The organism is Paenarthrobacter sp. R1, assembly GCF_030264015.1.
In the GTDB taxonomy this organism is placed as follows: Bacteria; Actinomycetota; Actinomycetes; order Actinomycetales; family Micrococcaceae; genus Arthrobacter; species Arthrobacter ureafaciens.
Genome location: NZ_CP127115.1, coordinates 973,279 through 1,203,964, shown reverse-complemented (window position 1 = coordinate 1,203,964; position 230,686 = coordinate 973,279). Strand labels below are relative to the sequence as shown.

At 63.1% G+C, this 230,686-nt stretch carries 199 protein-coding genes, 4 tRNA genes and 2 pseudogenes (2 of these 205 running past the window's edge); 129 read left to right on the top strand and 76 right to left on the bottom strand.

What is annotated here, in order from left to right:
- Together QN084_RS05700 and QN084_RS05695 are read left to right on the top strand one after the other, a co-directional pair.
- Positions 1-704, top strand: the final stretch of a protein-coding gene (locus tag QN084_RS05700) for an ABC-F family ATP-binding cassette domain-containing protein (RefSeq protein WP_069695886.1). The gene continues 958 nt to the left of window position 1, outside the view; 704 of the gene's 1,662 nt are visible here — the last part of the coding sequence; its start codon lies beyond the left edge, outside the window; it ends in the stop codon at positions 702-704.
- Between the two features lie 224 nt (positions 705-928).
- Positions 929-2,389 (top strand): amino acid permease, encoded by a 1,461-nt coding sequence (locus QN084_RS05695; RefSeq protein WP_069695885.1) that lies wholly within the window; start codon positions 929-931, stop codon positions 2,387-2,389.
- 56 nt (positions 2,390-2,445) lie between these two features.
- Here the strand turns inward: QN084_RS05695 and QN084_RS05690 are convergent, their stop codons facing one another.
- Entirely contained in the window at positions 2,446-3,378 is a 933-nt protein-coding gene (locus QN084_RS05690) for an endonuclease domain-containing protein (protein WP_069695884.1), read from the bottom strand.
- A gap of 159 nt (positions 3,379-3,537) precedes the next feature.
- Between QN084_RS05690 and QN084_RS05685 the strand changes: the two genes are divergently transcribed.
- The 9 genes from QN084_RS05685 to paaZ all read left to right on the top strand — a co-directional run bounded on the left by QN084_RS05685 (position 3,538) and on the right by paaZ (position 12,512).
- Positions 3,538-3,996: an SRPBCC family protein gene (locus tag QN084_RS05685; RefSeq protein ID WP_062097774.1), complete on the top strand. Its 459-nt coding sequence runs from the start codon at positions 3,538-3,540 to the stop codon at positions 3,994-3,996.
- Positions 3,996-4,652: a pentapeptide repeat-containing protein gene (locus QN084_RS05680; RefSeq protein WP_069695883.1), complete on the top strand. Its 657-nt coding sequence runs from the start codon at positions 3,996-3,998 to the stop codon at positions 4,650-4,652. The genes QN084_RS05685 and QN084_RS05680 overlap by 1 nt, the downstream gene beginning before the upstream one ends.
- Before the next feature lie 116 nt (positions 4,653-4,768).
- On the top strand, positions 4,769-5,995 hold the full coding sequence (locus QN084_RS05675; RefSeq protein WP_069695882.1) for a thiolase family protein: 1,227 nt from the start codon (positions 4,769-4,771) through the stop codon (positions 5,993-5,995).
- Entirely contained in the window at positions 5,995-6,789 is a 795-nt protein-coding gene (locus QN084_RS05670; protein ID WP_069695881.1) for an enoyl-CoA hydratase/isomerase family protein, read from the top strand. Before QN084_RS05675 ends, QN084_RS05670 begins: the two co-directional genes overlap by 1 nt.
- Positions 6,786-7,649, top strand: a complete 864-nt coding sequence (locus QN084_RS05665) for a 3-hydroxyacyl-CoA dehydrogenase family protein (RefSeq protein ID WP_021473861.1) — start codon at positions 6,786-6,788, stop codon at positions 7,647-7,649. Before QN084_RS05670 ends, QN084_RS05665 begins: the two co-directional genes overlap by 4 nt.
- Before the next feature lie 93 nt (positions 7,650-7,742).
- Positions 7,743-8,348, top strand: a complete 606-nt coding sequence (locus QN084_RS05660; protein ID WP_069695880.1) for a GNAT family N-acetyltransferase — start codon at positions 7,743-7,745, stop codon at positions 8,346-8,348.
- A 66-nt stretch (positions 8,349-8,414) separates the two neighbouring features.
- Positions 8,415-9,161, top strand: coding sequence for a tyrosine-protein phosphatase (locus QN084_RS05655; protein ID WP_069695968.1), 747 nt, complete (start codon positions 8,415-8,417; stop codon positions 9,159-9,161).
- A 28-nt stretch (positions 9,162-9,189) separates the two neighbouring features.
- Positions 9,190-10,167, top strand: a complete 978-nt coding sequence (locus QN084_RS05650; protein WP_259362679.1) for a glycosyltransferase family 2 protein — start codon at positions 9,190-9,192, stop codon at positions 10,165-10,167.
- Between the two features lie 245 nt (positions 10,168-10,412).
- Positions 10,413-12,512 (top strand): phenylacetic acid degradation bifunctional protein PaaZ, encoded by a 2,100-nt coding sequence (gene paaZ / locus QN084_RS05645; RefSeq protein WP_069695879.1) that lies wholly within the window; start codon positions 10,413-10,415, stop codon positions 12,510-12,512.
- A 166-nt stretch (positions 12,513-12,678) separates the two neighbouring features.
- Here paaZ and QN084_RS05640 read toward each other — a convergent pair whose 3' ends face one another.
- From QN084_RS05640 to QN084_RS05625, 4 genes are all read right to left on the bottom strand, one after another.
- The gene (locus tag QN084_RS05640) at positions 12,679-13,086 is read right to left on the bottom strand and encodes a VOC family protein (RefSeq protein ID WP_069695878.1); all 408 of its coding nucleotides are present in this window, start codon (positions 13,084-13,086) and stop codon (positions 12,679-12,681) included.
- Between the two features lie 227 nt (positions 13,087-13,313).
- Complete coding sequence (locus QN084_RS05635; RefSeq protein ID WP_021473867.1) at positions 13,314-13,916, bottom strand: TetR/AcrR family transcriptional regulator; 603 nt, start codon at positions 13,914-13,916, stop codon at positions 13,314-13,316.
- Between the two features lie 81 nt (positions 13,917-13,997).
- The gene (paaK, locus tag QN084_RS05630) at positions 13,998-15,344 is read right to left on the bottom strand and encodes a phenylacetate--CoA ligase PaaK (RefSeq protein ID WP_069695877.1); all 1,347 of its coding nucleotides are present in this window, start codon (positions 15,342-15,344) and stop codon (positions 13,998-14,000) included.
- 6 nt (positions 15,345-15,350) lie between these two features.
- Positions 15,351-15,812: a hotdog fold thioesterase gene (locus QN084_RS05625; protein ID WP_021473869.1), complete on the bottom strand. Its 462-nt coding sequence runs from the start codon at positions 15,810-15,812 to the stop codon at positions 15,351-15,353.
- A 132-nt stretch (positions 15,813-15,944) separates the two neighbouring features.
- On the opposite strand from QN084_RS05625, the gene QN084_RS05620 reads away from it, so the two are divergent.
- Positions 15,945-16,508 (top strand): GNAT family N-acetyltransferase, encoded by a 564-nt coding sequence (locus tag QN084_RS05620; RefSeq protein WP_069695876.1) that lies wholly within the window; start codon positions 15,945-15,947, stop codon positions 16,506-16,508.
- Between the two features lie 79 nt (positions 16,509-16,587).
- On the opposite strand, the gene QN084_RS05615 is transcribed toward QN084_RS05620, so the two are convergent.
- Both QN084_RS05615 and QN084_RS05610 read right to left on the bottom strand, forming a co-directional pair.
- The gene (locus QN084_RS05615; RefSeq protein ID WP_069695966.1) at positions 16,588-18,144 is read right to left on the bottom strand and encodes a putative bifunctional diguanylate cyclase/phosphodiesterase; all 1,557 of its coding nucleotides are present in this window, start codon (positions 18,142-18,144) and stop codon (positions 16,588-16,590) included.
- 4 nt (positions 18,145-18,148) lie between these two features.
- Entirely contained in the window at positions 18,149-19,210 is a 1,062-nt protein-coding gene (locus QN084_RS05610; protein WP_069695875.1) for a tetratricopeptide repeat protein, read from the bottom strand.
- A 106-nt stretch (positions 19,211-19,316) separates the two neighbouring features.
- Between QN084_RS05610 and QN084_RS05605 the strand changes: the two genes are divergently transcribed.
- Positions 19,317-19,484, top strand: coding sequence for a hypothetical protein (locus QN084_RS05605; protein WP_021473873.1), 168 nt, complete (start codon positions 19,317-19,319; stop codon positions 19,482-19,484).
- Between the two features lie 191 nt (positions 19,485-19,675).
- Here QN084_RS05605 and QN084_RS05600 read toward each other — a convergent pair whose 3' ends face one another.
- Positions 19,676-21,319, bottom strand: coding sequence for an ATP-binding protein (locus tag QN084_RS05600; RefSeq protein ID WP_069695874.1), 1,644 nt, complete (start codon positions 21,317-21,319; stop codon positions 19,676-19,678).
- A 197-nt stretch (positions 21,320-21,516) separates the two neighbouring features.
- Here QN084_RS05600 and QN084_RS05595 point away from each other — a divergent pair, with 197 nt between their 5' ends.
- Together QN084_RS05595 and QN084_RS05590 are read left to right on the top strand one after the other, a co-directional pair.
- Positions 21,517-21,900 carry a DUF7793 family protein gene (locus QN084_RS05595; RefSeq protein WP_062097758.1) on the top strand — a complete coding sequence of 128 codons (384 nt, stop codon included), beginning with the start codon at positions 21,517-21,519 and terminating at the stop codon, positions 21,898-21,900.
- 19 nt (positions 21,901-21,919) lie between these two features.
- Positions 21,920-22,732, top strand: a complete 813-nt coding sequence (locus QN084_RS05590) for a class I SAM-dependent methyltransferase (RefSeq protein ID WP_069695873.1) — start codon at positions 21,920-21,922, stop codon at positions 22,730-22,732.
- A gap of 69 nt (positions 22,733-22,801) precedes the next feature.
- On the opposite strand, the gene QN084_RS05585 is transcribed toward QN084_RS05590, so the two are convergent.
- From QN084_RS05585 to QN084_RS05570, 4 genes are all read right to left on the bottom strand, one after another.
- Positions 22,802-25,021 carry a S9 family peptidase gene (locus tag QN084_RS05585; RefSeq protein ID WP_069695872.1) on the bottom strand — a complete coding sequence of 740 codons (2,220 nt, stop codon included), beginning with the start codon at positions 25,019-25,021 and terminating at the stop codon, positions 22,802-22,804.
- A gap of 72 nt (positions 25,022-25,093) precedes the next feature.
- Positions 25,094-26,014: a GGDEF domain-containing protein gene (locus QN084_RS05580; protein ID WP_069695871.1), complete on the bottom strand. Its 921-nt coding sequence runs from the start codon at positions 26,012-26,014 to the stop codon at positions 25,094-25,096.
- A complete protein-coding gene (locus QN084_RS05575; protein WP_259362677.1) occupies positions 26,011-29,310 on the bottom strand; it encodes a hybrid sensor histidine kinase/response regulator in 3,300 nt (1,099 codons plus the stop codon). Before QN084_RS05575 ends, QN084_RS05580 begins: the two co-directional genes overlap by 4 nt.
- 245 nt (positions 29,311-29,555) lie before the next feature.
- A complete protein-coding gene (locus QN084_RS05570) occupies positions 29,556-31,124 on the bottom strand; it encodes a chitinase (RefSeq protein WP_069695869.1) in 1,569 nt (522 codons plus the stop codon).
- Positions 31,125-31,343: 219 nt separating this feature from the next.
- Between QN084_RS05570 and QN084_RS05565 the strand changes: the two genes are divergently transcribed.
- The 9 genes from QN084_RS05565 (at position 31,344) to QN084_RS05525 (ending at position 40,758) form a co-directional block, all read left to right on the top strand.
- On the top strand, positions 31,344-33,755 hold the full coding sequence (locus tag QN084_RS05565) for a glycosyltransferase family 2 protein (protein ID WP_083261956.1): 2,412 nt from the start codon (positions 31,344-31,346) through the stop codon (positions 33,753-33,755).
- Between the two features lie 243 nt (positions 33,756-33,998).
- The gene (gene paaA, locus QN084_RS05560; RefSeq protein WP_021473882.1) at positions 33,999-34,994 is read left to right on the top strand and encodes a 1,2-phenylacetyl-CoA epoxidase subunit PaaA; all 996 of its coding nucleotides are present in this window, start codon (positions 33,999-34,001) and stop codon (positions 34,992-34,994) included.
- Positions 34,991-35,293 carry a 1,2-phenylacetyl-CoA epoxidase subunit PaaB gene (gene paaB / locus QN084_RS05555; RefSeq protein WP_021473883.1) on the top strand — a complete coding sequence of 101 codons (303 nt, stop codon included), beginning with the start codon at positions 34,991-34,993 and terminating at the stop codon, positions 35,291-35,293. Before paaA ends, paaB begins: the two co-directional genes overlap by 4 nt.
- Positions 35,290-36,207: a 1,2-phenylacetyl-CoA epoxidase subunit PaaC gene (gene paaC, locus QN084_RS05550; RefSeq protein WP_021473884.1), complete on the top strand. Its 918-nt coding sequence runs from the start codon at positions 35,290-35,292 to the stop codon at positions 36,205-36,207. Before paaB ends, paaC begins: the two co-directional genes overlap by 4 nt.
- A 5-nt stretch (positions 36,208-36,212) precedes the next feature.
- Entirely contained in the window at positions 36,213-36,776 is a 564-nt protein-coding gene (paaD, locus tag QN084_RS05545) for a 1,2-phenylacetyl-CoA epoxidase subunit PaaD (RefSeq protein WP_031216983.1), read from the top strand.
- Positions 36,777-36,784: 8 nt separating this feature from the next.
- A complete protein-coding gene (gene paaE / locus QN084_RS05540; protein ID WP_069695868.1) occupies positions 36,785-37,990 on the top strand; it encodes a 1,2-phenylacetyl-CoA epoxidase subunit PaaE in 1,206 nt (401 codons plus the stop codon).
- 9 nt (positions 37,991-37,999) lie between these two features.
- Complete coding sequence (locus QN084_RS05535) at positions 38,000-38,779, top strand: enoyl-CoA hydratase/isomerase family protein (protein ID WP_021473887.1); 780 nt, start codon at positions 38,000-38,002, stop codon at positions 38,777-38,779.
- A gap of 371 nt (positions 38,780-39,150) precedes the next feature.
- Entirely contained in the window at positions 39,151-39,747 is a 597-nt protein-coding gene (locus tag QN084_RS05530; protein WP_069695867.1) for a Fic family protein, read from the top strand.
- A 69-nt stretch (positions 39,748-39,816) separates the two neighbouring features.
- Complete coding sequence (locus QN084_RS05525) at positions 39,817-40,758, top strand: lipid kinase (RefSeq protein WP_069695964.1); 942 nt, start codon at positions 39,817-39,819, stop codon at positions 40,756-40,758.
- A gap of 30 nt (positions 40,759-40,788) precedes the next feature.
- Here the strand turns inward: QN084_RS05525 and QN084_RS05520 are convergent, their stop codons facing one another.
- On the bottom strand, positions 40,789-42,651 hold the full coding sequence (locus QN084_RS05520) for an FG-GAP-like repeat-containing protein (RefSeq protein WP_083261955.1): 1,863 nt from the start codon (positions 42,649-42,651) through the stop codon (positions 40,789-40,791).
- A gap of 75 nt (positions 42,652-42,726) precedes the next feature.
- On the opposite strand from QN084_RS05520, the gene QN084_RS05515 reads away from it, so the two are divergent.
- The gene (locus tag QN084_RS05515; protein WP_069695865.1) at positions 42,727-43,167 is read left to right on the top strand and encodes a VanZ family protein; all 441 of its coding nucleotides are present in this window, start codon (positions 42,727-42,729) and stop codon (positions 43,165-43,167) included.
- A 95-nt stretch (positions 43,168-43,262) separates the two neighbouring features.
- On the opposite strand, the gene QN084_RS05510 is transcribed toward QN084_RS05515, so the two are convergent.
- Both QN084_RS05510 and QN084_RS05505 read right to left on the bottom strand, forming a co-directional pair.
- A complete protein-coding gene (locus tag QN084_RS05510; RefSeq protein ID WP_069695864.1) occupies positions 43,263-44,339 on the bottom strand; it encodes an LCP family protein in 1,077 nt (358 codons plus the stop codon).
- A 56-nt stretch (positions 44,340-44,395) separates the two neighbouring features.
- Entirely contained in the window at positions 44,396-46,108 is a 1,713-nt protein-coding gene (locus QN084_RS05505) for a hypothetical protein (protein ID WP_139126851.1), read from the bottom strand.
- Positions 46,109-47,093: 985 nt separating this feature from the next.
- Here QN084_RS05505 and QN084_RS05500 point away from each other — a divergent pair.
- From QN084_RS05500 to QN084_RS05470, 7 genes are read left to right on the top strand one after another with little or no spacing between them, the layout of a single operon-like run.
- On the top strand, positions 47,094-48,311 hold the full coding sequence (locus QN084_RS05500; RefSeq protein ID WP_264398650.1) for a glycosyltransferase family 4 protein: 1,218 nt from the start codon (positions 47,094-47,096) through the stop codon (positions 48,309-48,311).
- Positions 48,308-50,056, top strand: a complete 1,749-nt coding sequence (locus QN084_RS05495) for a glycosyltransferase family 4 protein (protein ID WP_069695862.1) — start codon at positions 48,308-48,310, stop codon at positions 50,054-50,056. The genes QN084_RS05500 and QN084_RS05495 overlap by 4 nt, the downstream gene beginning before the upstream one ends.
- Positions 50,056-50,943 carry an ABC transporter permease gene (locus QN084_RS05490; RefSeq protein WP_083261954.1) on the top strand — a complete coding sequence of 296 codons (888 nt, stop codon included), beginning with the start codon at positions 50,056-50,058 and terminating at the stop codon, positions 50,941-50,943. The genes QN084_RS05495 and QN084_RS05490 overlap by 1 nt, the downstream gene beginning before the upstream one ends.
- Positions 50,930-51,820: an ABC transporter ATP-binding protein gene (locus QN084_RS05485; RefSeq protein ID WP_083261953.1), complete on the top strand. Its 891-nt coding sequence runs from the start codon at positions 50,930-50,932 to the stop codon at positions 51,818-51,820. The genes QN084_RS05490 and QN084_RS05485 overlap by 14 nt, the downstream gene beginning before the upstream one ends.
- A complete protein-coding gene (locus QN084_RS05480) occupies positions 51,817-53,730 on the top strand; it encodes a glycosyltransferase family protein (protein WP_069695861.1) in 1,914 nt (637 codons plus the stop codon). Before QN084_RS05485 ends, QN084_RS05480 begins: the two co-directional genes overlap by 4 nt.
- Positions 53,731-53,758: 28 nt before the next feature.
- Entirely contained in the window at positions 53,759-55,045 is a 1,287-nt protein-coding gene (gene wecC, locus QN084_RS05475; protein ID WP_502920609.1) for a UDP-N-acetyl-D-mannosamine dehydrogenase, read from the top strand.
- Entirely contained in the window at positions 55,042-60,123 is a 5,082-nt protein-coding gene (locus QN084_RS05470; protein WP_069695859.1) for an FkbM family methyltransferase, read from the top strand. The genes wecC and QN084_RS05470 overlap by 4 nt, the downstream gene beginning before the upstream one ends.
- 857 nt (positions 60,124-60,980) lie before the next feature.
- Here QN084_RS05470 and QN084_RS05460 read toward each other — a convergent pair.
- The 5 genes from QN084_RS05460 to QN084_RS05440 form a co-directional block, all read right to left on the bottom strand.
- The gene (locus tag QN084_RS05460) at positions 60,981-63,191 is read right to left on the bottom strand and encodes a hypothetical protein (protein WP_069695858.1); all 2,211 of its coding nucleotides are present in this window, start codon (positions 63,189-63,191) and stop codon (positions 60,981-60,983) included.
- A gap of 71 nt (positions 63,192-63,262) precedes the next feature.
- Complete coding sequence (gene wecB / locus QN084_RS05455) at positions 63,263-64,420, bottom strand: non-hydrolyzing UDP-N-acetylglucosamine 2-epimerase (RefSeq protein ID WP_069695857.1); 1,158 nt, start codon at positions 64,418-64,420, stop codon at positions 63,263-63,265.
- A gap of 557 nt (positions 64,421-64,977) precedes the next feature.
- On the bottom strand, positions 64,978-66,624 hold the full coding sequence (locus tag QN084_RS05450) for a hypothetical protein (RefSeq protein WP_139126848.1): 1,647 nt from the start codon (positions 66,622-66,624) through the stop codon (positions 64,978-64,980).
- A gap of 185 nt (positions 66,625-66,809) precedes the next feature.
- Positions 66,810-67,385, bottom strand: coding sequence for a YdcF family protein (locus tag QN084_RS05445; protein WP_264398649.1), 576 nt, complete (start codon positions 67,383-67,385; stop codon positions 66,810-66,812).
- A 48-nt stretch (positions 67,386-67,433) separates the two neighbouring features.
- Positions 67,434-67,898, bottom strand: coding sequence for an Lrp/AsnC family transcriptional regulator (locus QN084_RS05440; RefSeq protein ID WP_021472251.1), 465 nt, complete (start codon positions 67,896-67,898; stop codon positions 67,434-67,436).
- Positions 67,899-68,068: 170 nt separating this feature from the next.
- On the opposite strand from QN084_RS05440, the gene pdhA reads away from it, so the two are divergent.
- The 8 genes from pdhA to QN084_RS05400 all read left to right on the top strand — a co-directional run bounded on the left by pdhA (position 68,069) and on the right by QN084_RS05400 (position 79,636).
- Positions 68,069-69,262 carry a pyruvate dehydrogenase (acetyl-transferring) E1 component subunit alpha gene (gene pdhA / locus QN084_RS05435; protein ID WP_069695854.1) on the top strand — a complete coding sequence of 398 codons (1,194 nt, stop codon included), beginning with the start codon at positions 68,069-68,071 and terminating at the stop codon, positions 69,260-69,262.
- On the top strand, positions 69,259-70,347 hold the full coding sequence (locus QN084_RS05430) for an alpha-ketoacid dehydrogenase subunit beta (RefSeq protein ID WP_021472253.1): 1,089 nt from the start codon (positions 69,259-69,261) through the stop codon (positions 70,345-70,347). The genes pdhA and QN084_RS05430 overlap by 4 nt, the downstream gene beginning before the upstream one ends.
- Before the next feature lie 2 nt (positions 70,348-70,349).
- Entirely contained in the window at positions 70,350-71,834 is a 1,485-nt protein-coding gene (locus QN084_RS05425; RefSeq protein ID WP_069695853.1) for a dihydrolipoamide acetyltransferase family protein, read from the top strand.
- Between the two features lie 211 nt (positions 71,835-72,045).
- The gene (locus tag QN084_RS05420) at positions 72,046-74,127 is read left to right on the top strand and encodes a S8 family serine peptidase (RefSeq protein ID WP_285751174.1); all 2,082 of its coding nucleotides are present in this window, start codon (positions 72,046-72,048) and stop codon (positions 74,125-74,127) included.
- Positions 74,128-74,209: 82 nt separating this feature from the next.
- The gene (locus QN084_RS05415; protein ID WP_069695851.1) at positions 74,210-75,109 is read left to right on the top strand and encodes an MBL fold metallo-hydrolase; all 900 of its coding nucleotides are present in this window, start codon (positions 74,210-74,212) and stop codon (positions 75,107-75,109) included.
- A gap of 116 nt (positions 75,110-75,225) precedes the next feature.
- Positions 75,226-76,434: a hypothetical protein gene (locus QN084_RS05410; RefSeq protein WP_069695850.1), complete on the top strand. Its 1,209-nt coding sequence runs from the start codon at positions 75,226-75,228 to the stop codon at positions 76,432-76,434.
- Between the two features lie 101 nt (positions 76,435-76,535).
- On the top strand, positions 76,536-78,017 hold the full coding sequence (locus QN084_RS05405) for a cell wall anchor protein (protein ID WP_069695849.1): 1,482 nt from the start codon (positions 76,536-76,538) through the stop codon (positions 78,015-78,017).
- A gap of 401 nt (positions 78,018-78,418) precedes the next feature.
- Entirely contained in the window at positions 78,419-79,636 is a 1,218-nt protein-coding gene (locus QN084_RS05400; RefSeq protein WP_069695847.1) for an MFS transporter, read from the top strand.
- A gap of 64 nt (positions 79,637-79,700) precedes the next feature.
- Here the strand turns inward: QN084_RS05400 and QN084_RS05395 are convergent, their stop codons facing one another.
- The gene (locus QN084_RS05395; protein WP_069695846.1) at positions 79,701-81,245 is read right to left on the bottom strand and encodes a M28 family peptidase; all 1,545 of its coding nucleotides are present in this window, start codon (positions 81,243-81,245) and stop codon (positions 79,701-79,703) included.
- A gap of 294 nt (positions 81,246-81,539) precedes the next feature.
- Between QN084_RS05395 and QN084_RS05390 the strand changes: the two genes are divergently transcribed.
- Positions 81,540-82,469, top strand: a complete 930-nt coding sequence (locus tag QN084_RS05390) for a hypothetical protein (protein ID WP_021472262.1) — start codon at positions 81,540-81,542, stop codon at positions 82,467-82,469.
- A gap of 276 nt (positions 82,470-82,745) precedes the next feature.
- Here the strand turns inward: QN084_RS05390 and QN084_RS05385 are convergent, their stop codons facing one another.
- Positions 82,746-83,657, bottom strand: coding sequence for a phosphatase PAP2 family protein (locus QN084_RS05385; protein ID WP_170828567.1), 912 nt, complete (start codon positions 83,655-83,657; stop codon positions 82,746-82,748).
- A 156-nt stretch (positions 83,658-83,813) separates the two neighbouring features.
- On the opposite strand from QN084_RS05385, the gene QN084_RS05380 reads away from it, so the two are divergent.
- The 4 genes from QN084_RS05380 to QN084_RS05365 are packed head-to-tail and all read left to right on the top strand — an operon-like array spanning position 83,814 to position 88,495.
- The gene (locus QN084_RS05380) at positions 83,814-85,232 is read left to right on the top strand and encodes an ABC transporter substrate-binding protein (protein ID WP_069695844.1); all 1,419 of its coding nucleotides are present in this window, start codon (positions 83,814-83,816) and stop codon (positions 85,230-85,232) included.
- Positions 85,229-86,179 carry a carbohydrate ABC transporter permease gene (locus QN084_RS05375; RefSeq protein WP_069695843.1) on the top strand — a complete coding sequence of 317 codons (951 nt, stop codon included), beginning with the start codon at positions 85,229-85,231 and terminating at the stop codon, positions 86,177-86,179. Before QN084_RS05380 ends, QN084_RS05375 begins: the two co-directional genes overlap by 4 nt.
- A gap of 8 nt (positions 86,180-86,187) precedes the next feature.
- Complete coding sequence (locus QN084_RS05370) at positions 86,188-87,060, top strand: carbohydrate ABC transporter permease (protein WP_021472267.1); 873 nt, start codon at positions 86,188-86,190, stop codon at positions 87,058-87,060.
- 25 nt (positions 87,061-87,085) lie between these two features.
- A complete protein-coding gene (locus tag QN084_RS05365; protein WP_069695842.1) occupies positions 87,086-88,495 on the top strand; it encodes a glycoside hydrolase family 32 protein in 1,410 nt (469 codons plus the stop codon).
- Between the two features lie 109 nt (positions 88,496-88,604).
- On the opposite strand, the gene QN084_RS05360 is transcribed toward QN084_RS05365, so the two are convergent.
- Together QN084_RS05360 and QN084_RS05355 are read right to left on the bottom strand one after the other, a co-directional pair.
- Positions 88,605-89,654: a LacI family DNA-binding transcriptional regulator gene (locus QN084_RS05360; protein WP_069695841.1), complete on the bottom strand. Its 1,050-nt coding sequence runs from the start codon at positions 89,652-89,654 to the stop codon at positions 88,605-88,607.
- A gap of 76 nt (positions 89,655-89,730) precedes the next feature.
- Positions 89,731-90,348: a DUF2510 domain-containing protein gene (locus QN084_RS05355; protein WP_069695840.1), complete on the bottom strand. Its 618-nt coding sequence runs from the start codon at positions 90,346-90,348 to the stop codon at positions 89,731-89,733.
- Positions 90,349-90,450: 102 nt separating this feature from the next.
- Between QN084_RS05355 and QN084_RS05350 the strand changes: the two genes are divergently transcribed.
- From QN084_RS05350 to menD, 4 genes are all read left to right on the top strand, one after another.
- Positions 90,451-91,056, top strand: coding sequence for a hypothetical protein (locus QN084_RS05350; RefSeq protein WP_031216517.1), 606 nt, complete (start codon positions 90,451-90,453; stop codon positions 91,054-91,056).
- Between the two features lie 60 nt (positions 91,057-91,116).
- Positions 91,117-92,127, top strand: a complete 1,011-nt coding sequence (locus QN084_RS05345) for an o-succinylbenzoate synthase (RefSeq protein ID WP_069695838.1) — start codon at positions 91,117-91,119, stop codon at positions 92,125-92,127.
- A 73-nt stretch (positions 92,128-92,200) separates the two neighbouring features.
- Entirely contained in the window at positions 92,201-94,285 is a 2,085-nt protein-coding gene (locus QN084_RS05340; RefSeq protein ID WP_069695837.1) for a PhoX family protein, read from the top strand.
- A 172-nt stretch (positions 94,286-94,457) separates the two neighbouring features.
- Positions 94,458-96,164, top strand: a complete 1,707-nt coding sequence (gene menD, locus QN084_RS05335; RefSeq protein WP_069695836.1) for a 2-succinyl-5-enolpyruvyl-6-hydroxy-3-cyclohexene-1-carboxylic-acid synthase — start codon at positions 94,458-94,460, stop codon at positions 96,162-96,164.
- A 76-nt stretch (positions 96,165-96,240) separates the two neighbouring features.
- On the opposite strand, the gene QN084_RS05330 is transcribed toward menD, so the two are convergent.
- The 4 genes from QN084_RS05330 to QN084_RS05315 all read right to left on the bottom strand — a co-directional run bounded on the left by QN084_RS05330 (position 96,241) and on the right by QN084_RS05315 (position 100,244).
- Positions 96,241-97,023 (bottom strand): amino acid ABC transporter ATP-binding protein, encoded by a 783-nt coding sequence (locus QN084_RS05330; RefSeq protein WP_021472275.1) that lies wholly within the window; start codon positions 97,021-97,023, stop codon positions 96,241-96,243.
- A gap of 11 nt (positions 97,024-97,034) precedes the next feature.
- Positions 97,035-97,826, bottom strand: a complete 792-nt coding sequence (locus QN084_RS05325; protein WP_021472276.1) for an amino acid ABC transporter permease — start codon at positions 97,824-97,826, stop codon at positions 97,035-97,037.
- A gap of 112 nt (positions 97,827-97,938) precedes the next feature.
- Positions 97,939-98,736 (bottom strand): ABC transporter substrate-binding protein, encoded by a 798-nt coding sequence (locus QN084_RS05320; RefSeq protein WP_021472277.1) that lies wholly within the window; start codon positions 98,734-98,736, stop codon positions 97,939-97,941.
- Between the two features lie 158 nt (positions 98,737-98,894).
- On the bottom strand, positions 98,895-100,244 hold the full coding sequence (locus tag QN084_RS05315; protein WP_069695835.1) for an isochorismate synthase: 1,350 nt from the start codon (positions 100,242-100,244) through the stop codon (positions 98,895-98,897).
- Positions 100,245-100,335: 91 nt separating this feature from the next.
- On the opposite strand from QN084_RS05315, the gene QN084_RS05310 reads away from it, so the two are divergent.
- The 4 genes from QN084_RS05310 (at position 100,336) to QN084_RS05295 (ending at position 104,970) form a co-directional block, all read left to right on the top strand.
- Positions 100,336-101,106: a demethylmenaquinone methyltransferase gene (locus QN084_RS05310; protein ID WP_031216520.1), complete on the top strand. Its 771-nt coding sequence runs from the start codon at positions 100,336-100,338 to the stop codon at positions 101,104-101,106.
- Positions 101,107-101,125: 19 nt separating this feature from the next.
- On the top strand, positions 101,126-102,469 hold the full coding sequence (locus QN084_RS05305) for a geranylgeranyl reductase family protein (RefSeq protein ID WP_069695834.1): 1,344 nt from the start codon (positions 101,126-101,128) through the stop codon (positions 102,467-102,469).
- 9 nt (positions 102,470-102,478) lie between these two features.
- A complete protein-coding gene (locus tag QN084_RS05300; RefSeq protein ID WP_069695833.1) occupies positions 102,479-103,582 on the top strand; it encodes a polyprenyl synthetase family protein in 1,104 nt (367 codons plus the stop codon).
- 521 nt (positions 103,583-104,103) lie between these two features.
- On the top strand, positions 104,104-104,970 hold the full coding sequence (locus QN084_RS05295; protein WP_069695832.1) for a type IV toxin-antitoxin system AbiEi family antitoxin domain-containing protein: 867 nt from the start codon (positions 104,104-104,106) through the stop codon (positions 104,968-104,970).
- Between the two features lie 254 nt (positions 104,971-105,224).
- Here the strand turns inward: QN084_RS05295 and QN084_RS05290 are convergent, their stop codons facing one another.
- Together QN084_RS05290 and QN084_RS05285 are read right to left on the bottom strand one after the other, a co-directional pair.
- A complete protein-coding gene (locus tag QN084_RS05290) occupies positions 105,225-105,647 on the bottom strand; it encodes a hypothetical protein (RefSeq protein ID WP_021472283.1) in 423 nt (140 codons plus the stop codon).
- A gap of 13 nt (positions 105,648-105,660) precedes the next feature.
- Positions 105,661-106,332: a trimeric intracellular cation channel family protein gene (locus QN084_RS05285; RefSeq protein WP_069695831.1), complete on the bottom strand. Its 672-nt coding sequence runs from the start codon at positions 106,330-106,332 to the stop codon at positions 105,661-105,663.
- A gap of 64 nt (positions 106,333-106,396) precedes the next feature.
- Between QN084_RS05285 and QN084_RS05280 the strand changes: the two genes are divergently transcribed.
- From QN084_RS05280 to QN084_RS05240, 9 genes are all read left to right on the top strand, one after another.
- Positions 106,397-107,092 (top strand): sirohydrochlorin chelatase, encoded by a 696-nt coding sequence (locus QN084_RS05280; RefSeq protein ID WP_069695830.1) that lies wholly within the window; start codon positions 106,397-106,399, stop codon positions 107,090-107,092.
- Between the two features lie 146 nt (positions 107,093-107,238).
- Positions 107,239-108,975 (top strand): nitrite/sulfite reductase, encoded by a 1,737-nt coding sequence (locus QN084_RS05275; RefSeq protein ID WP_069695829.1) that lies wholly within the window; start codon positions 107,239-107,241, stop codon positions 108,973-108,975.
- A complete protein-coding gene (locus QN084_RS05270; protein ID WP_062097634.1) occupies positions 108,972-109,685 on the top strand; it encodes a phosphoadenylyl-sulfate reductase in 714 nt (237 codons plus the stop codon). Before QN084_RS05275 ends, QN084_RS05270 begins: the two co-directional genes overlap by 4 nt.
- Positions 109,682-110,725, top strand: coding sequence for a sulfate adenylyltransferase subunit CysD (gene cysD / locus QN084_RS05265; RefSeq protein WP_242703223.1), 1,044 nt, complete (start codon positions 109,682-109,684; stop codon positions 110,723-110,725). The genes QN084_RS05270 and cysD overlap by 4 nt, the downstream gene beginning before the upstream one ends.
- The gene (locus tag QN084_RS05260) at positions 110,726-112,147 is read left to right on the top strand and encodes a sulfate adenylyltransferase subunit 1 (protein ID WP_062097632.1); all 1,422 of its coding nucleotides are present in this window, start codon (positions 110,726-110,728) and stop codon (positions 112,145-112,147) included. It begins immediately after the preceding gene.
- 99 nt (positions 112,148-112,246) lie between these two features.
- The gene (gene mmuM, locus QN084_RS05255) at positions 112,247-113,200 is read left to right on the top strand and encodes a homocysteine S-methyltransferase (protein ID WP_069695828.1); all 954 of its coding nucleotides are present in this window, start codon (positions 112,247-112,249) and stop codon (positions 113,198-113,200) included.
- Positions 113,201-113,356: 156 nt separating this feature from the next.
- Positions 113,357-114,508 carry an ABC transporter substrate-binding protein gene (locus QN084_RS05250; RefSeq protein WP_069695827.1) on the top strand — a complete coding sequence of 384 codons (1,152 nt, stop codon included), beginning with the start codon at positions 113,357-113,359 and terminating at the stop codon, positions 114,506-114,508.
- 86 nt (positions 114,509-114,594) lie between these two features.
- Positions 114,595-115,326 (top strand): ABC transporter ATP-binding protein, encoded by a 732-nt coding sequence (locus QN084_RS05245; RefSeq protein ID WP_021472292.1) that lies wholly within the window; start codon positions 114,595-114,597, stop codon positions 115,324-115,326.
- Entirely contained in the window at positions 115,316-116,254 is a 939-nt protein-coding gene (locus QN084_RS05240; RefSeq protein ID WP_021472293.1) for an ABC transporter permease subunit, read from the top strand. The genes QN084_RS05245 and QN084_RS05240 overlap by 11 nt, the downstream gene beginning before the upstream one ends.
- A 229-nt stretch (positions 116,255-116,483) precedes the next feature.
- Here QN084_RS05240 and QN084_RS05235 read toward each other — a convergent pair whose 3' ends face one another.
- On the bottom strand, positions 116,484-117,041 hold the full coding sequence (locus QN084_RS05235; protein ID WP_021472294.1) for a dihydrofolate reductase family protein: 558 nt from the start codon (positions 117,039-117,041) through the stop codon (positions 116,484-116,486).
- Between the two features lie 82 nt (positions 117,042-117,123).
- Here QN084_RS05235 and QN084_RS05230 point away from each other — a divergent pair, with 82 nt between their 5' ends.
- The 8 genes and pseudogenes from QN084_RS05230 (at position 117,124) to QN084_RS05195 (ending at position 124,603) form a co-directional block, all read left to right on the top strand.
- A complete protein-coding gene (locus QN084_RS05230) occupies positions 117,124-117,528 on the top strand; it encodes a VOC family protein (protein WP_031216522.1) in 405 nt (134 codons plus the stop codon).
- Entirely contained in the window at positions 117,525-117,818 is a 294-nt protein-coding gene (locus QN084_RS05225; RefSeq protein ID WP_069695826.1) for a winged helix-turn-helix transcriptional regulator, read from the top strand. The genes QN084_RS05230 and QN084_RS05225 overlap by 4 nt, the downstream gene beginning before the upstream one ends.
- A 46-nt stretch (positions 117,819-117,864) precedes the next feature.
- A complete protein-coding gene (locus tag QN084_RS05220; protein ID WP_069695825.1) occupies positions 117,865-118,104 on the top strand; it encodes a hypothetical protein in 240 nt (79 codons plus the stop codon).
- Positions 118,105-118,301: 197 nt separating this feature from the next.
- Positions 118,302-119,348 carry an LLM class flavin-dependent oxidoreductase gene (locus tag QN084_RS05215; protein WP_069695824.1) on the top strand — a complete coding sequence of 349 codons (1,047 nt, stop codon included), beginning with the start codon at positions 118,302-118,304 and terminating at the stop codon, positions 119,346-119,348.
- 99 nt (positions 119,349-119,447) lie between these two features.
- Positions 119,448-120,167: pseudogene (locus QN084_RS05210) on the top strand (glutaminase); the annotation flags it as partial.
- An 88-nt stretch (positions 120,168-120,255) separates the two neighbouring features.
- Positions 120,256-121,518 carry a uroporphyrinogen-III C-methyltransferase gene (gene cobA / locus QN084_RS05205; protein ID WP_021472300.1) on the top strand — a complete coding sequence of 421 codons (1,263 nt, stop codon included), beginning with the start codon at positions 120,256-120,258 and terminating at the stop codon, positions 121,516-121,518.
- A gap of 98 nt (positions 121,519-121,616) precedes the next feature.
- Positions 121,617-123,083 (top strand): FAD-dependent oxidoreductase, encoded by a 1,467-nt coding sequence (locus tag QN084_RS05200; RefSeq protein ID WP_069695823.1) that lies wholly within the window; start codon positions 121,617-121,619, stop codon positions 123,081-123,083.
- A 125-nt stretch (positions 123,084-123,208) separates the two neighbouring features.
- Positions 123,209-124,603: an MBL fold metallo-hydrolase gene (locus QN084_RS05195; RefSeq protein ID WP_069695822.1), complete on the top strand. Its 1,395-nt coding sequence runs from the start codon at positions 123,209-123,211 to the stop codon at positions 124,601-124,603.
- On the opposite strand, the gene QN084_RS05190 is transcribed toward QN084_RS05195, so the two are convergent.
- The 3 genes from QN084_RS05190 to QN084_RS05180 all read right to left on the bottom strand — a co-directional run bounded on the left by QN084_RS05190 (position 124,595) and on the right by QN084_RS05180 (position 128,084).
- Entirely contained in the window at positions 124,595-125,278 is a 684-nt protein-coding gene (locus QN084_RS05190; protein ID WP_069695821.1) for a FadR/GntR family transcriptional regulator, read from the bottom strand. The genes QN084_RS05195 and QN084_RS05190 overlap by 9 nt on opposite strands.
- Entirely contained in the window at positions 125,275-126,546 is a 1,272-nt protein-coding gene (locus QN084_RS05185) for an MFS transporter (RefSeq protein ID WP_069695820.1), read from the bottom strand. Before QN084_RS05185 ends, QN084_RS05190 begins: the two co-directional genes overlap by 4 nt.
- Before the next feature lie 95 nt (positions 126,547-126,641).
- Entirely contained in the window at positions 126,642-128,084 is a 1,443-nt protein-coding gene (locus tag QN084_RS05180) for a PucR family transcriptional regulator (RefSeq protein WP_062097609.1), read from the bottom strand.
- Between the two features lie 145 nt (positions 128,085-128,229).
- Between QN084_RS05180 and QN084_RS05175 the strand changes: the two are divergent.
- Positions 128,230-129,658, top strand: a pseudogene (locus QN084_RS05175) (gamma-aminobutyraldehyde dehydrogenase).
- 92 nt (positions 129,659-129,750) lie between these two features.
- Positions 129,751-131,106: a 4-aminobutyrate--2-oxoglutarate transaminase gene (gabT, locus tag QN084_RS05170; protein ID WP_062097607.1), complete on the top strand. Its 1,356-nt coding sequence runs from the start codon at positions 129,751-129,753 to the stop codon at positions 131,104-131,106.
- Positions 131,107-131,371: 265 nt separating this feature from the next.
- Here gabT and rarD read toward each other — a convergent pair whose 3' ends face one another.
- Entirely contained in the window at positions 131,372-132,454 is a 1,083-nt protein-coding gene (gene rarD, locus QN084_RS05165; RefSeq protein WP_069695819.1) for an EamA family transporter RarD, read from the bottom strand.
- A 94-nt stretch (positions 132,455-132,548) separates the two neighbouring features.
- Here rarD and QN084_RS05160 point away from each other — a divergent pair, with 94 nt between their 5' ends.
- The 5 genes from QN084_RS05160 (at position 132,549) to QN084_RS05140 (ending at position 139,404) form a co-directional block, all read left to right on the top strand.
- The gene (locus tag QN084_RS05160) at positions 132,549-134,036 is read left to right on the top strand and encodes an FAD-dependent oxidoreductase (RefSeq protein ID WP_210730868.1); all 1,488 of its coding nucleotides are present in this window, start codon (positions 132,549-132,551) and stop codon (positions 134,034-134,036) included.
- 188 nt (positions 134,037-134,224) lie between these two features.
- Complete coding sequence (locus QN084_RS05155) at positions 134,225-135,592, top strand: GAF domain-containing protein (RefSeq protein WP_069695818.1); 1,368 nt, start codon at positions 134,225-134,227, stop codon at positions 135,590-135,592.
- A gap of 94 nt (positions 135,593-135,686) precedes the next feature.
- Positions 135,687-137,210: an acetaldehyde dehydrogenase ExaC gene (gene exaC / locus QN084_RS05150; protein ID WP_069695817.1), complete on the top strand. Its 1,524-nt coding sequence runs from the start codon at positions 135,687-135,689 to the stop codon at positions 137,208-137,210.
- A gap of 82 nt (positions 137,211-137,292) precedes the next feature.
- Positions 137,293-137,709 (top strand): DUF779 domain-containing protein, encoded by a 417-nt coding sequence (locus tag QN084_RS05145; RefSeq protein WP_069695816.1) that lies wholly within the window; start codon positions 137,293-137,295, stop codon positions 137,707-137,709.
- 162 nt (positions 137,710-137,871) lie between these two features.
- Entirely contained in the window at positions 137,872-139,404 is a 1,533-nt protein-coding gene (locus tag QN084_RS05140; RefSeq protein ID WP_021472313.1) for an APC family permease, read from the top strand.
- Positions 139,405-139,534: 130 nt separating this feature from the next.
- Here the strand turns inward: QN084_RS05140 and QN084_RS05135 are convergent, their stop codons facing one another.
- The 4 genes from QN084_RS05135 to QN084_RS05120 all read right to left on the bottom strand — a co-directional run bounded on the left by QN084_RS05135 (position 139,535) and on the right by QN084_RS05120 (position 143,110).
- On the bottom strand, positions 139,535-140,170 hold the full coding sequence (locus QN084_RS05135) for a DUF2461 domain-containing protein (protein ID WP_069695815.1): 636 nt from the start codon (positions 140,168-140,170) through the stop codon (positions 139,535-139,537).
- Between the two features lie 119 nt (positions 140,171-140,289).
- Positions 140,290-141,771 carry a catalase gene (locus QN084_RS05130; RefSeq protein WP_021472315.1) on the bottom strand — a complete coding sequence of 494 codons (1,482 nt, stop codon included), beginning with the start codon at positions 141,769-141,771 and terminating at the stop codon, positions 140,290-140,292.
- A gap of 7 nt (positions 141,772-141,778) precedes the next feature.
- Entirely contained in the window at positions 141,779-142,255 is a 477-nt protein-coding gene (locus tag QN084_RS05125; protein WP_021472316.1) for a Fur family transcriptional regulator, read from the bottom strand.
- Positions 142,256-142,285: 30 nt separating this feature from the next.
- Positions 142,286-143,110, bottom strand: a complete 825-nt coding sequence (locus QN084_RS05120) for a hypothetical protein (RefSeq protein ID WP_069695814.1) — start codon at positions 143,108-143,110, stop codon at positions 142,286-142,288.
- Between the two features lie 109 nt (positions 143,111-143,219).
- Here QN084_RS05120 and QN084_RS05115 point away from each other — a divergent pair, with 109 nt between their 5' ends.
- Both QN084_RS05115 and htpX read left to right on the top strand, forming a co-directional pair.
- Positions 143,220-144,491, top strand: a complete 1,272-nt coding sequence (locus tag QN084_RS05115; RefSeq protein ID WP_021472318.1) for an MFS transporter — start codon at positions 143,220-143,222, stop codon at positions 144,489-144,491.
- Between the two features lie 108 nt (positions 144,492-144,599).
- Positions 144,600-145,469 carry a zinc metalloprotease HtpX gene (gene htpX, locus QN084_RS05110; RefSeq protein ID WP_021472319.1) on the top strand — a complete coding sequence of 290 codons (870 nt, stop codon included), beginning with the start codon at positions 144,600-144,602 and terminating at the stop codon, positions 145,467-145,469.
- Positions 145,470-145,590: 121 nt separating this feature from the next.
- Here htpX and QN084_RS05105 read toward each other — a convergent pair whose 3' ends face one another.
- Positions 145,591-146,082: a YajQ family cyclic di-GMP-binding protein gene (locus QN084_RS05105; protein ID WP_021472320.1), complete on the bottom strand. Its 492-nt coding sequence runs from the start codon at positions 146,080-146,082 to the stop codon at positions 145,591-145,593.
- A gap of 177 nt (positions 146,083-146,259) precedes the next feature.
- On the opposite strand from QN084_RS05105, the gene QN084_RS05100 reads away from it, so the two are divergent.
- Together QN084_RS05100 and QN084_RS05095 are read left to right on the top strand one after the other, a co-directional pair.
- Positions 146,260-146,526, top strand: a complete 267-nt coding sequence (locus QN084_RS05100) for a hypothetical protein (protein ID WP_021472321.1) — start codon at positions 146,260-146,262, stop codon at positions 146,524-146,526.
- A 130-nt stretch (positions 146,527-146,656) separates the two neighbouring features.
- A tRNA-Tyr gene (locus QN084_RS05095) sits at positions 146,657-146,738 on the top strand.
- A gap of 99 nt (positions 146,739-146,837) precedes the next feature.
- On the opposite strand, the gene QN084_RS05090 is transcribed toward QN084_RS05095, so the two are convergent.
- Together QN084_RS05090 and QN084_RS05085 are read right to left on the bottom strand one after the other, a co-directional pair.
- A complete protein-coding gene (locus QN084_RS05090; RefSeq protein ID WP_069695813.1) occupies positions 146,838-147,596 on the bottom strand; it encodes a potassium channel family protein in 759 nt (252 codons plus the stop codon).
- 47 nt (positions 147,597-147,643) lie between these two features.
- Positions 147,644-147,859, bottom strand: a complete 216-nt coding sequence (locus QN084_RS05085) for a hypothetical protein (protein WP_021472323.1) — start codon at positions 147,857-147,859, stop codon at positions 147,644-147,646.
- Positions 147,860-148,031: 172 nt separating this feature from the next.
- Here QN084_RS05085 and QN084_RS05080 point away from each other — a divergent pair, with 172 nt between their 5' ends.
- Positions 148,032-148,577: an acyl-CoA thioesterase gene (locus QN084_RS05080; protein ID WP_069695812.1), complete on the top strand. Its 546-nt coding sequence runs from the start codon at positions 148,032-148,034 to the stop codon at positions 148,575-148,577.
- Between the two features lie 38 nt (positions 148,578-148,615).
- Here the strand turns inward: QN084_RS05080 and QN084_RS05075 are convergent, their stop codons facing one another.
- From QN084_RS05075 to QN084_RS05065, 3 genes are read right to left on the bottom strand one after another with little or no spacing between them, the layout of a single operon-like run.
- The gene (locus tag QN084_RS05075) at positions 148,616-149,416 is read right to left on the bottom strand and encodes an ABC transporter permease subunit (protein ID WP_069695811.1); all 801 of its coding nucleotides are present in this window, start codon (positions 149,414-149,416) and stop codon (positions 148,616-148,618) included.
- Positions 149,409-150,365, bottom strand: coding sequence for an ABC transporter ATP-binding protein (locus QN084_RS05070; RefSeq protein ID WP_139126844.1), 957 nt, complete (start codon positions 150,363-150,365; stop codon positions 149,409-149,411). The genes QN084_RS05075 and QN084_RS05070 overlap by 8 nt, the downstream gene beginning before the upstream one ends.
- Positions 150,331-151,032 carry a TetR/AcrR family transcriptional regulator gene (locus tag QN084_RS05065; protein WP_083261949.1) on the bottom strand — a complete coding sequence of 234 codons (702 nt, stop codon included), beginning with the start codon at positions 151,030-151,032 and terminating at the stop codon, positions 150,331-150,333. The genes QN084_RS05070 and QN084_RS05065 overlap by 35 nt, the downstream gene beginning before the upstream one ends.
- 233 nt (positions 151,033-151,265) lie before the next feature.
- On the opposite strand from QN084_RS05065, the gene QN084_RS05060 reads away from it, so the two are divergent.
- Both QN084_RS05060 and QN084_RS05055 read left to right on the top strand, forming a co-directional pair.
- Entirely contained in the window at positions 151,266-153,038 is a 1,773-nt protein-coding gene (locus tag QN084_RS05060) for an SGNH/GDSL hydrolase family protein (protein WP_069695809.1), read from the top strand.
- Between the two features lie 83 nt (positions 153,039-153,121).
- Positions 153,122-153,502: a thioredoxin family protein gene (locus QN084_RS05055; protein ID WP_021472329.1), complete on the top strand. Its 381-nt coding sequence runs from the start codon at positions 153,122-153,124 to the stop codon at positions 153,500-153,502.
- Between the two features lie 84 nt (positions 153,503-153,586).
- On the opposite strand, the gene QN084_RS05050 is transcribed toward QN084_RS05055, so the two are convergent.
- Positions 153,587-153,865, bottom strand: coding sequence for a putative quinol monooxygenase (locus tag QN084_RS05050; protein WP_021472330.1), 279 nt, complete (start codon positions 153,863-153,865; stop codon positions 153,587-153,589).
- A 99-nt stretch (positions 153,866-153,964) separates the two neighbouring features.
- On the bottom strand, positions 153,965-154,939 hold the full coding sequence (locus QN084_RS05045) for a DNA-3-methyladenine glycosylase family protein (RefSeq protein WP_069695808.1): 975 nt from the start codon (positions 154,937-154,939) through the stop codon (positions 153,965-153,967).
- A gap of 133 nt (positions 154,940-155,072) precedes the next feature.
- Here QN084_RS05045 and QN084_RS05040 point away from each other — a divergent pair, with 133 nt between their 5' ends.
- From QN084_RS05040 to QN084_RS05015, 6 genes are all read left to right on the top strand, one after another.
- Complete coding sequence (locus QN084_RS05040; protein WP_021472332.1) at positions 155,073-155,465, top strand: VOC family protein; 393 nt, start codon at positions 155,073-155,075, stop codon at positions 155,463-155,465.
- Positions 155,466-155,530: 65 nt separating this feature from the next.
- On the top strand, positions 155,531-156,916 hold the full coding sequence (locus QN084_RS05035; protein WP_069695807.1) for a cystathionine beta-synthase: 1,386 nt from the start codon (positions 155,531-155,533) through the stop codon (positions 156,914-156,916).
- A gap of 50 nt (positions 156,917-156,966) precedes the next feature.
- On the top strand, positions 156,967-158,136 hold the full coding sequence (locus tag QN084_RS05030) for a cystathionine gamma-synthase (protein ID WP_069695806.1): 1,170 nt from the start codon (positions 156,967-156,969) through the stop codon (positions 158,134-158,136).
- 4 nt (positions 158,137-158,140) lie between these two features.
- The gene (locus QN084_RS05025) at positions 158,141-159,430 is read left to right on the top strand and encodes a glycosyltransferase 87 family protein (protein ID WP_069695805.1); all 1,290 of its coding nucleotides are present in this window, start codon (positions 158,141-158,143) and stop codon (positions 159,428-159,430) included.
- A gap of 38 nt (positions 159,431-159,468) precedes the next feature.
- Complete coding sequence (locus QN084_RS05020; RefSeq protein ID WP_021472336.1) at positions 159,469-160,002, top strand: winged helix-turn-helix transcriptional regulator; 534 nt, start codon at positions 159,469-159,471, stop codon at positions 160,000-160,002.
- The gene (locus tag QN084_RS05015) at positions 159,999-161,336 is read left to right on the top strand and encodes an MFS transporter (protein WP_021472337.1); all 1,338 of its coding nucleotides are present in this window, start codon (positions 159,999-160,001) and stop codon (positions 161,334-161,336) included. The genes QN084_RS05020 and QN084_RS05015 overlap by 4 nt, the downstream gene beginning before the upstream one ends.
- Before the next feature lie 57 nt (positions 161,337-161,393).
- Here the strand turns inward: QN084_RS05015 and QN084_RS05010 are convergent, their stop codons facing one another.
- From QN084_RS05010 to QN084_RS04995, 4 genes are read right to left on the bottom strand one after another with little or no spacing between them, the layout of a single operon-like run.
- Positions 161,394-164,486 carry a glycoside hydrolase family 2 TIM barrel-domain containing protein gene (locus QN084_RS05010; RefSeq protein ID WP_069695804.1) on the bottom strand — a complete coding sequence of 1,031 codons (3,093 nt, stop codon included), beginning with the start codon at positions 164,484-164,486 and terminating at the stop codon, positions 161,394-161,396.
- Complete coding sequence (locus QN084_RS05005; protein ID WP_069695803.1) at positions 164,486-165,412, bottom strand: carbohydrate ABC transporter permease; 927 nt, start codon at positions 165,410-165,412, stop codon at positions 164,486-164,488. The genes QN084_RS05010 and QN084_RS05005 overlap by 1 nt, the downstream gene beginning before the upstream one ends.
- Positions 165,409-166,356, bottom strand: coding sequence for a carbohydrate ABC transporter permease (locus tag QN084_RS05000; RefSeq protein WP_069695802.1), 948 nt, complete (start codon positions 166,354-166,356; stop codon positions 165,409-165,411). The genes QN084_RS05005 and QN084_RS05000 overlap by 4 nt, the downstream gene beginning before the upstream one ends.
- Positions 166,353-167,687, bottom strand: a complete 1,335-nt coding sequence (locus QN084_RS04995) for an ABC transporter substrate-binding protein (RefSeq protein ID WP_069695801.1) — start codon at positions 167,685-167,687, stop codon at positions 166,353-166,355. The genes QN084_RS05000 and QN084_RS04995 overlap by 4 nt, the downstream gene beginning before the upstream one ends.
- A gap of 148 nt (positions 167,688-167,835) precedes the next feature.
- Between QN084_RS04995 and QN084_RS04990 the strand changes: the two genes are divergently transcribed.
- Entirely contained in the window at positions 167,836-168,441 is a 606-nt protein-coding gene (locus tag QN084_RS04990) for a TetR/AcrR family transcriptional regulator (protein ID WP_069695800.1), read from the top strand.
- Positions 168,442-168,489: 48 nt separating this feature from the next.
- Here QN084_RS04990 and QN084_RS04985 read toward each other — a convergent pair whose 3' ends face one another.
- Genes QN084_RS04985 through QN084_RS04975 form a run of 3 tightly spaced genes read right to left on the bottom strand, consistent with a single transcriptional unit; the run spans position 168,490 to position 171,943 of the window.
- A complete protein-coding gene (locus tag QN084_RS04985; RefSeq protein ID WP_069695799.1) occupies positions 168,490-170,013 on the bottom strand; it encodes an APC family permease in 1,524 nt (507 codons plus the stop codon).
- Positions 170,010-171,218, bottom strand: coding sequence for a glutathionylspermidine synthase family protein (locus tag QN084_RS04980; RefSeq protein WP_069695798.1), 1,209 nt, complete (start codon positions 171,216-171,218; stop codon positions 170,010-170,012). Before QN084_RS04980 ends, QN084_RS04985 begins: the two co-directional genes overlap by 4 nt.
- 2 nt (positions 171,219-171,220) lie before the next feature.
- Positions 171,221-171,943, bottom strand: coding sequence for a Tat pathway signal protein (locus QN084_RS04975; RefSeq protein WP_069695797.1), 723 nt, complete (start codon positions 171,941-171,943; stop codon positions 171,221-171,223).
- Positions 171,944-172,385: 442 nt separating this feature from the next.
- On the opposite strand from QN084_RS04975, the gene QN084_RS04970 reads away from it, so the two are divergent.
- The 7 genes from QN084_RS04970 (at position 172,386) to QN084_RS04940 (ending at position 178,875) form a co-directional block, all read left to right on the top strand.
- Positions 172,386-173,042, top strand: a complete 657-nt coding sequence (locus QN084_RS04970; RefSeq protein WP_069695796.1) for an MOSC domain-containing protein — start codon at positions 172,386-172,388, stop codon at positions 173,040-173,042.
- Between the two features lie 406 nt (positions 173,043-173,448).
- On the top strand, positions 173,449-175,533 hold the full coding sequence (locus QN084_RS04965) for a DEAD/DEAH box helicase (protein WP_021472347.1): 2,085 nt from the start codon (positions 173,449-173,451) through the stop codon (positions 175,531-175,533).
- Between the two features lie 115 nt (positions 175,534-175,648).
- Positions 175,649-176,137, top strand: a complete 489-nt coding sequence (locus QN084_RS04960) for a LysM peptidoglycan-binding domain-containing protein (RefSeq protein WP_069695795.1) — start codon at positions 175,649-175,651, stop codon at positions 176,135-176,137.
- A 117-nt stretch (positions 176,138-176,254) separates the two neighbouring features.
- Positions 176,255-176,326 (top strand) — tRNA-Thr (locus QN084_RS04955).
- A 60-nt stretch (positions 176,327-176,386) separates the two neighbouring features.
- Positions 176,387-176,460, top strand: a tRNA-Met gene (locus QN084_RS04950).
- An 87-nt stretch (positions 176,461-176,547) separates the two neighbouring features.
- Positions 176,548-177,204: an SDR family oxidoreductase gene (locus QN084_RS04945; protein ID WP_069695794.1), complete on the top strand. Its 657-nt coding sequence runs from the start codon at positions 176,548-176,550 to the stop codon at positions 177,202-177,204.
- Positions 177,205-177,303: 99 nt separating this feature from the next.
- Positions 177,304-178,875, top strand: coding sequence for a Na+/H+ antiporter (locus tag QN084_RS04940; protein WP_062097546.1), 1,572 nt, complete (start codon positions 177,304-177,306; stop codon positions 178,873-178,875).
- Positions 178,876-178,894: 19 nt separating this feature from the next.
- Here QN084_RS04940 and QN084_RS04935 read toward each other — a convergent pair whose 3' ends face one another.
- The gene (locus QN084_RS04935) at positions 178,895-180,112 is read right to left on the bottom strand and encodes an ROK family protein (RefSeq protein ID WP_069695793.1); all 1,218 of its coding nucleotides are present in this window, start codon (positions 180,110-180,112) and stop codon (positions 178,895-178,897) included.
- A gap of 232 nt (positions 180,113-180,344) precedes the next feature.
- Between QN084_RS04935 and QN084_RS04930 the strand changes: the two genes are divergently transcribed.
- The 5 genes from QN084_RS04930 to QN084_RS04910 all read left to right on the top strand — a co-directional run bounded on the left by QN084_RS04930 (position 180,345) and on the right by QN084_RS04910 (position 186,249).
- Positions 180,345-181,616, top strand: coding sequence for an ABC transporter substrate-binding protein (locus QN084_RS04930; protein ID WP_069695792.1), 1,272 nt, complete (start codon positions 180,345-180,347; stop codon positions 181,614-181,616).
- Positions 181,617-181,640: 24 nt separating this feature from the next.
- Positions 181,641-182,594 (top strand): carbohydrate ABC transporter permease, encoded by a 954-nt coding sequence (locus QN084_RS04925; protein WP_069695791.1) that lies wholly within the window; start codon positions 181,641-181,643, stop codon positions 182,592-182,594.
- Positions 182,594-183,436, top strand: coding sequence for a carbohydrate ABC transporter permease (locus tag QN084_RS04920; RefSeq protein WP_021472354.1), 843 nt, complete (start codon positions 182,594-182,596; stop codon positions 183,434-183,436). Before QN084_RS04925 ends, QN084_RS04920 begins: the two co-directional genes overlap by 1 nt.
- Positions 183,437-183,518: 82 nt before the next feature.
- On the top strand, positions 183,519-185,273 hold the full coding sequence (locus tag QN084_RS04915) for a glycoside hydrolase family 13 protein (protein ID WP_069695790.1): 1,755 nt from the start codon (positions 183,519-183,521) through the stop codon (positions 185,271-185,273).
- Positions 185,274-185,295: 22 nt separating this feature from the next.
- Positions 185,296-186,249, top strand: a complete 954-nt coding sequence (locus QN084_RS04910) for an aldo/keto reductase (RefSeq protein ID WP_069695789.1) — start codon at positions 185,296-185,298, stop codon at positions 186,247-186,249.
- 11 nt (positions 186,250-186,260) lie between these two features.
- Here QN084_RS04910 and QN084_RS04905 read toward each other — a convergent pair whose 3' ends face one another.
- Genes QN084_RS04905 through QN084_RS04890 form a run of 4 tightly spaced genes read right to left on the bottom strand, consistent with a single transcriptional unit; the run spans position 186,261 to position 190,095 of the window.
- Positions 186,261-187,184, bottom strand: coding sequence for a TauD/TfdA dioxygenase family protein (locus QN084_RS04905; RefSeq protein ID WP_021472357.1), 924 nt, complete (start codon positions 187,182-187,184; stop codon positions 186,261-186,263).
- A gap of 51 nt (positions 187,185-187,235) precedes the next feature.
- Entirely contained in the window at positions 187,236-188,150 is a 915-nt protein-coding gene (locus QN084_RS04900) for an ABC transporter permease (RefSeq protein WP_062097535.1), read from the bottom strand.
- Complete coding sequence (locus QN084_RS04895; RefSeq protein ID WP_062097533.1) at positions 188,150-189,037, bottom strand: ABC transporter ATP-binding protein; 888 nt, start codon at positions 189,035-189,037, stop codon at positions 188,150-188,152. The genes QN084_RS04900 and QN084_RS04895 overlap by 1 nt, the downstream gene beginning before the upstream one ends.
- Positions 189,038-189,039: 2 nt before the next feature.
- On the bottom strand, positions 189,040-190,095 hold the full coding sequence (locus QN084_RS04890) for an ABC transporter substrate-binding protein (RefSeq protein WP_069695788.1): 1,056 nt from the start codon (positions 190,093-190,095) through the stop codon (positions 189,040-189,042).
- A gap of 384 nt (positions 190,096-190,479) precedes the next feature.
- On the opposite strand from QN084_RS04890, the gene QN084_RS04885 reads away from it, so the two are divergent.
- The 5 genes from QN084_RS04885 to QN084_RS04865 all read left to right on the top strand — a co-directional run bounded on the left by QN084_RS04885 (position 190,480) and on the right by QN084_RS04865 (position 193,776).
- Entirely contained in the window at positions 190,480-191,343 is an 864-nt protein-coding gene (locus QN084_RS04885; protein ID WP_021472361.1) for an HpcH/HpaI aldolase/citrate lyase family protein, read from the top strand.
- 106 nt (positions 191,344-191,449) lie between these two features.
- Positions 191,450-191,674, top strand: coding sequence for a DUF3188 domain-containing protein (locus QN084_RS04880; RefSeq protein WP_031216538.1), 225 nt, complete (start codon positions 191,450-191,452; stop codon positions 191,672-191,674).
- 60 nt (positions 191,675-191,734) lie between these two features.
- A complete protein-coding gene (locus QN084_RS04875; protein ID WP_021472363.1) occupies positions 191,735-192,196 on the top strand; it encodes an FAS1-like dehydratase domain-containing protein in 462 nt (153 codons plus the stop codon).
- A gap of 2 nt (positions 192,197-192,198) precedes the next feature.
- A complete protein-coding gene (locus tag QN084_RS04870) occupies positions 192,199-192,636 on the top strand; it encodes a MaoC family dehydratase (protein WP_069695787.1) in 438 nt (145 codons plus the stop codon).
- Positions 192,637-192,708: 72 nt separating this feature from the next.
- Positions 192,709-193,776 (top strand): UDP-N-acetylmuramate dehydrogenase, encoded by a 1,068-nt coding sequence (locus QN084_RS04865; protein WP_021472365.1) that lies wholly within the window; start codon positions 192,709-192,711, stop codon positions 193,774-193,776.
- A gap of 21 nt (positions 193,777-193,797) precedes the next feature.
- Here QN084_RS04865 and QN084_RS04860 read toward each other — a convergent pair whose 3' ends face one another.
- A complete protein-coding gene (locus QN084_RS04860) occupies positions 193,798-194,277 on the bottom strand; it encodes a hypothetical protein (protein ID WP_021472366.1) in 480 nt (159 codons plus the stop codon).
- 79 nt (positions 194,278-194,356) lie between these two features.
- Between QN084_RS04860 and QN084_RS04855 the strand changes: the two genes are divergently transcribed.
- On the top strand, positions 194,357-195,490 hold the full coding sequence (locus tag QN084_RS04855; protein WP_069695786.1) for a winged helix DNA-binding domain-containing protein: 1,134 nt from the start codon (positions 194,357-194,359) through the stop codon (positions 195,488-195,490).
- An 89-nt stretch (positions 195,491-195,579) separates the two neighbouring features.
- On the opposite strand, the gene asd is transcribed toward QN084_RS04855, so the two are convergent.
- From asd to QN084_RS04815, 8 genes are all read right to left on the bottom strand, one after another.
- Positions 195,580-196,722: an aspartate-semialdehyde dehydrogenase gene (asd, locus tag QN084_RS04850; protein ID WP_062097524.1), complete on the bottom strand. Its 1,143-nt coding sequence runs from the start codon at positions 196,720-196,722 to the stop codon at positions 195,580-195,582.
- A 105-nt stretch (positions 196,723-196,827) separates the two neighbouring features.
- Positions 196,828-197,064 (bottom strand): NF038396 family protein, encoded by a 237-nt coding sequence (locus QN084_RS04845; protein WP_031216541.1) that lies wholly within the window; start codon positions 197,062-197,064, stop codon positions 196,828-196,830.
- Between the two features lie 19 nt (positions 197,065-197,083).
- Entirely contained in the window at positions 197,084-197,683 is a 600-nt protein-coding gene (locus QN084_RS04840) for a dihydrofolate reductase (protein WP_069695785.1), read from the bottom strand.
- On the bottom strand, positions 197,680-198,483 hold the full coding sequence (locus QN084_RS04835) for a thymidylate synthase (protein WP_062097521.1): 804 nt from the start codon (positions 198,481-198,483) through the stop codon (positions 197,680-197,682). The genes QN084_RS04840 and QN084_RS04835 overlap by 4 nt, the downstream gene beginning before the upstream one ends.
- Positions 198,484-198,495: 12 nt before the next feature.
- A complete protein-coding gene (locus QN084_RS04830; RefSeq protein ID WP_021472374.1) occupies positions 198,496-199,464 on the bottom strand; it encodes an NUDIX hydrolase in 969 nt (322 codons plus the stop codon).
- Between the two features lie 8 nt (positions 199,465-199,472).
- Complete coding sequence (locus QN084_RS04825; RefSeq protein ID WP_285751140.1) at positions 199,473-201,722, bottom strand: RNA degradosome polyphosphate kinase; 2,250 nt, start codon at positions 201,720-201,722, stop codon at positions 199,473-199,475.
- A 104-nt stretch (positions 201,723-201,826) separates the two neighbouring features.
- Positions 201,827-202,798 carry a mycothiol synthase gene (gene mshD, locus QN084_RS04820; protein WP_021472376.1) on the bottom strand — a complete coding sequence of 324 codons (972 nt, stop codon included), beginning with the start codon at positions 202,796-202,798 and terminating at the stop codon, positions 201,827-201,829.
- A 227-nt stretch (positions 202,799-203,025) separates the two neighbouring features.
- A complete protein-coding gene (locus tag QN084_RS04815) occupies positions 203,026-203,724 on the bottom strand; it encodes a winged helix-turn-helix transcriptional regulator (RefSeq protein ID WP_021472377.1) in 699 nt (232 codons plus the stop codon).
- Positions 203,725-203,984: 260 nt separating this feature from the next.
- Here QN084_RS04815 and QN084_RS04810 point away from each other — a divergent pair, with 260 nt between their 5' ends.
- The 7 genes from QN084_RS04810 (at position 203,985) to QN084_RS04780 (ending at position 210,085) form a co-directional block, all read left to right on the top strand.
- Positions 203,985-204,719 (top strand): hypothetical protein, encoded by a 735-nt coding sequence (locus tag QN084_RS04810; RefSeq protein WP_031216544.1) that lies wholly within the window; start codon positions 203,985-203,987, stop codon positions 204,717-204,719.
- A 166-nt stretch (positions 204,720-204,885) separates the two neighbouring features.
- Entirely contained in the window at positions 204,886-205,485 is a 600-nt protein-coding gene (locus QN084_RS04805; protein WP_021472380.1) for a nitrobindin family protein, read from the top strand.
- A gap of 55 nt (positions 205,486-205,540) precedes the next feature.
- Positions 205,541-206,263: a flavodoxin family protein gene (locus QN084_RS04800; protein ID WP_069695784.1), complete on the top strand. Its 723-nt coding sequence runs from the start codon at positions 205,541-205,543 to the stop codon at positions 206,261-206,263.
- A gap of 63 nt (positions 206,264-206,326) precedes the next feature.
- On the top strand, positions 206,327-207,412 hold the full coding sequence (gene ygfZ, locus QN084_RS04795) for a CAF17-like 4Fe-4S cluster assembly/insertion protein YgfZ (RefSeq protein ID WP_021472382.1): 1,086 nt from the start codon (positions 206,327-206,329) through the stop codon (positions 207,410-207,412).
- Positions 207,409-207,831, top strand: coding sequence for an ankyrin repeat domain-containing protein (locus QN084_RS04790; RefSeq protein ID WP_021472383.1), 423 nt, complete (start codon positions 207,409-207,411; stop codon positions 207,829-207,831). The genes ygfZ and QN084_RS04790 overlap by 4 nt, the downstream gene beginning before the upstream one ends.
- 120 nt (positions 207,832-207,951) lie before the next feature.
- Positions 207,952-208,581, top strand: coding sequence for a PadR family transcriptional regulator (locus tag QN084_RS04785; protein WP_021472384.1), 630 nt, complete (start codon positions 207,952-207,954; stop codon positions 208,579-208,581).
- The gene (locus QN084_RS04780) at positions 208,565-210,085 is read left to right on the top strand and encodes a DHA2 family efflux MFS transporter permease subunit (RefSeq protein WP_021472385.1); all 1,521 of its coding nucleotides are present in this window, start codon (positions 208,565-208,567) and stop codon (positions 210,083-210,085) included. The genes QN084_RS04785 and QN084_RS04780 overlap by 17 nt, the downstream gene beginning before the upstream one ends.
- Before the next feature lie 12 nt (positions 210,086-210,097).
- Here QN084_RS04780 and QN084_RS04775 read toward each other — a convergent pair whose 3' ends face one another.
- The 5 genes from QN084_RS04775 to QN084_RS04755 all read right to left on the bottom strand — a co-directional run bounded on the left by QN084_RS04775 (position 210,098) and on the right by QN084_RS04755 (position 214,297).
- Entirely contained in the window at positions 210,098-210,847 is a 750-nt protein-coding gene (locus tag QN084_RS04775; protein WP_069695783.1) for a GNAT family N-acetyltransferase, read from the bottom strand.
- Positions 210,848-210,864: 17 nt separating this feature from the next.
- The gene (locus QN084_RS04770; RefSeq protein WP_021472387.1) at positions 210,865-211,890 is read right to left on the bottom strand and encodes a 6-phosphofructokinase; all 1,026 of its coding nucleotides are present in this window, start codon (positions 211,888-211,890) and stop codon (positions 210,865-210,867) included.
- A 247-nt stretch (positions 211,891-212,137) separates the two neighbouring features.
- Positions 212,138-212,386 (bottom strand): PspC domain-containing protein, encoded by a 249-nt coding sequence (locus QN084_RS04765; RefSeq protein ID WP_021472388.1) that lies wholly within the window; start codon positions 212,384-212,386, stop codon positions 212,138-212,140.
- 2 nt (positions 212,387-212,388) lie between these two features.
- Positions 212,389-212,778, bottom strand: coding sequence for a hypothetical protein (locus QN084_RS04760; RefSeq protein ID WP_062097507.1), 390 nt, complete (start codon positions 212,776-212,778; stop codon positions 212,389-212,391).
- A gap of 1 nt (position 212,779) precedes the next feature.
- Complete coding sequence (locus QN084_RS04755) at positions 212,780-214,297, bottom strand: PspC domain-containing protein (protein WP_083261947.1); 1,518 nt, start codon at positions 214,295-214,297, stop codon at positions 212,780-212,782.
- A 125-nt stretch (positions 214,298-214,422) separates the two neighbouring features.
- Between QN084_RS04755 and QN084_RS04750 the strand changes: the two genes are divergently transcribed.
- Together QN084_RS04750 and QN084_RS04745 are read left to right on the top strand one after the other, a co-directional pair.
- A complete protein-coding gene (locus QN084_RS04750) occupies positions 214,423-215,856 on the top strand; it encodes an ATP-binding protein (protein WP_062097505.1) in 1,434 nt (477 codons plus the stop codon).
- Positions 215,853-216,524: a LuxR C-terminal-related transcriptional regulator gene (locus QN084_RS04745; RefSeq protein ID WP_021472392.1), complete on the top strand. Its 672-nt coding sequence runs from the start codon at positions 215,853-215,855 to the stop codon at positions 216,522-216,524. The genes QN084_RS04750 and QN084_RS04745 overlap by 4 nt, the downstream gene beginning before the upstream one ends.
- 124 nt (positions 216,525-216,648) lie before the next feature.
- Here the strand turns inward: QN084_RS04745 and QN084_RS04740 are convergent, their stop codons facing one another.
- Complete coding sequence (locus tag QN084_RS04740) at positions 216,649-217,878, bottom strand: pyridoxal phosphate-dependent aminotransferase (protein WP_021474787.1); 1,230 nt, start codon at positions 217,876-217,878, stop codon at positions 216,649-216,651.
- A gap of 252 nt (positions 217,879-218,130) precedes the next feature.
- On the opposite strand from QN084_RS04740, the gene QN084_RS04735 reads away from it, so the two are divergent.
- The 9 genes from QN084_RS04735 (at position 218,131) to rplL (ending at position 224,768) form a co-directional block, all read left to right on the top strand.
- Positions 218,131-218,203: transfer RNA gene (locus QN084_RS04735), tRNA-Trp, on the top strand.
- 81 nt (positions 218,204-218,284) lie between these two features.
- A complete protein-coding gene (secE, locus tag QN084_RS04730; protein ID WP_031217390.1) occupies positions 218,285-218,566 on the top strand; it encodes a preprotein translocase subunit SecE in 282 nt (93 codons plus the stop codon).
- Between the two features lie 109 nt (positions 218,567-218,675).
- Positions 218,676-219,503 (top strand): transcription termination/antitermination protein NusG, encoded by an 828-nt coding sequence (nusG, locus tag QN084_RS04725; protein ID WP_021474785.1) that lies wholly within the window; start codon positions 218,676-218,678, stop codon positions 219,501-219,503.
- Between the two features lie 129 nt (positions 219,504-219,632).
- On the top strand, positions 219,633-220,061 hold the full coding sequence (gene rplK, locus QN084_RS04720; protein WP_021474784.1) for a 50S ribosomal protein L11: 429 nt from the start codon (positions 219,633-219,635) through the stop codon (positions 220,059-220,061).
- A gap of 226 nt (positions 220,062-220,287) precedes the next feature.
- The gene (gene rplA / locus QN084_RS04715; RefSeq protein WP_021474783.1) at positions 220,288-220,995 is read left to right on the top strand and encodes a 50S ribosomal protein L1; all 708 of its coding nucleotides are present in this window, start codon (positions 220,288-220,290) and stop codon (positions 220,993-220,995) included.
- Positions 220,996-221,142: 147 nt separating this feature from the next.
- The gene (locus QN084_RS04710) at positions 221,143-222,267 is read left to right on the top strand and encodes a GNAT family N-acetyltransferase (protein WP_062099291.1); all 1,125 of its coding nucleotides are present in this window, start codon (positions 221,143-221,145) and stop codon (positions 222,265-222,267) included.
- Positions 222,246-223,415, top strand: coding sequence for a GNAT family N-acetyltransferase (locus tag QN084_RS04705; protein WP_031217388.1), 1,170 nt, complete (start codon positions 222,246-222,248; stop codon positions 223,413-223,415). Before QN084_RS04710 ends, QN084_RS04705 begins: the two co-directional genes overlap by 22 nt.
- A 296-nt stretch (positions 223,416-223,711) precedes the next feature.
- Positions 223,712-224,311, top strand: coding sequence for a 50S ribosomal protein L10 (gene rplJ, locus QN084_RS04700; protein ID WP_021472393.1), 600 nt, complete (start codon positions 223,712-223,714; stop codon positions 224,309-224,311).
- Between the two features lie 76 nt (positions 224,312-224,387).
- Positions 224,388-224,768, top strand: coding sequence for a 50S ribosomal protein L7/L12 (rplL, locus tag QN084_RS04695; RefSeq protein ID WP_021472394.1), 381 nt, complete (start codon positions 224,388-224,390; stop codon positions 224,766-224,768).
- 118 nt (positions 224,769-224,886) lie between these two features.
- Here rplL and QN084_RS04690 read toward each other — a convergent pair whose 3' ends face one another.
- Entirely contained in the window at positions 224,887-225,363 is a 477-nt protein-coding gene (locus tag QN084_RS04690; RefSeq protein WP_069695782.1) for an aminoacyl-tRNA deacylase, read from the bottom strand.
- Positions 225,364-225,377: 14 nt separating this feature from the next.
- Entirely contained in the window at positions 225,378-226,574 is a 1,197-nt protein-coding gene (locus QN084_RS04685; protein WP_062097503.1) for an acetyl-CoA C-acetyltransferase, read from the bottom strand.
- 414 nt (positions 226,575-226,988) lie between these two features.
- Here QN084_RS04685 and rpoB point away from each other — a divergent pair, with 414 nt between their 5' ends.
- A complete protein-coding gene (rpoB, locus tag QN084_RS04680; RefSeq protein WP_031216553.1) occupies positions 226,989-230,495 on the top strand; it encodes a DNA-directed RNA polymerase subunit beta in 3,507 nt (1,168 codons plus the stop codon).
- Between the two features lie 101 nt (positions 230,496-230,596).
- Positions 230,597-230,686 carry the 5' portion of a DNA-directed RNA polymerase subunit beta' gene (locus tag QN084_RS04675; protein ID WP_021472398.1) on the top strand. Its footprint extends 3,810 nt past the window's final position, so only the first 90 of its 3,900 coding nucleotides appear in the window; its start codon is at positions 230,597-230,599; its stop codon lies beyond the right edge, outside the window.

The window sequence follows — 230,686 nt, the reverse complement described above, 5'->3', positions numbered from 1 at the left end:
GGAGGCTCGAGGAAAACCCGGTAGACCGGCCGCCCGTACCTCTGAAGCTTGCCGCTCCCTTGGGCTCGGTGGCCGTGGACGTCTCCGAGCCGGCACTGGAAGCCCGCGGCGTCAGCGTTCCGGGCCGCCTCCAGCCCACCGACCTGCGGGTGGAAGCCGGGCAGAAGGTCCTCATCACCGGCCCCAACGGTGCCGGCAAATCCACCCTGCTATCCGTTCTGGCCGGTGTCCTGGAACCAGCTTCCGGTTCCGTGGCTGCACCAGGCAGGGTCGGCTACCTGCAGCAGGAACTCGACGTGCCTTCCCGCCCGGAGCTGCGCCTGCTCCCGGCCTTTGCCGCCGGGCTGGGCGGCACCATCGATGACCATGCCGAGGACCTGTTGCGGCTGGGGCTGTTCCGTCCCGCGGAGTTCCATGTGCCGGTTGGAGGGCTCTCGGCCGGGCAGCAACGCCGGCTTGCCCTCGCCCGGATCCTGCTGGGCGGCTACGACACCATGATCGTGGACGAACCCACCAACCATCTGGCTCCCGTGTTGGTGGAGCAGTTGGAGGCGGCGCTCGCAACCTTTTCGGGGACCGTGGTGATCGTGAGCCACGACCGTGCGTTGGGTGAGTGGTTCGACCGGTGCGCGGCAGGTGCGGGTGGCGCCGGTGCGGCCGGAACGTGGGTCCGGTACGGCATGCGGGACGGCGGGTTGTTGTAGTGGTTCCTGCCCTGCTCAGGAGCCCATTTGTTGCCTTCGTCACGGGTGCCGCGTCACATGCCGTAAGATAGACGGGTTGCGCGAACGTTCGACGTTCTGCGGTCCACGTCACAGAACGGGATTCCCAAAGGGGAAATCTCCGAATTTCCTGTGCCTAAACCGCCCGTGCTCCGGCACCGGGCGCAGCCCCCTACAGCAAGACCCCAACCCACAAGGAAACAGCTGTGCCGCAAAGTACCCCCACAGACCTCAAGCCCACGGCCCCATCCACGGCCGCAGGCTCCACCCTCAGCGCAGAGGGTTACCAGAAGACGCTCAGCCGCCGTCACGTGACCATGATTGCCATGGGCGGCGCGATCGGCGTTGGCCTGTTCATGGGCGCAGGTGGCCGTTTGGCTTCCACCGGCCCGGCTCTGATCTTCTCCTACGCCATTGCCGGCGTCATCGCCTACCTCCTGATGCGCGCCTTGGGCGAACTCATCATGTACCGCCAGACCTCGGGCTCGTTCGTGAGCTACGCCGGTGAAATGTTCGGCAAGAAAGGCGCGTACCTGTCCGGTTGGATGTACTTCATCAACTGGGCCATGACCGGCATCGCGGAACTGATCGCGATCGGCCTCTACTTCCAGTTCTTCTTCCCGAATGTTCCGGTTGAACTCTCCGCCATCGCAGCGCTGGTGCTGCTGGTGGCCGTGAATCTGTTCAGCGTCAAGGCCTTCGGTGAATTCGAATTCTGGGCTTCCTGCCTCAAGGTCGCCGCGATCGTGATCTTCCTGGCTGTGGGCACCTTCATGGTGGTCACCAACGCACAAGTGGGCGACGGCAACGCTTCCGTAGCCAACCTCTTCCACTCCGACGGCGGGATGTTCCCCAATGGCGGCCTGGTGATGATCCTCGTCCTGAACGCCGTGATCTTCGCCTACAACGCAATCGAGCTCGTGGGCATCACCGCAGGTGAGATGGAGAATCCGGAACGTGAAGTTCCCAAGGCGATCCGCGCCGTCGTCTTCCGCATTGTGGTCTTCTACGTCGGTTCCGTGACCCTGTTGGCCATGCTCCTCCCGTCCGACCAGTACGTAGCCGGCACGTCGCCGTTCGTCACCGTGTTCGGTCAGATGGGCCTGGGCTGGATGGGCGATGTGATGAACATGATCGTCATCACCGCAGCGCTTTCTTCCTGCAACTCCGGCCTGTACTCGATCGGCCGCATCTTCCGCACCATGGCCAACAACGGGCACGCTCCGCAGTGGCTGACCCGGATGTCCTCCCGTCACGTGCCGTTTGCGGCCATCCTGGCAATCGGCGGCGTGTACTTGGTGGGCATCCTCCTGAACATCTGGCTGGGTGGTTCGCACGCGTTCGACCTCGCGCTGAACACCGCTTCCATTGGCGTGATTTTCACATGGGGTTCGATCTTCGCGAGCCAGATCGCGCTGCGCAAGAAGCGCGGTAACGTGTCCTCCCTGCCCATGCCGGGCTCGCCCTGGACCAGCTGGATCGGCCTCGTGGCGCTGCTGGCCATTACGGTCCTGATCGGCTTCGACACCGTCACGGACAAGACCACCGGCGACGTCTTCCTGCTGGGCCTCTGGACCTTGGCCACCATTCCGTTCTTCGCAGTGGTGCTGTGGCTCGGTTGGCAGAAGGTCAAGAACAACCAGCCCAAGAGCGAGCTGTTCTCCTAAGCAACTGACTGGCAATAGGGGTTGCTCCGGAGCCTCAGAACAACCCCTATTGCCAGCTACTTGGGCGTCCACCCGCGCTCCTGCATCGCGGCCAGCACCTTGGACACAGCAGACCTTGCGTCGTTGCCCATGTGCCGTTTGGATATCCGCACCAAGTGCCAGCCCGCACGGCTGTAGTCTTCCTCGCGCTCTATGTCCCGGACAATCTGCGCGGGCTCTGAATGCCCCTCGCCTTCGTACTCAACGGCGACGCGCTGTTCGCGGTAGCCAAGATCGGGTTCACGTACGACGCCGAAACCCAGTTCCGTGGGATGGTTGAGTTCCGGTTCGGGCAGCCCGGCCAGCTCAAGTGCCAGCCGGAGTCGCGTCTCGGGCGCTGAATCGGCGCCAACCCTGGCCTGTTCCAAAGCCAGGCGCGCCTTGCGGATTCCGGGTGTTCCCTTGTGCCGGTCAAGCATCTCTTCCAGCTCCTCACGTGTGCAGTACGGTTCGCTTCGGTCCTCGAAGGCTGGCCTCGGCCTCCTGAGCAGATGATCGGCCACGACTGTGATTTCATCGATGGTCATCCGTCGGGCGCAGTCGAGCCATGTGCGGGGACGGGTGGTGATGAGCAGTCCATTGAGGTTGGTGATTTCATCGTCGAAGAACTGGCCCACATGCCCTTTGACTCCCTTGCGCCGCGGGATGGCCATGGTGTCCGGGCGTGAGATGTGGATGGTGGTTTCATGGCTGCCGGGCAGGAAGCCCGGAAACGCCCACAAGACAAATGCCGTGGCGTGCGAGGCCGCCGAAAAGGGAGTGATCACCGTGAAAGGCCTAACGATCTTCGGCAGCCCGACTTCACCGTTCGGAGGGGCCCGGATGCCCCTGCTTGGTGCCCCAAGCGCGCGGTGCCTCCAGCGCTGACGCGAGACGCCGGCGTCGAGCGCTTCCTGCCATGTGAACGGAACTGACGACAGGGCTTCCGGCAGTGGTTGGGGGAGTCGCATCTCCTCATGCTGGCAAACCTTCCGTCAGCGCGGGACGTTATCCACAGCCTTCGCGCACGGAAGCCCAACTGACTGGCAATAGGGGTTGCTCTGGAGCCTCAGAACAACCCCTATTGCCAGTCAGTTGGGAGTGTCAGTGCCCGGGTCTAGGCTCGATGTATGGAACACACCACCACGCTGACCCAGCACATCAATGCGAGCCCGGAGAAGGTTTGGGCGGTCGTCTCTGACATTCCCGGTTCTGCCGCCACGCTGTCCGGCATCGATTCCGTCCAGATGCTCAGCGAGGGCCCGTACGGCGAAGGAACCCGCTGGAAAGAGACCCGCACCATGTTGGGCAAGCAGGAAACCGTGGAAATGTGGGTCGCGGAAGCCGATCCTCCGCGGAGCACAACGGTCAAGGCACACCAGGGCGGTGCCGCCTACACCACGCGCTTCAACCTTGCCGGGCGCGACGCCGGAACGGACCTTACGGTGACCTTCGGGGCAGAGGTCCTGAAGCCGACTTTCTTGAGCAAGGTGGGCATGGCCCTCTTCGGCAAGCTCGGCATGAGCTTCACGCGCAAGGCGTTGGGCAAGGACCTTGCCGAGATCGCTGCCAAGGCGGAGTCGCTCTGATGCCGGCCGGCAAAGTTGCCGCACCCAAGGTCCCGCCGGTGCGGCTGGATGAACTGCGCGACGACGACGCCCCGGACTTCCAGCGCGGGGAACGGTATGACGGTATCCGCTTCACCCGGGCCTCCGCGGACGGGGAAGAGCTGAGCGGGGCGGACTTCATCGAATGTGAATTCAACGGCGTCTCCTTCAATGAAGCCCAGCTACGGGGAGCAACCTTCCGCGACTGCATCTTAGCCGAGCCGTTCGCCCCGGTTTTCCCGGCTGCGAGGACATCATGGCAGGACGTGGAGATCACCAATCCCAGGTGGGGCTCGGCCGAACTTTATGAGGGAAGTTGGCGCTCCGTCCGAATCGACGGCGGCAAGCTGGACTTCGTGAACCTGCGCGGCTCCAAGCTGGTGGACGTCCAGATCTCCGACTGCATCATCAATGAGCTGGACCTGGGCGGGGTCACGGGAACCCGGGTGGCCTTGAAGAACTGCACCATCGGAACATTGGACGTCACCGGGGCCAGGTTCAAGGATGTTGACCTTCGCACTTCGGAGTTCCGCGGGATCAACGGGTTGGCCGGCCTGACCGGGGCGGTCATTGATGACTACCAGTTGAGTTTGATGGCTCCTTTGCTCGCCAGTCACCTTGGAATCCGTGTGATTTAGGGAGGTGTGAGGACCGTCATCTGTTGACCGGCCGCGCCGGCCGTGTAATCTTTATAGAACGAACGGTCGGTATATTATTCCGTGCCGGCCCCTTTCACTTCGCGAAGGATGTTCTCATGGTCGAGGCTTTTCTTGTTGGTGGCGCACGGACGCCGGTCGGACGCTATGGTGGGGCACTTTCCTCTGTCCGGCCCGACGACCTCGCCGCCCTGGTGGTCCGGGAAGCAGTGGAACGCGCCGGCGTCGACCCCGACTCCATTGATGAGGTAATCCTCGGCAACGCCAACGGCGCAGGCGAGGAAAACCGCAACGTGGCCCGCATGGCCACCATCCTTGCCGGACTTCCCCTCCACATCCCGGGCATTACGGTCAACCGGCTCTGCGCTTCAGGCCTCAGTGCGATCATCATGGCCAGCCAAATGATCAAGTCGGGGGCTGCGGACATCGTGGTTGCCGGTGGCGTTGAATCCATGAGCCGTGCCCCCTGGGTCCAGGAAAAGCCCGCGACGGCCTTCGCCAAGCCGGGCCAGATTTTCGATACCTCCATCGGCTGGCGCTTTGCGAACCCGCGCTTCACCAAGGGTGATCTTTCCCGCGACGGCAAGATGACGTACTCAATGCCGGAGACCGCGGAAGAGGTCGGGCGCGTGGACAACATCTCGCGTGAGGACGCCGACGCTTTCGCCGTCCGCTCCCACGAGCGTGCGCTGGCAGCTATTGCCGGCGGCCGTTTCAAGGAGGAGATCGTCCCGGTGACGGTCAAGACGCGCAAGTCCGAGACCGTCGTCGACACTGACGAAGGCCCCCGCGAAGGCACCACCATGGACGTCCTGGCCGGGCTGCGTCCCGTGGTCCCGGGCGGTTCGATCGTGACCGCAGGCAACTCCTCCACCCTCAACGACGGCGCCTCGGCCATCATCGTTGCCTCCGAGGCCGCCATCAAGAAGTTCGGCCTGACGCCGCGTGCCCGCATTATTGACGGTGCCTCCGCCGGCTGCGAACCGGAGATCATGGGCATCGGTCCCGTACCCGCCACTCAGAAAGTCCTCGCCCGCACCGGCCTTTCCGTGGAGCAGCTCGGCGCAGTGGAGCTCAACGAGGCCTTCGCCACGCAGTCGCTGGCGAGCATGCGCCGCCTCGGCCTGGATCCGGACATCGTCAATAACGACGGCGGTGCCATCAGTTTGGGCCACCCGCTCGGTTCCAGCGGCTCGCGTATTGCGATTACTTTGCTGGGCCGCATGGAGCGCGAGCTTGCCTCCCAGACCGGGCCGAAGCTTGGCCTGGCCACGATGTGCATCGGCGTCGGCCAAGGTACGGCAATGTTGTTGGAAGGCGTGTAATGGCCCTGAACCAGGAAGACTTCAGCACCCTCCTGCTCGAAGAACGCGAGGACCGGCTCACCGTCCTCCTGAACCGCCCGGAAGTCCGCAACGCGATCGACCAGAAGATGGTGGATGAGCTTCACGCGGTCTGCGCCGAGCTGGAAAAGAATCCCAAGATCCTGATCATCGCCGGAACCGACGGAGTCTATGCCTCCGGCGCGGACATTGGCCAGCTGCGCGAACGGCGCCGGGACGATGCCCTCCAAGGCATCAACTCCACCATTTTCGCCCGGATCGCCAAGCTGCCCATGCCCGTCATCGCCGCGCTTGACGGCTATTGCCTGGGTGGGGGAGCCGAGCTGGCCTATGCCGCCGACTTCCGCATCGGCACTCCGAATGTGCGCATCGGCAACCCGGAAACGGGTCTTGGCATCCTCGCCGCGGCAGGTGCCACGTGGCGGTTGAAGGAATTGGTGGGCGAACCGAAGGCGAAGGAGATCCTCCTGGCCGGTACGGTGCTCCGCGCCGAAGAGGCATTGCGGATCAACCTCATCACCGAGATCCACGAGGCCCCGGAGCTCATGGACGCAGCCCACAAACTGGCGGACCGCATCGGCCGGCAAGACCCCCTGGCTGTGCGGATCACCAAGTCGGTCTTCCACGCACCGGCCGAAGCACACCCCCTGATCGACACCCTGGCCCAAGGGATCCTGTTCGAATCCCAGGCCAAGTTCGATCGGATGCAGGCCTTCCTGGATAAGAAGTCCGCCAAGGCCAACGACGCCACCTCTCAGGACAGGAACCGGAAATGACAACAGCACCCGCCATCCCGAACGTCGTCGGAGTCCTGGGCGGTGGCCGCATGGGCGCAGGTATTGCCCATGCCTTCCTCATCAAGGGTGCCACCGTCGTCGTGGTGGAACGTGACCACGAGGCCGCTGCCGGTGCGCACAACCGCGTGGCCGAGGCCGTAGCGAAGTCCGCTGCCCGGGGCACCCTCACGGACTCGCCGGAAGAGGTCCTCGCCCGGTTCAGCACTTCCACGGACTACGAGTCCTTCATTCACTGTGGTTTGGTGGTGGAGGCCGTTCCCGAGGACTACGACCTCAAAGTCACGGCGCTGCGGTCCGTTGAGGAGCACCTGTCCGCGGATGCCTTCCTGGCCTCCAACACGTCCTCCCTCTCCGTGACCGGACTGGGCCAGGAACTCCGCCGTCCCGCCAACTTCGTGGGCCTGCACTTCTTCAACCCCGTGCCGGCGTCCACCCTCATCGAAGTGGTCCTCGGCAAGGAAACCTCGCCCGAGCTTGCTGCCGCGGCGAAAAGCTGGACCGAGGCACTTGGCAAGACCGCCGTCGTCGTCAATGACGCCCCCGGGTTCGCGTCCTCGCGGCTGGGCGTGGCAATCGCACTCGAAGCGATGCGGATGGTCGAAGAAGGCGTGGCGTCCGCGGAGGACATCGACGCCGCCATGGTGCTTGGCTACAAGCACCCCACCGGCCCGCTGAAGACCACGGACATTGTTGGCCTGGACGTCAGGTTGGGGATCGCCGAGTACCTGCACTCCACCCTCGGTGACCGTTTTGCACCGCCGCAGATCCTTCGGGACAAGGTGGCGCGCGGGGAGTTGGGGCGCAAGAGCGGCAAGGGCTTCTTCGACTGGACGGACTAGCCCGGGCCCACCCAACTGAGTCGCAGTTGTGCACGTTTAGAGCGTTCTAAACGCGCCCAACTGCGACCTGGTTGGGTCCGTTAGGCTGACCGGGTGACTGCGATTGAACCGATCACCCTTAAGGGCCACTTTGTAACCCTCGAGCCCCTTGACGCCGCCCATCACGACGGTCTTGTGGAGGCCGCCCGCGACGGCGAACTCTGGAAGCTCTGGTACACGTCCGTGCCAACTCCGGAGGGCATGGCCGCCGACATCGATCGGCGTCTTGCCCTCCAGGCAGTGGGTTCCATGCTGCCGTTCGCGACGCGGCTGAACAGTACCGGCAAGCTCATCGGCATGACGACGTACATGAACATTGACGCCGACACTCCGCGCGTCGAGATCGGGTCCACCTGGAACGCGGCCTCAGCCCACGGAACGGGCACCAACCCTGATTCCAAGCTCCTGCTGCTCCGGCACGCTTTTGAAACGTTGGGATGCCCCGCGGTCGAGTTCCGCACGCACTGGCTGAACCACCAGTCCCGTGAGGCGATCGCGCGCCTTGGGGCCAGGCAGGACGGCGTTTTGCGGAACCACTCCCGCAGCAAGGACGGCGCCCTTCGCGACACAGTGGTGTTCTCCATCGTCGAACACGAATGGCCGGCGGTCAGGAACGGCCTGGAGTACCGGCTCTCCAAGCACCTGGCCCCGAGGGGTTAGCTCTCAGGCCTAAACACGCGCCAAAGCCGCGAGATCTCACCCTTCGGCACGGCTAGCATGGCTTCCATGGATGGGAACGCCGCGGCAGGCCGCTTACAGGCCGTCGATTGGGACGGTGCGGTCAATGCTTGGCGCATTGCCGGGGACGTGTACCGGATGGGGCGCCACGAGTGGGTAACGGAGGCCGGCTGGCGCCAAATGTACGACGACGGCGTCCGCACCGTGATCGACCTCCGCGCCTCCCGCGAGCGGCGGCAACGCGACACCGATCCCCAGGTGCCGGACGACGCGAAGGCGCGGATCGCCGTCGTGCATTGCCCCACGGAAGACCCGGACCACAGCGACTTCGGCACCACCTTTGGCCCCTACCTCAAGGAGCCCGGACAGTACGCGGAGTACCTGGCAATGTTCGGGGACAAGATTGCCCGCGTGTTCAAAGCGATCGCTGCGTCTCCGGGCAAGGTGGTGGTGCATTGCTCGGCAGGGCGGGACCGGAGCGGCATGATCGCACTGATATTGCAGCGGCTAGCCGGCATTGAGGACGGAGAGATCCTGCGCGGCTACGAGCTTGCGGCCCGCGGTATCAATGAACGCCACCGGACCCACGGTGCGCCGCATGCCCATGATCCCTACCTTCCGGACCGGGATTTGGAAGAGCTGTTGGAGCGGCGGAGGGATGCCCTGCGCCGGTTCCTGGGCGAGCTGGACGCGCGCGCATACCTTGCGGGGCATGGCGTAACGGATCAGGAAATTTCCGACCTTGTTGCGAAGCTCCATCCCCGGCCCCAGCGCGCTGCTAGCATGCAGGATTGATCAACATCCCCAACTGAATGGACGAGCCATGACCGCCCGCATCACCATCGTGACCCGCACCAAGAGCAGGCCGGTCTTCCTGGCCCGCGCGTTGGACGACATCTTTGCCCAGACTTTCCAGGATTTCGAGTTGGTCATCGTCAACGACGGCGGCGACCCGGCCGCCGTCGAACATCTCACCTCGCAGCGGTCGCAAGCTGAGCAGGCGCGTATCACCACGCTTCACCATGCTGAGTCTGTGGGGATGGAAGCGGCGTCGAATGCGGGAATCAAGGCCGGCACCGGCGAGTTTGTGGTGATCCATGATGACGATGATTTTTGGGCGCCCACTTTCCTGGAGCGCACCGTGGAGTATTTGGATGACCCGGCGCATGCCTCGGACGCGGGAGTCATGGTGCGGACGGAAATTGTCATCGAGGAGATTGCAGACGGCAGGATCGAGCCTGTCCGGCGTGAGATTTTCTGGGCGGACCTGCGTCAGATCACCCTTGCGGACATGCTCCGGATCAACCGAGCCGTACCCATTTCCTTCCTGTACCGCAGGAGTCTCCACGACGCCGTCGGCTATTACAACGAGGATCTTCCGGTGGTGGGGGACTGGGAATTCCACCTGCGCGTGCTGAGCCATTCACGCGTCGGATTCATCGACGGGGAACCGCTGGCGTTTTGGTCGCAGCGGCCGGAATCGGATGGGCATGACGGCAACAGCATTTTTGCCAAGGCGGCGGAGCATGCCCGTTACGATGCCCTGGTCCGTGACGATCATCTGCGGAACGAGGTTGCCCAGGGCGGCATGGGGACGGTGCTCTATTTGTCCCGCGTGCTGGCCGAACAGGAGGAACTCATCCGGGCACAGGAGCGGCGGCTCGATGAGACCGTTGCCAAGCTGGACCAGGTCCTGGGGCGGCTTGATGCCCTGAACCAGACGATCATTACCCGGACCAGCGTGGGCGAGTTCCTGAAGAAACCGCTGCTGTTGGCACGGAAGCTGGGCAGCCGGAGCTGATCCTTCTCTCACATCCCGCCGGGTTTTGGGCGTCCCTCTCTCACATCCCGCCGGGTTTTGGGCGTCCCTCTCTCACATCCCGCCGGGTTTTGGGAATCCTTCTATCACAATGCGCGCAAATTCCCGCTGTACTCTCCGGGCCATTCATGTAGTCTGTATATATTACCGAACGGCCGGTCAGTAATGTTGGTCCATCCGACATTCGACCGTGCCGCTTTCATGTGCCTCGGAAGGACCCGTCGACGATGACCACTACAGCAGTCGCCCCGGAAACCACAGACGTTGCCACCGTCCCCAGCTACGTTCAGGACGCGTGGTGGACCCCGGCGCCCGAAGCCAAGACCGTGCCCGTGCGGGATGCCAGCACCGGCGAAGTCCTGGCCAACGTGAGCACCGACGGCCTGGACCTTGCCGCCGTCGTGAACTACGGACGCACCACGGGCCAGGCGGAACTCGGCAAACTGACGTTCCACCAGCGCGCCCTCAAGCTCAAGGAGCTGGCCCAGTACCTGAACGGCCGCCGCGAAGAGCTCTACGCCCAGTCCTCGCAGTCCGGCGCCACCAAGATCGACAACATGATCGACATCGACGGCGGCATCGGCGTGCTCTTCACATTCGGTTCCAAGGGCCGGCGTGAACTGCCCAACTCGCAGGTGATCGTGGACGGTCCCATGGAGGTCCTGTCCAAGGACGGTTCGTTCGCCGGCGAGCACATCTATACCCGCATTCCCGGCGTAGCCGTCCAGATCAACGCTTTCAACTTCCCGGTCTGGGGGATGCTGGAGAAGTTCGCGCCGTCCTTCCTCGCCGGCGTGCCAACCATCGTCAAGCCGGCGACGCCCACGGGCTATGTCGCCGCCGCTGCCGTGAAGGCCATCGTGGAATCCGGCATCCTTCCCGCAGGTTCGCTCCAGCTGATCTCCGGTTCTGCCCGCACGCTCCTGGACGAACTCGATTACCGCGACCTCGTGTCTTTCACCGGTTCCGCCGCAACGGCCAAGTCGCTGAAATCGCACCCTAACGTGGTGCAGGGCGGCGTCCGCTTCACCTCGGAGACGGACTCGCTGAACGCGGCCATCCTCGGCCCCGACGCCGTCCCCGGCACCCCCGAGTTCGACGCTTTCGTCAAGGCCGTCGTCACCGAGATGACCGTCAAGGCGGGCCAGAAGTGCACCGCCATCCGCCGCGTGCTCGTCCCCAAGGAGTTGACCTCCGAGGTCGCCGCAGCCATCGGCGCCCGCATCAACGAACGCGTTGTGGTCGGTGACCCGCGCGCCGAAGGCGTCACCATGGGCGCCCTCGCCTCGCTGGAGCAGCTCGCCGATGTTCGCGCGGCCGTCCAGTCAATGCTCGACGCCGGCGGTGAGCTTGCGTACGGAAGCCTCGACTCGCCGTCGGTCACCTCCGTCGGCGGCACCGTCGGCGTAGTGGAGGACGGCGCCTTCATGGCTCCGGTGCTCCTCAGCTGGGCTGACGCGGAAGCCGAAGAAGTCCACTCCCTCGAAGCCTTCGGACCCGTCTCCTCAGTGCTTGGCTACACCGACCTCGCCGACGCCGTGCGCCTCGCCGCCCGCGGTTCCGGCTCGCTGGTGGCCTCCGTGTGCACCAACGATCCCGCAGTGGCCCGCGAACTGGTTACCGGCATCGCAGCCCACCACGGCCGTGTCCACATGCTCAACCGCGAAGACGCACGCTCGTCCACCGGTCACGGTTCCCCCGTTCCGCACCTTGTCCACGGCGGCCCCGGCCGCGCAGGCGGCGGCGAAGAACTGGGCGGTATCCGCTCTGTGCTGCACCACATGCAGCGCACGGCCATCCAGGGTTCGCCGAACATGCTCACCGCCGTCACCGGCCAGTGGCACACCGGTGCCGACCGGAACTTCACCATCGAAACCGAGGGTGAGCACCCCTTCCGCAAGCACTTGTCTACCCTGCGGATCGGCGACGCTGTTCGTTCCGAGCTCCGCGAGGTCACGCTGGAGGACATCACGGCCTTCGCAAACTCCACCGGTGATACCTTCTACGCGCACACCAACCAGGAAGCCGCCGAGGCCAACCCCTTCTTCCCGGGCATCGTGGCCCACGGCTACCTGCTCCTGAGCTGGGCTGCGGGTCTGTTCGTGGAGCCGGCTCCGGGTCCCGTCCTGGCCAACTACGGCCTGGAGAACCTGCGCTTCATCACGCCGGTTGCCGCGGGCGACTCCATCCGGGTGACCCTGACCGCCAAGAAGATCACGCCGCGTGAAACGGACGAGTACGGCGAGGTTGCCTGGGATGCAGTCCTAACCAACCAGAACGACGACATCGTAGCCACCTACGACGTCCTCACCCTCGTGGAGAAGTAACCCTCTAGCACTTCCCGCCGGGTTTGAGGGGTTGCTCTATCGCTTCCCGCCGGGTTTGAGGGGTTGCTCTATCACTTCCCACCGGGTTTGAGGGGTTTGCTCTATCACTTCCCACCGCGAACGACGAAACGCTCTCCCAACAAGGAGAGCGTTTCGTCGTTAATCTTTATAGCTGGTATTCGGCCTGCTGCCCGAGCGTTTCGTGGATGCAGAGGATGTTGTTCTCCGTGTCCATAAACCAAGCGCATTTCTCGGCTTCAGTAGTGCAAATATGGTTTTCCGTCTTGAGGCCGGGCTCGTCATAGTCCTGGAATGAAACGCCCCTGGCTTCCATTTCAGCGACCAATCGCTCGATGTCGCGGACCTCAAAACTCAGTGCGGTATGGCTTGAGTGCATGCCATCCGTGATGGGCAGCAACTGCAGCATCGCGCCGCCGTCGTTGCCGAACAAATCATTTCCGTCCCAGGTTTTCCCACGGTGTGGCAGGCCGAGCTTTTCCGTGTAAAAAGCGTGCGCGCGGCTCATGTCATCGACGGGCAGGACAGTTGTGGCTGTGTTGAGGGCTAGTTGCATGATGGCCACCTCCTACGCTGAAAATCCTACGCTCGCAACGGCTCCGGAGACCTTACAAATTTCTGTCGCGTCCGGGGCGGGTCGGGAAGTGATAGAGGGACGCCGGGAAAGGGGCGGGAGGTGATAGAGGGGCGCCGGGAAGGGGGCGGGAAGTGATAGAGGGACGCCGGGAAAGGGGCGGGAGGTGATAGAGGGACGCCGGGAAAGGGGCGGGAGGTGATAGAGGGTCAGGCGGCGGCGTGGAGGCCGTCGAAAGCCATGGTGATCACGTCGTCCGCAAGCTTCTCCGGGGACAGCGAGCCGCCGGGCTTGTACCACTCCACGATCGAGTTGATGGTGCCGAACAGGAGCCTTGTGACCGTGCGGGGATCGATGTCCTGCCGCAGCGAACCGTCCTCGCGCGCAGCCGAGATGAGCGCAGCCACCTTATGGTCAAAGGCACGACGGCGTTCCAAGGCGTCGCGCTCAATGTCGGTGTTCCCGCGCAGGCGCAGGAGCAACGTGACGAAGGGGAGCCGTTCCACGAGCACTGCAATGGTTTGCCGCAGCACGAATTCCAAGCGGGCGTCGGCGGGGCCGGTCATGGCCTCGGGTTGCTCCAGGATGGCCTCCAGGCCGCCGAGGGCGTGGTCCAAGGCAAGCTTCAGGAGGTCGCCCTTGGAGGGGACGTGGTGGTAGATGGCCGACTTCGAGATTCCAAGGTTTTCGGCCAGGATGCCCATGGACGTTGCGTCGTACCCGTGGCGGTTGAAGACGTCGACGGCGATGCGGAGCACCGACTGCTGGTCGTAACCGGGCCGTCCGCGCTTGGAGGTTGTCTCAGTTGGCATGGTGGCATTTTCTCACGATCAGTGGGCGGACCTGTCAAACCGAAGACGCCCCGTGAAGTACACGGGGCGTCACCGGGAAGACTAGGCCTTGGGGCGAAGGTCGTAGATGCGGCGGAGCTTGCCGTTGGAGCGTTCAAGCGAACCGGGCTCAACGACGTCCACTACGCACGATGACCCGACGTGAATCTTGATCTGCTCGCGCAAGGCGTGTGCCGCCGTCGTGCCTGCTTCAACCGGAACGTTCTCGCGGCGCTCGATCCGCACCGTCAGGGAGTCCATGCGCTTGCCTTCGGGCCGCGTGAGCTCGAGCTGGAAGTGCGGGCTGAGCTCCGGAATCCTCAAAGCGATTTCCTCGATCTGGGACGGGAACAGGTTCACGCCGCGGAGGATGATCATGTCGTCGCTGCGGCCGGTGATGCGTCCCATGCGGCGGTGGGCCGGACGGGCCGTACCGGGGAGCAGGCGCGTGAGGTCTTTGGTGCGGTACCGGATGATCGGCAGCGCTTCCTTGGTCAGGGACGTGAAGACGAGCTCGCCCGGTTCGCCGTCACCCAGGACGCGCGTGTGGTCGAACGGGTCGATGATTTCGGGGCGGAAGTGGTCTTCCCAGATGTGGCAGCCGTCCTGGGTTTCCACGGCTTCGCCGGCGACGCCGGGGCCCATGACCTCGGAGAGCCCGTAGATGTCGCAGGCCTTGATGTCCATGGTGACTTCGAGCTCGCGGCGCATCTCCTCGGTCCACGGCTCGGCACCGAGGACGGCGTACTTGAGCGACGTCGACTTGGGGTCGATGCCCTGTTGGGCCATGGCGTCGGCGATGGTCAGCAAGTACGTGGGCGTGGCCAGGATGGCATCCGGCTCGAAGTCCTGGATGAGCTGGATCTGGCGCTCGGTCTGGCCGCCGGACATGGGAATGACGGTGCAGCCGAGGGCTTCGGCGCCGGCGTGTGCGCCGAGACCGCCCGTGAACAGGCCGTAGCCGTAAGCGTTGTGGACCTTCATGCCGGGGCGCACGCCCGAGGCACGCAGCGAGCGGGCAACCAGCGTAGCCCAGCTGGCGAGGTCGTTCTTGGTGTAGCCCACCACGGTGGGGCGGCCGGTGGTGCCGGAGCTCGCGTGGATGCGGGCAACCTGGTCCTGCGGGACGGCGAACATGCCGAACGGGTACTCCAGGCGGAGGTCTTCCTTGGTGGTGAAGGGGAACTTGCCAAGATCGCCCAGTTCGCGCAGATCGCTGGGGTGGACGCCGGCTTCGTCGAACTTGCGCTTGTAGAGCGGCACGCGGTCGTAGGCGTAGGCGACAGTGTGCTGGAGGCGGCTGAGCTGCAGGGCCTCGAGCTCGTCGCGGGAGATGGTTTCCTCGCGGTCCAGTCCGGGAACAGCGGTTGCCTCCGGGGTGGCTGTTGCGGCGACGGTGTTCTGTGTCATGGCTTCCTACTTCTTGGAGATGGTGCGGCTGCGGCCACGGAACTCTGCAATGAGTTCGCCGGGTTCGGTGATGGTGGGGGAGGAGGACTCGTCAGCCGCGTAGAGCTGGATGTCGTACAGGCCGCTGCGGCCCGTTGTGGCACGGCGGTTGGCGACGGCGGTGATCACCTGGCCTTCGAAGGCCGGCTTGATGAAGTTGATGTCGACGCCGGATGCAACCGTGATGGTGGCGGCCTCCTCGGGCGTCGGGCTGGCCGGGTTGCAGGCCAGCGCGAAGGCGGTGTCACCGAAGGCGAAGATCATTCCGCCGTGTGCCATGCCGAAGCCGTTGAGCATTTCCTGGCGGAGCTTCATCCTGATGGTGGCGTGTCCGTCGTCGACCTTGAGGACCTCGATGCCCATCCATTCGGACGCATAGTCGTTCGTCAGGATGTGGTGCGAAGCACCGGAGAGGGTTGTTTCAACCATGCGTCATTGCCTCCAGCTTTATTTACCGAATGTTCATTAGGTAATCCCAGATCGCGCCACGTGTCAAGACTGGACAAAGCTCCAGGGCCTGAACTGGACATCCTTTCGGACCGGCACTGTAGCCTCGAAGACATGCCCGATATCGCGCTCCCGATCATCACCAAACGCCTCATCTTGCGGCGCTTCGAGGCCGAGGACCTGGAACGCTTCCACGCCTACCAGTCCCTCCCCGACACGGCGCGGTTCCTTTTGCGTCCGCCCCTGAGCAAGACCAAAGCCATGGAGGTGCTGGGGCGCTACGCGAACTTCGAATTCAAGCAGGAGGGCGACTGGGTCTGCCTGGCGATCGAGCGGCAGGATGAGCCTGGGCTGCTGGGCGAGGTGGTGCTCAAGTGGTTGGAAGGGCCGGGGCAGGCAGAGGTTGGCTGGATCCTGCATCCTGATGCGAGGGGCCAGGGAATCGCCACGGAAGCCGCGGAAGCCGTGCTGGACCTGGCCTTCGGACTCCTTGCCTTCCATCGCGTCGACGCCAAGCTGGACGCCCTCAACCACGGTTCGGCGGCAATCTGCAAGCGTATTGGCATGCGGCTGGAGGCGTCCCTCGTGGACATCTGGCACTACAAGGGGCAATGGGCCACCGAGAACATCTACGCGATCCTCGACTCCGAGTGGCGTGCACGGCGGAACGGCGAATAGCCCCAAGCCGGCAACCAGCCCCCAAGCCGGCAACCACGCCGGCAGCCGGCAACCAAGCCGGCAGGCCGCCGTCGTGCTCCTAGTCCGCCACCGGCCAGGTCTTGTGGTGCCTGAGCTGCTCAGTGAGTACTTCCTCCGAGAGCGGCCTGCTGAAGTAGTACCCCTGCCCGCTGGTGCAGCCGATGCCGAGCAGGTACCGGGCCTGGTCTTCGGTCTCGATGCCCTCCCACACGGCGCCAAGTCCGCAGGCACGGATGAGTTGCAGAACGGCCGCCAGCAGCGCGGGTTGGGCGGGATCGCTGCCGAGCGCGGAGAGCAGCGAACGGTCCACCTTGACGGCGTGGACGGGCAGGCGGCGGAGGTAGTCGATGGACGAGTAGCCGGTGCCGAAGTCGTCGATCTCCATGCCGACGCCGAGCCGTTCCAGGCTGCTGAGGGTGTACCGGTCGAGGTCGTTGCCTTGGATGACGGCGCTCTCGGTCAGCTCCAGGACCAGCAGCGTGGGGTCGAGCTTGGCTGTGGACAGCGCGTCCCGGACGTCCTCCACGAATTCGAGCCGCTGCAGGTCCGCGGCGGAGACGTTGATGCGCATGTTGAAGTTGTGGTGCGCTGTCAGGGGATCGTTGCGCCAGCGCTGCAACTGCTCGACGGCGGTGCACAGCACCCAGCCGCCCAGTTCGGAGATGAGACCCGTTTCCTCGGCGATGGGAATGAACTCGTCCGGCATCACCATGCCGCGCGTGGGATGGTTCCAGCGGACCAGGGCTTCCACGCCCTCGATTTCGCGGGTGTCCAACCGGACGATGGGTTGGTAGAACAGCACCAGCTGGTTGCCGGCGATGGCTTCCTTGAGCTCGTTGACCAGCTGGTTCCTCAGCTGCCGGGCATGCAGCATGGCCGGTTGGAATGACTTGAGGCGGCCGCGGCCCTCGGCTTTGGACTCGTACATGGCGATGTCCGCTTCCATCATGATTTCCTGGGCGCTCTGCCCGGGTGCGGCCATGCGAAGGCCCATGCTCGCTCCGCAGCGCACGTGGTGTCCCTCGATTTCCAGGATGCCGTCGACGGCGGCAAGCACCCGGTTGCCGATCGATGCGGCAATCGCCGGGGTCACGTCGTGCAGGAGGATGGCGAATTCGTCCCCTCCCATGCGGGCGACGATGTCTTCGTCCCGCACTGCGCCGGTGATGCGCCCGGCCACTGTTTCGAGGACCTTGTCGCCGATGGTGTGGCCCAGGGAGTCGTTGATGCCTTTGAAGCCGTCCATGTCCAGCAGGAGGATGGCCGGGCGCTGCCCCTGTGCGGCGGCTTTCTCCTGGGCGTCGGTGAGGGCCGTGGTGAACGCTGAACGGTTGCTGAGGCCGGTGAGGGAATCCGTCATGGCCATGTGCTGCATCTCGCGGTGCGCCTCGTGCAATTGCCGCGTTCGAGCGGCGACCCGCTGCTCCAGTTCCGCGTAGGCGATCTGCAGGTCTTCGGCCAGGAGGTTGGTGCCCATGATGACGGCGTCGATCTCGTCCCGGGCGTCCGAGACTTCCATCCGGGCGTCAAGGTCGCCGGCAGCAAGCCTGACGATTCCGTCCAGGAGCTTGCCCAGCCGTGGGTCCTTCCCGGCTATTGAGTCCTCCTGCGGCACCTGGTCACCCCCTGTGTTGGCCGCCCCGATCTTTCGCAGCACTGCCAACATTATCGCGGAGGTAGTCATGCACGGCAGAACTGCGCTCGGGCAGGGCTGATTGGTCGAAGAGACTCGCGGACTTATCGAACACCGCCTCGGCATCGTCCAGCCGGGCCAGTGCCAGCAGGGTCCTGCCGAGGAGGAAGTGTGCTTCGGCGGCTGTCTGGGTGGCAAGGATGGAGGATTGTGCGCAGAGCGGCTCGAGGATGGCCAGGGCTTCCTGCATGTCCTGGTTGAGGTAGTTCCAGCGGGCGCGGACCAGAGACATCTCCAAGTGGTCCCGCTCGGAGCCGCCCACAATGTCTGTGGCCATCTCCGCCCGCTCGATGCAGCGCAGGGTGGCAGAGTCCAGGAGCTTGGCCTGAAGCCGCATCTCCGCCGAGGCCCGGTTGAACCGCGCCCACAGGTCCACGTCCTTGGAGGGGGACAGGCGTTCGGCCGCGAGGTCGTGGTACATCCCGCCGTCGGCAACCCTGTCCGCCAGGAACGCGACGTTGCCGATGACCCAATAGCCCTTGCCTGCAGTGTCTTCGTCAACATCGGCCAGCAGGGTTTCCAGCTGCAGGCATTCGCGCCAGGCGTCCTCAAGCAGCCTGCTTTCGGCCAACGCCGCGATGAGTGCGCGCTGGGCGAGGATCTGGACGTGCAGCAGATCGGGGTCGCCGGCGGCCAGCTTTGCGGAGTCCGAGGCCATGGCAGCAGCCTCGGCCAGGCGGCCCAGTCCCTGGAAGGCGACGGCCACCATGGTCCCGGCCTTCGCGCCGCGCTCGGAGGAGGTGGATGTGAGTTGGTGGTTGTTCAGCTCGGTTGCGAGCCGCAGGTATTCTTCGATGCTGCCTTGGTCCCGGCGGCATTCTGCTTGGAGGTAGAGCATTTCCCACCACGTGTCGTCATCCCCGGCGGCAGCGGCCAGGTCAGCGGCGTCACCGGCGAGCTCGAAAGCCTCGTCGAATTTTCGCTCTTTCCATTTGGCACGTGCATTGAGCCCTGCTACAACGTGTGATGCCAGGTGGGGACTCTGCATAAACCCATTATCCATGTCATTAGCATTGAAAAGCTCGTATAGTTTGCCCCGTGACATTGTTCAAGTCACACTCTCAAATTCGCATCAGAACGAAAGGGCACAGCGGATGAAGAAATTTGCGGCAACCCTGCTCATGGCGGCAGTCCTGGCAGTTACAGGATTCGCTGCTCCGGCTAACGCCGAGCCGTCGCAGGACTCCACGGCAATCGGCTGGTGGCCGAACAGCGTCACCACCAAGACAAACACCACCAGCATCGGATGGTGGCCGAACTAAATTGGGGGGACGCCTGAAAAGGCCCCATGACGCAATTTGATGCCCCGGGTTGTTACCCGGGGCATCTGTTTTGTTTCGATATGTGTCGCGGATTAGTGACCCTCGCCGTCAGGACCGGCCGGAGTGCTTGACTGCGCTGTCACACGCCGAAGCGGGGGTAAAAACCGACGACGGCGACACCCGCCTGTTGCTTACGGCCCGCCGACAGGGAGCTCAATGGACACCGTGGTCCCTGCCCCCAGGGTGGAATCAAGGTTCAGCCGCCCCATGTGCCTGCTGATGATGTCGTGCGCGATCGCCAGGCCCAGCCCGCTGCCGGGTACGGCCGCCGATGTTGCGTTTGATGCCCGGTAGAAGCGGGTGAAGATGTGGGGCAGGTCGTGTTCAGGGATGCCAAGGCCCGTGTCCGCCACGCGCACCAGTGCCGCGTGTCCGCCGTCGTTCGTTTCCTCCAGGACGCTGGTAATCCCGACCCGGCCACCCTCCGGGGTGAACTTGATGGCGTTGGCCACGATGTTGGTGAAGACCTGCTCGAGTTTGGCTTCGTCGGCGGTGACCTCGATGTCTTCGGAGGCTTCAACGTAGGAGATGTCCACGTGCCGGGACTCAGCCAGGGGCCGGAGCGTGGCGACAACAACCTGCAGCAGTTTGTCCACATCCACGGGTTTGAGGTCCAAGTTGCTGCCGTCCTGCATGGAGACCGTCAGCATGTCTTCAATCAGCCGCCGCAGCCGGTCCGAGTTCCGGGCAATGACGTCCAGCATCTTCTTGATGCCGTCGGGGACCGGGCCGCCTGAGCCGTCGCGGATCATGTCCAGGTAGGCGGTGATGGACGTCAGGGGAGTCCGGAGTTCGTGGTTGACGGTGGCCAGGAAGTCCGTCTTGGCCTTGTCCAGCTGCCTCAGCTGCTGCAGGACCCGTTGCTGGGCGCTGATGAGGTGGCCCTGGATGAGTCCGTGGGCAACGTTCCCGGCCACGTGCTGCATCAGTGAGAGTTCGGGGCGGGTCCAGTCATGGATCCGGTTCTCGGTGCACAGGAGGACCACGCCCAGCGCCGAGGCGCCTTCGCCAACAGGGAGGATGACCGTGGAGACGGGCTGCAGTTCCGGAGACCATTCGCGCAGGGCCTGGGTGATCCTGGAATCGGGCTCCTCGCGGTGGTCCAGGACTGTCATAGCGTCCGCTTCGGTCCACAGGCGGTTGGATAGCTCTGCGATGGCGTTCTCGCTGTTGCCGAGCTTGGCGGGAAGCTGTTTGGTGCCCGGGGCGTTCCACTGTGCCCGGATGGAGGGGACGCGCTCGTCACGGAAGGTGGCGAACCAGACGTGGTCCACGCCCAACGCTTCGCCGAAACCCCGGACTACGTGGTCGGCAATGAGCTGGGGGTCGTTGGTTTCACGGATCGCGGCGGACACGTTGCGCAGGCTTTCCCGCAGGGCCTCCATGTGGTTGCGCGAGCGGGAGCGTTCCCTGGACCTGCCGATGAGGGTGTTGACCCTGTGAACCAGCTCGTCCGGACGGACGGGGTTGATGACGTAATCCACCACCCGCCACGCTTCTGCTTCCTCGAGGTCCACGGAATCCCCGGCGTTCAGCAGCAGCAGGACGGGGATCCCGGGACTGCGCAGTCCGTGGGCGAGGGCGTTCTCCACCACCACGATCGAGGGGTGGTTGTGTTCGAGGCTGATGGCCAGTGAATCAGGGTTTGAAGCAGGGAAAACCTGGAAGCCGGCACCGGTGAGGGCGGCCGACGTCGTCGTCAACCGTTCCACGTCCGAATCCAGCACCACGGCCGTGAGCGGAACGTGCTGTACTTCGGCTCCGTTGTGAACCACTGAGCCCCTTCCGTTACAACTTTTGTTCCACGGTTTTACCAGATGTTGCACACCTTATCAGCGCATCCGCAGGTCACGGCCCGGCATGGCCAAATGGGTCGCGTCACGCCTCTTTACATTGGGCACGCGCTCGGCAAGTGTTGGTGTGTCGGGGGAGAAACCAGCGGTGCCCCGGTTACGAAACGTCGAGGAGCACGGTGGAGCAGGCAGCAGCATCCCAGGATTACCAGCCGGTTGATTTTGAACTTGAGTTGGAGGAACCGGGCATTCTCCGGCTGACGTGGCCCCGGGGAGCGAGCATCAAGGAACGGGACGCCCAGCGCGCCATGGACCGCGTGAACGAAATTTGCGGCAAGGACCGGCATCCGATGATCGTGGACATGGCCACCACCAACGATGTCACCCGCGGCGCCCGGTCCGTCTTCGCGAAACCGTGCCAGGCCTCGCGCATCGCATTGTGGGGGTCGTCGCCGGTGGACAGGGTAATCGCCAATTTTTTCATCGGCATCATGAAGCCCCCGTGCCCCACCAAATTTTTCACGGACGAAACAGAAGCCCTCAACTGGCTGATCAACGCGTAGGCGCCCATATATTGGAAGGATGCTGACTGCTTTCCGCAAGTACCTGCTGGTTCCGCGCCTCATCAGGCTGTCCTCCGGGGCGCCCAAGGACCCGCAGACCGCATGGGACCAATACTGGGGCAAGGTACGTTCCACGGGAGCCGACGGCGATGTCCTCTGGGATTCAGGCAACAGCCATGAGGCCGAGAGCTACCTGCCCAAACTTGCCTTGCTGGATGCGGACCTTCCGTTGGTGGACGTCGGCTGCGGCAACGGCAGCTTCACCCGCCACTTCGCCCCGCATTTCCCGCACGCTGTGGGCGTGGACTACTCGGCAAACGCCGTTGAGCGGGCGCGGCGCGAATCGCAGGAGTGCCCGACGACGTCGTTCGCCGTTGCGGACCTCACGGCACCCGGCGCGTGGCGAACCGTAGGGACGGCGCTGGAAGAGGCGGGCTTCAGCGGAGACGCCAACGTGTTCATCCGCGGCGTGCTCCATGTTCTGGACCGGAAGGGCCGGGCTGCTTTGGCAGCGAACTTGCTGCCGGTCGTGGGCCGGCGTGGCACGGTGTTCCTCGCGGAAACCAACTTCCGCGGCACGCCCGTGGACTACGTCAGCCACCTTGGCGCGACGCGGCATTCCATTCCCGCGCCGCTGGAGTGGGCCATCCGTGGCCTTCCCATGCCCGGGCGCTTCGGTGCCGCTCAACGGCGCAAGGCGTTTCCGCCGTCGGACTGGGACCTGGTGGAGGAGGGGGCGGCGAACATCGAAACCCGGCCACTCAGCAACCCCGGGCGCCCGGACGTCATTCCCGGTTATTTCGCCATCCTCCGCCCCCACCAACCCAACTAGGTCGCATTTGTGCGCGTTTTGACGGCTCTAAACGCGCACAAATGCGACCCAGTTGGGTGCCGGGGAGACTTACTTGAGGCCGGCGCCGGGGAGGAGTTCCGTCGCGCCGAGGGAGTCCGCCACGAACGCGTAGTCCCACGCACGCTCACGCCACTGGACGTACCTGCCGGAGGCTCCGCCGTGCCCGCCATCCATCTCGATCTTCATCACGATCGGCTCTGAACCCGTTGACGTCGACCGCAGCGCCTGCACCCACTTGGCCGGCTCCACGTACAGCACGCGGGTGTCGTTGAAAGAGGTCACAGCAGCGATCTTCGGGTAAGCCACGGACCGCACGTTTTCATACGGTGTGTAGGACTTCATGTACGCGTAGGCCTGGGGGTCCGTGATCGGGTTGCCCCATTCTTCCCATTCCAGCGCGGACAGCGGGAGGTCCGGATCCAGGATGGTGGTCAACGCATCCACGAACGGCACCTGGGCCACCACGGCCGCGTACTTCTCCGGCGCCATGTTCGCGACGGCGCCCATGAGAAGGCCGCCCGCCGAGCCACCCATTGCGGCAATGCGGTCAGGGGCAACCCAACCGGAGGCAGCCAGCCAATCCGTGGCCGCGATGAAGTCTGTGAACGTGTTCTTCTTGGTGAGTTTCTTGCCGTCGTCGTACCAGTGCCGGCCCAGCTCTCCACCACCGCGGATGTGCGCAATCACCATGACGATCCCGCGGTCCAGCAGGGACAACCGGGCCACGCCGAATCCGGGATCCATGCTCACCTCGTACGAACCGTACCCGTACACCAAGCCGGCGCCCGTCCCGTCCTGCTTGACCGAAACGTGCCGCAGCACGGACAGCGGGACCAGGGTGCCGTCGTCGGCGGTTGCCCACTCACGGGTGGCGACGTAGTCGGCGGCCGAGTAGCCGCCCAGCACGGGGCTTTCCTTGCGCAGCAGCAGTTCACCGGCGGGAGCATCAGCCGTGGGCAGCACAAAGTCGTAAACCCGCGACGGCGTGAAGTAGGACGTGTAGCCGATCCGGATGACCGGAGCGTTGTAGTCGGAGCCGGAGACGCCCGCAGTGTAGAGCTCCTCGTCGAATTCCGGCTCCACCGGGGCAGCCTGCTGCGGCGTCCCCAGCCCGGCGAGCGGCAGGACCTGCACGCGTTCAATGGTGTCCTTCCGGATGGACAGCACCAGGTGCGTGGCGGTCACGCCGGCGCCGTTGACGCGCACGTCGTCTGAATGTTCGACGACGGTACGCCAGTCCTGCTCGGACAGCGGCTTGGCCAGTTCTTCAGGATCAACCAGGCTCACCATGGAGTTGATGGCGTCCTTGTTGTGGGTGAGCAGGATGGTCTCGCGACCGTCCAGGAGGAAGGGCTCGGCCTCGTAGAGAAGGCGCTCGTCACGGGAGATGACGGTGGTCAGCCCGGCGTCGTAGTCGTCGAAGCGGAGCAGACGGGTTTCGCTGTACTCCGAGCAACCGATGCTGAGCACAAGGTGGCGCCTGTCAGAGGCGAGGTCGAAGCCCAACCACATGGCGACGTCGTCCTCCTGGTACACCACCTCATCCTCGGTGACGGGCGTCCCCAGGACGTGGGCCTTCACCTGGTAGGGGCGCCAGGATTCGTCCACCACCGTGTAGAAGAGGCGGGTTCCGTCGGGGGAGAAGGCCACGCCGTAGAAGACGTTCTCGATCACGTCCGGGAGGAGTTCGCCGGTGCGGAGGTCCTTGATGCGCAGCGTGAAGCGTTCGTCGCCGGCGTTGTCCACGGCGTAGGCGTAGAGGTTGCCGTCGATGGTGACGGCGGCACCGCCAACGCTGAAGAAGGGCTTGCCCTCGGCCTCGACGTTGCCGTCCAGGAGGATCTCCTCGCCGGCAAGGGAAACACCGGGTTCAACCGACGGCGGAGTCCAGTCCGCCACGCGGTCTCCCGTGTCCTGGGCGCGGACGCGGCACTGGATGGTGTATTCCTTGCCCTCCACGGAACGGCTGTAGTACCACCACCCGTCCTTGCGGCTGGGCACGGACAGGTCGGTTTCCTGGGTGCGGCCCTTGATCTCCTGGAAGATCGCTTCGCGCAACGGCTCCTGGTGTGCGGTCACAGCTTCCTGGTAGGCGTTCTCAGCCTTGAGGTGTTCAACCACCTCCGGGGATTCCTTGTCCCGGAGCCACTCGTAGTTGTCCACGAAGACGTCGCCGTGGTGTTCGCGACGGGTGGGGACACGCTTGGCAACAGGGGGTTGGGGTGAGGAAGCCGGGGCAGGAGCAGGCGCGGAAGAAGTGTGGCTCATGTGGCCACTCTATCGCCCAAGTAACTGGCAGTAGGGGTTGTTCCCAGCGCTCAGAACAACCCCTGCTGCCAGTCAGTTGGGGAAGGAACTACGGCTCGCTACCGTCACCCGGTTCCGGCCGGATGCCTTGGCTGCGTACAGGGCGAGGTCGGCATCCTTGAGGAGCTGCTCTGTGCCCGAACGGTGCCCCTCGGCATAGGAAGCCACTCCGGCGCTGATGGTGAGGACGCCGTCAGGATCACCCGTGTGCTCGATCTGCAGCGCGTGCACCGCCGAACGGATGCGCTCCATGACACCCTCCGCGCCGTCCGCGTCCTGCCCGTGCAGGAGCAGCAGGAACTCCTCGCCGCCAAACCTGTAAACGCCGTCGGTCTCCCGCACCGCCCCGGCAAGCGTCGAGGCGATGGCCACCAGCGCCGCATCACCGGCAGGGTGCCCGTACAGATCGTTGTAACTCTTGAAGTTGTCCACATCCACCATCGCCAAGCAGAAATCGTGGGGCTCGGTCCGGTCCTGCAGCTCCGCGAGATCCTCGGTGAGCTTGAGCCTGTTGTGCAGCTTGGTGAGGGGATCCGTGCGTGCCTGCTCGGTGAGCGCCGAACGGTAACGCGCGAGGTCCGCGTGCAGCGAGGTGATCCGTTGCGCGGCCAGCAGCCTGATCCGCAGGTTGAACGGGTCCAACGGCTTGGTGACGTAGTCGTCCGCCCCTGCCTCCATGCCGGCCAGCACATCATCCCGGGAACCGTGCGAGGTCACAAGGATCAGGTAGGTGTAGGAGTCATCCTCCGACTCCCGGATGGCCCGGCACAGGTCCAGGCCGTTCAAACCCGGCATCATCAGGTCCGTCACTACAGCCCCGGGCTGGTGCACCTGATACAGCTCCCAGGCTTCGTCGCCGTCCACCGCCACCACGCAATCGTGCCCGGCCTGCTCCACGGCGGCTTTGGTGATCATCCGGGAAATCAGGTCATCGTCCGCGATCAGGACTTTCATGGGGCTCCCAACAACGTGCGCCCAAGCTCGTCTTCCGCCCGGGCCAATTCTGCTTTCAATTCCTCAAACACGCGACGACCCACCGGATCCAACGGGGCCGAGCCGGACCCGCCCAGCTGTTCCAACCGCTTGGACAACGCCGACGCCCCCACAGCACCAATGCTGCCCGCGGCACCGGCCAGCTTGTGCGCGGCTGATCGGAGAGCGCCGGCGTCATTGGTGGCCAGGGCCTGGTCCAGGACGCCGAGCGCCCGGCCCGCCTCATCCCGGAAGGCCGCGACGGCGTCGGGCAGCAGCCCGGGGCCGAGCTTGCGCAGCATTTGCACACGGTCCGGGTCAATGGCCGGAGCGGCGCTCGCCGGGGATGTAGCGCCCGCCTGAGATGTAGCGCTCGCTTGGGATGTGGCGCTCGACGGCGTTGCTGCCGCCGGCTGCTGCGGGTCGCCGGCCAAGGCCTGCGGCACCCACTTGGCCAGGGTCTGCCCGAGCGTGTCCACGTCCACGGGCTTGCTGATGTAGTCGTCCATGCCCGCGGCGAAACAGCGCTCGCGGTCCTCATCCAAGGCCCCGGCAGTCATGGCGATGATGGGAACGCGTCGGCCGGCGGCGTCGCGGGCCCTGATGGTGCGGGTTGCTTCGAATCCGTCCATGACCGGCATGTGGCAGTCCATGAGGATGGCTGCGTAGTCCTGGGTGAGGGTGGCAGCAACGGCTTGTTCGCCGTCGTCGACGATGTCCACTTCGTAACCCAAACGGTTCGCCATGCCGCGGGCCACCAGCTGGTTGACCTCGTTGTCTTCGGCCACCAGGAGCCTGCCAAGGCTCCCGGCCGCCGGCCTGGGAGAAGCGGCCTTCGCGGGTGCCGGGCCTGGAGTCTTCCCGGCAATGAGCCGGAGCAGCCGGTTGTAGAACTCGGAGCTCCGGACCGGCTTGGTGAGGTATTCGCGGATGCCTGCGGAGGTGAGTTCGGCTTTCTCCACGCCCATGGTGGAGGTCAGCAGGATGATGCCCGGAGCGTGTGTGCCGTTGCCTTCCGACGTGAGTTGGCGGGCGAGCTGCAGCCCGTTGGTGTCCGGCATGCACATGTCCACCACCGCGAGGTCGTATGGCGCTTTAGCCTTGGCGGCGGCGCGGTACTCGTATAAGGCGCTTCCGGCATCCGGCACAGCCACCGGGACCATGCCCCAACTGGCCAGCTGGTTCTCCAGGACGAGGCGGTTGGTGGAGTTGTCGTCCACGACCAGGACCCGGCGGCCTGCCAACGACGCCGGAACCGCCGCGGTGTCCGCGGGGACGGGGCCGATCGGCAGCTCCAGATCGAACCAGAACCGGCTGCCGGCGCCCTCCTCACTGGTCAAGCCGATTTCACCGCCCATGACTTCCGTGAGCCGCCGGGAAATCGCCAAGCCGAGGCCGGTGCCACCGTAACGTCGCGTGGTGGACGCATCCGCCTGGGCGAAGGATTCGAAAAGCCGTTGGTGGTCCGCTTCGCTGATGCCGATTCCGGTGTCCCGGACTTGGAAGCGCAGGGACGCTTTACCGTCGTGCTCCTCCAAGAGGGACACCTGGATCTCCACCTCACCGGAGGGGGTGAACTTCACGGCGTTGGAGGCAAGGTTCAGCAGGATCTGGCGGATGCGTCCGGAGTCGCCCATGAGCCGTGACGGGACGTCCGGATGGCAGTAGGAGATGAGTTCCAGGTCCTTGCTCTGCGCCGCTTCGGCAACGAGTCCGGCCACCTCTTCCACCAGTGCCCGCGGATCGAACGCGGTGACGTCCAGGTCCACTTTGCCGGCTTCCAGCTTGGAGAAATCAAGGATGTCGTTGATGAGGGTGAGGAGGACCTCTCCGGCACCTTTCACGCCCTGTGCGTATTGGCGTTGGGCTTCGTTCAACTCGGTGTCCATCAGGAGGGACGTCAGCCCGATGACGGCGTTGAGCGGCGTGCGGATCTCGTGGCTCATGGTGGCGAGGAACTCGGACTTCAAGCGGCTGGCTTCCAACGCCGTCTCACGTGCACACAAGAGCTCGGCTTCGGCGGCCCTGCGTTCGGTGATGTCCCGGGAGATGGTGGCGGCGCCCCTGATCCCCGTGGCACTGCGGACAGGGGACATCGTGATGGAGACGGGAACAAGCGTCCCGTCCGAACGCCGCCGGGTGGATTCGTAGTTCTGCACTGTGCCTTGCGCTGCCGTGATGGCGAGGGCCTCGGCTTCCTCCTGGCGGAGTTCGGCGGGGATGAAGAAATCGCTCTTCCTGCCGATGGTTTCCGACGCTGGATAGCCGTAGATGCGCTCGGCGCCCGGGTTCCAGCTGGTGATGGTGCCGTCAGGGTCCTTGCCGATAATCGCGTCGCCGGAGGAGTTGACGATCGCCCCCAGCCCTTCCAGTTCGGCGGTGCGTTCGGCAACTTTGCTTTCGAGCTCGCTGGTCAGCGTGACGTTCTCGACGACGATCAGTACTTGGCGCACGATGACGAACACAATGGTTACCAAACCTGTGATCACCAGGATGGGTTCATAGCCGATCGCCCTGCTTCTGGAGAAGAACACAGCACTGAAAACCGGTAGGTAGGGGAGTAGTTCCAGCATCGCCGCGTAGGCGCGGCCGTCTTTGCGGACCTTGTCCGAGGCAGGAACAAGCGGGCTGAGGCCAATCAACAGGAACGCCAGCACCCAACCGAACGCCAAGGGTGAGCCCGTGACGCCGGTGATGCCCTCAAGGGTGAAGCGCACATACGCCAGGTCCGTGATGGCGAGGACCCAAAAGCCGATACCCAGGCAAAGCCAAGGCAGCCGCCTTCCACGCGCCGCCCGCATTGTCAGGACGATGACCACCGTCACCATGAACACGTCCGCGATGGGGTACGCCATCTGGGTGATGTGGGCAAAGGAGTCCCGGCCCAGCGTCCCCGCCAACGGCCCCAGAACCGAGCTCCATGCGATGAAGAACGTGGCGCTCGCCACGACGCCCGAATCCAGGACGGTCCGCTTGATCGAGAGCCGGCGGCTCTGCCCTCTCAGCAGCAGCGTCAGGCCAATCGAGGCAGGCAGCGCGTACCAGATGAAGCCAACGTCGGCGAAGGAGGGGAAGGGATAGTCATGGTTGAGGGTGATGCCGTTGACGGTCCAAATCAGTTGGCCGGCGGTCCACAAAGCAAGTCCGGCAACAACAAACCACCGGCCCGCAACGTGGTCCCGGCGCCTCAGGGCCGCCAGTGTGTGGGCAGTGAGGGCAGTCAGCGCGGCCGTCAGAATGGCCAGGTCGCCCAATAACTGTGAGGCGGGTGAACCCATGCCGCTGGCCAGGCCGGCTGCCAGTAGAACGAAACATAAACCCGCGGCAATCGAGAAGATACGGATATTTTGTCCGGATTTTCTGCGCGACGGCAGAACTCCTTGCTTCACTCCCGCCACTGAACCCCTGCCTTCGACCGTGGCCCCACCCAAAAGCGAACAATGCGCGTACAGTCCGTTGCGCTGTGGTGATCATACGTGGGTGGGCCAGCTTCTTGTGGGAATATGCGTCAAGATGTTCCCGCCTACTTGGGTGTTGGCGTTCCCTGCAGCAACTTGGCTAGCTCAGCGTTGGACAGCTTGGCCCACGCTGTCTCGGAGGACCCCTGCAATGCCGCCTCCGGGCTTTGAGTTTGCACCCACCATTTGGCCTCGAACACGTATGGGCCAAACATCACGCGATCGCCCTTCTTGTACACGGTTTCGGCCGACCATACAGGGTAGGTGCCGGCAGGAGCTGTGACCTCTGGTTGCGGGCGATCCCCCGGGAGGACGGGGCCGATCAGCTGCCAGGGAGCTGCCGTGCCGGCAGCTACGGGGTTGTTGGGGACATCGTTCTTGGTCCACCACTTCGCTTCATACACATTGCCGTGCCACACTGTGCGGTCCGACTTTACGTAGGCGTTGGTAGGTGACCAGATGGGGTACGGGCTGGTGGCGGGATCGTCGACGACGGGCGCTGCGGTTGTAGTGGTTGTCGGCTCCGGAGCGGGTGACGTTGCGGTGCTGACGGAATCCCGTTCCGCGCCAAGGATGCTCGAGAACAAGCCACCTGACTGCGCCACGCCGCTGCAGGCATCTGAGACCACCGTCAGCGTGGGGTAGTTCGGTCCGCATTCGACATCCCTGTTCAGGGACCACATGGACATACGCCCTACGCCTTTGCTTTCCGCGAAGTCGTGCAGGCCCTCCGCGTCGGCGACGGTGAAGACGTCGGCCACAATGTCATTTTGGCCGATCATGGGGGTAAGGCCGATCTTGCGCCACAGGGTTTGCGCACCAAGGTCTTGGTTGACCGACGAATAGATTTCTCCCAGTTGGGAGTGGGTTGCCTCTGCTGCGGCAATTGACGCCTGCAGCATGGTTTGCCCTGCGACGCGGCTGGCACCGTAGTCCATGGTCATGACGTTGACGCCCGCAAGGTCGACGCCGGCTGACAGCATCTGCTTGACGGCGGATGTCCCCTCGGCCGTCAGTCCCGTAGGAGCCACAGGGAGCGTCAACCATACGGAGAGGTCCTGGGCGTTTTCCCGGCGTTCCTTCTGGAGTTCGCTGATCACTTTGGCCTGCCGCGTGAGTGCATCGACGTCGGATAGTGCGGCTCCTTCGATATCCAGGTCGATGGACGTCAACTCGTATCGGTCCACTACTTGTGCATAAGCGGCCTTTAGCCGGGCGGCGTCCCTGCATGCCGTCGCCAGTTCCTTGTTCGACAAACCGCCGAACGAGACGGCTACGCTGCCTCCGGCCTGGCGCAACCTTGCAATACGGCGATCCAGGTCCAGGTCTTCCCCTGCCGCATCAAGGCTGTAGAACGTACCCCACGACGGCGTGCAGCCATCCTTCGGGTCGGCGACGATGAACGAGAGGACCACTGATTTGGTGCTCGCCGTCGATGCCTGCTCGAAGGCATACCTCGGGGTCGCCGTGACGTCGACATACCCCGCGAAAGTGGATGGTGAAGCAGCGGCGGCCCGGGCATCGGAATAGTTGTGCCACGTGGTGATGCCGGCAGCTACCAGCCCTCCAATGACGAGCGATAAAACGGAGAGCCGAAGGATGGACAGTTTCCGTCCAGGGAAGTATTTCGACATGGATCACCCAACGTTGACACTGAAGTTTGATGCGAAGCAGGGGCAAATGAATACCGTGAGGTTCCTAATAAGACCTCGATTGTCAAGCCTTAAAGACAGGAATCGACACGGCGCAAACCTCCATTAGTATAAGGGGTAAATCGATGTGACTTGACAAACGGACGATCACGTCTTTCCGGATAGCTGGCCTTGGCCTTGCATGCAATCTGATGGGGAACTATGACGGACCAACTGGTGGATTCACCTGACCTTGTGCCTAATTCGGGCACGGCTATCGATGAGCCATCGGAGGCTAAGGGGCGCAAACGCCAATGGGGATCGGAGCGCCGTTCCGAGCCGCTCCCGATTGTTCACCCAAAGCCTTCCGCCCGGAAGATCGTGCTGGGCCGGCTTGCCATTTTGGTCACTGTGGGCGCGTGGATGTATTACGTCGTTTCCACCATCATCCGCGAGTTCATTAATAACCCGAATCCTGGTTTCCGTTTCACCATCGAGTCCGTTTCCTATGTGGTGGTAGTAACTTTCCTGACGTTCTCGGCCCTGATGTACCTGATGGCCAGGCAGGGCGCCCTCTACCGCTTCAGGGAACACCGCAGGGTCCCGCGGGGTGAACTGGACAATCACTTTGCCGATTACCAGCACGGCATCACGGTGCTCGTACCTTCTTACGCCGAAGAGCCGGGGGTAGTGAGGGCCACGTTGTGGTCGGCAGCCCTGCAGGAATTCCCTGACTTGCGTGTGGTTCTGCTGCTGGACGATCCGCCCAACCCCACTGACCCGGAAAAGGCCCGGCGTCTTGATGAGACAAGGGCGTTGGCCGGCCAGATTGAGAGGGCGCTATCTGCACCAGCTGCCCGGGCCAACAGTGCCTTGGCGGCTTACCGCGCCCGCAGGAACGGGCCGGTCGATCCGGCTGCCGGCAGTGCGTCTCCTGCAACCAAGAAGACAGGGAAGCAAAAGGGCGCACAACAAAAGCTCCGGGACCTCGATGAGCTGGACTTGCTCATTGCCGAATACGAGGCTGCAGCCGAATGGTTGGAAGCCATGGCGGAGGCAGAGTCAGTCCACGACCATGTGGACGAGTTCTTTGTGGACCTTGTGATCATGGGCCTGGCGCGCGAATTGCGCTTGGTGCTCCTGGCCCTGACATCGGCAAAGGCCCAGGGAGCCCTGCCCGCACCTGAGCGAATGGAGCAGCTGTACCTCAGGCTCACATGGATATTCAATGGCCGCTTGGAGTCGTTCGAGCGCAAGCGTTATGCGAGCCTTTCCCATGAAGCCAACAAGGCCATGAACCTGAATGCCTACATTTCCCTCATGGGTCAGCGTTGGCGGAAGGAAGAAGCGGGCGGAGCCACATTGCTGCGTCCTGCTACTACGCCGCATGAAGATGACCTTGTGGTACCGGACAGCACCTATTTGCTGACCCTTGACGCCGATTCCCTGCTGCTCCGGGATTATTGCCTCCGATTGGTGTATTTTCTCGAATCGGCAGGAAATGAACGTGTAGCTGTAACCCAAACTCCTTATTCGTCGTTCCGTGGAGCTCCAACGCGAATTGAGCGAATTGCGGGCGCCACAACAGATATCCAACACATCCTCCACCAAGGAATGTCCTATTACGGGGCAACTTTTTGGGTGGGAGCCAACGCCATTATCCGCAAACGCGCGTTGGAAGACATCGTGGAAGTGGAGACGGTTGGCGGCTTCGAGGTGCGTACCTACATCCAGGACCGCACTGTCATTGAAGATACGGAGTCGAGCATCGACTTGGGCGCCCACGGGTGGACCTTGGTCAATTATCCGGAGCGCTTGAGCTACAGCGCTACACCGCCGGATTTTGGTTCCCTGGTAGTGCAGCGGCGGCGCTGGGCCAATGGAGGCTTGCTGATCCTGCCCAAGCTGTGGAACCAACTGTCGCAGCGGCGACTCCAACGCGAGAGGATCCTCATTCGGGAAGTCCTCTTGAGGGTGAACTACATGGCCTCTATCTGCTGGGCCAGTTTTGGGCTCCTGTTCCTGCTGGCCTATCCCTATGACAGTCGCTTGCTCAGCCCTGCTGTGTTTGTTGCCGCACTTCCGTACTTCCTCTGCATGGGATCCGATCTTCGCGACTGCGGGCACCGGTTCAGTGACATCTTCAGGATTTACGGTTTCAACCTCATCCTCTTGCCGGTGAACCTGGCCGGCGTGCTCAAGTCGTTGCAGCAGGGCCTGACGGGGGACAAGATTCCGTTCGTCCGCACGCCCAAGGTCAAGAACCGCACCGCAGCCCCGGCCATCTACGTCCTGATCCCATACCTCATTGTTGCCTTTTCCGTGTTGACCATCTGGCGGGACTGGCAGCAGGGAAACTGGGGCAATGTTGCGTTCGCTACGCTGAATGCGGTGCTGGCCATGACGTGTATCCAGGCCTACATAGGGCTCTGGAACTCGGTGGTGGATATCTCCTTGGGTGCACTCAACTGGCTTTACGTCAGTCCGAAGTCGAAAGCAGGCAAGGAGCCGGTGGTGGTCCCCAAGTCGGCGGAGGAAGTGGATTGGGAGTCGATCCTGTATCACGGTGACCGCAGGCTCAACCGAGACCTCCGCGGCGGAACTGATCGTCGTCGCCGCATCTCACTGCGATAGCCTTCCAGCAGCCCGGGCCCGGCACATGCCGGTCCCGGGCTTTTTCGTGCCCGCTGACGAAAATTTGCTGGATCATTCGGTCCGGCACGGGCTGGTTCCTTGGATTCCCGGGCTTCGCCTCAGCCAAGCCGCGGATGATCCAGCAAATTCAGGGCGAGCCCCACGAAGGCGGCCAAAAGCTTGACTGAAAACCTCCCCTCCGCATATTCTGAACGAACGGTCGGTAATTTATTAGGAGCAACCATGGCAACGCAGAATCTGCAGTCTGTGCCCGTTGAGCTGTCCCCGGAGGAGCAGGAACGGGAGGCGGCTGGTCAGGCGTACTTTGACCGCATTATCTCGGAGGACTCGCGCATTGAACCGCGGGACTGGATGCCGGCGGCTTACCGCAAGACTTTGCTGCGCCAGATCTCGCAGCACGCGCACTCGGAAATCATCGGCATGCAGCCGGAAGCCAACTGGATCACCAGGGCACCGAGCCTGAAGCGCAAGTCCATCCTCATGGCCAAGGTCCAGGACGAAGCCGGCCACGGCCTCTACCTGTACTCGGCTGCCGAGACCCTGGGCCAGTCCCGGGACAAGATGACGGAGGACCTCATTGCGGGCAAGGCCCGGTACTCGTCCATCTTCAATTACCCCACGCTTTCCTGGGCGGACATGGGTGCTATCGGCTGGCTGGTTGACGGCGCAGCCATCTGCAACCAGGTTCCCCTCTGCCGTGCATCCTACGGTCCTTACGGCCGCGCAATGGTGCGCATCTGTAAGGAAGAGTCCTTCCACCAACGCCAGGGTTTCGAGATCCTGCTGGAACTCTCCAACGGAACGCCGGCGCAGAAGCAGATGGCACAGGACGCCGTGAACCGCTGGTACGCGCCGTCGCTGATGATGTTCGGCCCGCCGGATGACGATTCACCCAACTCCAAGCAGTCCATGGCGTGGAACATCAAGCGGTTCAGCAATGACGAGCTGCGCAGCCGGTTCGTCGGCATGATGGTGGAGCAGGTCAAGGTCCTCGGCCTGACCCTCCCGGACAAGGACATCCGTTTCAACGAAGAAACCAAGAAGTGGGAACACGGACCCCTGGACTGGAATGAGTTCAAGGAAGTCCTGGCCGGCCGCGGTCCCTGCAACTCGCAGCGCATTGAGCGCCGCCGTGAGGCACACGAAAACGGTGCCTGGGTTCGGGAAGCTGCCGCAGCCTACGCCCGCAAGCAAGCACAGAAGGAACACGCAGCATGAGCAACCAGCAGCCTGAAGAAACCCCCTGGTCCCTCTGGGAGGTCTTTGTCCGGTCCAGCCGCGGCCTGTCCCACGTGCATGCAGGTTCCTTGCACGCACCGGATGCCGCCATGGCCCTCCGCAACGCCCGCGATCTGTACACCCGCCGCAACGAGGGCGTGTCCATCTGGGTTGTTCCGGCTGAGGCAATTGCCGCCAGCGATCCCGATTCCAAGGGCTCGTTCTTCGAATCCCCGCAGGGCAAGGATTACCGCCATGCGACGTACTACACCAAGAGTGAAGGCGTGAAGCACCTGTGACTGACAAAGCAACTGACTTCGCCATCGAAGGCCACGGCGATATCTCCGTGGGCGTCTCGGGTGCGGGTGCGTCCGGTGACGGTTCGGCCAGTGCCACCCGTATCACCCCGGGCAATGCACTGCGTCCCGAGGACATCGCCCTTGAGGTCCGCCGCGGGGAAGTAAAGCCCAGCGAAGATGTGGCCGAGTACGCGCTGCGCCTGGGTGATGACGGGCTGATCCTCGCCCAGCGCCTGGGCCACTGGATTTCCCGCGCTCCCGAGCTCGAGGAAGACATCGCGCTTGGCAACATCGCACTGGACCAGTTGGGCCACGCACGGTCCTTCCTGACTTATGCCGGTGCCGCTTGGGACAAGTCGGAAGACGACCTCGCGTACTTCCGCCGCGAGCACGAGTTCCGTTCGGCGCACCTCTTCGAGCAGCCCAACGGCGACTTCGCTGTGACCATCGCACGCCAGTTCATTGTGAGCTTCTACCAGTACCAGCTCTACACGGCGCTCACCGCGTCCACGGATGCCACCATCGCAGCCATTTCCGCGAAGGCCGTGAAAGAAGTTGACTACCACCGCGACCACAGCGCCCAGTGGGTGCTGCGCCTGGCCGGTGGCACGGATGAGTCGCGCGAGCGCATGATCAAGGGCCTGACCCTCGTGTGGCCGTACGTTGACGAACTCTTCGAAGACGATGAGCTCACCACGCGCCTGGCCGAAGCCGGCGTGGCGGTCCAGCCGTCCAGCCTGCGTGCAGAGTTCGACCGCCTGGCCGGGGAGATCCTGGCCGAGGCCGAGCTGGAGATCCCGGCTGTTCCGCAGGCTCCGGGGGGCGGCCGTCGCGGCAAGCACTCCGAGCACATGGGCTACATCCTGGCCGAGATGCAGGTCCTGGCCCGCGAACACCCCGGCGCGAGCTGGTGACCATCATGGCCACGGTAAGCACCTTGACCGCCGCGGAACAGCAGGCGTGGGACATCGCGTCCACCGTCTGCGATCCGGAGATCCCGGTCCTCACCATTGAGGACTTGGGGATCCTGCGCGGCGTGCGCGTTGTCGAGTCGTCGGATGCAGCCGCTTCGGAAGACGGGCACGACGGCGGCCCGGCGGCTTCCGCCGTCGAGGTCACCATCACGCCCACGTACTCGGGCTGCCCGGCCATGGACGCCATTGGCGATGACCTGCGGAAGGCTTTCGAGAAGGAAGGCTACGCGAAGGTCGACATCAACCTGGTCCTGTCCCCGGCATGGACCACTGACTGGATGACCGAGGCCGGCAAGGCGAAGCTTGAGGAATACGGCATTGCGCCGCCGTCGGGCCGGTCCGCTGCCGGTGGCCATTCCGGTCCCATCCGTTTGAACCTGGCTGTGAAATGCCCGCAGTGTTCATCGCTGAACACCAAGGAACTCACCCGCTTCGGTTCCACGTCCTGCAAGGCACTGTTTGTCTGCCAGGACTGCAAGGAACCGTTCGACTACTTCAAAGTCTTGTAAGGAAGAGCATGACCACCGAAACCCAGACGGCCAGCCGCCGTCGTGCGTCTTTCCACAACCTGACCGTCTCGGAAGTCCGGCGCCTTACGGACGACGCAATCGAGGTCACGTTTGCGGTTCCCGTCGAGCTGGCAGGCCAGTACGACTACCTGCCCGGCCAGTACGTTGCCCTCCGCACGTCGCTGCCGGGCGCGGACGGTGAGCTGCACGAGGTTCGCCGCAGCTACTCGATCTGCGCCGAACCGCGCACGTTTGGCGACGGCAGCAGCGAGATCCGCGTGGCCATCAAGAAGGACCTTGGCGGCATTTTCTCCACGTGGGCCAATGCCGAGCTGAAGGCCGGGGACACCCTGGACGTCATGAGCCCGCAGGGTGCGTTCATTTCGCGGCACGGCAAGGACGGCGCGTCCGTGCAGCACAACGTGATGAACTCCATGAACCACCCGGAGGAATTGGCGGGGGAGCCGGGCAACTTCGTGGCCATCGCGGCGGGGTCGGGCATCACACCGGTCATCGCGATTGCGCGCACGCTGCTGGCCGCCAACCCAGAGACCACGTTCGATCTTATTTACGCCAACAAGGCCGCCATGGACGTCATGTTCTTGGAAGAGCTGGCGGACCTGAAGGACAAGTACCCCACCCGCCTGGCGCTTCACCACGTCCTGTCCCGCGAGCAGCGCATTGCGCCGCTGATGACGGGCCGCATCGATTCGGAGAAGTTGCAGGCGTTGCTGTCCTCCGCCATCCATGCCGAGGATGTGGACGAATGGTTCCTGTGCGGGCCGTTCGAACTGGTCCAGTTGTGCCGTGACACCCTTGCCGCACGCGGCGTGGAGCCGGAGCATGTGCGCTTCGAGCTGTTCACCACGGGCCGCCCGGACCGTCCTGAAGGCAACGCCGGCCGCCCGGTTGTGGAGGACGAGTCGCAGGAGACTTACAAGATCACCTTCAAGCTGGACGGCCTCACCGGCGACGTCGCCAGCCCCACCCACGCCCGGGAATCCATCCTCAACGCAGCTTTGCGCGTCCGCCCGGACGTTCCGTTCGCTTGCGCCGGCGGCGTGTGCGGCACCTGCCGCGCCAAGGTGGTTACGGGTACCGTGACCATGGATGAGAACTACGCCCTTGAGCAGGACGAGCTGGACAAGGGCTACGTCCTCACCTGCCAGGCCCACCCCACCAGCGAAGAAGTTACCGTCGACTTCGACGTCTAAGGAGTCCCCATGATCGAGCTCTCCATTGCCAACGGCATCGCCGAAATCGTCCTCAATGCCCCGCAGAAGCTGAACTCGCTGGACGAGGACGCGCTGGCCGAGTTGGGCAAAGCGTACGACGACGCTGCTGCCGCCGCCGAACGCGGTGAAGTCCGGGCGCTGCTGCTTCGCGGAGAGGGCCGGGCCTTCTGCGCGGGGCGCGACATCGCCGGCGTGACACCCGAAACCGATGACGCCCAAGCCTATCTGGGCGGATTGGTGGAGCCGTTGCTGAAGAAGATGGCCGCGTTCCCCGCACCTACGTTCGCAGCTGCGCACGGGGCGTGCCTGGGCGTCGGACTCGGCCTGCTGCTGGCCACGGACGTGGTGTACGTGGCAGAGAATGCCAAGTTCGGGTCTCCCTTCGCCAAGCTCGGCGCCACGCTGGATTCCGGCGGGCACTGGTACTTCGCCGAGCGCCTGGGCATGCACCGCACGCTGGACCTGATCTACACTGCGGACCTCATTTCCGGGACCGAAGCCGTGGCACAGGGCATGTTCAGCCGGGCCATGCCGGATGACGCTCTGCTGCCTACTACCCGGTCCATCGTGGAGCGCGTGGCTTCCGGTGCGACTCAGGCGTTCGTCGCATCCAAGGAGTTGGTGGCCCACATCCGCGATCAGCGCCTTGGCCTGTGGGAGTCCATGGCCGAGGAGAACACGGAGCAGGCACGCCTGTGCAAGACCGATGACTATGCCGAGGGATTCCGGGCGTTCCAGGAGAAGCGGGCGCCTGTTTTCAAGGGGTAGTTCCTGGTCCGTAGTGGCAGAATGTACGTGAAAGGTCAGCATCGGGCCGCTCGGAACCAGCATCCATTCGCCATGTCAGGACGTGAGATGAAGAAAGTCAGGTACACCCCAGGGCTTACGGATGCCCTGCGGGAAAAAGTGCGTTCATCCGCGAACTCAATGAGCGGCCAAAAGCGGCATATCCCTGGAAAACCGATTCGCGTTCCAATAAGTGTTATTGCCGATCAGGTGAGCGCCTCCATGGCGATAGAGGGCAGGGGACTGGTTTCCAAGCTGACCGTCGGACAAACTGTGGCTTCCAAAAAATTGGTCAATGACGTTGTTGCCCGCGCGGCAGCCCGTCGTGGCAGGAGCCGAGACGTCCCGGAAGCATGAGCCCCAACTATGGGAGTACTCCTGTCGACCCTGAGGAAGCGATGGCCTTCGTGGAGGGTGTCGCTTTCGATACTAAAGAGGATGTTTACCGAGCGGAGGCAGAGGGCATTTCAGCCGTCGAATCAGAAATACTGACGGCTATCGCGGACGGCGCCGTTTCGGCAATCGACCTCTGCGATTACGAAACGTTCCTTCAAATGCACGAGGCATGTTACTCGGGCATCTGGAAGTGGGCAGGGAAGATCAGGACGAGGGAAGTCTCTATTGGAGTCGCCCCTGAGGTGATCAGGCAGAGGCTGCCCGAGGAATTGGGAAACATTGCCTATTGGGTCGAGCATGATGTTGACCCGTTCTGGACAGCCATGGCAGCACACCACCGACTCGTCATGGTCCATCCTTTTGTGGACGGCAACGGTCGGCTCACCCGCCTGTGTGCCGATCTTCTGCTCTACAGCTTGACGTCGCGCTACCTATTCGATTGGGAACCAGTCGTTGACTCTGATGCCTACTTCGAAGCGCTCCGGGAAGCAGATCGGACCATGAGCCCGGATGCCTTGCTGAAAATTGTCGGGCTGATCGACCTAGGGGACTAAGTAACACCTGTGGAACGCGGGAACCCCCTCGCAGGGTTCTCCAAGGTCCGTCCGCCTACGATGGTCAGCATGAAAACCGTCCGTGAGGCCCGCTCTGTTGCCGTGGTGATCAATGCGGCTTCACGTCGTGGGGCCGCAGCCGCGACGTCTGCCGTCGATCTCCTGAAGCAGGCCGGCGTGCCGGTTTCCGCGGTCCATGCGGTGACCTCGGGTGCGGAGCTGACGGGTGTGCTCGATCGCGTGGCAGCGGAGCAGCATGACCTGGTGGTTGTGGGCGGCGGCGACGGCACGGTGAGCTACGCTGCAGGGCTGCTTGCCGGAACTGACACGGTGCTGGGAGTGCTCCCGCTGGGGACGGCCAATGATCTTGCCCGGACACTCGAGATTCCCAACGGCCTCGCAGAAGCCTGTGCCGTCATTTCCGACGGCAAGGTAGTGGACATCGACCTCGGCCGGGCGAACGGGCAGCCGTTCCTCAACGTGGCTTCCGTTGGTCTCTCCGTAGGTGTCACCCAAGCGCTCAGCCCTGGGCTCAAACGACGGATCGGTCCCTTGGCGTACGGCGTCGCCACCGTTCAGGCCTATGCCCGGCACCGGCCGTTCCGTGCCCGGCTGGAGTTCCCGGACGGCGACCACCCAACGTTGGAACTAGAGGACCTGCTCCAAGTCGCAGTGGGAAACGGCAGGCATTACGGTGGCGGCAACACTGTTTCACCGATGGCCGGGATCGATGACCACACCCTGGATATCTACGCCATCCTCGCTGCACCGCTGAGGGAACACGTGAAGATTGCGCGGCTCCTGAAGGATGGCAGCTTCGTGGAGCATGACCGCGTGTACCACCTGGAGACCCGGAACGTCCGGCTGGTCACCCATCCGTCCATGCCGGTAAACCTCGACGGCGAGATCGCCACGGAATCGCCGACGGACTTCGCGGTCCAGCGCAACGCAGTCCATGTGGTGGTTCCGCAGGGGAGTACGGGGGCTACGTTCGAGGGACCGTCCGGTTAAGAACTTTGAGGTTTCCCGCCTTATGTGCCTTTAGAGAATCGCCGTCATCCCGTTCCAGCCCGAGCCAACCTTCGTGGCTGTTGGCCAGGCCCAGGCGCCTTTACCCGCGTAGAGCCACAGTTCGCCGGCGGAATTCCGGGCGAGGATATCTGCCCTCCCATCGCCGTTGAAATCACCGGGTCCAACAAGGGAGTCCATGACGTTCCACCCTTGGCCGATGGCCTGGCGGGAGAGCCAGCTGCCGTATCCGCTGGACGGGTAGAGCCAAAGGGTCCCGGCGCTGTCCCGGGCCACCAGGTCCGAGGTGCCGTCGTTGTTGAAATCACCCGCACCGGTGATCTCGGACATACCGTTCCAGCCGGAACCCGCCCATGTTCGGGGCAGCCAGCCGCCCTTGCCATCACCGTGGTAAACCCACAAGGCGCCGTCCCGGGCCCGGGCAACGATGTCCGCGAATCCATCGCCTCGGAAGTCAATGGCTTCGATTGCGCTCATGCCTTCCCAGCCACTGCCAACCTGCACGCGGGGCAGCCAGCCGCCCGAGCCATTTCCGGGATAGAGCCACAAGATCCCGCCACCATCGCGGGCCAAAACATCGGCTTTGCCGTCACCGTTGAAATCGCCCGGAGCCACAAGTGCTGTCATGATGTTCCAGCCCTGACCAACCTGCACGCGGGGCAACCAGCCGCCCGTGCCGTTGCCCGGGTACAGCCAGAGCAGGCCGGAAGCGTCCCTGGCCAGGATGTCGGCTTTGCCGTCACCGTTGAAATCGTTCTTGAGGGGCTGATCGAGGTTTCCATCGATAACCGCCACTGAAGCAGATCCGTTGTTGGCAATGAAAACCCTGTTGCTGGACGGATTGACAGCTGCTGCGTTGGGTTCCATCCCGGTGTAGACCGCTGTGCTTGTGTTGTCCCCGCCGTCGATGACGGCGGTTCCCCTGCCGTTCATGGTTGCGTAGATCTTGTTGTTCGACGGGTTGACCACAATCGTCCGAACACGGGTGGCAGTGGACACGTTCGCGGTCTCGCGCATGGTGGCACCGTCCACCACTCGAACGGATCCTTCTACGGAATTAGTGGCAGTGCCTACGTAGATTCTGTCCGTGACGGAGTTGACGGCCAATTGGTAAATCGAACTGCTGAACCCCAGCGACCTCGTGATCGTGTCGGTGCTGCCGGAGATGGACATCAAGTTGTCCTTGTTAGCGACGTAGATCTTGTTGAGCTTGGGATTGACGGCGATATCGATCACCCCGCCGGCTCCCACGATCGGGCTGATCTTCCCGCTGCCGTCAAGCACCTTTACCGTTCCTGCTGAGCGCAGGTAGGTCTTGTCCGTAGTGGTGTTGACGGCTATTTCCTGGACGCCCCCAGTGAGGGGAACGGCAGTAGCCGTGTTGGTGGCACCGTCGATAACGGTGAGTCCGTTCCCCGTGCCTACATACACCTTGTTGGTCTTTTCATTCACGGCCAGGGCGTCCGCGGTTGCCCCGATTGACACCACTGCCGCCGCGTTTGTTGCTCCGTCAATCACCGCCAGGGACTGGGCGTCGCTAGCGTAGAGCTTGTTAGTCGCGGAATTCACTGCGAGTCGCGACGAGTAGTCGCGGGGCTGGTAGATCCGTCCTCCGCCTGGCACGCCCCCACGCACGCTGAAAATGCCCTCGATGGTGGACACGTAGGCCGTATCCGTGGAGGTGTTTACTGCGATTCCCCCAGGGTTGTCACCAACCGGGTCAACTTTTACCACCGAGTCGGCCGTTGCAGGAGCGGCGTTGCTGCCTGCTAGAAGCATCACTGTCAACGCGCCACATGTGGCGGTAGCCCTTGCCGTCCGTCGTCGTTGGTTCAACCCGCCGAGCGCGCGCGAACCATCAGTCAAGGCGATCATGTTTCCCCCAAAAGTAGTGACGCCGGAGCGTCGTCAGCAGCAGTCTATAGCCGTTCCGGCCATTAGGCTGGACCAATGATTACGGCCAGGGACCGGACTCCCAGACTTGGACGGCGTGTGCTCATGGCAGCCTTCGGCGTCTACCTCGTGGCTCTAGCCTTGGTGGTATTTCTCCCGTCGAAGGAAGCCAGCACCGTTACCGGCTTCGTCGGCGTCATCGCTGAATGGCTTGCTGCATTGGGCCTTCCCTTCGAAGAAGCAGCCGTTGGGGTGGAGTTCGTTTCCAACATCGTCATGTTCGTCCCGTTCGGTTTGCTGGCCACTTTCCTTTGGCCGGACGGTTGGAACTGGTGGCGGATGCTGCTTCTCGGCGCGGCCACGTCCACGTTCATCGAGGTCACGCAGCTGATCATCCCGGGGCGTGTCACAGCCCTATCAGATGTCATTGCCAACTCGGCGGGCGCGCTTATAGGTGCCGTTGTCGCCAGGCAGGTCTACCGGGGTTCCGAACATTAGAGGTGCTCGCAGGGGATCAGTACAAACGCCAAACCCCGGCGTCCGCTAAGCGGGCCGGGGTTTGCGGGGTAGTTGTTGCTGAGATTGACAGGGGGCTAGTTGCCTTTTTCCAGAGCGTGAGCGGTGACGTACGCGCCCAGTTGGTCCTTGGAAAGTGCCTCCGCAATGTCAGAGATGGCTTGGTTGTCGGCCACCACGATTGATTGGCCATCCGGGGAGCTGCCAGTCCCGAGGGTCGGGAGGGTGAACATGACGGTGTCGTTGGCCCGGAGGTCCTTCATCCCAACGGCAAGACTTCCAATAGCCCCAGCGTCAAAGCCCTTGTCCACGCTGACGAACGGGGACATGGCCGAGACCATGTTGTTGACGGTCACGGGGTTCGTGAGGGTGTCCCTCGCGATGATCTTGCTGATCATGGACTTGAGGTAAGCCTGCTGGTTACGGACTCGCTGGTAGTCGCCGTCGCTGAAGGACTTGCGTTCACGAACGAAGGCCAAGGCTTCGTCGCCGTTAAGTGTCAACTTTCCGGCATCGTAGAAATGTCCCTTCATGGGTCCTGAAGCTGGAGCGAATGGGATCTTGTTGTTTACTTCCACGCCGCCGAGGGCGTCGGTGAGGCCCTTGAAGCCTTCAAAGTCGACCATGGCAACGTGGTCAATGCGTTGCTTGAACAGCGATTCGACGGTCTGGACAACAAGAGGAACGCCTCCGTAGGTAAGGGCGGAGTTGATCTTGGACTGCCCCCTGCCGGGGATGTCCACCCAGAGGTCACGCATCAGTGAGACGGCGTACACGTTTTTGCGGTCGGCAGGGATATGTACCAACATCAGCGTGTCCGAGCGCTGGTCAGTGGATGCGTCGGTTTCCAAGTCAACCTGATCGGTTCCGCGGCTGTCGCTGCCCATGACCAGGATGTTCATGGCCGCCGTACCGTTGACCGGCTCAGCCTTTTGGGGTCGCGTTGACTCCTCGGGGAATGCCGCGTCAATCTTGGTGGTCCCGTTGTTGAAAGTCTGTGCAAGGTTGAAAAGGTACAGGCCACACACAAGTCCAATGACCACCACGGCGGCTGCGAAGCCCAGCAGGACGTTACGGGCGGTCTTGTTACCACCCTTTTGGCGTCGGGGGCGTGAGTCCGCCGAGGGGTTTTCGGTATCAGTAGGGAGCGTCATTTGTTCCTTGATGTTGGCAACAGCAGAGATGATTCTAGCAATTTTGTGATATCGGGTTATCCGACGGCTGCTTTCGCAGGCGTTGGATGCACTGTTTCCGTTGAAGATCCCCGCTCGTTGGAGACCGAAATCTGGTAGGCGGTGTCCGTGGGTGGGGCCGCTTTTCCAAGGTCGATCGTCACCGATTGGAGTTGCGGATTGAGACCTTGTTCTCTACCAAAGGATGCCTTGACCACTGCCGGTTGGCCGGTGGTGCGATGCTTGTCGCCCTTTTTGTCGATGAATTCCAGGGCATAGGAAATCCCTTCCAGATTGAAGCCGGTTACCTTGACCGCGCCGCCATTGACCACATCACTTGAGATATCCGTAATGAGGGGAGTGGCCAACCCCTTCTGGAGATCTTCCCTCAGTGGCTGATTCGTACCCGAGCAGGTGAAGTAGGGGTCCCACATGAAGGAGATGATCTTTCTGGTAGATCCCATTTGCTGGAGTTGGCGATCAACCCTGTCTATCGTTGTTTGCCCGCGCAAGCTTTGCTCGCAGGGATTTGCTTCCGTGGCGGGCGCCATGCCTTCCAAGTTGGCCCACAGTTCTGCCTGGGTGCCCTTGACTCCTTCTGCAGCCGCATCGAAGTATTCGCTGTTCGGTGCGGCGTACTTGCTCCCCCACGTTCCCCGGCCAACAATGCTGGCCGCAAAACTGTCCACCTTGCCCCCGGCTTCAGTAGCTCTGTAGGCCGCGCCCTTGCCGGTTCCCATTCCGTCTTGGATGGCTATGGACAGTTGCAGCCCGCTTGCAGTCCCGGCGAGTTTTCGAGCACCCCTGCGGGCGTCCGCTGGCGTGATGGCCGCGGAACTCCTCCGCGATTCAATGTAGGGGCTCACAATCGCGGACCGGTCAGGAAGCACGCGATGAATGGCTTTGTTCTGCATTGCGTAGAGCGACACCACGGGATCGAAGAAGGTGTTGTCCGTGACAGGCATCTCAAAGTGGTGATAAAAGCCCGCGAGGCCTGCCACGTCATTAAGATCGGCCTGGTAGCGAAGGAATCGTTCGGTAAACAGCTGGAGTGTGTTCTGGTAGCTGAGGTCGGGCAGGTACTCAAAATCTGTCCGTTTGGTGGGCGCCGGCAATCCGGCGTAGAACTTCATGTTCAACTTGGTTGCGGCTGAAGCCACTGAAATGGTGGGATCTGCCGCCGTTGAGGGACTGCCGCCTGCCACAACCAGGTCATAGACGCCGTCTTTGGCTGTGCAACCGCCATTGTTGGAAGGGAAAACCATCACAGTGTAGGTCCTGCCAGGTACCTCAACGAGTCGGTCATTCGGGCACTGGAGCGCAGGTTTGCCCCATTGGCCTCCATCCGAGAAGGTGAAGTACCGGCCGATTTTGAGCTTGGAGCCAATAACTTCCCCGCAGTTCTCGCCATTGATCTTGCAGTCCGTGGGGAGCGTCGCCAGTGTGGCGGGGGATAGCACCGAGCCGAACGTGATGACGGTGTCGCCGCCGACCGACTTGATCTCTTCCAGTTTTTTCTGGTTCCTGGCATCAGAAGGGGCTGAGTAGATGAAGTATCCGCTGATGGGGTAGTGCGGTAGTTGAACTGCTTGTGGGGCCTCGGCCTGCTCCGCGGGTGGGCCTTCAGGAGGGGTATGCCCACTCAATCCGTTGACGACCAGGAACACCGCGAGAATGGAAGCCAAGGAACCAGCGGCCAACCACCACCTGAAAGGACGCCTGTTCCTGCTGTAATCGCTGGTAGGGGGCATGCGTCCTTCGGTCTCCAGATCTTCGGAAAGTTGGTCGCGATATCAGCGGAAACAAGTTAAAAACTATGCTTCGCCCAGGCAGCAATAGCGCGGGCTTTTAGCGGGCTAGAGGGATCCCCGCTGAGTCGGGATCTAATCCATACGATAAACTAACCCGGAGTGCCTTCATGAATCGGGTGATTCCCGGCCGCCTGTCTCAGTGGTCGGTCCAGTTTGGCGCCGCAAAACGAGCTAGGTCAGAACTACAGGGGGAACGTTGAGCACCGGAATCAGGCGTGTTCGAGCCGCAGGGTTGGCTTTGCTGGTCGCTTCCTTGGGCTTCTTGGGTACCCACCCGGCATTGGCTACGGAGACCAACCCAGTTCCTGGCCCTTCGGACTCCCAGAGCCCGGCACCTGAACCGACCTTCCCCGAGGTGGTTCTTCCGCCTCTCACAGATCCCGTTCCCGTAGAGCCTCAGCCGGAGCCCAGCACAGACCCGGTACCCCCAGTCCCAAATGTTCCGGCTCCAGCAGAGCCCGTTCCAGCCCCCGTGGTGCCTCCTGCCGGTGAGCCTGCTCAGCCACCGCCCGTAGCACCAGGCGTCCCCGAGGTTCCCCAAGGTCCGCCGGCACCAGGGCCCGCAACTCCTGAGCCGGAGAACTACATCGTCGAGCCCCTTGTCCCCACCGAGGAAACCAGTTCGGCTCCCGCTGTGACCACGCCGGCTCCGACGCAGTCGCCCACGAAGGCAGCAACGGCGCCCCTGGTGGCAAGCGCGGAGGTGGCGGGCCCCCTGAAAGCTGCCTTGGCTCCTGTCGCAGAGAACAATCCTTTCGTTCAGGCTTTGACTGTCGCTGTGCTTCTGCTCTTGGGCGCAGCCTACTTCCGTGCACTTCGTTCCAAAGGGATGCCCCGACCCCGTCTCAACGGCAAGTAGCCCATGAGTAGTTCCCGAACAGGGGACGGCAGTCTGAGCAACGATGTGCCGAATCCTCCGCGCCTTATGGTGCTCACACACTCTTACTGGCCGGAGCACAGCCCTCCGCAACGTAGGTGGTCATCACTGACCCGTGAGTTCATCGGGGCTGGCTGGGACGTCGAAGTAGTGACGCCGGTGGCTCACTACCCGAACGGCCGCCGCGATCTTCCCCGCCGTCATGCAGGTTATGCCTTCGGCCGGCAATCAGGCCCGCACGGCGAACGGATAAGGCGCGTCCCATACCTGAGGCACTTGGGCAGGTCTCCTGTGGCTCGTCTTGTTGACCAGCTATTTTCAGCGATCCTGTCTGTCCCGGTCGGCTTGGGCGGAAAGAAACCGGACGCCATTCTTGCGACGGCACCCAGCCTTCCAACCCTGGCAACGGGATATGTTCTTTCCCGGTTCCGCAGGGTGCCCCTCATCGTCGAAATGCGGGATGCCTGGCCGGACCTCGCCCGGGATGCTCGCCTGGTGCAAGGCAGCGTGAAGAGCCTCGTAGAGCGGGCCGTCGAGTTTGTGCAGCATCGGGCGGACATGGTTGTCACCGTCACTGAGGGGTTTGCCCAAACGCTGCGCGACAGGGGTCTTCGGAACGTTGTTACGGTAAGCAACGGCTTGGACCTGCATACGGTTCCGTTTTTGGACCCTCCTGCTTTGGAGCGGGATGTCTTCCACGCCCTGTATTTGGGCAACCACGGCAAGAGTCAGCGTCTGGATATCCTTATCCGCGCCAGTGCCCTGTTAGGCGAGGGCTTCCATCTCACGTTGGTGGGAAGTGGAACCAACCGGCAACAGCTTGTGAAGCTTGCCCGGGAACTCGACGCTCCTGTCTCTTTCTTCCCCCCACTTCATGGACCCGCGGTGCTTGAGAAGTACAGTGAGGCCGATACCTGCATCGTGTCATTGCGCGACGACTGGAAATCTTTCGAGACCACCGTCCCGTCCAAGACTTACGAAGTGCTGGCTGTGGGCCGCCACGTAACAGCGATCGTCAAGGGCGAAGCCAAACGGATTGTTGAAGACGCCCGGGGCGGCGACGTGGTAGGCGCGAGCCCGGAAGCTGTTGCCCAGCTTTGGCGTGAGCTGTCCCAGGACCGCGGACGGTTGGCTGCCGGGCGAAGCGGCCGTGAATGGGTCAAAAACAACGCCGACTATGCTGAGCTGGCCCGCCAGTACATGGGAAACATTGCCAGTCTGCTTGGCCGTGACTCCTGCATCCCAAGCCGGGAGAAGATTTCATGAGCATCTTGAGGAATGTGAGGCTTGCCGCCACCACCATCGCGGATCACCTGACTGAGGCTCCTTTCGTTCTGGCGCTTCAGATACTTAGGCGTTTGCCTTCGACTATCGTGCGGCCAGCCGCGTCCGGACTGGCGTCTCTCGCTCCGCAGTCCAGCAGTGCTGCCCTCTTGCTCGCCAGCCATGCTGCCGGTGACGACGCCGGGTTGGAGCGCCGCTTCGAAAATGCCTTGAGGCGTGGCCCTACTCCAGAGCACGCGCGCAAAGCAGCCGAAGTGGCTCTTGCCGCCGGCCGGACCGAGTGGGCGGACAGGTTCCTTTCCCGCGCAACTGAGAGTACACAGCTCGCGGCGACCACCGCACGGCGTAGATGGTACGACGGCGACATGACGTCCGCCGTCGACGTCTTGCGAGGGCAGCCCGGAAACGCCTCCAAGCAGCGTCAACGGCTCGAATCTGAGCTCCGGGTCTTTCAGGGCTGGCGGCCATCCTTGGCCAGCACCAGCATGCAGCCGGAACCACGTCGGGTCCTTCACCTCCTGACGAATTCCGTGCCTCATACGGGAAGCGGTTACGCCCGACGCAGCCACTCGATCCTCAGCGCCCAGGCGCGGGAGGGGTGGGAACCTTTGGCGGTGACACGTCTGGCGTACCCGGTTCAGATCGGTGTTCTGAATGCGCGCGACACGGACGTTGTGGACGGTGTCCGGTACCAACGGCTGCTGCCTGAAACCATGGCGAAATCGATGGACGGACGCCTACAGCAGCAGGCCGAGGAACTTCTCCAAGTGGCCCGCGAGTTCCGCCCCAGCGTCATTCACACCACCACGCACTTCGTCAACGGTTTGGTAGCACGTGAAGTCGCCAGCGCACTGGGAATTCCCTGGGTTTATGAGGTCCGCGGCCAGCTGGCTGATACTTGGGCGTCGACGCGGGACCCAGAGGCAAAGAGCAGCGAGAGGTACCGGCTTTTCACCGAGCGGGAAGCGGACGTCATGCGGAGTGCTGACCTGGTGGTCACGCTTGGCGAGTCGATGAAGCGCAACATTCTCGCGGCAGGAGTCCCTGAAGAGCGAATCCTGCTCTCTCCCAATGCCGTGGGCGGCGCCTACCTTGATGAACCACTAACTCATGCGGAGGCCCGCAGCGCCTTGGGGCTTGATTCGGATGCCCTGTACATCGGAACCATAAGCAGCTTGGTGGATTACGAAGGCCTTGAGGATCTGGTCACATCATTTGCTTTGCTGGCGCCGCGACTGCCAAAGTTGAAGCTGATTGTAGTGGGTGGCGGGACGGCTGCGCCGGCCCTCCGCGATCAAGTCAGACGGCTGGGCCTTATAGATAGCGTCCTTTTCCCAGGACGGGTCCCCGCTGACAAAGCACAACTTTTTCATCAGGCACTCGACGTTTTCGTTGTGCCCCGGAAGGACCTGTCCGTGACCCGTTCCGTTACGCCGCTGAAGCCTGTTGAAGCTCTTGCTTCGGCGCGGCCCGTGGTGGCCAGCCGCTTGGACGCGTTGCAGGAGATAGTGCACGACGGCGTCAACGGGCGGCTAGGCGAGCCTTCGGATCCGGTGGGGCTGGCTGAGGTGTTGTTCGAGATGCTTGAGGACGACGGCATGCGCCGGCGGCTGGGCGCAGCAGGCAGACAGCATGTCTTGGCGACGCGAACTTGGGAAGCGAATGCGAAGGCGTGCGTGCAGGCTTATGAAGTTTTGGCGTCTAACCATACGAGGAGGGCCAGCTGATGTCGGCTAAGAAGGCAGTCATGCCGGAGCCAGCAGTGGTGCAGCCGTTGGCTGTCGACATGCGGCGATTAACGCGCGTAGGAGCTCGACCGAAGTTCTTGGACTACTTGGTCCAGCTTTGGGATTTCCGCGAGTTCATTTTCTACGATGCCCGGGCCAGGGTACAGAGCGGTACCCGCCGGGACCGTCTGGGTAGTGCTTGGTTGCTGTTGAACCCGATCTTCAATGGGCTCACCTATTACGTGATTTTCGGCCTGCTGCTTCAAACCGGTAATGGCATCGAGAACTACGTAGGCTACTTGGTGATTGGAATCTTCGTCTTCCAAGGCACTTCGGGTGCGATCACCAGCGGCGCGAGGTCAATCCACAGCAACAAAGCGGTTGTCCAAGCTTTTAACTTTCCCAGGGCAACACTTCCCATTGGAGTGAACATTCGGGAAATGATGTCGAATGTTCCCTTGATTCTTGCGATGCTCTTGATTATTACGCTGGTGCCGCCGGTGGAAGAAATAAGCTGGCTATGGCTAATGATTCTGCCCGCACTTGCGCTTCAGTCCATCTTCAATCTGGGTATCGGGCTTATCCTGGCGAGGATTATCTCCCGGGTCCACGATGCGACTCACCTTTTGCCCTTTTTCATGAGGGCTTGGATGTACGGATCCGCGATTTTCTACTCGTACGAACGTTTTGTCACTCACCCAGAACTATTGGCATTGTTGAAGCTGAATCCGCTGTTCAACGTCATCGACATAATTCGCAACTGTGTGCTCTATGCTCAGCCACCGGCGTGGCAGTCATGGGCAATTCTTGCTGTATGGGCCCTTGGGGCACTCCTGGTGGGCATGGTCTTCTTCTGGCAGGGGGAAGAATCTTATGGTCGTAGCTGAACAGGTTTTGGATGTTGAGGGGCACCCCTGCGTAGTGGTGGATCGGGCAGCCATGGAGTACCGGGTCGTGACGTCAGACGCCGAGGCTGTCACCCAGGAACGCCGGGACATAAGTTTTTTTAGGAGACTAACTCGGCGGCCGAACACTGTCACCGTACGCGCCTTGCATGAATTGTCCCTTGTCGTCGAGCGCGGTGAATCAGTGGGAATCATCGGGCGAAATGGTTCTGGTAAGAGCACTCTCATGAAGCTGATTTGTGGACAGGTGCGTCCCTCATCGGGCGCCGTGTTCGCTTCAAGCACCCCGATTATGTTGGGAGTTAATGCCGCGCTAGTCGGCGATCTATCAGGTCAGCAGAACGTAATCCTGGGCTGTCTTGCCATGGGGATGAGCAGCCGTGAGGTGAAGGAAAAATTTACGAGTATCGTAGAGCTTTCCGGCCTGAGGGACTCGATCCACCTTCCCATGAAGTCCTACTCCTCGGGTATGGCATCTAGGCTCCGATTCGCGATCGCTGCGAGTATCGATCCTGAGATTCTGCTGGTGGATGAAGCACTGAATACCGGTGACGCCCAGTTTGGGGATAGAAGCAAACGTCGCATGGACCAACTGCGCGAACAGGCAGGGTGTGTCTTCATCGTGAGCCATTCGCTGGACACGATCACCAATATGTGTAGCCGCGTCGTGTGGCTAGACATGGGGCACATGATCATGGACGGCGACCCGGCGGAAACTGTCAAGGCCTACCAAGATTTCACGGGCAATTTAGCCAAGGGTAACGGCATAACCGCCGCCAGAATCCGGGACGAAGCACGGGCCAATCTTCAGATGACAGAAGTACTGGCCAGAAGCAAAATGCGTAGGAGCCGAGCATGATCCATACGGTTGAGAACTTGCGGAAGGCCGCTTGGCATTTTCGTTCAGGGGGGCTTACCCAGCTCCGGACGTGGCACAAGCGACAACGCGCCTTATCGGCGACAAGGACGTCTAGAAAAAACGTCAGTGCCCGTAATGCAACGCCAAAAGTGGGCGCAGAGAAACGCCAGCTGACATTTCCACCCTTTGACTACCCCAGAGTTGTCGCCCGTAGAAGTGACCTGACGGTTGCGGTGATCTTGGACAACTTCTCGGCCAAGGCCTTCTCGTACGAGTGGAACTTGGTGTTCCTGTCTAAGGACCGTTGGCGCGAGCAACTGGAGGAGACTCGTGTCGACCTCTTATTCGTCGAGTCTGCGTGGGAAGGTAATGACGGTTCCTGGCGCTATCAGCTGACTGGAACTAGCGGTCCGAAACCAGAGTTCCTGAATCTAATGCACTGGTGCCGGGAAAACGGTCTTCCCACGGTCTTTTGGAACAAGGAAGATCCACCGCATTTCGAGGACTTTCTGCCGGCGGCGCGTGAGTTTGACGTCGTTCTTACTTCGGACGAGAATAAGCTCCCGGCCTACAGAGAAGCGCTGGGGCACAATCGCATTGACGTCCTGCCGTTTGCTGCTCAGCCCGCCATTCATAATCCTGTGCGCCCTAAAGGCGGGAGGCATTCACGCGACGTAGCGTTCGCGGGTATGTATTTTGCGCACAAGTATCCTGAGCGGCGCGAACAGATGCAGGTACTGCTCGATGGTGCAATGGAGGGCTCGGACAGGGTCAAACATGGCCTCGAAATTTTCTCCAGGCAGCTTGGCGGCAACCCTGATTACCAATTCCCAGCTCCGTATGATTCTCGGGTTGTGGGTTCGCTGAGCTACGACCAGATGTTGTCCGCGTATAAGGCCTACAAAGTCTTCCTGAACGTCAACTCTGTCATTGACTCTCCGAGCATGTGCGCACGTCGAATCTTCGAAATCACCGCGTCCGGCACCCCTGTTGTCACGATGCCGAGTCCCGCTTTACCCAGGTTTTTTCCGGCAAATGAGATTCATAGCGTAGAGACTAAAGATGAAGCGGCCAACACCATTAGGTCGCTGATGAGGAGTCCGGAGCTCAATGACCGGTCGGTGCATAGGGCGCAACGCCGCATTTGGGCCGAGCATACCTACGCCCACCGGGCCGAGAAAGTGGTTGGGTTGGCGCTTCCGCACCGCGTCCGACCGGTGCAGCCCGAGCTTGTTAGCGCTTTGGTATCAACGATTCGGCCTCACCAGCTGGAGCATATCTTCCGCACAATTGGGTCGCAGCGGGGCGTGGAAGTTGAACTGGTCCTACTGACGCACGGCTTCAAACCCAGTTGGTGGAAGATTTGGAACTTGCGGCAGAAGTACGGTGTGGCGCAGGTGAAGCTTCTTCAGGCTCCACGGACGCTCAGCCTGGGGGCTTGCCTGAATCTCTGTGTAGTTGAATCAAGCGGAGCGATCCTCACGAAGATGGATGACGATGACTACTACGGTCCGCATTATCTTCGTGACCAGGTAAATGCCTTAATGTTTTCCGGCGCCGACGTGGTCGGGAAACTGGCCCACTATATGTATATTCAGGGCCGGAACGTCTCGATACAGAGGTTCAAAGGCATGGAACACCGCTTTCACCACATGGTCATCGGATCAACCATCATGGCGAAAAGGTCTGTCTTCGATCGGCACCGCTTTCCGGAGCTCGGGCGTGGTGAGGATACAGCCTTCCTACGCTCAGTTAGCGATGCGGGGGGCAAAATTTACGCCTCCGACCGATATAACTACTTCGTCCACAGGTCGGGTTCCGGCCACACATGGACTGCTTCCGACGATCAGCTCCTTTCCACGGGAGACGTCGAGTTCTGGGGCAACCCGGTAGAGCATGTCACTGTCTAACTTAAACAACAGAAATGTGGGGAGCATTTTGAATACCATAAATCGCGTAGCTGTCATCGGGCTTGGCTACATTGGCCTTCCAACGGCCGCCATTCTGGCAACGAACGGCATTGAAGTTATAGGCGTCGATGTCAGTGAGCGCACGGTCAACGCCGTCAACGCGGGCGAGGTCCCGTTTGTTGAACCCGACCTAGGTGTTCACGTGTCCGGGGCTGTAAGCCAGGGCCACCTCAAAGCCACGACTTCCACTCCGCAGGCCGAAGCCTATATAGTCGCCGTGCCGACTCCCTTTAAGGAGGACCGTTCCGCGGACCTCAGCTACATTGAATCAGCCGCGCGCGGTATCGCACCGCAGTTGAAGGGGGGCGAGCTACTGATCCTTGAATCAACTTCTCCTCCCGGGGCCACTGAACACATGGCGAGGTACATACTAGACCTCCGTCCTGATCTCAGCCTTGACGGTTCAGAGTCTCGTCCCGCCATCCTCGTTGCTCACTGCCCTGAACGCGTCTTGCCCGGTAGGGTGATGATCGAGCTGGTCACTAACGACCGCATCGTAGGTGGCATGACTCCAGAGGCAGCTGAGGCTGCTAAGCATCTGTATTCGGTCTTCTGCCAAGGCGAGATTCTGACGACGGACGCCGTTACTGCCGAGATGGCGAAGCTGGTCGAGGACTCCTACCGCGATGTCAACATAGCGTTCGCAAACGAGTTGTCTGTCATCAGCGACAAGCTCGGGATTAACGTATGGGAGCTCATCCGCCTTGCCAACCACCATCCGCGGGTTAATATCCTGCAGCCAGGACCTGGCGTGGGAGGGCACTGCATCGCAGTTGATCCTTGGTTCATCGTTGCGGCCGCTCCCACGGAGTCCCGGTTGATCCGCACGGCTCGGGAAGTAAATGACGCGAAGCCTGACTGGGTGATTGCTCAGGCGACCACGGCTCTCGCTGGCCTCCCAGACACCGCTGAATTGTCCGTTCTTGGTCTGGCGTTCAAGGCCAATATAGACGACCTTCGCGAGTCTCCGGCAATAGAAATCACTCTGCAACTGGCCGATGTCCTGCCTGGCCGCCGTCTTAACGTTGCAGAGCCTCACATTGAAGCGTTGCCGGGAAAGCTTGCCAACCGCCGGAACGTGGAACTCGTATCGGTGCAAGAATCGATCATGCGTTCTGATGTAGTGCTCGTTTTGGTAGATCACGACGCGGTCAAAGATATCGATCCAGAACTATTGGATGGCAAGAGGGTGATCGACACTCGCGGTTCGTTCGACAAACGGATATCCACGCTCGCAGGTAGCCGCGAAGGATGAGCCCTACCGAGATTGTCGTCGACGGCAGTGTCTATCGTCTTTCCCTTCCAGACGCAGAGACGGATTACATTCAGAAGACCATAGCTTCATCGCAGCGCCCATATGAGGAGGCGATGCTGATTGACATGGGCGAAGGATTAAAACCCGGCGACCTCGTCCTGGACGTGGGCGCAAACTGTGGAAACCATACCCTCTATCTAAGTTGCGTTGTCGGGGCCGAAGTGCACGCATTTGAACCCGACCCTGAACTTTGCGATGTCATACGAACTAATGTGGCATTAAACGAAGTAGATGACCTTGTTGAAGTTCATCAGGTCGGCGTTGGCGACGTCGAGGGCTTCGGGCGGATAGTCCAGACCGCAGAAAACAACAGAGGGGCGCAGCGCCTGGAGAGGACAAATTCCCGGGAAGGCGGTGCCAAGATTATTCGCTTAGATACGATGGATTTTGGTAAGCCCGTTAGAGTCCTCAAAGTGGACGTGGAGGGCATGGAAATAAATGTGCTCAATGGGGCTAGAGACCTGATCGAGAGAGATCGGCCTGAAATCTACGTGGAATGTCAAGGACGCCAAGACTTTGAGATGATTCATACGTGGATGACACAACTCGAGTACCGTTATGTGTCAACGTTCAATGCAACTCCAACCCACCGATTCAGCTTTGCCACATCGTCAGTTGAGCGAGGGCGGTTTGAGCAAATCGTCAAACAGCAGATTTCTGCTTCGTATTATGATCATAAGCTTATTTTGCAGCTCCGAAAAAGCTTAAGTGAAGCGAGCATGAAATACCGTGAGGTAAGTGCTCAACTATCTCCCCTGAACGAACAAATACGCCTGTCGAAAAAGGTGGAAGATTATCGAGCGAACCTTATAAAGAAGCTAGAATCAGATCTCCTCTCTTCTAATGAACGAGAGCAAAGGCTTGAATCTGTCGTTTCTGAGCTTCAACTCCAAATCTCAGCTTCGCTTGCTCAGCAGACTGAGCTAAGCACCGAGAAAAGCGAGCTGCACGGGCGAGCGGAGACATTGGCAGCGGAGTTGCAGGATCTACGCGAGAATTTGCGCCTGGAGCGCGGCCGCGCCGTGGCTGCCGAAAAGCAAGTACTAGAGTTGACGGGTAGGGTTTCTAGGCTTGACGCGCAAGCGTCACTACAATCGGGCCTCCACGATGAAGAGCGACGGTCGTGGCAGCAGGAAGTCGAAAGCACGGAAGCAGACCTTGCCAAATTACGTCGTCACGCCACGCTGAGTTTGGCTAGGGCTCGTTTGTCCTTGCGTCGGGAGAAGGCACTAGCCTCCGAGCTGACGCAAGTTTCTAGTCGCCTCGCAGAAGGCGAAACTTCCCTTGCTGAGGCCAGGCACCAGGTCGGAGCAGTACAGGCTCGTCTTGTAAAAGAAACGGGGATGGTGTCGAGACTTCAGCGCGCCTTAGAAGGTTCAAACCGCGAGAAACAAGTGCTCCAGGACGCTCTAGCTGCTGGCAAGAAGGAAAACTCTACTCTTAGTGTTCAACTACAGGCCCAAAAGCGACAGCTGTGCGAAGCAGAGAAATCACACTTAGCCGAAATCGAACGACTCCAGGTTGCCTTGGAGTTAGCCGAACACAAGTTGCGAGATCTGCGTGCCAGTGTCACGTACAGACTGGGACGATCACTACGAGACGCTTTGAAGTCCCCCCGCAACTTGGGAACGCTACCCCTGCACTTGGGGCGTTTGGCTAGAGAGCACCGAGGCCGCCAGCAAGAGGACGATGTGGCGGTTGGTGAGATCGCCGCCCGTGAAGATGCTCCGAACCTTGATGTGGACGGTTCGGCGCCGTTTGTGAACGGCGCAGCGGAACTGCGTACTAAACGCTGGCTGCCCGATGGCGATTCTTCTGCAGCTCTGCAGTTGTCAGCAAGCGCTAGCCGAACCGGAGTCAGGATTGCGGCGATCATGGACGAATTCACGGTGCAATCCTTCGCTCCTGAATGCGAGCTGCTTGAACTAAGTGTGGACAACTACCTCTCCGAACTGGAAACATTTTCTCCGGCTCTTGTCTTTCTCGAGTCGGCATGGCGCGGCAAGGGGGATGCCTGGGGAAACAAAGTTGCGCAAACGGCTGCTGAGATACGCGAGATAGTTGCGTGGGCAAGCGCAAGAAACATTCCTGTGGTTCTATGGAATAAGGAGGACCCGGTACATTATTCAACTTTCTTGAATACGGCGAAGCTAGCGGATGTTGTCTTCACAACAGACATCGATTGTGTTCAGCGCTATAAAGCTGACCTCGGCCACGGTAGAGTTCATTTCTTGCCTTTCGCATGTCAGCCAGTGCTGCATAACCCGATAGAAACGTTCCAACGAAGCGAAGGGATTTGCTTTGCTGGCGCGTATTACAGACGGTACCCCGAACGAACCCGTGATCTAGAGTCTTTCATGTCGGAAATCCCGAGCTTTGTCCCTTTGGACATTTTTGATCGCAACTTCGGAAAGTCCGATGAGCAGTATCAGTTTCCGGCTGAATATCGGAGCCACATAGTTGGAACGTTGAAGAGTTCGGAAATTGATCTTGCTTACAAGGGATATGATTATGCTATTAATCTCAACTCCGTCAAAGAGTCGCAATCCATGTTTGCTCGCCGCGTTTATGAACTCCTGGCTTCGAATACGACTGTAGTGAGTAATTATTCACGCGGCGTACAGCTACTCTTTGGCGATATCACACATGTATCCGACAGCGGTCACCAAATTGTAAAAGCACTATCCTCAGAAGACGCATGGACCGCGCGACGACGAAAACTCGCAGGTCTCAGAAAGGTCATGCGTGAACATACATACAGTCACAGACTAAATTACATTTTAGACAAGGTTGGCTTGGAGCATGTATCCATTGTTCGACCGAAAATCACAGTCTTCGCCCTTGTTAGCAGCCACGACCAAGTTGCTCGGGTGAAGGTAGGGGTTGATTGTCAGACTGACGTTGACGTCATCCTCCGTTTATATACCGAGGATGCTGGGTGGTTAAAGGGTGAACATACCGCCGACGGGGTCAAGATAGAGCATATTTCTTCCATATCGGACCAGCCACTGAGTAACCTTATTTCGACTGGAAATTTTGCTGCCATCATGCATCCGGATGATTACTATGGACCGAATTACCTGTTGGACCTGTCTCTGGCAGGGCGGTATTCGAACGCAGCGGTCGTGGGCAAGTCCTCTCACTTCCGTGCAAAAGGCCGAATTCTGCGATTAAAGACGGGAGCATCCGCATATACGGCGGTGGGCAGTCTTCCTGCACATTCAAGCCTCGTCCTCAAGCCGAGCGAACTGTCCAGTCCCCTGGACCGGCTACTGCGAATGCGGAGACGCGCATATTTCGATCATAAAAGCATGATGGAAGCAGAAGTTTTCGACTATTGCCGTGGTGGCTACAGATTAGCTCCGGCGGCATTGCCGGAAGTGTCCAGCGGTGAAATCGATGAGGGGCTGCGCCTCGAAGAAATCGTTGCCGCAGGCGATAGCATTGAGGTGTCGAACGGAGGCGGGGAAACCGAAAGGGTCATCACCGGCGCTGAATTGGCCGGGATGTTTATCACTAGGTCTCGGCCGGGGTTGAAGACCATGGTTGAGGGTGATGTGTGGGCATTCGAATCGACCATGGCGGACGGCGTCCATGACTATATCTATGCCGCGGAATTGCTAGACCTTTCTTCTCTGATTGTGGATGATGAGCTCAAATTCCATGTGGAGACGGAGCCTGGTCTAAACCTGCAAGTTGCTATGATTTATTACGATGAGTCTGGAACCAAAATATCTGGACACGTCCGGCCGTCTAACCAGAACCATGTTATGAGTATTCCGAACAATGCCGCGAGTTTGAAGGTCGGCATTCGCGTGTCTGGGGCCGGCGCATGCTCGTTCCGGAGGATTATCTGGGCGCATAAGGACGTCGATCCTGTGTTCATTGCCTGTCGAGCGGACAACCTCGTAATAACGAACAGATACCCGGCTTATGGTGATCTCTACAAAAATGCGTTTGTTCACAGCAGGGCTCTTCGTTATGCAGAGTCTGGTGTTCCAACCGAGGTCTTTGTACTCGATGAGAATTCACCTCTGCGCTTCCGCGAGTTCGAGGGAATGACTGTAATTACTGGATCTTGTGCAGCACTTGAATCTGTACTTGCTGATGGGCGACATCAATCGATCTCGGTTCACTTCCTGAACGAGGAAATGTGGAAGGCTGTGAGTAATCTTGCCCACCGACCGCATGTGGCAATTTGGGCTCACGGTGCGGACATTCAGAAGTGGTCTCGACGTCGCTTTCTTTATTCTACGCAGGAACAGATTGAAAAGGCGAAGATCTCGAGCGAGCAGCGGTTGGCCCTTTGGCGGCGGGTAATCTCTGAAGCGCAGGAGAACGTCACTCTAGTATTCGTCTCGAGGTGGTTAATGGACACGGCTTTAGAGGACTTGGCGCTTGAAAGTGGTCCGCCGAGGTCTGCGGTCATTCCTAACCCCGTCGACACATCAAAATTTAGCTATCACAACAAGCCTGTTGAATTGCGAATGAGGTTCCTTTCCATAAGGCCGTACGCCTCTTCGGTTTATGCGAATGATTTGACGGTCGAAGCAATATTGTTGCTTTCAGCGACAGAAGAGTTCAGTCGCATGGAGTTCAGGCTCGTGGGCGACGGTCCCTTATTTGATGATCTAACTCAGCCCTTACAGCAGTTTTCGAATGTTATTCTGGATAAGCGTTTCTTGAACCAAGATGAAATCTCTGCGATGCATAAGCAATACGGGGTATTTCTTTGTCCTTCAAGGATGGATACGCACGGGGTGTCTAGGGACGAAGCGATGGCATCGGGACTCGTTCCAATCACGACCCGAGTCGCAGCGATTCCCGAGTTCGTGGATGATAATTGTGCTGAGTTGGTGGAGCCCGAGAACGCTCAAGCTATCGCCGACGCCATCCTGCGGTTGGCGCGTTCAAAGCGTTTGTTCTCAGCGAAGTCTCGTGAAGCGGCAAAGCGCGTGCGAAGACAATCGTCCGCAACGAATGTTATCCCACAAGAACTGAAAGTTCTTGGTCGCTAGTTGTGTCTACTGAATGGGGTTTCTTCGCGGAGGTCAGGAGTTGACTTCGTGTTGTCAGAGACAAAGGTGTCCTTGGTTCTGCTGGTATGAATGTCCTGCGCATTCAGCCTAGAACACATCCGCATACAGTGCTCTAGCTAAGGCTGCCACGACCGAACCAGCATCCTTTTGACCTTGTCCGACCAGGCATTAGGGCTCTTTGCGGATCGTCGTGAAGCGGGATTTCATGTTGTGAGAGCTGAGGGGCTCGTAGCCTGGCTGTGATGTCGTTCCTTACGCAGTCATTACAGCCAGGAGCTACGAGCCTTAAGCGAGCCTACTTGTCAACGCCACGAGGCCACCATGGCCATCTCTAATCTGCCCGTCCACCGTGCCACGATTCCGAGAGAGGCCCCCGGGCAGTGGCAGATCATTGTCGATGCCATCACCGGAACTGGTTGCCCATCGCGTTGACTGATGAGGGCCGCTGACACGGCCCTCTGGGTTCGTGGACGCCCGGTCGAGAAAGCCGAACGGCCGAAAGGAACCAACTGTGGCGTACGGTCTGCCGGGTGGTGGAGGGAGATCGAAGTCAGCATCGTCACCGGGGCGACTACGGCGAAACTAGGAGCAAACAACACCGCAATCAAATACATAAATAGGACAGGCCGGGGATTCACCAACGGACGCAATTACAAAACGATATCCTGTTGCGCAATGCCGCCAGAACAGCGGCACGAATAGCCACACGGCAGAATATTCACCATGAACCGTGAAGAACCGTCAATGCTCGCAGTCCTGGATGTGATGAATGCGTGGGGAGCGTTCATCACGGCACGTCAGCGAGAACCGTAGGTATGAGTCCCCGGGGGACTAAACTAGGCTAACGTGTTCAGGGCTGCTCTGAGGGCATGGAGCTTGGCATCCCCGCTCCCCACAGGCATAACGCAGAACTGATCTCTTACGGACATAACGTTCGTGATGGACAGATCATGGCCAGCTTGATGGACCATCCTTATACCAGCTTCAAAGCAGTTCTGGTCAATCCACCATTGTTTCGAGCCGGGCCGAGCTACGCTGTCGGCAGCCGATGCGATATATCCCGCGACAGTCTTCGCGGACTCAGTTGTATTGAAAATAGCAAATCCGCCGGTATATTTCTCCCACGGTGCTACGCCACCGCCGAGAATTCGAGAACAGATATCTGTGTTCTGGTTCGCGGCGAGCAGGCCGCTAAGCGGCTTAGTTATCACCGTGTCAAGGTCTAGCACTACGACGGGGACATCTAGACTCCTGAGGAGTGGATAGACCGTGGAGAATCTAACTAGTGATGCAACCGGGCCGATGTTCTCGCCGACCTCGACGCGGAAGGGGTTGAGAATAACGCTTTTAGCGCCCCACTCTCCCAGCAATTCCTCAATTTCATCAGGCTTATCTGTGACAACGGAGAGGTACATCACCGCTTCATCAGCACAACTTAAGGAGAACGACTTGACGAGATACTCGGCATATTTTCGGAAGTAGATATCGTCGCAGGACGCGCTGACTACATACCGTGCTTGCGATGGCAATTCCTGGCTTACTTCGATATCAACACCCAGGAGACGGACCGGACTAGGATCCGACGATAAAGACTCGGGCCCTGACGTTACGACCGTAGACACGGGGATAGCAATATAAGGTTCGAATCCTTGGGCTTTGTTGGCGCGGAAGGCTTCTATCAATTGGCAATAGCGATCAAAGTCCCCGGACTCATAGGCACAAAGTGACTGGAAAATTAAACCAACATTAGCTATATCAGGATCAGTTGTCGAGTTGATCAATTCATCCACTAGCTTGGATGCATCACCGGAATTATTGTTGTAGAGCAGACCTCGACACGCGTAGATGAAAGACTCGAGCGTTTCCTTTCGGGCCATTCCCTCCAGCGCGCAATCCAGTATTTCTTGGTTGAAGGAGTTAGTCCACAACTTGATCAAGCTGCAGAGTCGGCGGTATGGCCAATCGGCAGAGTTGTTGATGCTGGCCGCTGCGTAGAGGTCCCTCTTGGCAGAAAGATAAAGTGCTTTCTCGGCCTCGTCCCGAATGAACTTAATTTGCTCAATGCTTTTTACGGCCGAATCAATTAGCTCCTGATAGGACCTATCATCTTTCGGCTGTTCCATTGTGCTTGCAACACCATGGGCCGTAGGTGCTGCCTGGTTGAGTGCAGCCCTAACAAGCTGCGCACCTCGGGACGTGGGCAGCGGTTTGTGGCCTATGTCCTCGGAAACTATGTGCAGTTCATTATCGTAGAAAAATTCAACGGCGCTCTTTAGTGACCCTAATTCACTGAGAAACTCACTTTGTTCCTGAAAGCCCGTGTCTGCCCGGTTTGTTACTATTTTGAACCGAGGCACGACTCGTCGCTCTTCGAATCGGTCGAAAACGCTCACTCGCTCGGGGTGTTCTCGATAAAAAGTCTCTAGTTCCTGATTTATCACGTGACGCTCGAGTGAGCGGATGGCACCCCTAATCGGGTACCGTCTCATGTCTAGTTGTGGCACTTCGGCAACTGCCATGGCGCCCTGAAGCTCAGCACCCAACATCAACGCGCCAAAGCCCCCCATTGAGGAGCCGTAGAGTACAAGGTCTTCATTCTCAAGTTCGAGTGAGGAGCTAATGATCTCGATGTGCCGTGCCATTGCGCCAATAGCGTCCTCTTCCGGGGACATGAACCAGGCAGCACGGATCTCCGGCGAGGAGTAGAGTGCCGGGTCACTTAGAGCAAGGATGTGGCAGTCTGGAAAGTGAGCGAACCAGGACCACCTATGAAAAACAGGGTTCTGCTGAGGAATGGCACTGGGCTGTGCTGAGGGGAGCAGGCAGATCAATTTTTTGGCGTCACGTCTGAAGTACCCGAAGGAATCAATGGTTAGCCCAGCAGTAGTCACTTGGGATATCTGGTACTGGGTCTCGTTCTCAAATGCTCCCTCAACAATGGCCTGCAAAGTAATCGGGGTGGGATTCAGTTCGCGCGTCAAGGTTTCCTGCTTCTTTGTACTGGTCGCTACCGCCTGCCCTGGGGGTCTGTCGTCCTTGCGTGCCATTGTCAAGGAATCCAGCTCGAAGGGAATGCAGCACCAATTTAGTTATGAGGGGTGTACGTGCAGATGATGTCTTATGTGGCAATGAGCGTGTTGCCGAATTCCCTAAGACGTGTTCCGACGCCCAACAGCTCGGCTACAGCCGCGACTGTCCGCTCTGCAGCTTTCCCGTCGCCGTATGGGTTAACGGCGTTCGCCATCGCATCAAACGCGTCCTGCTGGTTCAGGAGGCGGTCGACCTGTTTGACGATGGTTTCTTCGTCGGTTCCGATTAGTGCAACTGTTCCAGCGTGTACTGCTTCCGGCCGTTCAGTGTTGTCACGCATCACTAGAACGGGTTTGCCCAGGCTCGGAGCTTCTTCCTGAACTCCGCCGGAGTCAGTGAGGACGATGTGGGCCATCGAAAGCATGCGTGTGAACTCACCGTAGGCCAAGGGTTCCGTCACCACGACGTTCTCTTTGCCTTCCAACGCAGGCAGAACTGCTTCGCGTACCACCGGGTTTTTGTGTGCCGGCAGCACGATAACCAGGTCAGGCTCAGCTTCGGCAATTCGTGCCAGCGCACGGCCCACTCCGCGCATTGCGTCGCCTTGGTTCTCACGACGGTGGGTCGTCACCAGAAGGATCCGCCGGCCGCTGGCAGCGAGATCTTCAAGCTGTGGATCGCTGAACGGGATCTCCTTGTCCACAGTGGTGAGCAGGGCATCAATAACCGAATTACCGGTGACTACGATGTCCTCTTCTGCGATACCTTCCGCAAGCAGGTTGGCTTTGCTGGTGCTTGTCGGTGCCAAGTGGAGGCTGGCGATCTGGCTTGTGATTTTGCGGTTGGCCTCTTCGGGGAACGGCGAGAAAAGGTCACCGCTTCGGAGACCAGCCTCAACGTGGACCACCGGGATGCCGTGGTAGAAGGCGGCAATGGCGCCGGCTGTGGAAGTGGTGGTGTCACCTTGGACAATGACGGCGTCCGGCTTCTTTTCCGCGAAGAGCTTGTCCAGGCCGTCGATGGTCCGGGTCATGATGGCGGACAGGGACTGCCGCGGCTGGAGGATGTTCAGGTCATGATCCGGTTCGATGCCGAAGAGTTCATTAACTTGGTCAAGCATCTCGCGGTGCTGACCCGTAACCGTCACAATGCAGTCGAAATCAGCAGACTCTTGGAAGGCACTGACAATCGGAGCCATCTTGATAGCTTCGGGACGGGTGCCGAAGATTGGCATGACGCTGGGCATGGATTTCCCCCGGAAGTGACGTTGAGTGACTTCCCGATGCTATCTCACAGCCACTGTTGCTTCTGAATCGTGTGAATCTGAGATGGAGCGTTACTGACCAAATATCAAGGTCAGGGCCAGAATGGGAATGCTCACTGAGACAAGGATCACGATGACTAGGGCTATGCGGCGTTTTCGCTGTAGCGCAGCCTCTTCCGTCAGGCCATTGTGTTCATCACGCCGCGCAGGCGGCGTTCGTTCCTTATTCCGTTGAGCAATTGAAGGGCTCGGGCGGTCGTCTACGTGAATCTCCGCCTGGGCTGCTGGGGGCACGCGGCTCCGAGCCGTGGCTCCGGTCATCAAGGAGGCGGGAATTTCAGCCCGGAGACGACGCTTGCGGAGGTGCCGCGGAGCTGGCAGTACGGCTGCCGTTTGCCGGATTTCGTCCGTCACGTCGCACTCCTCAGCTATGGCGAATCAATCAGTACCATCACCAATTCTTGCACCAGAGCTATTGGTCGCGACAATCTCGGGTGCTGCTGGTGGCCCCGCGTGCGGCGCCACCAGCAGCACGAGCGTTACCCGCGATCGGAGTACAGGGCGTCGTTCTTGACGCCCGATCCATTCACGACGTCGATGAAATAATGCTTACCGATTCCCAGCGAGGTGTTGCCCAACTTAGCGGTGACGGACTCCAAGAGTGGGTTGATGCCGAGCTGCTTGCCGTAGGACGGGTTGTAGTTCGATGCGGTGACGGTCTTGTCTTGCACCCAGCCGTTGGTGTCCGTCCACTGAACCCTGATCGTGCCGCCGCTGAGGTTGTGGCCGGTGACCAGAACATCGCCGTTCCCGTAGAAGATGGAATCAGTGATGAGAGGCGTCGTACCGCCCGCCTTGAGCCGATCAAGCATGGGGGTCCACGTTCCTGTGCAGGTGAAGTACGGATCCCACATGAATGAGATGACCTTCACCGGGGTGTTTCCCAGTTGTTGCACCTGCTTGTCGATTCTTGCCTTAGTGGTCTGTCCACGGGTGCTGTTGTCACAAGGGTTCTGGGAGGTTAACGGAGCCATGCCCTCCAGGTTTGCCCACAGCTGGGCGTTCGTTCCGCGTACGCCTTCGGACAACGCCCAGAAGTAATCCCTGGTTGGTGCCAAGTACTTGCTGCCCCAGGAGCCGCTGCCGACTATTGACGCCGCAAACGAGTCGACATTGTTGTTGCTCTCGCTTGAGAAGAACGATCCGCCCTTGCCGGTGCCCATTCCATCCTGCACTGCAATAGCCATTTTGACGCCGTTTGAGGTCTTGGCGATCTTGTTGGCCGCATTGCGGGCCTGGCTGACCGTCACCCGACCCGAGAACGCCGACCGTGAGTCAATGTAGGGACTGACCACTGCTGTCCGCCCTGGTTGGTATTGGGCAATCCTGGAATTCTGCATCCGGTACAGGCTGAGCACGGGTTCCCACACCGCCCCGTCACTCAGCGGCATCTCCGTGTGGTGGTAGAAGCCCGCCAGCCCTGGCACGTTGTTCACGTTTGATTGATAGATCAGGAACCGCGCAGTGAAGAGCGACAATGTGGCTTGGTAGGACAGATCCGGGAGGTAGGTGACGTCAGTGCGATTGATGGGAGCAGGGAGGCCTGCGTAGTACTTCATGCCCAAATCAGTGGCCGCTTTCCCGACAGACACAGAAAGGGAATTGGTTCCGCCGTTGATGACCACAACGTCGTAGGTTCCGCTCGGTGAATTGCATCCACTGCCTTCGACCGGCAAAACCATGATCGTGTAGACAACAGAGCCAGCCGTGACTGTCTTGTCCCTGGCACAAATGAAAGACTTTGCACCCCACGAGCTGCCATCTGAATAGGTGAAATATCTCTTCACCTTCACTCCCGAGGCTGCGGCCGTAGCGCAATTGACTCCGGAGATCTTGCAGTCGGTTGGAATGCTCGAAAGAGTAGCTGGTTTCAAACGGGAACCGAAGGTGATGACGGTGTCTCCGCCAACGGACTTGATGTCAGTGAGTTTTTTGGTGTTGACCGCGTCGCTGGTGCTTCCATAGATGAAGTAACCGCTGATCGGATACACAGGGGTAACGGCTGCGCGCGCCGGCTGGCCGTGAAGGAAACCTAGGAGAAGGGCAGCCGCCGCCAAGGCGGCAGCGATGAAGTGACGGGCTCTTGGAGACGGAGGGCTGAACGACTCGGCTCTATAAACGGCCACGGCGGATCCTTGGACTCGTAGGGCTGAGACCTTGGACCTATGGCAAAAGAATGACTGCAGGGGCGGCAATACTCAATGGTTTTACCGGATCCTTCAAGGTCCGGAAAAACTACTCGAAAGCCTGTGAATATTTGACTTCGCCTTCCAACCCGGTCAGGACGACATGACAAGACCGGTCACCGCATTCAGCGTCCCGAGTCACACTCCGGCTGCATCCAGACGTCCAACAACCCGCCCGTTTCCACCACAAAACGGTCCAACCAAGCCCCGGCCGTCATGTCCGGTTCGGAGCCCACCATCTGCACATCCGCGGCCACGCATTGGTGCATCAGGGTGCCGGCGCGCATCACGTGATAATCGGAGGTGACCACCGTGATGGACGTCCAGCCGTACTTCGCAGCGAGGCCCGCGACGGCGTCCGCCTCACCCCGCGTGTTCAACGGCTCCGGGCGGAAGCATAGGAGGTCCGGATCTCCTTGGCTCTCGCGGCACAAAGCGTCGCCCTCAAGGTTGCCGGACAGCCCGGTGGTGGACACCACCAGCACGGGGATGTCCAAGGCCTCCTGAAGGTTCTGGGCAACAGGCAAGCGCTCACGGCTCAGGCCGCCCAGCACCACAATTGCATCAGTGCGATGCGGGGACACTTGGGGAGGGTTGGCGAAGAACTGGATCGCCAAAAGCAGCCAGAGAACAAAAGCCGCAGCAGCCGCCATAAGAACCCGCGTTAAGACACGGGGCAGCGCGGCTGTTTTTGTGGGCACGGGGACAGTTTATGGTTCCGCGGGCAAGGCGCCCGCCATGAACGAAACCTACCTGGTATCCACGTCCTCAAAAACAAGGAAAGTCTGCGTATCCAGCACGCCATCCATGGACTGAAGTTGGTCGAAGATCACACGGCGCAGGTGAATGTTGTCCGTCGCCCGGACCAGGAGAATCACATCGAAGTCACCGCCCACCAAAGCGATGTGGTACACCTCCGGGATAGCGCGCAACTGCTCCTTGAGCTCACGCCAGGAGTGCTGCTGCACCTTCAGCGTGACGTAGGCGGAGGATCTCAAGCCGGCCTTGATCGGATCCACCAAGGCCGTGAACTTGGTGATCACCCCTTCGCCGGTGAGCCGGGCAAGGCGGGAATAGGCGTGGGCCCGGCTGATGTGGACGTTTTCCGCTACTTGGGTGATGGACATGCGCCCGTCCGTGGTCAGCTCCCGGATGATGTCCCGGTCCACGCTGTCCAGGGGAACGGCGGTCTGCTCCGCCTCGGCCTCACTCATGGCACTCCAATTCGTCTACAACAGCGGCTCGTTACCCAGCTCACATTTACAATTCGTCTTTCAGAATAGCCCTTCTTGACAAGCTGTTCCATGATTCCGTCCAAAGCTGGATACGAAACATCCCGGAGGAACATACTGGAAGCACATAGTGCCCAGAGAAGGACGGACCAATGACGATCCATGCAGACCGCCCTGTGACGGAAACGGCGGTGGAAGACCAGGCTGCTGACGTACGGAGGAAATTCGGCATCAGCGTCGAGGATTACATGCTTCCCGCCCGTCACCAGATCCAGATGGTGAACCCCGACGGAACCCTCCGCTCCAAAGAGGAGCAGGGCACCGAACCCGGCCACGAGTACCCCACCCCGGACGATGCCGAACTGCTGGCAGCTTACGAGCGCCTCGTCGTCGGGCGTCGAGTCAACGACCAGAACTCCGCGCTGGTCCGGCAGGGCCGCATGGCCGTCTATCCCTCAAGCCACGGCCAGGAAGCCTGCCAGGTGGCAGCTGCCATGTGCCTCAGGGAAGGTGACTGGCTGTTCCCGACCTACCGTGACGCCGTCGCCGTCATGACCCGCGGCGTTGACCCCGTGGAAGTCATGACCATCTTCCGCGGCGACTGGCACGGCGGCTACGACCCCAAGGAACACAACGTCGGCATCCAGTGCACGCCGCTCACAACCCAGCTGCTGCACGCCGTGGGTGTTGCGCACGCTGCGAAGCTGCGCGGCGAGAACACGGTAGTCATGGCGATGTGCGGTGACGGCGCCACCAGCGAAGGCGACTTCCACGAAGCCCTCAACTTCGCGGCAGTCTTCCACCTGCCTGTGATCTTCTTCGTGCAGAACAACAAGTACGCCATCTCCGTCCCGTTGAGCCACCAGTCCGTGGCGCCGTCGCTGGCGCACAAAGCAGTCGGTTACGGCATGGCCGGTGAACGCGTGGACGGCAACGACCTCGTTGCACTGCTCGCCGTCATGGACCGTGCCGTGAAGCTCGCCCGCGAAGGTTCGGGGCCGCTGCTCATCGAAGCGCACACCTACCGCATGCAGGCACACACCAACGCCGACGACGCCACCCGCTACCGCCCGGAAAGCGAAGTTGCCGAGTGGCAGGCCAAGGACCCGCTGACCCGTATGAAGGCCTACCTGACGGACAAGGGCCTCTTGGATGACGACGCCAACAGCCGCATCGCCGATCACGCCGAAGCTGTGGCAACCCAGCTCCGGGAGGGACTGGGCGAGGACGTCCCCGTCCAGCCGATGGACCTCTTCAAGTACGTCTTCTCCAAGCCAACGCCGCAGCTCAAGGAGCAGTCCGAGCTGCTCGCTGACGAACTCGCCCGCGAGGAGGGTGCAAAATGACTGTGACTACCTCTGCCAACGGAAACGTCAGCGCCGCCACGGCCAGCGCGGCAGCTTCCGCCGCTGCAACTGCCGAAGCCGCCGGTCCGCAGTCCATCACCATGGCAAAGGCGCTCAACACTGCCATGGCCGATGCCATGCGTGCCGACTCCTCCGTCCTCGTCTTCGGTGAGGACGTCGGAAGGCTCGGCGGCGTCTTCCGCATCACGGACGGCCTCATGGCCGAATTCGGCGAAGAACGCTGCTTCGATACTCCGCTGGCCGAATCCGGCATCGTCGGCATGGCAGTGGGCATGGCCATCAACGGCATGCGGCCCGTCATCGAAATGCAGTTCGACGCCTTCGCCTACCCGGCCTTCGAACAGATCGTCAGCCACGTGGCTAAAATGCACAACCGCACCAAGGGCAAGCTCAAGATGCCCATGGTCATCCGGGTGCCCTACGCCGGCGGCATCGGGGGAGTGGAGCACCACTGTGATTCCTCCGAGTCCTACTACGCCCACACGGCCGGGCTGAAGGTCTACACCCCCGCCACCGTCGCCGACGGTTACCGGATGCTGCGGGAAGCCATCGACTCCGATGATCCCGTGATGTTCATGGAGCCCAAGAAGCTCTACTGGTCCAAGGACCTTGTGGACCTGGATGCGCTCAGGGCAGAGCACGACGCCGGAACCTCCACCGAGGGCCGCGCCGCCGTCGCGCGTCCCGGCACTGACGCGACGCTGATCGCCTACGGCCCGTCGGTCCCCACCGCGCTCGCCGCCGCTGCGGCCGCCGCCGAAGAGGGCCGGTCCCTGGAAGTCATCGACGTCCGCACCATTGTTCCTTTCGATGACGAGACCGTCTGCGCGTCAGTACGCAAGACAGGACGCGCCGTCGTGATCGCTGAAGCGCACGGCTTCGCCTCCGTATCCTCCGAGATCGTGGCCCGCGTGCAGGAACGGGCGTTCCACTACCTGGCCGCGCCCATCCGACGCGTCACCGGCTTCGATGTTCCGTTCCCGTCTCCCAAGTTGGAGCACTACTACCTGCCCAGTGTCGACCGAATCCTCGACGCCGTAGACGACCTTCAGTGGGAGGACTGACCATGAGCTCAGAACTGCAAGTGTTCCGCCTGCCGGACCTCGGCGAAGGCCTTACCGAGGCCGAGCTCGTGAACTGGCTGGTTGCCGTTGGTGACCAGATCAAGGTGGACCAGCCGATCGCCGAAGTCGAAACCGCCAAATCCATGGTTGAGGTGCCCTCGCCGTACGCGGGCACGGTTGCCGAGCTGCACGGCCAAGCAGGCGAAACGCTCGACGTCGGCAAGCCGCTGATCTCGATCGCCCCCGTGGGTGCCACTCCGGCTGAGCCCAAAGCGCCCGCTGCGACGGACGACGCCGTCTCCACCGGTGTTGTCACCGACGCTGAGGCATCCGCCGCTGCCGAGACGTACCGGACTGAGGAGAAGGCCGGTTCCGGCAACGTCCTCATCGGGTACGGGACGCCCGGTGGCGTGACCGGAGGCCGCACCCGTCCGCGGAAGGGGAGCGTCGCCGTCGTTGATGCTGCTCCTCCTGTTGCTGCCCCGGGGGCCTCTGTTGCCGCTCCGGAAGCTCCCATGGAACCGGCCGTTGCCGGGACGCGCATCCCCGGAAAGCTCAGCGCCGTGATCTCGCCGTTGGTCCGGAAGATGGCACGTGACCACGGGGTATCGCTGGATGCCATCAACGGTTCAGGCGCCAGCGGGCTGATCATGCGCCGTGATGTTGAGGCCGCTATTTCTGCCCCCGAGGCATCGGCCGCACCTTCGGCTCCTGCCCAGGCTCCCGCCGAGGCTGCTGCGCCGGCTGCAGCTTCAGGTGACCTTGATGGGCGTACAGGGCTCGCCGTTTCCGCCCGCACCCCGGTGCGCGGCGTGCGGAAGGCCGTCGCCGCCAACATGACCAAGAGCCGCACGGAGATCCCGGAAGCAACGGTATGGGTAGACGTGGATGCCACCGCGCTGCTGGACATGCGTGCAGAGCTGAAGAAGCGCTCGCCGCACGATACCCCCGGGCTGTTGGCATTCATCGCTCGTTTTGTCACGGCTGGGTTAAAAAAGTATCCGGCGCTCAACACGCGCTTTGAGACCGGGACTGACGGGTCCCAGGAGATCGTCGGGTTCGACGGCATCAACCTCGGCTTCGCGGCACAGACCGATCGGGGATTGGTTGTACCGTCCGTCCGCAACGCGCATCAGCTCAGCGCCCGCGAACTGGACGCAGAGATCAGGCGACTCACCGCCGTCGCGCGTGAGGGGAAGGCGACGCCCACCGAACTCGGCTCGGGCACTTTCACCCTGAACAACTACGGTGTGTTCGGCGTTGACGGCTCCGCGGCCATCATCAACTACCCCGAGGTGGCGATGCTCGGCGTGGGCCGGATCATCGACAAGCCCTGGGTGGTAAACGGTGAGCTTGCCGTCCGGAAGGTCACCGAGCTGACGCTCGCGTTCGACCACCGGGTCTGCGATGGAGAGACGGCCGCCGGCTTCCTCCGCTACGTGGCGGACTGCATCGAGAACCCGGGCGGCGCGCTCGCGGATATGTAGTTCAGGACCTCGTTTCTAAGAAGGACCCCGGCACATTGTCGGGGTCCTTCTGATTGTGACTTCGGGTGAGTCCCGGAGCCTTGTCATAAATCTCCATCGACTGGAGATGGTGGATTTTCTGCTTACAATTCGGTGGGGGTCAGCTGGTGGTCTCCAGTCTGCCCGCGATCCGCCGCCATGGTTGGTCGCGCTGTCCCGAGGATGCCGAATCATGGTTACGAGCCCCGCCAAGCAATCACTGAGATTTACGGGGATGGCCACGGCCACGCTCCTTTTGGCGGGCGGGTTGGCCAGCGGGTTTGCTGTTCAGCCGGCGATGGCCGATGACGGAGACATTCTTCCGGCCGCACCGCAGGCGCTGCAGCCTGCCGACGAGGTGAAGACCGACCAATTCATCGTTGGTATCAAAGACAACACCGTTCAAGCGGTCAAAGCCGCAGTGGAAGAAGCCGCGGGCAATGCGGCATCAAAACTAGGTGTCGCCGCAAAGGGCCTCCGGGACACGGCCACCGGCGGGCACGTCGTCAAGCTCGATGAGCCGCTCTCGGCAGTCGAAGCCGAGAAGTTCGTGCAATCCCTGCGGCTTGATCCGGACGTCGCCTATGCCGAGCCGGACGCGGTCATGCAGATCGCTGCTGCACCGAATGACACGTACTTCAACGAACAGTGGAACCTGTGGGAGAGCCCGGGCGGGATCCGCGCTACAGGTGCCTGGGACTACACCCGCGGCGAGGGCGTTGTAGTCGCCGTAGTGGATACCGGCATCACGCAGCACCCCGATCTGGATGCCAACGTACTCCCGGGGTACGACATGATCGCCAACGCAGCCGACGCGCGCGACGGGAACGGCCGGGATCCCGATCCCACTGACATGGGTGACTGGGCTCCGGCGGATGAATGCGCGGTAGACAGCCCGGCCGAAAAATCTTCCTGGCACGGCACTCACGTGGCGGGAACCATTGCAGCGGCGGGAAATAACAGCCGCGGCGTCACTGGCGTGGCTCCCGGAGCGAAGATCCTTCCCGTCAGGGCGATGTCCTTCTGCGGCGGCTACACATCCGATATTGCCGATTCCATCGTCTGGGCTGCCGGTGGCGTGGTGACGGGCGTACCGGTCAACCCCAATCCGGCTAAGGTCATCAACCTCAGCGTTGCAGGCGCCAGCGCCTGTTCCGCCACCTACCAAAACGCAATTAACTTCGCCCACAACTCAGGAGCGGCCGTGGTGGCGGCGGTTGGAAACTCCAACAAGTCTGCCGCCGATTTCAGTCCTGCAAACTGCCAAAACGTCATCGCAGTCGCAGCCAGCGACAGGGCCGGAGCCCGGACGTACTACTCCAACTACGGAAGCAACGTAGACGTTACGGCGCCCGGCGGCGACATGAGAACGGACCCCTTGAGCGGGATTCTGTCCACCTACAACACGGGCACCACCGGGAAGGCGGAGCCCGCCTACGCGTTCGTGCAGGGAACCTCCATGGCAGCCCCTCACGTGTCCGGTGTGGCCGCTCTCCTGATCTCCGCGCAAGGAGGCTCCCTGGCTCCGGCTACTTTGGAGCAGCAACTCAAAGACAATGCCCGGCCCCTTCCCGGCGGTTGCACCGGAGGATGTGGAGCCGGGCTGGTGGATGCCGCGGCAGCCCTGATTGCCTACGATGGCAACCCTCCGGTGGCTCCTTCGCCGGCCACCAAGATCACCGACTTCAACGGCGACGGCAAAGCTGATGTCATCGCCCGTGATTCCAAGGGCGCGTTGTGGCTGTACCCGGGGAACGGTTCCGGTGGTTGGCTTGCTGCCAGGCAGATCGGTTCGGGCTGGAACGTCATGTCCGCCATTGAAGCTCCCGGTGATTTCAACGGAGATGGTAAAGCCGATGTCATCGCCCGCGACGGTAACGGCGTCCTCTGGCTGTACCCGGGCAATGGTAGCGGTGGCTGGCTTGCCGCCAAGCAGATCGGCTGGGGGTGGAATGTCATGACTGCCATCGACGGCCCGGGCGACTTCAACGGTGACGGCAACGCCGACGTCCTGGCACGAAACTCGTCCGGAGGGCTTCTGCTGTACCCGGGAAACGGGGCCGGCGGCTGGCTCGCAGCCAAGCAAATTGGCTGGGGCTGGGATGTCATGACGGCCATTGAAGGGCCGGGGGACTTCAACGGCGATGGCCAGATGGACGTGCTTGCACGGAATGCTTCCGGCAACTTGTTCCTTTACGAGGGCTACGGTTCGAACGGATTCTTCCGCTCATACCAGGTCGGTTCGGGCTGGAACATCATGAACGCCATCCTGTAGATCGCAAGGTCCGGGGGTGTCCGTTCCGCGATCTCCCAGCTTCGCGCGGGTAGAGTAGAGGCCTGAACATCGCCGGATTTGCATGGATACGGAGAACTCATTGTCAGCTTGGCTAGAACTCGGACCGGACCACTACGTCTTGGAAACCGAGGGGTCCTTACTCAATACCGGACTAGTGGTGGGCTCCGAGCTCGCCATGGTGATCGACACGGGTTGCGGGCCACGCCAAGGGCGCGAGATCCTCGCAGCAGTTCGTGAAAAGACCCAGCTTCCGCTGGTTGTGGTGAACACCCACGCACACTATGACCACTTCTTCGGTAACGCAGTTTTCGCGGACGACGGCGTCACAGAGTTCTGGGCGCACGCCAACTGTGCGGCAACCATCGAGAAAGACGGCGATCTTCAACGTCGTTTCGTCGCCACCAACGAGCCGGAGATGGCTGCGGGGGAGGGCGACGCCGTCGAGATCGTTGTCCCCAATGCGATTGTCCGCGACCAGCCTGTACTGGTGGACCTGGGCGGAATCACCGCCACCCTGTTCTACCTCGGCCGGGCGCACACCGATGGCGACCTCCTGGTGGGCACCAACTCGACCCTGTTCGTCGGAGACTTGGTGGAGCAGGGGGCGCACCCGTCCTTCGAGGATTCCTACCCCGAGGAATGGGCAGATGTGCTGCGGCACATTTCAGCTCTGCGCCACCGTTATGAGCACTTGGTCCCAGGCCACGGAAAGCCCGCGAGCGACGAGTTCGTGAAGACCATGGCCAACACCATGAGCACCGCTGTCCGGCAGGCGACGCAATCCATCCGGGACATGCCCGCCGACGCCACCAAGGCAATCCCCGTGCTGCCCTATGGGCCGGAACAATCCCGCTGGTTCATCAAGCGGCTCCAGGAGACCCAAGCGGAGGGGCGCGCAGCCGGTGGCTCACTTGCGTCTGCAGATTTCGGGCCGGAGAAAACGGGCTTCTACCCGTCGTAAGCAAAGGTTACTTACAAAAACTTCGCCTTAAACCCCCAAAAACCATGGACTAGCAGGCTGAGCCGGTCCTAGGATGAAGTCGACCATCGGTTTGCGACTACCTGGGGGGTGTCGAGATGAAGGCCATACACGCGTTCCCGCGTGCTGCTCGGATTCTCCGCTCCGTCATGATCGCAGGAGCCGGCGCTGCCGCTTGGGTGGCACTCTCCACTAGCGCAGCCAGTGCCGATACGGGCAACTCCGGCTCACTCCTGGGCGAACTGAAATCCTCAGTGACCTCCACCGTGTCGTCTGCCGGAGGCAGTGTCTCCGCGCAGCTGGACAAAACGCTGTCCGCGACAACAGGTGCGGTAAAGAGCAGCGGAGCAGCCGTCAGCGGCGTTGTGTCGCCGAAGTCGACGCCTCCAACAGTCAGCGTTCCGGTGCCCGACCTTCCTTTGCCGGCGGCCATCAAGCCCGCGGTACCCACCCGGGTCGCTGTGCCTGTTCCCGCTGTGACACCCGTGGTTGAACAGGTGGTTGCCTCTGCAGACAACGTCGTGAGCACCCTGCCGGTGGTCAACGAAGTTGTTTCGCCGGGCACCCTCGGCACAGTAGTGGATTCAACCGTTACGCCCGTGACGGGAACGGTGGATGACGCCGTCGGAGAACTGGTACCGACGGTCAACGAGGTTGTGACGCCCATAGGCTTGGCACCGGTTACGGACGTAGCTTCGCCCGTTGTGCAGCCGATCGTGGACGTCGTGGACACCGTGGTTCCGCCGGTCGACGGCGTGATTCCGCCCGTTGACGGAGTCATTCCTCCAGTGACGGGACAAGGTCCGGCGCTTCCTGCTCTCCCCGGGACAGGCGGTTCCGACGCGCCTTTGACCCCGGCGGGTCCTGAGGGAACCGCCCCGGTACCACCCGCCGTCGTACTTCCTTCCGCCGCTGAAACGGCAAGCCCTGTAGCCCCGGAAGCGGGCAATGCCGGGCAAAGCGACACCTCGTTCCTTGCCGGAGGCTCAGCTGTTCCAAGTCTTCTGCGGTTCCCGCTGACCTCCTCATGGAACCAGGCAGCCGTGTCCGGCGGGACGAGCGCATCCGTACCTGCCGCCGTCGGCGGTGGTGTCCCGGGTGACCTTCCGACCGGCCCTGAGAGTACCCCTGTTTCCGGTGCCACAGCCGGCTCGGGAACTTCCTCCAACGGCCCTCCGAACCAGGCAGCGGCGGTCCTCGCCGGCAGCCTCATCATCCCTGCGAGCCTTATCTCCGGCTTCGCATCCGCAGGCGACCAGCAGCATCCCAAGCCGGTGTCTTTTGATCCCGGCTCATCTCCTGACTAGTTCCCCCACCGCGCCGTTGCTGCGAGCACGGCAGACGGGACATCGGACCATCCGGCAATCGGGCGGTCTCTGGGAACAAAGACCTTCAGGAGAAGATCACAATGAATGCAACATTCCGCAGGTGCCTCATTGGCACATGCTTTGCCGGGGGCCTGATCGCCGTCGGTGCTACAGCTGCAAATGCCGCCGATACGAGCGGCCAGGACGGAGTCCTTTCCGGAACACAAGTGGTGGCTCCGGTAACGGCCCCCATCAACGTGGAATCAACCGCTTTGGGCCTTTTGGGAGACTCGTCCGCGACGTCGACTGCTCCGGCTGCCGCTCCGGCACAAGGCGCATCGACGAGCCCCACCACCGACGGTTCGTCGTCAGTGGCCTCGGGGACACAGATTGTCGCTCCGGTTACGGCGCCCATAAACCTGGGCCCGTCATCAGTGGGTCTGCTGGGGGGCTCCACTGCGACGGGCCCAGCTACAACTGCCGCTCCGGCCCCCACAGGGCAGGCAGCGAGCACCAGCGGGTCGGATGGCATTGCCTCCGGCACGCAGATAGTTGCTCCGGTGACGGTCCCCGTGACTGTCGGTTCAACATCGGCGGGTCTGTTGGGGGACTCATCGGCGTCTACAACACCCGCTGCAACAACGGCTGCGCCGGCCCAAGCGCCAGCGCAGGCAACGACGTCGGGAGATGGCAGCATCGCGTCCGGCGCTCAGGTAGTGGCTCCGATATCGGTCCCTGTTAATGTCGGGGCCACTGCCGTGGGTGTTGGCGGCGATTCTTCCGCTACTACCGGCGGTACGTCGGCGGCTCCGGAGGGTTCGGCTCCTGCGGCGCCGGGTGCGACGACGAGTGGTTCTGATGGTGTTGCTTCCGGAACCCAGGTGGTTACGCCGATCACTGCGCCGGTGACTGTTGGTTCGGTTTCGGCCGGTGTGCTGGGCGACGTGGCCGTTACTGCCGGCGGTACGTCGGCAGGTTCCGCACCTGCTGCGCCGGGCACGAACGGAACAACGTCCGGAGACAACGGGCTGCTGTCGGGAACGCAGGTCATCGTTCCGATCACCGCCCCGGTGACCCTTGGATCGACTTCGGTAGGCATTGGTGGGGAATCCGTTGGAACGGTAACGCCGCCGGTTGTGAACCCTCCGGTAGTTGAGCCTCCTGTGGTTGAACCGCCTGTTGTGAACCCTCCGGTCGTCGAACCGCCTGTTGTGAACCCGCCTGTTGATACTCCACCGACCACCGGCGGTCCCAGCACCGGCGTTCCCGGCACTGACGGCCCCTCAACCGGAGGTGGCAGCACCGGTGGAGTCGACACTGTAATCACAACCCCCGGTCTCGACACCGGTATCTCAGGCGCTACAGCCGGTTTCAACGACACTATGGCGGGCACGGCGACTGTAGCCTCCGCCAGCACCAAGGGTGCGATGGGCGCAGGGTCAACTGCCGCCGTCGTAAGTTCCGCCGGACTGGCAGCCACGGGGCTGAACCAGAGCTTCATCCTCTGGGCCGTTGGACTGGCTTTGCTCGGCCTGGTGCTCACTGTGGCGGGTCGCATGAAGACCGTAGCGCTCCGTCGCTAACGCGGGGCTAGAGGGATAGTTGTTGCGGTCCCGGTCTCCGGGACCGCAACAACCGCGCTGCTAGGTCGTCGTGACTTCATCCGACCTGTAGGAGGTTATTAGAGGGTCACTTGCCCCTTCGATATGGATCTCTACCGTTACCCGGTCCTTATGACACTCAATGACTTTCGCATCGAAGGTGCGCTTTCCGAACGGGACTTTGACCGAGCTGCCCAAGGTGAAGGCTTGGTTGGCCGCATGGGTCTTGCTCTTCGCGCTACCAGAGCGCCCGCGTGTTACTGACATGTCGCGTTTATCCTCCTCACCAAGGTGCATTGCCGGTCAATGTCTTTAAGTATGCTCCAACCACTTTGTCCATGGCGGAAGCCAAACCGTTGAGGTGCGGTCCTAGGATGAAGGGGATGACAAGCACCCGAGCAGACCAAAACTTCAGCCTTCGCAGCGTGGCCCTCCCGGCCTTCGGGCCGGCCCTGCTGTTCTGTATCGGTGAAGGGGCTGTGCTGCCGGTCATTGCCCTTTCAGCGCGGGACCTGGGTGCTTCCGTTGCTGTCTCGGCATTGATCGTCACGTTGATCGGTCTTGGATCGTGGCTCTTCAACATCCCGGCCTCGATCATCACCATCAAGTTTGGTGAACGCTGGGCCATTGTCGGAGCAGGTGCGGCAGGGGCCTTGGCGCTGGGGGCAGCTGCTTTTGCACCCCAGTTTGAGCACGGTATCTGGTTGCTCGCGGCGGCGATGACGTTGGTGGGCATGTGTTCCAGCGTCTTCAACCTTGCCCGGCAGAAGTACCTCACCGAGGCCGTGCCCGTCATGTACCGTGCCCGGGCACTTTCGACGCTGGGCGGGGTCACCAGGATCGGCATCTTCATCGGCCCGTTCATCGGTGCTGCCGTCATGCAGTTCGCCGGAATCAGCGGAGCCTACTGGGTGGGCTTTGCCGGGATGATGGCGGCCGCAGCGTTATCGCTGACCATCCCGGAGCTCGTGGCTCCCGGAACGTCCGACGGCGGCCCGGTACCACCGGCGTCGACGCTCCGGCAGGTTGCCGCGTCCCATGCCGCGGTGTTCCTGTCCGTGGGATTCGGCATACTGCTGCTCAGCGCACTGCGGGCATCACGGCAGGTGGTTATCCCGCTATGGGCTGACCACTTGGGGATGGATGCGACGCACGCCTCGCTGATCTTCGGGTTGTCCGGCGCGATCGACATGCTGGTGTTCTACCCGGCGGGAAAGCTGATGGACCGCAAGGGCCGGCAATGGGTGGCCGTCCCGTCCACCGTGATCATGGGCGCTGCACTGGTCCTGATCCCGTTCACGGGCGCATTTGTTCCGCTGCTCCTGGTGGCACTCTTGATCGGCTTCGGCAACGGCATCAGCTCCGGGCTGATCATGACTTTGGGAGCCGACTTCTCACCGGACAACGGGCGGAGCCATTTCCTGGGGATCTGGCGCTTCATCGCTGACGCGGGGGCAACCGGTGGCCCCGTGCTGCTCTCAGGGCTGACGGCCGCCGTATCCCTCGCAGCCGGGGTGTGGGCGACCGGTTTGTTGGGCTTTGCCGCGGCGATCGTTTTCGCCATTGCCGTACCCCGGTTGAAACACCGCAGGAACTATTAGAGAGCGGCTGCAGATCCACCTCTCGGTAGACCTGCAGCCGCCCGGGACTGGGTAGGTAGGAAGGCTAGCGGACTGCCTTGCTGCCCCTGAACTCCATGCTCAGCTTTCCGCCCTTGCCGTTGGCCGTACCGTTGACCGCGGACTGCGTCATGGCGAACGTCAACGTAGCATGGGCAACGGCGTCCGCCATTTGCTCCAGAACAGCTGTGTTGATGTTGTCGATGTCATCGCAGGCCTGGTGATAACAGGGGTCGTAGGCAACACCGGCCGTGCCACCATAGACGGCAGCTTGCTCGGCAGTCTTTATCTCCTCGGCACCGGTAAACAGACCACCGGCAGGAATGCCGTTCTCGATGAACCCGAAGTAGTCCGAACGTCCGTCAAACTCCGTAGGTTCGGTAGCCAACCCTTGCGAAGCGAAGTAGTCCAGGAAGGTCTTTTCGATCTGCGCGGAACCGTTGGGACCGGCCGTACCGAGCTGCTTGCCGTCACCGTCGTAAACAAAGCGGACGGGGTTCGGCGAGGCAACCATGTCGAAGTTCAGGTTCAAGGCATGGTTTTTCAGGTCTGCCTTGCTGAGCTGCGCCACGTAGTAGTCGGAACCGATCAGGCCGTCCTCCTCACCGCTCCACCAAGCAAACCTGACCCTGTTTTCGGGGGTGATGCCCAGCTTGGAGAACTGCAGGGCAGTCTCCAGGATGGTTGCCGAGCCGGAGCCGTTGTCATTGATGCCGGGGCCTTCGGCAACAGAGTCCAGGTGTGCGCCCACCAGCACGGTGCGGTCAGTCCGGCCCGTGGTGTCGGCCAGGACGTTGAAGGTTTTTATCGGCTCAGTGTCGCCGGAAACCATAACCCGTGCGGTGGCTCCCGGTAGTCCGGCCAGTTCCTCACCAACGGCAAAGCTCGTGCCTACCGTCGGGATGGTTACCTCCGGGTTACCCGCAGTCGGAGCACCCAAGGTCCCGTCAACCCTGTCCAGCCGGTCATCGGCGTCGCCCTGATTGAAGATGATGACCGCCGAGGCTCCGGCAGCTTGGGCGTTCACGGCCTTGGTGTTGAAGGGACAGGTGCCGCGCTGGATGAGGGCGATATTCCCCGCTGTAAAGCCTGCGAAGTCAGCAGCTTCACAACCGCTGGTGGAAGCACGGTCACCGGACAAGTTGATATCTACTGCCGTTACGGTGCCGCTGACATCTCCGAAACCCGAGTAGGACATGGCCGCGAACTCGTCTGCCGTGTACGTGCGGGGTGTTGGTGTCAGCCGTTCGAAGGCCTCGCCGGTGAGGTTGAATTTCACGTAATCAAAGTATTGCCGTTGCGGGGTGTAACCGGCCGCCCTCAGTTGGGACTCGATGTACTCGGCAGAAGCCTCGTGGCCGGAGGAACCTGCAGTGCGGTTGCCGTCGTTGGCCTCCGCGATGGCCTGTAGCTGCTCAAGGTGATCGACGATTGCGCCTGCCGAGACAGCATCCCGTAACGCTTGTGTGTCCGTGGCTGTGGCAGCCAGTGCCGGCGGCGTCAGCGCGACAGAAAGAAGGGCCGACGTTGCCGCTCCGGCAGCGAGGACCCTGAACTTTTTCCTGGTTAGCAGATGGTGCGTTGTGTGCATTTCATGCATCTCCCTGATCGGACCCGGTATCTGGTGGCCGGGCGCGGTAGCGCAGAATCTACTACTCGGAAGTAATACGGTGAAGCCTTGTTATATTCAGCCGGATAGGCAAGGGGCGGAATTTGTAGCGACGCCCAACCACCCGCCGTCGTGCTTTATCGCTTCCGCGCCGCCATGCCGAACAGCCAGATGCTGCCCAGCGATACCCGGCTGAGGCACCGCAGGAATTACTGAGCTTTGTTGGAGGTGTCACAGAGTTCGAGCAGGCCAGACAGCCGCAGCTAGACTACCGGGGTGCCAGAAAACCAAGCCCCTGAAACCGCCGAGTCCTTTACCTACGCGGATCTTCGAGGGTTCCTGTCCGCGGATGAAATCCCTGCCGGCCAAATTGAAATCCAGTACCAGGGGCTTCCACTGGAAATCCTGAACATTCCTGCTGAATCAGACACCACGCTCGTTTGCCTCCATGGAGCGGCAGAGAAGGACGTGCGTTTGCCGTGGTTCCTGGGCAAGGGGGTCACGGCAGGACTCCCAGTGAACAAGATCTTTATCTCGGATCCAAGCCTTCGAAAATCGAAGGACTTCAACATCGGTTGGTATGCGGGTTCAAAGCAGCAGCCGGACCTCCAGGAAATTCTCGCGGATGTTATTCGGCGGATCGTGAGGGAAACCGGTGGGTACAACGTAGTGTTCTTCGGCAGCTCGGCCGGCGGATACGCCAGTCTGGCACTGTCCAGGTTCTTCCCCACGTCCCTGGCGCTCGCAATCAATCCCCAGACCTCGATCTCGCGCTTCTATCCTGGTGCGGTGGGGCGTTACATGACAGAAGCGTGGGAAATGCCTGACACGGAGATGACTGCGCTCCCGGCTTCCGTGGCTCACAACCTGATCCCTGCTTATTCGGCGGGCTTCGATCACACGGTTGCCTTGGTACAGAACGCTAAGGACTGGTTCCACATCCAAAACCATCAACTACCCTTCGTGGACGCGGTGGGCGGCTCACCCAATCTGCACATGCTGATGGACCGCTGGGGCCCGGACACTGGGGATGGGCACACGCCTCCGCCCAAGGAACTGGTGCGTGCATGGTTCGAAGAGCTGGCCACTTGCCACGGCGATTGGGCTTCCGGGTTGGCCGCTGCCGGGTTCCAGTCGGAAACAACGCCGCCGGACGTAAAACGACGTGTGATAGATACAGCTCCGCCGAAGTCAGAGAAACCCTAGGCACCGATATCAACAGATAGAACTTGTGTCGCTCACACCCATCAACCGTGATGCCATGGCGGCCTTCCTCTACCGGATGCCCTAGCCTGAGGGCGCCGGCGTAGGGTTCGGCGCCGGAACTGTAGAACACCAAAGACGATGGCAACGATCCCCATGATGCCCAACGCCCATAACCGTAAGCTGCTGTGGCCGATCAGCAATTGACTGGCAGCCGTCACGCTGGCAACAACGCCGAAGGCGAGCAGTAGCCACCAGGGGCGTCTCATGTCTGCGTACTCATCGCTTCCTCGCCGCCATGCCGAACAGCCAGATGCTGCCCAGCGCGGAGAGGTAGCCGGCGAGCACAATAAACGCAGTGCCGGCCCAGAAGTAGTCCACGGTGCTGTCCGTACTGAGCCCGGGCATGACTTGGAGCAGTGAGTACGCGGCAACGGCGCCTGCGGCCAGCACGGCGAAAACGGTGAGCATCACCCACAGCCGGGAGGACGCCCAGTGCTCTCCGTAACCACGCCACAGGTTCCATTGGTTTCCGCTGCGGAGGATCAGCCACCCGGCCGGGAGCATGACTGCGCCCACCACGAGGAAGGCCGCTACCACGTCGGCGGGACGGTGCCACTGGTTGATGAGCGTTGAAACGCCGGTGGCCACCGCGAACGTGCTGCCAAGGAAGCCGGCGAGGGGGCGCCAGCGCGGCGAAACCATGAGGAATACCGCGGCGGCGGCTGACGCGGCCAAAGTAGTGTGCCCTGAGGGGAGCGAGTTCAGCTCCAGCGTCTGGACGCCACGGTCCGGACGGTCCGGGATCAGGAACTTCAGCACCTGGGTTGCGACGTTGGCCGCTATGCAGGCCGCGACGGCGATGCCCGCGGCTGTCCAGCGCTGCCGGGCGACTGTCACGAACAAAACCACGACGGCGGCAATGACCAGGGAAGTGACTGGCAGCGCGTCCAGGAATCCCGTGGAGGCCTTGCCCGCCGAGCCGCTGAGTTCCTTCGCCTCGACCAGGGCTGACTCGTCGATGAACTGCCCCATGGTGGTGCGGACAAAGAAGTAGTACGTAGCGAATAAACCGACCATGCACGCGACGGTCAGCAGGCAGAACAAGAAGCCCGTGCCCGCGCCTGCTGCACGCTCCTTGAGTGGCCGTTTGCTCGACCTTCCGCCTACCCGGAACTGCTGGGAACTCATTGTTCCTACATTGCCATAATTCGCTGGATGCCTCATGTGAGCCGCACACGCGCCGCGGGGGCGATGGTGAGATTCAAGCAACTTTCCTGTGACGCTTGACACGTGTTAGGTGGCGGGTCTACAGTTCCTAACACGTGTTAGGAAGGGAAATTCAGAATGCCGGGAACCAATGGGCCTTTGCGTCAATTCACACGCAGGACAGCCCTCACAGCCCTCGGTGCCGGGATTGTTGGAGTGACGGCGGCGTCGTGGCCGCGACTCACGGGAACAGACATCCCCGGCCGGGGAGACAACAGCCTCAGCATCGCCATCATGGGCACCGCCGCGGACGCCGCAGCCCGCCAGAAAGTCATTGACGCCTTCGCCAAGGTCCACCCCGAGATCAAAGTCAAAGTCCAGGCCATCCAAGCCGTGGACTGGAAGGACTTCTTCACCAAGATCCTCACCATGGTGGCCGCAGGCACCCCGCCGGACGTTGTGTACGTGGCAACCGAAGGCGCCCAGCTTTTCGCCGAGAAGCTCGCCCACCCCTTGGACGACTACCTTCGTCGCGACGCCGCGGACATGAAGGAATACTTCGAGGACGTCCACCCCAGCCTGGTGGAAGCGTTCATGTACAAGGGCAGCCTGTTCCAGCTTCCCATCGACTGGAACGCAGCCAACATGTACTACAACACTGCGTCCCTGCGCGCGGCCGGGCTGGAACGCCCCGCCGAGGACTGGACCCACACGGACTTCCGCGCCACCCTCGCGGCGATGAAGAAGGCCAAACCGGCCGACTTCACGCCGTACTACTGGACCAACCGGCTCTTCGGCGGAGTGGTCCCGTGGCTCTACGCCAATGACACCAGCTTCCTCAAGGAAACAAAGTCCGGCGGCGGGGAATGGCTGTGGGACGGCTTCTACGGCAACGATCCCTCCCGCAGCCTCCGTTCCGGCGGCTACCAATGGCTCGAGCCCAACGCCGATGACCCCCGCGTCTTCGAATCCTTCGACTACCTCCGCGGACTGGTCAAGGACGGCCTCGGCGTCCGGCCCGAAGAAGGCGGCGGAAGCTCGCTGATCGGTCTCTTCGCCTCCAACCGCATAGGTACGACGCCGGCGGGCGGCTATTGGGTGCAAGGCCTCCACGAGGCGGGGATGACCGAGGACGGATTCGACGTCCAGTTCTTCCCCAAATGGCGGACCCAGCGGCACCAGTTCGGCACGGCCGGCTACGCGATCATGAAGACCGCCAAGGACAAGGACGCCGCTTGGGAATGGGTGAAGTTCAGCGCCAGCCTCGAAGCCATGCAGATCATTTTCCCGACGCCCAACACCACCCCGGCCCGCCGGTCCATGGCCAACCAGCAGCTCTACGCCGGCACAGGACCCCGCCACTGGAACGTCTTCTACGACACCCTGGACAAGTTCCCCACCACTGGCCCCATCCCGGCACCTCCCCAGCAGGCCGCCGTCGAGACCGCCCTCATGAAGAACGTATCCCTGGCTGTCAGCGGGGACGAGCGGCAACTCAAACAAGCACTCGAATCCATGCAACGCGATCTTGAACTGGCCTTGAGGAGGCAGCCATGAGCACTGTCACCCGTACCCCTACGGGCAATGCCCGGGCGTCGGCCCCCGGAAGCGGTCCAGCCTCCAAACGGAGCCGGGTCCAGCAACGGTGGCTTCCGTGGGCCTTCCTTGCCCCAACCATCGTTGGCATGGGCCTGTTCACCCTCCTGCCGATCGTGGCCTCCATAGCGCTCGCGTTCTTCCGCTGGGACATCATCTCGGCCCCGACGTTCGTGGGTTTCGATAACTTCGCCGAGGTTGTCCAGGACCCCACGGTCCGGGTGTCCTTCCTCAACACCATCGTGTTCGTCGTGGTGGCAGTGGCCCTCCAACTGGGGTTGGCGTTGGGCCTGGCGGTCATGGTCCAGGAAAAGCTCCCGGCCTGGCTCCGGGTCTTCTTCCGGTCGGCGTTCTTCTTCCCGCTGATCCTGTCCGCGGCGTCGGTCTCCATCTTCATGCGCTACCTGTTCAACGAGCAGTTCGGCGTAGTGAACTGGTTGCTTTCGCTGATCGGCATCCCCGCGGTTCCGTGGCTGACGACGCCAGGCGGGTCTGCCGCCGTCGTGATTCTTGTCTACGTGTGGCAGAACTTCGGGTTCTCTTTCCTGCTGTTCATCGGCGGCCTCGCCTCGATTCCGGTGGAAACCTACGAGGCCGCGTCCCTGGACGGTGCCACCGGTTGGCGCAAGCACTGGTACGTCACCTTGCCGCTCCTGAGCCCCACCACGCTGGTGGCTTCCGTGATGGCGATCATCAACGCCCTCCAAGTCTTCGATCAGCCCTACGTGCTCACCCGGGGCGGTCCCGGCGACTCCACCCGGACAGCCGTGATGGTGATCTTCGAGTCCGCGTTCCAGCGGCTCGAGTTCGGCCAGGCCTCGGCGATCGGCGTGATCCTCACCCTGATCATCATGGCCATCACGGCCCTGCAGTTCCGGCTCAGCAAACGATTCGTCTTCTACCAGTAAGGCCAGCCATGACCACCATTTCTGAACGTGTTGAAAGCACGGCCCGGCCTGTCCTGCGGAAGAAGCGCGACTGGTCCGTAGCCTGGCGGATCGTCGCCCTCCTGATCGCGTCCGTTTTTGTCCTGGGTCCCGTGCTCTGGACGCTGTCCACCTCGCTGCGGCCGCCGTCGGAATCCTTCAAACTGCCGCCCGCCTTCCTGCCGCTCAACCCGGACTTCACCTCCTACAGCCAGGTTTTCAAGCAGCTGAACATTCTGGGGCTGGTGCTGAACAGTGCGCTGGTGACCGGACTGATCGCCATCGGCCAGATGGTCACGGCAGCCTTGGCAGGGTACGCCTTCGCGCACCTTCGCTTCCGGGGACGTGGAGCGCTGTTCTCGATTGTGCTGGCCACCATGATGGTGCCGGCGCAGGTGACGATCGTTCCCGTGTTCATGCTGATCCGCGGCGTAGGCCTGTCGGACACGCTGCTCGCGCTGATCCTTCCGGCCATCCCGACGGCGTTCGGCACGTTCCTGATGCGGCAGTACTTCATGGGACTCCCGGCTGACCTCGCTGAAGCGGCAGCGATCGACGGCGCCTCACCCTGGCGGACGTTCCGTTCCGTGTACGCGCCGCTGGCGATGCCGGGCCTGGCGATCGTGGGCATTCTGGCCTTCAACTTCCACTGGAACGAGTTCTTCCGGCCGCTCATCATGACCATCTCCGAGCAAAACTTCACGCTCCCGCTCGGCCTGGTCTCGCTCCAAGGCAACCTCGGCACGGGAAGCATCTCCGTGGTGCTGGCCGGTGTTGTCCTCTCCATGATTCCCGCGCTGGTGGTGTTCATGTTCGGGCAGCGTGCGCTGCAGGACGGACTCACCGCAGGTACGGGCAAATAACCTCCACCTTGTGAAAGGCATTCCAATGACGGACCTTGCTCTTGTTTCTTCCCTCGCCCGTGCGGCTACGCACCCCGACCCGGCGTTCCCGCGCTTCCACCCGCGTCCGGCACAAGGCTGGATCAACGATCCCAACGGCGTCAGCTACATCGACGGCAAGTACCACGTCTTCTTCCAGTACAACCCGGACTCCGCCCGCCACCGCCTGATCCAGTGGGGACACGTCAGCTCCGCAGACCTGGTGCAGTGGGAAGAACACCCCGTTGCGTTGGTTCCCCAAGCCGGCGGGCCGGACTCGGCCGGATGCTGGACCGGCGTAGTCACGCTGGATGACGGAGTTCCCACGGCTGCGTACTCGGGCGTACAGGATCACGGAGGCCACTCGCAGGTAGTGATCGCCCGCGGCTCTTCCGACCTTGTTTCCTGGAACCAGGACGGCCACGTTGCTGCCTCCATGCCCACGGACCCCATGGTGACGGCCGTCCGGGATCCTTTCATCTTCCGCTTCAACGGCGCGCGCTACGCCGTCCAAGGCGCAGGTCTGGCCGACGGGCGGGCGGCATTGCTGCTCTACTCCGTGGAAGACTTGGAGCACTGGGAGTACAAAGGGATCTGGTTGACCTCCTCCGACCCCGTGGCCGCGATGCACGCACCGGCAGAGATCTGGGAGTGCCCGCAACTGGTGGAGGTGCCCGTTGCCGGCGGCGGTTCAACGTGGGTCATGATGTTCTCCCTCTGGCTCTCCGGCGACGACCACGAGCACGCCAACGGCGTGGGGCACCTGATCGGCTCCCTTTCCGCGGATCCGGAAACCGGGCTGCCCGTGTTTACTGCCGCTACGGGTGGCAAGTCCGATCTGGGACGCGACTTCTACGCGCCGCAGATCGTGCAGCTCGCATACAGCTCCCCGGCTGCTACCTCTGCTGCGTCCTCGGCTGCTGCCTTTGCTTCTGCCTTGATGTGGGGCTGGGCCAACGAAGGTCCCGGACGCGACGGCCGCCGGGGCCGCACCCAGGAAGAAATCGACGACGCCGGATGGTCGGGCGTGCTGACGCACCCGCGCCTTCTGTCTGTGGCTGATGGAGCGCTGGTTGTTGCTCCCGTGCCGGAGGTTTCGGCGTACCGGGGTGCTGCCGTGGCTTCTGACGCTTCGGGCTCAGTGGATGTTCCGGCGTTTGCAGAGGTGGGTGTCACGGGTTCCGGTCCCGTCTCCCTGCGGCTCGGGTCCGGCGCGGATGAGCAGCCTGTGTACTCCGGAGCGGTTGCCGCAGGGGAGGAGTTGCGGATCTTCATCGACGCCTCGCTGGTGGAGGTGTACCGCTCCGGATCCGTGGCAACCACACTCCGGGCGTACCCCTTGGCCGGGGAGGCATGGACGCTGGATCTTCCCGCCGGTGCCACCGCCGATGTGTGGAAACTGACCCTGCCTCGTTAGGCCATGTCGGTTGTGGGGCCCGCAAGTACCCAACTAGGTCGCATTAGTGCGCGTTTAGAAAGCTCAAAGCGCTCACAACTGCGACCTAGTTGGGTAAAGCGCGTGGGGTTCAGCGGGGTTCGGGACCAGTCGACTCGCGCAAGACCAAGCGGCAGGGGACCATCGTCTCAACGGTGGGCTCCGCCGTCGTGGTTTTACCGTCCTCGATGGCGTCCAGCAACCTGGTCATCGCTTCGCGGCCAATCTCGCGCAGGGGGAGGGCCATGGTGGTGAGGGCGGGGACCATGGTGTTGGCGATGCGGTGTTCGTCGTCGTAACCCATCACGGAGAGGTCGCCCGGGATGCTGAGGCCAAGGCGCGCGGCGGCGAGGACCACCCCGACGGCCAGCCTGTCGTTCGCGCACATGATGGCCGTGGGCCGCTCAGCCGGGACCACGCCGTCGAGCAATCGCATCGCTCCCTTGTAACCGTCGTCAATATCCCAGCCGGCGTGCGCTATCCGCGCCTCGGTGACCGGGAGCTGCGTGGAGGCGAAGGCCTCCCGGTAGCCCTCGATGCGGAGGGGCGAGGCGGGAGAATCCTCGGAACCGGCAAGGAAAGCGATGTCGCGGTGGCCGAACTGAATCAGATGCTCCGTGGCCTCGCGTCCGCCGGTGACTTCATCCGGGATGACGTGATGGAGGCGTGGCCGGGGATGGGCGTCGTAGCAATTGGCAAGGACAGACGGCACGCGCTCCATGCCCGGCGGAACTTCCAACGGTTTCAAGCCCACGGTCACGTACATCAAGCCGTCAACCTGCCGGTCGAGGAGCGTCTCGATCGCTCCCGCATCCCGGGCTGTATCGCGCTCGGTATCCATGACCACCGTGACAAAACCGCGGCTGCGGGCGACGTCGTCCGCGCCGCCGATGATGTTGCCGTCGAAGGGGCTGACCACCACTTCATCGGACAGGATCCCGATCACCCGCGAACGCTGGTTCCGCAGGCTAAGGGCGATCGCGTTGGGGGAGTAGTTCAGCTCCTGCGCCGCCAAACGGATGCGTTCCTGGCTTTCCTTGGCAACGTTTCCGTCGCCCCTGCCGTTGAGCACAAGGGAAACCGCGCTCCTGGACACCCCCGCCCTTTTGGCGACGTCCAGTGCGGTTGCCTTGCGGTTCATCGGGGTCCTTCCGTTCTTGCCTCGATTAGCAGTCTATCTAACGCGTGTGAGGCTGCGGACGTCGCCCGTCCCGTGTTTATGCGTTGACCGAGTAGCCGATCTGCGAGTAGAGCTGCGTCATGAAGTTGGAGAACCAGATGGCGGCAACGATGAAGGAGACCACTATCGTTCCGATGAGGACCCAGATTGGAGCCAAACCGCGGCCCGGAGCCACCTTCCGGACAATGACGGACCGGCCAATGACATAGACGGTTCCGCTCAGGAAGCACCAGGCCCAGTGGAAAGGCCGGACCACCCCGGAGCGGGAAAGGCGCTGGTAATCCAGATAGGCCAGGAAGACACTCACGCCCCACACCAGGAAGCTTGAGATCTGCATCAGGAAGAAGCCCGGGGTGTACATGGACGTGGGGTCAAAAGTGGTCCCTTGCCGGGTGTTCAAATACCGGAACTCGGGCTGCCACGTCAGCAACAGGAAGATTGCCACAAGCGGCAACAGAACAATGGCCCATATGAAGGGGTTGTAAACCGGGGTCTCGTTGCTGATCAGCGGCCGCTGGACAGGCATATACTGCGCTGATCCCGGAGCCACATTCTGGGTCCACTGCACCCCGTCCCACCAGCGCATCTGCTGGGGCTGTGAAGGATCCGGGTACCAACCCGGAGGAGTTGCTGAGCTGTTGAAACCCTGAGTCATGAGTCCCCCTTTTTAAGTGTCGAATCGAGGATATCGCGGTTGCGTCCTCTCGCTTCACAAGCAGTTCTCCACATTGACGGCAAGTCGGTGTATGCATGGATCATGACCTTCTTCGAGCCCGCTTCCGAGCCACCGGAACGGTTTCATCAGTCCGCTCCGCCACGCCCGGGCTGGGCGGGACCGCCGTCTGACGAACTGCCCGGCGTGGTGCACATCGGCGGGTTCATCTACGGCGACGACCGCATGGTGGTGGCCCTGAAATCCGCGGACGTCTACTCAACAGGTTGCGTTCTGGAATTCGTCTGGACGGCCCGCCGCGGCGGCAAGACAGGAAGCGAGTGGCGGGACACCATGGACCAGGCGTTCATCCCGCCGGGATCGCCGGTAGCCGCTGCATCCGGGCTGATGGTGGGAGTCGGATACGGGGACGGACGCAAGGCCCTCGCTTCAAGGCCGGGTCCCGCACTGTCCGAGGGGGACGAGGTGGAAGGTCCGGTCTTGTCGGTGCTGGGCGGCGGGGGAGCCGGCGGCAACGACGAGCAAGTCCACGGGACCGCCAGATACTGGCTCTGGCCGCTCCCCCTTGAAGCCGGCACAAAAGTGGTGGTGAAGTGGGATGGGCTCCGGATGCCCGAAAGCTCATTCAACCTTCCGCACGAGCGCTTGATTGCGGCGGTAGGCGACGTCCGGAAATTCTGGGTGGAGTAGTTCTCCACATAGCCTGGTTTGGCCGCCTCAAGGCCAAAAACCCGCCGGTACAGTGGCACTATGCTCCCTTCGCTTGAAGAATTACAGGAATCTGCCCGCGTTGTTTCGCTGCCCATGCGGGTCAAGTTCCGCGGCATTATGCAGCGGGAGACGCTCCTTCTGAAGGGACCTCTTGGGTGGGGCGAATTCTGTCCCTTTCCCGAATACGGGGACGACGAATCCTCCCGGTGGCTCGCTGCCGCCCTGGAAGCCGGCTGGCAGGGCTTCCCGCCGGCCCTGCGGGACACCATTCCGGTGAACGCCACCGTCCCGGCCGTTTCCGCTGACCGGGTATCGGACGTGCTGGCCCGGTTCGGACGCGTGGACGCGGTGAAGGTCAAAGTGGCAGAACGCGGGCAGGACGTGGCGGAGGACATCGCCAGGGTCACCGCAGTTCGTGAAGCGTTGCCCGATGCTTCCATCCGGGTGGACGCGAACGGCGGTTGGGATGTTGGTCAGGCCGTCGGCGCGTTGGGCAGGCTCTCGGCTGTTGGGCTCGAATACGCCGAACAGCCTGTCCCCTCCATTGAAGGCTTGGCAGAGGTACGGCGCCGTCTTGCAGCAACGGGAATTCCCGTGCCCATCGCTGCCGACGAAAGCGTCCGCAAGGAAGAGGACCCCCTTCGGGTAGCAAAGGCCGGCGCTGCCGACCTCATAGTGGTCAAAGTAGCGCCGCTTGGGGGAGTCGCACGCGCCCTGGACATCGTCGCCCATGCCGGCCTGCCCGCCGTCGTCAGCTCCGCCCTGGATACCTCGGTTGGAATCCGCGCCGGGCTCGCGCTCGCAGCCGCACTGCCAACGCTGCCCTACGCCTGCGGCCTCGGCACGGTTTCCTTGTTCGCCTCGGACATAACGTTGGACCCCTTGGTAGCCGACGACGGCGCCATCCGCCTCCGCGAGGCAGTCGCCGATCCCGGGCTGCTGGAGCAGTACGCAGCTACCGGGGAACGCCGGGACTGGTGGTTGGACCGCCTGGGCCGGGTCCATGCAGTCCTGGAGGCGGCCCCCGGCAATCTGTTCACCAAGCCTTAACCGGAATGTCCTTCCAGCGTTGGGTTCCGCTGAAAGGCTCAGCGGGAACCTCGTACAAGTCTGGAAGGTCCCCATGTCTGAAACAACCCGTCGCACGTTCCCGCTGTTGCCCATGCTCGGCCACACGAAGGGAAAGCGGAGCGCGGTCACCTGTGCCCTCAAGTGCGACAACGCTTGTGCTGGCGATGTCTGCAACACCAGCTCCAACGGTTACTTCCGTGACATCGCCTCAACCGCCATGTCCCGCCGCGCCGCCCTTGGCCTGGGCGCCGCCGGGGCGCTCGCCGTCGTACTTGGCGGAACGGGTACCGACGCCGCCGTGGCTGACTCCGGCAGCGGACTTTCCGACGCCGTAAAGAAGGGATTCGGCAAGTCCAAACTCACGTTTGCACCCATCAAACCCGTGGACGCCGCGGTTGATGCATTTACCGTGCCGGAAGGTTTCGAGTGGAGGCCGATCATCCGCTGGGGCGATCCGCTGTTCGCTGATTCACCGGCCTTCGATCTCAACAACCAGACCGCCGCCGCCCAGGCCCGCCAGTTCGGTTACAACAACGACTACACGGATATCCTCCCGATCCCGGGCTCCAAGGACCGCCGGGCAGTCCTGTTCACCAACCACGAGTACACCAATGAGAACCTCATGCTGCCCGTCGGCTTTGACGCGGCAGAAGCGCGGGCTATCGGCCGTGCCGCCCACGGCCTGGCTGTTGTGGAGCTCGAGCGGAAGAACAAGAACAAGCCGTGGAACTACGTCAAGGGCGCACCCCTCAACCGTCGTTTCCTGACGGACACTATCTATGAACTTACTGGTCCCGCGGCTGGCACCAACCTGGTCACCACCATCGATGACCCCGCAGGCCGGTGGATCAAGGGAACCCTGGGCAACTGCTCCGGAGGCACCACCCCGTGGGGCACTATCTTGTCCGGTGAAGAAAACTTCAACGGGTACTTCGCAGCGCCGGGATCCTCGGCAGAGGACAAGCGCTACGGCCTGGCCGCGAAGCCCACCACGCGTCAGTGGGAACTCGACGAACCCCGTTTCGATACCCGGAACCCCGGCTACGCCAACGAGTCCAACCGCTTCGGCTGGATAGTGGAAGTTGATCCTTTCGACCCCTCGTCCACCCCCAAGAAGCACTCCGCCATGGGCCGTTTCAAACACGAAGGCGCCAACGTGATCGTCGCCCCCGACGGCCGCGTGGTGGCTTACATGGGCGACGACGAGCGCTTCGACTACCTCTACAAGTTCGTGTCCAAGGGTTTCTATAAGCCCGGCGACTCAGCCGATGCGCGCAAGAACAACATGAACCTGTTGTCCGAAGGTGACCTGTACGTTGCCCGGTTCACGGGCGATTCCCCGGCCTCGGAGATCGACGGTACCGGCAAACTTCCCGCCGATGGTGCCTTTGACGGCTCCGGTGAATGGCTCCCGTTGGTCGTGAACGGGCAGTCAGCTGTGCCGGGCATGTCCGTGGCCGAGGTACTTGTGTACACCCGTCTCGCGGCAGACAAGGTAGGCCCCACCAAGATGGACCGTTGCGAAGACGTGGAACCGAACCCGCTGACCGGCAAGGTCTATGTTGCCTGCACCAACAACTCGGACCGCGGAAAGACCGGCAAGGAAGGTGCCACGGAGGTCAACCCGCGCACACTGAACCGTGACGGTCACATCGTGGAAATCACCGAGGCTCCGGGCCAGACCGGCACGGCATTCAATTGGACCCTCCTGTTGGTTGCCGGCGATCCCGCAGCGAACGGGTCCACGTACTTCTCGGGCTTCCCGGCAGACAAGGTCTCGCCGATCTCCTGCCCGGACAACGTGGCCTTCGACTCCGTGGGCAACCTCTGGATTTCCACCGACGGTGCACCATCGGTGATCGGCTACAACGACGGCCTGTTCAAGGTCACCCTCGACGGACCGGAGCGTGGAAAGGTGGAGCAGTTCCTCTCTGTCCCGCGCGACGCCGAGACCTGTGGCCCGATCATCCACGACGACGAGCGGACAGTGTTCGTAGCCGTCCAGCACCCCGGCGAAGACGGCACATTCGCGGCCCCCAACTCGCTGTTCCCGGACTACGTCGGTGCCGGATCCACCCCGGCGCCCGGTGCGGCCCGCGCCCCGCGACCCTCGATCGTCCAAGTGTCCCGCAAGTAGCCCCGGGTGATAGAGCGTTTCGAATACGGCGTTGTTATGTGATAGAGCGTCCATCAATTCCGTTGCTCTGTCACTTCCCGTCGGGTTTTGCCGGTTGCTCTTCCACATCCCGCCGGGTTTAACGGTTTCCTCTCGCACCGCGACAGGAGAACCGCGCCCATAGACTGGAACGGTGACTTCGCAGATCTCCCTGACCTCCCTTGGCGCCGCCCGGATCGCTGTAACGGCACTGCTCGACGGCGGTGTGCGGCACGTGGTGGTGGCGCCAGGTTCGCGCTCGGCACCGATGGCCTACGCCCTCGCCGAAGCCGAAGCCGCAGGGAGGGTCCACCTGCACGTCAGGATCGACGAGCGCGATGCCGGGTTCACGGGATTGGGCCTCGCCTTATCGACCGAAGCCCCCGCCGCCGTACTGACGACATCGGGGACCGCCGTCGGAAACCTCCTTCCTGCGGTGATGGAAGCGAACCATGCGGCCGTGCCGCTGATTGTCATATCGGCAGACCGGCCGGCGGAATTGCACGGAACCGGGGCCAACCAGACCACCACCCAACTGGACCTCTTCGGCGATCACGTACGGTTCGCCGTCGACGTCGCTGCGGGTGACAACCCGCAGCGCGCGGTGGCCACGGCCCTGTACGCGGCCACGGGCGCGTTGGAAGACACCCCGCCCGGTCCGGTCCAGGTGAACCTCGCCTTCCGCGACCCCCTGGTGCCGGAGGCGGGCGACGCCCTCCCGACCGCGGCGGGTCACGGACTCTTCCATTACGACGCCGGTCCGCAGGCGCTTGATCTTCCCGAAGCATCCGCCGGGCTTCCGGAGCGGCGCACGGTGGTGCTTGCAGGGCACGACGCCGGTCCCGTCGCCGAAGCTTTCGCGCGGGCCCACGGGTTGCCGTTACTGGCGGAGCCATCCTCGAATGCGCGGTTCGGGCCGAACTCCGTGGGCCCGTACCGGCTGCTGCTTGAGCACTTCGGTCCGGAATCGCCGGCGCCCATTGAGCGCGTCGTGCTGTTCGGCCGGCCCACGCTGTCCCGGCCCGTGGGCGCACTCTTGGCGCGCGAAGGCGTGGAATCGGTGATTTACCAGCCTGTTCCCGTCGCCTGGTACCAGGAAGGACGCCGAAGGGAAGCGCCGGTGGAAACGCTGCCCGGCTTGGGCGAATTCGCAGGCAGGGGCTCCTCGGAATGGCTTGATTCCTGGCTGCTGGCCGGTGCCGCAGCCCAGCACGCCCTTGACGGTGTGCTGGCCGAAGGAGCGGCCGCCACAGGGCCGTCGATCGGCGCAACTGTGTGGAAGCACGCCCGCGGAAAACTGGTGCTCGGCTCCTCCAACGGCATCCGCGACGTGGACCTTGCCGGTCAACCGCACCCCGACCCCATCGCAACGGTCTACGCCAACCGCGGACTCGCCGGCATCGATGGAACCTTGGCAACAGCCACCGGAATTGCCCTCGGCAGCGGACGCGAAACCACCGTCCTCCTGGGCGACGTCACCTTCCTCCACGACGTCGGCGGCCTGCTTCTGGGCAAGGGCGAACCGACTCCGGACCTTCGCATCGTGGTCCTCAACGACGCCGGCGGGGCCATCTTCGGGCTGCTCGAACACGGGGCAGTCGAGGACTCAGGCGCCTACGGCACCGCCGTCGAACGCCTTTTCGGCACCCCGCACGCAGTGGACCTTTCGGCGCTCGCGGCGGCTTACGGCGTCGGGCATCAAGCGGTGAGTACGACGGCGGAACTTGCCGAAGCGCTGAAGGCGCCGCTCAAGGGACGCAGCATTGTGGAAGTCCGCGCAGACCGGGTGGGACTGCGCGGACTTCATGCCCGGATCAAGGACGCTGTCTCGGCTGCGGTCGGTAAGGTGCTCGCTGCCTGAGGAACGCCCGAAACCCGTCGGGATGTGACAGAGGAACGCCCGAAACCCGTCGGGATGTGAGAGAGGAACGGAGGGGTTAGTCCTCTTCGACGCCGATGTGCGTGGGATCCAGGACGCGGCGCAGGAATTCCTTGGTCCGCGGCTGGGTGGGGGCGCTGATGACCTTCTCGGCCGGGCCTTCCTCCACCACGACGCCACCGTCCATGAACACGACGCGATCGGCGACTTCGCGGGCAAAGCCCATCTCGTGCGTGACCACCAGCATGGTCATTCCTTCCTGGGCCAGCTTGCGCATGACGGCCAGGACGTCGCCAACGGTCTCCGGGTCCAGCGCGGAGGTGGGCTCGTCGAAGAGCATCAGCTGCGGGTCCATGGACAGGGCGCGGGCGATGGCCACGCGCTGCTGCTGCCCGCCGGAGAGCTGGTCCGGGTAGCGCTCGGCGAGGTGTCCCAGGCCCACGCGTTCCAGGTTCCGCCGGGCTACCTCGCCTGCTTCTGCCTTGGAACGCTTGAGGACCTTGATCTGGGACACGGTGCAGTTGTCCAGGACGCTCAAGTGCGGGAAGAGGTTGAAGTGCTGGAACACCATTCCCACGCTTTGGCGCATGCGGTTGAGGTCGACGTCGGGATCGGTCGCCTCGAACTTGCCCACGTTGATGACGCCTGCGTTGGGCTGCTCAAGGAGGTTGACGCAGCGCAGCAGGGTGGACTTGCCGGAACCGGAGGGCCCGATCAGGCACACCACCTGGCCCGGTTCGACGGACAGCGAGATGCCCTTGAGGACCTCGTTGCTGCCGTAGGACTTGCGGAGGTCCTTGATGGTCACGCCCGCAGCGTGGACTGTAGCGGAGTTAGTCATGACGGTCCTGCCTATCGCTTGGTCCGCGCGGAGCGGCTTTCGAACTTCCGTGCCAGGAGGCTCAAGGGGATGGTGATGATCAGGTAGAAGGCACCTGCCACAAGCAGCGGCGTCAGGCCGGCGCCGAGGCTGGAGATACCGTCGCGGCCGAACTTGGTCAGTTCGTACTGCGATGCAGTCAGGCCCAGTACGTAGATCAGCGACGAGTCCTTGGTGAGCAGGATGATCTCGTTGGTCAACGGCGGGAGGACGATCTTGAACGCCTGGGGGATGACGATCGTGACCATCGCGCGCCAGTGCGGCATACCCAGCGATCGGGCGGCCTCCATCTGGCCCTTGGGCACGGCCTGCAGGCCTGCGCGGAGTGTTTCAGCGATGTAGGCCGCGGCCACCATGCCCAGGGAGACCATGACGATCACGTTGACGTCCCACTGGATTCCGAAGGCCAGCGGAACACCGTAACCGAAGGCGATGAAGACCAGCAGCGCGGGGACGCCGCGGAAGAACTCGATGTAGCCCGTGGCGATCCAGCGGTACAGCGGGAAGGAGGAGAGCTTCATCAGGGCCAGCAGAAGGCCGCCGGAGAGGCCGACTATGAAGCCGAGGGCCGTGTAGATAAGGGTGTTCTTGAGGCCGATCAGGAAGATGCCCGGGAACATCGGGCCGATCTTGGCGAAGTTGAAGACGCTGTTTCCCACCGTCTTCCAGTCCACGGCAAGGATCACGGCGGCCAGGACCACTACGAAGATTCCGGCCTGGACGTACAGACTGACTTTGGCGCGTTGACGTGCAGTCATTGCCATGGTGTTCTCACATTCATGTTGCGCAGTTGGGGCCCCGTACGAGCTGTCCTTTGCTGAACATCATCGGTACGGGGCCCCGCTTGCGTGGATCTTTAGGAGCCGGGGCTCGGAACTACTTGGCGGCCTCGCCGAACCAGGTGGTCTTGAACTTTTCGAGTGTGCCGTCGTCCGTGATGCGCTTCAGGGTCTTGTTCACGGCGTCGCCCATGGCGGTGTTGCCCTTCTTGTAGGCAATGCCGAGCTTCTCGCCGGTGGCGTAGTCTTCAACGCGCTTGAGGTTGGACTCGTCCTTGATGGCGTAGCCAAGCACGGACTGGTTGCCGACGGCGGCGTCGATGGTGCCTGCCTTGAGGGCCTGGACCAGGAGGCCGGAGTCTTCGAACTGCTGGGCGTCGAGGCCCTTGTCCTTGGCGTACTGGGCGCCGGTGGTTGCCTGCTGGACGCCCACCTTCTTGCCCTTTGCGCCGTCCAGGTTGGTGATTCCGGAGGAGGAGGAAGCCACGAGGGTCAGGTCGTCATCCATGTACGGCTCGGAGAAGTCCATGACGTTCTTGCGGACATCGGTGATGGAAACCGAGGAGATGGAGACGTCGCAGCCGGCCAGTGCGGTTCCGGTTTCGATTGCTTCGAAGGAGCTGTCCACCACGTTGAGTTCTGCGTTGAGGTCCTTGGCGAGCTCTGCGGCGATGTCCATGTCGAAGCCGACGTTCTTGCCGTCCTTCTGGAATTCAAACGGCTCGTAAGGAATGTCCGAACACACCGTGAGCTTGCCGGCGTTGATGAGCTGGGGGCCCGAACCCGAGGAAGCGGCCGGAGTGGACGAGCCACCACAAGCGGTCAGGGCAAGGGCGCCTGCTGCGAGAACGGCTGCCACCTTGGTGCCGGACAGAACCGAACGGGAGATCTGCATGTTTTTTACCTTTTGTTGCAGTGGATGCTGAACTGAGTCGGTTTTAGTGTAGCGCCGAACATGAGATGTGCATCACAGGAAACGAAGTTTCACTATTAGATAACCAGTTTAGCCAAGATACAAGTATCCTTACAGACCCTGTGTCCGGGATACCGGATTTACCGCCGGATACCCAGAGCTTCCAGCATGGGCCGGAACTTCGCCCACGTCTCAGCAAGCTCGGCCTCGGGCTGGGAACCCTCCACGATCCCGCACCCTGCGAACAGGCGAACAGTATTAGCGTCTTCAATCACTGCCCCGCGCAGGGCGATGCCCCATTCGCCGTTCCCGGCGGCGTCGAGCCAGCCGACCGGTCCGGCGTACGGGCCGCGGTCCAGGTGCTCGAGTTTGCGGATCAAAGCTCCGGCAACCTGGGTGGGCGTTCCGCACACTGCGGCGGTGGGGTGCAGCGCATTGATGAGGGCCAGGCAGGTGGGCACGTGCCCCTCGATATCGGCCAGCTCCGCCTTCACGTCCGAGGCCAGGTGCCACACGTTGGGCAGCTCCAGGATGAACGGCTCGCTGTGGGAGTTCATGGCCTCGGAAAAGGGTGCCAGCTGCCGGGTCAGGGAATCGATGGCAATCTCGTGCTCGTGCCGCTGCTTCTCAGAACCGGCCAGGACGCGCTCGGCATACTCCATGGGGGAGCCCTCGACGCCCTCGGCATCCCGACGGTCCAAGGTCCCGGCGAGTACGCGGGCCTGGGCGGTTCGGCCCTCCACCTGGATCAACATCTCCGGCGTCGCCCCCACCAAACCGTCAACGCCGTACGTCCAGCATTCCCGGTACCTGGCCGCGAGCTGGCGAAGCACCTCAGCCGCGCTGACGCCGTCCGGCAAGTTCGCAACGACGTCGCGCGCCAGCACCAGCTTCTCCAGCTTGCCGGCGCGGATTTCCTCCACCCCGTTGGTGACGGCCTCCATCCACGCGGCCTCGCTCAAGGAACCGCGGCCAAGCGAGCCCCGCGAACCGTTGAGCGCAGCAACCTCGGGCGAGGGCCCGACGTCGGACCCTCCCGCAGCGGGCTCGTCACCGCTGGCGTCGGACACCCAGCTTTCCAGGGCCGCCAGCACGCCCGCCTCGGTGAGGGGCGCGTCGTCGAACGTCAGCTGCGTGGCCCAGGCCCGGCCGTCACGCATGCCGACCACAAGTTCGGGGAGGATGAGGCGCGAAACGTGCGGAGACGTCTTGGAGAAAGCGAACGAGCCGAAGGCGACCGGACCCGTACCAGGAAGCTCCACCTGGTCTGTGATATCGGCCTCAAGAATCAAATGCCGCCACCACATATCGGCCTCGAGGAAACGGTCAGGGCCGGTGGCGTTGAACCGGGTCAGCTCGCCATAGCCCACCAGCCCGGCTTCGCGGCGTGACCAGCAAAGCACGTCATCGCGCACCAAAAACGACGGCAGCCCCCCTGAGGATGAATCAACATCGAGGGGGACTGTCAAAGTACGCAGAGTGCTGGTCATGATGGAACTACAGTACTCCCGGCCGCAAGCTGAACCCGCGCCGTCTTCTACAGCGCAGCAAACTCCGCGGAATGTCTGAGACAATTGCAGGGTGAACCGAGCATCCTTGGAAAAGCGTCCGGACGAAGTTGCGACGATGTTTGATGATGTCGCCCCAAAATACGACGTCGTCAATGATGTCCTCTCCATGGGGCAGACCCGTCGGTGGCGCCGGATCGTGGTGGATGCCATGGACGTCAAGGCAGGCCAGCGGGTCCTGGATCTCGCGGCTGGAACGGGCACCTCAAGCGAGCCCTACGCAGACGCCGGTGTGGACGTCGTCGCCTGCGACTTCTCCCTGGGGATGCTCAAAGTAGGCAAGCGCCGCCGCCCGGACATCGACTTCATCGCCGGGGATGCCACCAACCTCCCGTTCGCGGACAACAGCTTTGACGCCTCCACCATTTCCTTTGGCCTGCGCAACGTCGTGGAGCCGCGCAAGGCCTTGGAAGAGATGCTCAGGGTCACCAAGCCCGGCGGACGCCTGGTCATCGCCGAGTTCTCCCAGCCGGTCATTCCGCTGTGGCGCACCATGTACACCGAATACCTCATGCGCGCACTCCCGGCGATCGCCACCAAGGTCTCCTCCAACCCGGACGCCTACGTCTACCTGGCCGAGTCCATCCGCGCCTGGCCGGACCAGGACCACCTGGCCCAGTGGCTCGCCGACGCCGGCTGGACGGACATCACCTACCGCAACCTCAGTGGCGGCATCGTTGCCGTGCACCGCGCGCAGAAGCCGGCGGAGCACCGGGAAAGCGTGCCGGTCGCGAAGCTGCGCCGCCAGATCAAACCCCGCCGTACAGGCGCACAGTCCGGCTAAGTTGCTGATTTAGGACAACGTGAAAGTACTCATAGTTGGCGCGGGTCCCGCCGGGTCCACCGCCGCGTATTACCTCGCCCAGGCAGGCATCGACGTCACGGTGCTCGAAAAAACGGCTTTCCCCCGGGAAAAGGTGTGCGGCGACGGGCTCACGCCGCGCGCTGTCCGTGAGATCCAGAAGCTGGGACTCCCGCATTCCGAGGACGCCGGTTGGCGGCGGAACAAGGGCCTTCGACTCATTGCCGGCGGCCGCACCATCGAGCTGCCCTGGCCCGAGGTCTCCGATTTCCCCACCTACGGCCTGATCCGTACCCGGCTGGGCTTCGACGAATCCCTCGCCCGGCACGCGGAGTCCGCGGGCGCCGTCGTGCTTGAACGCCACAGCGTCACCAGCGCACTGCAGGACGACGACGGCCGGGTTATCGGCGCGCGCGCCGCCGTCCTGGACGAGTCCGGACGGAAGACGGGTGAGACGCGCGACTTCCTTGCCGACGTCGTACTGGCCGCGGACGGCAACTCGACGCGGACCGCAGTGTCCCTTGGAATGCACAAGCGCGACGACCGGCCCTTGGGCGTGGCCGTGCGCACCTATTTCACCTCGCCGCGCCATGACGACGACTGGATGGAAGGGTGGCTGGAGCTGCCCGGCAAGTCCGGAAAGCCGCTGCCCGGGTACGGTTGGGTCTTCGGCGTCGGCGACGGCACGTCCAACGTGGGCCTCGGGATCCTGAATTCGTCCAAGGAATTCGGCAAGCTCGACTACAAGCAGGTCCTGCGCGAATGGACCGCCGGGATGCCTGCCGAGTGGGGCTTCACCCCGGAGAACCAAGTGGGGGAGATCCGCGGTGCCGCGCTGCCCATGGTCTTCAACCGCACCCCGCACTACTCGCCCGGCCTGCTCCTGCTGGGGGACGCCGGCGGAATGGTTTCCCCCTTCAACGGTGAGGGCATTTCCTACGCCATGGAGTCGGCGCGGTTCGCCGCCGGGTTCCTGGTGGATTGTTCGTCCCGTTCCGCTTCTGCTGCTTGGTCAACGCACGACGCCGACGCGCACCTGTCGCGGTACGCGGACTACGTCCGGGACCAGTGGGGTTCGCACTTCACGCTCGGAAGGGCGTTTGCCTTCCTGATCGGCAAGCCTGCCGTGATGAAGCTGGCCCTGCGCACGGGCATGCCCATTCCTGTGCTGATGCGCTTTGTGGTTCGCCTGCTGGCAAACCTGACCGATTCGTCGGCGAAGGGTTTCGAGGACCGTGTGATCCGGGTGCTCGAAATGCTTGTTCCGCCGACATCCAACACTTCACCTGCCCTTGCTCGCAAGGCGGCAGGGTCTGACACCGCGGTTTCCGCACCAACTAGTTAGGGTTAATCCGTGACGAACTCTGCCGAACACAGCTGGACGCATGCCGGGCACGGCTTGCCGCAGACTGTTGAGCCCGCTCCCAACACCACCGCGATCGCCACCGGACTCCAGCTGCCCGCAGGTTTTGCCGCCATCGCAGGTGATCCCGAGCTGGGGCCCGCCATCACCACCAACCTTGCCCGGGTTGAGAAGAAGCTTCGCGAGGCCATCTCCAATTCCGATCCCTTGGCTGACGCGACGTCGCGCCACCTGGTGGAAGCGGGCGGCAAGCGCATCCGCCCCTTGTTGACCCTGCTGTGCGCGCATCTCGGCGATGCTTCGCGCCCCGAAGTGGTCCAGGCCGCCGTCGTAGTTGAATTGACCCACCTGGCCACCCTGTACCACGACGACGTCATGGACTCCGCACCCTTCCGGCGCGGTGCCCCCACGGCCCACGAAGTCTGGGGCAACTCCGTGGCCATCCTCACCGGTGACCTCATCTTCGCCCGTGCATCAATCCTGGTTTCCGAGCTGGGTTCGCGTGCACTTGGTATCCAGGCCCGCACCTTCGAACGCCTGTGCCTCGGCCAGCTCCACGAAACCGTTGGTCCCCGCGAGGACGAGGACGCCGTTGAACATTACCTCTCCGTCATCGCAGACAAGACCGGCTCGCTTGTTGCCGCGTCGGGGCAGCTCGGGGCGATCTTCGCCGGCGCTGACGCTGCGTTTGAAGATGTGCTGGTGGAATACGGCGAGAAGGTTGGCGTTGCCTTCCAGTTGGCCGACGACGTCATCGATGTCACCGGCGTGAAGGTCAAGTCCGGAAAGTCCCCGGGCACCGACCTCCGGGAAGGCGTGCCCACGTTGCCGGTCCTGCTGCTGCGTCGTGATGCTGCAGCCGGCGATGCCTCGGCCAGCGCCCTGCTGGAACTGGTGGACGGTGACCTGTCTTCCGACGCCGCCTTGGCCGACGCGGTTGCCGGCCTGCGCGAACACCCTGTCACTGCGGAGTCCTGGAAGATCGCCCGCGACTGGTCCGACCAAGCCATCGCCGCCCTGGCGCCGCTGCCGGAGGGTGTTGTGAAAGCGTCCCTGACCAACTTTGCGCACGCCGTGGTGGACCGTAGCAGCTAGGTTTTTTGTGTTCCCGGCAGGCACCTGACCCTTATGGGGAGGGTGCCTGCTTTTTTGTTGGCCGGGATGCCAGCTGGTTTGCTGGCTTGGATTTGTGGCCGGCTTTTGTTGGGCGGGCCGCCACGACCAACTTTGGTCTTGAAGAGGAACGCTCGGCCCCGTTTATGCGGCGTGTCCTGCATTTGCGGGTTCAAAGTGGGTGGCGGCGGCACGCATCCCTTTGCGAGGAACAGGCTCAAACGGAATGGCCCCGGCTCGCTGCAACGTTACGAGTCATACGCTGCACCGAACCGGGACCACAATCTCCGTTCGCATCAGACCCACCGGAGGCATTTAGTGGATCCGTGAATAGCTTATGACAACCCTGTCATATTTGCAACTTAGATGGTCAATGATTTTTTCCCAGGTGTGCAGCGGTTTACAGACCCCAAACTCAGTGCCCCGACTGCGGACCGGGAGGGTTATCCACATAGCCCACTTTGTGCCCGCGAGGCTCCTTCGGCGGACCTGACCATGGCCATATGGACATCGTCGATTTTCTCCGCAGCCGACATGGGGTTGCGACTACCAAAACCCTGTACACCGCTGGCTTTAGCCGTCGAGCCTTGGCCAAGGCAGTCGGATCCGGCCGGGTCGCCAGACTGCACCGCGGTGTGTACGTGTCCAAGGGCGCCGATCCGGACGTTGTGGCTGCGTTCCGTGCCAACGGTAAGCTGACGTGCGTTTCGGCGGCCCGCTTCTACGGGCTCTGGACCCTTCATGATGTCGCGGACCTGCATCTCAGCTGCGGCACGGGGTTGGCCCGGCGCCGCATAGTTCACCACGGCCAGTGCATCCATCCGGATCATCCCTATCTGCCGGTGGCTGGAGTTGCCGATGTACTGCTCCATGCACTGAGGTGCAGGCCGGAGCTCGAAGCCTTGGTCATGGTGCAGGCTGCTGTCAGCCAAGCACTTCTGGGCCCGGACTTTCTTCGGAGCAAACTGCCTGGCAATAGGAACGGACGGCTGAGGGCCATAGTGGATCTGGTTCTGCCAAGGGCGGACTCGCTTCTGGAAGTGCTGGCCCACACACACTTCACACGGGCCGGCCTTGAGGTTCAGATGCATGTGGATGTCCCCGGCGTGGGTGAAGTTGACTGCTTGATCGAGGATTGCCTGATCGTCGAATTGGACGGCGAGACACATTTCGAGGCGAAGCAGGTCAAAAAAGACCATTACCGGGACAACGCCTCCATCCGGGGCGGACGGCTGAGCCTGCACTATTACTACGCGGACGTGGTCTATCACCCGCAGCGGATGGTGGACGAAGTCCTCGAGGTGCTGGCGAACAGGGAAGCAGGTCGCTTCGGACCCTTCCGCTACATAGCCGGGCCGCCGCCGTCGTGATTGAAACCAGACGACTGGGCCCCGCAATAAGGCCCCGACTGCGTGCCGCCACCACCAACTTTGGAACGGCGGGCTCCCCGAAACCCGCTTGGGACGGCGTGTCGCTGGGCATCGCGGCTCAAAGTGGGTCGTGGCGGCCCGCCGCCCCCGGCAAACCGGCAAACAGCCAAGCAAAGCCAAACAAAAGACAGCCCCCGCCAACCACAAAGGCTGCGTGGGCGCCGGGGGCCGGGAAGAAAGGAAGCTGGGAAGCCCTAGTCTTCGTCGTTGAAGGCCCAATCGAACATGTCGAAGACGAACTCGGAGAAGGTGCCTTCCTCGCTCTTCCACTGGCCGCGGGCGTTGTTGCGGCGGTAGACGATGGGGTCCGGGATGCCGAGGTCCGCCACGCGGAAGCCCCAGGTGAACTGTTCGTCCTCGTCCTCAAGGAACATGAGGAAGCCCTCGTCATCAACTTCAAGTTCCTCGGGGTCCCAGAAGTAGTGGTAGGCCTCCATGAGGTCCTCGCAGCCACCCAAAGCAAGGTAGAACTCGCGGAGAACCAAGGGGATGGTGAAGGAGTGCTCGGACAGGGCGTCGTCCAATTCCTCAGGCGTCAGGCCGTCTTCTTCCTGCCATTCATCCTCGAGATACTTTGGGACCAGCGCGCGGAACTTCTCGAGGAACATGTCAGTCATGCTCCCATCCTAGCTAATCCCGGACCCCGGAATTTCCGCCGGATCCGGCCCCCGCGCGGTGCCATCCGCGGACCGCCAGCGGCACGTACCAGCCGCGTCGCCAGGCCGTCACCCGGAAGGCAAAAACGACGGCGGCAATCACGCCGGCGATCAGCCCGCTGAAGACGCCGAGGTGCCAGGCCAAGGTGGTCAAACCAGCCCCGACAAACGCGGGTAAGGCGTAGATATCGCGGTTGTCGAACAGGGTGGGGATCTCGTTGGCGGTGATGTCGCGCAGAAGCCCGCCGCCGACGGCCGTGGTCACGCCCAGGAGGATGCAGGTCACCGGGTTCATGCCCGCAGTGATGGCCTTCAACGTTCCGGTGATGCAAAACAAACCCAGCCCGGCGGCGTCGAACAGTATCAGCAGCGACGTGAAGCGTTGGACCGAGGAGAAAAGGAAATAGACCAGACCGGCAGCCAGCAGGGGCGGGGCCAGATAGGCGGGGTTGGTGAAAGCGACAGGGGGAGCGGTGTTGAGAATGACGTCGCGGATGACGCCGCCGCCCAGGGCCGCAATGGAGGCGAGCAACACCGAACCGAGCACGTCGAACTGTTTCCGCGCCGCCAGCAGCGACCCGGAGACGGCGAAGAAGAACACGCCCACGAGGTCGAGCCAGAGAAGAACAATGTCAATGGAAATCAACTGAACGGGTTCTTTCTTGAGCGGGCTTCTCAACAGGTGCTGGCTCAACGTTACGCTAGCTCCCATGAACAGCCCCGTCTTGATCGCCTGTGCCCATGGAACCCGCAACGCAGAAGGGCAGGCAGCCATCCGCAAAGTCATGGCTGACATCGAAGATCTGCGTCCGGGGCTGCAGGTCCTTGAGGCGTACGTCGATGTCCAGGAGCCGGAGCTGTCCGGGGTGGTGGAGGGCCTGCCCGAGGGGACGGCCGCCGTCGTCGTGCCTCTTTTGCTCTCCACCGGTTTCCATATCAAGGTGGACGTCCCCAAAGCGATCAAGAGCCGTCCCGAAGTAGTGGCCGCCAGGCCGCTGGGTCCGGACCCCCGGCTGGCCGAACTGTTGGCCAAGCACCTGCGCGCTGCGGGCCTGCAGGACCGCGACGGCGTCCTGCTGGCTGCCGCTGGATCGTCACTTCCGGATGGGTCGGTGGACTCGGAAGAGCAGGCGCGCCTGCTGGCTGAACTGCTGCCGAACAAAGTCCGGGTGGCCTATGGCGCCAGCGCAGAACCGAACGTGCCCGACGGCGTCGCATCCTTGCGTGCCGAACTCTCGCAGGACGGTGGCCGGGTCTTCATCGCGTCCTACTTGCTGGCAACCGGGTATTTCCACGACCAGTTGTTCAAGGCCGGCGCCGATGTTGTGACTGCTCCGCTGCTGCCGTCGCCGGTCCTGGCCGAGATTGCGCTGGAACGGTACGACGCGGTGCTGGCGGGCCGCTGAAGTCCTCCCGCGGCCGGCAGAGCGAACCTGCACAGGAACCCCTCTTGGACAAGGCCGCAGCGGTGTTCATGACGAAGTGTTTCCTTAGGTGACTCAACATTTCCCGACCTTTGCTGGCGAAATCGGGCCACCCCTAACCTCGAAATATGACAGATACAGCTGTAGTCGGTGCGCCCACGGACACCGCCAAGCGCCCGGCACGCTCCCGCCCTGCCGCAAAGCCCCACGGCCAGTGGAAGGTTGACGGCACCACGCCCCTCAACGCCAACGAAACCTGGAAGCAGGAAGACAACGGGCTGAACGTCCGTGAGCGCATTGAGTCTGTCTACGCCAAAGAAGGCTTCGACTCGATCGACGGCACGGACCTCCACGGCCGCTTCCGTTGGTGGGGCCTCTACACGCAGCGCAAGCCCGGGATCGACGGCGGCAAGACGGCAACGCTGGAACCGCACGAGCTCGAAGACAAGTACTTCATGTTGCGCGTGCGCATCGACGGCGGTGCCCTGACAACCGAGCAACTGCGCATCATCGGCCAGATCTCTGTGGACTTTGCCCGCGGCTCGGCCGATCTCACTGACCGCCAGAACATCCAGCTCCACTGGATCCGCGTGGAGGACGTCCCGGAAATCTGGCGTCGCCTGGAGTCCGTTGGCCTTTCCACGACTGAGGCTTGCGGCGACGTTCCGCGCGTCATCCTGGGTTCCCCGGTGGCCGGAATCGCCAAAGACGAGATCATCGACCCCACACCGCTGATCCACGAACTCTCCGAGCGCTTCATCGGCGACCCGGAACTGGCCAACCTGCCGCGCAAATACAAGACGGCCATCACGGGCCACCCGTCCCAGGACGTGGTCCACGAGATCAACGACTTCGCCCTGGTTGGCGTCGTCCACCCTGAGCTGGGCGCCGGTTACGACCTTTGGGTTGGCGGCGGCCTTTCCACCAACCCGCGCCTGGCTGAGCGCTTGGGAGTGTTCGTTTCTGCTGATGTTGCAGCCGAAGTGTGGCTGGGCGTCACCAGCATCTTCCGGGACTACGGCTACCGCCGCATGCGCACCAAGGCCCGCCTGAAGTTCCTCTTGAATGACTGGGGCCCTGCCAAGTTCCGCCAGATCCTCGAAGACGAATACCTCGGCTTCAAGCTCCCGGACGGCCCGGCTGCGCCCAAGCCGAGCGCACCCGGCGACCACATCGGCGTACACGAGCAGAAGGACGGAAAGTTCTTCATCGGCGTCACGCCCACGGTTGGCCGCATGTCCGGTGAATCGTTGGTCAAGCTGGCTGACACCCTGGAGCAGCACGGCACGTACCGACTGCGCACCACTCCGCACCAGAAGCTGGTGATCCTGGACGTCACCAAGGAGCAGGTGGAGCCGCTGATCGCTGAACTGGACACACTGGGCCTCTCCGCGCGTCCCTCCGTGTTCCGCCGCGGCACCATCGCCTGCACGGGCATCGAGTTCTGCAAGCTGGCCATCGTGGAAACCAAGGTCACCGCCGCTACCGCCATCGCCGAGCTGGAACGCCGCCTGGCCGACCTCGTGGAGACCAAGCAGCTGCCGCAGGCACTGTCCCTCCACATCAACGGCTGCCCGAACTCGTGCGCCCGCATCCAGACCGCTGACATCGGCCTCAAGGGCATGATGCTGCCAACGCCCGACGGCGACCCCACCCCGGGTTTCCAGGTCCACCTCGGTGGCGGGCTGGCCAACAACGAGCGTGAGGAAGCCGGCTTGGGCCGTACCGTCCGCGGCCTCAAGGTCACGGTCGATGACCTGCCCGACTACGTGGAGCGTGTGGTCCGTAAGTTCGTCGCCGTCGGCGCCGAGGGCCAGACCTTCGCCGAATGGGCCCACTCCGCCGACGAAGGAGACCTGCAATGACCTTGGCCCTCAAGCGCTCCAACGAAGAGCTCAAGGCACTGGCCGAAGCCGGCGCCGCAGAGCTTGGTTGGAACCCTTCATCTGCCGACGTCATCGCCTGGGTTGCGCGGAACTTCGAGCTGCCGGCCATCACGGTTGCCTGCTCCATGGCCGACGCCGTACTTCCGGCTTTGGTCGCAGACCAACTGCCCGGCGTCGACGTCTTGTTCCTGGAGACCGGCTACCACTTCAAGGAGACCTACCAGACCCGGGCCGAGGTTGCCGCCAACCTGCGCGTTAACGTGGTGGACGTGCTCCCGGAACACACCGTGGAAGAGCAGGACACTTTGCTTGGCAAGGACCTCTTCGCCCGCGATCCCGGCCAGTGCTGCTCGCTCCGCAAGGTCCAGCCCCTCCGCCGTTCGTTGGCAGGCTACGAAGTGTGGTTCACCGGTGTCCGCCGCGACGAAGGACCCACCCGCACCAACACCCCGGTGGTCACATGGGACGAAGGCTTCGGCCTGGTCAAGGTGAACCCGATGGTCGACTGGAGCTTCGATCAGTTGGTGGAGTATTCCGAGGACAACATCCTTCCCGTCAACCCCCTCCTGAGCCAGGGCTACCCGTCCATCGGCTGCCAGCCCTGCACCCGCAAAGTGGCCCCGGGCGAAGACCCCCGCGCAGGCCGCTGGGCAGGATCCGACAAGACAGAATGCGGACTACACACATGAGCACTTACGCAACAACGGACGCCTACGCAGCAGATGCCGCCCCCGCCCCTTCGCCGCGCGGCATCCGTCCTGCGGACGATGCGCGCGGCTACGACAGGCCCGATGCCACTCCCGGGGCGGCATCTGCTGCTACGGCTCTGCAGTCGGAGCGGTTGAGCAGCCTGGACACCCTTGAATCGGAAGCGATTCATATCATTCGCGAGGTCGTGGCCGAGTTCGAGAAGCCTGCCCTGCTGTTCTCCGGCGGCAAGGACTCGGTGGTCATGCTGCACCTGGCCACCAAGGCTTTCTGGCCGGGCAAGGTTCCTTTCCCCGTGCTGCACGTGGATACGGGGCACAACTTCCCGGAGGTCCTCGACTTCCGGGACCGTACCGTGGAGCGCCTGGGCCTGAAGCTCGTGGTCGGTTCCGTGCAGGAGTTCATTGACCGCGGCGAATTGGCCGAGCGTGCTGATGGAACCCGCAACCCGCTGCAGACCGTTCCGCTGCTGGACGCCATCCAGAAGAACAAGTTCGACGCCGTGTTCGGTGGCGGACGCCGCGACGAGGACAAGGCCCGGGCCAAGGAACGCATCCTGAGCCTGCGTGACGAGTTCGGCCAGTGGGATCCGCGCAACCAGCGTCCCGAGCTGTGGAACCTGTACAACGGCCGCCACACCGTGGGCCAGCACGTGCGCGCGTTCCCCATCAGCAACTGGACCGAACTGGACATCTGGCGCTACATCGAACGCGAGAACATCGAGCTCCCCGGCCTGTACTACGCCCACGAGCGCGAGGTCTTCGCCCGCGACGGCATGTGGCGCGCAGTCGGTGAAGTTTCCCAGCCGCTCCCGCACGAGGAAGTCATCACCAAGACGGTCCGTTACCGCACGGTGGGCGACATGTCCTGCACAGGTGCCGTCGAGTCCGACGCGTTCACCGTGGCCGACGTCGTTGTTGAAGTCGCTGCCTCCACCCTGACCGAACGTGGCGCCACCCGCGCAGATGACCGCATCTCCGAGGCAGCCATGGAAGACCGCAAGAAGGACGGCTACTTCTAAATGAGCACCGAAACAGCATCCCTCATCGCCGCCACAGACGGCCTGGAGTCCGCTCCACTGCCGTCAACGCTCTTCCGTTTCGCCACTGCCGGATCGGTCGACGACGGCAAGTCCACTTTGGTGGGCCGCCTCCTCCACGATTCCAAGGCGATCCTTGCCGACCAGCTCGACGCCGTTGCCCGCACCTCCGCGGACCGCGGCTTCGGCGGGGACAAGGGCGGCATCGACCTGGCCCTCCTGACGGACGGCCTGCGTGCCGAGCGTGAGCAGGGCATCACCATCGACGTTGCCTACCGCTACTTCGCCACCGACCGCCGCAGCTTCATCCTCGCGGACTGCCCCGGCCACGTTCAGTACACCAAGAACACGGTGACGGGCGCGTCCACTGCGGATGCCGTCGTCGTACTCATCGACGCCCGCAAGGGTGTCCTGGAGCAGACCCGCCGGCACCTGTCCGTGCTGCAGTTGCTGCGCGTGGCGCACGTAATCGTGGCCGTCAACAAGATCGACCTGGTGGACTTCAGCGAGCAGGTGTTCCGTGACATCGAGGCCGACGTCCGCAAGGTAGCCCAGGAACTCGGCCTTGGTTCCGACGGCGTCTCCGACCTGCTTGTGGTGCCCGTGTCGGCGCTCGACGGCGACAACGTCGTGGACCGCTCGGAGCGCACGCCCTGGTACAACGGACCTGCGTTGCTGGAGGTCCTCGAGACTCTTCCTGCCGCCGATGAACTCGAAGCCGAACTGGAGAGCTTCCGCTTTCCCGTGCAGCTGGTCATCCGTCCGCAGGGTGCGCTGGCACCGGACGCCGTAGCTGCCGGGCTGGACGTCGAGGCATACCGGGACTACCGCGCCTACGCCGGCCAGATCACCGAAGGTTCGGTCAAGGTGGGCGACGAAGTCACCGTCCTGACTCCCGGCCACGAACCGCGGACCACCACGGTTGTGGGGATCGACTTTGCCGGCCGGTCCTTGGAGGAAGCAGCTGCCCCGCAGTCCGTTGCCCTTCGCCTGGCCGACGAACTGGACGTCGCCCGCGGCGACACCATTGCCGCGGCAGGCACGGTCCGCGAAGCCTCCGCAGATCTCTATTCGTCCCTGTGCTGGCTCTCGCCCAAGCCGCTGCGCGAAGGCCAGAAGGTCCTCGTCAAGCACGGCACCCGCACGGTGCAGGCCTTGGTCCGTACGGTGTCCGGGAAGCTGGACCTCGCCACGTTCAAGGTGGAACCGGCGTCGAGCCTGGAACTCAACGACATCGGCCACGCCCAGTTGCGTCTCGCCGCTGCGCTGCCCTTGGAGAACTACCTCCACCACAGGCGCACGGGCGCGTTCCTGGTGATCGACCCCATCGACGGCAACACCCTTGCCGCCGGCCTGGTCAAGGACCACCCGGGCGACCACGAAGACGAACGTTACGTCATCTAGGGACACACACAGTCACAAAACCGCAGCTTGTTCGCGGAACCCCACGCCGTACGGCGGGAGTCCCCGGACAAGCTGCGGTTTTCTATTGCGGGAGTACGCATGCCGGAAAACACCACCCTCAGCACGCTGTTGGCTGCCGGTGGGAACCTGATCCTGGACGGCGCCCTGGCCACCGAATTGGAGGCCCACGGCTGCGACTTGGAGGACGCTCTCTGGTCCGCCAAGGTCCTGTTCGAACAGCCCCACCTGATCAAGCAGGTCCACCGCGATTACTTCGACGCCGGTGCCTCCGTGGCGATCACGGCCAGCTACCAGGCGACACCACAGGGGTTTGCCCAGCGGGGCTTGTCGGTGGAGGAGTCAATCGAACTCGTAGCGCGGAGCGTCCGTCTGGCCGATGAGGCCCGGCAGGAGTACCTCGCAGCCAACCCCGGTTCCCGACCTTTGCTGGTCGCCGGCTCGGTGGGACCCTACGGTGCATACCTGGCCGATGGTTCGGAGTACCGCGGCGATTACACGCTCTCCGCCGCGGCATTCCGGGATTTTCACCGGGCACGGATCGCTGCCCTGGTTGAAGCCGGGGTGGATTTCCTGGCGTGCGAGACGTTGCCGTCGTTCGCCGAGGCTGAGGCGCTGCTGGACTTGGTGGTGGAGTTCGACGTCGAAGCCTGGTTTACGTTCACGCTGCGGGACAGCGCCCGCATCAGTGACGGAACGCCTCTTGCGGATGTGGCTGCGCTGCTCCGCGCGGAACCGCGCGTTGCCGCCGTCGGATTTAACTGCGTACCGCTGGATTTGGTGACGGCTGCACTCGGAAGCCTTCGCAAAGCAACCGGTTCTCCGCTGGTGGCGTACCCGAATTCGGGCGAGGTCTACGACGCCGTGACCAAAACCTGGGGACCGGCTGAGGGCGGTGCCCAGGCGCTGACCTTGGCCGGGAACGCATCTGATTGGCGGGAACAAGGGGCGCGTCTCATAGGTGGGTGCTGCCGCACAACCCCGCGCGACATCGCACGCCTTGCCGCCAATATGACGTCACGTGAACCTTCATGAACCTTGATTTCTACGGGATTGAAGCGGAAATATCACTGTCCCTACTGTGAACTCATGACCACTTCGGAACGGTCCTTCCTTGCCTTCGACGGGCGATGTTAGGGGCCCGATCTTCGCGCCGAACCGCATCCCCAAAACTTCCAAGGACCCCACCCAATGGCTAACACCCCTGAGTCACAGAAACCGACGTCCGGCACCAAACGTATTGTTGCGGGACAAAAGCAGCCCAAAGCGAAGCGCCGCCGTGTGCTGGAAATCGGATTGGCTGCCGGCCTCGTCCTGCTGATCGGCGCAGGTGCTGCCGTGGCATCCGTTGTTTCGAACAACAACCAGGCCGCACCCGTTCCCTCCGCGACGCCCGCCGCAGAACTTAAGCTCGGCTACTTCAGCAACGTCACCCACGCCCCGGCACTGGTAGGTACCAGCAAGGGCATCATCGCCAAGGAACTCGGCGAGACCAAGCTCAGCACCCAGGTCTTCAACGCCGGACCCGCAGCGATCGAGGCACTCAACGCCGGCGCGATCGACGCCACCTACATCGGTCCGAACCCCGCCATCAACTCGTTCGTCAAGAGCAACGGCGAATCCGTCAGCATCATCGCGGGAGCCGCAGCCGGCGGCGCGCAGCTGGTGGTCAAACCGGAGATCAACTCCGCCGCGGACCTCAAGGGCAAGATCCTTGCGTCCCCGCAGCTTGGCGGAACGCAGGACGTCGCACTGCGCGCCTGGTTGCTGGACCAGGGCTTCAAGACCAACACTGACGGCAGCGGCGACGTCAACATCAACCCCACCGAGAACGCCCAGTCCCTGAAGCTCTTCCAGGATGGAAAGCTCGACGGCGCGTGGTTGCCTGAGCCGTGGGCCTCCCGTCTGGTGCTCGAAGCCGGGGCGAAGGTCCTGGTTGACGAGAAGGACCTGTGGGAGAAGGGCGACTTCACCACCACCATCCTGATCGTGAACAAGAAGTTCGCGGCTGAGCACCCGGAGACGGTCAAGGCTTTGTTGAAGGGCCACGTCGAATCCGTGAACTGGTTGAACACCGCCTCAGCCGAAGAGAAGGCGTCCACCATCAACGCAGTCCTCAAGGACACCGCGGGCAAGCCGCTTCCGGCGAACGTGATCACCCGGGCCCTGCAGAACATCAAGTTCACCACCGACCCCCTGGCCGGTACCTACAAGAAGCTCCTCGATGACGGGGTCAAGGCCGGCACCACCAAGGAAGCCGACATCAACGGCATCTTCGATCTCCGCGCCCTGAACGAGGTGGAGGGTAAGAAAACCTCCGCCGCCGGACTCGGACAAGACTAAGCGCCACCAGGCCGGTTCGCTCCCGCACACAGGGAGCGGGCCGGCTTCAGCTACATCCACCACAGCAACAAACGAAGGACGGGACCATGCCAGTAGTACTGGAGAACCTGGGCAAACGCTTCGGCGACGGGGCTCCCGTCCTGGATGACGTCAACGCCACCATCGCCCAAGGCGAGTTCGTCGCGCTCCTCGGTGCGTCCGGCTGCGGCAAGTCCACCCTGCTGAACATCATTGCGGGACTGGAGCATCCGACGTCGGGCGCTTTGGAGGTGCCCAGCGACGGCGCGGCCTTCATGTTCCAGGACTCGGCGCTGTTTCCGTGGCTGACCGCCCGCGGCAACATAGAACTCGCGCTGCAGTTGGCGGACAAGTCTTCCAGCAAAGCCAGCCGGCGAGCCCGCGCCACCGAGCTCCTTGAGTTGGTGCACCTGGGTGGTGCCGGGGACAAGCGGCCGCACGAGCTGTCCGGTGGCATGCGGCAACGGGTTGCTCTGGCACGCTCACTGGCACAGGACCGGCAGGTATTGCTGATGGATGAGCCGTTCGCCGCCCTCGATGCGATTACCCGCGACCTCCTCCACGACGAGCTGGAGCGCATCTGGAAGGAAACCGGACGCACCATCATCTTCGTCACGCACAACGTTCGTGAAGCCGTACGCCTGGGGCAGCGCGTCCTTCTCCTGTCCTCGCGGCCGGGCCGGGTTGTTGCTGAATGGGCCGTCACGGAAGAACACCGCACCGACGCCGGCCGGGCCGGGGAGCTGACCGGCGTCATTACCCGACGACTTCGCGAGGAGATCCGCCGCCATGCCAAGTAACCAGACCACTGAAGAGCGGACCCTCCCCGTGACTGATTCCAACCACATCACGTCCCCGTCCCTCAAAGGGAACCCCTCGGAACTCCGGGACCTCGAAGCCGGCCTGGACAACCTCCAGTCGGACACCTCCCGCAAGGCAGGAATCGACTGGAAGCGCGTCCTCCTTCCCGTCGCTGCCCTCGTGTTCCTCATCCTCGCCTGGCAGTTCTACGTTTCGCTGGAGTTCAAGCGGCGGGACCTGGTTCCCGGACCCGTGGACGTCTTCAACCAGTTCCTCACGCTGTGGGGGGACGGCAAGCTCCAGGAATCGGTATGGACGTCATTGCAGCGCGGTGTTGTCGGGTTCCTCATCTCGGTTGTCATTGCTACTCCGGTGGGGCTGATCCTCGCGCAGGTAGCTCCTTTGCGCCGCGCTTTCGGCCCCCTCATTTCCGGCCTGCAGGTACTGCCGTCCGTGGCGTGGGTTCCGGCAGCCATCATCTGGTTCGGCCTCACTGACGCAACGGTGTACTTCGTGGTGTTCATGGGCGCGATCCCGTCCATCATCAACGGGCTGATCTCCGGTGTGGACCAGATCCCGCCGCAATACCGCAGCGTCGGCACCGTGCTGGGTGCCAACCGCCTGCAGATGGCATTGCAGATCGTCCTTCCGGCGGCTCTCCCGGGCTACATCGGTGGTTTGAAGCAGGGGTGGGCGTTCTCGTGGCGTTCCCTCATGGCCGCTGAGATCATCGCTGTAGGGGGCACCATCGGCTTCGGGCTTGGCTCTTTGCTGGACCAGGGCCGGGTGTTGTCCGACATGACCGTGGTGATGTCCGCGATCCTGCTGATCCTTTTCGTGGGAATCCTGATCGAGCTCCTGGTCTTCGGGCCCATCGAGAAACGCCTCCTGCAGCGCCGGGGGCTCCTGGCCGGCAGCTCCCGGTAGCTATACCGCGCCTCCGCGGCGTGTGGGGCGTCCCTCTGTCACTTCCCGCCCGTTGAGCTCTGCCGCGTCCATTTGCGCCGGATGCTCCCGTTCCAGCTCGACGCACCCCTTCTTCGCGGGGAGCGCACCAGTTCGCGCCGGTCGCCCCCGAGGTTACGGGTGCGACCGGAGGAAACGGTTGCGGCGCCGACCCTTCCCGCCGAGCCTTCCGCCGCCGTCGTGCGTCAACCTAAGCAGCCCGACGGTAGTGCAGGGCGACAACTCCGTTGCTGAGCGGCTCCGCCGAGACCAATTCGAGGCGGCGGGTTCCGGGCAATCCGTCCTGGAAGAGGGTTGGACCGTGGCCGGTGATCATAGGTTGAAGCAGGAATCTGTACTCATCTATCAGGTCCAGCCGGTCCAGCTCAGTGGCGAGTTTGCAGCTGCCGACCAGCACGCCGTCGGGAGTCCGGTCCTTAAGTTCCTGCACGGCCCCTTGTAGTTCGCCGGTCAGTTGGTGGCTGTTGGTCCATGGGAAGTCGGTGCGTGTTGCCGAGACGACGTACTTCGGCTTGCCTTCCAGCGTGACGGCCCAATCCCGGATGGCCGGGGGAGCCTCCACTTCGCCCCGGGCGACCGCAGGCCAGTAGGCCTCCATCAATTCGTAGGTGGTTCGGCCCCAGAGCATGGCGCCGTTCTCCTCGAGAAGCCGGGTGAAGTAGGCATGAGTTTCGTCATCCGCGATGCCCTCCCGGTGGTCGATGCAACCGTCCAGAGTGACATTCATGCTGAAGGTTAGGAGCCCCATTGGCTGATTCTAGCCCCCCGGCCCCCAGGCACTGGCCTTTCCACTCTTGACGCCTTACTTGCATTTTGCAAGTATGGGCCGCATGAGCCTCTTCATCACCTGCCCCGTCGAAGACGTCGAGCGCGCAACTGCCTTTTACACCGCCCTTGGCTGGACCTTTAACCCCGAGATGTCGGACCACAACGTGTCATGCTTCGCGATTGCGCCGGAGCAATACGTCATGCTCGGCAGCCGCGAAATGTACGCCAGCGTCGGCGGCTCCGAGGAACTGATCGGCGGACCCGGGACGCCTTCCAAGGTCACGGTCTCGTTCGACCTTGGCAGCCGTGAAGCAGTCGACGAGTTGGTCGAGCGCGCCCGCGCCGCCGGCGGGCGGATCGGTGACACTGACGACTACCCGTTCATGTACCAGCGCCAGTTTGATGACCCTGACGGCTACCACTACTCGCCGTTTTGGATGAAGCCCGACGCCGATACGACTGAGTGAGCGATCTGGCCGGGGCGCTGGAACTTGTTGGAGCACGGTGGGCCCTGCTCATCGTGGAGCGGCTGCTCGACGGGCCGCAACGTTACGGGGACCTGCAGCGCGATCTTGGAATACCGACGAACATTCTCGCTACCCGCCTGCGCGAGCTCGAAGCGGCCGGAGTATTACTGCGCCTGCCGCTTCGGCACAACACCCGGGCCTACGCGCTGACCGATCGCGGACTTGCCTTGCGCGAGGCAATCGTGGCACTGGGACGCTGGGGCAGCGAGGAGCCCAAAGCCGAACGGTGACTACGCGGCTCTTTACCCAGTACGTCCCGGGCAGGACACTGATTGAGTGAAAATCCATGATTGGTGGCCCCGGGTCAGCCCCGCAACCCGAAACTGGCTGATCGCGCACAACGGGGAACCCCTGACCCCGCTGGTGACCAGCGAGATCATGTCCGCAACAGGAGGCGCCACGGAACCCGGGTGGTGGGCCGGCGACTCAACAGACGGACCCCACCTGACCGACGGCGCGGTGGACTGGATCGAAGCCATCGCCAACGGGGAGGATCCTCCGCCGGTCGCTGAGTAATGCCGCTCTCGAAAAGGGCCACACGCTCTATCACATACCAACCCCTTCCCGGCTTTCCTCAATCACCTGGTGAGAGAGGGATGCGATAAAGGGGGCGTTATGTGAGAGAGGGATGGGAAAAAGGGGGCGTTATGTGATAAAGGGACGGGGCGCGGGCTGGGTGGAATGACCAGGCGCAGCCCGGCGTTGTGCTCGACATGCACAAGAAACGGATCGGGTTCCTCTCCTTCGGCCACTGGGCCCGCGTACCGGGTTCCCGCGTTCCCACCGCAGGCGAGGCGCTGAAGCAGGGAATTGAACTCGCGGTCGCCGCCGAGGAGGCAGGCATCGACGGCGCTTTCTTCCGAGTGCACCACTTCGCCCGGCAGCAGGCCTCGCCCTTCCCGCTTCTGAGCGCCATTGCGGCACGCACCAGCCGGATCGAGATCGGCACCGGGGTGATTGATATGCGCTACGAGAACCCTCTTTACATGGCCGAGGAGGCTGCCGCCGCGGACCTCATCAGCGACGGCCGCCTGCAGCTCGGAGTGAGCCGCGGTTCACCCGAGCCCGCCCTCAACGGTGCCGCCAATTTTGGCTATGTCCCGGCCGACGGCGAAGACAGCAGTGACATGGCGCGGCGGCATACGGCATTGTTCCGCAAGGCCATCGCAGGACACGGGGTAGCCCAAGCGGATCCGCACTACGCCGGGGGAGCCACCGGGCTGTTGCCCATCCAGCCACAGTCGCCCGGGCTTCCGCAGCGGATATGGTGGGGCGCCGGCACGCGCAAGACGGCGGTCTGGGCGGCGGAACAGGGCATGAACCTGATGAGCTCAACACTGCTGACCGAAGATACGGGTGTTCCCTTCGACCAACTCCAGGCCGAACAGATCCGGATGTTCCGCGAGGCCTGGGCTTCCGCCGGCCACGACTTCGAACCGCGGGTCTCTGTGAGCCGCAGCGTGATCCCCATCGTTGACGCCGAGGACAACCACTACTTCGGGCTCCGTGCACAGGCGGACCGCGAAGATCAGGTGGGCATTCTGGACGGTGCGTTGTCCCGCTTTGGCAAGAGCTACATCGGCGAACCGGAGCAACTGGCGGAAGAGCTCGCCCAGGACGCTGCGGTGCAGTCCGCCGACACCCTGCTGCTCACGGTTCCAAACCAGCTGGGTGTGGAATACAACGCCAGGCTCCTGAGCAATGTCGCGAAGCACATTGCGCCTGCTATCGGCTGGACGCCTGCGGTCATGGGGGCTTAGCCCTGAACGCCGGTAGAGTTGCTGGCTGTGCGCTCCCGAGGGAACACCTCAGGCGCATCTGTATGCCCCTTCAATGAGGAGGGGGCTGACCAAGGCAGCCCTCAGCTCGGCGCAGTGGAACCGAACCAGTTCGGGATCTCACTGGTCATCAGGGAAGGTGAGGTCTTCTCAGCCGGGGATGCCCATGTGGAGTTCTCCATCCAAAGCATCTCCAAGGTCTTTGCCCTGGCCTTGGTGCTATCCAACGACGGCGATGGCATTTGGAAGCGCGTTTTCCGTGAGCCGTCCGGCAACCCCTTCAATTCACTTGTTCAGCTCGAGAGCGGGAACGGCATACCCCGCAACCCGTTCATCAACGCGGGAGCCATTGTCGTCACGGACAGGTTGCTGAGCCTGACCGGGAACGCTGCAGGAGCAGTGCGGGAGCTGATGCGGCGGGAATCCGGGAACGCCTCGGTAGATACGGACCACCGCGTGGCGGCATCCGAGCTCGGCAGGGGACACAGGAACGCTTCCTTGGCCCGCTTCCTGGCATCCAATGGACTTGGCGCCGACGGAACGCTGGTGCTCTCGCCGGCCCAGACCAAACGGGTCAATGCGGTCATGCTGACGTGCGGTACCTATGACGCGGCGGGTGAGTTCGCTTACCGCGTCGGCCTGCCGGGCAAGAGCGGCGTCGGCGGCGGCATCGTGGCCGTGGTTCCCAACAAGTGTGCAATCAGTGTGTGGAGCCCAGGCCTGGGGAGGTCCGGGAACTCAGTGGCAGGTGTGGCTGCACTGGATGAATTCACTACCCGTACCGGCTGGTCGGTGTTCTAGGACGCTGTTTGTGACGCCGCATTACCCAGCGTTACCGGGTGTGTCCGGGCCTTTGAAGCGTGTTACGGCGCCGCCCTACAGTTTTTTCATGGCAATACAGGACATCTACCCCACCGCGCTGCGCCTTCTCGGCCGCCCGGTGCTGGTTGTGGGCGGCGGGCCCGTCGCGGCACGCCGCGCCAAGGGACTGCTCGACGCCGGCGCGAAAGTTACGGTGGTCGCTCCCGTTGCCTCCGAAAAACTCCGCGCCCTGGTGGATTCCGGGCTGCTCGCTTGGGAGCCCCGCGAGTACCGCACTGAAGACCTCGACGGCGTCTGGTTCGTTCAGACTGCAACGGGGACTGCCGCTGTGGACACCCGGGTAGCCGCCGACGCCGAGGCGCAGCGCATTTGGTGCGTCAACGCTTCCGACCACGAAGCTTCCGCTGCATGGACCCCGGCCGTGGCCGAGGTGGACGACGTCAAGATCGCCATCAACGCCGGGGGAGACCCGCGCCGTGCAATGGCCCTGCGCGACGCCGTTGCCACCGCCTTGGAAACGGGCGATCTTCCCCTGCGCCGCCACCGCAAGCCCGAAGACAAGGGTTCCGTAGCCCTGATTGGCGGCGGACCTGGCGACTCGGGACTCATCACAGTCCGCGGTCGGCGCCTCCTGGGCCAGGCCGACGTCGTGGTTGCTGATCGTCTTGGACCGCGCGAGCTGCTGAAGGAGCTTGCCCCCGACGTCCGCATTATTGAGGTCGGCAAAACACCGGGCCACCATCCGGTTCCACAGTTGGAGATCAACCGCATCCTCGTCGAGGAGGCCTTGAAGGGCAACCGGGTGGTCCGCCTCAAAGGCGGTGACCCCTATGTCCTGGGGCGCGGCGGTGAGGAAGCAGAATTCTGCCGGCAGAACGGCGTCGGGGTTGAAGTGGTGTCCGGCGTAACCTCCGCGATCTCCGTTCCCGCTGCCGCCGGTATTCCGGTCACGCACCGCGGACTGGCCAAGGGCTTCAGCGTCGTGACCGGTCATGAAGAGCTGTCCGAAGTCCCCGCACGCCCGGACCATACTGTGGTGTTGCTCATGGGAGTGGCGCAATTGCGTGATTCTGCGGCGGCGCTGGCTGCCTCGGGTCTGCCTTTGGACACTCCAGTAGGTATCGTAGAAAAGGGCTATTTGCCGGAACAGCGCGTCACGATCGGCACGCTGGGTACCATCGCCGACCAAGCGGAAGCCGTGGGCGTGGCTAATCCAGCGGTCATTGTCATCGGCGATGTTGTCCGCGTCAGCCCCTTCGCCCCGGAACATTTCAAGACCGCTGACTACAGCACCATTACCCCCAACCGTCCCCGCGTCCGCACCAACTAGCCCCCGGCCCAACCAGGTAGCACTTAAGCACGTTTTGAGCCCTCAAAACGCGCACAATTGCGACTCAGTTGGGTGGACAGAGAAGAAGGAACACAGCCGTGTCAATTAGCACCCCCGTAGGTTCTGCGGACCGTCCGCTTCGCGTCGCCGTCATCGGCTCCGGCCCGGCCGGCGTGTACGCAGCTGACATCCTGACCAAGAGCGAGGCCGTCAAGAGCGGCGAACTCAACGTCAGCATTGACCTCTTTGACCGTTACCCCGCCCCGTACGGCCTCATCCGCTACGGCGTTGCACCGGACCACCCCCGCATCAAGGGCATCGTCAATGCCCTCCACAAGGTGCTGGACCGCGGCGACATCCGCTTCTTCGGCAACGTTGACTACGGCACTGACCTCTCCATCGAGGACCTGCGCAAGCACTACGACGCCGTCATCTTCGCCACGGGCGCCATCAAGGACGCGGACCTGAATATCCCGGGCATCGAGCTGGAGGGCTCGTTCGGCGGCGCCGACTTCGTTTCCTGGTACGACGGCCACCCGGACGTTCCCCGCGAATGGCCGCTGGACGCCAAGGAAATCGCCGTCCTCGGAAACGGCAACGTGGCCCTGGACGTGGCCCGCGTCCTCTCCAAGCACGCTGACGACCTCCTGGTCACCGAAATCCCTGACAACGTCTACGCGGGCCTAAAGAATTCCCCGGTCACGGACGTTCACGTCTTCGGCCGCCGTGGCCCGGCGCAGGTGAAGTTCACCCCGCTGGAACTGCGTGAACTGTCGCACTCCAAGGACGTGGACATCATCCTCTACGCCGAAGACTTCGAGTTCGACGAAGAGTCCGACCGCCAGATCCAGACGAACAACCAGACCAAGACCATGGTTGGAACGCTCACCAACTGGATCGCCGAGCAGCCCGAGGACCTCTCCGAGCTCACGGCTTCCCGCCGCCTCCACCTGCACTTCCTGCACAGCCCGGTGGAGATTGTCGATTCCCCGGATACTCCGGGCAAGGTTGCCGGCATCAAGTTCGAGCGCACCGAGCTGGACGGCACGGGCAACGCCCGCGGCACCGGCGAGTTCATCGACTACCCGGTCCAGGCCGTGTACCGCGCCATCGGCTACTTCGGTTCCGCCCTGCCGGACGTCGAGTTCGACCACAAGAAGGGCGTCATCACCAACGACGGCGGCCGCGTGTTGGACGCTGACGGCCAGCACGTTCCGGGCCTCTACGCCACGGGTTGGATCAAGCGTGGTCCTGTGGGCCTCATCGGCCACACCAAGGGTGACGCCCTGGAAACGGTCACCTACCTGCTCGAGGACCGGGAAAACCTGCCGCTCGCCGAGGTTCCCGAAGCCGACGCAGTGGTGGAACTCCTGGAGGCCCGCGACGTGAAGTTCACCAGCTGGGAAGGCTGGCTGGCACTGGATGCCCACGAGCTCGCCCTCGGCACAGCAGCCACCGAAGCCGGCGGTTCGCACGGTGTGGAGGTTACTCGTGAGCGCATCAAGGTTGTGCCGCGCGAGGACATGGTGGACATTTCCCGCGACGGTGTTTCCGCGCAGGTCTGAAGCACAGGTTCAGCGCAGTTCTGAAGCTCGCTGATTCAGCGGGGCCGCTCTGGTTGAGTGGCCCCGCTGTTGGCTATAAGTCCCGCTTAAAGCCCTCCCAACGCACCGCGGCGGTACCCTGAATCATGGACGTCGTCGTCATCGAAACGCCCCAGTTGGGTGACCGCACCTACCTCGTCCACGACGGCTCAGTTGCGTTGGTGATCGACCCCCAGCGCGACACCGACCGCGTGGAGGAAGCCGCGCGCACAGCGGGTGTCCGTATCACGCATGTGGCCGAAACCCACCTCCACAACGATTACGTCACCGGAGGCCTGGTCCTCGCCGGGAAGCTCGGGGCCGAGTACCTGGTCAACGCCGCAGACAACGTTTCCTTCAACCGTTCTCCGGTCTCCGACGGGCACGTGCTGCAGGTGGGCAGGCTCACCGTGCGCGTGGTTGCGACGCCGGGGCACACGCACACGCACCTGGCGTACGTGGTGCGGGAGGACACGCACGACGGCGGCATGGAGGCCGTGTTTTCCGGCGGCAGCTTACTTTATGGCTCGGTGGGGCGGACGGACCTCGTCTCTCCCGAGGACACCGCGACCTTGGCCCACGCTCAGTACTCGTCGGTGCGGAAACTGGTGTCATCAGCTGCTCCGGAGGCTGCGCTGTATCCAACCCATGGTTTTGGATCGTTCTGCTCCATTGGACCGGCGAGCCGTGCGAATGCCTCCACCCTCGCGGAGCAGTCCGCCTCCAACCATGCCCTGACGGACCCGAGCGAGGAACATTTTGTGGCCGAGCTCCTGGAGAACATCACCGCCTACCCTGCCTACTACGCCCACATGAGCCCGCTCAATGCTGCGGGTCCGGGTCCTGCGGATTTGAGTGTTCCGGACTCGGTGGACCCGGAAGAACTCGGCCGACGGCTCGGCTCGGGGGAGTGGGTGGTGGATCTCCGGCACCGGATAGCCTTCGCAGACGACCACTTGAACGGCAGCGTGGGCTTCGAATACGGGAACGGCTCCAACTTCACCAGCTATCTCGGCTGGGTAATCCCGTGGGAACAGCCCTTGACGCTTCTGGGATCACGCACCGAGGTCGAAAAGGCGATCCGCGATCTGGCGAGGATCGGCATCGACAGCCCGGATGCCGCCGTCGGGCTTGAGGGGGACGCGGGCAACGGGCTCAGCAGACTTGCCCCGGGCGTCCCGCACTCTTCCTATCCGCATGGCGACTGGTCCGTGTTGTTGAGGGAGAGGCAGCCGGGGGACCTGGTCCTGGATGTGCGCAGGCCGGACGAATACAAGGCGTCGCACGTGGATGGTGCCATCAACGTCCCGGTGTATGAGCTGCTGCGGCGGATGGATGGATTGCCGCAGGCCAGGATCTGGGTGCATTGTGCCACGGGGTACCGGGCAAGCGTTGCCGCGAGCTTGTTGGACCGGGCGGGCCGCGACGTGGTGCTGGTTGATGCCAAGTATCGTGATGCTGCGGCGGCAGGAGTCCCGCTCAGCCGGCAGGATTCAGTCTGACGGGCTCTTGTCAGCGCAGAAGTCCAGGTTCCGGTAGACGGTAGCTACAGCGCCCTCCGGATCCCGGGCTTCGATGGCCTCAACCAGTTGGTCGTGGCCTTCGGTGGGCAGACCGTTGAAACCGTCGTTGCGCTGCTGGCGGAGGAGATCGTTGTGGAACACGCCCCCGAACGACGCGTACAACTGATGAAGCAGCGGATTGCCGGAAGCCTTGGCCACGCACTCGTGGAATTCCCAGTCGGCGCGGGCCCACGCGGCGTAATCCCCGGAGTTCCAGGAATCATGCCGGACGGACAGGAGCCGGCGCATCTCGGCGATGTCCCCGGCAGTGGCGTGCTTGGTTGCCAGCCGGGCCGCTTGGGTGTCCAGGCCGAGCCGGACTTCCACGATGTGTTCCTGCGTGTGCTCGCGGTAGATCCGCTGGGCAGCACCGAGGATCTCGCTGTTGGCCCGCACGTAGGTGCCGTCGCCGCGGCGGACTTCCAGCATGCCGGTGTGGGCCAGCGCCTTGATGGCTTCGCGCAGTGTTCCGCGGGAGACACCCAGGGTGGCCATGAGCTCAGGTTCGGCGGGGATCCGCTCCTGCAAGGGCCATTCGCCGGACTTGATCATGTCCCGCAGCTTGGCGGTAACCTCGTCGGCGAGGACCGGTCGGTGCGACGGGGTGAGGGTCATGCCGTCCTCGCTTGGGTCTTGGTGGTTCGCTTGCTCGTCAACATGTGGCTGGTGACCATGAGACCCAGCGCCACCAGGGACAGCAGGCTCATCGGCAATACCCAACCGCCGGTCACGCTGTGGAGGAGCCCCATCCCGAACGGTCCGATTGCCGCTATCAAGTATCCCAAAGACTGGGCGATGGTGGAGAGCGCGGTGGTTTCCGCCGTCGAACGGCCGCTCCGGCTGATAATCACCAAAACCAGCGGGAAGATGCCCAACCCGAATCCGAACAGGACCGCGGGAATCACAGCCAACGACGTCGGCAGCCACACCATGGCGGCGATGGCCAACAGGGTAGAGCTGCTGGCCGTATACAAGGCAGGCCGCAGCATTCCGGGCCGGGAGCCGAAGGCAAGCAGGATCATGCCCGACGCCACGGAAACCAGCTGCATGACGCCGAACTGCACGCCGCTCTCCGAAGCGCTGAGGCCCTGGGACGTCAACATGTACGCAAACCAGCTCATGACGGCGTAGGCCAGGAAGGCCTGGAACGTGAAGATGGCGGTGATGAGGATGCCCAGCCGGGTGCGGAGCAGGGGAAGCATGGGCACGCGCGGCTGATCGGTCTTGGTGGAGTTGCGGTGGTTGTGCAGGACCACGGGCAGGAATCCGAGCAGGGCAGCCACGCCGAGGAGGCCCCACGCGGCAAGGCCCATGGACGGCGACCCGAGCTGCTGGGCCAGGGGAACGCTGATGACGGCGGCAAAAGTGGCACCGCCGGACATGGTGAACGTATAGAGGCCCGTCATCATGGAAGTCCGGTCCGAGTAGTGTTCGCGGATCAGGGACGGCATGGCCACGTTGCAGACGGCCAGGCCGGACATCGCGAGCACTGTGCCCCCAAGGAGCGCGCCCGTGAACGGCACGGCACGGACCAGGAGACCGGCGGCAAGGAGTGCCAGCGCAATGAAGATAGCCTTTTCCACGCCAACGCGCCGGGTGAGCCACGACGTTCCGAGACCCGCCACGGCAAAGCAGAGCAGCGGAATGGAGGGAAGGATGGAGGCCACAAGGGCGCCGTATCCGAGGACGTGCTGCAGGTCATGGAAGAGCGCGGCGGCGCTGGTAATGCCGGCCCGAAGGTTGAGCCCGATGAGCACGACGGCGATGATCCCGAGTACGACGACGACCCTGGACTTCGGCGCGCTGCCCTGCTTGGAAGCGGCAGCGGCGGGGGAGATCGTAGGGATGTTTCCTGTCGTTGTCGTAATCGGTGTCGTCGCCATATTTAAAGGTTAGACGTTTGACGTCTAACGTAAAGAGTTCTGTGGTGAAACTCTCCTGCGAGGAAAAGCGAGCTGCGGAACCGCCGTCGTTCTTCCTACCGCGGGTTGCGGGCACCCAGCCGCTGCACCGCGAGGGCCAGCCACAACTGAACGCGGTCCTGCGTCTGCGAGGGGTCGTACCCCGTCAGCTCGGTGATCTGGGCAAGGCGGTAGCGCACGGTATTGCGGTGCAGGGTCAGCGCCTCGGCAACAGCCGCAACCGAGCCGTTGTGGTTCAGGTAGCTCTCGAGCGTGGCCACGAGTTCAGAGCCGTGGGCGGCGTCGAACTTCCGCAGGGGAGTGAGCGACTCACTTGCCATGTCAGCCAAGGGGACATCTTCGCTGGCCAGCAGGAGCGAGGTGAGACTCAGGCGCTCCGGCTCATTGACCGGCAAGCCGTGCGCCACGGCATCGCGCGCTTCGAAGTAGCTCCAGCGCAGGCCGTTCGGCTTCGTGTATGCCCCGCCGATGCCGATCACGGCGTGGATCCCCGCCTCCTGCAAGTGGTCGCTGAGGCTCTTCGCGAGTGCGGTGGCCGAGCTGCCGTCGTCGCTGATCACGGTCACCAGGTCCTTGCCGACGACGGCGCTGACGCCACCTTCCAGGGACTGGGGCAGGGAAATGGAGACCAGTTGTTTGTGATGGGCCGTGGATTCAGCAACCAGCACCACGTTCTTCCGCGTGCTGTTGATGCCCACCCCCGCCAGGCGCCGTGCTGCCTCAATGGTGTCCAGGGTTCCATGGATGACGTCATCCAGCACCTGCCCGGCCATGGCACGCTGGGCCTGGCGTTGCTTGACCATGTTGTTCAGTTCAACGCTGATGAGGTTCTGGGCGTAGCTGACGATCCCGGAATCGATGAAGGGCTGACGCAGCCACAGCGTGCAGGCATCCCGGCGGCCGGTGGGGATCGGGTACGACGCCCACCCTTCGGCCGTCGGCGCCGGCTTCCCGGGGACGCTGTTGTAGAGCTGGGCACTGAACTGGGTGAGGACCACATCCGTGCGCAGCATGCTGCCCAGTTGCTTCAACAGCTCGGCGAGGCCGCCACCGGTGAGCAGCGCCCGGGCAAGGATCTGGTGCCCGGCAAGCAGCCGTTCGAGGTTGGAGTAGTGGTCCGCCGAATGGGACTCGGCAACCAGCTTGCCGATGGCGATGAACGGGATCTCGTAGGGGACCTCCACCAAGGGCAGTCCCCAACGGTTGGCTTCCGCGATGAGGGGCTCGGGAACGGACTCGTGGGTGAGACCCGTGCCGAAACCGATGCCTACGGCGCCCGCCCGCTGGACCTGGCGCACAAAGCGGCGCTGGTCGGCCGCACTCTTGAGCCGCAGGCCCGTGGTGAGCACCAGTTCCCCGCCGCTGAGGAAACGCTGCGGGTCTTCAAGCTCCGTCACGGCCACCCAGCTGATGTCCTGGTTCCACGTGGTTTCCGCCAGCCCTGTTTTGCGGAGTTTCAGGGAGGGTACAGCAACGAGTGAAGCGAGGGTGATGGCCATGCTGAAAGGATAACCCGGCGCTGGTCAAGCGCACTAAGCGCCTGCGTCGTCTGTGTGCAGTTGGCTATTCCTTGGTGCACCCCTCTGGAATAGGCTCTGATCAGCTAAAAAGCCATGCCAACACACCGAAAGAGGGTTGCACACCGTGGTTCAAACCTTGCAGAACTTCATCAACGGCGAGTTCGTCACGCCGTCAGGTACGGGTCTCCTGGACATCGTCAACCCCGCCACCGGGGACGTCGTGGCCAAGTCTCCCGTCGGTGCAGGCAGATGTTGACGCTGCCATGTCCGCAGCCAGCGAGGCTTTCAAGACCTGGAAGCACGTCACACCGGGACAGCGCCAGCTCATGCTGCTGAAGCTGGCCGACGCCATCGAGGCCAACAGCGACGAACTCGTCGAAGCCCAGCACCGCAACACCGGACAGGTCCGTTCCCTCATCGCGTCCGAGGAAGTTGCTGCCGGCGCCGACCAGCTGCGCTTTTTCGCCGGTGCAGCACGACTCCTTGAAGGCAAGTCCGCCGGTGAGTACTTCGAGGGCCACACCTCCTATGTGCGCCGCGAGCCCATTGGCGTCGTAGCCCAGGTTGCTCCGTGGAACTACCCGTTCCTCATGGCCATCTGGAAGATCGGCCCCGCCCTGGCCGCAGGCAACACGGTAGTCCTGAAGCCCTCCGATACCACCCCTGAATCCACCCTGGTCCTGGCACGCCTGGCAGGGGAGATCTTCCCGGCCGGCGTCCTCAACGTGGTCCTCGGCACCGGTGAGACCGGCGCGATGATGGTGGAGCACAAGGTTCCCGGACTGGTGTCCATCACCGGTTCCGTCCGCGCAGGCATTGCCGTGGCCAGCGGCGCCGCGAAGGGCCTCAAGCGCGCGCACCTGGAACTGGGCGGCAAGGCCCCGGCCATCGTCTTCAAGGACGCCGACATCAAGAAGAGCGCCGCGGCCATCGCGGAATTCGCCTTCTTCAACGCCGGGCAGGACTGCACGGCCATCACCCGCGTGCTCATCGAAGACGAGATCCACGACGACATGGTTGCCGCCCTGGTGGAACACACCAAGACCCTTCAGACCGGCTCGCAGAACGACGAAGACAACTACTTCGGCCCGCTCAACAACGTCAACCACTTCAACGCCGTGACCTCCGTGGTGGAGAACCTCCCGGCGCACTGCAGGATCGAAACCGGCGGACACCGCGCAGGTGAGAAGGGCTTCTTCTTCGAGCCCACCATCATCTCCGGGGCCAAGCAGAGCGATGACATCGTCCAGAAGGAAACGTTCGGGCCCGTCATCACAGTCCAGAAGTTCAGCTCCGAAGCCGAAGCCCTCGAACTGGCCAACGACGTCGAATACGCCCTGGCTTCCAGCGTCTGGACCACCGACCACGGCACGGCCATGCGCATGAGCCGCGACCTCGACTTCGGCGCCGTGTGGATCAACACCCACATCCTCCTGACCGCAGAGATGCCGCACGGTGGCTTCAAGCAGTCCGGTTACGGCAAGGACCTCTCCATGTACGGCGTGGAGGACTACACCCGCATCAAGCACGTCATGAGTGCACTCGACGCATAAGTCAGCCGCCCGGCCCCCACTCTCCAACCTCGCTCCGCACCGGCCTGCAACCCTGCCGGCGCGCGCCGCAATCAACAAAGAAGGACATTCCCATGACCGCAACTGCGAACGAACTCTCGTACCGCATCGAGCAGAAGCGCAACATCAACGGCACGTTCCCCGGACCCAAGTCGCAGGCACTGGCTGAGCGCCGCTCCGCCGTCGTTGCTGCCGGTGTGGCTTCCGGCGTTCCTGTCTACGTAGAAGACGCCGACGGCGGCATCATCCGCGACGTCGACGGCAACTCTTTCGTCGACCTCGGCTCGGGCATCGCCGTCACCAGCGTCGGCGCTTCCGATCCCGCCGTCGTCGCCGCTGTCCAGGAAGCCGCCGCGCACTTCACGCACACCTGTTTCATGGTGACGCCGTACGAAGGCTACGTCGCCGTCGCCGAGCAGCTGAACCGCCTCACCCCGGGCAACCACGCCAAGCGCACCGTGCTCTTCAACTCCGGCGCGGAAGCCGTGGAGAACGCCATCAAGGTTGCCCGCCTGGCCACCGGCCGCGACGCCGTCGTTGCTTTCGACCACGCCTACCACGGCCGCACCAACCTGACCATGGCACTGACCGCCAAGGCCATGCCGTACAAGACCAACTTCGGACCGTTCGCGCCCGAGGTCTACCGCATGCCCATGAGCTACCCGTTCCGTGAAGAGAACCCGGAGATCACGGGTGCTGAGGCTGCCAAGCGCGCCATCACCGCGATCGAGAAGCAGATTGGCGGCGACCAGGTTGCCGCAATCATCATCGAACCCATCCAGGGTGAGGGCGGCTTCATCGTCCCGGCCGAAGGCTTCCTGCCGGCGCTGTCCGCATGGGCCAAGGAAAAGGGCATTGTTTTCATCGCCGATGAGGTCCAGTCCGGTTTCTGCCGCACCGGTGAATGGTTCGCCGTCAACCACGAGGGGGTTGTTCCGGACATCATCACCATGGCCAAGGGCATCGCCGGTGGCATGCCGCTGTCCGCGATCACCGGCCGCGCTGACCTGCTCGACGCCGTCCACCCGGGCGGCCTCGGCGGTACCTACGGTGGAAACCCGGTTGCGTGTGCAGCAGCACTGGCAGCAATCACCACCATGGAGGAGCACGATCTCAACGGCCGTGCCCGCCACATCGAGGAACTCGCCCTGGGCAAGCTCCGCGAACTGGCCTCCGAAACGTCCGTGGTGGGCGACATCCGTGGCCGCGGCGCAATGCTGGCCATCGAGCTTGTTCAGCCCGGCTCCAAGGAACCGAACGCTGAGCTCACCAAGGCTGTTGCCGCCGCTTGCCTCAAGGAAGGCGTCATCATCCTGACCTGCGGTACCTACGGTAACGTCATCCGCCTGCTCCCGCCGCTGGTGATCAGCGATGACCTGCTGCTGGACGGCCTGGAAGTACTCGCGAACGCCGTCAAGGCCAACGCATAAGGTCTGTTTTCTACAAAAAAGCAGGGCCGGGGAGCTGGAATACACCCCGGCCCTGCTTTTTCGTGTCTGCCGCGTTCGCCGTGTTCGTCGTGTTCGCCGCAACGCTGCTTGTTCGTAGGGAAGGCTCCCGCGACTCCGCACGTTTCCCGCGAACCCGGGCACCTGTCCGCCGACGTCGTGGGAAGCCTGCTTGTTCGTAGGGAAGGCTCCGGCGACGCAGCAGGTTTGCAGCGAACACGGCGCAAACCCGGCGCAGCGAACTCCGCTACACCTCCGCGAGCCGGGCCTTTTTCCGCAGCGCCGAGTTTTTCCGGGCGGTCCGGAGCATGTCGATGGTCAGCAGGATCAGGGCCAGCCAGACCACGCAGAAGCCGATCCACCGGGCCGTGGTCATGGCTTCGTTGAACACTGTCAGTGCCACGATGAACTGCAGAACCGGGGCAAAGTACTGCAGCAGGCCGATGGTGGTCATGGGCAGGCGGCGTGCTGAGGCACCGAAGAACAGCAGCGGTACAGCAGTGATGATGCCCGAAGCGAGAATGAGCCAGAAGTGTGCGGGTCCTTCGGTGGTGAGCGTTGCCATCCCCGTGGCCCCGAGGACCACCATGGTAATGGCCGCGAACGGTGCCAGTACCACTGTTTCGACCGAAAGGCTGGTCAGGGCGTCCACCCGTGGTCCTACCCTCTTTTTCACGAAGCCGTACAGGCCGAAGCTGAAAGCCAGCAGGAGCGCAATCCACGGCAGTTGGCCATAGGAGAAAGTCAGCACACCCACCGCAACGAAGCCGATGCCCACAGCGGCCCACTGGAGCGGACGCAGCTTTTCCTTCAACACGAAGACGCCCAGCAGCACGGAAACCAGCGGGTTGATGAAGTATCCGAGGGACGTCTCCACGGCGTGGCCGGTAGTGACGCCGAAGGTGTAGGTGAGCCAGTTGATGGCAATGAGGGCGGCGGCCAAGGCCAGGGGCCCCATGATGGTGCGGTCCTTCATCGCCGAGCCGAAGACCCGCCAGGCCCGGGTGATGGTGATCAGAAGGGCGCAGAAAACCAGGGACCATACCACCCGGTTGGCCACGATCTCAATGGCTCCCGCAGGCTGCAGGACAAAGAAGTAGAGGGGGAGCAGGCCCCACAAGCCGTACGCGCCGATGCCGAACAGCACACCCGTGGTGGTTTCGCTCCGAACCGGCTTAGCCACGGTTCCGCCGCCGCTACCGCCGGTGCCGGCACCGTCGCTCCCGGGTGCCGTCGTCGTGGGCTGGGTTGAAGCGGTGGAGGCTGCGGAGATCTGCTCGGGTGTGGACACAATGTGCCCAACATCCCTGCCGCCTGCAATATTCCGCAATATAGACAGCGAATTGAGGAAATCCTGTGACTCCTGCCATATGGGCGGGCGCGGGTAAGGTCGGTATCTAGAATTGGAAACCTGCGTCCCAACAATGGCGTGGCTTACTGCTTCGGAAGGGCAAACGGTGTCTGACTCAGCCGCAACCATCCCCAATCGTCCGCTTCGCGTTGCGATCGTCGGCGCAGGTCCGGCAGGTGTGTACGCCGCGGACATCCTGACCAAGTCCAACGAGGTCAAGGACGGCCACATCGAGGTCAGCATTGATCTTTTTGAGGCCTACCCCGCTCCCTATGGATTGATCCGGTACGGCGTTGCACCGGACCACCCCCGCATCAAGGGGATCGTGAACGCCCTGCACAAGGTGTTGGACCGCGGCGACATCCGCTTCCTGGGCAACGTGACGTACGGCAAGGACCTGACCCTCCACGACTTCCGGGCTTTCTACGACGCGGTGATCTTCTCCACGGGAGCCATCAAGGACGCGGACCTGAACATCCCGGGCATCGAGCTTGAGGGTTCCTTCGGGGGAGCGGACTTTGTCTCCTGGTACGACGGCCACCCGGACGTCCCCCGCGAATGGCCCCTCGAAGCCAAGGAAATTGCCGTGATCGGCAACGGCAACGTGGCCTTGGACGTAGCGCGGATGCTGGCCAAGCATCCCGAGGAACTGCTGGTGACGGAGATTCCGGACAACGTGTACCAGGGCCTGAAGGCGTCGCCGGTGACGGACGTCCACGTGTTCGGCCGCCGTGGTCCTGCGCAAGTGAAGTTCACCCCGTTGGAGTTGCGTGAGCTCTCCCATTGCAAGGACGTGGACATCGTCCTGTATCCCGAGGACTTCGAGTTCGATGAAGCTTCCGACCAGGCCATCCGGACCAACAACCAGATCAAGACCATGGTCAACACGATGACCAACTGGTTGGTGGAGGAGCACGCGGAATCGGAGGAGCCCTCCTCCCGCCGCCTCCACTTGCACTTCCTGCACAGCCCGGTGGAGATCCTCGATTCCCCGGAGACCCCCGGCAAGGTAGCCGCCATCAAGTTCGAACGCATGGAGCTGGACGGTACCGGCAATGCCAAGGGCACCGGGGAGTTCCTCGAGTACCCGGTCCAGGCGGTGTACCGGGCCATCGGGTATCACGGTTCGCCGCTGGATGAGCTGCCGTACGACGCCCGCCGCGGCGTCATTCCGAACGACGGCGGCCGCGTCCTTGACGCCGACGGCAAGCCCGTCCCGGGAATCTACGCCACGGGCTGGATCAAGCGCGGGCCGGTAGGCCTGATCGGGCACACCAAGGGCGACGCCCTGGAGACCATCGGCTGCCTCCTGGAGGACCGGCTCAACCTCCCGCCGGCGGAGAACCCCGATCCGCAGGCGATCATCGATCTCCTCGAAGAACGCGGCATCGAGTACACCACATGGGAGGGCTGGAACCGGCTCGACGCCCATGAGGCCTCCCTCGGCGCTGCCTGGACCGCGGACGGTGCCAAGGACGGGGCAGGTGCAGGCGACGGAATTGTCCGTGAGCGCATCAAGGTTGTTCCGCGCGAAGAAATGATCCGGATCTCCCGCGGCTGAGCTGTACTTGCCGCGGCAGAGCCGGGTCTCCCGCGGCTGAGCTGTACTTCCCGCGGCAGAGCCGGGTCTCCCATGCCGGAGCTCATGCCCCGCCCGGGCTTCCCGGCGGTACCCAAAGCAGGGACGCCACACTAGACTGGCGCGTACCGTCCGCTGTTTGTGCTGTTTGTCCTGCCGCCAGGAGTTCAATGAGGAACCCGATCCATCCGCCGCTTCCGGGCTCGGATGCCGCCCAACTCCTGCAGCGCCGTGCCTTGAGCGGTCACGAGCACTTGGACGGGGTGGCGTTCGGCGTCGACCATGTCCCGGGGCTTCGCAGGCTGGTCCGTGAGTCGTGGCAGCGTTCTGCCCAGTTGAAAGCGAACCCCGATGCGGCTGAAGCTCCGCTTGCCATGGACAGTGACGAGTTGGAGGATTACCGGCGCCAGCACCCGCTCGCCACCATCATGCCGGTGATCCGCAAGCTCCTCATCCAGCCAAGCCATGAGAGCGGCTTGCTGGTCGCGGTGGGAGACGAGGTCGGCCGCCTCTTGTGGGTGGATGGCGACCCCGTGATGCAGCGGCGCGCGGAGGGCATGATGTTCGTGGCCGGTTCGGACTGGTCCGAGGCCTCGGTGGGGACCAGCGCCCCGGGGACCGCACTGGCCCTTGACCGCAGCATCCAGATTTCCGGGGCTGAGCACTTCAAGCGTTCCGTGCATCCGTGGAGCTGCACGGCTGTCCCGTTCCACGATCCCGATTCCGGTGCCCTGCTGGGGGTCGTCGACATCACCGGCACCGAGGCGGCTGTTGCTCCCCACACGCTCTCGCTGGTGGAGGCCACCGTGGCCGCAGCCCAGGCGCAGTTGCGGATCGAACGTCTCCAACTCGCCGCTGCGGCCTTCGAAAGACCACGACGCCGGAGCTCACCCTCGGGTGCCGCGGTCACCGGCGGAGGGGTCAGGGACAGGAACACGCTGTACCGCAACAGCCTGCAACTGCTGGGCAGGGACCAGGCGTTGTTGAGTCTCGGTGGCAGGAGCGTCACGCTGTCGGCGCGGCACAGCGAAATCCTGGCGATCCTCGGAAACCACCCGGAAGGGCTGAGCGCCGACGAATTGTGCGCGCGCCTCTACCCGGGCGAGGGATCGGCCGTGACGCTGCGCGCGGAGATGGTCCGGTTGCGCAAGGTGGTGCAGGAACTGAGCCCTGAAGCTGTTCCCGAATCCCGTCCGTACCGGCTTCCCGTTGAGCTTCTGCCTGATTCGGACCAGGTCCTGAGCTGCCTGCAACGCGGCGCACACCGCATCGCCCTGGAAATTTACAAAGGTGCCCTTCTTCCGCGTTCGGAGGCTCCCGGCGTCGTTCAGTTGCGCGAGCGCGTTTCGCACTTGCTGCGCGAGGCGCTGCTTACCGACGGCAGCGTGGATTCGCTCCTGAAGTACGCCGCGTTGCCGGAGGCAAAGTACGACGCCGACCTCCGCCTTGCGATCCTGAGGCTCCTGCCGCCGCGCTCGCCAAAGCGGGCTGCGATCGTGGCAGACCTTGAACGGCTTGAGGATGAACTCGGCGCGTGACCTGGACCACATAGTTGCAACGTTGCTGCAACCTTCCCGCTCCTAGGCTCGGACCAATGGCAACAGCCACTGATTCGCAGCAAAGGAGCTAGCAATGACTGTTTATGCACAGCCAGGTGCCGAAGGTTCGAAGGTTACCTTCAAGGACCGGTACGAGAACTGGATTGGCGGGGAATGGGTTGCCCCGGTCAAGGGTGGCTACTTCGAGAACATCACTCCGGTGACGGGCAAGGCTTTCTGCGAGGTTGCGCGGGGTACGGCCGAGGACATCGAGCTGGCATTGGATGCCGCACATAAGGCGGCGCCGTCCTGGGGCAAGACCTCAGCTGCCGAACGCGCAGCCATCCTGAACAAGATCGCGGACCGCATTGACGAGAACGTCGAGCTTCTGGCCGTCGCTGAAACCTGGGATAACGGCAAGCCCATCCGCGAAACCCTCAACGCGGACATTCCCTTGGCTGCCGACCACTTCCGCTACTTCGCCTCCGCCATCCGCGCCCAGGAAGGCCACCTGTCCCAGCTCGATGACGACACCACCGCCTACCACTTCAAGGAGCCGCTGGGTGTCGTGGGACAGATCATCCCCTGGAACTTCCCCATCCTCATGGCCGTGTGGAAGCTCGCTCCCGCGCTGGCTGCCGGCAACGCCGTGGTGCTCAAGCCCGCCGAGCAGACGCCGAGTTCCATCCTGGTCCTGATCGAACTCATCGGTGACCTGCTGCCCGCGGGTGTGGTGAATGTGGTCAACGGCTTCGGCGTGGAGGCGGGCAAGCCGCTCGCTTCCAGCTCCAGGATCCGGAAGATCGCGTTTACCGGCGAGACCACTACGGGCCGGTTGATCAGCCAGTACGCCTCCAACAACCTCATCCCCGTCACGCTGGAACTTGGCGGCAAGAGCCCGAACATTTTCTTCGACGATGTCGCCGCCCAGAACGACGCTTTCTATGACAAAGCACAGGAAGGCTTCACGCTCTTCGCTTTCAACCAGGGCGAGGTATGCACCTGCCCCTCCCGCGCCCTGGTGCAGGAGGGCATATATGACACCTTCCTGGCCGACGTCATCGCCCGCACCAACAAGATCATCCAGGGCAACCCGCTGGACACCGACACGCAGGTCGGCGCGCAGGCTTCCAACGACCAGTTGGAGAAGATTCGCTCCTACATCGACATTGGAAAGCAGGAAGGAGCCAAGGTCCTCACCGATGGCGCCCGGGCCGAACTGTCCGGGGACCTGGCCGGCGGCTACTACGTCCAGCCCACCATCTTCGAAGGCCACAACCGGATGCGGATCTTCCAGGAGGAGATCTTCGGTCCCGTGGTGTCCGTGACCAAGTTCAGCGACTACAACGATGCGATCGGCATTGCCAACGACACCCTCTACGGCCTCGGTGCCGGGGTGTGGTCGCGCAACGGCAACGTCGCCTACCGCGCCGGGCGGGAAATCCAGGCAGGACGTGTGTGGGTGAACAATTACCACGCCTACCCGGCCGGCGCGGCCTTCGGCGGGTACAAGTCATCCGGCATCGGCCGTGAGAACCATGCCATGATGCTCGACCACTACCAGCAAACCAAGAACCTGCTGGTCAGCTACAACGAGAACAAGCTCGGCTTCTTCTAGACAACCAAGCGCGGAAGGTGCCCTCAAGGACGTTTCCTTCGGGGCACCTGCCGCGCCTACGTGGCATCACCAGGAGGTTTCAATGGCCAGCGTGGAAGCATCGAGCACGATTCCGGGAGAGGACTTCCCGCGGGTGTCGCTCACGGAAGAGTCCGTAGCGCTTTTGCGGAAACTGTGGGAGCAGCACGGACCCCTCATGTTCCACCAGTCCGGTGGTTGCTGCGACGGGTCGGCACCCATGTGCTACCCGGCCGGTGAGTTCCTGACCGGTGACTCGGACATTCTCTTGGGCAGGTTCCGCATCTGGCCGGGAGACGATGAGCAGCCCCTTGAGTTCTGGATGTCCAAGGAGCAGTTCAACTATTGGTCACACACGCACCTCACGGTGGACGTCGTGACCGGCCGGGGGAGCGGCTTTTCGGTGGAAGCGCCGGAGGGGAAGAGGTTCCTGATCCGGTCCATGATCATGGACTGGGATGTGCGGGTGTCTGACAGCTAACGAGGCACGGTGTGGTGGAGGCCACGTTCCGGGTAACTGCAGCAACATCTGCCCCAGTGGTATAGGTGGCGTCTCATTATTTGGGACAAATATGGCCGTCCATTGGCCGGACCCTATCCTTGATAGGTCCTATACCACCCCCATCCAGAATGTGGCATCTTTATGAACATTTTCAGGACCAAGCCGGTCGAGCAGTCGATTGCCGACGCTGACGAACCCGGTCGCAAGCTTAAGCGCAGCCTCAGCACCTGGGACCTGATGATCATGGGTGTTGCTGTCGCTGTTGGCGCCGGCATCTTCTCCGTCGGTGCGAAGGCCGCAGCGAACTTCGCCGGCCCCGCCGTCACCATCTCCTTTGTGGTCGCAGCCATCACCTGCGCCCTCGCCATCATGTGCTACGCGGAATTCGCCACGGCAATCCCGGTGGCCGGCTCCGCCTACGTCTTCACCTACGCCACCATGGGCGAGGTCCTTGCCTGGATTATCGGCTGGAACCTCATCCTTGAACTGTTCACGGCGGCGGCAGTCATCGCCAAGTACTGGGGCATCTACCTCAGCACCGTCTTCGGGCTCATGGGCGTGGAACTCCCGCCCTCCATCCCGCTGGGTGGGGTGGAACTCTACTGGGGCGCCTTCCTGATCGTCGCGATCTTCACCGTGCTGCTGGTGCTGGGGACAAAGCTGTCCGCACGCGTCGGCAACATCTTCACGCTCATCAAGATCGGCGTGGTCCTGTTCGTGATCGTCGTGGGCTTCACCTACGTGAAGTTCTCCAACTACACCCCGTTTGTCCCGGCCTCCGAACCGACCGGTGGTTCCGGCGTGGCAGACGTCATGAAGCAGTCCTTCTTCGGCTTCCTGACCGGCGCTGCACCGGCCCAGTACGGCACGCTGGGCGTGTTCGCCGGCGCAGCCCTGGTGTTCTTCGCCTTCATCGGCTTCGATGTGGTGGCCACCTCCGCCGAAGAGGTCAAGAACCCGCAGAAGACCTTGCCCCGCGGTATCTTCGGTGGCTTGGCGCTGGTGACGCTCCTTTACATCCTGGTGTCCCTGGCACTGACCGGCATGGTGTCGTACACCCAGCTGGCGGAAGTGAAGAACCCGACGTTGACCACCGCCTTCGAAGCTGTGGGCAACACGGATGCCGCCAAGGTGATCGCGTTCGGCTCGCTGATCGGCCTCACCACGGTGATCATGGTTCTGCTCATGGGCCTGGCCCGCGTTGTGCTGGCCATGAGCCGCGACGGCCTGCTTCCGCGGGCACTGTCGAAGACCAGCGACAAGCACGCTACCCCTGCCCGCCTGCAGATTATCTGCGGTGCTGCAGTGGCCGTGGTGGCCGGCGTGACCAAGGTTGACCTCCTCGAAGAGATGATCAACATCGGAACGCTCTCCGCGTTCGTCATGGTGAGCCTTGGCATCCTGGTGCTCCGCAAGAAGCGTCCGGACCTGAAGCCCTCGTTCCGGGTGCCGTTCGGCAAGGTCCTGCCGTGGGTCTCGGCAATCCTCTGCCTCTACCTGATGACCAACCTGGCCGTGGAAACCTGGCTCTTCTTCGCGATCTGGCTCGTAGTGGGCATCATCATCTACTTCTCTTACGGGCAGCGCCACTCCCGCCTCAATGAGAAGTTCGCCGCAGCCAAAGCCTCGATCGATAACAAGCCCGGCGATGAGGACACGTTCACCAAGGTTTAGCCCTCGGTGGGGCGGCACATGCTGCCGACGCGGCCCAGCGCGTCCTCGATGGCGCTGACACATGCGCCCGGAATCTGAATGGTTCCGGGCGCATCCCTGTTTCCGGACACGATGGCAAACTGCCGCACCGTTACGGCGCCGCGTGCTCGCCCACCCATTCCACCAGCGGCTGCAAGTCCCGCCACCGGGCAGTGATCTCCTGCACGGCTCCCGGTGTGGACAGCCACGCCGGCTGGCCAAGATCGAGGGCTGCAGACAACGATTTATGTTTCAGCAGTTCTGCCCGCGGGTGGTCCTTATCGAAACCCCGGGGAACCGTCTTGAGTGTTTCGCCCTCAATGGAGAACCCCGCGGCGGCAAGGGCATCGACGATCCGCTCCAGTTCACTGCCGCTGGCCGGCGCGTCCACCGCAGCGCGGTAACGGGCCAATTGCGCCGGACTGTGCGCAAAGAACCCGCCGCTGACGCGAAACCCGTCCGCGCTGACCTGGACGTAATAGCCAACGCGTTCATGGCGGGCTGCAAACCCGCCCTGAGCCGTCTTGTAAGGCGACTTGTCCTGCGAAAAACGGACGTCGCGGTTGGGCCGGAAGACCTTCGCCGGCCCGAACTCCGGTTCCAACTCCGCAAGGAGGGCTGTCAGCGGCTCCCGCACCCCGGCGTCGTACGCGCTTTTGTGCTCCAGCCACCACTCACGGTTGTTGTTCTCTTCAAGTTCTTCGTAGAAGCGGAAAGCGGCCGTGGGGATCCCTTGGAATGTGCTCATATAAGGATCCTATGGACGGCGCTGCACGGGCAGCCACGACCGGACGATGCTATGTGGAAAAGAAAATCACCCCGCCGCGGACGAACCGCGACGGGGTGATCCGGGTAAAACCGAAACGCTTAGAGCTTGTTGGCTGCTTCTGCGTCGGAGGCGCCCTGGCCTGCGCCGAGGTTGGCGCGCAGCTTGGCGCCGAGGTCGGCGTCAACGTTGGTCCAGTACTGGATGGCGCGTTCCTTGATGTCGGCGCTCTTCACGCCGCCGACTGCACCGGTGATGGTGTCCAGGAAGCGTGCCTTGGCAGCCTCGTCGTACACCTCGCGGTAGAGGGTGCCTGCCTGGCCGAAGTCGTCGTCCTCAGCGTGCAGGGAGTGGGCGGAGAGGGTGAGCTCGCCGTCGTTCTCCCAGCCACCTGCGGGGGAAGCCGGCTCAACGGCAGCCGGGCCGCCAACGGTGTTCGGTGCGTAAACCGGGGTGGTCGGGGCGTTGAAGAGGTAACGTCCCTGGCCGTCCTGGCTGTAGTTGTGAACCGGGCTCTTGGGCTGGTTCACCGGGATCTGTGCGTGGTTGGTGCCAACGCGGTAGCGGTGTGCGTCAGCGTAGGAGAAGATGCGGGCCTGCAGCATCTTGTCCGGGGAAGCAGCAATGCCCGGAACGAAGTTCGACGGCGCGAAGGTGGCCTGCTCGATCTGCGCGAAGTAGTTCTCCGGGTTCTTGTTCAGCTCCATGGTGCCCACGTGGATCAGCGGGTAGTCAGCGTGCGGCCACACCTTGGTGAGGTCGAACGGGTTGAAGCGGTAGGTCTTGGCGTCCTCGTAAGGCATGACCTGGACGTGCAGTTCCCAGGACGGGAAGTTGCCGGCTTCGATGTTCTCGTAGAGGTCGCGGATGTAGAAGTCTGCATCCGAACCGGCCAGTGCCTCGGCCTGCTCGCCCGTGATGGAGTTGACGCCCTGGTTGGACTTGAAGTGGTACTTCACCCAGAAGCGCTCGCCTGCGGCGTTGATCCACTGGTAGGTGTGCGAGCCGTAGCCCTGCATTTCACGCCATGAAGCCGGAAGACCGCGGTCACCCATGAGCCAGGTGACCTGGTGGGCGGACTCGGGGGAGAGGGTCCAGAAGTCCCACTGCATGTCAGCGTCACGCAGGTGGCTGCCCGGGAGGCGCTTCTGGGAGTGGATGAAGTCCGGGAACTTGATGCCGTCGCGGATGAAGAACACCGGGGTGTTGTTGCCGACGAGGTCGTAGTTGCCCTCGGAGGTGTAGAACTTCACGGCGAAACCGCGGGGATCGCGCCAGGTGTCAGGAGAACCGTTTTCGCCGGCAACGGAGGAGAAGCGGATCAGCATGTCCGTCTCGGCGCCCGGCTGGAGGAAGGCTGCCTTGGTGTACTTGGAAACGTCCGACGTGGTCTTGAACGTACCGAATGCGCCGCCGCCCTTGGCGTGGACAACACGCTCCGGGACGCGCTCGCGGTTGAACTGTGCGAGCTTTTCCACCAGGTAGTGGTCGGTCAGGATGATGGCACCGTCTGCGCCGACGGACTTGGAGTGCGCGTCAGAGGTAACGGGGGCACCAGACTGTGTTGTGGAAATGGCAGTCATCGTTCTCCTATTTCTTGGTTACTGGTAGTACGGGAAGCTGTTGTTTGGCTTGGCAGTCCTGGCAGATCCCCTGGTACAGGACATCTGCGATCTGGATGGTCATCGGCTTGGTGTGTTCGTCCCAATGCGGAGTGAGGCACGGTGCGTGTCCCACGGCGCAATCCACGTCCTCCACCTTGCCGCAGCTGATACAGACGGCGTGATGGTGATTGTCGCCCACCCTGGTTTCGTACAGCGCCGGGGAGTGCGGGGGTTCGAAACGCCGCAGCATCTGCAAGTCCGTGAGATCGCTGAGCACCACGTAAACCGACTGCGCCGTCAGTTCCGGTAGCTCCTCACGGGCGGCAGCGAGAATACCCTCTGCCGGGGAGTGCGGATGATGCTGGACCGCGGCCAATACTGCCAGCCGCTGTTTGGTCACGCGCCGTCCATGGGAACGCAGGGCGGCTGCCCATGCGTCCTGGTCGGCTGTGTGATCGATCATGCATCCATTAAAGCATTTATTTTGAGAAGTTCACAATAAGGCGAGGTTAACTTCCGGGAACGTGAACAAAGCCGGGAGGGGGCTCTCCGTTTCGGCGCCCGAACGCCCCACCGCATGAATCCGGAGCGAGCCATCATCGCTGGCGGCTTCCACCGCAACGCAACTGAAGCCGCTCATTCCGCCGGGCAGCGGCAAGGCGCCCAAAGTTGCGGCGATGGCCACCATGTCGGCGGGTTGCAGTTCGGCGATCTCCCGGGCGCTGCCGGGCGGTTCGATCACGCAGTGGGGTTGGGCTGCGTCCAAGGACACCAGCCGCGGGCCCTCCTCGGGATCGCGTACGACGCCGGAACCCGGCTCCCGCGAATGCGGGCCGGTTGGGCGCGGGGCAGGGTGGGCGCCAGGCGTTTCATGGGCATCAGACAAGGGGCCCGATTCAAAGAACCTGATGGATTGCCGCAATTCCATATCCACGGCTTCCAGCGCGTGCTCCGGTTCTGCCACGCGTCGGTGGGAGGGCAGCGACAGCTGGCGTCCCGGCGTCGTGGTTTCACCCTCCCAGCGCGCAAACAGATGGAACGTCGGCGTCGAGGACTCCGCAACCGGTTCTCCCACCGCGGAACCGAGCGGATGCCAACGGTGGGCAAACATCACGGCACACCTCCCGGCGCCCAGGACGTCCTGCAGTGCAGCACGGGCGAGGTGATGGCAGTGGAGCCAGTCGGCCGCCGAGGCCTCGTTGAATTCCGTGGAGGGGTCGGACAAGCGGATCAGGATATGTCCGGCAGTCAACGGGTGCCGTGGCCGGGCCAGTTCCCAAATACCGGAGCGGAACAGCAACTGCCGTGATAGCACCATGGTGGACTCCTTCCCCCGGGTGAGCCTACCAAGCGCCTCGTCCCCAGGGGAGACGCCATGCGAGATGCCGTGTTCCGGCACTGTCTGCGTGACTGGTTAGGGTTACACCGTGGCAAAACTCCTGGCAGACATCACTCCCCTGAAAGAGAGCCCGGCTTTCCGGCGGCTGTGGCTGGGAGCATCGGTGGCTGCCATCGGCACCCAACTCACGCTGGTGGCCGTCAGCCTGGAGGTCTACCGCCTCACCCAGGAAAGCTTCTACGTAGGGTTGCTGGGGATCTTCGCCCTGGTGCCGCTGGTCATTGCCGGGCTGTACGGAGGATCGGTGTCCGACGCCTACGATCGCCGCAAAGTGGCCCTCGCGGCATCCCTGGTCTTGTGGGCAACCACTGCCGGCCTGGCGTTGCAGGCGTGGCTGGAAGTCGGCAACATCTGGCTGCTCTACGCCCTGGTGGCCGTGCAAAGCGGTGCGCAGGGGATCAACGGCCCGGCCCGCAGCGCCATCATTCCCCTCCTGGTCCGGAAGGACCTGCTCCCGGCCGCAAACGCCTTGAACATGCTGACCTTCGGGTTGTCCATGACCGCGGGCCCGCTGTTGGCAGGTGTCCTGGTGGCAACCATCGGCTTCGGCTGGACGTACACCATTGACGTTGTCAGTTTCACCTTCGCTTTGTGGGGACTCTTCAAACTTCCGCCCCTGCCGCCGTCCAAGGAAGCCCTGCGCCCCGGGCTCCGCTCGGTGTTGGAAGGCTTCCGGTTCCTGGGTACCCGGCCCAACGTCCGGATGACATTCATCATCGACCTCATCGCCATGATCTGTGCCCAACCGCGGGCTTTGATGCCCGCCATCGGAGCGGTCATGATCGGCGGCGGCGAAACCACCGTAGGCGTCCTGCTTGCAGCTACGGCAGTCGGTGCGTTCCTGGCAGGGCTGTTCTCAGGGCCGCTGGGAAGGGTCCGGCGGCAGGGGGTTGCGGTGGTGGCGTCCGTGGCGGGGTGGGGTGCTTCCATTGCAGCGTTCGGCGGTGTGGTCCTGTTGGCAGGGGATTCCGGGCGCGATGGAGTGACGCTGTGGCTGATCCCCGCTGCGGCATGCTGTGCGCTCGCAGGGATCTCGGACTCCGTCAGCGCCGTCTTCCGGACCACCATCCTCCAAGCAGCCACACCGGACCACCTTCGCGGAAGGCTGCAGGGCGTCTTCATTGTGGTGGTTGCCGGCGGTCCACGCGTAGGCGACATGCTGGCCGGCGGAGTCACCCGGTTCCTCAGTGAAGGGGGAGTGCTGCTCATTGGCGGCGTCCTGTGCATGGTCCTTGCGTGGGGTGCTGCCCGGCTGCAACCAGGCTTTGTGGCGTACGACGCCAAGCACCCGCTACCGTAGCCCGAGCAGCCCGGCGGTTGGTGCGGGCCGTACGGAACATGCCAACCGGCGTCGGCGTTTATCACTACAGAACATCAACAAACGGGCGACGAAAGCGAAAGAACAACCGTGCACAAACACAACAATGGACTCAAAACCGCAGCACTCTTTGGTGTCCTGTGGGCTGTGCTGTTGGCTTTGGGCGCCCTCATCGGCGCTGGCACCCGCAGTTCGGCGCCCATCTGGATCATGGCACTGGTCGGCGTGGCCACCACGGCCTACGGCTACTGGAACAGCGACAAGATCGCCATCAGGTCCATGGCCGCCTACCCCGTCACCGAAGCCCAGGCGCCGCAGCTGTACCAGATAGTGCGGGAACTCTCCGTGCGGGCCAACCAGCCCATGCCACGGATCTTTGTTTCGCCGACCATGACACCCAACGCCTTCGCGACGGGCCGCAATCCAAAGAATGCCGCTGTGTGCTGCACCGAGGGCATCCTCCGCATGCTGGATGCCCGGGAGCTGAGGGGCGTCCTGGGCCATGAGCTCATGCACGTCTACAACCGGGACATCCTCACATCCTCGGTGGCCGCCGCTGTGGCGGGCGTGATCACGTCCGTGGGCCAGATGCTGCTGTTCTTTGGCGGTGGAGACCGCCGTAACGCGAACCCGATCGCGACGATCGCCATGGCGTTGCTGGCGCCCTTCGCAGCGTCCCTGATCCAGATGGCCATTTCGCGGACCCGGGAATACGACGCCGACGAGGACGGTGCCGAGCTGACCGGAGACCCCCTGGCGCTCGCGTCGGCGCTGCGCAAGATCGAATCCGGGGTGACGCAATTGCCGCTGCCCCAGGACCAGCGCTTGGTGAACGCCTCGCACCTCATGATCGCCAACCCCTTCCGGGGCGGAGGAATGCGGCGGATGTTCTCCACGCATCCGCCCATGGCTGAGCGGATTGCGCGACTGGAGCGAATGGCCGGGCGGCCGCTGGGCTAAGTTCCCTTTCGGGTTGGCCGTAGACGCTGGGCAGCCTTAAAACCACTGCGCAGCCTTAAACAGGGAAAGCCGGGGCCCCTTGCCCCGGCTTTCCCTGTTTACTGCGTGAGCTGCAGAAGTACTAGCTGCGGAAGTTCACAAACTGCAGGTCGGCTTCCTCGAAGTTCTTGAGGATCGCCATCGTGGCCTGCAGGTCATCACGGGACTTGGAGGTCACGCGGAGTTCGTCGCCCTGGATCTGGGACTTGACGGACTTGGGCGCTTCGTCGCGGATGATCTTGTTGATCTTCTTGGCGATGTCCTGCGCGATGCCTTCCTTGATGGTGCACTCAAGGCGGAATTCCTTGCCCGACGGGTAAGGCTCGCCCTGCTCAAGGGACTTGAGCGAGATGCCGCGCTTGATGAGCTTGGACTGGAAGACGTCCAGGACGGCCATGACGCGGTCTTCGGAGTTGGCCTTCATGAGGATCTTCTCGCCGCTGAAATCGATCTCCGCGCCGACGCCCTTGAAGTCGTACCGCTGGGCGATTTCCTTCTGGGACTGGTTGAGCGCGTTGGCGACCTCCTGCTTGTCCACCTTGCTGACGACGTCGAATGTTGATTCGCCTGCCATGACTCTCCTTAGGTTGGGGGCCCGGTAAGGGCGGTTTGCCTGCCAATAAGCCTAGTACGTATGCGGGATGTTGGAGCCGGGAAACCCTTTCACAGTTCGCTCACAGCACACGCCCGGTGGGAACCGAGCAAGCTGCCCGAGAGTTGTACCTGTTGGTTAAGCCACCCGGAGGTAAGCATGAACAGCAAGGCCGTCCACTACGTCAGCAAGTCCGCTTCGGCTGCGGCCGGTTCCATCGGAACTGCGGCGGTTGCAGCAGCCAGTGCCGTTGCAGCGGCGGCCGTTGCAGCCTCGATCGTCCTGAGCCCCGTACCGGATGCTACGGCCCGTATGGACGGTGTCCGCGCGGACTTGCAGAAGGCGGTCGAACTGAACCAGATCACGGCCGAACAGGCGGCCCGGTTCGAGGCCAAACTCGCTGGACGGATCCTCGGGGAAGCCTGATAAACCAAGGGAATCCGGTCTGTTGGTTCCCGATTAGATTCTTGGCCGGAAGTTCTGTAAGGTTGTCTCTGCCTTCGGTTACCGGATCGAAAAGAAACGGTCTTCCGGAAGTGATCTTCTTTCGAAGTTCGGCAGATTACCCGAGCGGCCAAAGGGGGCTGACTGTAAATCAGCTGGCACTGCCTACGGGGGTTCGAATCCCTCATCTGCCACCCAACGGGAAATCCCCGGAACCACTGGTTCCGGGGATTTTTTGTTGCCCCAGGGGGGTTCCGTCGGGGCCTAAGTGGCGACTACGCGGGCCACCAAGCTCAGCGGCTCTCCGAGATCTTCCGGAGTTCCGCGATCTCAAGCCGCAGGGCAGCGATTTCGGTCACCAGGTCAGCCACCTCAGCGCGGACAGGTTCCTCGGCAGCGGCTGCTCGCTCTCCGGCGGCGGCTGCGACGTCCTCGGCGTTCTCCTCGATACGCTGAACGAGCCACGAAGCGATGGACGCCGTCACGATACCGAGGACGGCGATGCCACTCATCATGAGGGCTGCGGCGACGATCCTGCCGATGGGAGTCACCGGGTAGAGGTCTCCGTAGCCAACGGTGGTGATGGTGGTGACAGCCCACCACGCGGCGTCGCCGAAGGTCAGGATCTTGGCGTCAGGGGCGTTCTGCTCTACGTCCAGCACGGCGAGCGCGCCGACGAGGATGAGCATGGCCGCCGCGCCGGCAACATAGGTGGCCACCCGGCCGCGGAGGGTTTCACCAACGGTGCGCTGCAGGACGGACAGGAGGGTTACCAGCCGCAGCAGCCGGAGGGGCCTGAAGAAGGGGAGCACCACGATCAGGAGTTCGTGGAGGTTCCACAGGAACCATCGCACTCGGTCTTCGGCCAGCCAGAGGTTCACGACGTAGTCAAGCGCGAAGATGCCCCAGGTGATCCACAGGATTACCTCGAAGGGGAGGGTCGCAGCACCATTGACGCGACCGATGACCTGCCAGGCGTAGGCGGTGAGGAAGATCAGTGCCGTGGCCATGAGGGGCCACTCGACGAGGTCCCGGTATCGCGCTTGTGTCATACGGGAATACTAGTCAGCATGGGCAGTTCCGCCCGGAATGAACTCCATCAGGCTGCGGTGGTCTCCAGCCAGTAGCCGTCCAAGTGGTGAATCAGTTGCCGCCCCAGCCCGCCCTTAAGCTGGATCCACAAAGTGCTGCGATCATCGGTCATGCCGTCAATGGTTCCTTCAATGCGGTTTCCCCTGGCATCGCGGAGGGCGACCTCCTGGTGCGCGTCCAGATGCGGCCAAAGTTCGCCGGCGGTTCTGGTTTGGTCGTTCAATAGGGTCTCCTCGAATTGCTGAATGGTCACAGGGTTTGTCGTTATTCTGCATGCTTTCGGTAAACCGGCGGTAAACGTATGTGCAATCGATGGACATAAAGCCGGCAGCAGAAGGGCGTCCATCATGCGGTCGGCCCCCACACGGCAAGTTACTCATGGGTAACATGGACCCATGCACCTGCTTCTCCGCACCATCATGCTGCTCTTCACGTCCGCCAAAAGGTCCCCGCTCTCTGCTTGGGGTACGTCCTCGCTGCCCATGCGTGTCCTGCCCACCGACATCGATATCGCCTTGCACGTCAACAACGGCATGTACTTCTCGTTGATGGACCTCGGCAGGTTCGACCTCATGGTCCGCAGCGGAACGTGGCGCAAGATGCGCAGGAAGGGATGGAGCCCGGTGGTGTCAGGGGAGACCATCTCCTTCCGGAAATCCCTGCAGCTCTGGCAGCGCTACACCATCGAAACCCGCATCATCGGTTTGGACTCACGGGCCATTTACCTAGAGCAGCGCATGGTGGCAGACGGCGAAATCTACGCCCGCGCCCACATTGCCACCCGTTTCGTAGCCAAAGGCAAGCCGGTCAGCCAGGAAGAAATCATCGCCGAGTTCGGAGAGCCACCGGCAGTTGTTGAACTGCCCGACTGGATCCACGAATGGCGGGAAAACAACGCCCTTCCGGGTGCCCGTCGGCCCGCTCCACACGTCTGGCACTAGAACCCGCGTCCAGGTGCCGACGTTCTCTCGTGCAGGTGCTAGACCCCCACATCCCGGCGCTGCAGGGCCGCCGCGCCCACGGCGACCAATCCTGCGGAGATGGCCAGCAGCCATGCGGCAACTCCCCAGTCGGCCCCGTTGGCCACCGGCGAGTTGCTGTAGGCCCAGTGGTAGGGCGAGAAGTTCAGCAGCCATTCAACGTTTGAACTTTGCCGGCCCACGGCGTTGAAGACATACCCGAGGACGGCAACGGCCGCACCCCCCGCAATCCCGTAGACCTTCCGCCCGGTCATCGCCCCCACGCAGAGGGCGGTGGTGCCGGTCAGCAGGGCAAGTCCGGCGAACAGCACCACGGCCCCGGTGAGATGCCCGACGTCGATATCCAGTTTGGCGGGTTCGTTCAGAACCAGCACCAGGGCGAAAACCAGCAAGGACAGAGCGGCAACGCGGACCACCAGGGCGGCAGCACGTTCGAGCACCACTTGGGCGCGGGTCACGCTGTGCGCAAGCGTCAGTTCCAGCAGGCCGGATTCTTCGTCGCCGCCCACGGCCCCCGCACCCCAACTTACGGACGCCATGGACATGAGCAGGAACCCGATCAATCCGAACAAGGTGGCCTGGGTGTATCCGGGGCCGGAGGCGATCTGGTCGTAATTGAGGGCCTTGGTCATGCCTTCGGGGAGCGCGTCGATCATCTGCTGCATCTGCTCGCTGCCCCCGATCGACGGGTAGAGCGGCAGATACAGCATGATCGCGCCGGCGAGTCCCAGGGCCCACGCGAGGGTGGAGCGCCAGGAGTCCGTCAAGGCCTTGGTGAAAAGCGGCAGCGGCTTAGACATGGCGCACTTCGTTCCGGGCCGGCGCGGGCGAAGCTTCGGTGTATAGAGTCAACACGGCTTCCTCCAGGTCCGGCTCATCAAGGACCAGGTCCGTCAGGTTGATCCGGGCCAGTTCCCGCACCAGCGGCTGGACATTGCCGGACAGGGTGGCGGTGGCTTCCAAGGCTCCGGCCGAATCCCCGGGCACGTCGCGGATTGCCACATTGGCAACGCCCGGCACCCTGGCCAGCAGCGCGCCGACGTCGTGCGCTTCAGCTCCGGCCACCCGGAACCTTAGCTTCCGGAGGGCGGCATCCCGCAACGCTTCCACCGTGGAGGTGGTGACGATGCCGCCGTCCCGGAGTATCGCCACCGAGTCCGCTGCCTGCTGGACCTCGCTGAGCACATGGGAGCTGAGGAAGACGGTGCCTCCCTCGGCTACGGCCTCCCGGACCATTGCGTGGACCTCCTGCTGGACCAGCGGGTCCAGGCCGCTGGTGGGCTCGTCCAGGATGAGCAGCTCGGGCCGGTGCATGAACGCCTGGAGCAAGCCCAGTTTCTGCTTGTTGCCTTTGGACAGTTTGCGGGTCTGCCGGTCGAGGTCCAGGTTGAGCCGGTCGGCGAGTGCGTCCACGTGCCGGGAATCCACGGGGCCACTGATCGCTGAGAAGTGTTCCACCACCCGGCGTCCGGTTGTCCGGTTTTCCAGGTGCAGCTCTCCGGGCAGGTAGCCGATCCTTCGGCGCAGTGCAGGGCCGCCGTAGCGCGGGTCTTCGCCGAGCACGGAGATGGTACCTGCGCTGGGGCGGATGATGTCCAGCAGGCAGCGCATGGTGGTGGTTTTCCCGGCACCGTTGGGGCCGATGACTCCGAACACCGTGCCGGCGTCGATCGTGAAGTCCAGGCCGTGGAGGACTTCGTGGTGGCCGAACTTCTTACGCAACCCCTGGACGACTATCGCGTGGTTCACGGGGCATGCTCCCTTCAGGTTTGCGGGTTTGCAGGACTTCGCGGGCGGCATCGAGGAAACGGGTATCGGCGTACAGGCCGTGGGTGTAGATGTCCAACGCGGCAAGCGTGAGTTTCCTGAGCATTTCCGGCCCGATTCCGTGCGGCCCGGTAACGGGGGCGCCCAGGGCCCGGGACGCATGGCGGCCCAGCATCAGGAGGGACAGGCTGTTGGAAGCGATGACGACGGCGACAGCCCGGAGGTCGTCAACCTCGCGGATGGTGCCGGCTTGGATTCCGGAACGGAGGATGTCCTCGGTTTGGCTGACGACGGCATCGAAAAAGGCATCGCCGGCCTCGGACTCGTCGCTCAGCGTCCGGCGTATATAGGTGATTTCGCTGGCGTAGTGGTCCGGATGGTCCAGGTAGTCCTGGATGAGGAGCCGCGTGGCGTCAGGATCCGTTTTTTCCTTGCCCTGCCCTGCCGTTTGGCGCAGCACGTGCTGGTCGCAGGCTTCCCGGAGGGCGGCTTTGCTGCCGAAGTGGTGGATGACCAGGCCCGGGCTGACTCCTGCCTGGGCGGCTACCGAGCGGATGGTGGCGCGGGAGAATCCGTCCCGTCCGAAGAGGACGATCGCTGCGTCCCGGATACGCGCCCGGGTGGTCAAGTCATCCGCGACTGAACGCATGTTCCACATGTTAAACAGCTGTTTAGTGGCAAACAAGATGCGGAAAATAACGATGTGGCAGCATCGGCCGCGTCGTGTGGCGCGTCGAATCCGCCGTCGAAGATACTTGCCTGACTGTTTCCGTTCAGGGAAGCAGGGACAAAACATCCCGCAAGGGTTTTTCATGGGGTAGCGGTATGCGTTTTTCAGGGTCTCAGCCAGGCGGATTTGGAGCTAAATCCTCCGTCGCGGCAATGGTGTGTTTCGTGCTGGCCTGCCTGTTCGGTGCCTCATCCGCGGCGCAGGCGGCCCCCGCCCGGGTTCCCCTTGCCACACCTACGGTCGGCGGAGCGATCGGCCACCTTTACAACACCAGTTCCTGGGCACGCAGTGTGCTCCTTCGCCCCACATCCGCGGAAGAGTGCACGGCGTCCGGATGTATCCAGCGGTTCGCCGGGGGAGACATCGCCTGGTCGGCACGGACGGGTGCGCGCGTGGTGGTCAACGGACCCGTCAGGACTGCGTGGTGGGATAGCGCAGGCCCGGACGGTTACCACGGATACCCCACCACGGACACCGCCATCGGGTTGCGCAACGGTGGTTCCAAGCAACTGTTCGAACGCGGCGCCATCACATCCTCACCGAGCCTCGGTGCCCAGCGCACGACGGGCGCCATCCACATGGCCTGGCTCAGGACGGGCTCGGAAAACGGATACTTGGGCTACCCCGTCACGGGAGAACGTACGGGACTGCCCGACGGCGGCGTGTACCAAGCGTTCGAGCGCGGCTTCATCGTGTGGTCGCCGGGCACTGGAGCACATCCTTCCATGGGTGCCATCCGTGAGCGCTGGCGGCAGTCCGGGCTGGAGCGCGGAGAACTTGGCTACCCCACCTCCGATGAATCCCTCGGACTCCGCAACGGGGGCGCCGCGCAGCAGTACCAGCGCGGGACCATCGTGTGGTCGCCCGGCACAGGCGCCAAGATCCTCACCGGTGCCATCAGGAACTACTGGTCTGCCACCGGAGGCCAGAACGGGGCACTGGGATACCCCGTCAGTGAGGAATACCGGCAGTCCACGTTCGTATACCAACAGTTCCAAGGCGGAACCGTGTACTGGTCTGCGGCTACGGGCGCCCATTCCACCACCCATGGGGACATCCATAACCGCTACGTTTCCCTGGGCGGAGCGGCCGGGACCCTCGGACTGCCCTTGACTGACAAGCTTCCACGCGCCGGTGGCCTGGTCCAGCAGTTCGTCAACGGCTGGCTCGTGTGGGGTCCGGCCACCGGAGCCCGGATCGTCGGCCACCCAACATACAAAGTGTGGTCGCTAAACCCGGGTGATTTCGGCTGGCCATTGAAGGACACATGGACGGACGCGCGTGGTGCCCACGTTGCGTTCCAGAACCTCGAAACCATCTGGAATGACGCCACCGGGGAGCTGTATTCGGCTGAAGCCGTGGACGCGTCCACGGTGGTGTTCCTGGGGGACTCCCAACTGGACCTGGATTCCTGGGGTGAACAGGGTGCGCGCGCCAGGGGGTATACCCGGCAGGTGGTCCGCAGCATCGGGGGAATGGGTTACGTTTCCAGCAGCCCACTGGTGGGCGGCTCGGGGACGGATGCTTTGATCGGGGACCGGATCCTGTTGCCGCAAGGCAATCCCGGCCTGGTGGTGGTGACGCTGGGCGGTAACGACGCCAGGATTTTCGCCTCCGATGCCGCCATCCTCTCCCAGGCAAACCGTCTGTGGGACGAACTCCGCCGCAAGTACCCGCGCAGCACCATCCTGGTCAACGGGGTGCTGTCGCGTTACGACGGCAGCCACTTCCAGCGCCGATGGGTGGACGGCCTCCTGACCCGCGAAGCCGCACTGCGGGGTTGGCCGCGCGTCTCGATGGCAGGGACGGCGACCATTGCAGGCGCTGACGCCAATTACCTGGATGGCGTGCACCTGAACCAGACGGGCCACAACAAGGTGGCACCGCTATACGCCTCGGCCTTGAAGCTCGTACTGGGCAAGTAGGCCCGTTTATTCCCCGTGACGCGGGAAGCGAACAGGGGCCGGCTCCACGGGACATCGCGTGCGGGGTCGCGTACCGTGGAAGCATGGCTACAGTTGACATCACTGGAGAACAGTTCGCATCGACCATTGAGGGCAATGACATTGTCCTGGTGGATTTCTGGGCCGAATGGTGTGGCCCGTGCCGCCAGTTCGCGCCCGTCTACAAGGCGTCGTCGGACAAGCACTCCGACGTCTTCTTCGCAAAGGTGGATACCGAAGCTGAGCAGCAGCTCGCCGCCGAAGCCGGAATCACGTCCATTCCCACCCTGATGGCTTTCCGTGAGAAGGTCCTGGTGTTCTCGCAGCCGGGCGCCCTCAACGGTCCGCAGCTGGAGCAGGTCATCGAGGCCGTGAAGGGCCTGGATATGGAAGAAGTCCACGCCCACGTTGCCAAGCAGCGCGCCGCCCAGGCCGAGGAAAACTAGGCCCCACGTTCACGAACAGCGGGAAATGCATCGAGGTCGCCGGAAATTTCCGGCGACCTCGATGCATTTCAGCGAAAGTGGGGGTCAGAGGCGTTCGAGCTGGATCGGCTCGGCCAACAGCGCGCTCAGTGACTCGTTCAAATCCTGGACGGCAGTTCCCTTGGAGTGCTTGTCCAGCAGTTCCTCGGACTCCCATCGCTCAGTCAGCACGAGCTTTTCTTCAGTTGCTTCGGTCAGTTCGTAACGGATGCAGCCGGGCTCGTTGACTACCTCGTCAATCGCGATCTCAAGGGCGAGCTTCACGCGGAAAAATTCGCCTTCGTTGGGGATGAACGTGGCTTTCAGGTCGATGGGTTCACTCATGCGTCCCACCCTACCGGGAGGATGCGCTCACCTTGCGCTGTTTACGGCTCTGTTGCGGCGGGGGCTTGGAGCAGGCTTTGTACCAGTGGAAGCGACGGCTCAATGGGCGCGGTGGTCCTGGACAGTCATCCGCGGGCCGAACGTGGGCTTGCGGAAACCGCTCAGGTACAGCATGCGTACCAGCCGTTGCCTGTGACCCTGCCACGGCTCCAGGAGTTGGAGCATTCCGGCGTCATCGGTCTTGCGGCCGGTCAGGGCGTATCCGACGTAAGCCGCCAAGTGGTAGTCCCCTACGGAGATGGAATCCGGGCAGCCATGGGTACGTTGCACCACTTCGGCCGCCGTCCAGACCCCGATGCCGGGAATCGTCTGCAGTTTGGCTCCGGCTTCCGTCGCGTCCAGCCCGGCCAGGCGTTCAAGTGCGACGGCGGACTGCAGCGCCCGCATCACGGTTGCCGAACGCTGCGGGCCTACTCCCGCTTTGTGCCATTCCCACGAAGGCACGGCCAACCATTGCCGCGCAGTGGGTGGAACAAGCAGGCCTTGCGGGGCCACGCGACCGGGGGCTTTGGTTCCGTAACGGTACATCAAATACCTGTAGCCGCGTCTGGCCTCCAAGGTGGTGACCTTTTGTTCGAGGATGGTGGGCACCAGCGAGTCAACCATCCGCCCGGTGGACGGCAGGCGCACAGCCAGGTTCCGGCGTCGTGATTCAGTCACCAGCCGCGGAAGGGTGGAATGGAAAGCGGGTTCGTCGAAGGCGGACCAGTCGTCCCCGGCACCCAACAACCGGGGGACGCCGGCGATCGCTGCTTCAGCGCCCGGGCCCCAGGCCTGCGCATCGACGAATGAATCCGCGCCCAAACCCCCGGCCGAGAGCCGCAAAGTCACCGGCCCGGACGCCGTGGTGAAGGCAAGCCAGAAGCCGCTGGGGTGGACGGCGAAAGAAGGGTCTCCGTTGCCGCGCTGGAGCGGAAACAGCGTCTGGTCGAGGCGGTATGCGGCACCCGGATGCCACCTCAGCGATGCGTCCGCCGCGGCCGCGACGAGCGGCGGGGCTTCTGCAATGGTCATGTTTTCATGGTCCCACGACCCGCTGACATTTCGCTCCACGGGGCCTTACAGTCGTTGTCCGCCGAGGCTAGACTCCGTGATGTGGCGCGGGTGGGCCGCGCCCCAAATCCTCAAAAGACAAGGAGCACGGACCATGGGCGGAGTTGTGCATTTTGAGATTCCCACGGAGGACAGGGAACGGGCGAACTCGTTCTATGCAAGTGCTTTCGGCTGGAACCTGAGCCCCATGCAGGGGATGGACTACACCATCGCCCTCACTGCTGAATCAGACGAACAGACCGGGGCACCCAAGGAGTCCGGCGTCATCAACGGAGCGCTGTTTTCCCGCACCGACACCCTGAAGAGCCCCATTCTTACCATCGACGTTGATGACATCGACGCCGCGCTGGCCCACGTGGAACAGTCCGGCGGTTCCGTGGTCCAGGGCAAGGACGCCGTGCCCGGAATGGGGTACTACGCGTACTTCAAAGACACCGAGGGCAACATCCTGGGGGTCTGGCAGACAGACGCGTCGGCCGGAAGCTGAGCGCGGAGGCTTCGTGGGCGTTGCCCGGTCCGGCGGTGCAGCGGGCAGACGGTAACTTTGTACCTATGAAGTACGCCCAGTCCGTGTTGGACCTCATCGGCAATACGCCCCTCATCAAGCTCAACCACGTGGTGGAAGGCATCAAAGCCACCGTCCTGGTGAAGCTTGAATACATCAACCCGGGCGGCTCCATCAAGGACCGCATCGCCGTGAAGATGATTGAGGATGCCGAGAAGGACGGCCGGTTGAAGCCGGGCGGCACCATCGTGGAACCGACGTCCGGGAACACCGGTGTGGGCCTTGCGCTGGTAGCCCAGCAGAAGGGCTACAAATGCATCTTCGTCGTCCCGGACAAGGTGGGCGAGGACAAGCGTGCCGTCCTCCAGGCCTATGGCGCCGAGGTCGTGGTGACGCCAACCGCCGTCGCCCCTGACAGCCCGCAGAGCTACTACGGCGTGTCCGACCGCCTGGTGCGGGAGATCCCGGGCGCTTTCAAGCCCGACCAGTTCTCCAACCCGGCCGCGCCCGGCAGCCACTTCGAATCCACCGGCCCGGAGATCTGGCGGGACACCGACGGCCGCGTGACCCACGTGGTGATCGGTGCAGGAACCGGCGGCACCATCACGGGTACCGGGCGGTACCTCAAGAAGGTTTCGGCGGACCGTCCGCAGTCCGAGGGCGGCCCGGTCAGGATCATCGGCGCAGACCCGGAAGGCTCGGTCTACTCAGGCGGAACGGGCCGTCCCTACTTCGTCGAAGGCGTTGGCGAGGACATGTGGCCGGACAACTACGACCGTTCCGTCCCGGACGAGGTCATTGCCGTCTCCGACGCCGACTCGTTCGCCATGACCCGGCGCCTGGCCCGTGAGGAGGGCCTCCTTGTGGGCGGTTCCTCCGGCATGGCGGTGGTGGCGGCGCTGCAGGCAGCCAAGGACCTGGACGAATCCGCCGTCGTAGTGGTCATCCTTCCCGACTCCGGGCGCGGCTACCTGGCCAAGATCTTCAATGACCAGTGGATGCGCTCCTACGGCTTCCTGTCCGGCGGCGAAGAAGCCTCGGTGGGCGAAGTCCTCAAGTCAAAGACGGGGGAAATGCCGGACCTGGTCCACATCCACCCGAACGAGACCGTCCGCGACGTCATCAACATCATGAACGAGTTCGGTGTCTCCCATATCCCGGTCCTGTCACAGGAACCACCCGTAGTGATGGGCGAAGTGCTGGGTGCCGTGGACGAACGCAGCCTCACCAGCAAACTGTTCCGCGGCGAGGCCAAACTCACGGACAAGATCTCCGAACACATGGGCGATCGGCTGCCCGTCATCGGATCCCTCGAAACCATTTCCGCCGCGCGCGAGCTGCTGTCCGACGTCGACACCGTGATGGTGACGTTCGTCGGGGCTCCGGTGGGAATCCTCACCCGCCACGACCTCCTGGCCTACCTGAGCAACTAGCGCCGATCCCCAGCACTGTCGCCGATCCCAGCACTGACAAAGGAGCTTCCATGTCTGCCAACAACACTGCAGGTTTCAATACCCGTGCCGTCCACGCCGGGCAGGAATTCGAGCCTCGCACCGGTGCCGTGGTGCCGCCGCTGCACTTCAGCACCACCTACGCCCAGGACGGCATCGGCGGACTGCGCTCCGGTTACGAGTACGGCCGCGGCGGCAACCCCACCCGCGACGCGCTGCAGGAGCAGCTGGCCGCCCTCGAAGGCGGAACTGCCGCTTTCTCCTTCGGCTCGGGACTCGCCGCCGAAGATTCGCTGATCCGCGCCATCGCCCGTCCGGGCGACCACATCGTGCTGGGCAATGACGCCTACGGCGGGACGTACCGGCTCATCAACCGGGTGCTCGGCGACTGGGGGATCGGCAACACCCCCGTGGACATGTCGGACCTTGACGCTGTAGCCCGCGCCGTGGCCACGAACAAGACGCGCATCGTGTGGGTGGAAACGCCGTCCAACCCGATGATGAAGATCACGGACATCGCGGCGCTCGCCGAGGTAGCCCACGACGCCGGGGCCCTCCTGGTAGTGGACAACACCTTCGCGTCTCCCTACTTGCAGACGCCGCTGGCCCTGGGGGCCGACGTCGTGGTCCACTCCACCACCAAGTACATCGGTGGCCACTCCGACGTCGTCGGCGGTGCAATCGTGGTGAAGGATGCTGACCTGGCGGAGAAGATCGGTTTCATCCAGTTCGCCGTCGGTGCGGTCTCCGGGCCGATGGATGCTTTCCTGACGACACGCGGGCTCAAGACCCTTGGTGTCCGCATGGACCGCCACAGCGAGAACGGGCAGGCTGTGGCCGAGTGGTTGCTGCAGCGTCCCGAGGTTGAGGCTGTGCTGTACCCGGGGCTCCCGGACCACCCGGGCCATGACCTCGCAGCCAAGCAGATGAAGAAGTTCGGCGGCATGGTGTCCGTGCAGTTCAAGGGCGGTGAGGCAGCTGCGCGCAAGGTGGCTGAATCAACGTCCGTCTTCACGCTGGCCGAATCCCTGGGCGGCATCGAGTCCCTCATGAACTACCCGTCGGAAATGACGCACGCCTCAGTGAAGGGCACGGAACTGGCAGTACCGGTGAACCTCCTGCGTCTGTCCTGCGGCATCGAGGATGCCGAGGACCTGATTGCCGACCTTGAACAAGCCTTCGCCAAGATCAGCAACGGCTAGGGTCGTGTCGGCAACAACAAAACCCGTGGTCTCCTCAACGCGGCGCGGATGGATCCTCACCAGCGCAGCCGCTTTCACGCTTGCCGTCGCCATATGGTTCCTCTACACCGATTACGAGCCGTTCCTGAATGACTTCGAGGTCTATTACTACGGCGGTGGCAAGGTCCTTGAGGGCGGAGATCTCTACGCAGTCCGCGACGGCCTGCCGTTCACCTATCCGCCGTTCGCCGCGCTGTTATTCACGGGTTTGGCCGCTTTGGGCTTCTTCGGTGGCAGCCTCGTCTTCATCCTCGCGGCGTTGCTGGGGGCGGCTACTGTGGCAGCATGGCTGGCCCGGCACTACTTCTTCGGCCTCACTTCATGGCGGGTGGCGTTCGCGGACTATCGGTTCCGGACCACTGCGTTGCTGGGAACGGGAGCTATCCTGCTGCTGGGTCCATGGCGGGACACTTTCGTCTTCGGACAGATCAACATCGTCCTGATGGGAGTCATCCTTACCGACTTCGCCTTGCACGGAAAAGCCCGGGCAGGTTTGATCCGGTGGCCGGCCGGCTTGTTGATCGGCATGGCTGCGGGCGTGAAGCTCACGCCCCTGGCGTTCGGGCTCTACTTCCTGGTGCGGAGGGATTTCAAGGCGCTGGCCTGGATGGCGGCCGGGTTCTTCGGCTCGATTGCCTTCGCGTGGGCCATCCTGCCGCAGGCGTCAGTGGCCTTCTGGACCAAGATCCTGCCTGACACCGGGCGGATCGGGGGACCGGGTTATGTGGACAACCTCTCCTTGAAAGGGCTCCTCCTTCACTTCGGCATGCCGGACTCGTCCATGACCAGCCTTGTGTGGCTGGCGCTCTCCCTGGCACTGACCGTCCTCGCCGCCTTGATCATCAAGTGGGCAGTGGCCGTGGAGGAGAACTTCATTGCCGTCTCCACCACCGCCATCCTCATGCTCCTGATCAGCCCTGTTTCCTGGTCGCACCACTGGGTTTGGGTTGCCGTGGCGCTGCCGAGCATGGCCTTCGCCATGCACAGGGTCCCGTCAAGGAGTGGTCGCATGAGGATCGCCGGCTGGGTCATTGTGGTCTTCTCGACTATCGCCTTCTACATGACGCCCAAGAACCTGGCGGTCTGGGCCGGCGCTGCCGAATGGGGCAAGGATCCGCAAACGCAATGGCAGCTGATGGTCTCCAGCCTCGGCGTGGCCTGCGGGATCGCGATGCTGGTCTACTGGGCTTTCGCCTACCATCCTGCCCGGGCTGGACTGAGGAACGCGGCTGCTCCCGCCGTCGGAAAGCAATAGCCTAGCTTTCTTTAGAAAAGTCAGCTACATTTCTGCTCATGCCATTGCGTTCTGACTGGTCTGCCCGGTCCTGTAGCCTTGCCCGCGGCCTCGATGTGCTCGGCGATCCTTGGGGAAGCCTCGTCCTGCGCGAGGTCTTCTTCGGAAACGGCCGGTACGACGCCATCAAGAAACGCCTCGAAGTAGCGGACAACGTCCTCAGCAAGCGGCTGGCCTCGTTCGTGGAGGCCGGCATCCTTGCCCAGCGCCCCTACAAGGACGGCAACCGGACCAGGCAGGAATACGTCCTCACGCCCAAAGGCGAGGACACCCTTCCGGTCCTGAACGCGATCATCATCTGGGCCGAGAAGCATATGGATGCCCCGGACGAGGTCTCGCACATGCGCGTCATCCACACCGGCTGCGGCAAACCGACCTCCTCAGCCGACACGTGCACCCAGTGCGGCGCCCGCCTCACAGCCGCCAATACCAGCTGGCACAGCCTCAAGCGCAGCGACGGCCCGGTATCCCTCGCCGTCGCCCCCGACAACGCGCATGTGGCCCCTGAAGACGTGAAAGAGATCCGAGCATGACCGCTCCCGACACGACCAAGACCGTTCCCACCGGCAGACGCCGCCGCCTGCACCCCGCGTGGATCGTCGCCGCGGTTGCGTTCCTAGCCTTGGTGGGGGCGGCGGGCTTCCGGGCTGCGCCCGGGGTGCTGATGGTGCCGCTGCAGCAGGAGTTCGGCTGGTCCACCACGGTCCTGTCCTTGGCCGTGAGCATCAACCTGGTGCTCTTTGGCCTGACCGCGCCCTTCGCAGCCGCGCTCATGGAACGCTTCGGAATCCGCAAAGTCACGGCGATCGCGCTGTGCCTCATTGGATTGGGCTCGGCGCTGACGGTCTTCGTGAACCAGTCCTGGCAGATCCTCCTCACCTGGGGCCTGCTGATCGGTCTGGGCACGGGATCCATGGCGCTCGTCTTTGCCGCCACCATCGCCAATACGTGGTTTGCCAGGAGCCGGGGCCTGGTGATCGGCATCCTGACTGCGGGCAGTGCCGCCGGGCAGTTGGTCTTCCTGCCCTTCATTGCCTTGCTGGCGCAGGACCCCGGGTGGCGCGGGGCCTCGCTGCTGATTGCCGCAGGCGCGCTGGCGGTGGTGCCGCTGGTACTGCGGTGGCTGCGGAACTCACCCGCCGACGTCGGGGTGTTGCCTTACGGGGCTGAGCAAGAGTCCGCAGAAAGTACGACGCCGGTCCCCGCCCCCGCGGCGAGCGCTGCGGTCCCGGTGGACTCGCCGAATGCTGCCGTCCGTGCGCTCCAGGTCCTCAAACGGGCCAGCAAAGTCCGCACGTTTTGGGCGTTGGCTGCCGGCTTCGCCATCTGCGGAGCAACCACCAACGGTTTGATTGGAACGCACTTCATTCCGTCAGCGCACGACCACGGGATGCCCGAGACCACAGCGGCAGGCCTGTTGGCCGTCGTCGGAATCTTCGACATCGTGGGAACCATCGCGTCGGGGTGGCTGACCGACCGTTTCAACCCGCGGGTCCTGTTGGCCGTCTACTACCAGTTCCGTGGAATCGGGCTGCTGGTGCTGCCGCTCCTGCTGGGCTCAACGGTGGAGCCGAGCATGATCATCTTCGTGGTGGTCTACGGCCTTGACTGGGTGGCCACCGTGCCCCCGACGGCGGCCATCTGCCGGCAGGTGTTCGGGGCAGACGGTTCCGTGGTGTTCGGTTGGGTGTTCGCCGCGCACCAACTGGGCGCAGCAGTGGCGGCCTTGCTGGCCGGCTACATCCGGGACGCCACCGGGCACTACAACTACGCCTGGCTGGGGGCGGCCGCGATGTGCACGGTGGCAGCGGTGATCAGCGCGACGATCCGGAAGGATGCTGCGCGGAAGGAACCCGCGGCTGTTTGACCGGGCTGCGGGGCCGCCCTGCGTTCTTCAAAGAACGCAGGGCGGCCCCCGCAATGCCTAGCGGGACGCCTCCGAGATGCGGAAGACCAGCGTCCTCGCCTCCGGCCGCAGCATGAAATCGGGCCACACATCAGGTCCGCAGGCCCGCGAGCCGAGCCCGTGCTGGGCGGCGTCCAGGTAGAGGTAGCTTTCCTCGCCGGGCGGCAGCTCGTGGGGGTGGGCGGCTGCCGAGACCTGCTGGGCCGTGTGCCGGGACAAGGTGAAGCCCGGCAGGCGGCCGCGTGAATCGGCTACTGCTTCAAGCTCCAGCCACGGGGAGCCGGACTGCTGCAGCTCCAGGCGCCGGACCGCAGAGCGATGGCCTGTTTCCTGCGGCTTGGCGTAGGCGACGGACAACTCCCCGATGCCAGCACGGTAACTTCCCACCAAGGCCGAATGGAGGCTGTCAGGGTAGGACTCCCGTGGTCCTGCCCCGAACCAGGCGGCACCGTCAACGGTTCCGGGCAGATCGAACCGGACTCCCACCCTGGGCCACACCAGATCCCACCCCGAACTTGGCTCGATGTCCAGGCGCAGCCAGAGACCGTCGTCCGCCAGTTGCCACTCTTCGGCAACGGACACCCAGTGGGCACTATTGGCCGCGGCATACTTGGTCCGGACCTGGACGCGGGCCTTGCCCGCTGCTGCAGACTCAACCCTGCCTACCAGTCGGTCCAGGCCCTCCGCACGCCACATGGCCTCCATCGAAGGGGCCGGGACGCCGTTGCCGTTGTTGGACCATGGGTCTGCGAGGTCGTAGCTTCCGCGGCCCGCTCCGGCGTCGTTGTCCGTCGGTGCGCGCCACAGCTCAAGGCGGGGTCCCGAGACCGCCAGCCCGGCCAGTTCAACCAGGCTGCCATGGTCAAAGCGGGCAGGCCCCACGGAGAAGCTGCCGGCCATGGCGGCCGCGGAGAGGGAAGCAGCCGGAAGGGGCCGCGGCGTGGACGGACGTTTGAACGTGCCGCCGAGTTCCACCTGTGCAGCCGAGATGACGTGCCCGGCCTCGGCCCATTCGGTGTCCTTGCGCAGTACCACCTCGGCCGTGAACCACTGTTCTCCCTCGTCCGCGGAGATAGGTTCCGGAAGATCAAAGCGTGCTGATTCGCCCGGTGCCAGCGGGGTGCCCGTGGCGGAAACAACGTCGAACTCGCCCGAGGAGGTCAGCTTGCCGTCCGTCTCACACCGCCATCGGATGACGACGTCGGACGCGTCAGCCGAGTGCCGCACATTGGCGAGCGTCAGGACCCGGCCAGGGCCGCCGTCGTGCTTTTCCGGGGAGAAGCCCAAACGGAGGGGAGCCACAATCTGCTTGTACTCGAAGAGCCCCGGGCTGGGCGTGGAATCGGACAGGACCATTCCGTCCATCACGAAGTTGCCGTCGTGGACCACCTCGCCGAAATCGCCGCCGTAGGCGAAAAACTCCGTTCCGTCGGCTGCCCGGGTGCGGATTCCATGATCCCGCCACTCCCAGACGAAGCCGCCGTGCAAACGCGGATACCGGTCCACCAGGTCCTCGTACTGGTCGATCGCGCCGGGGCCGTTGCCCATGGCGTGGACGTATTCGCACAGGATGAAAGGCTTGGTGCGCTGGCCGGCGGACTCGGCGGCGGAACATCCCAGCAACAGGGACCCGGCGTCGTCCCGGCCAATGGATTCGGTCTCCGGAACGGATGAGTACATCCGCGAGTAGACGTCCGTGTAAGCGCCGGTGTAGTCACCCTCATAGTGGACCGGCCGGCTGGTGTCCCGGGCATGGGTCCACGCGGACATGGCTGCGAGGTTGGAGCCGGTGCCGGACTCGTTCCCCAAGGACCACATGATGATCGAGGCGTGGTTCTTGTCCCGCTCAACCGTGCGCTCCATCCTGTCCACAAGGGCTTCGCGCCACGCGGGATCGTCACTGGGATTACCTGCCCAGCCCTGCGCTTCAAAGCCGTGCGTTTCAAGATCACACTCCAGGACCACCCAAAAACCCAACTCATCCGCAAGATCCAGGAGGCGCGGATGGGGCGGGTAGTGGCTGGTACGGATGGCGTTGACGTTGAACCGCTTCATCATGGCCAGGTCCTCGCGGGCGAACGCCTCATCGAACACCCGGCCCCTGTCCGGATGGGTCTCGTGGCGGTTCACCCCGTGGAACACCACCCGGCGGCCGTTGACCAGGAAACGGTCGCCGCGGATCTCCACCGTGCGGAAACCCAAACGGAGGGAAACCGTCTCCGCCCCGCTGCTGACGGTGGCCGAATAGAGCCGCGGCACCTCTGCCGACCAGGGTTCGACGGCGGCGATCACCACAGGGGCGACGTCGGCCGGGGAGTCCCACAGGACATCGACGTCCAGCTCAGGCACGCTCAGGCGGATCGGGAAAGCCTCACTGGCAGCGACGATTTCCGGGTCGATTGTTCCCCCGCTGTCCGCCCGGTAACCGGTGCGGAGCCAGACGTCGTCGATGCCGCCGTGGGGCCTCGCCTGCAGTGTGACATCCCGGAAAATGCCCGGCATCCACCATTGGTCCTGGTCCTCCACGTAGCTTGCTGCCGACCACTGGTGGACCCGGACAGCGATCAGGTTGGTCCCTGCGCGCACCGCCTCCGTGACATCGAATTCCTGCGCAAGCCGGCTTCCGGTGCCAACTCCGATCTCTGCCCCGTTGATCCACACTTTGTAGCGGGACTCGACGCCGTCGAAGCGAAGGACAATGCGTTGGGCATCGTTCCAGTCCTCGGGGATCTCAAAGGACTTCCGGTAGTCGCCGGTGGGATTCGCATCCGGAACGAACGGCGGATCGATGGGGAAGGGGAACTGCACGTTGGTGTAGATGGGCCGTCCGTAGCGGCCGTCACCTTCAAGGACCCAGTGCGCGGGAACCGCGATCTTGTCCCACGTTGAATCGTCCAGCTCTTCGGCTGCTACGCCTGCCTGATCCTCGCCTTGCGGAAGGACACCCCTGCCGCCCGGGGTACCCGGAGCCCCGGGCAGAAGGCGGAAACGCCACTGCCCGTTCAGTGACAGTGTTGGTGCGTCGGTATGCAGCCACGAGCGGGCGGGCAGCCGACGACCGGATCCGGGGCCGGTATCCGTGACGTAGCCAGCGACTGGGGAATGGGTCATTACTTGACGGCTCCTTCTGTCAGCCCGCCGCGCCAGTAGCGCTGCAGGACAACCATTGCGATGCTGAGCGGGATGATGGACAGCAGCACCCCGCCGGTGGTCAGTTCGTAGAATTCGGGCAGGCGGTCCACTTGGCTCAGCCAGTTGTTCAGGCCGAGCGTGATGGGATACAGCTCTGAATCGGACAACATGACCAGTGGCAGGAAGTAGTTGTTCCAGATGCCTACCAGCTGGAACAGGAAGACAGTGACCAAAGCCGGAGTCAGTACTTTGAGGCCGATCGTATGGAAGATCCGCAGCTCACCTGCCCCATCGATCCTGGCCGCCTCGATCAGTGCCGTGTCCACGGTGGCTTCGGCGTAGATCCGGCACAGGAAAAGGCCAAACGGTGAGACCAGGGAGGGCAGCAGGACACTCCAGTACGTGTTGGCCAGTCCCATTTGGCTGAAGAGCAGGAACAGCGGCAGGGCAGTGGCCGTTCCGGGCACCAGGACTCCGCCGAGGATGGTGCCGAACACCAGGTTCCGCCCGCGGAATTGGTACTTGGCCAGGGCGTAGCCGCCCGCCGCGGCGAAGTAGGTGGCCAGGAGCGCGCCCACTCCAGCGTAGATGGCCGAGTTCAGGAACCAGCGGCCAAAGATGCCGTCGTCATAACTGAGGACTTTGGAGAGATTTTCGGTCAGGGCGAAGGTGGGGGCGAACCAGAATCCGTTGGTGGAGAAGAGGTCTGCGGTGGACTTGGTGGACGCTACGAATACCCAGTACACGGGGATCAGGAAGTACAGGGCGGCCACTACCAGGATCGCCGTGACGATGATGGTGGATGAACGACGGCGGCCTGCCGTGCGGTCCGTGCCGGTGGCCGGCCGCTTGGCCGCCTGCCGTGGCGGTGCCGACGGTGTTTTGCTGGTGGTTGCTGTGGTCATGAGGACTTCCTGTTCGTGAATGCGAGGAAGGCGAAGGACAAGGTAAAGGCCGCGACGGCGATGATGACGGACTGCGCTGCGGCGACGTTGTAGTCGTTGTAGGCGAACGCGGTGGTGTAGGCGCTCAAGTTGGGTGTGTATTGGCTGTCAATTGCCGGCGCGACTGTTTTCAGGACCTGGGCCTCGGCGAACAGCTGGAGGGTACCGATGATGGAGAAAACGGTGGTCAGGACCAGTGCGGGGCGGATCAGGGGAAGCTGGATGCTCCGCGCGACCCGCCAACTGGAAGCACCGTCCACTTTTGCCGCCTCGTAGAGCTCACCGGGGATCGCCTTCAATTGGGCCACGATGATCAGCATGTTGTACCCGGTGTAGCTCCAGGTGACGATGTTTGCGATGGACCACAGGACGCTGTTGGCGCCGAGGAAATCCGGGGTTATGCCAACGATCTTTGCGGCATCGAACAGGGGGCTGAGTCCCGGGACGTAGAGGAAGGACCAGAGGATGGTGGCAATGACGCCGGGAACGCCATAGGGCAGGAAGTAGGCCGCGCGGAAGAAACCGGGCCAGCGGGCTGACGCGGATTCGAGCAGCAAAGCCAGGAAGGTGCAGAGGACGATCATCACCGGCACCTGGACGACGCCGAAGAGCAGCATGCGGCCAATTGAGGCTATGAAAGCGCCATCGCCCAATGCCAGGGCATAGTTCGAGAACCCTGCGAACCCGCTGGTGACACCGGCTTCGCCGAAGAGGCCGCTGCGGGTGACCTTGGTAAAGCTTGAGCCGATGGCGGCCAGGATGGGCAGTACGAAAGTCAGGGCAAAGAGAGCCAGGAAGGGAGCCAGGAGGAGCCAAGGTGCCCTGGCCGCCGCGCCGTTCCGGCCGTTCCGGGGCCTGTCTGTCCCTCTGCGTTCGGCTGTGGGGGCAGTACGGGTGGTCGTCATGCCGCTTCCTTCCGGATGGTGAGGCCTTTGTTCTTGAAGACCGTGATGATCTGCTGTTCGGCGGCAACTACTGAATCCACCAGGCTGGTTCCGAACGCCTTCTTGCGGAATCCGTCGCTGAGGATGTTGAAGGGCTGCTGGGTGACCGGCCACCAGGACCATTCGGTGTTCTGCTGCCGGGTGGCCGGTACGAAGACTTCCTCGTTGTACCGCTGGCCGCCGAAGAAGGCCGAAGGCTTTTGTCGATCAGTTCCGATGAACTCCGGGTTCGGTGACCACCCGATGCCGCTGTTCTTGATCTCGGCGTCGATTCCTTCTTTGGACGTGGTGAGCCATACCGCGAATTCAAGGGCTTCCTTGGGGTGCTTGCTGTTGGCCAGGACTGCCGCCGTGGAACCCCCGAGGTAGCTGGACCCGTATCCGTCGCCGCCCCACGTGGGCATGGGGGCCACCCGCCATTTTCCGGAGGCTCCGCTGACCCCCTCAATGAGGGCGTCTCCCCAGCTTCCGGTGACGGTGGAGGCGATTTTTCCTTTGGCTGCCGCGGCGAACCATGCCGGCGAAAAGGCGCCGTAGGCCGTGTTGACGATGTCGTCGTCGATGGCCCTGTCGAAAAAGCGGGCAGTGTTGAGGGTGGCCTCATCGGTCATGTTGATGACCCAGCCGTCTGTTTCCGGCCGCAGCCAGACGGCCCCGGCCTGTGCTGCATAGGAAGCGAACGGTGAGGCGTCGCTGATCGGGAAGCAGTCAATGTAGACATCCTTGGCCCGGAGCTCCTTGCCGATCCATGCCCAGTCGTCCCAGCTTCTTGGCAGGGCCCCGCCGACGGCTTCCAGCACAGCAGGCTGGTAGAACAAGGCCATGGGGCCGGAGTCCTGGGGAATGCCGTAGACTCCGCCGGCATAACTCACCTGGTTCCAGAGGGTCTTGTCGTAAAGATGCGCGTGTTCCTGCGCGCCATAGCGGGACAGATCCACGAGTCCGTTCACCAGGAGGAACTCAGGAATGGACCGCAGTTCCACCTGCGCCAAGTCGGGGCCGCCGCCTGCGGCAAGCGCTGAGTACAGCTTTTGGTATCCACCCGAGTTTCCGCCGGGAATCCAGACCACCTCCACCTGTATCCCGGGGTTCTGCGCATTCCAAATGTCTGCGACCTTCTGAAAGTCCTTGAGCCAGGCCCAGTAGGTGAGCTTCACCGGTCCGTTCGCGGGCGGGATGGTGGCCGCTGAGTTGACGGACTGTGTGCCGGGGGTAGCGCAGCCTGCCATCAGCCCCATGGCGGCAGCCCCGAGGCCGGTGCCCAGCAGTTGTCTTCGCGTGAGAAGGGTCATGTGCCTTCACCTCTTTGTGTCGGTTCCTGAGGCCGTTGAGCGTTCAAGGAAGCTCATCCGACGGCCGAGTGTGACCACGCTAACACAAATTTCGAGTATCTACTCGAAATTCAAAAGGTATGACTTTGCCGCTGTACACTGGCTAGCCATGACCACCAAGGACGGCAACCGTGCGGGACGACGCGGCCCCTATGCCAAATCGGAAGCGCGGCGGCGCGCAATTCTGGATGCTGCCCACGCGGTTTTTGCCTCCCGCGGTTACCGGGGAGGGTCGCTGCAGGACGTCGCGGACCAAGCCGGGATGAGCCAGACCAGTTTGCTGCACTATTTCCCGTCGAAGAGCGACCTGCTCATGGCCGTGTTGGCCCGCCGCGACGAGATTACGGAGACAGCGAACCCGGCAGACATGGCCGAAGGCCTCGCCGAAGTGGTCTTCAGGACCGCCAAGTACAACGAGGACATTCCGGGGGTCATCGAGCTCTATACGGTGCTGTGCGCGGAGTCCCTGACAGAAGGCCACCCGGGCCGGGAGTACTTCGCTGACCGTTTTGCCCGGCTTCGGCAAAGCTATGCGAGGCGGTTTACGGAACTCCAGTCCGAAGGGAAGCTGCGGCCCGGCGTCGATCCGCAGCAGGCAGCCACGTCACTGGTAGGTCTCTGGGATGGCCTGCAAACGCAGTGGTTGCTGGCTCCGGACGAGGTTGACGTGGCCGGGAGCCTCCGCGGCTTCTTCGACCTGGTGACGCTGCCATAGGGAGCGCCTGAAGCGCCCGCCGAAGTCAGGAGACAGGGGTGCCCGGGGTTACTCCCCGCGGACAATCCCCATATCTGCGTGCTCCTTGGTGAAATAGGCGCGTGTGGAGGGAGCGAAGCGGCACACCACAGCCAGGACCACTCCGAGGGCCAACAGCAACACCCCGCTCACAAACGCGCCGCCAATGCCGAAGATCTGCGTGTCCCCGTAGGCCGGATCCCACATCTGGACGGCGGAGACGAAGAACGCAACCGTCAGTGTTACGCCGCCAAGGAACGGGAAGATCCCGCGGAACCAGAGGTTGCGGGCCGAGTCCCGCAAGGTGGCGCGGAAGAACCACACGCAGGCGAACCCGGTCAGGGCGTAGTAGAAAGCGATGAAAAGGCTGATGGCACTGATGGAGTCGGCCAGCAGGTCTTCGCTCAGGAAACTCATGGCCACGTAGTAGGCCGCGGCCGCGATTCCCATGACCAAGGTGGAGAAGCCGGGGGTCTGGAAGCGTTCGTGCACTTTGCCGAATCGGGCGGGGAGGGCGCCGTGGACACCCATGGACAGCGTTCCGCGGGCCGTGGGAAGGATGGTGGTCTGCGTAGAAGATAGAACCGACGCAAGAACGGCCAGCACAATCAGCCAACCCCACGGCCCCAGCACAACGTCCTTCATGGCCAGGAAGACGTCATCCTGGTTGGCCTCGTTGCCCAAGCCGATGCCGTCCGTGCCGATCGTTGCGTACATCATCACCAGCAGCGCCACGGAGACGTAGATGGCCATCAGGACCAGGGCCGAGATCACTGCACCGCGCCCGGGAGTCTTGGTCGGATTCTCCGTTTCCTCATTCAAAGCCAGGCACGTATCCCAGCCCCAGTAGATGAACAGGGCCAGCAGGACGCCGTGGACCACGGCACCGGGATCATTGAACGCGCCCACCGGGTTGAACCATTCGAAGGTGAATGCCTGGCCTTCCGGCGCTCCGCCGGCCACCCGGACGATGATCGCCAGCGCAAAAATGCCCAGCGAAATGTACTGGATGTAGGTCAGGGTCCTCTGCACATGCTCGCCAAGGCGGATGCCGCGGTGGTTCACGAACGTCATGAACGCGATGAAAAGAACCCCCGTGGCGGTGACCAACCACTTGTTGCCGGCCAGGGAACCATCGCCCACCAACATCCATAGGTAGGACCCCGCAACTTGGGCAAGGTTGGCCAGGACCACAACGCCGGCCAAGGCAACGCCCCAGCCGCCCAGCCATCCGGCCCACGGACCGAACGCCTTCCGCGCCCAGATGAAGGTGGTGCCGCAGTCGGGCAACGCACTGTTCAGCTCGCGGAAGGCGTAGGCGATGAACAGGACAGGGATGAATCCCAGGACCAAAATCAGCGGGGTGTAGTTACCGTTGACGGCGACGATCAGGCCCAGGGTCGCGGCCAGCGAATAGACGGGCGCTGTGGAGGCAAGCCCCAACATGACGGAGTCGCCCAGGTCCAGGATTCCTGCCCGCAGGCCTTTGGACGGGACGACGGCGGTGCCGTTACCGCCCGTGCTGCCACCCGGCGTCGAGGTTTCTGTGCTCATAGTACGGCTCCATAAGGGGAAGTCGGAGGGGCACCCTGGGGTGCGGGTGCGTCGATGGTGTTGGGGACAAAACGGCAGAAGTAGTCCGTGATGGGTCCGTCTGATTCACGGATACCGCAGCCCACGGACTCGCCATCCACTACCCAGAGGCCCAGCACTGGATGGTTTCCGTCGAAGTCAGGGAGTTGATGGTACTGCTGGTAGCACCAGCCCTCACGTCCGTAGCCGCCGTCCTGCGCAATGTCGATGCCGGGCGCGTGGATCTTGATGTTGTCGCCTTCGCGGCCGTGCAGGGGCTTGGCCACCCATTCCTTGAGTGGACCGGGATCGCCCAAGTAGGCCGGAAGGAGGTTCTCGTGTCCGGGGTAGAGATGCCACAGGGCCGCCAGAAGGGCCTTGTTGGAGAACAGCATCTTCCAGGCCGGCTCGATCCATCGCGGGTTATGGGCGCGGGTCAGCAGGCGATGCCCGAAGGGTTCCTTCATCATCAGTTCCCACGGATACAACTTGAAGATGGTGCTGATCATGAAGTTGTCCAGGTCCACGAAGCGGTTGAGGTTCGGGTCCCAGCCAATGTCCGACATGTTGATGCCGATGGTGGTCCATCCGCCCTGGCTCGCCACGTCCCGCATGTAGGCCGCAGTCATCCAGTCCTCACCGGACTCCTCCGCCTCCGAATGGGCCACGTGCAAGGTGCTCATTCCCGTGCGGAACTGCAGCTTCTGCCACTGCCGGATGAGTGCCTCATGGATGCCGTTCCACTGGTCCTTGTCCGGGAAGGCGTCCTGCAACCAGAACCACTGCGCCACGGATGCTTCGATCAGGCCGGTTGGAGTGTCGGCGTTGTATTCCAGCATTTTGGCCGGGCCGCCCTGGCCGTCATAGATGAAATCGAAGCGGCCGTAGATGTCCATGTCTCCGGCTTGGAGTGATTCGGCCGCAAGCTCCAAGGCCTGCATCCCGATTCCGATGTCTCCCATCGCGCCCGTGGCCAGGTACTTCGCGGCCTCCAGGCACATGGCGTGCATGTCCTCGGCCGTCTTCTCGAGGGTTTCCACCTCGTCCATGGTGAATTCGTAGTAGGCCGATTCGTTCCAGTATTCGATCTTCCGGCCATCGGGCATGGTGGTGGTGGAGAAGACCAGGCCCTGCTCTTCGATCTTGTTCTTCCAGTCGGGCCGGGGTGTTGAGGGCAACCGCCGCACGCCTAGCCCCCCGAGCTTCCGCTTTTGGAGCTGCTGCCGAAGCCGCCGCGGCTGACCGTGCCGCCCTTGGTGCTGTAACCCTTGGAGGTTTTGGCTCCCTGCGGGGCTGTCTTGGTGTAGCTCGGGTACGAACTCCGGTTCTGCCCCACGGCCGGCACGGAAGCGCCCCGGGAGTAGAAGTACCAGGCATAGACGCCCGAGCTGCGGCCTGCCGAGCTGCTGTTGTTGCACTGGTCGTCGTTGACGCGCTCGCCGGTTTCCTCGTTGAAGCAAACCTGTGCGTAATCGGCTTCAGCCTCGTTGCTGGCGACGATTGCCGTAATGGTGCCGGCCAGGAGCGCGGTAACGCCCAAACCTACGACGACGGTGCGGCGCTGGGAGCGCTTCTTCCTCGCCGCTTCCCGGTGTGCTTCGCGTTCGCGTTCCTTCTCGAACGGGTTGACGACGGGCAGGAAACCACCCGGGGCGTCCTGGTTCCGGCCCTGTCCGGGTTTGCCCTGATTGGGCTTACCCTGACCGGGCTTGCCCTGTGGGGACTTGCCCTGCCGGGGCTGTCCTTGGCCGGTGGTGTCCTGCGGGGGCTGCGCCAGGCCGGGATGCAGCTCCGGCTTGGGTACTTGCCACGGCGGCGGCTTTGGCTGATTCCTGCCGGTACCGGGATCGCCGTTACCGCGCCCGTCGCCGGCGTTGGGGCCGGTGCCGTCAGGGCTGTCTTGCGGGTCCATGTGTATCCCCCTGGATAGACCGTTGGAGTGTCCGGCGAGGACCGGAGCGGAATGCTGAAAGCAAGCCTAGTCCCTGCGTCCGTCACTGGCATTCCTGACATCCGGGTGTGGGTAGAACTACCCGTCCCTTCACCCGCGGTGGTGGCTGAACGCCCCAAAACCAAGCCAGCCGCCGTCGTTATTCACTGCGCCGCCCTACCGCGCACCGCTATTTACTGCGCACCGCCTTGACCTGGTCCACCATGCGGTGCCGCCACGACCCACTTTGGGGGGAAAAGGGCTGCTGGGGGCCCTTGGAACGGCGTGTCTCCGGGTTTCGCCGCGCAAAGTGGGTCGTGGCGGTACGTCGGCAGGGCGCAACACAACGCATGGAAAAAGCGTCCCCGGTCCCGACGGCGCTGCACAGGGTGTCCAAAAGCGTGACTTCCGTAGACTGTTCCCCATGAAAACTGCTTCCGTTCTTGCTGTTTGCCGCGTGCACCAGTTGTTGCCGGACCTCGAAGGCGGCGTTGGGGTGACGGCGATCGACAAACGTCCTGTGGACGGACCGGTCAAAGTTCACAAACTGGGTGTCCACGGGGACGTACAGGCCAGCCGGAAGCACCATGGGGGAGAAGACCAGGCCCTCTACGCGTACTCCCAGGACGACGCCGACTACTGGTCGGGAGAGCTTGGACGGGACATTGCCCCGGGGACTTTCGGCGAAAACCTGCGCGTGGCAGGCATCGAAACCACGGGAGCCGTCATCGGGGAACGATGGAAGATCGGCCTGGACCTGGAAATGGAAGTGACCTCGCCCAGGGTCCCTTGCGCCACCTTCCAACGCGTGCTGAAGGAACCCGGGTGGGTAAAGCGGTTCACCGAGGCCGGCCGTGTGGGCACCTACCTGAGGGTCATCAAGACTGGCACCGTGTCCGCAGGCGACTACATACACCGCACGTTTGTACCCCGGCACGGAATCACCGTGGGCCAGTGGTTCAGCGAGCCCACCCCGGAGATGGTCCAGGCCCTGCTCGACGCCGAGGCTGACGGGGAGATCCGGTTGCAGGACGATTACCACAAGGAGTTCGCGAAAGTCCTGCGACGCAACGGACTCTAGGGACCCTTGGACAGCCCGCTCCGGGCAAGGCGGAGGGGGAGTGTGCGCAAGCTCTCACGCCCGCAGGCCCTTCACGGGTCGCGGAGTGGCTGCCGCGTACCCTACACTGGATATATCCCCCACTCCGGAATTCCCTTTTTCCTGCCCAATTCTTGAGGCAGGACTGGTAAGTGTTGGGGCCCGCAAACTGTGTGCGGGCATTTTCATAGGGAGCGCCGGCTAAAGAAAACGCTGTACAGACTGCTGGGATAGCAGCCAAGAGATGCAGCGCGAAGTCCTGCCATGGGATTGCGACAGCGCCGGACTTCTGCGAGAGCAGGGCACCCTTGCTTGGCTTTCGCGTGTACTGCGGCCAAGCCCAACCGGGCCGCGCCGACTGCCCCTATGGATGAGGAATTTCCCCCTAATGCCAGACACTCTCAACGAGAACCTCGACGCCGCCACTGAATCTGCCGAAGCAGCAGTGACCACCGCTGACGCTGCCGAAACCGCCGAAACGCAGCCGGCCGCCGTCGAGACCCCCGCTTCCGCTCCCGCCGCAGAGTCCGCTCCCGCAGCAGAAGACGAGGAAGAGGGCGTTCGTTTCACCGACCTCGGCCTTGACGGTCGCGTGCTCGCAGCCCTTCAGGACGTCGGCTACGAGAAGCCGTCGCCGATCCAGGCTGCCACCATTCCGCTGCTGCTCGAAGGCCGCGACGTCGTCGGACTGGCCCAGACCGGTACCGGCAAGACTGCAGCATTCGCTGTTCCCGCCCTTTCCCGCCTGGCTGAGCTGCACGACCTCAACGGCCCCTCACGCAAGACCCAGGCCCTGGTCCTGGCCCCGACGCGTGAACTCGCCCTCCAGGTTGCTGAAGCCTTCACCTCCTACGCCAAGCACATGGACGACTTCACCGTGCTGCCCGTCTACGGTGGTTCGGCCTACGGTCCCCAGCTCGCAGGCCTTCGCCGCGGTGCCCAGGTTGTTGTGGGCACGCCGGGCCGCGTGATCGACCACATCTCCAAGGGTTCCTTGGACCTTTCCGAACTCCAGTACCTGGTGCTGGATGAAGCCGACGAGATGCTGCGCATGGGCTTTGCCGATGACGTGGAGCAGATCTTCCAGGAGACCCCGGAAACCCGCCAGGTTGCCCTGTTCTCCGCGACCATGCCCGGCCAGATCCGACGCATGTCCAAGCAGTACCTGAACAACCCGGCGGAAATCTCGGTCAAGTCCAAGACCTCCACGGGTTCCAACATCCGCCAGCGCTACCTGCAGGTCATGGGCCCGCACAAGCTGGACGCGATGACCCGCATCCTCGAGGTTGAAGAATTCGACGGCGTTATCGCCTTCGTGCGGACCAAGATGGCTACCGAGGACCTCGCCGACAAACTGAAGGCCCGCGGTTTCCAGGCCGCCGCCATCAACGGCGACATTCCCCAGCAGCAGCGTGAACGCACCGTTGACGCCTTGCGTGAGGGCCGCATCGACATCCTGGTGGCTACCGACGTCGCCGCCCGTGGCCTCGATGTGGAGCGCATCAGCCACGTGGTGAACTACGACATCCCGCACGACACTGAGTCCTACGTCCACCGCATCGGCCGTACCGGTCGCGCAGGACGCAGCGGTGACGCCATCCTCTTCATGACGCCGCGCGAGAAGTACCTGCTGCGTGCCATCGAGAAGGCGACCCGCCAGCCTGTCGAGCAGATGCACCTGCCCACGGCCGAGACGGTCAACTCGCTGCGCCTGGGCAAGTTCGCCGAGCGCATCACGGAGACCCTCGAGTCCGAGGACGTCTCGCTGTTCCGCGACCTGATTGCCTCCTACGAAGAAGAGCACAAGGTCCCGGCCGCAGAGATCGCTGCAGCGCTGGCAGTCATGGCACAGGGCGGCCAGCCGCTCCTGGTCAAGGACCTTCCCGCTGCACCGGAATTCCAGAAGCGCGAGCGTTCCAAGGACGGCTTCAACTCCCGCGGCCCCTCCCGCACCCTCACCGAGGGCAACGCGACCTACCGGATCGCGGTTGGACGCCGTCAGCGCGTGATGCCCGGTTCCATCGTGGGCGCCATTGCCAACGAGGGCGGTATCTCGTCCTCGCAGATCGGTGGCATCGACATCCGCTCGGACCACTCCCTGGTTGAACTGCCTGCAGACCTCAGCCCGGAGCAGCTGCGCGCCCTGTCCCGCACCCGCATCGGCGGCGAACTGATCCACCTCGAGCTGGACACGGGACGCAAGCCGAACCGTGACGGAGACCGTGGTGGCCGTGGCGGCAACTTCAAGGGCAACGGCGGCTTCAAGAAGGAGTTCCGCCGGCACGACGGCGAGCGTTCCTCCGCTGACCGCGGCGGACGCTCCTACAGCGAGCGTACGTCCGGTAGCTACGGTGACCGTGACCGCGGCCAGTCCGGCGGCTCCCGTTTCGGCGGCCATGGTGACGGCGCCCGCAAGCCCCGCGGCGGCGGCGAAGGCGGCCACCGCGATTTCAACCGCAAGGGCAAGTGGTAAGCACTACTGAATGATCCAAGGGTCGGCTTTCGAGCCGGCCCTTGGTCGTTTAAGGTGGTCCTCCAACGCCCGCACACGGGTTCACAGCCGGCAGGCCCGCGCTTACGATCGAGCCATGGGATTCCTGGATAACGTGAAAAAGAACCTCGGCCTTGGAAGGAAAGATCACGGCGGGAAAGATCACGGCGGGAAGGATCACGGCGGGGAGGCATCGGCCGGGCGCCAAGCGGCAGAGGATAGTGCCGCCGTCGAGGTTTCCGCCTCGGACGGCGAAGCAGCCGAAGCCGCGGCAGCCCAGGCCACAGAGCAGCAGGAGGCAGCGAACCGGGCTGCGGCGGAGCAAGCGCATCAGGCGGGCGTGGAACCGCAGGATCCGGAAGTCCGCCCGGAGGCCCGGGAAACGGCTGCTACGGCCGCAGCGGAGGCGGGACAACAAGGGCCGGTGGCACCGCAGGTCACAGAGGTTGTGGTGGAGCCCGGGGACACCATGCGGGGGATCGCAGCGCAGTTCGGCGTGGACCTCGGAGCACTGATCGCGACCAACAGTGATACCGTCCCCAACCCGGACGCAATCTACCCCGGGCAGGTCCTTCGCTTGCCCTGAAAAAGGTGAATTGAGAGCAGGAAAATCGCGCGTCCGCAAATTGTGTCGACGCCGTTTTTCCCTGTCTTTGCGCCGATTTGGAGCTTCGGAAAACCTCCGGTAGAGTATTTACTCGTTGCCCCCCTAGCTCAGTGGTAGAGCGCGTTCTTGGTAAGAACGAGGTCACCGGATCGATTCCGGTGGGGGGCTCTGGATGAGGGCCTGCGTCAAGGCGGTTTGACCGGCTTGACGCAGGCTTTTCTCATCCGTGGCGGTGTAGCTCAGTTGGTTAGAGCGCACGACTCATAATCGTGAGGTCGGGAGATCGAGCCTCCCCACCGCTACAAAAAGCAAGGCCCCGCAGATTCGTCTGCGGGGCCTTTTTGTTTCCCCCCGCACGCCCCTGCCCTGTTGTGGGACAGAATGGGTCCATGAGCCGAATTGCGATCATTGGCGGCCACGGAAAAGTGGCCCTGCACCTGTCCCGAATTCTTAGTGGGGAAGGTCACGATGTCACGTCCTTCATCCGGAATCCCGAGCATGTGGCTGATGTCACTGCCACGGGAGCTTCCGCGGAGGTGTTGGACGTCGAAAACTCGACGACGGCGGAACTCGCCAAGGCGCTCGGGGGCCATGACGCCGTTGTCTGGTCCGCCGGGGCCGGTGGGGGAAACCCTTCGCGCACGTACGCCGTGGATCGGGATGCTGCCATCCGCTCCATGGATGCTGCCGCTGAAGCCGGCGTCAGGCGCTACGTGATGGTGTCCTACTTCGGTGCGGGCAAGGACCATGGCGTTCCCGAGGACAATTCGTTCTTCGCCTACGCGGAGGCGAAGTCCGCAGCTGACGAGTACCTCAGGAACACCGGGCTGGACTGGACGGTGCTGGGGCCCGGAGCGCTGACCGAAGATGCTCCAACGGGGCTGATCGAGGTGAATCCGGCGAATCCGGGCGACGGCACGCAGACCTCCCGGGCGAACGTTGCGCTGGTAGCTGCTGCTGTCCTGGAGTTGCCGGAAACCATTGGCAGGACCATTCCCTTCAGGGACGGGACCGTGGACGTAGTGGACGCCCTCACTGCGGAGTGATGCGGTTCCCCGGGATATGTTTGTAAGGGCCTTCTCGCTGTACGTGCCGTACAGAAGCAGGAGCAGAAGCCTCTACGAACACCTGGGGAAAGCGGGACTATGGATCAGTTGGCACTCATTGTCGGGTTGTTGCTTGCAACGGTGATCGCGGTAGGCCTTGGCGATCGGTTGCGGCTTCCGTATCCGGTGTTGATGTTGCTGCTGGCCGTTGCCCTGACTTTCATCCCGGGCTTTCCCGAGTTCGAGATTTCGCCGGAACTGATCCTTCCCATCTTCCTGCCGCCGTTGCTGTTCGCCACGGCCCAGAAGAGTTCCTGGGCTGTATTCCGCGTCCGGTGGCGGACCCTGCTGCTGATGGCCGTGGCATTGGTGGTGGTCTCCACCGCCGTGGTGGCGGGGGCGGCCTGGCTCATGATCCCCGGCATCGGGATTCCGGCCGCGATCGCCCTCGGCGCCATGGTTGCACCGCCTGACCCGGTAGCCGTGGAATCGGTGGCAGGGCGCGTGCACATGCCGCGACGCCTGATCACTGTGCTCCAGAGCGAGGGCCTCTTCAACGACGCCGCAGCCATCGTCATTTTCCAGGCAGCGGTTGCCGCCACCTTGGCCGGCAGCGAGGTGGGGCCCAACGTCATCATCCAGTTCGTGGTCGGCGCGGCCCTGGCAGTGGTGATCGGCATCGCCATGGGCTGGCTGACCAAGTTCATCACCAAGCTCGTCACGTCGATGGTCGCCCGCAGCGCGGTCACGCTGGTGGTCCCATTCGCTGCCTACATCCTCGCCGAGGAGCTGCACGCCTCCGGTGTGGTGGCCGTCGTCGTGACTGCCCTGGAACTGCAGCGCCACTCCAGGCCGCAGGACGCTGCCGAACGCATTACCCGCCGTGCTTTCTGGGACGTGGTGGAGCTGCTGGCCACCGGCCTCGCCTTCGGCCTGGTGGGCTTGGAAATCCGGCACGTGATCCGCGATGAGGGAACAGCCATCTTCGGCATGATCGGAATGGCGGTGGTGATTTGCGTGCTCGTGTTTGTGGTGCGGTACCTCTGGCTCGGACTGCTCGCCATGACCGCCAACCGTCGGCGCAACGTCCTGCAGCCCACCACTGCCAAGGAAGTCCTGATCCTGACGTGGTGCGGCATGCGCGGCCTGGCCACCCTGGCCCTTGCCCTGGCACTTCCGCTGACCCTGCCCGACGGCAGCGACTTCCCGGCCCGCCACGAGATCCTGGTGATTGTCTGCGCGGTCCTGTTGGCCACCCTGGTCTTGCCCGGACTCACCCTCCCGTGGCTGATGCGGGTGCTCAATGCCACGGAGGACGGCTCGCATGAGAAAGACGCTGCACGCCTGCTGGCCAAACGTGCCCAGTCGGCAGCGGTAGCGGCACTGAAGGACCATGACCTCATGAAGGAGCTTCCGCCGGAGAAGGTGGCACTCGTGAAGGACAAGATGCGCAGGCTGCACGCGGAACTGCTGGACGGCACGCTGAAGAACGAGTCGACGGCGGAGAAGCGCGAGCGGGGCCGTGAACTTGCGATTGCGGTGCAGACCATTGCGCTGGATGCCGCGAGGCAGGAAGTGGTGGACGCCCGCAACGAGCCCGGGACGGATCCCGAGATCGCAGACCGCGTGTTGCGGCAGCTTGACCTCCGCACCATGTCCATGCCGGAGTAGGCGCCAGTTGCCGAAGGAGTCAGGACGCTCTCTTCGGCAATGATGCGGGGGAGAGATCCAGGGCGTGCTCTTCGACGTAGTCCAAGGCGTGGCGGATGGCTCCCAGCGACACGATGCCTTCCCCGAGCGTGGAGGTGGCCAGCCGCGGGGGAGTGAAGGTGAACTCCGAAAGTTCCTTCGTGATGGTAGGCAGCAGTACTTCTGCGGAGGCTGCTACTCCTCCAGCCAACACCACCAATTCCGGGTTGGCCAGCGTGCTGATGGCTCCGATGACCTTGGCCATGCGGAGCGCAACGCTGTCCAGGGCGTCGACGGCGGCCTGGTCGCCTTGTGCTGCGGCCTCGAAGACCATCTCGGCCGTCAAGTCTTCAGGTTCTCCGGCGCAGAGCTCCAGCATGATGGTGTCCTGTTGGCGCTCGATCGCTTGCCGGCCTGCCGATACCGCTGAATGCGCTATGCCGTAGGTGCTGCCGACGCCATCGACGTTGTTGAGGAATCCCAATTCGCCAAAGCCGCCCGATTGGCCGTGCAGGAGGCGGCCCGATTCCAGGATGCCGGAACCCAGGCGATCTCCGGCGAGCATGACTATAAGGTGGTCCACGCCCTGCGCTGTGCCCTGCCACCTCTCGGCGAGGGCTGCGAGGTTGGCATCGTTTTCCAGCAGAACGTGCCAGCCGTGCCGTTCCGAGACGATCCTGCGGACATCGAAGGACTGCCAGAACTCCTGGACGGTGAGCACTTCGCCGTCCCTGTTCACGGGGGCCGCTACGCCGACGGAGACTGCCAGGACCGATTCTGCCGGGACACCGGCCTTTTCCAACGCGTCGGCAGCGATCTTGTCCAGGACGTCTGCCCGCTCTGCCGCGGAGACGTTGTAGGTGCGGAACGGCATGGTCACCTGGGACAGCGGGGTTCCGGCCATGTCGGCGACGATCGTGGTGATCTTGTTGGCGCCGATGTCGATTCCCAACACGCTCGCGGCGCCGTCATCGAAGACAAACCGCCTGGCGGGCCGTCCCTTGACGTAGTCCCCGGCCCCGCGTTGGTTCTCCAACTCCTGCAGCCAGCCAAGGCGGACAAGCTCGTCACATATCGAGATAACTGTTGCCCGTGAAAGGCCAGTCCTGGCCATGAGTTCCGTGCCGGTGACGATGCCGGCCCCGCGCATGGCTTTGAGCATGGCACCGGCGTTGACCCTGCGTACCAGTTGTGTTGATGGTGCCGTTTCACCAAGCATGTTGCTCCCCGCTATCCCGGCCGTCCCTGAGGCAGAAGGATCGACCGCTCTAAATTTAGTACATAAATTTAGACTTCGCCCTGTTGCGATCCCGGGCTTGACGATGTGGCGGTGCTCACAGAATACTTACGCAGGGTCATAAATTTATCTCCTATCTAAATTTCCCGGGCAGTGCTGCGCGCCATTGCCCTGACGGACTTCAGCAGTGGGGGCCGTTCGACGAAAGGACTACGTGTCTGTGAAAGTGGCACGCTCAAAACGCTTCGCGGCCATGGGCTTGGGGCTGGCTTTGTTGGCCGGGCTGCTCTCGGGCTGCGCCGGTTCCCAGGAAAAGGAAACCGTCCGGTTCACGTTCAGCAAGCGTGAAGCCATAGGTTTCATGACCAAACTCGTGGAAGACTACAACGCTTCTCAGGACGACACCGAGGTGGTGCTGGATACTTCCGGCGTCGACGTCGTCTCCGCCAGCTTCGTCCGCGGAAACCCGCCGGACATCGCCCTGGCAAACTACAACATGGAATCCGCGCGCTTCGTCCAGCGCGGAGCCCTCAGCGATTTGTCCGGTACCGGCGCGGCCTCCCGCATCCGGGGAGACCTCCAGCCGTTGATGGACCAGTACGGGGTGTACCCGGGCAGGACCAGTGCCTTGCCGTATTCGGTCATGGCTTCGTCCGTGATCTACAACAAGGAGATCTTCGCCGCCCACAACCTCGAGGTCCCCAAGACCTGGACGGAGCTGATCGCCGTCTGCGACAAGCTCAAAGCCGCCGGCGTGACTCCGTTCTACGCCACGTGGAAGGACGACTGGACGATTGCCCAGGGCTGGTTCGACTATTCGGTGGGTGGCCAGCTGGACACCCTCGATTTCTTTGAGAAGCTGGCCGAGGCCGGTACTGAGGTAGGGCCCGGTTCGGAAGCTTCATTCCGGAAGGACTTCGAACCCCCGGTGGAGAAGATGCTCACTTTGGCCGGCAAGTACGTCAATAAGGATGCGGCCAGCAGGGCATACGGCGATGGCAACCTGGCCTTCTCGCAGGGCAAAGCCGCCATGTACCTCCAAGGCCCCTGGGCGTTCAGCGAGGTGGCCAAGACCGCTCCGGACCTGCAGCTGGGTACGTTCCCGCTGCCCATGACGGAAGACCCCAAGGACCTGCGCGTCCGCGTCAACGTGGACCTTGCGGCATGGATCCCCGAGGCCTCCAAGCATAAGGAAGCTGCGCGTGAATTCCTTGAGTACTTGTACCGGCCGGAGGTGATCGAGGCCTACAACGCATCCCAGTTGGGTTTCACGCCCACGGAGGACGCTTCCGGTACCCCTGACCCCCGCATTGAGGGCATGGTGCCCTACTACCAGAACGCGCAGGTCTACCAGGGCCCGTCGGTGCTGGTGCCCAAGACGATTCCGATCATGAACTACACGCAGGCGCTCGTGTTTGGCGCAGACCCTGCATCCACCCTCAGCACACTCGACGCCGATTGGGCACGCCTGGCCTTCCGCCAGTAGCGCAGACACAGGGAGCCACACACTATGTCCGTCACCAGCACAACCGTGCCATCAAAAACGCCGGAGCAGGGCCGCCCGGACCGGAACCGGTCAACCGGGAGCCGTCCAGCCCCGCGCCGCGGCCGCCGGGTGGAGCCGATTTTCTATCTGTTCCTCCTGCCGAGCCTTGTTCTCTTCACGCTCGCCATCACCGTTCCCGGAATCGTTGGAATCTTCTTTAGTTTCACGAATTCGATCGGGATCGGGGACTGGGAGTTCGTGGGCCTGACCAACTACATCGCGATCTTCAGCGACCCCGCCATCCTGCAGAGCTACCTGTTTACCTTCGGGTTCTCAATCGTCACGGTGATCGCCGTGAATGTGATTGCGTTCCTGTTGGCTGTCGGGCTTACTTCGCGGATCCGCATGAAATCGGCGCTGCGGACCATCTTTGTCATCCCGATGGTGGTTTCGGGCATCATCATCGCGTACGTGTTCAATTTCCTCTTCTCCAACTCCCTTCCGTCGCTGGGTACTGCGGCCGGAATTCCGTGGCTTGAGAACAGCCTCCTGGCCAATCCGGACCTCGCCTGGATTGCGGTGGTAGTGGTCACGGCGTGGCAGGCCGTCCCGGGATCACTGCTTATTTACATCGCCGGACTCGTGGCAGTGCCGGGGGACGTCTACGAAGCTGCGGAACTGGACGGTGCCGGGAAAGTGCAACAGCTCTGGAGGATCACCCTGCCCCTCGTTGCCGGATACGTGGTGATCAACGTGATCCTTGGATTCAAGGGCTTCCTCAATGCCTACGACATCATCGTGGGCCTGACCAACGGCGGGCCGGGCACGTCAACCCGGAGCATCGCCATGACAGTCATCACCGGCTTCAACGGCGGCGACTACGCCTACCAGATGGCCAACGCCACGATCTTCTTCCTGGTGGCTGTCGTTATTTCTCTTGTACAGCTTTCGCTGACCCGCGGACGGAGTGCCCTCTGATGAACAAGCAAGCTACCAGGCCGGAACGCGTTAATTGGTCGGCGACCACTGTTCTTGTCCTCTGCTCGGTCACGGTCCTGCTTCCGCTCTACGTGACCATTTCCATGGCCCTCAAGACGCAAGGGCAGGCGGTGGACGGTAATGCTTTCTCCCTGCCCGCGCCCTTCAGCATGGAGGGTTTCGTCCAGGCATGGAACCTGACCAACTTCCCTGTCGGGGCGGCAATGTCCCTCCTTGTCACCGCCGGGACGGTTGTGGCCACCATCGTCCTGGCTGCCTTCGCTTCCTATGCGATTGTCCGTAACTGGGATCGCCGGTTGTTCCGGTACTCGTTCTACTACCTGCTGGCAGCAATGTTCATTCCCTTCCCCGTGGTGGCATTGCCGCAGATCCAGTTGACCGGCCGCCTGGGCCTGGACAATCCGTTCGGCGTTATCCTGCTGGCAACCATGTTCCAGCTGAGCTTCAGCGTGCTGCTCTTTACGGCGTTCCTGCGTTCCATTCCCATGGAACTGGAAGAAAGCGCCAGGATTGACGGAGCCACCACGTGGCAGACGTTCTGGAAGCTGATCTTCCCGCTGCTTGCCCCCATGAGCGCCACGGTGGGAATCTTCGCCTTCCTGTACGCCTGGAACGACTTCATGATGCCGTCGCTGATCATTTCCGACCCCGCCCTGCAGACCCTGCCGGTAAGGCAGAACCTGTTCCAGACGCAGTTCAGCAACAACTACCACGTCTCCTTCGCCTCGTACCTGATGGCCATGGCGCCGGCAATCGTCGCGTACTTGTTCACCCAGCGTTGGGTCATGGCAGGCGTCACCCAGGGTGCCGTGAAGGGCTGACCCGCCGGGCTGTTGACCTCCTGAGCCAGCCGTCAGATACTGGTCAAGGAACTAAATTTAGAATCTAAATCAAAGGAGTTTCGTGAGCACCTCCGCCACCAAGGCAAATTTGTCCCTCTCCGAACGCATGGCCGATCCCAAATGGTGGCGCCAGGCGGCGGTCTATCAGATCTACCCGCGGAGTTTCTACGACGAAAACGGTGACGGGCTGGGTGACCTCAAGGGCATCACGGCCAAGGTTCCGTACCTGAAGGAACTCGGCGTTGATGCCGTGTGGCTGAGCCCGTTCTACCCGTCGGCACTCGCCGACGGCGGCTACGACGTCGACGACTACCGCGACGTCGACCCCAAGCTGGGCACGCTGGCGGACTTTGACGAGATGGCGGCTGCGCTGCATGAAGCCGGCATCAAGATTGTGGTGGACATCGTTCCCAACCACTCCTCGGACCGCCACGAATGGTTCAAGGAAGCCCTTGCTTCGCCGAAGGGTTCTGCTGCCCGCGACCGCTACATCTTCCGCGACGGCAAAGGCGAGAACGGCGAACTGCCGCCGTCGGACTGGGATTCCGTGTTTGGCGGCCCCATCTGGGAACGCATCACCGAACCCGACGGCACTCCCGGCCAGTGGTACATGCATATCTTCGCCAAGGAACAGCCTGACTTTAACTGGGAGAACCCGGAAATCCGCGAGGACTTCCTGAAGACCCTGCGCTTCTGGTCCGACCGCGGCGTGGACGGCTTCCGCATCGACGTCGCCCACGGCATGGCCAAGGACCTGTCCGAGCCCATGCCCATGAAGGATGACCTCCTCGCACGGGCCCACGGCACAGACGGCTTCATTGACGGCTCCCACCCCTTCTGGGACCGCGACGAAGTCCACGAGGTCTACGCCGAGTGGCGCAAACTCTTCAACGAATACAACCCGCCCCGCACCGCCGTTGCCGAGGCATGGGTCCACGAGTCACGCCGTGCCCGCTATGCCAGCCCCGAGGGCCTGGGCCAGGCCTTCAACTTTGACCTGTTGCAGTCGGACTTTGACGCCGAATCTTTCAAGCAGATCATCACGGACAACCTGGTCCACGCCAAGGAGTCCGGCGCGTCCTCCACCTGGGTGTTCTCCAACCACGACGTCGTCCGCCACGCCACCCGCTATGGCCTCCCCAAGGGCGGTTCCGTGGCCCAGGGAACCAACGCGGCCCAGGACGTGACCGGCAGCAAGCCCAAGGGCCAGGACGGCAAGGGCTGGCTGCTGGCCGGTGCGCCGCAGGAAGAACTGGACGTTGAACTCGGCCTGCGCCGTGCCCGTGCCGCATCGCTCCTGCTCCTGGCTCTGCCGGGCTCTGCCTACCTGTACCAGGGCGAGGAATTGGGCTTGCGTGAAGTGACGGAAATTCCGGACTCCGAACGTCAGGACCCGTCATTCTTCCGCAACAAGGGCGTTGAAATCGGCCGGGATGGTTGCCGTGTGCCGTTGCCGTGGACCCCTGAAGGCCCGTCCTTCGGTTTCGGGGCGGGCAAGGCACACCTGCCCCAGCCGGAGTGGTTCAAGGATTACGCGGTATCCATCCAGGAAGGCGTCGAAGGCTCCACGCTTGAGCTTTACCGCAAGGCCTTGGGCCTCCGCCGCCAGCTGCAGACCGATGAAGAGCTCGAGTGGGTGGAGACCGGTAACCCGGAGGTGCTGCACTTCAGCCGCCCCGGCGGTTGGGAGACGGTGACCAACTTCGGCACTGAAGCCTTCGAGCTTCCGGCCGGGACCGTCGTCGTCAGCAGCGGCCCGTTGGAGGACGGCAAGCTGCCGGCCGACACCACCGCGTGGGTAGTCCGCGACGCCTAGTCTGCGGCGCTGACACAACTACATGGATAACGTGAACGGGCGGGGACGCCTCATCTATGGCTGCATGGGACTCGGCGGGTCCTGGGATATCAACCACTACGGTGCTGCGGAAATCGACCAGGCCGCCGCGGTGATTGAATCGGCGCGGGGAATCGGCATCGGCTTGTTCGACCACGCTGATATCTACCGCCGGGGTAAGTCCGAAGCTGTTTTTGGGGAAGTCCTCGTCCGTTCCCCCGGTCTGCGGGAGAAGATCCGGTTGCAGACCAAATGCGGTATCAGGCTGGCAGAAGGAGGCCGGGACGGCCACTACGACCTCAGTCGCGAAGCCATCCTGGAACGGGTCAACGGGAGCCTGCAACGGCTCCAAACGGACTACGTGGACGTGCTGCTCCTGCACCGTCCGGATCCCCTCATGGACGCGCGCGAGGTGGCGGACGCCGTCGGGCAGTTAATGGCCGAAGGCAAGGTGCGGCACGTGGGTGTATCCAACATGTCCGGCGCCCAGATCGCGTACCTGCAGGACCGGCTGCAGACGCCCATCGTGGCGAACCAGCTGGAGATGAGCCTGCTGCGCCGGGACTGGCTGGAAAGCACGGTGCTGGTGAACCATCCCGAAGGGCGGGAGAACAGTTTTCCGCACGGGACGCTTGAGCTGTGCATGGACAGGGGCATCGAACTCCAGGCCTATGGTTCGTTGGCGCAGGGCCGGTATACGGGAGCGGGTGCCGACTCACCGGCAGAAGCTGCGGCGTCGGAGATGCTGGTCCGCCTGGCGGCGGAGAAGAACACTACTCCTGAATCAGTGCTGCTTGCGTGGCTCATGAAGCATCCGGCAAGGATTTCGCCGGTGGTGGGGACCACCAACCTTTCGCGGATCGGTGCATGTGCGGATGCCGTTGCCGTAGCCGGCAGCATGACCCGCGCCGAATGGTACGGGCTGTGGATCACGGCCCGCGGCTCGAACCTCCCCTAAAACAGCAGCCCCTAGGACAGCCCGGCCACCACGGAGTACGTGCTCGAGTCGCCTTGGATCGGCTGGCTCTGCCTGCCGTCCGTGCCCACCGGGATGTCCCCGGCAATGGTCACGCGGTTCAGTTTGCGGGGCTGCCCGTCGTAGTTGTCCGGTGCGTAGTGCTGGGTGATCCGGTTGTCGAACAACACCACTTGGTTGGGCTCCCAATTCACCCGGAACACGTTCTCCGGACGGGTGACGTAGGCCTGCAGGAGCCGGATGATGTCCTTCGATTCGGTGTTGGACAGACCCACGATCCGCAGACGCTGCGCGAAGCCCCCAATGAACAATCCGCGCTCGCCGGTCAAGGGGTGGACCCGAACCACCGGGTGGGCAGTCTCGAACTTCAGCCGCGTGAATTCCTTGCGGCGTTCCTCGGCGTTGGTGTGCTCCAGGTTCTTTGGAACGGAGTAGTCGTAGTCGTTGGTGTGGATGGCCCAGAGGGTGTCCGCGAAGTTCCGAAGTTCGTCCGGGAGGTCGCGGTAGGCTCCGGCGGAGGACGCGATCAGGGTCTCGCCGCCATAGGCCGGCAGGTCGATGCTGCGAAGGGTGGAGGCCTGGGGCGGGTTCACCACGAACGTGACGTCGGTGTGCCAGTTGTTCGCGGAGCCGTTCTCGCTGTCCACCGGAAGGACGTTCTCTTCACCCTCCACGGACGCCACGGTGGGGTGTGCCTTGGTGAGCGGACCGAAGTGGGAAGCGAACTTCACCTGGGCTTCGTCCGTCAGGATGTTCGCCTCACGGAAGACGAGCGCCTTGTGTTCGTTGAGGGCAGCACGGATCTGCGCCACGGTGTCCGCGCTCAGATCTCCGGAGATGTCCAGGCCCCGGATTTCGGCCCCGATTCGGGCTCCAAGCTTCCGGAACTCAAGTTTGGTTTCGGTAATGACGGTCATTTGTTTTCCTTACTTTCGATGTGGTGTGTGGCGGGTGCCACGATGGAAAAATCAGGAAGCGGCTGAACCCACGGCGGTGCGCCAGCGGGAGAAGTGCCGCTCCAAGGCGACCAGCAGGAAGTTCACGGCAAGCCCCAGCAGGGACACCGTGAGGATCCCGGCATACATGTCAGGGATGAGGAAGCTGCTTTGGGCGTTGACGATCAGGTACCCGAGGCCTGCCTTGGCGCCCACCATCTCGGCGGCGATCAGGACCAGGATGGAGGCCGTGCCTGCCATGCGGATGCCCGTGAAGATGGTGGGAACCGCGGAGGGCAGGATGACTTTCTGGAACAAGCGGAAGCTGCCCAACCCCAAGGAACGCGCGGCCCGGATAAGGAGTGGATCCACGGTTTTCACGCCGGCGATCGTGTTGAGCAGCACGGGGAAGAACGCGGCGTAGGCCACGATGCTGATCTTCGACTCTTCGCCGATGCCCAGCAGGAGAGTGAACACCGGGAGCAACGCCAAGGCAGCGGTGTTGCGGAACAGCTCCAGCAAGGGGTTGAGCACCGAATTCAGCCGCCCGTACCAGGCGATCAACAGCCCCAGCGCAACACCGGCCACCAACGCAGCACCGAAACCTGCAACAGACCTTGTGAGGCTCGCAGTGATGTGCCCTTGGATGGTTCCGGCCTCGAACAACCTGGCCCAGGCAGCCAGGACTTCGTGCAGCGGGGGAAGGAAGACCTTGGTGGACGGGCTGGCCAGGTACGTCGGGCCCAGCTCCCAGAGCGCCAGGAAGGCAAGGACGGCAGTGGACTTCCACACGACCGAACCGGCAGCGTTGGCGAGACGCCGCCCGGCCGATGGTTCCGGCGTCGTACGGGCTGCTGCAGGATGGGCCGCAGCGGAAGGCTCGACGGCGGCAGCCGGCCCGGGTGCGGACGTTGCCGTTTGTTGTTCTTGAGTGAGGGTGGTGGTCATCAGGCCGCACTCCTTTCAGTAGCAGTGGCGGGTTCGTCCGGTGCGCTGCCGTCGGGCAGGATCTTGCGGTGCCCGGCGTCCTGCGCTCGCCGGACCTCGTCGTGGAGCAGTGTCCAGACCTGGTGCCGGTGCTCAACGAACGCAGGGTTGGACCTGACGTCCTGGTCCCCGTCGCGGTCCGGGATAGTGATCTCCACGATTTCCTTGAGCCGGCCCGGACGGGCACTGAGCACGGCGACGCGTTGGCCCAGGTACACGGCCTCGTCGATTCCATGGGTAATGAACACGATGGTCTTGCCTGTTGCCTTCCAGATCCGCAGGAGTTCGTCCTGCAGCTGTTCACGGGTCTGGGCGTCCAACGCGGCGAACGGTTCGTCCATCAGCAGCACGTCCGGTTCGTAGGCAAGGCTCCGCGCAATCGCCACGCGTTGCTTCATCCCGCCGGAGAGCTCGTGCGGAAAACGGTCTTCGAAGCCGGCCAAGCCCACCAGGGCCAGGTATTCCTTGGCCTTGGCCGCCCGTTCGCGCCGGTTCAGCTTCCTGCCGTCCGGCCCGGGGCCTTCCAATCCGATGGAAACGTTCGCCGATGCTGTCCGCCATGGAAAGAGGGCGTATTGCTGGAACACCACTGCGCGGTCCTTGCCGGGTCCCGTCACGGGTTGGCCGTCCACCAGGACCTCGCCGGAGGTCGGGGTGGAGAGGCCCGCAAGCAGGTCCAGCAAAGTGGTCTTGCCCGAACCGCTGGGTCCCACCAACGTGAGGAACTCGCCGTCGCGGACGTCGAGGTTGAGCGAGTCGATGGCCGTGAGCCGTGTGGCCGGGCCACCCTTGCTTGCCCTGACGGTGAATTCCTTGCTGACGTTGCGCAAGCTGATTTTGGCTGTCATGGCTATCCCTTCTTCGCAGTGCTTGTAGTCGCAGTGTCCGCGGAGCCACCGGCGAGCCCGTTGTAGTCGTTGGTGTAGTACTTGGACGGCGTGAGATCGCCCTTCACGATTCCCGAAGAATTCAGCCAGGCTTCCCACTTGGTGAAGTCCGAATCCTTGATCACACCGGCGTCGGGAACACCGGGGCTCTTCCAGAACTTCAGGTTGGCCGTACTCTCGTTGCGGCCCCGGCCCTCGATGATCTTGGCGAACCGGGCTATGACCTCCTCACGTGGCGTTTCAGCTGCCCATTTGATGGCCTTGGCAACACCTGTGGTGAAGGTGCGTGTGGTGTCCGGATTCTTCTGGATGAAGTCGGTGCGGAAGACGATCTGGCCGCCGGCGAACGTGCCGAACAGTTCCACATCGCTGAACAGGGAGCGGAGGCCGCCTGCTTCGATGGCGCGGTCCTGAAGGACGCCGCCGAGCGTTCCAACGTCCACCTGCCCGCGGCGGATCGCTTCTTCCGTGTCATTTGGGGCCAAAGGCACCAATTGGACCTGCTTGATCTCGTCCTGGTTGAGTCCGTTCTTCGTCAGCCAGGTATTGATCACGGCCTCGTGGTGGGCTCCGAGGGTATTGACGGCCACCTTCTTTCCGATCAGGTCCTTGGGACCCTTGATGTCGCTGTCGGCTTTGACGTAGTACCCGCTGAAGGTTTTCTGGTCGGAGCCGTAGTAGTTGGTGACGGCCTTGACGGGGGAGCCCGCTTCGATGAGTTTGACCACCGCGCCGGAGAACGCGCCGCCGAAGTCCGTCTGGTTGGTGGCGGCGGACTGGATGTCCTGCGGGCCGCTGGTGGTGTTGCCCACCCAGTTGAGCTTGATGTCACCCAGATAGCCCAAGTCCGCTGCCAGTTCCGGGAAGGTCACGTTGTTCGCCGAACCTTGGTAGCGAAGTTCCTTGACTTGGGCGGACGGGTCGGCCGGACCGGCTTCGGCTGAACCGCCGCAGCCGGAGACCGTCAGGGCTAGTACGACGGCGGCCGCGACGCTCAGCAGGGGCAGTTGCAGTTTCATGGGAGCTACTTTCGGGAGTTGGTGTTCGGTGTTCGGGGGGCCGGAGGCTTCACCGGCTTGGGAACGATGTAAGCCCATGTGGCGGGTGGTAGGAAAGCGCGGCGGTAACCGCGGTAAACCCGGGGAAACAACAGGCAACGAGGCGAAATACCGGGCCTTGGGTGGCAACGAATGGACACATACTTCGCTGTGTTGATCCCTTTGACGGGAGTGTTCCGTCCGGTGACGAAGAACTATCCGGCGGGCCGCACTTGACTGGCGCGGACCGCCGTCGAACGCCCATACTGTGGGACCCCACAGTCATAACGGGTTTAGTTCGTATTGATCCTCACAAGCGGACTGATTTCTTCGTCGCCCGGGCCGCAGGACGGATACGGTAGATACATGACCTCTAGCATCGCCGCCGAATCAGTTCGGCCCACCCGTAACATCCCTGCCGATATCGCCCGTTCCTGGCTCCTCGTGAATGCCATGAAGACGGAACTTTTCGACGAATCCGCAGGCTCACGGGCAGATGCCATCATCCTCGACATTGAGGATGCCGTTGACCCCTCGCAGAAGGACACCGCCCGCGAGAACGTCGTCAACTGGTTGACTGCCGGCGGTCAGGCATGGGTCCGCATCAATGACGCCACCAGCCCTTTCTGGGCCGATGACCTCGCCGGGCTGCGCGGCACCCCGGGCTTGCTCGGTGTCATGCTGGCCAAGACGGAATCCGCCGACCAGGTGACCGAGTCTTTCCACCGGATGGACGGCAAGACCCCGGTCATTCCGCTGGTTGAGTCCGCCCTCGGCATCGAGGAAGCCAACCACATCGCCCGCGCCCAGGGTGCCTTCCGCCTGGCCTTCGGCTCCGGTGACTTCCGCCGCGACACCGGCATGGCAGCAACCCCGGAAGCCATGGCCTACCCGAGGGCCAAGCTCGTGGTGGCCAGCCGCGTCGGCAATCTTCCGGGTCCCATCGACGGTCCCACTGTGGGCACCAACCACCCCATCCTGCGCGAGCAAACCGGCATCACGGTCACCATGGGCATGACCGGCAAGCTCTGCCTGGCCATCGACCAGACCACGGTCATCAACGAGGTCATCAGCCCCACGCCGTCGGACGTCGCCTGGGCGACCGACTTCATGAACGATTTCGAGGCCAACGGCCGCGTCATCCGCGACGGCTCCGACCTGCCGCGCCTGGGCCGTGCCGAGAAGATCATGAAGCTCGCGGTCGCTTTCGGGGTCCAGCCTTCCCTCTAGGGGTATTTCTTCGCCGAGGGGTTGGATCCCGGCACTAACCGCGGGCTTTACTCGTGGGAACCAACCCTTCGGCGAAGCCCTGCAAGGCGCCCGGTAGACTTGGATGGTGCTGAACGAATTCTGGGCCAACGCCTCCACCGGGTACAAAGTGCTGGTTTTCAGCGCCATGGGACTCATTGCGGCAGGCGTCATCCTGTCCATCGCCGCAAACACCTCGGGCAACCAAGGACTCGCCATGGCATCCCTGGGCGTCATCGGCCTGGGCCTGGTACTCCACGTCACCGGACTCGTGATCCGCGGCCAGCAGATCCGCAAGAGCTACAAGAAATAGCCTTCTTCACAGGGTGGTGCCCACACCTGTCTCCGTGCGTCCGCCCGATAGGGTTGGACCATGAGTATCAATCCGGACCTGCAGGGCCGCAGCTACCCTGCCGCAGAGGTTTACGACGTCGGCCGTGAGAAAATCCGCGAGTTCGCCAAGGCAGTAAAGGCCACCCACCAGGCGCACTTCGACGTCGAAACGGCGCGGGCCCTGGGCCATCGCGACCTCGTGGCGCCTCCCACGTTTGCCATCATCATTGCCCAGCGTGCTGACGCGCAGCTGGTTGAGGATCCCGAAGCCGGGATCGATTTCTCCCGCGTTGTCCACGCAGACCAGCGCTTCACGCACCATCGCCCGATCGTCGCCGGGGACCGTCTGGTAGCCGAGCTGCACGTCGACGGCGTACGCGCCATGGGAGGCGGCGCCATGATCACCACGCGTTCGGAAATCTTTGCCCTGGCCGACGGTGACAGCCGTGAAAAGGTCGCAACCACCACCTCGTCCATCCTGGTCCGGGGAGAGGGACAGTAACCATGAGCCCCGTTTTCGCAGACCTGGCAGTCGGCCAGGAAATTGGCAACCGCACCATCGAAGTCACCCGCCAGGACCTGGTCAAATACGCAGGTGCTTCCGGAGACTTCAACCCCATCCATTGGAACGAGGCATTCGCCACGTCAGTGGAACTTCCCGGCGTCATCGCCCACGGCATGTTCACCATGGGTGCAGCGGTACAGCTGGTCAGCGACTGGGCAGGCGATCCCGCCGCCGTCGCTGACTACCAGACCCGCTTCACCAAGCCGGTGCTGGTGACCGACACCACGGGAACGGATGAGCCCGGAGCGGTCATCCAGGTGACCGGCGCGGTGGGTGCGCTCGACGCCGAGGCGGGTACCGCCCGCATTGACCTCACCGTGGTGGCCGCCGGCCAGAAGGTCCTCATGAAGTCGCAGGCAGTGGTCAAGCTCTCCTAGGTATTGCAGGGACCGGGTCTCTGCCGCGTGCTTGCGGCGGAGCCCCGGCCCAAACCCCGATAGGCTTGATGGGTGACCCAGACGCTGCTTTCCGAATTGACCACAGCTGCCGTGGGCGGCCCCGCCGGCACCTTTGTGGAGGCACGTACCGAGGCGGAAATCATCGACGCCGTCCGCTCGGCTGACGCCGCGGGGGAGAAGCTCCTCATCATCGGCGGCGGATCCAATCTATTGATCTCCGACGACGGCTACCCCGGTACAGTCCTCAAAATCTCTTCCGAGGGCTTCACAGTCAACGCCGAGGACAGCTGCGGGGGAGTCTCCGTGGTGGTCCAGGCAGGACACAACTGGGATGCCTTGGTTGAACACGCCGTGAAGCACGCCTGGTCCGGCCTGGAAGCGCTCTCCGGGATTCCCGGCGCAACGGGAGCCACCCCGGTCCAAAACGTAGGAGCCTACGGTGCTGATGTTTCGCAGACCATTGCTGCCGTACGAACGTGGGACCGGGAAAGCAACGCAGTCCGCACCTTCACCAACTCCGAGCTCACGTTCGGCTACCGTGACTCCATCCTGAAGCAGACCACTGTGGAGGGTTCGCCGCGGTTCGTGGTCCTCACGGTTGAATTCCAACTGCCGCTGGGCAGGATGAGCGCCCCCATCCGCTACGCCGAACTTGCTCGCGTGCTCGGGGTCGAGGTGGGCAAACGGGCGTATTCCAACGATGTCCGGCGGGAGGTGCTCAGGCTGCGTGCGTCCAAGGGCATGGTGCTGGACGCCGACGATCGCGACACCTACTCAACGGGTTCGTTCTTCACTAATCCGATCGTGTCCATGGAACAGGCCGAGGCGTTGCCTGCGGACGCCCCCAGGTACCCGGCAGGATCCGACGGGTTGGTGAAACTGTCCGCCGCCTGGTTGATTGACCGTGCAGGATTCGGCAAGGGCTACGGGCTGGAGGAGTCCAGTGTTTCCGGGGGCAGGGCATCGCTGTCCACCAAGCACACCTTGGCCATCACCAACCGTGGCTCCGCCTCGGCTGCGGACATGGCGGCCATTGCGCGCGAGGTGCGTTCCGGCGTCGTGGATCGCTTTGGGATTGAACTGCATCCCGAACCGCTGCTGATCGGCGTTTCGCTGTAGCTTCCGGCCCTGGTCAGCGCGTCAGCGCGTCCGGCGCTCCGCGATGGGCAGCACTTTGTTCAGCAGCAGGAACGTCAGCCCGCAGCTGACAGAACCCAGCAGGAAGATCTGGCTGAACGCGATGCTCTGCGGCGACGGTCCGCTGGGCAGGAAAAGGCCCGCGGTGGCAAAGCCCACCAATCCGAGCATCATCACTATGGATCCCAGCAGGAAACTGCGCACCTGTGCCGCTGCGGCCGGATAGAACCACGGCTCGGGCGCGTCGCCGTCCCGTGGTGAGACGGGCTGGAGGAGGGCTGCGACGCCGAGCAGCAGCGCGGCCAGGGCTGTTGCCACGATTCCGGCGAGCTGGATGCTTTGCATTGAGGGTGAAAGCCGTACTCCCGTGCCTACGGCAACGATCAGTCCGGCCACCAAACCGACGCCGCTGCAGCACCAGCCGGCGGCAGCCAACCGGCGGCTGAGTGGCCGCACCAGCGGAGCCAGATCACCAAAGAGCATGTAGCAATCCTAGGCAACGCGTCTGGTAGGCGGCTGGGAGGCAGGGCAATGTTCGCTGTGGTCGGCTTTAGGATGGAGCATGCCTATCGGGAAGCGGAGCCCCACACCTGCCGTGATCGGCCGTCTGCGGCTCGCCAACCAGGGTCTGTTGGGCGGGAAGCGTGCTTCTGTTCCCGAGGCCGTCCGGTGGATGACTGCCATGCAAGCCCAGGATCTGGGTCATGCGCTGTGGGCGGTTGGCCAGAGGGTGGCGGGACCGGGAGCCTCCGAGGTCCGGGCGGCGCTGGACGCCGGGACCGTGGTCCGGTCCTGGCCGATGCGCGGTACGTTGCATTTGGTGGCGCCGGAGGACCTGCGGTGGATGCTGGGAATCACCAGCGGGCGGCTCCTGCAGTCACTGCGGACCAGGCACCGTGAACTGAACATCACACCGGATGACATCAGTCATGCCCGCGACGTGGCTTTGGAGACCATTGCCACCCTGTCGAGGGACACTGAGGCAGCAGGCGTCAGCCGGGAGCAGCTATTCGCGGCGTTCGAGGAAGCGGGCCAGGTCACCAAAGCCCAACGGGGCATCCACCTCATAGCTTGTTTGTGCCAGGAGGCGTCACTGGTCCAGGGGCCCATGGCCGGAAGCAAAGGCAATGCGGGGGTGCAGCAGTTGTTTGTCCCTTTCGACCAGTGGATCAGGGACTCACGTGCCGTGGATCGCGAGCCCGGCATCGCCGAATGGTTCCTCCGCTACATCCACAGCCATGGCCCGGCCACTGTCCGCGACTTCGCGTGGTGGACCCAGGTGCCGCTCAGCGAGGCCCGGGCGGCGCTGAGCGCCGTCCAGAATCAATTGGTGGAGCTGCCGTTCGGGGATGCAAGCTACTGGATGTCGCAGGAGACGGCTGCAATGCTCGACGACGGCGTTCCCGGCGCCCGCTCGGTGCTGGCCCTCCCCGGGTTTGACGAATTCCTGCTCGGTTACCAGGACCGGAGCCTGGTGCTCGCTCCTGAGTATGCCGAACTTGTAGTGCCCGGCAAGAACGGGGTCTTCAAACGGATCATCGTTGCCGGGGGTGGCGTGGTGGGGACGTGGGCCAGGACGGGAACAGGGAAGTCAGCCGGAGTGGTCCCGGAACCGTTCACGGGAACACTTGGACCGTCTGCGGAACGGTCCTTCCTGGCGCAGGCCCGTGCCTACCTGAAGTTCATGGAGAGCTGACCCCGGGTACGCGCCGGTTCCCTTAAACGGAAAACCCGCCCTTCCCTCGCCGTGAAGCAAGGGAAAAGCGGGTTCCGGAACGGGAAAGCCTAGAGCTTGCCCGTCACGATGTTCAGCATGCGGCGCAGCGGTTCGGCCGCACCCCACAGGAGCTGGTCGCCCACGGTGAAGGCGCTGATGTATTCCGGGCCCATTTCGAGCTTGCGGATACGGCCAACCGGGATGTCCAGCGTGCCGGACGCTGCCACGGGGGTCAGCTCGGCCATGGAGGCTTCCTTGGTGTTGGGCACAACCTTGGCCCACTCGTTGTCCTTGGCCAGGAGGTTCTCGATCTCCGTGACGGACAGGTCCTCGCGGAGCTTGAGGGTCAGGGCCTGCGAGTGCGAACGCATCGCACCAATGCGGACACACAGCCCGTCCATGGCGATGTGCTCCTTGCCTGCGGTGCCCTTGCCGGTACCGAGGATCTTGTTGGTCTCGACGCCGGCCTTCCATTCTTCCTTGGACTGGCCGTTGCCGAGGTCGGCATCAATCCATGGAATCAGGGAGCCGGCCAGCGGGACACCGAACTGGGTGGCGTCAACGCCGGTGCGCTGGGTAGCCAGGACCTTGCGGTCGATCTCAAGGATGGCGGAAGCGGGGTCCTCGAGTTCGCTGCTGACCTCGTTGTTGAGCGTGCCGAACTGGTTCAGGAGCTCGCGCATGTGGCGGGCGCCGCCACCGGAAGCGGCCTGGTACGTCATGGACGTACCCCACTCCACGAGGTTGTTCTTGAACAGCCCGCCGAGGCCCATCAGCATGCAGGAAACCGTGCAGTTGCCGCCGATGAAGTCCTTCACGCCGCCGGAGAGCCCGGCATCGATGACGTCGCGGTTGATCGGATCCAGCACGATGATCGAATCGTCGTTCATGCGGAGGGTGGAGGCGGCGTCGATCCAGAGGCCGTCCCAGCCACGTCTGCGGAGTTCGCCGTGGACCTGCTTGGTGTAGTCGCCGCCCTGTGCGGTGACAATAATCGGCAGCTTGGCAAGCGTCTCAATATCGAACGCATCCTCGAGCTTGCCGGCCCCATCAGCGAACGACGGGGCGGCACCTCCTGCGTTCGAGGTGGAGAAAAATACCGGGTTGATGTTGGCGAAGTCGTTCTCTTCCTGCATGCGGTGCATCAGGACGGAGCCGACCATGCCACGCCAACCGACCAGTCCTACGGACGGATTAGCTGCTGTAGTCATTGAACCAGTCTAAACTTTCGACGCCGCCTGACGCTGTTGGTTACATCACCCGCACAACGTACGACGGCGGACCCAGGGACGGCGCCGGGCGGGCCGGCGGCGGTGCTAGCGTCCGGCGTCGTAATCCTGCAGGCCGTTACCCTCCGCGAGGGCAGCTTTGCGCGCGCGAAGGGCGAAGAACGCACCGAAGGCGAAGACCTGGGTCACCACCACCAGGACGATGATTCCGGCGATCTTGTTGCCGCCCAGGATCATGGTCAGCCCAACGATCGCTGACAGCAGCGCAAGGAGGGGCAACAGCATGTACCCCAGGACGAAGAGGGTTTCAGGTTTCTTGAGTATTGCCTGCATGATCCGGTTCCTAGCTTTCGGTCCGGCGCCACGACGTGAACCGGTATTTGGTGCCGTTTTTCGCCGTGTACCAATCCTCGTGAGGGGCTACGGAGTCGAACGTCCAGTCCTCGCCAAGTTCGGGGGCGAAGGTGTCGCCTTCGAGTTCGGCGTCAATGATGGTGATGACCGCAAGGTTGGCGATGCCCATCGATTGTTCGAAAATTTCCCCGCCGCCGATGATCCAGACCTTCTGGCCACCCGGCGCGAACTGGGACTCAAGCAGGGCTGCGTCCAGGGAGGAAACCACGACGGCGCCTTCCGCCCCGGGCGTCGAGGCCCAGTCCTGGTTGCGGGTCACCACGATGTTGGTGCGCCCGGGCAGCGGCCGGTACTTGTCCGGGAAGGACTCCCAGGTCTTCCGGCCCATGATCACGGGGTGCCCCGTTGTCAGTTGGCTGAAGTGCTTGAGGTCCTCGGGCAAGTGCCACGGCATACTGCCGTCCTTGCCGATGACGCCGGCTTTGGTCTGTGCCCAGATCATGCCGATCCCGGTCATGGATGCTGCAGTTTCCCGGGTGAAAATGAGGCCGGGAAGTTGCGCGTTGGTCTCTTCGGAGGGAGTGCTCATACGGCGATCGGTGCCTTGATAGTGGGGTGGTGGCGGTAGTCGACAACCTCGAAGTCCTCAAGGGTGTAGTCGAAGATGGAGTCGGGCTTGCGCAGGATCTTCAGCTGCGGGTAGGCGTACGGCTCCCGGCTGAGCTGCTCGGCCACCTGGTCCACGTGGTTGTCATAAACGTGGACGTCGCCGCCGGTCCAGATGAACTCGCCGGGTTCCAGATCTAGCTGCTGGGCCACCATTCGAGTGAGCAGCGCGTACGAAGCAATGTTGAAGGGCACTCCCAGGAAGGTGTCCGCCGAACGCTGGTACAGCTGGCAGGACAACTTGCCGTCAGCAACGTAGAACTGGAAGAACGCGTGGCACGGAGGCAGGGCCATGTCCTTGAGCTCGGAAACGTTCCATGCCGACACGATGTGCCTGCGGGAATCCGGGTTGTTGTGCAGGCTCTTCATGACCTCGGAAATCTGGTCAATGTGCCCGCCGTCGGGTGTAGGCCAACTGCGCCACTGGACGCCGTACACCGGTCCGAGCTCACCGTCGGCGTCTGCCCACTCATCCCAGATGGTGACGCCCTGGTCCTGCATCCACTTCACGTTGGAGTCTCCGCGAAGGAACCACAGGAGCTCCACTGCCACGGACTTGAAGTGCACCCTCTTGGTGGTGATCAGCGGGAAGCTTGTGGCCAGGTCGAAGCGCAACTGGCGCCCGAACACGCTCCGCGTCCCCGTCCCGGTGCGGTCCGATTTGTGCGTGCCATTGGCCATGACATCGCGCAGAAGGTCTTCATAAGGGGTGGGAATGCTCACGGATCAAGCTTACTAGTCGTCGAACGGCTTGAATTGCTCCACGGAGACCACCTTGCGCTCGCTGCCACGGGCCACATGGCAGACGATGACCTCCCCGGGCGAGAGGTACGGGTCCGCGCCGGGGAGCCTGCTGCGCAGATCATCGCCCATGTGTCGGCCCAATTGCTTGAGTACGGTCGGCAAGGCGGGACGGTGCGTGCACAGGGCCACGGGCACTTGCTTGTCGAACAGGGCCTCCACGGCGGCAGCCGTCTTCTTGGGCGAGCGTTCGTGGTTGTGCTCCGTCAGCGCCTCCACGAGCTTCACCTTGGCTTTGCTCGCTTTGGCATACGGGGCAATCGTTGCCACGCATCGCACCCATGGGCTGGTCACGACGCGCTGCGGCTTCCACCCCTGCAGGAGCCGTTGCACAGCCACTGCTTGCCGTTTCCCGGTGGCTGCCAAGGGGCGGTCGCCTTCGGCCTTGGTCCAGGAAGACCTCGGTTTGGCTTTGGCGTGCCGGACCAGGACCAATGGCCATGTGTCCAGTTCGCCCCTGGTATGGGCCTTCTCCAGATACTCCAAGGGCGCCACGTCAGAGGGGTTGCTCAGGTATTTGGCGGCCCTGTCCGGCGCGCACCACATGACGCTGTCCACCTCTTTGCCGTCGGGCCGGAGCTGCTCACCGTTGACCCGCATGGCCCAGTAGTGCACCACTTTGAGGCCAGCGTTGACGTGGTAATGAATGGGCGGCAAGGGGATTCCAAGCGTTGCCTCGAGCCCGATCTCTTCCCGGACCTCCCGGACCGCACACTCGGGAACCGTCTCGCCGTCGTCGATCTTGCCCTTGGGCCAGGACCAATCGTCGTACCGCGGCCGGTGGATGAGCAGCACCTCCAAGGCGCCTTTCTTGATACGCCACGGGATCGCGCCAGCCGCGACGACGGCCACGGGTTCCCCCGGGTGGTCGGTCTGGTCGGCCACAGGTGTGTCGCTGTTCAAGTTGTTCCTTACCGCCGTGCTGCTGCCCGCTGGCGGGAGCGGGAGGCCAAGAGCCAGGACTGCATATCCAGGAGGGGCTCGCCCTTCTCATCAAGGTGATGCCGGGTCCAATGACCTTCATTATCCAAGTGCCAACTGGCGGTGGAGTCGTCCATGTAGCGGCGCATCAAGTCAAGGACCGTGTTCACGTCCTCCCGGCTGGCCAACTGGACCAGTGCCTCAACCCGGCGGTCCAGGTTGCGGTGCATCATGTCGGCAGAGCCGATGTACACCACGGGTTCTCCACCGTTGGCGAAGGCGAACACCCGGGAGTGCTCAAGGAACCGTCCCAGGATGGAGCGCACCGTGATGTTTTCGCTGAGGCCGGGCACACCCGGCCGCAGGGAGCAGATGCCGCGCACCACGACGTCCACCTTCACTCCGGCCTGGGATGCGCGGTACAGGGCATCGATGATGGCTTCGTCCACCATCGAGTTGACCTTGATCTGGACACGTGCGGCCACACCGTTGCGCGCATTGCGGATTTCTGTTTCGATCCGGTCAATCAGTCCTGAACGCACTGAGCGCGGCGCAACGAGCAGCCGCTTGAACGTGGACTTGGGGGCGTATCCGGAGAGCTGGTTGAACAGCTTGGAGAGGTCCTCGCCCACTTGTTCGTTTGAGGTCAGCAGGCCGAGGTCCTCGTAGTAGCGCGCCGTCCTGGGATGGTAGTTGCCGGTACCGATGTGGCAGTACCTGCGGAGGCCGTCCACTTCCTGCCGCACCACCAGTGACAGCTTGCAGTGGGTCTTCAGGCCCACGATGCCGTACACCACGTGGACGCCGGCCTGCTCCAGCTTGCGGGCCCAGGAGATGTTGGCCTGTTCGTCGAAGCGGGCCTTGATCTCCACCAGGGCCAGGACCTGCTTGCCCGCTTCGGCGGCGTCGATCAAGGCATCCACGATCGGGGAATCGCCGGAGGTGCGGTACAGCGTCTGCTTGATCGCCTGGACCTTCGGGTCCGCGGCGGCTTGCTCGAGGAAGGCCTGGACCGAGGTGGAGAAGGAGTCGTACGGGTGGTGGAGCAGGATGTCCCGCCGCCTCATGGCAGCAAAGACGTTGGCCGCCTTGGACGTCTCCGATTCGTTGAGGTACCGCGAGGTGTGCGGCACGTGCTTGGGGTAGTGCAGATCCGGGCGGTCAATGCCAGCGATGACGGAAAGCCCGCGAAGGTCCAGCGGAGCGGGTACCGAGTAGACCTCGGACTCGTCCACGCCAAGCTCGCGGACCAGCAAGGCCCTGACGTTCGGGTTGATATCGGTGGTGACTTCCAACCGGACGGGCGGACCGAACCGGCGGCGCAGGAGTTCCTTCTCCAGCGCCTGCAGGAGGTTCTCGGCGTCGTCCTCTTCCACCTCGACGTCCTCGTTGCGGGTGACGCGGAAGGTGTGGTGCTCCAAAACTTCCATGCCCGGGAAGAGCGTGTCCAAGTGGACGGCGATCAGTTCTTCGAGGGCGATGAACCGGGCCACCCTGCCCGAGATGGCGCCGGCGCGGGGACCATCCACGGAGATCAGCCGCGGCAGCTGGTCCGGAACCTTCACGCGGGCGAACAGCTCTTTGTCGCTGATCGGGTTGCTGACGATCACCGCCAGGTTCAGGGACAGGCCGGAGATGTAGGGGAACGGGTGCGCCGGGTCCACTGCGAGCGGCGTGAGGATGGGGAAGACCTTCTCCTGGAACAGGGCGCTGAGGCGGTGGCGCGCCTCCTCGTCGAGTTCGTTCCAGTGCATGACGTGGATGTGCTCGAAGGCCAAAGCCGGACGGATCTGCTCGGCAAATACCCGGGCATGCCGTTCCTGCAGTTTGTGGGCTTCCTCGCCGATCTGTTCCAGTACCTCAATCGGGCTCAACCCGGCAGGGGAGGGGACGGCCAGGCCGGTGGCGATACGGCGCTTGAGGCCGGCCACCCGGACCATGAAGAACTCGTCAAGGTTGGAAGCAAAAATGGAGAGGAAGTTGACGCGCTCCAGGAGGTAAAGATCGGGATCCTCAGCCAACTCCAGAACGCGGGAGTTGAAAGCCAGCCAGCTGAGCTCGCGGTCCAGGAACCGGTCCGGCGAAATATCACCCTCCGGTTCCAGGTTGGGCGCAAACTCGGGGATGTCTATCCGGTCCTGCGTGGCCCGGGACGCGGGCACCTCGGATGAGCCGAAGCGCGCGGGCAGCGTTGCGCCCTTGGAGGTAGGTCCGGCGGTACCGACGGGGTCCGGCTGCATGGGTTTCTCCTAAGCTCAGGACTGGGTTTCCTCCCACATTACAAGCAATTGGGCGACCCGATTCCAAGATGTCCATGCCCGGTCCCGTGTCCGGACCGCACAGGCTAATTACCGGGCAAAGGCCCGTACATGACGTCGGTGTCCCACCGGACGAAGCCAAGTTTCCGGTAGAGGGCCACAGCGGCCTCATTGTCAGCGTCGACGTACAGCATGACAGCGTGGAGGCCCTTCTCCTGCAGGTGCCGGATGCCGGCTACGGTCAGGGCCTTGCCCAAGCCCGAACCCTGCGCGTCCGGCGTCACCCCCACCACGTACACTTCGCCGATGGCCGGATGGGGACCTTGCTTCGGGTGCACCTTGGTCCAGTGGTAACCCAGCAACGTGCCGTCGGCGTCGACCGCCAGGAGGAAGCCTTCGGGATCGAACCAGGCCTCTTCCTCCCTGGCCTTCAGATCGGCCAGGGTCATGGAGCCCTGCTCCGGGTGGTGGGCGAAGGCGGCCCGGTTGGCGGCCAGCCAGGCTTGCTCGTCCTGGCCCGGCACAAAGGCGCGCAGGGTGACGCCGGGCGGCAGGGCGGCGTCGGGCAGCGAAGACGAAGATGACATCAAGCGCATCTTCCGCAGTTCGCGGACCGGACCGTAGCCAAACCGGGAGGCAAGTTCGGCAGCGGCCTCATGGTTGCCATGCGACCAAGCCGTCAACCCGTCGAATCCACGCTTCTCCTGCAAGGCAGCCAACAACCGTCCCGCGACGCCGCGGTTGCGGTAGCTAGGGTGGACGGCCAGTTCCAGCACTCCGGTACCGTCCGGCGATTCAATGACGACGGCGATCCCGGCCAGGTCTTCGGCGGTGGCAGGGTCCGAGTCCTCGTCGGGGGCGTAGAGCGCCAGGGACAGCACCCGGTGTGCACCGCCGTCGGAGCCGCGCAGTGTCACCAGCGTCTGTTCGGAGAGCGGCGGATTTCCATCCGACTCGGCAGCAGCAGCACCCAAGGTGCTGAAATCCTTGAACAGCTCGGCATCCAAAGCGCCGTCAACGAACAGTACAGGCCAGTTCTCAGGGTGCGCGTGACTCATGATGCAAGGCTATACGCCAAGGCGGGACCGTGCGATTTGAAGTGTCCGCCAATCGGGGGTAGCTTAGGTAACTCGTTCGGCTTTGAAAGCCGGATACGAGGGGGATCCACCAGTGGGGTGGCTTCGATACGTTCGACCCGTATGTCCTCCACAACAGCACACAGAGAGGGCCGGGAATCAGCTGATTCCCGGCCCTCTCTGCTATGCATTTATGTTTCCTTGGAGCCCTACGCTTCCGACAGCTCGTCATCCGGAAGCCGCACCAGGGTCAACCGGTAGCCCACGTTGCGGACCGTGCTGATGAGGTTCTCGTGGTCCACTCCCAATTTCGCCCGGAGACGACGGATGTGGACGTCCACGGTCCGCGTTCCGCCGTAGTAGTCGTAACCCCAGACCTCGGTCAGCAGCTGCTGGCGGGTAAAAACGCGTCCCGGGTGCTGCGCCAGGTACTTGAGGAGTTCGAATTCCTTGAAGGTCAGGTTCAGTGGCTGGCCGCCTACGCGGGCCGTGTAACTCGCTTCATCAATGACGACGCCGGCTGCGCGGATCTCCGTTTGGGTTTCCTCTTCGCCCGGTACAGCGCGCGCCATGGCCAAGCGGATACGGGCCTCCACCTCGGCCGGGCCGGCAGAATCCAGGACGATGTCATCCACCGACCATGCCGAGGACACGGCAGCCATGCCGCCCTCCGTGAGGATCAGCATCAGGGGAGCGCTCAGTCCGGTTGCCTTCAGCAACTGGGTCAGGGAACGTGCGCCTACAAGGTCCTTGCGGGCGTCGAGGAACACGATGTCCGTGGGGTCCGTCTCCAACAAGGCTGTAGGTTCTGCCGGGAGGATGTGCACGCGGTGGTTCAGCAACTCCAAGGCAGGCAGGATGTCCACCGAAGATCCGGTGCTGTTCGTCAGGAGCAGGATGTGCGACATAGTTCCTCCAATGGGCTGTGCGCGCATCATCGGGCGTCGAAACCGGAGTTTCACCGGCCGGTCACGGCGGCAAGACCGCCCTGGCCGTTGTAACGGGGTCAGGGCAAATCAGTGCGCCGTTGAAGTCTGAGTATACCCACCGGCGCCTTTCCAGTCAGGGATTCGTGACGGCCGGAAGCGGGAATTACGACATAAAGGGCCGCCATAAGGCAGGATTGTCGAGAGGTCGTAAGACGCATCGAATTGAGGTCGGGCACACAGTGAAGTCTTGGAGCATCGGGGTATTCGGACTCGTGGCGCTCGCAGCCATCGTGGCCAGCACCTTCGTATCCCGGGAAGCCATGGTGGGCGTCGGCGTCGCCGCGTCGGCCGTTGTGGGGTTCGGCTGGCCGCATTTCCTGGCCGTGCCCGCCAAGAAAACGCTGGCGGCGGTCATCGGCTTGGCCGGTGCAGGCTCGGCCGTCACCGCCGCCTACCTTCCCGCCCCGGGTTTCCTTGACGGCACACCGGCTTTCATCGCCTTGGGCGTCATGGCGGTTTTCATCATCCAGCTCGTCAGGGGGACAGGGCAGGCCCAACGCCTTGAGTCCACCCTGGGCTGCAGCGCGGGTGTGCTGCTCAACTGCCTTGGTGCGGGGTGGATCGCCGGAGCAAGGTTCAACGGCGTCAAGGAGATGGTCCTTGTGGCCGGGCTCTCCGCCGCCGTGGCGTTGCTGGTGGGGATCATCAGGTGGCCGGACCGCATCGTCGCACCCCTGGGCATCGTCATGGCCGGACTCATGGCACCCCTGGCCGGCCTGGTTTTCTCGGATATCGCGGTACTACCTGCTGCTTTGGTGGGCGTGGCGACGGGCTCGGTGCTGGTCTGCTTCCGGCGAATGGTCACGCTTCGGCGCGGACGCCTGACTCTGCCGGCGGCGCTGGGCATGGGCGTTGCGCCCGTGTGGGCGATCGGAACCCTGGCGTACTTCATAGACAAACTACTCATCTACTAACGGTTAGGATGGCATCATGTCTGTTCTCGCATTTGAAATCTTCTTCCTTGTCCTCCTCGGCATTGCCAGCATCGCCATGGCCTGGTTCGCTGGTTTCGTCGTTTACCGTCTTTTCAAGGGCCAGAAGTAGCCTGTCCCTCCCTGCAGTCCAACTGAGGTAGTCGTTGTGCCTATTGAGATCCCGACCGACCTGACCCCTGAACTTGTTCCCCTTTCCTGGCTCATTGGCGAGTGGGAAGGACGCGGCCGCCTTGGCACCGGGGACGAGGACTCGGAGCATTTCGTCCAGCACGTATCCTTCACCCACAACGGGCTGCCCTACCTGCAGTACCGGGCTGAGAGCTGGATCAGCGATGACGCGGGCGCAAAGTTGCGCCCGCTGACCGTGGAGACCGGCTTTTGGGCTTTGGAACGCAAGCTCCAGGAGGGCGACGGCGGTCCCGGGCTGATTCCCGCGGACATCGTGCCCGTGCTCAAGACCGCTGACGATGTTGAAGAACGCCGCAACAAGGACGGCGGGTTCGATCTCGCCGTCTCCATTTCGCACCCCGGTGGAATTACCGAGTTGTACTACGGCCAAATCAAAGGGCCGCAGATCCAGCTCACCACCGACATGGTGATGCGCGGCGGCCACTCCAAGGAATACACGGCGGCAACCCGCATTTTCGGCCTCGTTGACGGCAACCTCCTCTGGCGCTGGGATGTAGCTGCCAACGGAAAAGCCCTTGAAGCCCACGCCTCGGCATTCCTCCATAAGGTGTCCTGACGCCGGCGCGAGCCTTCACTGAACGTTCCATCAGCACAAGCAAAAGGAGCAGTTAGTGAACAGCAGCCTCAAGCCCAGTGGCTACGAGGGCCTCAAAGCCGTGTTCTTCAACGGAACCTTGAAGCCCTCGCCGCAGGTCAGCAATACCGACGGCCTGATCCGGATCAGCCGGGACATCATGGAGAAGCAGGGCGTTGCCACTCAGCTCATCCGCACCGTGGACCACGACATCGCCAGCGGTGTCTACCCGGACATGCGCGAACACGGTTGGGAGCACGACGAATGGCCGGAGATCTATCCGGCGGTCGCCGAGGCAGACATCGTCGTGGTGGCGGGCCCCATCTGGCTTGGCGACAACTCGTCCCAGACCAAGAAGCTGATCGAGCGGCTCTACGCACACTCGGGCCAGCTCAACGGCAAGGGACAGTGGGCGTTCTACCCCAAGGTGGGCGGCTGCCTCATTACCGGCAACGAGGACGGCATCAAGCATTGCTCCATGAACGTCCTGTACAGCCTCCAACACATCGGCTTTACCATCCCGCCGCAAGCTGACGCGGGCTGGATCGGACCGGTGGGGCCGGGGCCCAGCTATCTGGATGAAGGGTCCGGCGGGCCGGAGAGTGATTTCACCAACAGGAACACCACCTTCATGACGTGGAACCTACTCCACATGGCCAAACTGTTGAGGGACGCCGGAGGTATTCCTGCCTATGGCAATCTTCCGGAAGAGTGGAAGGCCGGCACCCGCTTTGACTTCGAGAACCCCGAATATCGATGACCGGCATACCCTGTGCCAACGTCCGTGGGGAATACCCCCGAACCTGAAGGACTTCTACTTCATATGACATACAAGAGCCCTCTGCTGTCGCGCCCTGGAGCCGTCGAGGATACCGGACTGGATGCCGGCGTCGCGGCCCATTATGGCGAGCCGTTGCGCGAGCAGCGCGCCCTGGCAAACGGTACCGCCGTCGTCGATCTTTCCCACCGCGGTGTGGTGACCGTGACCGGACCCGATCGGCTGAGCTGGCTCAACACTTTGTCTTCGCAACAGTTGACCAATTTGCAACCGCAGGTTGCCAGTGAACTCCTCCTGCTGAGCGTCCAAGGGCGCATCGAATTCGATGCGCGGGTTATCGACGACGGCGGCACCACCTGGCTGATCGTCGAAACGGCCGAGGCCGCCCCGTTGGCGGAGTGGCTGAACAAGATGAAGTTCATGCTTCGCGTGGAAATCGCCGATGTTTCGGAGCAATGGGCGGTGATCGGCTCCACCAAGCCGGTGGAGCGGCTGTCCGGGCGGTTGGTATGGGAGGACCCCTGGCCGCACGTGGGCCCGGGCGGCTACTCGTACAGCCTGGTCCCGGAGGAGTCGCATCCCGGCCTGGAACGTCCGTGGTTCGAATATCTTGTCCCGGCCGCCGAACTCGAGTCCGCCGTGGAGGGCCTGCCTTTGGCTGGCGCCATGGCTGCAAATGCGCTGCGCATCGCGGCGTGGCGTCCACGCCTCGGGGCGGAGACGGATGACAAGACGATTCCCCACGAACTGGACCTGATCCGTACTTCGGTCCACTTGAACAAGGGCTGCTACAAGGGCCAGGAAACCATTGCGCGGGTCCACAACCTTGGCCACCCGCCGCGGCGCCTCGTCTTCCTTCAGTTGGACGGTTCGCAGCACACCCTTCCTGCCGTCGGCAGTGTTGTATTTGCTGGTGACCGCAAGGTGGGTACGCTGACATCGGTGGCGCAGCACTTCGAAATGGGCCCCGTAGCGCTGGCAGTGATCAAGCGCTCGGTTTCGGCAAGCGAACCGTTGACGGTGATGGATGGCGACGAGCCGTACGTCGCGGCCCAGGAAGTGATCGTCGCCCCCGACGCCGGACAGGTAGTCGGGCGCCAGACCGGATTCCTGAAGGGACCCCACAGATGACCCAGCCCACCGGCCACGACGCCGCAGCCAAGCCCTCCAGCGAGGCCGACGATGAAGCAGTGGCACTGGCACACACGCTTTTCGACGCAGCCCGGGAAGGAAATTCCGCGTTGCTGCGCGGCTATCTCGATGCTGGTGCTCCTGCAACCCTGACCAATGCCGCCGGAGACTCCTTGCTGATGCTTGCGGCCTATCACGGGCACGAGGAGACGGTTCAACTCCTGGTTCACCACGGCGCAGACGTCAATTCGGCCAACGACCGTGGCCAGACCCCGCTCGCCGGAGCTGTCTTCAAGGGCTATACCGGCGTTGCCCGGGCCCTGCTTGACGCTGGAGCGGACCCGGACTCCGGAACGCCGAGTGCCCGGGACGCGGCCAAGATGTTTGCCCGGACGGAGATTCTGGAGCTTCTGGGCTAGGGCCTGATCGACCGATAACCCTGTTGCCCCAAGCAACAGGGTTTTTTGGTAGCGCAATACTCTACGTGGAATAATTGCCATGGAGTATTGGCACAGGGGTATTCAAAGGAGGGCGTCACGATGGTCCAGTCCGGGAAACTGACAGCGCTGGGCGTCGCGTCCCTGGCGTTGCTCGCCGAGGGGCCCATGCACCCCTATGAGATGTACCAGGTGTTGATGGCCCGCCATGAGGACCGGCTGGTGAAGGTGCGCCCCGGCACGCTCTATCACGCTGTCCGGCGCTTGGAGGAGGCCGGTTTGGTGGAGGCCGTCGGGACCGACCGCGAGGGGAACCGCCCTGAGCGGACTACTTACAGGATCTCGGCGGCCGGGCACGAGGCGCTCGATGTGCGCCTCCGGGAGATGCTGGCGAAACCCGTCAACGAATACCCGGTCTTTCCGCACGCCATTGCCGAGGCGCACCACCTCCCCGCCGAGGCCGTCATCGAACTTCTTGGCCAGCGGGTGGACGCGCTCCAGGCCGGCCTGGATTTCCTCCTGCATGCTGAGCGGGTTGTCACAGCCAAAGGCCTCGATCGCAAGTACTGGATCGATGTCATGTATCAACAACAAATGCTTCGAACGGAGATCTCGTGGATCCACGGGCTCCTACGGGAGTTGCGCAGTGGTGAGCTGCCTTGGGACGACCCCCAAGCAACCCCGTCCGAACTTTCCAACAAACCAAAGGAATCCCTTGGAAAACGTAGCTAAGCCGTGGCCGGCCCTGTGGTCACTCGTGGTGGGATTCTTCATGATCCTGATCGACACCACCATCGTGTCGGTCGCCAACCCCCGGATCATGGAGGGCCTCAATACTGACATCAATGCGGTCATCTGGGTAACCAGCGCCTACCTCCTGGCCTATGCAGTGCCGTTGCTGATCACCGGCAGGATGGGTGACCGCTTCGGTCCAAAGAACCTGTACCTGATAGGTCTGGTTGTCTTCACGCTGGCATCGCTGTGGTGCGGATTCTCGCAGGACATCGGCATGCTCATCGCCGCCCGCGCCGTCCAGGGACTGGGCGCTGCCATGATGACGCCGCAGACCATGGCCGTCATCACCCGGATCTTCCCGCCTGACCGCCGCGGCGCGGCCATGGGACTGTGGGGAGCCACCGCGGGCATGGCCGTGTTGGTGGGACCGATCCTCGGCGGCGTCCTGGTGGACGGCCTCGGCTGGGAGTGGATCTTCTTTGTCAACGTGCCCATCGGCGTCGTTGCCTTCATCCTGGTCACCCGCTTCGTCCCGACGCTGACCACCCACACCCACAAGTTCGATATCCCGGGCGTGGTGTTGTCCGCGGCCGGCATGTTCCTGCTCGTCTTTGGCATCCAGGAAGGCCAAACCTACGATTGGGGCACCATCAACGGCGTCGTCAGTGTCTGGGGCCTGATCATTGCCGGTGTGGTGGTGCTGGCGCTGTTCGTCGTCTGGCAACAGATACTTGAACGTCGCGGCGGTGAACCGTTGCTGCCCCTGGGCCTGTTCCGCGACCGGAACTTCTCCCTTGGAAACAGCACCATCATGGCCGTTGGCTTCACGGTTACCGCGTTTCCCCTGCCCACCATCTTCTACTACCAGGTGGTCCGTGGGCTGACGCCAACGCAGTCGGCCCTCCTGATGATCCCGATGGCTGTTATTTCGGGTGGGCTCGCGCCGTTCGTGGGAAAGCTGATCGACCGTGCCAATCCCCGCTGGTTCGCCGTGTTCGGCTTGGTCTGCCTGTCCGCCGCACTTTTCTGGACCGCTGCCTTGCTGACACCGGACACTCCGATCTGGGTCTTCCTGCTTCCCAGCGCCTTGCAGGGTGTAGCGAACGCCTTCATGTGGGGGCCGATCTCCAATGCCACCACCCGTAACCTTCCGCCGCGCCAGGCGGGAGCGGGTTCCGGCGTCTTCAATACCACCCGCCAGATCGGTGCGGTCCTGGGGTCGGCCGCCGTCGCGGCGCTGATCCAGGCGCGCCTTGCTGCAGAGCTGCCGTCCAGCGGGGCGGGGGCACCGGTCAATGAGGCATCCATGTCCGGGGCACTTCCGGAGGCCCTGCATGCAGGATTCTCGACGGCGATGAGCCAGTCGACGCTGTTGCCGGCAATCGCCGTCCTGGTGGGAGCAGTGTTGGCTGCCTTCTATGCCAAGCCGAAATCGGTGGACGGCTGGGGCGGGGGAGCACCGGTCCCTGAGGGGCAGGCTGCGGAGCGGTCCAGCAAGTAAACGGGCAGGGCCCTACGCGAGCAGGACGCCCGCGTGGAGCCCGCCGGTGGTAAAGCCGATGCTGCGTGCCATGGCAAGCGCGCCGCTGTTGCTGACATCCGCCTTCCACTGGAGCGTCAGGCCGGCGGCCAGGGCCTCGTGCGCGGCAATCGAGGCAGCAAGCGTACCGAGGCCCCGGCGCCGCCATTCAGGGGCAACCAAAACACCCATATTGGCAAGGAGCCCTTCCCATTCGGAATAGGCTCCGCACGCCAAAGGCACCGGGCTTTCCGCATCCGGGTGCATGATGGTGAATCGGTGTTCCAAGGTCTGCAGCCCTACCTCGTTGACGTCATCGGGAGGACACAGCTGTTCCAGTCCGATCGCTTCCGGATTGCCCCGGGAAACGGTCACGTCCTCGCCCGGTTGTTTCAAGGGAAGGTCGTCGGCGAAAAAGAGGGCGGAGGAACCCAAACCGTGTCCTCCGTGGGAGCGCGTCAGGGTCAGCAGGGTGACGTGCTGGGCGAGGTCGACGTCGGGAATGTCCGCCGCCGCGTCGAGCGCCCATTGCGGCCCTACCAGGGCCGATACGCCGAACAAGCGCAGGAAAACCACGGATCGTGCCGATTCGTCCGCCTTGGAAATCCTGCACGCGGGATCGCCGGGATCCGCGGAGGCTGCTGCGACGCGGGCTGAGGCGTCCGCAAAGGAGTGGTCACCAAGCCCCAAATGGCGAGCCCACGCCAGCTGGATAATGGCAGCGGACGTGGGCTCAAGGGTCATGGGTTCAGCCTAGCCGACTAACCAAACAACACTGACGCTTCGTCGTAGCGGTGCTGCGGCACGGTCTTGAGCTTGCCGAGGGCTTCCTCAAAACCAACATGGGAGATGTCCGTGCCCTTGAGCGCAACCATGGTTCCCCAGCGGCCGTCCACCACGGAGTCGATCGCTGCCATGCCCAGGCGCGTGGCGAGGACGCGGTCATAAGCGGTGGGAACGCCGCCGCGCTGGATGTGGCCGAGGATGGTCGCACGGGTCTCGATGCCCGTGCGCGCCTCGAGCTCGGGTGCCAGCTGGTCCGCGATGCCTCCCAGCCGGGGACGGCCAAAGGTATCCAGGCCGCGTTCGGAGTGCGGGGATTCCATGTGATCGGGCACGAACCCTTCCGCCACCACCACCAAAGGTGCGCGACCGCGGTCATGGGCCAGTTGGACCCACTCGGCGATCTGTTCGATGCTCACCTTCTGTTCGGGGATAAGGATGGCGTGGGCGCCGGACGCCATGCCGGAGTGGAGGGCAATCCAGCCAACGTGGCGGCCCATCACTTCCGCAATCATGCAGCGGTGGTGGGATTCACCCGTGGTGCGCAGGCGGTCGATCGCCTCCGTGGCGATTTCCACGGCAGTGTCGAAACCAAAGGTGTAGTCCGTCGCGTCGAGATCGTTATCCACGGTCTTCGGGACGCCGACGATCTTCAAACCGGCGTCAGTGAGGCGTTTGGCTGCTGCCAGGGTGCCCTCGCCGCCGATCGCGATGATGGCATCGATGCCCAGCCGTTCCATGTGGGCCTTGATGACCTCCGGACCGCCGCCGTTCTCGAAGGGGTTGGTGCGGGAAGTGCCCAGGATGGTGCCGCCCTGCTTGGCGATACCGCGGACCATGGTGCGGGGGATGTCAATGACGTCACCTTCCACCACACCACGCCAGCCGTCCCGGAAGCCCACGAACTCCTGGCCGTGGATTGCGATGCCTTTGAGGACCGCTCCACGGATCACTGCGTTGAGGCCGGGGCAGTCGCCGCCGCTGGTAAGAATGCCAATTTTCATGTTTGCTCACTCATGGCTTGGAGGAATACTTGCCGAGCGCCACGCTGAGCTCCCCACGATTGTAGTCGTGGATGTGGGGTGGGACACAAACGGTTACATTCCACTCACGGCGTGCGGTATTGGAAACACTCCCGAAAACACGATGAATCGCCCCGCATCCGGCAGGACGATTCTTCGTATTCAATGAGGTGTTGCGGAGCCCGCTAAGTGCGCTTTCCGTCTTTGTCCCGGCCGGCTGGCCGGGGTACTACCGGGAACGCTGGCTGATGAACGATTCCAGCGCGATCCGGTTCTGTTGGTCCGGAAGGATCAGCCACGCGAGGATGTAGAAAATGATGGCCGGTCCGGGCAAGAGGCAGAACAACAGGAATCCCACCCGGACGTACGCTACGTCCACATTGAGCTTCGCTGCGATGCCTCCACAGACGCCGGCCAACCAACGCTGCGGGCCGCGCTTCAGGCCGAAGCCCCTGACGATGCTGAAGAACTTGTCCATGGTTACAGCCTTCCTTGTTGGTGCTGCTTTGTCACTTGCTTCGACCCCCGTCCGGCAGCCACGAGGCCGCCGACTACCAGCGCGGCGCCGGCCCCGATCATCAGGCCGATCAACACGTAGGTTCCGTCCAGGACGATCCAGCCCATGGTGGAAACCAGGAGCAGGGCGGCCAGGGCGATCACAATCAACCCCCACACCACGGTGCCGATGCGCGCTTGCTTGGGTTCGTCGTCGTTCTGTTCAATCCGGTAGGTGGGCTCCAAATGCGGCGTCAGCGGAATCTCCTCCAACCGGGGCCGCGCGATCGGCTCGGTGGGACGTGTTTCCTGGGGGAGAGCCTCTTTGGGGAGCGGCCCGGCGGGGCGGGCGTCACCTGGTTGGTTGGTGCTCATGTCAGTTTCCTTCCTTGATGGTCACGTTGCTGAACGTGCCATCGATCTCCACCACGAGGTTCGCTCCGGGTTTGTCCGTGTTGTACGTCGAGCGGTCGTCCTCGAACCGCCCGCCGCGGTCGGCGCCGCGCTCGTTGAGGTTCCCGAACGTCATATCCGCCCGGACTTCCACCGGAACGTTGTCCGGAATGATGACGGTGATGTTGCTGGCAGTTGCATCCACCGGGACAGTGACTTCCGTGGTGAGCGGCGGCGTCAGGTTCATTTCGCTCAGGTCCACGGTGCCGTTCGCGGCAGTGATGTTCAGCCCCTGCCGGGCCTGGTCAATGCTGACCGGAGCCCAATTGACCTCTTGGAAGCCAAGGCGGTCTCCGTTGCGCGGGATGACGTTGAAAATACCGCCGACCACCAAGGCCACGACGGCCAGGAATCCCAGAAAACCTGAAGTCCGTCCGCGCAAGCCAGCCACCAAAATGCCCAGGCCGAGGATGGCCGCACCCACGGCCCACACCACGGAGTCCGCTGCGTTACCCAGGTTGATGACGTTGGCGACGTCCAGGGCCTTCAAGGTTCCGCCGGCCAGGAGGGCCGTTCCGGCACTGACTGCCACGATTGCGGCACCTGGTCCCTTGGCCTTTTGCCGAGGGGGCTTGGGCGGCTGTACCTGCCCGGAGCCATAGGGCGGCTGACCATAGGGTGGCTGCCCGTAGGCGCCGGAGCCGCGGGGAGGACGGGGGCCCGACGGACTGTAGGGGCCCACCGGCGTCGATGAGCTGCCCGGTCCGTACACCGGTACACCCGTGTTGGCTCCGGCGGGCGCCTGGGAAGAAGAAGCACCGTAGGTGCTGCCTGCGGGCCCACCCGTCGACGCCGGGGTTGCGGTGCCGGCCGCCGGGGCCGCGGGTGCGCCGAAGTTTTGCCGGTTCATGGGAGGTTCGCCTTTCTGGCTGTTGTTGCGCTGGACCAGGTAATAGATGAGGTACGCGATGCCGCCCACCCAGAACAGCGTCCAGAAAAGACCCGGAAGTCCGTCCCAACCCCAGCCCCAAAAGCCGCGTCCCAGGCTCGGCAGGCCGATGATCGAGGTTGCCAGTGCGCCGGTCATGCCGCCGGACCATCGGCCGGCAGCCGCTTCCTGCACGTGGATACGGCCGTCAGGTTCCGGCAGCAGCGCCCACGCAAGGCCGTAGAGCAGGACGCCCACTCCGGCGAAGAGCGCCAAGACAATGAAGATGCCCCGGACAATCAAGGGATCGATGCCGAACCGGTGCGCCACTCCGCTTGCGACGCCGCCGATCCAGCGGTCCGGGCCGCGGCGGATGCCTTGGTTGCGGATCCAGTCAAAGAAGTTCTGCTGGGAAGTCCAGCTGCCGGGACCGGCGTTGCCCGTGGCGTACGGGCGTGCGGAAGGCTCCTCGGCCGGGCCGGATCCGGCGGCACCGCCGGGGGCGTTGTTGCCCGGACGCCCGGCATCGGCAGGGGTTCCGGAATCCTCGGGATTCATGCTGTTCGCGTTCATACTTCGATCCTGCCGCCTGGCCCGTTCCGTCCTCTATTGGGGGATACCCTGAATGATCCCTGAGGGACCCCCGAAGCGCCGCCGTTACGGGCCCGGGGAGCCCCGATCCGTGTTTGGATTGGTACATGGATACCGCTTTGGAACGCCCCGCGCTGGTCCGCAGCAGCGACCGCATGATCGCGGGAGTCTGCAGCGGACTCGCCGGACACTTGGGCTGGCCGGTGAAGTATGTCCGGCTGGCCATGGTCCTCGCCAGCTTCGCCGGCGGTGCGGGCATGGCCTTCTACGCGTGGCTGTGGATCATGGTTCCCACGGCGGATGAGAACGCCCGGCGCAACGCCAAGCGGCCGGCGTCGCCCATCGCTCCCGCGGTGAGCCGCCCGTCCGCCGGTCCCGCCACAAACTACGACGCCGGGTCCCTCACCGGGCGTGGGACAGGCGCCCCCGGCAACGTCGCCGGAGCCTCCGGTGATGCCCCCTCCGGTGCCGATCGAGCAACTCCGCCGTCCGGGGAGTGGGGGAGCGTCGGTGCAAGTCCCGTGGCGCCGTGGTTCACATTCCGGAAGATCCAGTACGGCAAGGAAATTCTTCTTGGGGTAGGGCTGCTGCTGGTGGCCGCCATCCTGATTGCCCAACAACTGGGTGTCGACGTGCCGCTGGGAACCCTGATCCCGGCCGCAGCAATCCTTGGCGGCGCCTCCATCGCGTGGATGCAGCTGGATGAGACCCGCCGGGCCGGATTGGTGGACAAGACGAAAGCCGATCAGGCAGGCGGATGGGTTCGCCTTGCGGCCGGGCTCGCGCTGGTGGTGGCAGGGGTCCTGGTGATGGTGTCCGGCTCGGGCTCGTGGGAGCAGACGTGGCTTGCCCTGCTTGCCTCCGTGGCGGTCCTTGGGGGAGTCGTGTTGGTCCTGCTGCCGTGGGGTTTGAAGTTCTGGAAGGACCTCGAAGCCGAACGCGCCGGGCGTGTCCGCGAAACTGAACGTGCCGAAATCGCCGCGCACCTCCACGATTCCGTCCTGCAAACCTTGGCGCTCATCCAGCGCCGGGCGGGTTCGGAGCAGGACGTTGTCCGGCTGGCCCGGGCACAGGAACGTGAACTGCGTAGTTGGCTGTTCAGCGATTCCACCAAGGAAGCCGGGCTGCTCGCAGAGCGGGTCAAGGCCGTTGCGGCGGAGGTGGAAGACGCTCTGGGCAATCCCGTGGAAGTGGTGACCGTAGGCGATACGGAGATGACCGAGCGGCACGAGGCACTGGTCCAAGCTGCCCGTGAGGCCATGTTGAACGCGTCCCGCCACGGCGGAGGCACAGTGTCTGTCTACCTTGAATGCACCGCCGGAAACACCGAGGTCTTCATTAAGGACCGGGGGCCGGGATTCGATCCCGACGCCGTGCCCGAGGACCGCATGGGCGTCAAGGAGTCCATCATCGGGCGCATGAGGAGGCACGGCGGCACAGCGGCCATCATCAGCAGCGGCAACGGAACGGAAGTCCGGTTGGCGCTGCCCGCCATGGAGGCGGAGAACAACGAACCAAGGAACGGAGAGGTCCGGCAATGAACAGCCCTGCCCAGCCCGGCGCGCGGAGCGTGCGCGTGGTGATCGTGGACGACCACACCATTTTCCGCTCAGGTCTCAAAGCTGACCTGGACGAGCGCATGGACGTTGTGGGGGAGGCCGGCACGGTTGAACAAGCCATCGCCGTGATTGCCGAAACCCGCCCCGAAGTGGTGCTGCTGGACGTCCACCTGCCCGGGGGCTTGGGCGGTGGAGGCAGGGAGGTCATTGCGGGTTCGGCTGCGCTCCTCAAGACGACGAGCTTCCTGGCCCTGAGCGTTTCCGACGCCGCCGAGGACGTGGTGGCCGTGATCCGCGCGGGCGCCCGCGGGTACGTTACCAAAACCATCTCCGGTGCCGAGATCTCCGACGCCGTCATCAGGGTTGCCGATGGCGACGCCGTCTTCTCGCCGCGGCTGGCCGGGTTTGTCCTTGATGCCTTTGGAACTGCGCCGGCCGACATTGCCGACGACGAACTGGACAAGCTCTCCGCCCGCGAGCTCGAAGTCATGCGGCTCATCGCCCGGGGATACAGCTACAAAGAGGTGGCCAAGGAGCTCTTCATCTCCATCAAGACGGTGGAAACCCATGTCTCCGCGGTCCTCCGCAAGCTCCAGCTGTCAAACCGCCACGAGCTCACCAAGTGGGCTGCCGAACGCCGCCTCCTCTAACCCCTCCCCAACGCTCTCCCACATCCCACCCGTGTTTCCCCAGCCATCTTCCACATCCCACGCCTTAAACTGAAACGCTCTTCCACCATCAGCGGTGGAAGAGCGTTTCAGTTCAGGGGCGGGGTTACTTGGCCTTGCCGAGGAACTCCTGGAGCCGGCGGACGCCTTCGGCGAGGTCGTCGTCACCGAGCGCGTAGGACAACCGGACGTAACCCGAGGGGCCGAAGGCCTCACCGGGAACCACTGCGACCTCAACCTCGTCGAGGATCAGCGCGGCCAGTTCCGCGGACGTCGAGGGACGCACGGGGCCGTTGGCCGTGTCAAATTCCTTACCCAGCAGCCCGCGGACGTCTGCGTAGACGTAGAACGCGCCGGTCGGCGTCGGGCATTCAACGCCCTCAATCGCGTTCAGGCCGGCCACAATCGCCTTGCGGCGGCGGTCGAAGGCAACCTTCATCTCGTCGACGGCGGTCAAGGGGCCGGTAAGTGCCGCGGCTGCGGCCACCTGCATGATGTTGCTGACGTTGGACGTGGCATGGGACTGCAGGTTGGTCGCGGCCTTGATGACGTCGGCGGGGCCGATCATCCAGCCCACGCGCCATCCGGTCATGGCGTAGGTCTTGGCAACACCGTTCAGGATGACCACGCGGTCGCCCAGTTCAGGAGCCGCAGTGGCGATGGAGGTGAATTCCACGCCGTCGTAGGTGAGGTGTTCGTAGATCTCGTCCGTGACAACCCAGAGGCCCTTGGAGGCGGCCCACTTGCCGATCTCTGCTACCTGCTCCGGGCTGTAGACGGCGCCCGTGGGGTTGGACGGGGAAACGAACAGGAGGATCTTGGTCTTGTCCGTGACGGCGGCCTCAAGCTGCTCAATAGTCACCAGGTAGCCTTGCTCCGGTCCTGCGAAGACCTCTACCGGGACGCCGCCGGCGAGCCTGATGGCCTCCGGGTAGGTGGTCCAGAACGGGGAGGGGATGATGACCTCGTCGCCCGGATCAACCAGCGTGGCAAACGTGTTGTAGACAGCCTGCTTGCCGCCGTTGGTCACAAGGACCTGGGACGGGTCGACTTTGTAGCCGGAATCGCGCAGCGTCTTGTCCGCGATGGCTTTCTTGAGCTCGGGCAGTCCGGAAGCGGGGGAGTACCGGTGGTACTTCGGCTGGCCGGCAGCTTCAATGGCGGCCTTCACGATGTAGTCCGGGGTGGGAAAATCGGGTTCTCCGGCTCCGAAACCGATGACGGGGCGGCCCGCGGCCTTCAACGCCTTGGCCTTGGCATCAACGGCAAGGGTGGCGGACTCGGCAATGGCGGAGATTCGTTGTGAAATGCGGGCGGCAGGTGTTCCGGCAGACATCTAAGTACCATTCTTCGCAGGCAGCACGTGGGCTGGATGATGGGATTCGACGTAAACTACCTTATGCTGTTCTGCGGAGCTCCCGGGGGACTGCTGGAGTTTGTGACTGATGTTGCTGGTCACAAGCCCGGACGGCCCTGGAGCCCCGAATCGAGCCGGTTCGACTATCGCGGATTTCTTGCGTAGACTGGTTCACCGGTGTTGAAAAGCACCACAGGCTGAAGTGCGGCCTGAAACATGGATTCAATCCATAGGGTAGTGGCGCAATTGGTAGCGCAGCGGTCTCCAAAACCGCAGGTTGCAGGTTCGAGTCCTGTCTGCCCTGCGCAGGCTGTTCCGGCGGAAACGCCGGAGCACGCGCAGCAACCATGGCTCTGATCAGGGCCGGGTCTAACGACTTTGCAAGGTGAGTGAGGATCAGGTGACCGAAACAGCTGCAAGCAGCTCAAAGGGCCGCCCCGCCAAGAAAGCCGATTCCGGCTTTTTTGCCCGAATTGCACTCTTCGTCCGCCAGGTTATCGGCGAACTGAAGAAGGTCGTTGCTCCAACCCGCAAAGAACTGATCAACTACACGCTCGTGGTGCTGGTGTTCGTCGCCATCATGATGCTCATCGTGACCCTCCTGGACCTTGCTTTTGGTACCGGAGTCAGCTGGGTCTTCGGAGGATCAGGCGCCACGGACCGCTAAGCGGATCTGTCCGCAAACTGCGTAAACCCTGGTTTCAGGGATTTTGCGGGGTTTGCGGAATTGAGCCATTTAAATAGGCATGTTAGGCAATGAGGAAGCAGGAGACCAAGTGTCTGAGCAGGAGCTCGAGGTAAACGAGACTGAGCTGGACGGGACCGCAGAGAATGCGGCCGTAACCGCAGACGAGTCCGAGGTTGATTCCGCTGCGCCCGAAACTGCCGACGTCGACGAATCCGAAGACGCTGACGTGGACGACGAGTCCACTTCCGAGGTAGACGAAGAAGACGATTCGGAAGAGGGCGTCTCCTTGGAATCTGCCGCTGCCGCCGCCCCGGCTGATCCGGCCGAGGAATTCAAGGCCAAGCTGCGCCGCCAGGAAGGTGACTGGTACGTCATCCACTCCTACGCAGGCTACGAGAACCGCGTGAAGGCCAACCTCGAGACCCGCATCCAGACCCTGGACATGGAAGATTACATCTTCGAGATCCAGGTTCCGATGGAAGAAGTCGTCGAGATCAAGAACGCGCAGCGCAAGGTCATCAACCGCGTACGCATTCCCGGATACGTGCTGGTCCGCATGGACCTGACCGACGCTTCCTGGGGCGCCGTCCGCCACACCCCCGGTGTCACGGGCTTCGTGGGTAACGCCCACAACCCCGTTCCGCTCCGCCTTGACGAGGTCTTCTCCATGCTTGCCCCGGTCTTCGAAGAAGAACAGGCTGAGAAGGGCAAGCCGGTCAACAAGCAGCAGCAGGCTCCGGTGGCCGTGGACTTCGAAGTCGGCGAGTCCGTCATCGTCAAGGAGGGCCCGTTCGAAACCCTTCCGGCAACGATCTCCGAGATCAAGCCCGAGTCCCAGACCCTCGTGGTGCTGGTCTCCATCTTCGAGCGCGAAACCCCGGTTACGCTTGCATTCAACCAGGTCACCAAGATCTAGCTGATACACAGATTTCGCTCCCGGCCGCCTGCTTAGCGGCTTGGTAGCGGCCGGTCGCCTTGCCATGGCGGCCACCAACCTGGGACGCGCTCCTGTGCCCCAGGAAGCTATTGAGAGAAGGACCCTACATTGGCTCCCAAGAAGAAGGTCACCGGCCTCATCAAGTTGCAGATCCAGGCAGGTGCCGCTAACCCGGCTCCGCCGATCGGTCCTGCGCTTGGCCAGCACGGTGTCAACATCATGGAATTCTGCAAGGCGTACAACGCTGCTACGGAATCCCAGCGCGGAAACGTCATTCCGGTGGAAATCACGGTCTACGAAGACCGCTCCTTCACCTTCATCACCAAGACCCCGCCGGCTGCAGAGCTCATCAAGAAGGCTGCAGGCGTCGCCAAGGGTTCGGCTACCCCGCACACCGTCAAGGTTGCCAAGCTGACCCAGGCACAGGTCGAGGAAATTGCTTCCACCAAGATGGAAGACCTCAACGCCAACGACATCGCGGCTGCTGCCAAGATCATCGCCGGCACTGCCCGCTCCATGGGCATCACCGTCGAATAGTCGAGGAATGAACGTACGGTGAGGGCTGAGGAACGAGGCACTCGCCGGAAGTGAGTCCCGGAGACTTTCGACCATTAGGTACCGTCGAGGGCTAATTACAGCCTTCACCCGCCGGGAAACCGGCAACCGAACATAGAAATGTCGCAGGATCCTTTGCCGGATCCACGACTGTGGCAGGGCCCAGCGCGGTCCGAAGACCACAACTGCACAAGGAGAAACAAGCAGCATGGCAAAGCGCAGCAAAGCATATGAGGCAGCCGTAGCCAAGATCGAGGCAGGCAAGGCCTACGCCCCGTTCGAGGCAATCACCCTGGCAAAGGAAACCAACCCGTCGAAGTTCGACGCAACGGTTGAGGTTGCTTTCCGCCTCGGCGTTGACCCCCGCAAGGCAGACCAGATGGTCCGCGGCACGGTCAACCTCCCCCACGGCACCGGCAAGACCGCCCGTGTCCTGGTTTTCGCAACCGGTGACAAGGCTGAGGCAGCAATCGCAGCCGGCGCCGACTTCGTTGGCTCCGATGACCTGATCGAAAAGATCGCCGGCGGCTGGACCGACTTCGACGCAGCCGTTGCCACCCCTGACCTCATGGGCAAGGTTGGCCGCCTCGGTAAGGTCCTCGGCCCGCGTAACCTCATGCCGAACCCGAAGACCGGCACGGTTACCCCGGATGTCACCAAGGCTGTCAACGACATCAAGGGTGGCAAGATCGACTTCCGCGTCGACAAGCACTCGAACCTGCACTTCATCATCGGCAAGGTTTCCTTCGACGCCACCAAGCTGGCCGAGAACTACGCCGCCGCACTGGAAGAGGTTCTTCGCCTGAAGCCGTCCGCTTCCAAGGGCCGCTACATCCAGAAGGCCACCGTTGCCACCACGTTCGGCCCGGGTATCTCCGTTGACCCGAACGTCACCAAGGTTCTCATCGAGGCGTAAGCATTCGACGAGCATCGGCTCTGAAAGGACCGTCCGGCATTGCCGGGCGGTCCTTTCCGCATTCCTGCCCGGTGCGACGGAGGGCCCGACTTCGGTGTCCCGGGCGGGGTCTTGTACCGCCTGACCGCGGACCCTAGGCTGTGGGGCGTGACATCGTCGAACCTTATGAACAGCGGCGAATTAAGCAACGCGGGACCAACCGTGGAGCGGATCAACGCCCCGGACGGTCCCGGGGCGCGCATCACTCCGGACTTCAGGGCCTTCCATGAACTTGGCGTACGCCACGAACTGGCCCTGTGGGGCACTGCGGACCGGGCCGCCACCCTTGAGGAGGACATAGCCTTCTGGCGGGGAAACGAATACGAAGAACGTCACGTCTACGTGGCACGTCTCGAGGGGCGGATTGTCGGCTGCGGCACGTTGACGCTTCCCTTGAGTGAAAATACGACGACGGCGGGCGTACACGTCCTGGTGGACGCACCTTTTCGTCGCCGCGGTTTCGGGTCGGTGATCCTGGGGGTATTGGAGGGCGTGGCCCAAGACCGTGGCCGGAGCTCCTTCGACGGTTACTGCGGTGAGCCAATCGCGCCCGTGCTGGCGGGCGTGCCTCTGTTGGAAGCCGCATCGGGCAGCGGCGGTGTGCCCCGGGACAGCGCCTCAACCCGCTTCGCCGTTCACTGCGGCTACTCGCTGGAACAGGTGGAGACCAACAGCAGCCTGGCGCTGCCCTTTGACGCGACGCACATCGACGCCCTGGAGGCGGACGCCCGGTCCCGTTCCACGGCTTACAGTGTCATCACGTGGTCGGATCGTTGCCCGGATGAGTTTGTTGAAGCCTATGCGCGGCTCAAGAGCCTTATGAGCACGGAAGTTCCCATCGCCGGACTCGGGTGGGAAGGCGAAGCATGGGATGCGGCAAGGGTGCGGCAGGAAGAAGCCACCTGGCGTGCGGGCGGTTTGGACGCAGTGGTTTCCGTCGCCCGGCACAACGACTCAGGGGAACTGGCTGCCTATACCGCGCTGGTTCATCGGGAGGCCATGCCGGCGGTGATTTTCCAGGAGGACACCCTCGTGGACCCGGCCCATCGGGGACACCGTTTGGGAATGCTGGTGAAAATTGCCAACCTGCGCAAAGCAGTGCTGGCCTGGCCTGCAGGTACGTCCGTCATGACATGGAATGCCAGTGAAAACCAGCATATGCTGGCCATTAATATCGCCTTGGGATTCAAACCTTCCGGCTTTGAAGGCGAATGGCAGAAACGGTTGGTATGACTTTAGAAGAGGCGAAGACCGTCGAGGTTGAGCAGGCATGGGTTCCCGACAACCTGGACAGCCCGGACGCCAAGGACTTCCTCGACGCGGTCGAGGTTGCCCGGCGGGTGCGGATGCAGACCTGGGGGAGTGACGACCTCGCCTACACGCCGCTGGAGAAAATGCTGGAGTTCTCCGATCCCTACGAACGCCAGATCATCCTGGTCGCCAAAGTGGATGGCAAAATTGTAGGAACCATAGACATCGCCTTGCCGTTGGCTGACAACATCGACCTGGCCGAATTCACCTTGGATGTCCTGCCCGAATACCAGCGCAGGGGCGTGGGCCGCCACCTCCTCGAAGCCGCGGAACAGCTCGCCCGGGCAGAGGGCCGCACCATGGTCCTGGTGGACACCAACCACCCGGCAACGTCCCTGACCGAGATTCCGGAAGACCAGCTCATTCCCGGCACCGGGCCTGGCTTCGTTCCTGTCAGCAGCCGTGAGGTGGACTTCGCACAGCGGGCGGGCTATACGCTGCAGCACATCGAGCAGTTCAGCTCATGTGTCCTTCCGCTGGATTCCAAGCTGGTGGCGGATCTCCAGGCCGAAGCCGAGGAAGCCAACGCCGGCCGCTACGCGTTGCACCACTGGACTGACCGCTGCCCTGAGCGGTTGCTCGAGGGCGTGGCGGAGCTGGAGAACGCTGCCGGCGAAGTGGTCCACGGCGAGGACGAGGCCGACGAGCCGGCCGGGGCGGACACCGGCATGGTCTTCGACGCTGCGGTATTGCGGGAAACGGAAGACGCAGCCATGGCGCAGGGAAGGCGGACGGTTGTTACCGCCGTCGAGCATGTTGCCACCGGGAAGCTGGTAGGCCTGACCACCATCAGCGTTCTGGCCCACCGCCAGGACGTCGTCTTCCAGGATGACACCTTGGTCCTGCAGGAGCACCGGGGGAACAAGCTGGGGCTCCTGATCAAGGTGGCCAACATGGAACGCCTGAGTGAGCAGTTCCCGGACGCCAGGGTGATCTACACGTGGAACGCGCCGGAGAACCGCTACCTCCTGACGGTCAACAAGCAGTTGGGATTCACGACGGCGGGAGTCACCGGACTGTGGCAAAAGGAACTGCCGCGCCGCTCGGCCGGGGCGACCACATCGGACTAGGGGGCCGATTTGGAGTTCGCATGCCGTCTCCCGTAACCTTGAATTACCAAAGACCGTCGGTTGATGGGAATCCACCCTTTCGAGCAAAGCTCAGCTCTGTAGCTACGCCCGTGAGAACAAGGTGAATTTCTTGACGAAGGACCCTGACATAGGGCGGCCAACGCAGGTGAACGAGTTGAGTCTCCACAGTAAAGCTGTGTTGAGCCAAGCCCCGTGCATCTGCGCGGGGCGTTTTTAGTTTTAGCTCTCGTGAGCGGGGACCCGGAAGACCGGCTTTATTCCCCGGAAGGAGGGTTATGACAACGCCTAGCAAGGTCTCCGCAGTTGCAGAGATCACCAACGATTTCAAGGAATCGACTGCGGCTGTCCTGACCGAATACCGTGGGCTCTCTGTTGCGCAGCTCAAGGAACTCCGTGTTGCTCTCGGCCAGGACACCAAGTTCTCGGTCGTCAAGAACACCCTGAGCGCCATTGCAGCCAAGGAAGCTGGTGTCGATGCATTCGACGGCCAGCTCGCCGGCCCCACTGCGATCGCCTTCATCAAGGGCGACGCCGTTGCTGCTGCAAAGAGCCTGACGGACTTTGCCAAGGCCAACAAGCAGCTGGTCATCAAGACCGGCCTGTTCGAAGGCAAGGCACTGGACGCTGAGGGTGTCGCCGCACTGGCTGCCCTCGAGTCCCGCGAGTTCCAGCTTGCACGTGTTGCCGGTGTCCTCAAGGCTCCTGCATCCGCTGCTGCACGCATCATCGATGCCCTGCGCCTCAAGCTTGAAGAAGAGGGCGGCGCTCCTGCACCGGCCGCTGAAGAAGCACCGGCTGAAGAGGCTGCAACCGAGGAAGCTCCGGCTGCTGAAGAAGCACCGGCTGCTGCCGAAGCTGCAACCGAAGAGAACTAAGTTCTCCCCCCAATCAAACTCCGGTGCACGGAACGGCAAGGTCCGGACCAGCACCACCTAATGGAAGGACGCCACCATGGCGAAGCTCAGCAACGAAGAGCTCATTGAAGCTTTCAAGGAACTGACCATCATCGAGCTCTCCGAGTTCGTCAAGCTCTTCGAAGAGACCTTCGAAGTTACTGCTGCTGCTGTTGCAGTTGCAGGCCCCGCCGGCGGCGGCGCCGGTGCTGAAGCTGCTGAAGAGAAGACCGAATTCGACGTCATCCTCGAAGCAGCCGGCGACAAGAAGATCGCAGTGATCAAGGAAGTTCGCGCCATCACCTCCCTCGGCCTCAAGGAAGCCAAGGACCTGGTTGACGGTGCACCGAAGGCTGTTCTCGAAGGCGCCACCAAGGAAGCCGCAGAGAAGGCAAAGGCTCAGCTCGAAGAAGCTGGCGCAACGGTTACCCTCAAGTAACTCGTTCTGCTTTGGGAAGCCCCGTCCGGTTCGCCGGACGGGGCTTTCTGCTGTTAAAGCACCCAACCAGGTCGCATTAGTGCGCGTTTTGAGGGCTCAGAACGCGCACAGATGCGACCTAGTTGGGTTCGCTGATGTCTGCCACGATTGCGTTCAGCGCCGCCGTCAGCGCGTCGGCATCCACGAAGGCGCTGCGCCCGTGCGCACCGGCCCCCATCGAGATCCGGCGGCCCGCGATCGAGGCGTCAGCATAGACGGGCCAGGCGTTCGTGCTGCCCAGCGGAGTGATGGTCCCGCGTTCGTAGCCGGTGGCTTCCTGCGCTACGTCCGCAGCCGGCAGCGAGAGTTTGTTGACCCCCACCAAGGCACGCAGCTTCGGCCAGGAGATCTGCCGGTCTCCGGGAATGAGCGCGAAAAGGAACGTGCCGTCCCTGTGTTTGACCACGAGGGACTTCACGATGTCAGCGGGAGTGATTCCGAGGATGCTCGCCGCTTCTTCCAGGCTGCGGGCTGCCGGACGTTCGACGACGTCCACGTCCAGTCCGCGGGCGGCGGCATCATCCAGGAACCGTTGGGCGCCGTTGGCGTGGGCCATGGTCCGGACCTCCCTTAGTCGCGGTACAGGAGGAGGGCTTCGCCTTGGCCTCCGCCGCCGCACAAGGATACGGCGGCCTTGCCGGTTCCCCTCCGTCGGAGCTCATGCGCCGCGTGCAGGGCCAGGCGGGCTCCGGAGGCGCCGATGGGGTGGCCCAGGGCAATCGCTCCACCGTGGATGTTGCACTTTTCCAAGGGGTATTGGAGGTCCTTGAGGGACTGGACGGCAACGGACCCGAAGGCCTCATTGATCTCTATGAAATCCAGGTCTTCGGCAGCCCAGCCGGCCTTCTTCAGAGCCTGTGCAATGGCGTTGGAAGGCTGCGAGTGCAGGGAATTGTCCGGTCCGGCCACCTGCCCCGGCTTGCCCACGACGGCAAGGTATTCGAGGCCGTTGTCCTTGGCGAAGCGGCGACTGGTCAACACCAGCGCGGAGGCGCCGTCGGACAGGGGAGAGGAGTTGCCGGCAGTAATGGTTCCGTCCGTGGCGAAGGCTGCCTTGAGCGGGGCGAGCGTTTCCAGCGTGGTGTTGGGCCGGATCCCCTCATCCGAGGTCAGCACCACGGGATCTCCCTTGCGCTGCTTGACGCTGAGGGGCGCAATTTCGACGTCGAAGATTCCTGCCTCCGCTGCGGCGGCGGCGCGTTGGTGGGAAGCCGCGGCCACCTCGTCCTGGGCACGCCGGTCAATGCCGAGCGTTACGTTCTTGGATTCCGTGGATAGTCCCATCGACTGCCCGTCAAAAGCATCCGTCAGGCCGTCGTGCGCGGCGACGTCCAAGGCCTGGACGGCTCCGTAGGTCCAGCCCTGGCGTGAACCGGGGAGGAGGTGCGGGGCACGCGTCATGGACTCCTGTCCGCCGGCCACAACTACCGTGGCATCTCCGGCGCGGATCATCCGGGCAGCGTCGATGACCGCCGTGAGCCCGGACAGGCAGACCTTGTTGATGGTTACGGCCGGGATATTCCAGCCAACGCCTGCGGCTATGGCGCTCTGCCTGGCGGGGTTCTGGCCGGCGCCTGCCTGCAATACCTGTCCCATAATGACGGTGTCCACCTGCTCGGCCTTGACACCGCTCGCCGCCAGGGCGCCCGTGATCGCATGGGCACCAAGTTCGACGGCGGTGAAGCCCGCCAGCTGCCCGTTGAGGCGGCCCTGCGGGGTCCGGGAACCTGCAAGGATGACAACGTCATTGTCGTCGGAGTTTGTCATGGTCTCTCTTCCGGTCCGGTTGTATTACGTCCTAGGCTATCGCGCGGCGGGCTCTCCGGTACCCGGCTTGGAAAGGCACTCTTCCGGAAGACCTGCCCGGGGCCGTGGAGCGCCTTCGCTTTGATGCCTGCAGCAACGGTGCTTGCAATCCCGGACGATCTGGGGTAGACAGAAAGGCTACTTTGCCGTATCGTAGATATTTGCGTCTTCCCTGTTAACCTTCAGCCTTCATATAGCGGTGGGCTTTACATCTCAGCTGCGTCAATCGGCATGCCGTCCAAGGCGTGCATTTACCTTTTGCGGGGCTGGGTCCGGGTCATATAGCGGAACCGGATTAAGTATGCCGCGGAGAACTCCGCGGGATGCAAACGGGGGAGATCTGAAAACGCCTGAAGGTCTGTGGAAGGATCCCTCTTGGTCGCCTCGAGCACCTCTAATAACGAAACCGCTAACACGGCAAGCACCGATGGTGCCACCCGCCGCCTCTCATTCGCAAAGATTCACGAACCGCTGGATGTTCCGAATCTTCTCGCCCTGCAGACAGACAGCTTTGACTGGCTGGTCGGAAACGAACGCTGGCAGGCGCGGGTAGCGAAGGCTGTCGAGGAGGGCGACCTCAGCGTCGCCACCACCTCCGGACTTGCCGACATCTTTGAAGAGATCTCCCCGATCGAGGACTTCCAGGGCACCATGTCCCTGAGCTTCTCCGAGCCGGAGTTCGCTGATCCGAAGTACACCATGGCCGAATGCAAAGACCGTGACGCCACCTACTCGGCTCCCTTGTACGTCAAGGCCGAGTTCATGAACAACAACACGGGCGAAATCAAGCAGCAGACCGTGTTCATGGGCGACTTCCCGCTCATGACCGAAAAGGGAACATTCGTCGTCAACGGCACCGAGCGTGTTGTTGTTTCCCAGTTGGTCCGTTCGCCCGGCGCGTACTTCGAGCGCGCTGCAGACAAGACCAGTGACAAGGACATCTTCACCGCGAAGATCATCCCGTCCCGTGGTGCTTGGTTCGAGCTCGAAATCGACAAGCGCGACCAGGTCGGTGTTCGCCTCGACCGTAAGCGCAAGCAGTCCGTTACCGTCCTCCTGAAGGCCCTTGGCTGGACCGAAGGCCAGATCCTCGAAGAGTTCGGCCAGTACGACTCCATGCGTGCAACGCTGGAGAAGGACGCCACCGAGACCCGCGAAGACGCCCTGCTGGACATCTACCGCAAGCTGCGTCCGGGCGAGCCGCCCACAGTCGAGGCTGCCCAGTCCCTGCTGGACAACCTGTACTTCAACCCCAAGCGCTACGATCTGGCCAAGGTTGGCCGTTACAAGATCAACCGCAAGCTGGGCATCGACCGCTCCCTTGGTGACAAGGAAGCTTCGGTCCTGCACGTTGAAGACATCGTCGCCATGATCAAGTTCCTCGTTGCGCTGCACGCCGGCGAGAAGACCATCATGGGCAAGCGCGACGGCGAAGACCACGAGCTCCGCGTCGAGATCGACGACATCGACCACTTCGGCAACCGCCGCATCCGCGCCGTTGGCGAACTGATCGAAAACCAGGTCCGCACCGGCCTGTCCCGCATGGAGCGCGTCGTCCGCGAACGCATGACCACGCAGGATGTCGAAGCCATCACGCCGCAGACCCTGATCAACATCCGCCCGGTTGTTGCAGCCATCAAGGAGTTCTTCGGAACCTCCCAGCTGTCGCAGTTCATGGACCAGAACAACCCGCTGTCGGGTTTGACCCACAAGCGCCGCCTGTCGGCCCTTGGCCCGGGTGGTCTGTCCCGTGACCGCGCAGGCATGGAAGTCCGTGACGTTCACCCGTCCCACTACGGACGTATGTGCCCCATCGAAACTCCTGAAGGCCCGAACATCGGCCTGATCGGTTCGTTGGCTTCCTACGGCCGCATCAACCCGTTCGGCTTCATCGAAACCCCGTACCGCAAGGTCACTAACGGGGTTGTTTCCGACGACGTCGAATACCTCACCGCAGATGACGAGGCCGAGGTCCTGATCGCACAGGCCAACGCTCCGCTGGATGCAGACAAGCGCTTCTCCGAAGAGACCGTTCTTGTCCGTGCCCGTGGTGGTGGAGGCGAGCCCGTGCTGGTTCCGGCCGAGGATGTCCAGTACATGGACGTTTCCCCGCGCCAGATGGTGTCCGTGGCAACGGCCCTGATCCCGTTCCTCGAGCACGACGACGCCAACCGCGCACTCATGGGTGCCAACATGCAGCGCCAGGCTGTGCCGCTGGTCCGTTCCGAGGCTCCGTTCGTGGGCACCGGCATGGAGCGCGCCGCAGCTGTTGACGCCGGAGACGTTGTCATCGCCAAGAAGGCCGGTGTGGTAACCGAGGTTTCCGCCGAGCTGGTTGTCATGCTCAATGACGACGGCACGGAAACCAACTACCGCATCAACAAGTTCGCCCGCTCCAACCAGGGCAACTGCTACAACCACCGCGTCCTGGTCAACGAAGGCCAGCGCCTGGAAGTCGGCGGCATCATCGCTGACGGCCCGGCAACGGACCAGGGTGAACTTGCCCTCGGCAAGAACCTGCTCGTGGCATTCATGTCATGGGAAGGCCACAACTTCGAGGACGCCATCATCCTGTCCCAGCGCATCGTCGCTGAAGACGTTCTGTCCTCCATCCACATCGAGGAGCACGAGATCGACGCCCGCGACACCAAGCTTGGTGCCGAGGAAATCACCCGTGACATCCCCAACGTGTCCGAGGAAGTCCTGGCAGGCCTGGACGAGCGCGGCATCATCCACATCGGTGCCGAGGTTGAAGCAGGCGACATCCTGGTCGGAAAGGTCACCCCGAAGGGTGAAACCGAACTGACTCCGGAAGAGCGCCTCCTCCGCGCGATCTTCGGTGAGAAGTCCCGCGAAGTCCGCGACACCTCGCTGAAGGTTCCCCACGGCGAGTCCGGTACGGTCATCGGCGTGCGCGTCTTCGACCGCGACAACGACGACGAACTGCCCCCGGGCGTGAACCAGCTGGTCCGCGTCTACGTTGCAGCCAAGCGTAAGATCACCGACGGTGACAAGCTCGCCGGCCGCCACGGCAACAAGGGTGTTATCTCCAAGATCCTCCCGGTCGAGGACATGCCCTTCCTCGCAGACGGTACCCCGGTGGACATCGTCCTGAACCCGCTTGGTGTTCCAGGCCGTATGAACGTTGGCCAGGTCCTGGAAACCCACCTCGGTTGGGTTGCCAAGACCGGTTGGAAGATCGAAGGCGAGCCGGAGTGGGTCAAGAACCTCCCGAACCTGCCTCGTGAGACCGGCCAGACCACCGTTGCCACCCCGGTGTTCGACGGCGCCCGCGAAGAGGAAATTACGGGCCTGCTTGACTCCACCAACGTGACCCGCGACGGCGACCGCCTGATCGACTCCTCCGGCAAGACGCGTCTGTTCGACGGCCGCTCCGGCGAGCCGTTCCCGGACCCGATCTCCGTCGGTTACATGTACATCCTGAAGCTCCACCACCTGGTGGACGACAAGATCCACGCGCGTTCCACCGGCCCGTACTCCATGATCACGCAGCAGCCGCTGGGTGGTAAGGCACAGTTCGGTGGCCAGCGCTTCGGTGAAATGGAAGTGTGGGCGCTCGAAGCTTACGGCGCCGCTTACACCCTTCAGGAACTCCTCACGATCAAGTCGGATGACATCCACGGCCGCGTGAAGGTCTACGAAGCCATCGTCAAGGGCGAGAACATCCCCGAGCCTGGCGTTCCCGAGTCCTTCAAGGTCTTGATCAAGGAAATGCAGTCGTTGTGCCTGAACGTGGAAGTTCTTTCCACCGACGGAACCACGATCGAAATGCGTGACTCTGATGACGCAGTCTTCACGGCTGCGGAAGAACTGGGCATCGATCTGTCTCGCGCAGAGCCCAGTTCCGTAGAAGAGGTCTAGCAGCCGCTCCGGCGGGTGGTGCCAGCACCGCCCGCCGGGCAGCTCCCTCTTTCCGTAACCAAGACTTCAGAATTTAGAGAACAAGAGAGAACAGGGACCATATGTCCAGCGAATCCTCCTTCGGCCTCATGCAGATCGGCCTCGCCACCGCGGAAGACATCCGTGGCTGGTCTTACGGTGAGGTCAAGAAG

Bases quoted from the DNA above. Each gene is read 5' to 3' on its own strand.
- QN084_RS05690 (WP_069695884.1), bottom strand. From the start codon at position 3,378: ATGCGACTCCCCCAACCACTGCCGGAAGCCCTGTCGTCAGTTCCGTTC.
- QN084_RS05685 (WP_062097774.1), top strand. From the start codon at position 3,538: ATGGAACACACCACCACGCTGACCCAGCACATCAATGCGAGCCCGGAG.
- QN084_RS05680 (WP_069695883.1), top strand. From the start codon at position 3,996: ATGCCGGCCGGCAAAGTTGCCGCACCCAAGGTCCCGCCGGTGCGGCTG.
- QN084_RS05675 (WP_069695882.1), top strand. From the start codon at position 4,769: ATGGTCGAGGCTTTTCTTGTTGGTGGCGCACGGACGCCGGTCGGACGC.
- QN084_RS05670 (WP_069695881.1), top strand. From the start codon at position 5,995: ATGGCCCTGAACCAGGAAGACTTCAGCACCCTCCTGCTCGAAGAACGC.
- QN084_RS05665 (WP_021473861.1), top strand. From the start codon at position 6,786: ATGACAACAGCACCCGCCATCCCGAACGTCGTCGGAGTCCTGGGCGGT.
- QN084_RS05655 (WP_069695968.1), top strand. From the start codon at position 8,415: ATGGATGGGAACGCCGCGGCAGGCCGCTTACAGGCCGTCGATTGGGAC.
- QN084_RS05650 (WP_259362679.1), top strand. From the start codon at position 9,190: ATGACCGCCCGCATCACCATCGTGACCCGCACCAAGAGCAGGCCGGTC.
- paaZ (WP_069695879.1), top strand. From the start codon at position 10,413: ATGACCACTACAGCAGTCGCCCCGGAAACCACAGACGTTGCCACCGTC.
- QN084_RS05640 (WP_069695878.1), bottom strand. From the start codon at position 13,086: ATGCAACTAGCCCTCAACACAGCCACAACTGTCCTGCCCGTCGATGAC.
- QN084_RS05635 (WP_021473867.1), bottom strand. From the start codon at position 13,916: ATGCCAACTGAGACAACCTCCAAGCGCGGACGGCCCGGTTACGACCAG.
- paaK (WP_069695877.1), bottom strand. From the start codon at position 15,344: ATGACACAGAACACCGTCGCCGCAACAGCCACCCCGGAGGCAACCGCT.
- QN084_RS05625 (WP_021473869.1), bottom strand. From the start codon at position 15,812: ATGGTTGAAACAACCCTCTCCGGTGCTTCGCACCACATCCTGACGAAC.
- QN084_RS05620 (WP_069695876.1), top strand. From the start codon at position 15,945: ATGCCCGATATCGCGCTCCCGATCATCACCAAACGCCTCATCTTGCGG.
- QN084_RS05610 (WP_069695875.1), bottom strand. From the start codon at position 19,210: ATGCAGAGTCCCCACCTGGCATCACACGTTGTAGCAGGGCTCAATGCA.
- QN084_RS05605 (WP_021473873.1), top strand. From the start codon at position 19,317: ATGAAGAAATTTGCGGCAACCCTGCTCATGGCGGCAGTCCTGGCAGTT.
- QN084_RS05590 (WP_069695873.1), top strand. From the start codon at position 21,920: ATGCTGACTGCTTTCCGCAAGTACCTGCTGGTTCCGCGCCTCATCAGG.
- QN084_RS05585 (WP_069695872.1), bottom strand. From the start codon at position 25,021: ATGAGCCACACTTCTTCCGCGCCTGCTCCTGCCCCGGCTTCCTCACCC.
- QN084_RS05580 (WP_069695871.1), bottom strand. From the start codon at position 26,014: ATGAAAGTCCTGATCGCGGACGATGACCTGATTTCCCGGATGATCACC.
- QN084_RS05575 (WP_259362677.1), bottom strand. From the start codon at position 29,310: ATGGGTTCACCCGCCTCACAGTTATTGGGCGACCTGGCCATTCTGACG.
- QN084_RS05570 (WP_069695869.1), bottom strand. From the start codon at position 31,124: ATGTCGAAATACTTCCCTGGACGGAAACTGTCCATCCTTCGGCTCTCC.
- QN084_RS05565 (WP_083261956.1), top strand. From the start codon at position 31,344: ATGACGGACCAACTGGTGGATTCACCTGACCTTGTGCCTAATTCGGGC.
- paaA (WP_021473882.1), top strand. From the start codon at position 33,999: ATGGCAACGCAGAATCTGCAGTCTGTGCCCGTTGAGCTGTCCCCGGAG.
- paaB (WP_021473883.1), top strand. From the start codon at position 34,991: ATGAGCAACCAGCAGCCTGAAGAAACCCCCTGGTCCCTCTGGGAGGTC.
- paaD (WP_031216983.1), top strand. From the start codon at position 36,213: ATGGCCACGGTAAGCACCTTGACCGCCGCGGAACAGCAGGCGTGGGAC.
- paaE (WP_069695868.1), top strand. From the start codon at position 36,785: ATGACCACCGAAACCCAGACGGCCAGCCGCCGTCGTGCGTCTTTCCAC.
- QN084_RS05535 (WP_021473887.1), top strand. From the start codon at position 38,000: ATGATCGAGCTCTCCATTGCCAACGGCATCGCCGAAATCGTCCTCAAT.
- QN084_RS05530 (WP_069695867.1), top strand. From the start codon at position 39,151: ATGAGCCCCAACTATGGGAGTACTCCTGTCGACCCTGAGGAAGCGATG.
- QN084_RS05525 (WP_069695964.1), top strand. From the start codon at position 39,817: ATGAAAACCGTCCGTGAGGCCCGCTCTGTTGCCGTGGTGATCAATGCG.
- QN084_RS05520 (WP_083261955.1), bottom strand. From the start codon at position 42,651: ATGATCGCCTTGACTGATGGTTCGCGCGCGCTCGGCGGGTTGAACCAA.
- QN084_RS05515 (WP_069695865.1), top strand. From the start codon at position 42,727: ATGATTACGGCCAGGGACCGGACTCCCAGACTTGGACGGCGTGTGCTC.
- QN084_RS05510 (WP_069695864.1), bottom strand. From the start codon at position 44,339: ATGACGCTCCCTACTGATACCGAAAACCCCTCGGCGGACTCACGCCCC.
- QN084_RS05505 (WP_139126851.1), bottom strand. From the start codon at position 46,108: ATGCCCCCTACCAGCGATTACAGCAGGAACAGGCGTCCTTTCAGGTGG.
- QN084_RS05500 (WP_264398650.1), top strand. From the start codon at position 47,094: ATGGTGCTCACACACTCTTACTGGCCGGAGCACAGCCCTCCGCAACGT.
- QN084_RS05495 (WP_069695862.1), top strand. From the start codon at position 48,308: ATGAGCATCTTGAGGAATGTGAGGCTTGCCGCCACCACCATCGCGGAT.
- QN084_RS05490 (WP_083261954.1), top strand. From the start codon at position 50,056: ATGTCGGCTAAGAAGGCAGTCATGCCGGAGCCAGCAGTGGTGCAGCCG.
- QN084_RS05485 (WP_083261953.1), top strand. From the start codon at position 50,930: ATGGTCGTAGCTGAACAGGTTTTGGATGTTGAGGGGCACCCCTGCGTA.
- QN084_RS05480 (WP_069695861.1), top strand. From the start codon at position 51,817: ATGATCCATACGGTTGAGAACTTGCGGAAGGCCGCTTGGCATTTTCGT.
- QN084_RS05470 (WP_069695859.1), top strand. From the start codon at position 55,042: ATGAGCCCTACCGAGATTGTCGTCGACGGCAGTGTCTATCGTCTTTCC.
- QN084_RS05460 (WP_069695858.1), bottom strand. From the start codon at position 63,191: ATGGCACGCAAGGACGACAGACCCCCAGGGCAGGCGGTAGCGACCAGT.
- wecB (WP_069695857.1), bottom strand. From the start codon at position 64,420: ATGCCCAGCGTCATGCCAATCTTCGGCACCCGTCCCGAAGCTATCAAG.
- QN084_RS05440 (WP_021472251.1), bottom strand. From the start codon at position 67,898: ATGAGTGAGGCCGAGGCGGAGCAGACCGCCGTTCCCCTGGACAGCGTG.
- pdhA (WP_069695854.1), top strand. From the start codon at position 68,069: ATGACGATCCATGCAGACCGCCCTGTGACGGAAACGGCGGTGGAAGAC.
- QN084_RS05430 (WP_021472253.1), top strand. From the start codon at position 69,259: ATGACTGTGACTACCTCTGCCAACGGAAACGTCAGCGCCGCCACGGCC.
- QN084_RS05425 (WP_069695853.1), top strand. From the start codon at position 70,350: ATGAGCTCAGAACTGCAAGTGTTCCGCCTGCCGGACCTCGGCGAAGGC.
- QN084_RS05420 (WP_285751174.1), top strand. From the start codon at position 72,046: ATGGTTACGAGCCCCGCCAAGCAATCACTGAGATTTACGGGGATGGCC.
- QN084_RS05415 (WP_069695851.1), top strand. From the start codon at position 74,210: ATGGATACGGAGAACTCATTGTCAGCTTGGCTAGAACTCGGACCGGAC.
- QN084_RS05410 (WP_069695850.1), top strand. From the start codon at position 75,226: ATGAAGGCCATACACGCGTTCCCGCGTGCTGCTCGGATTCTCCGCTCC.
- QN084_RS05405 (WP_069695849.1), top strand. From the start codon at position 76,536: ATGAATGCAACATTCCGCAGGTGCCTCATTGGCACATGCTTTGCCGGG.
- QN084_RS05400 (WP_069695847.1), top strand. From the start codon at position 78,419: ATGACAAGCACCCGAGCAGACCAAAACTTCAGCCTTCGCAGCGTGGCC.
- QN084_RS05395 (WP_069695846.1), bottom strand. From the start codon at position 81,245: ATGCACACAACGCACCATCTGCTAACCAGGAAAAAGTTCAGGGTCCTC.
- QN084_RS05385 (WP_170828567.1), bottom strand. From the start codon at position 83,657: ATGAGTTCCCAGCAGTTCCGGGTAGGCGGAAGGTCGAGCAAACGGCCA.
- QN084_RS05380 (WP_069695844.1), top strand. From the start codon at position 83,814: ATGCCGGGAACCAATGGGCCTTTGCGTCAATTCACACGCAGGACAGCC.
- QN084_RS05375 (WP_069695843.1), top strand. From the start codon at position 85,229: ATGAGCACTGTCACCCGTACCCCTACGGGCAATGCCCGGGCGTCGGCC.
- QN084_RS05370 (WP_021472267.1), top strand. From the start codon at position 86,188: ATGACCACCATTTCTGAACGTGTTGAAAGCACGGCCCGGCCTGTCCTG.
- QN084_RS05365 (WP_069695842.1), top strand. From the start codon at position 87,086: ATGACGGACCTTGCTCTTGTTTCTTCCCTCGCCCGTGCGGCTACGCAC.
- QN084_RS05360 (WP_069695841.1), bottom strand. From the start codon at position 89,654: ATGAACCGCAAGGCAACCGCACTGGACGTCGCCAAAAGGGCGGGGGTG.
- QN084_RS05355 (WP_069695840.1), bottom strand. From the start codon at position 90,348: ATGACTCAGGGTTTCAACAGCTCAGCAACTCCTCCGGGTTGGTACCCG.
- QN084_RS05350 (WP_031216517.1), top strand. From the start codon at position 90,451: ATGACCTTCTTCGAGCCCGCTTCCGAGCCACCGGAACGGTTTCATCAG.
- QN084_RS05345 (WP_069695838.1), top strand. From the start codon at position 91,117: ATGCTCCCTTCGCTTGAAGAATTACAGGAATCTGCCCGCGTTGTTTCG.
- QN084_RS05340 (WP_069695837.1), top strand. From the start codon at position 92,201: ATGTCTGAAACAACCCGTCGCACGTTCCCGCTGTTGCCCATGCTCGGC.
- QN084_RS05330 (WP_021472275.1), bottom strand. From the start codon at position 97,023: ATGACTAACTCCGCTACAGTCCACGCTGCGGGCGTGACCATCAAGGAC.
- QN084_RS05325 (WP_021472276.1), bottom strand. From the start codon at position 97,826: ATGGCAATGACTGCACGTCAACGCGCCAAAGTCAGTCTGTACGTCCAG.
- QN084_RS05320 (WP_021472277.1), bottom strand. From the start codon at position 98,736: ATGCAGATCTCCCGTTCGGTTCTGTCCGGCACCAAGGTGGCAGCCGTT.
- QN084_RS05315 (WP_069695835.1), bottom strand. From the start codon at position 100,244: ATGACCAGCACTCTGCGTACTTTGACAGTCCCCCTCGATGTTGATTCA.
- QN084_RS05295 (WP_069695832.1), top strand. From the start codon at position 104,104: ATGGACATCGTCGATTTTCTCCGCAGCCGACATGGGGTTGCGACTACC.
- QN084_RS05290 (WP_021472283.1), bottom strand. From the start codon at position 105,647: ATGACTGACATGTTCCTCGAGAAGTTCCGCGCGCTGGTCCCAAAGTAT.
- QN084_RS05280 (WP_069695830.1), top strand. From the start codon at position 106,397: ATGAACAGCCCCGTCTTGATCGCCTGTGCCCATGGAACCCGCAACGCA.
- QN084_RS05275 (WP_069695829.1), top strand. From the start codon at position 107,239: ATGACAGATACAGCTGTAGTCGGTGCGCCCACGGACACCGCCAAGCGC.
- QN084_RS05270 (WP_062097634.1), top strand. From the start codon at position 108,972: ATGACCTTGGCCCTCAAGCGCTCCAACGAAGAGCTCAAGGCACTGGCC.
- cysD (WP_242703223.1), top strand. From the start codon at position 109,682: ATGAGCACTTACGCAACAACGGACGCCTACGCAGCAGATGCCGCCCCC.
- QN084_RS05260 (WP_062097632.1), top strand. From the start codon at position 110,726: ATGAGCACCGAAACAGCATCCCTCATCGCCGCCACAGACGGCCTGGAG.
- mmuM (WP_069695828.1), top strand. From the start codon at position 112,247: ATGCCGGAAAACACCACCCTCAGCACGCTGTTGGCTGCCGGTGGGAAC.
- QN084_RS05250 (WP_069695827.1), top strand. From the start codon at position 113,357: ATGGCTAACACCCCTGAGTCACAGAAACCGACGTCCGGCACCAAACGT.
- QN084_RS05245 (WP_021472292.1), top strand. From the start codon at position 114,595: ATGCCAGTAGTACTGGAGAACCTGGGCAAACGCTTCGGCGACGGGGCT.
- QN084_RS05240 (WP_021472293.1), top strand. From the start codon at position 115,316: ATGCCAAGTAACCAGACCACTGAAGAGCGGACCCTCCCCGTGACTGAT.
- QN084_RS05235 (WP_021472294.1), bottom strand. From the start codon at position 117,041: ATGGGGCTCCTAACCTTCAGCATGAATGTCACTCTGGACGGTTGCATC.
- QN084_RS05230 (WP_031216522.1), top strand. From the start codon at position 117,124: ATGAGCCTCTTCATCACCTGCCCCGTCGAAGACGTCGAGCGCGCAACT.
- QN084_RS05215 (WP_069695824.1), top strand. From the start codon at position 118,302: ATGCACAAGAAACGGATCGGGTTCCTCTCCTTCGGCCACTGGGCCCGC.
- cobA (WP_021472300.1), top strand. From the start codon at position 120,256: ATGGCAATACAGGACATCTACCCCACCGCGCTGCGCCTTCTCGGCCGC.
- QN084_RS05195 (WP_069695822.1), top strand. From the start codon at position 123,209: ATGGACGTCGTCGTCATCGAAACGCCCCAGTTGGGTGACCGCACCTAC.
- QN084_RS05190 (WP_069695821.1), bottom strand. From the start codon at position 125,278: ATGACCCTCACCCCGTCGCACCGACCGGTCCTCGCCGACGAGGTTACC.
- QN084_RS05185 (WP_069695820.1), bottom strand. From the start codon at position 126,546: ATGGCGACGACACCGATTACGACAACGACAGGAAACATCCCTACGATC.
- QN084_RS05180 (WP_062097609.1), bottom strand. From the start codon at position 128,084: ATGGCCATCACCCTCGCTTCACTCGTTGCTGTACCCTCCCTGAAACTC.
- gabT (WP_062097607.1), top strand. From the start codon at position 129,751: ATGACCGCAACTGCGAACGAACTCTCGTACCGCATCGAGCAGAAGCGC.
- QN084_RS05160 (WP_210730868.1), top strand. From the start codon at position 132,549: ATGGCGTGGCTTACTGCTTCGGAAGGGCAAACGGTGTCTGACTCAGCC.
- QN084_RS05155 (WP_069695818.1), top strand. From the start codon at position 134,225: ATGAGGAACCCGATCCATCCGCCGCTTCCGGGCTCGGATGCCGCCCAA.
- exaC (WP_069695817.1), top strand. From the start codon at position 135,687: ATGACTGTTTATGCACAGCCAGGTGCCGAAGGTTCGAAGGTTACCTTC.
- QN084_RS05145 (WP_069695816.1), top strand. From the start codon at position 137,293: ATGGCCAGCGTGGAAGCATCGAGCACGATTCCGGGAGAGGACTTCCCG.
- QN084_RS05140 (WP_021472313.1), top strand. From the start codon at position 137,872: ATGAACATTTTCAGGACCAAGCCGGTCGAGCAGTCGATTGCCGACGCT.
- QN084_RS05135 (WP_069695815.1), bottom strand. From the start codon at position 140,170: ATGAGCACATTCCAAGGGATCCCCACGGCCGCTTTCCGCTTCTACGAA.
- QN084_RS05130 (WP_021472315.1), bottom strand. From the start codon at position 141,771: ATGACTGCCATTTCCACAACACAGTCTGGTGCCCCCGTTACCTCTGAC.
- QN084_RS05125 (WP_021472316.1), bottom strand. From the start codon at position 142,255: ATGATCGATCACACAGCCGACCAGGACGCATGGGCAGCCGCCCTGCGT.
- QN084_RS05120 (WP_069695814.1), bottom strand. From the start codon at position 143,110: ATGGTGCTATCACGGCAGTTGCTGTTCCGCTCCGGTATTTGGGAACTG.
- QN084_RS05105 (WP_021472320.1), bottom strand. From the start codon at position 146,082: ATGGCAGGCGAATCAACATTCGACGTCGTCAGCAAGGTGGACAAGCAG.
- QN084_RS05100 (WP_021472321.1), top strand. From the start codon at position 146,260: ATGAACAGCAAGGCCGTCCACTACGTCAGCAAGTCCGCTTCGGCTGCG.
- QN084_RS05090 (WP_069695813.1), bottom strand. From the start codon at position 147,596: ATGACACAAGCGCGATACCGGGACCTCGTCGAGTGGCCCCTCATGGCC.
- QN084_RS05080 (WP_069695812.1), top strand. From the start codon at position 148,032: ATGCACCTGCTTCTCCGCACCATCATGCTGCTCTTCACGTCCGCCAAA.
- QN084_RS05075 (WP_069695811.1), bottom strand. From the start codon at position 149,416: ATGTCTAAGCCGCTGCCGCTTTTCACCAAGGCCTTGACGGACTCCTGG.
- QN084_RS05065 (WP_083261949.1), bottom strand. From the start codon at position 151,032: ATGCGTTCAGTCGCGGATGACTTGACCACCCGGGCGCGTATCCGGGAC.
- QN084_RS05060 (WP_069695809.1), top strand. From the start codon at position 151,266: ATGGTGTGTTTCGTGCTGGCCTGCCTGTTCGGTGCCTCATCCGCGGCG.
- QN084_RS05055 (WP_021472329.1), top strand. From the start codon at position 153,122: ATGGCTACAGTTGACATCACTGGAGAACAGTTCGCATCGACCATTGAG.
- QN084_RS05050 (WP_021472330.1), bottom strand. From the start codon at position 153,865: ATGAGTGAACCCATCGACCTGAAAGCCACGTTCATCCCCAACGAAGGC.
- QN084_RS05045 (WP_069695808.1), bottom strand. From the start codon at position 154,939: ATGACCATTGCAGAAGCCCCGCCGCTCGTCGCGGCCGCGGCGGACGCA.
- QN084_RS05040 (WP_021472332.1), top strand. From the start codon at position 155,073: ATGGGCGGAGTTGTGCATTTTGAGATTCCCACGGAGGACAGGGAACGG.
- QN084_RS05035 (WP_069695807.1), top strand. From the start codon at position 155,531: ATGAAGTACGCCCAGTCCGTGTTGGACCTCATCGGCAATACGCCCCTC.
- QN084_RS05030 (WP_069695806.1), top strand. From the start codon at position 156,967: ATGTCTGCCAACAACACTGCAGGTTTCAATACCCGTGCCGTCCACGCC.
- QN084_RS05020 (WP_021472336.1), top strand. From the start codon at position 159,469: ATGCCATTGCGTTCTGACTGGTCTGCCCGGTCCTGTAGCCTTGCCCGC.
- QN084_RS05015 (WP_021472337.1), top strand. From the start codon at position 159,999: ATGACCGCTCCCGACACGACCAAGACCGTTCCCACCGGCAGACGCCGC.
- QN084_RS05010 (WP_069695804.1), bottom strand. From the start codon at position 164,486: ATGACCCATTCCCCAGTCGCTGGCTACGTCACGGATACCGGCCCCGGA.
- QN084_RS05005 (WP_069695803.1), bottom strand. From the start codon at position 165,412: ATGACCACAGCAACCACCAGCAAAACACCGTCGGCACCGCCACGGCAG.
- QN084_RS05000 (WP_069695802.1), bottom strand. From the start codon at position 166,356: ATGACGACCACCCGTACTGCCCCCACAGCCGAACGCAGAGGGACAGAC.
- QN084_RS04995 (WP_069695801.1), bottom strand. From the start codon at position 167,687: ATGACCCTTCTCACGCGAAGACAACTGCTGGGCACCGGCCTCGGGGCT.
- QN084_RS04990 (WP_069695800.1), top strand. From the start codon at position 167,836: ATGACCACCAAGGACGGCAACCGTGCGGGACGACGCGGCCCCTATGCC.
- QN084_RS04985 (WP_069695799.1), bottom strand. From the start codon at position 170,013: ATGAGCACAGAAACCTCGACGCCGGGTGGCAGCACGGGCGGTAACGGC.
- QN084_RS04975 (WP_069695797.1), bottom strand. From the start codon at position 171,943: ATGGACCCGCAAGACAGCCCTGACGGCACCGGCCCCAACGCCGGCGAC.
- QN084_RS04970 (WP_069695796.1), top strand. From the start codon at position 172,386: ATGAAAACTGCTTCCGTTCTTGCTGTTTGCCGCGTGCACCAGTTGTTG.
- QN084_RS04965 (WP_021472347.1), top strand. From the start codon at position 173,449: ATGCCAGACACTCTCAACGAGAACCTCGACGCCGCCACTGAATCTGCC.
- QN084_RS04960 (WP_069695795.1), top strand. From the start codon at position 175,649: ATGGGATTCCTGGATAACGTGAAAAAGAACCTCGGCCTTGGAAGGAAA.
- QN084_RS04945 (WP_069695794.1), top strand. From the start codon at position 176,548: ATGAGCCGAATTGCGATCATTGGCGGCCACGGAAAAGTGGCCCTGCAC.
- QN084_RS04940 (WP_062097546.1), top strand. From the start codon at position 177,304: ATGGATCAGTTGGCACTCATTGTCGGGTTGTTGCTTGCAACGGTGATC.
- QN084_RS04935 (WP_069695793.1), bottom strand. From the start codon at position 180,112: ATGCTTGGTGAAACGGCACCATCAACACAACTGGTACGCAGGGTCAAC.
- QN084_RS04925 (WP_069695791.1), top strand. From the start codon at position 181,641: ATGTCCGTCACCAGCACAACCGTGCCATCAAAAACGCCGGAGCAGGGC.
- QN084_RS04920 (WP_021472354.1), top strand. From the start codon at position 182,594: ATGAACAAGCAAGCTACCAGGCCGGAACGCGTTAATTGGTCGGCGACC.
- QN084_RS04910 (WP_069695789.1), top strand. From the start codon at position 185,296: ATGGATAACGTGAACGGGCGGGGACGCCTCATCTATGGCTGCATGGGA.
- QN084_RS04905 (WP_021472357.1), bottom strand. From the start codon at position 187,184: ATGACCGTCATTACCGAAACCAAACTTGAGTTCCGGAAGCTTGGAGCC.
- QN084_RS04900 (WP_062097535.1), bottom strand. From the start codon at position 188,150: ATGACCACCACCCTCACTCAAGAACAACAAACGGCAACGTCCGCACCC.
- QN084_RS04895 (WP_062097533.1), bottom strand. From the start codon at position 189,037: ATGACAGCCAAAATCAGCTTGCGCAACGTCAGCAAGGAATTCACCGTC.
- QN084_RS04890 (WP_069695788.1), bottom strand. From the start codon at position 190,095: ATGAAACTGCAACTGCCCCTGCTGAGCGTCGCGGCCGCCGTCGTACTA.
- QN084_RS04885 (WP_021472361.1), top strand. From the start codon at position 190,480: ATGACCTCTAGCATCGCCGCCGAATCAGTTCGGCCCACCCGTAACATC.
- QN084_RS04875 (WP_021472363.1), top strand. From the start codon at position 191,735: ATGAGTATCAATCCGGACCTGCAGGGCCGCAGCTACCCTGCCGCAGAG.
- QN084_RS04870 (WP_069695787.1), top strand. From the start codon at position 192,199: ATGAGCCCCGTTTTCGCAGACCTGGCAGTCGGCCAGGAAATTGGCAAC.
- QN084_RS04860 (WP_021472366.1), bottom strand. From the start codon at position 194,277: ATGCTCTTTGGTGATCTGGCTCCGCTGGTGCGGCCACTCAGCCGCCGG.
- QN084_RS04855 (WP_069695786.1), top strand. From the start codon at position 194,357: ATGCCTATCGGGAAGCGGAGCCCCACACCTGCCGTGATCGGCCGTCTG.
- asd (WP_062097524.1), bottom strand. From the start codon at position 196,722: ATGACTACAGCAGCTAATCCGTCCGTAGGACTGGTCGGTTGGCGTGGC.
- QN084_RS04840 (WP_069695785.1), bottom strand. From the start codon at position 197,683: ATGAGCACTCCCTCCGAAGAGACCAACGCGCAACTTCCCGGCCTCATT.
- QN084_RS04825 (WP_285751140.1), bottom strand. From the start codon at position 201,722: ATGCAGCCGGACCCCGTCGGTACCGCCGGACCTACCTCCAAGGGCGCA.
- mshD (WP_021472376.1), bottom strand. From the start codon at position 202,798: ATGAGTCACGCGCACCCTGAGAACTGGCCTGTACTGTTCGTTGACGGC.
- QN084_RS04815 (WP_021472377.1), bottom strand. From the start codon at position 203,724: ATGTCGCACATCCTGCTCCTGACGAACAGCACCGGATCTTCGGTGGAC.
- ygfZ (WP_021472382.1), top strand. From the start codon at position 206,327: ATGACATACAAGAGCCCTCTGCTGTCGCGCCCTGGAGCCGTCGAGGAT.
- QN084_RS04790 (WP_021472383.1), top strand. From the start codon at position 207,409: ATGACCCAGCCCACCGGCCACGACGCCGCAGCCAAGCCCTCCAGCGAG.
- QN084_RS04785 (WP_021472384.1), top strand. From the start codon at position 207,952: ATGGTCCAGTCCGGGAAACTGACAGCGCTGGGCGTCGCGTCCCTGGCG.
- QN084_RS04775 (WP_069695783.1), bottom strand. From the start codon at position 210,847: ATGACCCTTGAGCCCACGTCCGCTGCCATTATCCAGCTGGCGTGGGCT.
- QN084_RS04770 (WP_021472387.1), bottom strand. From the start codon at position 211,890: ATGAAAATTGGCATTCTTACCAGCGGCGGCGACTGCCCCGGCCTCAAC.
- QN084_RS04765 (WP_021472388.1), bottom strand. From the start codon at position 212,386: ATGGACAAGTTCTTCAGCATCGTCAGGGGCTTCGGCCTGAAGCGCGGC.
- QN084_RS04760 (WP_062097507.1), bottom strand. From the start codon at position 212,778: ATGAGCACCAACCAACCAGGTGACGCCCGCCCCGCCGGGCCGCTCCCC.
- QN084_RS04755 (WP_083261947.1), bottom strand. From the start codon at position 214,297: ATGAACGCGAACAGCATGAATCCCGAGGATTCCGGAACCCCTGCCGAT.
- QN084_RS04750 (WP_062097505.1), top strand. From the start codon at position 214,423: ATGGATACCGCTTTGGAACGCCCCGCGCTGGTCCGCAGCAGCGACCGC.
- QN084_RS04745 (WP_021472392.1), top strand. From the start codon at position 215,853: ATGAACAGCCCTGCCCAGCCCGGCGCGCGGAGCGTGCGCGTGGTGATC.
- QN084_RS04740 (WP_021474787.1), bottom strand. From the start codon at position 217,878: ATGTCTGCCGGAACACCTGCCGCCCGCATTTCACAACGAATCTCCGCC.
- rplA (WP_021474783.1), top strand. From the start codon at position 220,288: ATGGCAAAGCGCAGCAAAGCATATGAGGCAGCCGTAGCCAAGATCGAG.
- QN084_RS04705 (WP_031217388.1), top strand. From the start codon at position 222,246: ATGGCAGAAACGGTTGGTATGACTTTAGAAGAGGCGAAGACCGTCGAG.
- rplJ (WP_021472393.1), top strand. From the start codon at position 223,712: ATGACAACGCCTAGCAAGGTCTCCGCAGTTGCAGAGATCACCAACGAT.
- rplL (WP_021472394.1), top strand. From the start codon at position 224,388: ATGGCGAAGCTCAGCAACGAAGAGCTCATTGAAGCTTTCAAGGAACTG.
- QN084_RS04690 (WP_069695782.1), bottom strand. From the start codon at position 225,363: ATGGCCCACGCCAACGGCGCCCAACGGTTCCTGGATGATGCCGCCGCC.
- QN084_RS04685 (WP_062097503.1), bottom strand. From the start codon at position 226,574: ATGACAAACTCCGACGACAATGACGTTGTCATCCTTGCAGGTTCCCGG.